This is a genomic window from Streptomyces sp. NPDC032198, from assembly GCF_040636975.1.
GTDB lineage: Bacteria > Actinomycetota > Actinomycetes > Streptomycetales > Streptomycetaceae > Streptomyces.
In genome coordinates, this window is sequence record NZ_JBEZVL010000014.1 from 57672 (window position 1) to 288357 (window position 230686).

General features: G+C 70.7%; 197 protein-coding genes and 7 pseudogenes (2 of these 204 only partly in view). 106 read left to right on the forward strand and 98 right to left on the reverse strand.

The features are described from left to right. On the forward strand, positions 1-699 hold the 3' portion of the coding sequence (locus AB0E78_RS32145; protein ID WP_361839993.1) for a penicillin acylase family protein. 1731 nt of this gene lie to the left of the window's left edge; 699 of the gene's 2430 nt are visible here — the last part of the coding sequence; its start codon lies off the left edge, out of view; the stop codon is at positions 697-699. Between the two features lie 109 nt (positions 700-808). On the opposite strand, the gene AB0E78_RS32150 is transcribed toward AB0E78_RS32145, so the two are convergent. Together AB0E78_RS32150 and AB0E78_RS32155 are read right to left on the reverse strand one after the other, a co-directional pair. After that, on the reverse strand, positions 809-2365 hold the full coding sequence (locus AB0E78_RS32150; protein ID WP_361840505.1) for an acyl-CoA synthetase: 1557 nt from the start codon (positions 2363-2365) through the stop codon (positions 809-811). A gap of 33 nt (positions 2366-2398) precedes the next feature. Then, positions 2399-3502: a nitronate monooxygenase family protein gene (locus AB0E78_RS32155; protein ID WP_361839996.1), complete on the reverse strand. Its 1104-nt coding sequence runs from the start codon at positions 3500-3502 to the stop codon at positions 2399-2401. Between the two features lie 175 nt (positions 3503-3677). On the opposite strand from AB0E78_RS32155, the gene AB0E78_RS32160 reads away from it, so the two are divergent. Next, a complete protein-coding gene (locus tag AB0E78_RS32160; protein ID WP_361839999.1) occupies positions 3678-5486 on the forward strand; it encodes a serine hydrolase in 1809 nt (602 codons plus the stop codon). 46 nt (positions 5487-5532) lie between these two features. On the opposite strand, the gene AB0E78_RS32165 is transcribed toward AB0E78_RS32160, so the two are convergent. From AB0E78_RS32165 to AB0E78_RS32215, 11 genes are all read right to left on the reverse strand, one after another. Then, a complete protein-coding gene (locus AB0E78_RS32165) occupies positions 5533-7083 on the reverse strand; it encodes an NAD(P)/FAD-dependent oxidoreductase (RefSeq protein WP_361840002.1) in 1551 nt (516 codons plus the stop codon). A 120-nt stretch (positions 7084-7203) separates the two neighbouring features. After that, a complete protein-coding gene (locus AB0E78_RS32170) occupies positions 7204-9441 on the reverse strand; it encodes a serine/threonine-protein kinase (RefSeq protein ID WP_361840005.1) in 2238 nt (745 codons plus the stop codon). Continuing rightward, positions 9423-10376 carry an oxygenase MpaB family protein gene (locus AB0E78_RS32175; RefSeq protein WP_361840008.1) on the reverse strand — a complete coding sequence of 318 codons (954 nt, stop codon included), beginning with the start codon at positions 10374-10376 and terminating at the stop codon, positions 9423-9425. Before AB0E78_RS32175 ends, AB0E78_RS32170 begins: the two co-directional genes overlap by 19 nt. Positions 10377-10464: 88 nt before the next feature. Further along, the gene (locus AB0E78_RS32180; RefSeq protein WP_361840011.1) at positions 10465-11142 is read right to left on the reverse strand and encodes a TetR/AcrR family transcriptional regulator; all 678 of its coding nucleotides are present in this window, start codon (positions 11140-11142) and stop codon (positions 10465-10467) included. 81 nt (positions 11143-11223) lie between these two features. Continuing rightward, positions 11224-13053, reverse strand: coding sequence for a TIM barrel protein (locus AB0E78_RS32185; protein WP_361840013.1), 1830 nt, complete (start codon positions 13051-13053; stop codon positions 11224-11226). Positions 13054-13158: 105 nt separating this feature from the next. Continuing rightward, complete coding sequence (locus AB0E78_RS32190) at positions 13159-14019, reverse strand: shikimate dehydrogenase (protein WP_361840016.1); 861 nt, start codon at positions 14017-14019, stop codon at positions 13159-13161. A 62-nt stretch (positions 14020-14081) separates the two neighbouring features. Beyond that, on the reverse strand, positions 14082-15458 hold the full coding sequence (locus AB0E78_RS32195; protein ID WP_361840019.1) for an MFS transporter: 1377 nt from the start codon (positions 15456-15458) through the stop codon (positions 14082-14084). Positions 15459-15663: 205 nt separating this feature from the next. Beyond that, positions 15664-16854, reverse strand: a complete 1191-nt coding sequence (locus AB0E78_RS32200; protein WP_361840022.1) for an acyl-CoA dehydrogenase family protein — start codon at positions 16852-16854, stop codon at positions 15664-15666. A gap of 177 nt (positions 16855-17031) precedes the next feature. Then, positions 17032-19251, reverse strand: coding sequence for an NADP-dependent isocitrate dehydrogenase (locus AB0E78_RS32205; protein ID WP_361840025.1), 2220 nt, complete (start codon positions 19249-19251; stop codon positions 17032-17034). A 145-nt stretch (positions 19252-19396) separates the two neighbouring features. Beyond that, the gene (locus AB0E78_RS32210; RefSeq protein ID WP_361840028.1) at positions 19397-21001 is read right to left on the reverse strand and encodes a phosphodiester glycosidase family protein; all 1605 of its coding nucleotides are present in this window, start codon (positions 20999-21001) and stop codon (positions 19397-19399) included. Between the two features lie 187 nt (positions 21002-21188). Further along, positions 21189-21719: a CGNR zinc finger domain-containing protein gene (locus AB0E78_RS32215; RefSeq protein WP_361840031.1), complete on the reverse strand. Its 531-nt coding sequence runs from the start codon at positions 21717-21719 to the stop codon at positions 21189-21191. A 26-nt stretch (positions 21720-21745) separates the two neighbouring features. Here AB0E78_RS32215 and AB0E78_RS32220 point away from each other — a divergent pair, with 26 nt between their 5' ends. The 3 genes from AB0E78_RS32220 to AB0E78_RS32230 all read left to right on the forward strand — a co-directional run bounded on the left by AB0E78_RS32220 (position 21746) and on the right by AB0E78_RS32230 (position 23907). After that, positions 21746-22264 (forward strand): GNAT family N-acetyltransferase, encoded by a 519-nt coding sequence (locus AB0E78_RS32220; RefSeq protein WP_361840034.1) that lies wholly within the window; start codon positions 21746-21748, stop codon positions 22262-22264. After that, a complete protein-coding gene (locus tag AB0E78_RS32225; RefSeq protein ID WP_361840036.1) occupies positions 22261-23544 on the forward strand; it encodes an MFS transporter in 1284 nt (427 codons plus the stop codon). The genes AB0E78_RS32220 and AB0E78_RS32225 overlap by 4 nt, the downstream gene beginning before the upstream one ends. 114 nt (positions 23545-23658) lie before the next feature. Beyond that, complete coding sequence (locus AB0E78_RS32230; protein WP_361840039.1) at positions 23659-23907, forward strand: hypothetical protein; 249 nt, start codon at positions 23659-23661, stop codon at positions 23905-23907. 16 nt (positions 23908-23923) lie between these two features. Here the strand turns inward: AB0E78_RS32230 and AB0E78_RS32235 are convergent, their stop codons facing one another. Continuing rightward, complete coding sequence (locus AB0E78_RS32235) at positions 23924-24322, reverse strand: VOC family protein (protein ID WP_361840041.1); 399 nt, start codon at positions 24320-24322, stop codon at positions 23924-23926. Positions 24323-24484: 162 nt separating this feature from the next. Between AB0E78_RS32235 and AB0E78_RS32240 the strand changes: the two genes are divergently transcribed. The 6 genes from AB0E78_RS32240 to AB0E78_RS32265 all read left to right on the forward strand — a co-directional run bounded on the left by AB0E78_RS32240 (position 24485) and on the right by AB0E78_RS32265 (position 30022). After that, a complete protein-coding gene (locus tag AB0E78_RS32240) occupies positions 24485-25225 on the forward strand; it encodes a hypothetical protein (protein ID WP_361840043.1) in 741 nt (246 codons plus the stop codon). Between the two features lie 257 nt (positions 25226-25482). Beyond that, positions 25483-27273 carry an ATP-binding protein gene (locus AB0E78_RS32245; RefSeq protein ID WP_361840046.1) on the forward strand — a complete coding sequence of 597 codons (1791 nt, stop codon included), beginning with the start codon at positions 25483-25485 and terminating at the stop codon, positions 27271-27273. A 113-nt stretch (positions 27274-27386) separates the two neighbouring features. After that, complete coding sequence (locus AB0E78_RS32250) at positions 27387-27806, forward strand: roadblock/LC7 domain-containing protein (protein ID WP_361840049.1); 420 nt, start codon at positions 27387-27389, stop codon at positions 27804-27806. Then, the gene (locus AB0E78_RS32255) at positions 27803-28165 is read left to right on the forward strand and encodes a DUF742 domain-containing protein (protein ID WP_361840052.1); all 363 of its coding nucleotides are present in this window, start codon (positions 27803-27805) and stop codon (positions 28163-28165) included. Before AB0E78_RS32250 ends, AB0E78_RS32255 begins: the two co-directional genes overlap by 4 nt. Further along, positions 28146-28760 carry an ATP/GTP-binding protein gene (locus tag AB0E78_RS32260; RefSeq protein ID WP_361840055.1) on the forward strand — a complete coding sequence of 205 codons (615 nt, stop codon included), beginning with the start codon at positions 28146-28148 and terminating at the stop codon, positions 28758-28760. The genes AB0E78_RS32255 and AB0E78_RS32260 overlap by 20 nt, the downstream gene beginning before the upstream one ends. Continuing rightward, a complete protein-coding gene (locus tag AB0E78_RS32265) occupies positions 28757-30022 on the forward strand; it encodes a cytochrome P450 (RefSeq protein WP_361840057.1) in 1266 nt (421 codons plus the stop codon). The genes AB0E78_RS32260 and AB0E78_RS32265 overlap by 4 nt, the downstream gene beginning before the upstream one ends. Positions 30023-30065: 43 nt before the next feature. Here the strand turns inward: AB0E78_RS32265 and AB0E78_RS32270 are convergent, their stop codons facing one another. Together AB0E78_RS32270 and AB0E78_RS32275 are read right to left on the reverse strand one after the other, a co-directional pair. Continuing rightward, a complete protein-coding gene (locus AB0E78_RS32270; RefSeq protein WP_361840060.1) occupies positions 30066-31292 on the reverse strand; it encodes a cytochrome P450 in 1227 nt (408 codons plus the stop codon). A 178-nt stretch (positions 31293-31470) separates the two neighbouring features. Further along, positions 31471-32208 carry a chitinase gene (locus AB0E78_RS32275; RefSeq protein ID WP_361840063.1) on the reverse strand — a complete coding sequence of 246 codons (738 nt, stop codon included), beginning with the start codon at positions 32206-32208 and terminating at the stop codon, positions 31471-31473. A gap of 581 nt (positions 32209-32789) precedes the next feature. Between AB0E78_RS32275 and AB0E78_RS32280 the strand changes: the two genes are divergently transcribed. After that, positions 32790-34262, forward strand: a complete 1473-nt coding sequence (locus AB0E78_RS32280; RefSeq protein ID WP_361840066.1) for a UDP-N-acetylmuramoyl-L-alanyl-D-glutamate--2,6-diaminopimelate ligase — start codon at positions 32790-32792, stop codon at positions 34260-34262. A gap of 160 nt (positions 34263-34422) precedes the next feature. Continuing rightward, complete coding sequence (locus AB0E78_RS32285) at positions 34423-35994, forward strand: cytosine permease (RefSeq protein ID WP_361840069.1); 1572 nt, start codon at positions 34423-34425, stop codon at positions 35992-35994. A 21-nt stretch (positions 35995-36015) separates the two neighbouring features. Here the strand turns inward: AB0E78_RS32285 and AB0E78_RS32290 are convergent, their stop codons facing one another. From AB0E78_RS32290 to AB0E78_RS32305, 4 genes are all read right to left on the reverse strand, one after another. Continuing rightward, on the reverse strand, positions 36016-36519 hold the full coding sequence (locus tag AB0E78_RS32290; RefSeq protein ID WP_361840071.1) for an SRPBCC family protein: 504 nt from the start codon (positions 36517-36519) through the stop codon (positions 36016-36018). Between the two features lie 100 nt (positions 36520-36619). After that, positions 36620-36967, reverse strand: a complete 348-nt coding sequence (locus tag AB0E78_RS32295) for an Asp23/Gls24 family envelope stress response protein (RefSeq protein WP_361840074.1) — start codon at positions 36965-36967, stop codon at positions 36620-36622. Beyond that, positions 36964-37644, reverse strand: a complete 681-nt coding sequence (locus AB0E78_RS32300; RefSeq protein ID WP_361840076.1) for an Asp23/Gls24 family envelope stress response protein — start codon at positions 37642-37644, stop codon at positions 36964-36966. The genes AB0E78_RS32295 and AB0E78_RS32300 overlap by 4 nt, the downstream gene beginning before the upstream one ends. After that, complete coding sequence (locus AB0E78_RS32305; RefSeq protein ID WP_361840079.1) at positions 37635-38222, reverse strand: sigma-70 family RNA polymerase sigma factor; 588 nt, start codon at positions 38220-38222, stop codon at positions 37635-37637. Before AB0E78_RS32305 ends, AB0E78_RS32300 begins: the two co-directional genes overlap by 10 nt. Before the next feature lie 190 nt (positions 38223-38412). Here AB0E78_RS32305 and AB0E78_RS32310 point away from each other — a divergent pair, with 190 nt between their 5' ends. The 4 genes from AB0E78_RS32310 (at position 38413) to AB0E78_RS32325 (ending at position 40748) form a co-directional block, all read left to right on the forward strand. Then, positions 38413-38934: an Asp23/Gls24 family envelope stress response protein gene (locus AB0E78_RS32310; protein WP_361840082.1), complete on the forward strand. Its 522-nt coding sequence runs from the start codon at positions 38413-38415 to the stop codon at positions 38932-38934. Positions 38935-39005: 71 nt separating this feature from the next. Then, positions 39006-39191 carry a hypothetical protein gene (locus tag AB0E78_RS32315; RefSeq protein WP_361840085.1) on the forward strand — a complete coding sequence of 62 codons (186 nt, stop codon included), beginning with the start codon at positions 39006-39008 and terminating at the stop codon, positions 39189-39191. Next, a complete protein-coding gene (locus AB0E78_RS32320) occupies positions 39188-40180 on the forward strand; it encodes a DUF6286 domain-containing protein (RefSeq protein WP_361840088.1) in 993 nt (330 codons plus the stop codon). Before AB0E78_RS32315 ends, AB0E78_RS32320 begins: the two co-directional genes overlap by 4 nt. Beyond that, on the forward strand, positions 40164-40748 hold the full coding sequence (locus tag AB0E78_RS32325) for an alkaline shock response membrane anchor protein AmaP (protein WP_361840090.1): 585 nt from the start codon (positions 40164-40166) through the stop codon (positions 40746-40748). Before AB0E78_RS32320 ends, AB0E78_RS32325 begins: the two co-directional genes overlap by 17 nt. 35 nt (positions 40749-40783) lie before the next feature. Here AB0E78_RS32325 and AB0E78_RS32330 read toward each other — a convergent pair whose 3' ends face one another. Continuing rightward, positions 40784-41344 carry a rhodanese-like domain-containing protein gene (locus AB0E78_RS32330; protein WP_361840093.1) on the reverse strand — a complete coding sequence of 187 codons (561 nt, stop codon included), beginning with the start codon at positions 41342-41344 and terminating at the stop codon, positions 40784-40786. 79 nt (positions 41345-41423) lie between these two features. Between AB0E78_RS32330 and AB0E78_RS32335 the strand changes: the two are divergent. Further along, positions 41424-41607 (forward strand): annotated as a pseudogene (locus AB0E78_RS32335) (metal-sensitive transcriptional regulator). Positions 41608-41689: 82 nt separating this feature from the next. Here AB0E78_RS32335 and AB0E78_RS32340 read toward each other — a convergent pair. The 6 genes from AB0E78_RS32340 to AB0E78_RS32365 form a co-directional block, all read right to left on the reverse strand. After that, positions 41690-42328, reverse strand: coding sequence for a fasciclin domain-containing protein (locus AB0E78_RS32340; RefSeq protein ID WP_361840508.1), 639 nt, complete (start codon positions 42326-42328; stop codon positions 41690-41692). 302 nt (positions 42329-42630) lie between these two features. Then, positions 42631-43989 carry a deoxyribodipyrimidine photo-lyase gene (locus AB0E78_RS32345; protein WP_361840096.1) on the reverse strand — a complete coding sequence of 453 codons (1359 nt, stop codon included), beginning with the start codon at positions 43987-43989 and terminating at the stop codon, positions 42631-42633. A gap of 13 nt (positions 43990-44002) precedes the next feature. Further along, positions 44003-44758, reverse strand: a complete 756-nt coding sequence (locus tag AB0E78_RS32350; RefSeq protein WP_361840099.1) for an anti-sigma factor — start codon at positions 44756-44758, stop codon at positions 44003-44005. Beyond that, complete coding sequence (locus AB0E78_RS32355) at positions 44755-45339, reverse strand: sigma-70 family RNA polymerase sigma factor (protein ID WP_361840101.1); 585 nt, start codon at positions 45337-45339, stop codon at positions 44755-44757. The genes AB0E78_RS32350 and AB0E78_RS32355 overlap by 4 nt, the downstream gene beginning before the upstream one ends. Positions 45340-45412: 73 nt before the next feature. Next, positions 45413-46963, reverse strand: coding sequence for an SDR family oxidoreductase (locus AB0E78_RS32360; RefSeq protein WP_361840104.1), 1551 nt, complete (start codon positions 46961-46963; stop codon positions 45413-45415). Between the two features lie 79 nt (positions 46964-47042). Beyond that, on the reverse strand, positions 47043-48038 hold the full coding sequence (locus AB0E78_RS32365; RefSeq protein ID WP_361840510.1) for a LacI family DNA-binding transcriptional regulator: 996 nt from the start codon (positions 48036-48038) through the stop codon (positions 47043-47045). A 336-nt stretch (positions 48039-48374) separates the two neighbouring features. Here AB0E78_RS32365 and AB0E78_RS32370 point away from each other — a divergent pair, with 336 nt between their 5' ends. The 10 genes from AB0E78_RS32370 (at position 48375) to AB0E78_RS32415 (ending at position 59521) form a co-directional block, all read left to right on the forward strand. Next, positions 48375-49301: a sugar ABC transporter permease gene (locus AB0E78_RS32370; protein ID WP_361840106.1), complete on the forward strand. Its 927-nt coding sequence runs from the start codon at positions 48375-48377 to the stop codon at positions 49299-49301. Positions 49302-49305: 4 nt separating this feature from the next. Next, positions 49306-50289 carry a carbohydrate ABC transporter permease gene (locus AB0E78_RS32375; RefSeq protein WP_361840108.1) on the forward strand — a complete coding sequence of 328 codons (984 nt, stop codon included), beginning with the start codon at positions 49306-49308 and terminating at the stop codon, positions 50287-50289. 53 nt (positions 50290-50342) lie between these two features. After that, positions 50343-51683, forward strand: coding sequence for a sugar ABC transporter substrate-binding protein (locus AB0E78_RS32380; protein WP_361840111.1), 1341 nt, complete (start codon positions 50343-50345; stop codon positions 51681-51683). A gap of 53 nt (positions 51684-51736) precedes the next feature. Next, complete coding sequence (locus tag AB0E78_RS32385) at positions 51737-53788, forward strand: beta-galactosidase (RefSeq protein ID WP_361840114.1); 2052 nt, start codon at positions 51737-51739, stop codon at positions 53786-53788. A gap of 104 nt (positions 53789-53892) precedes the next feature. Then, positions 53893-55947, forward strand: a complete 2055-nt coding sequence (locus tag AB0E78_RS32390; RefSeq protein WP_361840117.1) for a glycoside hydrolase — start codon at positions 53893-53895, stop codon at positions 55945-55947. A gap of 115 nt (positions 55948-56062) precedes the next feature. Beyond that, positions 56063-56242: a hypothetical protein gene (locus tag AB0E78_RS32395; protein WP_361840120.1), complete on the forward strand. Its 180-nt coding sequence runs from the start codon at positions 56063-56065 to the stop codon at positions 56240-56242. Positions 56243-56404: 162 nt separating this feature from the next. Further along, on the forward strand, positions 56405-57973 hold the full coding sequence (locus AB0E78_RS32400; protein WP_361840123.1) for an FAD-dependent oxidoreductase: 1569 nt from the start codon (positions 56405-56407) through the stop codon (positions 57971-57973). 23 nt (positions 57974-57996) lie between these two features. After that, positions 57997-58482 carry a flavin reductase family protein gene (locus AB0E78_RS32405; RefSeq protein ID WP_361840512.1) on the forward strand — a complete coding sequence of 162 codons (486 nt, stop codon included), beginning with the start codon at positions 57997-57999 and terminating at the stop codon, positions 58480-58482. A 36-nt stretch (positions 58483-58518) separates the two neighbouring features. Next, complete coding sequence (locus AB0E78_RS32410; RefSeq protein WP_361840126.1) at positions 58519-58860, forward strand: hypothetical protein; 342 nt, start codon at positions 58519-58521, stop codon at positions 58858-58860. A 16-nt stretch (positions 58861-58876) separates the two neighbouring features. After that, the gene (locus AB0E78_RS32415; RefSeq protein WP_361840129.1) at positions 58877-59521 is read left to right on the forward strand and encodes an endonuclease; all 645 of its coding nucleotides are present in this window, start codon (positions 58877-58879) and stop codon (positions 59519-59521) included. Here AB0E78_RS32415 and AB0E78_RS32420 read toward each other — a convergent pair. From AB0E78_RS32420 to AB0E78_RS32475, 12 genes are all read right to left on the reverse strand, one after another. Next, a complete protein-coding gene (locus AB0E78_RS32420; protein WP_361840515.1) occupies positions 59512-59880 on the reverse strand; it encodes a VOC family protein in 369 nt (122 codons plus the stop codon). The genes AB0E78_RS32415 and AB0E78_RS32420 overlap by 10 nt on opposite strands. Continuing rightward, on the reverse strand, positions 59877-60398 hold the full coding sequence (locus tag AB0E78_RS32425) for a hypothetical protein (protein ID WP_361840132.1): 522 nt from the start codon (positions 60396-60398) through the stop codon (positions 59877-59879). The genes AB0E78_RS32420 and AB0E78_RS32425 overlap by 4 nt, the downstream gene beginning before the upstream one ends. Then, positions 60395-61396 (reverse strand): thymidylate synthase, encoded by a 1002-nt coding sequence (locus AB0E78_RS32430; RefSeq protein WP_361840135.1) that lies wholly within the window; start codon positions 61394-61396, stop codon positions 60395-60397. Before AB0E78_RS32430 ends, AB0E78_RS32425 begins: the two co-directional genes overlap by 4 nt. 11 nt (positions 61397-61407) lie before the next feature. Then, positions 61408-62025, reverse strand: coding sequence for a class I SAM-dependent methyltransferase (locus AB0E78_RS32435; RefSeq protein WP_361840138.1), 618 nt, complete (start codon positions 62023-62025; stop codon positions 61408-61410). 88 nt (positions 62026-62113) lie between these two features. Next, on the reverse strand, positions 62114-63994 hold the full coding sequence (locus AB0E78_RS32440; protein ID WP_361840141.1) for a hypothetical protein: 1881 nt from the start codon (positions 63992-63994) through the stop codon (positions 62114-62116). A gap of 119 nt (positions 63995-64113) precedes the next feature. Then, positions 64114-65379: an MFS transporter gene (locus AB0E78_RS32445; RefSeq protein ID WP_361840144.1), complete on the reverse strand. Its 1266-nt coding sequence runs from the start codon at positions 65377-65379 to the stop codon at positions 64114-64116. Positions 65380-65467: 88 nt separating this feature from the next. Then, positions 65468-66712, reverse strand: coding sequence for an ATP-dependent carboxylate-amine ligase (locus tag AB0E78_RS32450; RefSeq protein ID WP_361840147.1), 1245 nt, complete (start codon positions 66710-66712; stop codon positions 65468-65470). Then, entirely contained in the window at positions 66709-67887 is a 1179-nt protein-coding gene (locus tag AB0E78_RS32455; RefSeq protein ID WP_361840150.1) for a DegT/DnrJ/EryC1/StrS family aminotransferase, read from the reverse strand. Before AB0E78_RS32455 ends, AB0E78_RS32450 begins: the two co-directional genes overlap by 4 nt. Then, the gene (gene blsG / locus AB0E78_RS32460) at positions 67884-69050 is read right to left on the reverse strand and encodes an arginine 2,3-aminomutase (RefSeq protein WP_361840153.1); all 1167 of its coding nucleotides are present in this window, start codon (positions 69048-69050) and stop codon (positions 67884-67886) included. Before blsG ends, AB0E78_RS32455 begins: the two co-directional genes overlap by 4 nt. Positions 69051-69087: 37 nt before the next feature. Beyond that, positions 69088-69990: a CGA synthase-related protein gene (blsF, locus tag AB0E78_RS32465; RefSeq protein ID WP_361840156.1), complete on the reverse strand. Its 903-nt coding sequence runs from the start codon at positions 69988-69990 to the stop codon at positions 69088-69090. Next, entirely contained in the window at positions 69978-70964 is a 987-nt protein-coding gene (gene blsE / locus AB0E78_RS32470) for a cytosylglucuronate decarboxylase (RefSeq protein WP_361840159.1), read from the reverse strand. Before blsE ends, blsF begins: the two co-directional genes overlap by 13 nt. Next, entirely contained in the window at positions 70957-72312 is a 1356-nt protein-coding gene (locus AB0E78_RS32475) for a hydroxymethylcytosylglucuronate/cytosylglucuronate synthase (RefSeq protein ID WP_361840162.1), read from the reverse strand. The genes blsE and AB0E78_RS32475 overlap by 8 nt, the downstream gene beginning before the upstream one ends. A 635-nt stretch (positions 72313-72947) precedes the next feature. Here AB0E78_RS32475 and dhaK point away from each other — a divergent pair. The 3 genes from dhaK (at position 72948) to AB0E78_RS32490 (ending at position 75028) form a co-directional block, all read left to right on the forward strand. Further along, complete coding sequence (gene dhaK / locus AB0E78_RS32480; protein WP_361840165.1) at positions 72948-73940, forward strand: dihydroxyacetone kinase subunit DhaK; 993 nt, start codon at positions 72948-72950, stop codon at positions 73938-73940. A gap of 76 nt (positions 73941-74016) precedes the next feature. Then, the gene (gene dhaL / locus AB0E78_RS32485) at positions 74017-74625 is read left to right on the forward strand and encodes a dihydroxyacetone kinase subunit DhaL (RefSeq protein WP_361840167.1); all 609 of its coding nucleotides are present in this window, start codon (positions 74017-74019) and stop codon (positions 74623-74625) included. After that, complete coding sequence (locus AB0E78_RS32490) at positions 74618-75028, forward strand: PTS fructose transporter subunit IIA (RefSeq protein ID WP_361840169.1); 411 nt, start codon at positions 74618-74620, stop codon at positions 75026-75028. Before dhaL ends, AB0E78_RS32490 begins: the two co-directional genes overlap by 8 nt. A 19-nt stretch (positions 75029-75047) precedes the next feature. On the opposite strand, the gene AB0E78_RS32495 is transcribed toward AB0E78_RS32490, so the two are convergent. Beyond that, positions 75048-75785, reverse strand: coding sequence for a glycoside hydrolase family 75 protein (locus AB0E78_RS32495; RefSeq protein ID WP_361840171.1), 738 nt, complete (start codon positions 75783-75785; stop codon positions 75048-75050). A 234-nt stretch (positions 75786-76019) separates the two neighbouring features. On the opposite strand from AB0E78_RS32495, the gene AB0E78_RS32500 reads away from it, so the two are divergent. Together AB0E78_RS32500 and AB0E78_RS32505 are read left to right on the forward strand one after the other, a co-directional pair. Next, positions 76020-76997: a fibronectin type III domain-containing protein gene (locus AB0E78_RS32500; RefSeq protein WP_361840174.1), complete on the forward strand. Its 978-nt coding sequence runs from the start codon at positions 76020-76022 to the stop codon at positions 76995-76997. A gap of 175 nt (positions 76998-77172) precedes the next feature. Continuing rightward, on the forward strand, positions 77173-77685 hold the full coding sequence (locus AB0E78_RS32505; protein ID WP_361840177.1) for a hypothetical protein: 513 nt from the start codon (positions 77173-77175) through the stop codon (positions 77683-77685). A gap of 82 nt (positions 77686-77767) precedes the next feature. Here AB0E78_RS32505 and AB0E78_RS32510 read toward each other — a convergent pair whose 3' ends face one another. Beyond that, positions 77768-78307 carry a PadR family transcriptional regulator gene (locus tag AB0E78_RS32510; RefSeq protein ID WP_361840180.1) on the reverse strand — a complete coding sequence of 180 codons (540 nt, stop codon included), beginning with the start codon at positions 78305-78307 and terminating at the stop codon, positions 77768-77770. A gap of 42 nt (positions 78308-78349) precedes the next feature. After that, on the reverse strand, positions 78350-80371 hold the full coding sequence (locus AB0E78_RS32515) for an NADPH-dependent 2,4-dienoyl-CoA reductase (protein ID WP_361840183.1): 2022 nt from the start codon (positions 80369-80371) through the stop codon (positions 78350-78352). A gap of 251 nt (positions 80372-80622) precedes the next feature. Here AB0E78_RS32515 and AB0E78_RS32520 point away from each other — a divergent pair, with 251 nt between their 5' ends. From AB0E78_RS32520 to AB0E78_RS32550, 7 genes are all read left to right on the forward strand, one after another. Next, entirely contained in the window at positions 80623-81915 is a 1293-nt protein-coding gene (locus AB0E78_RS32520; RefSeq protein WP_361840185.1) for an ABC transporter substrate-binding protein, read from the forward strand. A 43-nt stretch (positions 81916-81958) separates the two neighbouring features. Next, a complete protein-coding gene (locus AB0E78_RS32525; protein ID WP_361840188.1) occupies positions 81959-82903 on the forward strand; it encodes a sugar ABC transporter permease in 945 nt (314 codons plus the stop codon). A 55-nt stretch (positions 82904-82958) separates the two neighbouring features. After that, positions 82959-83786 carry a carbohydrate ABC transporter permease gene (locus AB0E78_RS32530; protein ID WP_361840191.1) on the forward strand — a complete coding sequence of 276 codons (828 nt, stop codon included), beginning with the start codon at positions 82959-82961 and terminating at the stop codon, positions 83784-83786. Then, positions 83783-84829, forward strand: a complete 1047-nt coding sequence (locus AB0E78_RS32535; RefSeq protein WP_361840194.1) for a LacI family DNA-binding transcriptional regulator — start codon at positions 83783-83785, stop codon at positions 84827-84829. Before AB0E78_RS32530 ends, AB0E78_RS32535 begins: the two co-directional genes overlap by 4 nt. 47 nt (positions 84830-84876) lie before the next feature. Then, on the forward strand, positions 84877-86811 hold the full coding sequence (locus tag AB0E78_RS32540; RefSeq protein ID WP_361840197.1) for a cellulase family glycosylhydrolase: 1935 nt from the start codon (positions 84877-84879) through the stop codon (positions 86809-86811). After that, the gene (locus tag AB0E78_RS32545; RefSeq protein ID WP_361840200.1) at positions 86808-89111 is read left to right on the forward strand and encodes a glycoside hydrolase family 3 N-terminal domain-containing protein; all 2304 of its coding nucleotides are present in this window, start codon (positions 86808-86810) and stop codon (positions 89109-89111) included. Before AB0E78_RS32540 ends, AB0E78_RS32545 begins: the two co-directional genes overlap by 4 nt. A 97-nt stretch (positions 89112-89208) precedes the next feature. Continuing rightward, positions 89209-89727, forward strand: a complete 519-nt coding sequence (locus AB0E78_RS32550) for a methylated-DNA--[protein]-cysteine S-methyltransferase (RefSeq protein WP_361840203.1) — start codon at positions 89209-89211, stop codon at positions 89725-89727. 6 nt (positions 89728-89733) lie between these two features. Here AB0E78_RS32550 and AB0E78_RS32555 read toward each other — a convergent pair whose 3' ends face one another. After that, the gene (locus AB0E78_RS32555; protein ID WP_361840205.1) at positions 89734-90501 is read right to left on the reverse strand and encodes an IclR family transcriptional regulator; all 768 of its coding nucleotides are present in this window, start codon (positions 90499-90501) and stop codon (positions 89734-89736) included. Positions 90502-90754: 253 nt separating this feature from the next. Here AB0E78_RS32555 and AB0E78_RS32560 point away from each other — a divergent pair, with 253 nt between their 5' ends. From AB0E78_RS32560 to AB0E78_RS32595, 8 genes and pseudogenes are all read left to right on the forward strand, one after another. Continuing rightward, the gene (locus tag AB0E78_RS32560) at positions 90755-91915 is read left to right on the forward strand and encodes a mandelate racemase/muconate lactonizing enzyme family protein (RefSeq protein ID WP_361840208.1); all 1161 of its coding nucleotides are present in this window, start codon (positions 90755-90757) and stop codon (positions 91913-91915) included. After that, positions 91912-92931 (forward strand): alcohol dehydrogenase catalytic domain-containing protein, encoded by a 1020-nt coding sequence (locus tag AB0E78_RS32565; protein WP_361840211.1) that lies wholly within the window; start codon positions 91912-91914, stop codon positions 92929-92931. Before AB0E78_RS32560 ends, AB0E78_RS32565 begins: the two co-directional genes overlap by 4 nt. Positions 92932-93029: 98 nt before the next feature. Next, the gene (locus AB0E78_RS32570; RefSeq protein WP_361840214.1) at positions 93030-93998 is read left to right on the forward strand and encodes a hypothetical protein; all 969 of its coding nucleotides are present in this window, start codon (positions 93030-93032) and stop codon (positions 93996-93998) included. Positions 93999-94001: 3 nt separating this feature from the next. After that, positions 94002-95123 carry a multiple monosaccharide ABC transporter substrate-binding protein gene (chvE, locus tag AB0E78_RS32575; RefSeq protein WP_361840216.1) on the forward strand — a complete coding sequence of 374 codons (1122 nt, stop codon included), beginning with the start codon at positions 94002-94004 and terminating at the stop codon, positions 95121-95123. Positions 95124-95140: 17 nt separating this feature from the next. Continuing rightward, on the forward strand, positions 95141-96679 hold the full coding sequence (gene mmsA / locus AB0E78_RS32580) for a multiple monosaccharide ABC transporter ATP-binding protein (protein WP_361840518.1): 1539 nt from the start codon (positions 95141-95143) through the stop codon (positions 96677-96679). Between the two features lie 10 nt (positions 96680-96689). Continuing rightward, on the forward strand, positions 96690-97919 hold the full coding sequence (gene mmsB / locus AB0E78_RS32585) for a multiple monosaccharide ABC transporter permease (protein ID WP_361840219.1): 1230 nt from the start codon (positions 96690-96692) through the stop codon (positions 97917-97919). Positions 97920-97952: 33 nt separating this feature from the next. Further along, positions 97953-99101, forward strand: a complete 1149-nt coding sequence (locus tag AB0E78_RS32590; RefSeq protein ID WP_361840221.1) for an aldose epimerase family protein — start codon at positions 97953-97955, stop codon at positions 99099-99101. Positions 99102-99139: 38 nt separating this feature from the next. Then, positions 99140-100177, forward strand: a pseudogene (locus AB0E78_RS32595) (glycoside hydrolase family 43 protein); the annotation flags it as partial. A 69-nt stretch (positions 100178-100246) separates the two neighbouring features. On the opposite strand, the gene AB0E78_RS32600 reads toward AB0E78_RS32595, so the two are convergent. From AB0E78_RS32600 to AB0E78_RS32610, 3 genes are read right to left on the reverse strand one after another with little or no spacing between them, the layout of a single operon-like run. Next, positions 100247-101077 (reverse strand): pectate lyase, encoded by an 831-nt coding sequence (locus AB0E78_RS32600; protein WP_361840224.1) that lies wholly within the window; start codon positions 101075-101077, stop codon positions 100247-100249. Between the two features lie 32 nt (positions 101078-101109). Beyond that, positions 101110-103380 carry an alpha-xylosidase gene (gene yicI, locus AB0E78_RS32605; protein WP_361840226.1) on the reverse strand — a complete coding sequence of 757 codons (2271 nt, stop codon included), beginning with the start codon at positions 103378-103380 and terminating at the stop codon, positions 101110-101112. Further along, positions 103377-106265 (reverse strand): glycoside hydrolase family 3 C-terminal domain-containing protein, encoded by a 2889-nt coding sequence (locus AB0E78_RS32610; protein WP_361840229.1) that lies wholly within the window; start codon positions 106263-106265, stop codon positions 103377-103379. Before AB0E78_RS32610 ends, yicI begins: the two co-directional genes overlap by 4 nt. A gap of 317 nt (positions 106266-106582) precedes the next feature. On the opposite strand from AB0E78_RS32610, the gene AB0E78_RS32615 reads away from it, so the two are divergent. Genes AB0E78_RS32615 through AB0E78_RS32635 form a run of 5 tightly spaced genes read left to right on the forward strand, consistent with a single transcriptional unit; the run spans position 106583 to position 113009 of the window. Continuing rightward, positions 106583-108268, forward strand: a complete 1686-nt coding sequence (locus AB0E78_RS32615) for an extracellular solute-binding protein (protein WP_361840232.1) — start codon at positions 106583-106585, stop codon at positions 108266-108268. A 1-nt stretch (position 108269) separates the two neighbouring features. Continuing rightward, entirely contained in the window at positions 108270-109295 is a 1026-nt protein-coding gene (locus AB0E78_RS32620; protein WP_361840234.1) for an ABC transporter permease subunit, read from the forward strand. After that, a complete protein-coding gene (locus tag AB0E78_RS32625) occupies positions 109292-110242 on the forward strand; it encodes a carbohydrate ABC transporter permease (RefSeq protein ID WP_361840236.1) in 951 nt (316 codons plus the stop codon). The genes AB0E78_RS32620 and AB0E78_RS32625 overlap by 4 nt, the downstream gene beginning before the upstream one ends. Positions 110243-110250: 8 nt before the next feature. Continuing rightward, the gene (locus AB0E78_RS32630) at positions 110251-112287 is read left to right on the forward strand and encodes a beta-galactosidase (RefSeq protein WP_361840238.1); all 2037 of its coding nucleotides are present in this window, start codon (positions 110251-110253) and stop codon (positions 112285-112287) included. Next, positions 112284-113009: a hypothetical protein gene (locus AB0E78_RS32635; protein ID WP_361840241.1), complete on the forward strand. Its 726-nt coding sequence runs from the start codon at positions 112284-112286 to the stop codon at positions 113007-113009. The genes AB0E78_RS32630 and AB0E78_RS32635 overlap by 4 nt, the downstream gene beginning before the upstream one ends. On the opposite strand, the gene AB0E78_RS32640 is transcribed toward AB0E78_RS32635, so the two are convergent. The 5 genes from AB0E78_RS32640 to AB0E78_RS32660 all read right to left on the reverse strand — a co-directional run bounded on the left by AB0E78_RS32640 (position 113006) and on the right by AB0E78_RS32660 (position 119563). Then, entirely contained in the window at positions 113006-115729 is a 2724-nt protein-coding gene (locus tag AB0E78_RS32640) for a Tat pathway signal sequence domain protein (protein WP_361840243.1), read from the reverse strand. The genes AB0E78_RS32635 and AB0E78_RS32640 overlap by 4 nt on opposite strands. Before the next feature lie 77 nt (positions 115730-115806). Then, positions 115807-116355 carry a hypothetical protein gene (locus AB0E78_RS32645; protein ID WP_361840521.1) on the reverse strand — a complete coding sequence of 183 codons (549 nt, stop codon included), beginning with the start codon at positions 116353-116355 and terminating at the stop codon, positions 115807-115809. Between the two features lie 24 nt (positions 116356-116379). Next, positions 116380-117264, reverse strand: coding sequence for a carbohydrate ABC transporter permease (locus AB0E78_RS32650; RefSeq protein WP_361840246.1), 885 nt, complete (start codon positions 117262-117264; stop codon positions 116380-116382). Then, entirely contained in the window at positions 117261-118262 is a 1002-nt protein-coding gene (locus AB0E78_RS32655; RefSeq protein WP_361840524.1) for a sugar ABC transporter permease, read from the reverse strand. Before AB0E78_RS32655 ends, AB0E78_RS32650 begins: the two co-directional genes overlap by 4 nt. After that, a complete protein-coding gene (locus AB0E78_RS32660) occupies positions 118262-119563 on the reverse strand; it encodes an extracellular solute-binding protein (protein ID WP_361840249.1) in 1302 nt (433 codons plus the stop codon). Before AB0E78_RS32660 ends, AB0E78_RS32655 begins: the two co-directional genes overlap by 1 nt. 277 nt (positions 119564-119840) lie before the next feature. On the opposite strand from AB0E78_RS32660, the gene AB0E78_RS32665 reads away from it, so the two are divergent. The 11 genes from AB0E78_RS32665 (at position 119841) to AB0E78_RS32715 (ending at position 132372) form a co-directional block, all read left to right on the forward strand. Further along, positions 119841-120485 (forward strand): GntR family transcriptional regulator, encoded by a 645-nt coding sequence (locus tag AB0E78_RS32665; protein ID WP_361840252.1) that lies wholly within the window; start codon positions 119841-119843, stop codon positions 120483-120485. Then, complete coding sequence (locus AB0E78_RS32670) at positions 120482-121408, forward strand: dihydrodipicolinate synthase family protein (protein WP_361840255.1); 927 nt, start codon at positions 120482-120484, stop codon at positions 121406-121408. Before AB0E78_RS32665 ends, AB0E78_RS32670 begins: the two co-directional genes overlap by 4 nt. After that, positions 121405-123120: an L-arabinonate dehydratase gene (gene araD / locus AB0E78_RS32675; RefSeq protein WP_361840258.1), complete on the forward strand. Its 1716-nt coding sequence runs from the start codon at positions 121405-121407 to the stop codon at positions 123118-123120. Before AB0E78_RS32670 ends, araD begins: the two co-directional genes overlap by 4 nt. Positions 123121-123268: 148 nt before the next feature. Further along, a complete protein-coding gene (locus AB0E78_RS32680; protein WP_361840260.1) occupies positions 123269-124225 on the forward strand; it encodes a sugar ABC transporter permease in 957 nt (318 codons plus the stop codon). A gap of 32 nt (positions 124226-124257) precedes the next feature. After that, positions 124258-125133, forward strand: a complete 876-nt coding sequence (locus AB0E78_RS32685; RefSeq protein WP_361840526.1) for a carbohydrate ABC transporter permease — start codon at positions 124258-124260, stop codon at positions 125131-125133. Then, entirely contained in the window at positions 125130-126398 is a 1269-nt protein-coding gene (locus AB0E78_RS32690) for a Gfo/Idh/MocA family oxidoreductase (RefSeq protein WP_361840263.1), read from the forward strand. The genes AB0E78_RS32685 and AB0E78_RS32690 overlap by 4 nt, the downstream gene beginning before the upstream one ends. A 7-nt stretch (positions 126399-126405) precedes the next feature. Continuing rightward, a complete protein-coding gene (locus AB0E78_RS32695; protein WP_361840266.1) occupies positions 126406-127260 on the forward strand; it encodes a PmoA family protein in 855 nt (284 codons plus the stop codon). Further along, on the forward strand, positions 127257-128801 hold the full coding sequence (locus tag AB0E78_RS32700; protein ID WP_361840269.1) for a family 43 glycosylhydrolase: 1545 nt from the start codon (positions 127257-127259) through the stop codon (positions 128799-128801). The genes AB0E78_RS32695 and AB0E78_RS32700 overlap by 4 nt, the downstream gene beginning before the upstream one ends. 63 nt (positions 128802-128864) lie before the next feature. After that, a complete protein-coding gene (locus tag AB0E78_RS32705; protein ID WP_361840272.1) occupies positions 128865-130235 on the forward strand; it encodes a sugar ABC transporter substrate-binding protein in 1371 nt (456 codons plus the stop codon). Further along, positions 130232-131053 (forward strand): rhamnogalacturonan acetylesterase, encoded by an 822-nt coding sequence (locus AB0E78_RS32710; protein WP_361840274.1) that lies wholly within the window; start codon positions 130232-130234, stop codon positions 131051-131053. The genes AB0E78_RS32705 and AB0E78_RS32710 overlap by 4 nt, the downstream gene beginning before the upstream one ends. Positions 131054-131088: 35 nt before the next feature. Continuing rightward, on the forward strand, positions 131089-132372 hold the full coding sequence (locus tag AB0E78_RS32715) for a polysaccharide lyase family 1 protein (protein WP_361840529.1): 1284 nt from the start codon (positions 131089-131091) through the stop codon (positions 132370-132372). Between the two features lie 45 nt (positions 132373-132417). Here the strand turns inward: AB0E78_RS32715 and AB0E78_RS32720 are convergent, their stop codons facing one another. The 5 genes from AB0E78_RS32720 to AB0E78_RS32740 all read right to left on the reverse strand — a co-directional run bounded on the left by AB0E78_RS32720 (position 132418) and on the right by AB0E78_RS32740 (position 136798). After that, positions 132418-133584 carry an MFS transporter gene (locus AB0E78_RS32720; protein ID WP_361840276.1) on the reverse strand — a complete coding sequence of 389 codons (1167 nt, stop codon included), beginning with the start codon at positions 133582-133584 and terminating at the stop codon, positions 132418-132420. A gap of 154 nt (positions 133585-133738) precedes the next feature. Beyond that, a complete protein-coding gene (locus AB0E78_RS32725) occupies positions 133739-134581 on the reverse strand; it encodes a pectate lyase (RefSeq protein ID WP_361840279.1) in 843 nt (280 codons plus the stop codon). A gap of 95 nt (positions 134582-134676) precedes the next feature. Then, positions 134677-135573, reverse strand: a complete 897-nt coding sequence (locus tag AB0E78_RS32730) for a hypothetical protein (protein WP_361840282.1) — start codon at positions 135571-135573, stop codon at positions 134677-134679. Then, complete coding sequence (locus AB0E78_RS32735) at positions 135573-136106, reverse strand: SigE family RNA polymerase sigma factor (protein ID WP_361840284.1); 534 nt, start codon at positions 136104-136106, stop codon at positions 135573-135575. The genes AB0E78_RS32730 and AB0E78_RS32735 overlap by 1 nt, the downstream gene beginning before the upstream one ends. 206 nt (positions 136107-136312) lie before the next feature. Next, positions 136313-136798, reverse strand: coding sequence for a hypothetical protein (locus AB0E78_RS32740; RefSeq protein ID WP_361840287.1), 486 nt, complete (start codon positions 136796-136798; stop codon positions 136313-136315). A 333-nt stretch (positions 136799-137131) separates the two neighbouring features. On the opposite strand from AB0E78_RS32740, the gene AB0E78_RS32745 reads away from it, so the two are divergent. Further along, on the forward strand, positions 137132-139033 hold the full coding sequence (locus tag AB0E78_RS32745; RefSeq protein WP_361840530.1) for a rhamnogalacturonan lyase: 1902 nt from the start codon (positions 137132-137134) through the stop codon (positions 139031-139033). On the opposite strand, the gene AB0E78_RS32750 is transcribed toward AB0E78_RS32745, so the two are convergent. The 3 genes and pseudogenes from AB0E78_RS32750 to AB0E78_RS32760 form a co-directional block, all read right to left on the reverse strand. Further along, positions 139022-140053: a LacI family DNA-binding transcriptional regulator gene (locus tag AB0E78_RS32750; protein ID WP_361840289.1), complete on the reverse strand. Its 1032-nt coding sequence runs from the start codon at positions 140051-140053 to the stop codon at positions 139022-139024. The genes AB0E78_RS32745 and AB0E78_RS32750 overlap by 12 nt on opposite strands. A 153-nt stretch (positions 140054-140206) precedes the next feature. Next, positions 140207-142522 carry a xyloglucanase gene (locus tag AB0E78_RS32755; protein ID WP_361840291.1) on the reverse strand — a complete coding sequence of 772 codons (2316 nt, stop codon included), beginning with the start codon at positions 142520-142522 and terminating at the stop codon, positions 140207-140209. Continuing rightward, positions 142519-144402: pseudogene (locus tag AB0E78_RS32760) on the reverse strand (glycoside hydrolase family 48 protein); the annotation flags it as partial. The pseudogene AB0E78_RS32760 and the gene AB0E78_RS32755, both read right to left, overlap by 4 nt. Before the next feature lie 466 nt (positions 144403-144868). Here AB0E78_RS32760 and AB0E78_RS32765 point away from each other — a divergent pair. After that, positions 144869-145843: an arabinan endo-1,5-alpha-L-arabinosidase gene (locus AB0E78_RS32765; RefSeq protein WP_361840294.1), complete on the forward strand. Its 975-nt coding sequence runs from the start codon at positions 144869-144871 to the stop codon at positions 145841-145843. Positions 145844-145856: 13 nt separating this feature from the next. Here AB0E78_RS32765 and AB0E78_RS32770 read toward each other — a convergent pair whose 3' ends face one another. The 4 genes from AB0E78_RS32770 to AB0E78_RS32785 are packed head-to-tail and all read right to left on the reverse strand — an operon-like array spanning position 145857 to position 150621. Continuing rightward, the gene (locus AB0E78_RS32770) at positions 145857-147374 is read right to left on the reverse strand and encodes an alpha-N-arabinofuranosidase (protein WP_361840297.1); all 1518 of its coding nucleotides are present in this window, start codon (positions 147372-147374) and stop codon (positions 145857-145859) included. 60 nt (positions 147375-147434) lie between these two features. Then, on the reverse strand, positions 147435-148328 hold the full coding sequence (locus tag AB0E78_RS32775) for a carbohydrate ABC transporter permease (RefSeq protein WP_361840299.1): 894 nt from the start codon (positions 148326-148328) through the stop codon (positions 147435-147437). Continuing rightward, a complete protein-coding gene (locus AB0E78_RS32780; RefSeq protein ID WP_361840302.1) occupies positions 148325-149272 on the reverse strand; it encodes a sugar ABC transporter permease in 948 nt (315 codons plus the stop codon). The genes AB0E78_RS32775 and AB0E78_RS32780 overlap by 4 nt, the downstream gene beginning before the upstream one ends. Next, complete coding sequence (locus tag AB0E78_RS32785) at positions 149269-150621, reverse strand: extracellular solute-binding protein (protein ID WP_361840305.1); 1353 nt, start codon at positions 150619-150621, stop codon at positions 149269-149271. Before AB0E78_RS32785 ends, AB0E78_RS32780 begins: the two co-directional genes overlap by 4 nt. Before the next feature lie 264 nt (positions 150622-150885). Here AB0E78_RS32785 and AB0E78_RS32790 point away from each other — a divergent pair, with 264 nt between their 5' ends. Together AB0E78_RS32790 and AB0E78_RS32795 are read left to right on the forward strand one after the other, a co-directional pair. Next, positions 150886-153369, forward strand: a complete 2484-nt coding sequence (locus AB0E78_RS32790; RefSeq protein ID WP_361840308.1) for an alpha-L-arabinofuranosidase C-terminal domain-containing protein — start codon at positions 150886-150888, stop codon at positions 153367-153369. A 127-nt stretch (positions 153370-153496) separates the two neighbouring features. Further along, the gene (locus tag AB0E78_RS32795) at positions 153497-153994 is read left to right on the forward strand and encodes a peptidylprolyl isomerase (RefSeq protein WP_361840310.1); all 498 of its coding nucleotides are present in this window, start codon (positions 153497-153499) and stop codon (positions 153992-153994) included. 45 nt (positions 153995-154039) lie between these two features. On the opposite strand, the gene AB0E78_RS32800 is transcribed toward AB0E78_RS32795, so the two are convergent. Then, a complete protein-coding gene (locus AB0E78_RS32800) occupies positions 154040-154729 on the reverse strand; it encodes a ThuA domain-containing protein (RefSeq protein WP_361840313.1) in 690 nt (229 codons plus the stop codon). A 172-nt stretch (positions 154730-154901) separates the two neighbouring features. Here AB0E78_RS32800 and AB0E78_RS32805 point away from each other — a divergent pair, with 172 nt between their 5' ends. From AB0E78_RS32805 to AB0E78_RS32815, 3 genes are all read left to right on the forward strand, one after another. Continuing rightward, entirely contained in the window at positions 154902-156920 is a 2019-nt protein-coding gene (locus AB0E78_RS32805) for a beta-L-arabinofuranosidase domain-containing protein (RefSeq protein WP_361840315.1), read from the forward strand. 181 nt (positions 156921-157101) lie between these two features. Beyond that, positions 157102-158298, forward strand: a complete 1197-nt coding sequence (locus AB0E78_RS32810; protein WP_361840318.1) for a histidinol-phosphate transaminase — start codon at positions 157102-157104, stop codon at positions 158296-158298. 115 nt (positions 158299-158413) lie between these two features. Next, on the forward strand, positions 158414-159706 hold the full coding sequence (locus tag AB0E78_RS32815; protein WP_361840320.1) for a D-arabinono-1,4-lactone oxidase: 1293 nt from the start codon (positions 158414-158416) through the stop codon (positions 159704-159706). Between the two features lie 9 nt (positions 159707-159715). On the opposite strand, the gene AB0E78_RS32820 is transcribed toward AB0E78_RS32815, so the two are convergent. Together AB0E78_RS32820 and AB0E78_RS32825 are read right to left on the reverse strand one after the other, a co-directional pair. After that, positions 159716-160780: a glycoside hydrolase family 43 protein gene (locus AB0E78_RS32820; RefSeq protein ID WP_361840323.1), complete on the reverse strand. Its 1065-nt coding sequence runs from the start codon at positions 160778-160780 to the stop codon at positions 159716-159718. 121 nt (positions 160781-160901) lie between these two features. Continuing rightward, positions 160902-161858, reverse strand: a complete 957-nt coding sequence (locus AB0E78_RS32825; protein WP_361840325.1) for a LysR family transcriptional regulator — start codon at positions 161856-161858, stop codon at positions 160902-160904. A gap of 102 nt (positions 161859-161960) precedes the next feature. On the opposite strand from AB0E78_RS32825, the gene AB0E78_RS32830 reads away from it, so the two are divergent. Then, entirely contained in the window at positions 161961-162791 is an 831-nt protein-coding gene (locus AB0E78_RS32830) for an oxidoreductase (protein ID WP_361840328.1), read from the forward strand. A 39-nt stretch (positions 162792-162830) separates the two neighbouring features. Here the strand turns inward: AB0E78_RS32830 and AB0E78_RS32835 are convergent, their stop codons facing one another. Continuing rightward, complete coding sequence (locus AB0E78_RS32835; protein WP_361840330.1) at positions 162831-164072, reverse strand: methyltransferase; 1242 nt, start codon at positions 164070-164072, stop codon at positions 162831-162833. Positions 164073-164245: 173 nt separating this feature from the next. Between AB0E78_RS32835 and AB0E78_RS32840 the strand changes: the two genes are divergently transcribed. The 3 genes from AB0E78_RS32840 to AB0E78_RS32850 are packed head-to-tail and all read left to right on the forward strand — an operon-like array spanning position 164246 to position 168886. Further along, positions 164246-165715, forward strand: a complete 1470-nt coding sequence (locus AB0E78_RS32840) for an aldehyde dehydrogenase family protein (protein WP_361840333.1) — start codon at positions 164246-164248, stop codon at positions 165713-165715. Beyond that, the gene (locus AB0E78_RS32845; protein ID WP_361840336.1) at positions 165712-167301 is read left to right on the forward strand and encodes an amino acid permease; all 1590 of its coding nucleotides are present in this window, start codon (positions 165712-165714) and stop codon (positions 167299-167301) included. The genes AB0E78_RS32840 and AB0E78_RS32845 overlap by 4 nt, the downstream gene beginning before the upstream one ends. A 22-nt stretch (positions 167302-167323) precedes the next feature. Further along, entirely contained in the window at positions 167324-168886 is a 1563-nt protein-coding gene (locus tag AB0E78_RS32850; protein WP_361840339.1) for a GMC oxidoreductase, read from the forward strand. Between the two features lie 17 nt (positions 168887-168903). On the opposite strand, the gene AB0E78_RS32855 is transcribed toward AB0E78_RS32850, so the two are convergent. Then, on the reverse strand, positions 168904-169377 hold the full coding sequence (locus AB0E78_RS32855) for an NUDIX domain-containing protein (RefSeq protein ID WP_361840342.1): 474 nt from the start codon (positions 169375-169377) through the stop codon (positions 168904-168906). A 10-nt stretch (positions 169378-169387) separates the two neighbouring features. After that, positions 169388-171031, reverse strand: coding sequence for an apolipoprotein N-acyltransferase (lnt, locus tag AB0E78_RS32860; RefSeq protein ID WP_361840345.1), 1644 nt, complete (start codon positions 171029-171031; stop codon positions 169388-169390). 257 nt (positions 171032-171288) lie between these two features. On the opposite strand from lnt, the gene AB0E78_RS32865 reads away from it, so the two are divergent. Then, on the forward strand, positions 171289-172356 hold the full coding sequence (locus AB0E78_RS32865) for an O-antigen ligase family protein (protein WP_361840347.1): 1068 nt from the start codon (positions 171289-171291) through the stop codon (positions 172354-172356). Here AB0E78_RS32865 and AB0E78_RS32870 read toward each other — a convergent pair. Further along, positions 172313-172867, reverse strand: a complete 555-nt coding sequence (locus AB0E78_RS32870) for a hypothetical protein (RefSeq protein WP_361840350.1) — start codon at positions 172865-172867, stop codon at positions 172313-172315. The genes AB0E78_RS32865 and AB0E78_RS32870 overlap by 44 nt on opposite strands. A 160-nt stretch (positions 172868-173027) precedes the next feature. Beyond that, a complete protein-coding gene (locus tag AB0E78_RS32875) occupies positions 173028-173813 on the reverse strand; it encodes an aspartate/glutamate racemase family protein (RefSeq protein ID WP_361840353.1) in 786 nt (261 codons plus the stop codon). Between the two features lie 58 nt (positions 173814-173871). Between AB0E78_RS32875 and AB0E78_RS32880 the strand changes: the two genes are divergently transcribed. Beyond that, positions 173872-175047 carry a glycosyltransferase gene (locus AB0E78_RS32880; RefSeq protein WP_361840355.1) on the forward strand — a complete coding sequence of 392 codons (1176 nt, stop codon included), beginning with the start codon at positions 173872-173874 and terminating at the stop codon, positions 175045-175047. Between the two features lie 7 nt (positions 175048-175054). On the opposite strand, the gene AB0E78_RS32885 is transcribed toward AB0E78_RS32880, so the two are convergent. After that, the gene (locus AB0E78_RS32885) at positions 175055-176362 is read right to left on the reverse strand and encodes a TerD family protein (RefSeq protein ID WP_361840358.1); all 1308 of its coding nucleotides are present in this window, start codon (positions 176360-176362) and stop codon (positions 175055-175057) included. A 290-nt stretch (positions 176363-176652) separates the two neighbouring features. Here AB0E78_RS32885 and AB0E78_RS32890 point away from each other — a divergent pair, with 290 nt between their 5' ends. From AB0E78_RS32890 to AB0E78_RS32905, 4 genes are all read left to right on the forward strand, one after another. Continuing rightward, positions 176653-177078 (forward strand): DUF6643 family protein, encoded by a 426-nt coding sequence (locus AB0E78_RS32890; RefSeq protein WP_361840361.1) that lies wholly within the window; start codon positions 176653-176655, stop codon positions 177076-177078. 46 nt (positions 177079-177124) lie between these two features. After that, the gene (locus tag AB0E78_RS32895; RefSeq protein ID WP_361840363.1) at positions 177125-177949 is read left to right on the forward strand and encodes an MOSC N-terminal beta barrel domain-containing protein; all 825 of its coding nucleotides are present in this window, start codon (positions 177125-177127) and stop codon (positions 177947-177949) included. A 155-nt stretch (positions 177950-178104) separates the two neighbouring features. Continuing rightward, a complete protein-coding gene (locus AB0E78_RS32900) occupies positions 178105-178710 on the forward strand; it encodes a hypothetical protein (RefSeq protein ID WP_361840366.1) in 606 nt (201 codons plus the stop codon). Positions 178711-178906: 196 nt separating this feature from the next. Beyond that, the gene (locus AB0E78_RS32905; protein WP_361840368.1) at positions 178907-181330 is read left to right on the forward strand and encodes a right-handed parallel beta-helix repeat-containing protein; all 2424 of its coding nucleotides are present in this window, start codon (positions 178907-178909) and stop codon (positions 181328-181330) included. Here the strand turns inward: AB0E78_RS32905 and AB0E78_RS32910 are convergent. Further along, positions 181290-183599 carry a hypothetical protein gene (locus AB0E78_RS32910; protein WP_361840533.1) on the reverse strand — a complete coding sequence of 770 codons (2310 nt, stop codon included), beginning with the start codon at positions 183597-183599 and terminating at the stop codon, positions 181290-181292. The two genes, AB0E78_RS32905 and AB0E78_RS32910, sit on opposite strands and share 41 nt — an antisense overlap. Positions 183600-183879: 280 nt before the next feature. Here AB0E78_RS32910 and AB0E78_RS32915 point away from each other — a divergent pair, with 280 nt between their 5' ends. Next, positions 183880-184764, forward strand: a complete 885-nt coding sequence (locus AB0E78_RS32915) for a DeoR/GlpR family DNA-binding transcription regulator (protein ID WP_361840371.1) — start codon at positions 183880-183882, stop codon at positions 184762-184764. Positions 184765-184827: 63 nt separating this feature from the next. Further along, entirely contained in the window at positions 184828-185316 is a 489-nt protein-coding gene (locus tag AB0E78_RS32920) for an SRPBCC family protein (RefSeq protein WP_361840373.1), read from the forward strand. Between the two features lie 22 nt (positions 185317-185338). Here AB0E78_RS32920 and AB0E78_RS32925 read toward each other — a convergent pair whose 3' ends face one another. Next, positions 185339-186469, reverse strand: coding sequence for a PLP-dependent cysteine synthase family protein (locus AB0E78_RS32925; RefSeq protein ID WP_361840376.1), 1131 nt, complete (start codon positions 186467-186469; stop codon positions 185339-185341). Positions 186470-186763: 294 nt separating this feature from the next. On the opposite strand from AB0E78_RS32925, the gene AB0E78_RS32930 reads away from it, so the two are divergent. Together AB0E78_RS32930 and AB0E78_RS32935 are read left to right on the forward strand one after the other, a co-directional pair. Continuing rightward, positions 186764-187093, forward strand: a complete 330-nt coding sequence (locus AB0E78_RS32930) for a hypothetical protein (protein ID WP_361840379.1) — start codon at positions 186764-186766, stop codon at positions 187091-187093. Positions 187094-187296: 203 nt separating this feature from the next. Further along, complete coding sequence (locus tag AB0E78_RS32935; protein WP_361840381.1) at positions 187297-187836, forward strand: ATP-binding protein; 540 nt, start codon at positions 187297-187299, stop codon at positions 187834-187836. 38 nt (positions 187837-187874) lie between these two features. Here the strand turns inward: AB0E78_RS32935 and AB0E78_RS32940 are convergent, their stop codons facing one another. From AB0E78_RS32940 to AB0E78_RS32950, 3 genes are read right to left on the reverse strand one after another with little or no spacing between them, the layout of a single operon-like run. Continuing rightward, on the reverse strand, positions 187875-190490 hold the full coding sequence (locus tag AB0E78_RS32940; protein ID WP_361840383.1) for an FtsX-like permease family protein: 2616 nt from the start codon (positions 190488-190490) through the stop codon (positions 187875-187877). Then, positions 190487-191452: an ABC transporter ATP-binding protein gene (locus tag AB0E78_RS32945; protein ID WP_361840386.1), complete on the reverse strand. Its 966-nt coding sequence runs from the start codon at positions 191450-191452 to the stop codon at positions 190487-190489. Before AB0E78_RS32945 ends, AB0E78_RS32940 begins: the two co-directional genes overlap by 4 nt. Further along, positions 191449-191748, reverse strand: coding sequence for an SHOCT domain-containing protein (locus AB0E78_RS32950; protein WP_361840389.1), 300 nt, complete (start codon positions 191746-191748; stop codon positions 191449-191451). The genes AB0E78_RS32945 and AB0E78_RS32950 overlap by 4 nt, the downstream gene beginning before the upstream one ends. Before the next feature lie 565 nt (positions 191749-192313). Between AB0E78_RS32950 and AB0E78_RS32955 the strand changes: the two genes are divergently transcribed. The 4 genes from AB0E78_RS32955 to AB0E78_RS32970 are packed head-to-tail and all read left to right on the forward strand — an operon-like array spanning position 192314 to position 195031. Beyond that, the gene (locus AB0E78_RS32955) at positions 192314-192901 is read left to right on the forward strand and encodes a TetR/AcrR family transcriptional regulator (RefSeq protein WP_361840391.1); all 588 of its coding nucleotides are present in this window, start codon (positions 192314-192316) and stop codon (positions 192899-192901) included. 50 nt (positions 192902-192951) lie between these two features. Next, positions 192952-193350, forward strand: coding sequence for a cupin domain-containing protein (locus AB0E78_RS32960; protein ID WP_361840394.1), 399 nt, complete (start codon positions 192952-192954; stop codon positions 193348-193350). Between the two features lie 59 nt (positions 193351-193409). Then, entirely contained in the window at positions 193410-194090 is a 681-nt protein-coding gene (locus tag AB0E78_RS32965) for a DUF4865 family protein (RefSeq protein ID WP_361840396.1), read from the forward strand. A 29-nt stretch (positions 194091-194119) separates the two neighbouring features. Continuing rightward, a complete protein-coding gene (locus AB0E78_RS32970; RefSeq protein WP_361840536.1) occupies positions 194120-195031 on the forward strand; it encodes a phosphotriesterase in 912 nt (303 codons plus the stop codon). Positions 195032-195208: 177 nt separating this feature from the next. On the opposite strand, the pseudogene AB0E78_RS32975 reads toward AB0E78_RS32970, so the two are convergent. Then, positions 195209-196103, reverse strand: a pseudogene (locus AB0E78_RS32975) (alpha/beta hydrolase). Between the two features lie 237 nt (positions 196104-196340). On the opposite strand from AB0E78_RS32975, the gene AB0E78_RS32980 reads away from it, so the two are divergent. Both AB0E78_RS32980 and AB0E78_RS32985 read left to right on the forward strand, forming a co-directional pair. Beyond that, entirely contained in the window at positions 196341-196976 is a 636-nt protein-coding gene (locus AB0E78_RS32980) for a TetR/AcrR family transcriptional regulator (protein WP_361840399.1), read from the forward strand. A gap of 226 nt (positions 196977-197202) precedes the next feature. After that, positions 197203-198522, forward strand: a complete 1320-nt coding sequence (locus AB0E78_RS32985) for an MFS transporter (RefSeq protein WP_361840401.1) — start codon at positions 197203-197205, stop codon at positions 198520-198522. On the opposite strand, the gene AB0E78_RS32990 is transcribed toward AB0E78_RS32985, so the two are convergent. After that, entirely contained in the window at positions 198519-199751 is a 1233-nt protein-coding gene (locus AB0E78_RS32990) for an ROK family protein (protein WP_361840404.1), read from the reverse strand. The genes AB0E78_RS32985 and AB0E78_RS32990 overlap by 4 nt on opposite strands. A 280-nt stretch (positions 199752-200031) precedes the next feature. Here AB0E78_RS32990 and AB0E78_RS32995 point away from each other — a divergent pair, with 280 nt between their 5' ends. Continuing rightward, positions 200032-201222 (forward strand): MFS transporter, encoded by a 1191-nt coding sequence (locus AB0E78_RS32995; RefSeq protein WP_361840407.1) that lies wholly within the window; start codon positions 200032-200034, stop codon positions 201220-201222. Between the two features lie 166 nt (positions 201223-201388). Continuing rightward, on the forward strand, positions 201389-202657 hold the full coding sequence (locus tag AB0E78_RS33000) for an APC family permease (protein WP_361840409.1): 1269 nt from the start codon (positions 201389-201391) through the stop codon (positions 202655-202657). A gap of 89 nt (positions 202658-202746) precedes the next feature. Here the strand turns inward: AB0E78_RS33000 and arsM are convergent, their stop codons facing one another. Further along, a complete protein-coding gene (gene arsM, locus AB0E78_RS33005; RefSeq protein ID WP_361840411.1) occupies positions 202747-203646 on the reverse strand; it encodes an arsenite methyltransferase in 900 nt (299 codons plus the stop codon). Positions 203647-203749: 103 nt separating this feature from the next. On the opposite strand from arsM, the gene AB0E78_RS33010 reads away from it, so the two are divergent. The 3 genes from AB0E78_RS33010 to AB0E78_RS33020 all read left to right on the forward strand — a co-directional run bounded on the left by AB0E78_RS33010 (position 203750) and on the right by AB0E78_RS33020 (position 205693). Next, entirely contained in the window at positions 203750-204151 is a 402-nt protein-coding gene (locus AB0E78_RS33010; protein WP_361840413.1) for a metalloregulator ArsR/SmtB family transcription factor, read from the forward strand. A 107-nt stretch (positions 204152-204258) separates the two neighbouring features. Beyond that, positions 204259-205287, forward strand: a complete 1029-nt coding sequence (arsB, locus tag AB0E78_RS33015) for an ACR3 family arsenite efflux transporter (protein ID WP_361840539.1) — start codon at positions 204259-204261, stop codon at positions 205285-205287. Beyond that, positions 205280-205693, forward strand: a complete 414-nt coding sequence (locus AB0E78_RS33020; protein WP_361840415.1) for an arsenate reductase ArsC — start codon at positions 205280-205282, stop codon at positions 205691-205693. The genes arsB and AB0E78_RS33020 overlap by 8 nt, the downstream gene beginning before the upstream one ends. Before the next feature lie 49 nt (positions 205694-205742). Here AB0E78_RS33020 and AB0E78_RS33025 read toward each other — a convergent pair. The 4 genes and pseudogenes from AB0E78_RS33025 to AB0E78_RS33040 form a co-directional block, all read right to left on the reverse strand. Beyond that, positions 205743-207245, reverse strand: a pseudogene (locus AB0E78_RS33025) (ATP-binding protein); the annotation flags it as partial. A 192-nt stretch (positions 207246-207437) separates the two neighbouring features. Next, a pseudogene (locus tag AB0E78_RS33030) lies at positions 207438-209213 on the reverse strand (serine protease); the annotation flags it as partial. A 4-nt stretch (positions 209214-209217) separates the two neighbouring features. Continuing rightward, positions 209218-209538: a CU044_2847 family protein gene (locus tag AB0E78_RS33035; protein ID WP_361840417.1), complete on the reverse strand. Its 321-nt coding sequence runs from the start codon at positions 209536-209538 to the stop codon at positions 209218-209220. Positions 209539-210198: 660 nt separating this feature from the next. Then, positions 210199-211410, reverse strand: a complete 1212-nt coding sequence (locus AB0E78_RS33040; RefSeq protein ID WP_361840419.1) for an NAD(P)/FAD-dependent oxidoreductase — start codon at positions 211408-211410, stop codon at positions 210199-210201. Between the two features lie 117 nt (positions 211411-211527). On the opposite strand from AB0E78_RS33040, the gene AB0E78_RS33045 reads away from it, so the two are divergent. Then, positions 211528-212142, forward strand: coding sequence for a PadR family transcriptional regulator (locus AB0E78_RS33045; RefSeq protein ID WP_361840421.1), 615 nt, complete (start codon positions 211528-211530; stop codon positions 212140-212142). A 73-nt stretch (positions 212143-212215) separates the two neighbouring features. Here the strand turns inward: AB0E78_RS33045 and AB0E78_RS33050 are convergent. From AB0E78_RS33050 to AB0E78_RS33060, 3 genes and pseudogenes are all read right to left on the reverse strand, one after another. Beyond that, positions 212216-212344 (reverse strand): annotated as a pseudogene (locus AB0E78_RS33050) (hypothetical protein); the annotation flags it as partial. 63 nt (positions 212345-212407) lie between these two features. Further along, entirely contained in the window at positions 212408-212989 is a 582-nt protein-coding gene (locus AB0E78_RS33055; protein ID WP_361840424.1) for a helix-turn-helix domain-containing protein, read from the reverse strand. Between the two features lie 220 nt (positions 212990-213209). Next, entirely contained in the window at positions 213210-213845 is a 636-nt protein-coding gene (locus AB0E78_RS33060) for a type III effector protein (RefSeq protein ID WP_361840427.1), read from the reverse strand. A 130-nt stretch (positions 213846-213975) separates the two neighbouring features. On the opposite strand from AB0E78_RS33060, the gene AB0E78_RS33065 reads away from it, so the two are divergent. Together AB0E78_RS33065 and AB0E78_RS33070 are read left to right on the forward strand one after the other, a co-directional pair. Beyond that, positions 213976-214407 (forward strand): Hsp20/alpha crystallin family protein, encoded by a 432-nt coding sequence (locus AB0E78_RS33065; RefSeq protein WP_361840429.1) that lies wholly within the window; start codon positions 213976-213978, stop codon positions 214405-214407. Positions 214408-214598: 191 nt separating this feature from the next. After that, the gene (locus AB0E78_RS33070; RefSeq protein WP_361840432.1) at positions 214599-215033 is read left to right on the forward strand and encodes a DUF2267 domain-containing protein; all 435 of its coding nucleotides are present in this window, start codon (positions 214599-214601) and stop codon (positions 215031-215033) included. Here AB0E78_RS33070 and AB0E78_RS33075 read toward each other — a convergent pair. Further along, positions 215017-216354 carry an APC family permease gene (locus tag AB0E78_RS33075; RefSeq protein WP_361840435.1) on the reverse strand — a complete coding sequence of 446 codons (1338 nt, stop codon included), beginning with the start codon at positions 216352-216354 and terminating at the stop codon, positions 215017-215019. The genes AB0E78_RS33070 and AB0E78_RS33075 overlap by 17 nt on opposite strands. A 455-nt stretch (positions 216355-216809) precedes the next feature. On the opposite strand from AB0E78_RS33075, the gene AB0E78_RS33080 reads away from it, so the two are divergent. Further along, a complete protein-coding gene (locus tag AB0E78_RS33080) occupies positions 216810-217037 on the forward strand; it encodes a DUF5133 domain-containing protein (RefSeq protein WP_361840438.1) in 228 nt (75 codons plus the stop codon). Between the two features lie 100 nt (positions 217038-217137). On the opposite strand, the gene AB0E78_RS33085 is transcribed toward AB0E78_RS33080, so the two are convergent. Next, positions 217138-217551 carry an SsgA family sporulation/cell division regulator gene (locus AB0E78_RS33085; RefSeq protein ID WP_361840441.1) on the reverse strand — a complete coding sequence of 138 codons (414 nt, stop codon included), beginning with the start codon at positions 217549-217551 and terminating at the stop codon, positions 217138-217140. 115 nt (positions 217552-217666) lie between these two features. Then, complete coding sequence (locus tag AB0E78_RS33090; protein ID WP_361840444.1) at positions 217667-217894, reverse strand: DUF5133 domain-containing protein; 228 nt, start codon at positions 217892-217894, stop codon at positions 217667-217669. 219 nt (positions 217895-218113) lie between these two features. Between AB0E78_RS33090 and AB0E78_RS33095 the strand changes: the two genes are divergently transcribed. Beyond that, positions 218114-218878 carry a maleylpyruvate isomerase family mycothiol-dependent enzyme gene (locus AB0E78_RS33095; protein ID WP_361840446.1) on the forward strand — a complete coding sequence of 255 codons (765 nt, stop codon included), beginning with the start codon at positions 218114-218116 and terminating at the stop codon, positions 218876-218878. A 13-nt stretch (positions 218879-218891) separates the two neighbouring features. Here AB0E78_RS33095 and AB0E78_RS33100 read toward each other — a convergent pair whose 3' ends face one another. Further along, entirely contained in the window at positions 218892-219293 is a 402-nt protein-coding gene (locus tag AB0E78_RS33100) for a MarR family transcriptional regulator (RefSeq protein ID WP_361840447.1), read from the reverse strand. A gap of 88 nt (positions 219294-219381) precedes the next feature. Between AB0E78_RS33100 and AB0E78_RS33105 the strand changes: the two genes are divergently transcribed. Then, complete coding sequence (locus AB0E78_RS33105) at positions 219382-220869, forward strand: MFS transporter (RefSeq protein ID WP_361840449.1); 1488 nt, start codon at positions 219382-219384, stop codon at positions 220867-220869. 145 nt (positions 220870-221014) lie between these two features. Here AB0E78_RS33105 and AB0E78_RS33110 read toward each other — a convergent pair whose 3' ends face one another. The 3 genes from AB0E78_RS33110 to AB0E78_RS33120 all read right to left on the reverse strand — a co-directional run bounded on the left by AB0E78_RS33110 (position 221015) and on the right by AB0E78_RS33120 (position 223810). Beyond that, positions 221015-221680 (reverse strand): response regulator transcription factor, encoded by a 666-nt coding sequence (locus AB0E78_RS33110; RefSeq protein ID WP_361840452.1) that lies wholly within the window; start codon positions 221678-221680, stop codon positions 221015-221017. Beyond that, positions 221677-222933: a sensor histidine kinase gene (locus AB0E78_RS33115; RefSeq protein ID WP_361840455.1), complete on the reverse strand. Its 1257-nt coding sequence runs from the start codon at positions 222931-222933 to the stop codon at positions 221677-221679. The genes AB0E78_RS33110 and AB0E78_RS33115 overlap by 4 nt, the downstream gene beginning before the upstream one ends. Before the next feature lie 178 nt (positions 222934-223111). Continuing rightward, on the reverse strand, positions 223112-223810 hold the full coding sequence (locus AB0E78_RS33120) for a TetR/AcrR family transcriptional regulator (RefSeq protein ID WP_361840458.1): 699 nt from the start codon (positions 223808-223810) through the stop codon (positions 223112-223114). A gap of 174 nt (positions 223811-223984) precedes the next feature. On the opposite strand from AB0E78_RS33120, the gene AB0E78_RS33125 reads away from it, so the two are divergent. After that, the gene (locus tag AB0E78_RS33125) at positions 223985-224467 is read left to right on the forward strand and encodes a nitroreductase family deazaflavin-dependent oxidoreductase (RefSeq protein WP_361840460.1); all 483 of its coding nucleotides are present in this window, start codon (positions 223985-223987) and stop codon (positions 224465-224467) included. A gap of 55 nt (positions 224468-224522) precedes the next feature. Here the strand turns inward: AB0E78_RS33125 and AB0E78_RS33130 are convergent, their stop codons facing one another. After that, on the reverse strand, positions 224523-225725 hold the full coding sequence (locus AB0E78_RS33130) for a geranylgeranyl reductase family protein (protein ID WP_361840463.1): 1203 nt from the start codon (positions 225723-225725) through the stop codon (positions 224523-224525). 135 nt (positions 225726-225860) lie between these two features. Between AB0E78_RS33130 and AB0E78_RS33135 the strand changes: the two genes are divergently transcribed. After that, positions 225861-227216: a dipeptidase gene (locus AB0E78_RS33135; RefSeq protein WP_361840466.1), complete on the forward strand. Its 1356-nt coding sequence runs from the start codon at positions 225861-225863 to the stop codon at positions 227214-227216. Positions 227217-227280: 64 nt separating this feature from the next. On the opposite strand, the gene AB0E78_RS33140 is transcribed toward AB0E78_RS33135, so the two are convergent. Further along, the gene (locus tag AB0E78_RS33140; protein ID WP_361840469.1) at positions 227281-228324 is read right to left on the reverse strand and encodes an NUDIX domain-containing protein; all 1044 of its coding nucleotides are present in this window, start codon (positions 228322-228324) and stop codon (positions 227281-227283) included. 305 nt (positions 228325-228629) lie between these two features. On the opposite strand from AB0E78_RS33140, the gene AB0E78_RS33145 reads away from it, so the two are divergent. Then, positions 228630-229007 (forward strand): STAS domain-containing protein, encoded by a 378-nt coding sequence (locus AB0E78_RS33145; RefSeq protein WP_361840471.1) that lies wholly within the window; start codon positions 228630-228632, stop codon positions 229005-229007. A gap of 184 nt (positions 229008-229191) precedes the next feature. Here AB0E78_RS33145 and AB0E78_RS33150 read toward each other — a convergent pair whose 3' ends face one another. After that, positions 229192-229371 carry a hypothetical protein gene (locus AB0E78_RS33150; protein WP_361840474.1) on the reverse strand — a complete coding sequence of 60 codons (180 nt, stop codon included), beginning with the start codon at positions 229369-229371 and terminating at the stop codon, positions 229192-229194. A gap of 334 nt (positions 229372-229705) precedes the next feature. Here AB0E78_RS33150 and AB0E78_RS33155 point away from each other — a divergent pair, with 334 nt between their 5' ends. Beyond that, complete coding sequence (locus AB0E78_RS33155) at positions 229706-230314, forward strand: MmpS family transport accessory protein (RefSeq protein WP_361840477.1); 609 nt, start codon at positions 229706-229708, stop codon at positions 230312-230314. 357 nt (positions 230315-230671) lie between these two features. Here AB0E78_RS33155 and AB0E78_RS33160 read toward each other — a convergent pair whose 3' ends face one another. After that, positions 230672-230686, reverse strand: partial view of a carbohydrate ABC transporter permease gene (locus AB0E78_RS33160; RefSeq protein WP_361840480.1) — the final stretch only. 912 nt of this gene lie beyond the right edge of the window; only the last 15 of its 927 coding nucleotides appear in the window; the start codon falls outside the window, past its right edge; its stop codon occupies positions 230672-230674.

Here is a 230686-nt window from a genome sequence, read left to right on the forward strand (position 1 = left end):
GTCGCCGACGACGCGGCACGCGCGTGTGCCGCGCTGCCCGGCGGCACCGCAACGGGCAGCGACGGCAAGCCGGTTGACGTGCGCAAGGCCTGTGCCGCGCTCAAGGGCTGGGACCGGACCATGAACACGGACAGCAGGGGCGCCCTGCTCTTCGACCGGTTCTGGCGCAAGCTGGTCGCCGCCGTGCCGAACGCCCAGCTGTGGAAGGTGCCGTTCTCCGCCGCCGACCCGGTGCGCACCCCGAACACCCTCAACACGGACGCGCCGGGTTTCGCGACCGCGCTCGCCGACGCGGTGACGGAGCTGAGCGGGGCAGGCATCGCACTCGACGCGCCACTGGGGAAGAACCAGTTCGTCGTACGCGGCTCGGAGCGGCTGCCCGTCCACGGCGGCACGGAGTCGATCGGTGTGTGGAACAAGGTCGAACCGGTCTGGGACGCGAAGGGCGGCGGCTACACCGAGGTCGCGCACGGTTCGAGCCACATCCAGGCGGTCGGCTGGGACAAGAGCAGCTGCCCGAAGGCACGCACGCTCCTGACCTACTCGCAGTCGTCGAACCCGAACTCGCCGCACTACAGCGATCAGACGCGGCTGTACTCCGGTGAGCGCTGGGTGACGTCGCGATTCTGCGAGAAGGACATCATGCGCGACCCGAAGCTGAAGGTGGAGAAGGTACGGGGAGCTGCCGTGCCGCGTTAGCTGGAACAGGGCCACCCCGCGTCTTGCTCGCCGTGGGGTGGCCCTGTCTCGTCTTTCACCTTCGGTGGGGGCGTATCGCGCAGTTCCCCGCGCCCCTGACGGGGCCGGGCTAGAGCGCGCGCTCCCTGCCCTCCCAGTACGGCTCGCGCAGACGTCGCTTGTAGAGCTTGCCGTTCGGGTCTCGTGGCATGACCTCGATGAAATCGACGCTCTTCGGCCTTTTGTAGCCCGCGAGTCGGCGTTCGCAGTGGTCGAGGATCTCGGCGGCGAGAGCGTCGTCGGCCGTATGGCCCTCCGCCACCTCCACGACCGCCTTGACCTGCTCGCCCCACTCGTCATGCGGGATACCGAACGCGGCGGCGTCCGCGATGGCGGGGTGGGTGAGCAGCGCGGACTCGATCTCGGCGGGGTAGATGTTGACCCCGCCCGAGATGATCATGTCGATCTTGCGGTCGCGGAGGTAGAGGTAGCCGTCCTCGTCAAGAACGCCGAGGTCGCCGACGGTGAAGAAGTCGCCGATGCGGTTCTTCTTCGTCTTGGACTCGTCCTTGTGGTACGAGAAACCGCCGGTGCTCATCTTCATGTAGACGGTGCCGAGTTCACCTGCCGGGACCGGGTTGCCGTCGTCGTCGAAGACGGCGAGTTCGCTGATGGGCCAGGCCTTGCCGACGGTGCCCGGCCGCTTCAGCCAGTCCTGCGCGGTGGCGAAGGCGCCGCCGCCCTCGCTGGCCGCGTAGTACTCCTCGACGCACTCGCCCCACCACTCGATCATCGCCCGTTTGACGTGGTCGGGGCAGGGCGCGGCGCCATGGATGGCGTGCCGCATGGATGAGACGTCGTACGCCGCCTTCGTCGCGTCCGGCAGTGCGAGGAGGCGGTGGAACTGGGTCGGGACCATGTGGGTGTGCGTGCACTTGCAGGTGTCGATGAGGCGCAGCATCTCCTCGGGCGTCCACTTGTCCATCAGGACCAGCGGGTGGCCGATGTGCAGGGCCGCACCCGCGAACTGGAGGACCGCCGTGTGGTAGAGCGGCGAGCAGACGAGGTGCACATTGCCGTCGAAGGGCTTGATGCCGAAGATGCCGAGGAAGCCGCCGAGGTACGACTCCTCGGGGAGCTTGCCGGACAGGGGACGGCGAATGCCGCGCGGACGTCCCGTCGTGCCCGAGGTGTAGTTCATGACCCAGCCGAGCGTGCGGTCGGCGGGGGGCGACTCCGGCTGCCCCGCGAGGAGTTCGGCGTACGGGCGGAAGCCGGGAACCTCACCCACGGAGTACCGGTGCGTGCCCGGGAGCTTCGCCTCGTCGGCGGCGTGGGTCGCGGCCTGCGCGAACCGCTCGTGCGCGACAAGGACCTTCGCACCGGAGTCGGAGACGATCCAGGCGATCTCCGGGCCGACCAGGTGATGGTTGACCGGGACCAGATAGAAACCGGCCTGTGAGGCCGCCAGGTACGCGGTGAGGAACTCGACACCGTTGGGCAGCACGACGGCGAAGGCGTCGCCGCGCTCCAGGCCCGCCGCGCGCAGCCCGTGGACGAGCTGATTGGTCGCCGCGTGCAGGCGCCGCGCGGTCCACTCCTCGCCGTCGGGCGCGGTCAGGACCACGCGGTCCGGGTCCGCTTCGGCCTGTGCCCAGAAGCCGTTGGGGGGCGTGCTGCCCGGCATGCTGCTCATAAGGACCTCTCCTCCGTCGTCTCGTCAGTCGCGTCCGGCGACGCGGTTCACCCGGTCGATGGCCCGCTCGAAACCACGGGTCAGATCGTCGAAGACCGCCTGGACGCTGCGTTCGCTGTTCATGCGGCCGACGATCTGCCCGACGGGCGTGCCGAGCAGCGCCTGGACCTCGTACTTCTGGATGCGTGAGACCGCCTCGGCGACCAGGAGCCCCTGCAGCGGCATGGGCAGCGTGCCGGGTCCGTCCGGGTCGTCCCAGGCGTCGGTCCATTCGGTGCGCAGCTGACGTGCGGGTTTGCCCGTCAGGGCGCGCGAGCGGACGGTGTCGCCCGATCCCGCCGCCAGGAGCTTCTCGGTGAGCGCCCGCGAGTGCATGTCGGCCTCGGTCGTGGTGAGCCAGAGGGAGCCGAGCCACACGCCCTGCGCGCCGAGCGCGAACGCGGCGGCGATCTGGTCCCCGCTGCCGATGCCGCCCGCCGCGAGCACCGGCAGTGGCGCGACGGCCTCGACGGCCTCCGGCGTCAGGACCATGGAGGCGATCTCACCGGTGTGGCCGCCCGCCTCGTAGCCCTGCGCGACGACGATGTCGATGCCCGCGTCGGCGTGCTTGCGCGCGTGCCGGGCGCTGCCCGCGAGGGCGGCGACGAGTACGTCGTGGTCGTGGGCGCGCTGGATGACGTCGGCGGGCGGCGAGCCCAGCGCGTTGGCGAGCAGCTTGATCGGGTAGTCGAAGGCCACGTCGAGCTGGTTGCGGGCCACCTGTTCCATCCACCCGGTGATGCGCCAGCCGGACGCCTCTCCTTCGGCGAGTTCGGGCACGCCGTACTTGCCGAGGGTGTCCGTGACGAACTGCCGGTGGCCCTCGGGGATCATCGCCTCGACGTCGGCCTCGCTCACCCCCTCGACCTTCTTCGCGGGCATCACGACATCGAGGCCGTACGGCTTGTCGCCGACGTGCTCCTGCATCCAGTCGAGATCCCGGGCCAGCTCGTCGGGCGCCGTGTAGCGGACCGCGCCGAGCACACCGAATCCGCCCGCCCTGCTGATGGCGGCCGCCACCGCGGGGAAGGGCGTGAAGCCGAAGATGGCGTGCTCGATCCCCAGTTTCCTGCTCAGCTCTGTCTGCATGGGCGCAGGATGCCGCAGCCGCCCGGACGACGGAAGAGATTTTCTGATGCAGTGTCAGATCTTTGCCGGGCGCCCGTGGTTGACAGGGCCAGGCACTGACATGAAAGTTTCAGCAGTCTCTTGTGATCCCGAAAGATAATTTCAGCCCAGGAGAGTTTCAGGAGGGGGCACAGTCATGGCCGAGGACAGCGGGGCGACGTCGGGCAGAGCGGATGACGGGCTGAGCCGACGCCACCTGGGCGCGCGGATCGTGGCGTTGGGCGGGGCGCTCGCGCTGGTGCCGTTCCCCGCGGGGCCCGCCGCGGCGGCGGAATCCACGCCCGGTGACCGGCATCCGACGCTGCGGCCCGGCAGCCCCGAGCGCGCCGGACTGCTCGCCGGGCACCTGCGGCAACTGGTCGCCGACGCCGAGCAGTTCCTCGGCCCATCCCCCAAGCACCCCTGGTACGCGGGCGCCGTCCTGCTGGCGGGCCGCGGCGGCACGGTCGCCCTGCACCACCCCATCGGCAAGGCGGTGCGCTACTCGGCGTACGACGAGAAGACCGACACCGGCGTCGAGCTGCCGGCCGACCGGCAGATCGCGATGGCCAAGGACACGGTCTTCGACCTCGCCTCCGTCTCCAAGCTCTTCACCTCGCTGCTCGCGGTGCAGCAGATCGAGCGGGGCAAGCTGGAGCTGGAGGCGAAGGTCGCCTCGTACCTCCCCGATTTCGGGGGCGCGGGCAAGCAGGACATCACCGTCCGCCAGCTCCTCACCCACACCTCGGGTTTCCGCGCCTGGATCCCCCTCTACAAGGAGCCCACGCGAGAGGGGCAGTTGCGCCTGATCTGGAACGAGGCACCGCTCAACCCGCCGGGCACAAAGTACCTCTACTCGGATCTGAACCTGATCTCGCTCCAGCTGGTCCTGGAGGAGATCACGGGCCGCCGCCTGGACGCGCTGCTCCGCGACGAGATCACCGCTCCCCTCGGAATGCACCGCACCCGCTACAACCCGCCCGCGTCCTGGCAGCCGAAGACAGCCGCCACCGAGGACGCCCGGCCGCCCTGGTCGGGCCTTGACCGCGGCATGGTGTGGGGCGAGGTGCACGACGAGAACGCCTTCGGCCTCGGCGGGGTCGCGGGACACGCGGGGGTGTTCTCCTGCGCCTGGGACCTCGCGATCCTCGGGCGTACGCTCCTCAACGGCGGGGTCTACGGCCGCTCCCGCATCCTGTCCGCCGAGTCCGTGAAGCTGATGTTCACCGACTTCAACACCGCCTTCCCCGGCGACGAGCACGGCCTCGGCTTCGAGCTCTACCAGCACTGGTACATGGGCGCGATGGCGACTCCGCGCACCGCCGGCCACACGGGATTCACCGGCACCTCGCTCGTGCTGGACCCGACGACCGACTCCTTCCTCGTCGTCCTCGGCAACTCGGTTCATCCGGTGCGCAGTTGGCGCTCCGGATCGGCGCCCAGGGTGGCGACGGCCAACCGCATGGCACGCGCCGTCCCCGTACGTCCGGCCCACGGACGCACCGCGTGGTTCTCCGGCATGGCGAACGGGGCATCGGCCACCCTGACCCTGCCGCCGCTCACCCTCACCACGGACCGGGGAGAGCTGCGGTGCTCCCTGTGGTGGGACACCGAGCCCGGCTCGGACCAACTGCGCCTGGAGGCGTCCCGCGACGACGGCACGACCTGGCAGCCGGTGCCCTTCACCACGGAGCACCGGGGGTCGGACCCCAGAGAGCACCCCGACGGCACCGCGTCCGGCTGGTCGGGCCGCGTCTGGCACCGGCTGACCGCGGACCTCGCGCGGTGGCGGGGCGAACAGGTGCGCCTGCGCTGGCGGTACGCGACGGACCAGCTCTATGTGGGACGTGGCGCGTACGCCGACGGACTGCGGGTCGAGGACGGGCGCCGCACGGTCTTCGACGAGGCACGGCCCGCCGACGCGGCGCGGATCGAGGCGGTGGGCTGGACCACCTCGGCGGACTGAGGACGCCGCGCCGGTCCGGGGCCGGGCGGCGTCCCCGTACCCGCGGCTACTCGCCCAGCGCCGCCATGGCCGCGTTGTGCCCGGGGATGCCGCTGACCCCGCCACCGCGCACGGCACCCGCCCCGCACAGCAGGACGTTCGCGTGCCGCGTCTCCACGCCCCAGCGGCCGGTGTCCTCCTGCGCGTAGGGGAAGGCGAGGTCGCGGTGGAAGATGTTGCCGCCGGGCAGGCGCAGGTCGTGTTCCAGGTCGAGCGGGGTCTTGGCCTCGATGCAGGGGCCTCCTTCGGCGTCGGTGGCCAGGCAGTCGGCGATCGGCTCGGCCAGGTGCGCGTCCAGCTGCGCCAGGGTCGACTTCAGCAGCTCGGCCCGTACGGCGTCGTTGTCGTGGGCGAAGAGGCGGGCGGGCGTGTGCAGCCCGAAGAGGGTGAGGGTCTGGCAGCCGCGCTCCACGAGTTCCGGGGCGAGGATGCTGGGATCGGTCAGGGAGTGGCAGTAGATCTCGGAGGGCGGCGCGGCGGGCAGCTCACCGGACGCGGCCTGGGCGTACGCGGTCGCCAGCTCGCCGTAGCCCTCCCCGATGTGGAACGTCCCGGCGAAGGCCTCGTGCGGGTCGACCGACGTGTCGCGCAGCCTCGGCAGCCGGTCGAGCAGCATGTTGACCTTGAGCTGGGCACCCTCGGCCGGAGTGGGCGGGGCGCCCCCGACGAGGGCGGCGAGCTCCTGCGGTGAGGCGTTGACCAGGACGTGCCGGGCGGCGACGGTGGCCTCGCGCTCGGGCGTCCGGTAGGTGACCTCGGCGGTCTGGCCGTCCGAGTCGACGCGGGTGACCTCGTGGCCGGTGGCGAGTTCGGCGCCCGCCGCGCGGGCCGAGGCAGCGAGGGCTCCGGTGAGCGCGCCCATGCCGCCGACGGGGACGTTCCAGTCGCCGGTGCCGCCGCCGATGACGTGGTAGAGGAAGCAGCGGTTCTGGCGCAGGGACGGGTCGTGGGCGTCGGCGAACGTGCCGATGAGGGCGTCGGTGAGCACCACCCCGCGCACCAGGTCGTCGGCGAACCGCTCCTCGATGGCGGCGCCGATGGGCTCCTCGAAGAGCGTGCGCCAGGCCGTCTCGTCACCGATCCGCTCGCGCAGGGCGTCACGCGTGGGCAGCGGCTCGGTGAGCGTGGGGAACACCTGCTCGGCGACGTGGCCCGTCATGGCGTAGAACTCCCGCCAGGCCTCGTACTCGCGCGGACCACCGGTGAGCCGCGCGAAGGCGTCCCTGGTGCGCGCTTCGCCCCCGCCGACGAGCAGTCCCGCCGGGCTCCCGTCGCGCTCGGTCGGCGTGTACGAGGAGACGGTGCGGGTGCGCACCCGGAAGTCCAGGTCGAGGTTGCTGACGATCTTCCGCGGCAGCAGGCTGACCAGGTACGAGTAGCGCGAGAGGCGGGCGTCGACACCCGCGAAGGGGCGGCTGGACACGGCGGCCCCGCCGGTGCCGGCCAGCCGCTCGAGGACCAGGACGGAGCGTCCGGCGCGGGCGAGGTAGGCGGCGGCCACGAGTCCGTTGTGACCACCGCCGACGATGACGGCGTCGTATCGATCGCGAGGAGGCATGACTCTTGGTAGCACGAGAGCGCCCCGAAGGGGCGCGGGGAACTGCGCGACCAGCCACAACAAGCCCGCGGACGACCCACCCGCCCCAGCGCGACGGCACCCCTCGACGCGCCCCGCGAATCAATGCCCGCCGGAGGCCCGCTGCTGCCGCAACGCGGCAACCCGGCGGTACAGCTCCACCGCTTCCGTCCCACGGCCCAGCTGCTCCAGGCAGTGCGCCTCGTCATTGCGGCTGGCGAGGGCGTCGGGATGGTCGGCGCCGAGTACCTGCTCACGCGCGGCAGCGACCCTGCGGTACTCGGTCAGGGCGTCGGCCCAGCGGCCGAGCCAGCCCAGGCCCACGGCCACCTCGCGGCGGCTGACGAGGGTGTCCGGGTGGTCGCCGCCGAGGACGCGTTCGCGGATCGCGCAGACGTCACGGGCCTCGGCCAGGGCTTCCTCCCAGCGGCCCTGGCGGCCGAGGTTCACGCCGAGGCCGTGCCGGGCGCGCAGGGTCTCCGGGTCGGCGGGGCCGTTCACGCGGGTGCGGTCGTCGATCAGGTCGCGGTACAGCTCAAGGGCCTCGCCGCTGCGGCCGAGCCTGCCGAGGCTGATGCCCACCTCGTAGCGGGCGGTGAGGGTGTCCGGGTGGTCGGCGCCGAGCGCCCGCACGCGCGCGTCGGCGACCTCGCGGTACGTCTGGAGCGCCTCGGGCCAGCGCCCCAACTGGCCCAGCGCGTAAGCGACTTCGTAGCGCGTCACGAGGGTGTCGGGGTGCGTGGCCCCAAGGACGCGCGCACGGGCCGTCGCCACGTCGCGGGCCAGCCGGTAGGAGTCCTCGAGGCGGCCCAGCCTGGAGAGGTTGTACGCGAGGTTGTGCCGGCAGCGCAGGGTGTCGGGGTGGTCGGCGCCCGCGGTCCGCTCCCGGACGGCAAGGACCGACGTGTACATCTGGTGGGCCTCGAAGTGCCGCCCCAACTGCCCCATGACGTACGCCATTTCCTGCCGTGCGGCCAGCGTGTCCGGGTGCTCGGGGCCGAGTGTGCGCTCCCTGCCCTGGGCGACGCGCCCGTACTCCCGCAGGGCGTCGGCCGCGCGGCCGGTACGGCTGAGCGTGAAGCCCACTTCGTAGCGGCTGGCGAGGGTGTCCGGGTGGTCGGGGCCGAGCGCGTGCTCCCGCTCGGCGGCCACCGCGCGGTGCACCTCGCCCGCCTCGGCCCACCGGCCCAGGCGCCCCAGGCTCAGACCCGCGTTGTGCCGGCTGACGAGGGTGGCGACCACCTCGGGGGACGGCGTGGGCCGTTCGGGACGGCGCGGGGCCGCGGCCCGGCGTGCGTCGGTGCGCGGGATCCACTCGCCGGTCAGGCCCGCCGCCGCGTCCGGCGGCGTCGTGCGCAGCTCGGAGGCGCCGTTCGCCTTGTGCCCGGTCGTCATGCCCCGGGTCCACGAGGGCAGCCGCGGCTCGCGCGAGGGCGGCTGCTCCGGACGGTGCACGGGCGGGGTGACGACGGTCGGGACGTACGAGGGGACCGTGCGGCCGGTGAGGATGCGGCGCCCCAGTTCGCGCGCGTCGCTCGGCCGGTCGTCCGGTTCCTTGGCGAGCAGGTCGAGGACGATCTTCTCGAAGTACTCGGGCAGCTCGTCGCGGTGCCTGCGCGGCGGCTCGGGCACCGTGTCGCGGTGGCCGACGAGCACGGCCCAGGCGTCCTCCAGGTCGAACGGCGGCGCCCCGGTGGCGATCTCGTACAGCACGCACCCGAAGGAGTAGAGGTCGCTGCGCTGGTCGACCTGGGCGCCGCTGATCTGCTCGGGCGACATGTAGTGGGGCGTGCCCATCGCGATGCCCGTGCCGGTCAGGCGCGAGGTGAAGCCGATGTCATGGCCGAGCCTCGCGATCCCGAAGTCGCAGATCTTCACCGTGCCGTCCGTGAGCCGCATGATGTTCGCGGGCTTCAGGTCCCGGTGCACGATGCCCTGTTCATGGGTGTACGCGAGCGCGGCGGAGACCTGGTCGGCGATCTCCACGACGTCCGGGACGGGCAGCGGATGCTGTTTGTTGTCCTCGAGGAGCTGGCTGAGGTTGCGTCCTTCGAGCAGCTCCATGACCAGGTAGAGGACGCCGTCGTGCTCACCGAAGTCATGGACGACGGTGACGCCGCGGTGCTGCAGCGCCGCCGCGACGCGCGCCTCGCGCCGGAACCGCTCGCGCAGCACGCGGGTGAAGGACTGGTCGTGTTGTGGCCCCATCGGCTTGAGGCACTTCACGGCGACCCTGCGCCCGAGGGACTCGTCGCGGGCACGCCACACCTCGCCCATGCCGCCGCGTCCGATCAGGTCCAGTAGCCGGTAGCGGCCCTGGATCAGCCTGGTGTCCGCCATCTCCCGCCGTCGCCCCCGTTGAATCGCTGCGCCCTCCCCGGCCCGTCCAGTATGGCTGGCCGCCTGTCGAGTTTGTACGGGGCAGGCCGTGCGCCGGGCCCGAGCCTGGCCATGGCCCGCAGAATGTGTTTCGGGGGAAGTTGCCAGCGTAGACGTGCGGGAACGGTGCGCAGGATGGTGCCGGTGGTGACGAGCCGCCGGGTCACGGTGGCCGGTGGCGGGGCCGTCCTGCCGTACAGCTCGTGGGCGTACGGCGGCAGTGCGGCGTACGCCAGATTCGCCACGCGCCGCCACAGCAGGGCGCGCGCCGGAACCAGGAGGACGTGCGTCGGCGGGCGCTGGAGGAAGTCGTCGACCTCGCGCGCCTCGGGCCCGGCGGCCAGTTCGGGACGCACCCGCTCGAAGTAGGCGGCGAGTTCGGCGGTCGACGCCGGTATGCGGTCGGGGTCGAGGCCGACGAGCCGGCCGCTCTCGCGGTGCTCGGCGACATAGCGGTCGGCGAGCTCGTCGGTGAGGCGGAACCCCGACCGGCGTGCGACGTGCAGATAGGAGTCGATCTCGGCGCAGTGCACCCACAGCAGCAGTTCGGGTTCGTCGACGCCGTACCGCTCCCCCGTGCCGGGGTCGGTGACCTTGATCATCGTGTGGATCTTCCGCACCCGTGCGCCCGCGTGCTCGGCGACCTCGGTGGTGCCGTACGTGGTGGTGCCCACGAAGTTCGCGGTCCGCATGAGACGGCCCCAGGCGTCCTTGCGGAAATCCGAGTTCTGCATGACGCCGCGCACCGCGCGGGGGTGCAGGGCCTGTAGATACAGGGCGCGGATCCCGGCGACCCACATCATCGGGTCGCCGTGCATCTGCCAGGTCACGGACGAGGGGCCGAAGAGCCCCGGATCCGCCGCCACCGGCTGCCCCGGTGAGGATGCCTCGCGCATACAACCACCTCCTGAGCGCAGGCTACGCCGCCGGTGCGCGCGGGCGGCACCGCGGTGATGGTGGTACCGGCCCGCGATCAGTGAGGCGTCAACTCCGGTCAGTGCCGGGGCGATCCGAGGTCAGGTAGGAGATGACCATGTCCCCCAGCATCGTCCGGTAGTGCTCACGGCGAGGCTCCTCGGTGAGGTCGCGGCCGAAGAGCGCACGGAAGGTGTGCCGGTTGGAGACCCGGAAGAAGCAGAACGAGCTGATCATCGCGTGCAGGTCGACGGCATCCACCTCGGCCGTGAACACGCCCTGCTCACGCCCGGTCTCGAGGATCGAGGCGATGACGTCGATCGCCGGAGAGCTGAGGGAGGCGAGACTCGGTGAGGCGCCGATGTGCTGCGCCTCGTGGATGTTCTCGATGCTGACGAGGCGGATGAAGTCCGGATGCGCCTCGTGGTGGTCGAAGGTGAGCTCCGCAAGACGGCGGATCGCGGACACCGGGTCCAGGTGCCCGACGTCGAGCTGCTGCTCCTCGTGCCGGATGACCTTGTACGCCCGCTCGAGGACCGCCGTGAACAACTGGTCCTTGCTGCCGAAGTAGTAGTAGATCATCCGCTTCGTGGTCCGCATGCGGGCGGCGATCTCGTCCACCCTGGCCCCCGCATAGCCCATGCGGGCGAACTCCTCGGTGGCCACATCGAGGATCTCCCCCTGCGTACGGGCCGCGTCCCGGGTGCGCTTGGCGGGCGGGGACGGCGTGGGGACCTCGGCGGCCATGCGGCTCCTCAGGGCGGACTCTTCGGCGCCGGTCAGTCTAACCTCGGGCCGCCCTGGGGCTTTTGTGGCCGAACGACGAGGTCACACCCCCTGCTGGTGACCGTGCTGGGCAGCGAGCCGTACGGCCGCGTTGCCCGCCCCGTATCCCCGGTAGCCGCCCGTGCGCTGCACCAGTTCGAAGAAGACGCGCCCGACCGTGGCGGTGTAGCAGTGCAGGAACTCCCCGTTCTCGTCCCGGTCGTAGAGGATGCCGAGGTCCGCCAGGGTGGCCAGATGCTCTGGCTCCAGCTCGTGGCGGGCGTCGAGGTCGTCGTAGTAGTTGGCGGGGATCGGGAGGAGGCCCGCGCCCCGCTCCCGGACGCGCCGGGCGGCGGCGATGATGTCGTCGGTGGCCAGCGCGATGTGCTGGAGGCGGCTGCCCCGGGCGTCCGGCGCGGGCGCGATGTTGAGGACGAGGCGCACACCGCCGTCGGGGGACGCGACGGCCCGGCTGCGCACGAGGCCGTAGGGGTCGGCCAGGTCCAGGCTGTCGTCCGCCTCCAGGCCCAGCACGCCCCGGTGGAACAGCGATGCCTCGTCGAACTGGTGCCAGGGCTGGGTGAGGGCGATGTGGTCGATGCGGCGGACGGCTGCCGCGGTCTGTTCGCCGGTCTGTTCGCCGGTCCGCTCCCCCGGCAGAGCGCGCGACGGCACCTCGGTGAAGTCACCGGTCCAGCTGGGGTGGTCGGACCGCTCCGTGCGGCAGAAGAAGAACTCCGTGCCGTCGGGTGCGGCGACCGCGTCGAGCGGCGCGTCCTGCGGTGCCCGTCGCCTCGGCACCACGGGGGCGAGCACCTCCTCGGCACGCCGGGCGGCCCGCTCCGGGTCGGGGGTCTCCACGCCGACCGCGGTCAGCGCGGGGCCCTGACGAGGGCCGCTGACACCGGTGTTGAGCAGGATGCGGGCCTCCCCCTGCGTCCACAGTTCGACCGGTTTCCAGTGGTGCCGTGCGGTGTGCGCGAAGCCGAGTGACTCGAGGACCCCGCGCAGCGGTTCGGTGTCGGCCGCGGTCAGCTCGGCGAAGGCGAAACCGGAGGGCACGGCCGCGGCGGGGAGCGTGGACAGTCCGGCCGACTCCTCGAGGAGGAGCAGGGAACGGAGCGCGTCGACGGCGGTGGAGGCCGCGCCCGCCTGCCGGAAGACGTCGTTGAACACTTCGAGCGACAGCGGCCCCTGGTATCCGGCCCGTACCGTGGCGGCCACCAGAGGGGCGAGGTCGAAGCCGCCCTGGCCGGGGAAACAGCGGTAGTGCCTGCTCCATTGCAGGACGTCCATCGCCATCAGCGGCGCGTCCGCCAGTTGGAGGAAGAAGATCTTCTCGCCGGGGATGTCCGCGATGCCCTTGGGGTCTGAGCCGCGGGAGAGGATGTGGAAGCTGTCGAGGCAGGTGCCGAGTGCCGGATGATCCGCCTGCTCCACGATCCGCCAGGCATGGTCGTACGTGCTGACGTGCCGGCCCCAGGCCAGGGCCTCGTAGGCGATGCGGATGCCATGGGCCGCCGCCCGGTCGGCGAGCAGCCGCAGTTGCTCGGCGGCGAGCGCGTCGTCGTCGACCGACTCGGGGGCGACGCTGGAGCAGACGAGGAGCAGGTCCGCGCCGAGGCGCTCCATCACGGCGAACTTGCGTTCCGCGCGCCGCAGATTGCGGGCGAGTACGTCGGCGGGGACGGCCTCGAAGTCGCGGAACGGCTGGTAGAGGTCGATGCCAAGACCCAGGTCCGCACAGCGCAGCCGCACCTCCTCGGGGCTGAGCGGGCCGCCGAGCAGGTCGTTCTCGAAAATCTCCACACCGTCGAATCCGGCGGTGGCGACGGCGGTGAGCTTCTCGGACAGCGGGCCGCTGAGCGAGACGGTGGCGATCGATTTGCGCATGGTGTTCTCCTGTCGGGCCGTGGTCAGGCCGCTGTTCGGGCCGGAATCAGGCCGCGGTTCGGCCCGCTGTTCGGGGCTGGTGGCAGCCCGGCGTCGGACCGCTGGTCAGGCCGGGAAGGCGGCCAGATCGCCGAGGTCGGCGAGCATCGGCCCGGTGTGCGGTTCGAGCCCGGTGAAGAGCCGGAAGGCGTCGGCCGCCTGGAAGACGGCCATGCCGCCGCCGTCGAGGGTGCGGCAGCCGATGGCGCGGGCCTCGCGCAACAGCTCGGTCTCCAGCGGCCGGTAGACGACTTCGGCCACCCAGAGTCCGGGCCTGAGCAGGGCGACCGGCAGCGGCAGACCCGGGTGCGCGACCATGCCGGTCGGTGTGGCGTGGACGAGCCCGTCCGCTGCGGCGAGGCGTTCGGCGACCGCCCCGGTGGGCGCGGACACCGCACGGCCGGGCCCGAAGCGCGAGACCAGTGCGGCGGCGAGACCGGCGGCGCGGGCCGGGTCGGTGTCGACCAGGGTGACCCGGTCGACACCGAGATTCAGCAGGGCGTGCGCCACCGCGGCGCCCGCCCCGCCCGCGCCGAGCTGCACGACGTCGCCGGTCGGCGCGTCGGCCAGGCCGCGGGCGAAGGACTGGGCGAAGCCGGTGGCATCGGTGTTGTGCCCGATGGCGCGTCCGTCCCTGAAGACGACGGTGTTCACGGCTCCGAGCTCGGCCGCGTCGGGGGCGAGTTCGTCCAGGTGCTCGATGACCAGCTGCTTGCAGGGGTGGGTGATGTTCAGCCCGTCGAAGCCGAGGCGGCGGGCGGCGTGCACCAGTTCGCCCACGGCCTCGGGCGCGACGCCCAGCTCGTCGATGTCGAGGGTGCGGTAGACGAGGCGCACACCGTGCCGGTCCGCCTCGCGTTCGTGCAGAGCGGGGCTCAGGGAGGGGCCGATACCGGCGCCGATCAGGCCGGTGAGGTACGAGGTCATCGAAGGTTCCTGTGGGTCGGCTGGGCGGGGTCGGTCACAAGGCCGCGGCGGGCGGGGCCGGTTCAGAGGGCGGCGGCCTCGGACGTCGTCACCGTCGGTGCCTTCGCCTCCCCGGCACGCAGGCCCAGCTCGGCGGTGGGCACGCGGTGGGTCTCGCGGCCGGTGGCCACGGCGATGGCGCAGATCGCGCAGAAGGCGGCGGTGAAGATCGCGACGCCGACCCAGCGATCGCCGTCGGGGCCGTCGATCTGGGCCGCGAAGGTCACCGCGAACCCGGCGACGGCGAAGCCGATCTGGGTGCCGATGGCCATGCCGGACAGCCGGACCCTGGCGGGGAACATCTCGCCGTAGAACGAGGGCCAGATGCCGTTGGCCGCGCTGTAGACGACGCCGAAGAGCAGCACTCCGGTCACGAAGACCAGCGGGTAGCTGCCGGTGGAGATCGCCCACAGATAGACGAAGATCATCACTCCGCTGCCCAGCGCTCCGACGAGGAAGACGGGCTTACGGCCGATCCGGTCCGAGAGCTTGGCCCAGAGCGGGATGGCGAGCAGAGCCACCGCGTTGGCGCTGCCCGCGACCCAGAGCATGCCCGTCTTGTCGAGACCGACGGTGTCACTCGTGGCGTACGAAAGGGCCCAGACGGAGAAGATCGTGCTGACCGTCGCGATGAGCGCCGCGGCGACCACCCGCAGCACGTCGGCCCAGTGGTTCCTGAGCAGTTCGGCCAGCGGCATCGTGGCCACCGCCCGCTCGGCCGTGGCCTGCCTGAAGACGGGGGTCTCCTCCAAGGTGCGGCGGATGACGTACCCCGCGACCGCGACGGCGGCGCTCAGCAGGAACGGAATGCGCCAGCCCCAGCTGTAGAGCTGCTCGTCCGGCAGCGCGGCGACCGGCAGGAACACCAGGGTCGCGAGGAGCTGACCGGCCTGCGTCCCGTTGAGGGTGAAGCTCGTGTAGTAGCCGCGCCGGTGTTCCGGGGCGTGCTCCAGCGTCATCGCGTTGGCGCTGGCCTGCTCACCGGCCGCGGACAGGCCCTGGAACACCCGCATCAGCACGAGCAGTACCGGAGCGAGGGTGCCGACCTGCGCGTACGTGGGCAGACAGCCGATGAGGAAGGTGGAGAGCCCCATCAGGACCAGCGTCCAGACCATGATCTTCCGGCGGCCGAGCCGGTCGCCGAAGTGGCCGAGGACGAGAGCCCCCAGGGGGCGGGCGGCGTACGCGACGCCGAAGGTCGCCAGGGAGATCAGGGTGGCGGTGGCCGGGTCGTCCGGGTCGAAGAAGACCTTGGGGAAGACGAGGGCGGCGGCACTGCCGTAGATGAAGAAGTCGTAGTACTCCAGCGCGCTGCCGATCCAGGCGGCGAAGGCGGCCTTGCGTGGCCTGCCCTGGGGCGGCCCGGCCGACGTCCTGTCGGCCTGCGGGTGAGCGGACACGTGAACTCCTCGGGGAGAACAGCAGCCTCTGGCTGGGCGGCTGCGAGGGTGACGGTGTTGTTAACGCACTAGATAGTTAATTAACTTGCGGGAGATGCTGGCCCGCGCCGGGGGCCGTGTCAATACATCCGGCGGGAGACAGCGAAAAGCGGCGGGCCGGGCGGCCCGCCGCTTGATTTCGGGAGGTGCGAACGAACGGGTACCGTCAGCGCCGCACGCGCGGCATCCCGAGGCCGATCCAGGAGATGATCTCGCGCTGGATCTCGTTGTTGCCGCCGCCGAAGGTGAAGATGACGGCGCTGCGGTAGCCGCGCTCCAGCTCTCCGTGGAGGACCGCGCCCGCGGAGCCCTCCTTGAGCGAGCCGGCCGAACCGACCACTTCCATGAGCCAGGCGTACGCGTCCCTGCGCGCCTCGGAGCCGTACACCTTCACGGCGGAGGCGTCCTGGGGGGTGAGGGTGCCCTCCTGGACGGCGTTCACCATCTGCCAGTTCAGGAGCTTCATCGCGTCCAGCTTGGTGTGTGTCCTGGCCAGGCGCTGGCGGACCCAGCCGAGGTCGATGACGCGGCGGCCGTCGGCGAGCTTGGTGTCGGCGGCCCAGCGCTGCACGTTGTGGAAGGCGCGGATGGCCATGGTGCCGTGGGCGGCGAGCGTGACGCGTTCGTGGTTGAGCTGGTTGGTGATGAGCCGCCAGCCCTTGTTCTCCTGGCCGACGCGGCGCGAGGCGGGGACACGGATGTTCTCGTAGTAGCTCGCCGTGGTGTCGTGCGAGGCCAGGGTGTTGATGATGGTGCAGGAGTAGCCGGGGTCGCTCGTCGGCACGAGGAGCATGGTGATGCCCTTGTGGGGCGGGGCGTCCGGGTCGGTGCGCGCGGCGAGCCAGACCCAGTCGGCGGTGTCGCCGTTGGTGGTCCAGATCTTCTGGCCGTTGACCGTGTAGTGGCCGGTCTCCTCGTCGCCCTCACGGACCGCCTTGGTCTTCAGGGCGGCGAGGTCGGTGCCCGCGTCCGGCTCGCTGTAGCCGATCGCGAAGTCGAGTTCGCCGGAGAGGATCTTCGGCAGGAAGTACGCCTTCTGCTCGTCGGTGCCGAACTGCATCAGGGTCGGACCGACGGTGTTCAGGGCCATCAGGGGCAGCGGGACGTTGGCCTGCGCGGCCTCGTCGAAGAAGATGAACTGCTCCATCGGGGACAGCCCCCGGCCGCCGTACTCCTTGGGCCAGCCGACGCCGAGCCAGCCGTCGGAGCCGAGGCGCCGGACGGTCTCCCGGTAGAACCGCTTCTGCGCGGCGGGGTCGGCGTAGCGTGCGTACGCGTTGTCGGGCACCAGCTCGGCGAAGTACGTGCGCAGCTCGGTGCGCAACTGCCGCTGCTCAGGCGTGTATTCGAGGTGCACGGCCCCTCCTGCTTCCGCTGGCTCCCGGGCTCGGGCTTGACGGCGCACACAGTAGAACGCGTTCCAGAAATAGGGAATGGCGCTGACGCATGCCGATGAACAGGTCCGCCCCGGCAGCCGAATGCGCTGCCGGGGCGGATCTGTACGGGCCGAGTCGCCTCGGCCGGGAAGGCTGGCTCAGCCGAGGAGGGCGAGGGCCTTGGTCAGAGTGGGCGACGGGCGCATGACGGCGCCGGCCTTGGCATCGTCGGGCCGGTAGTAGCCGCCGATGTCGGCGGGCGAGCCCTGGACCGCGTTCAGCTCGTCGACGATCGTCTGCTCCTGCTCGACCAGAGTCTTGGCGAGCGGGGCGAACGCCTCGGCGAGCTGGGCGTCGGCGGTCTGCTTGGCCAGCTCCTGGGCCCAGTACATGGCCAGGTAGAAGTGGCTGCCGCGGTTGTCGATGCCACCGACACGGCGGGTCGGCGACTTGTCCTTCTCCAGGAAGGTGGCCGTCGCGCGGTCCAGGGTGTCGGCGAGCACCTGGGCGCTCGCGTTGTCCGTGGTCTGCGCGAGGTGCTCGAAGCTGGAGGCCAGGGCGAGGAACTCACCCAGGCTGTCCCAGCGCAGGTAGTTCTCGCGGACCAGCTGCTGGACGTGCTTGGGGGCGGAGCCGCCCGCGCCCGTCTCGAAGAGGCCGCCGCCGTTCATGAGCGGAACGATGGAGAGCATCTTGGCGCTGGTGCCGAGCTCGAGGATCGGGAACAGGTCCGTGAGGTAGTCACGGAGCACGTTGCCGGTGACCGAGATGGTGTCCTCGCCGCGGCGGATGCGCTCCAGGGAGAACGCGGTCGCGTCGACCGGCGACATGATCTCGATCTGCAGGCCGTCGGTGTCGTGCTCGGGCAGGTACGCCTTGACCTTCTCGATGAGCTGCGCGTCGTGCGCGCGGGTCTCGTCGAGCCAGAAGACGGCCGGCGAGCCGGTCGCGCGGGCGCGGTTGACGGCCAGCTTGACCCAGTCGCGGATCGGGGCGTCCTTGGCCTGGCACATCCGGAAGATGTCGCCGGTGGAGACGGCCTGCTCCAAGACGACGTCGCCGCCCTTGTTGAGCACGCGCACCGTGCCGGGCGCGGCGATCTCGAAGGTCTTGTCGTGGCTGCCGTACTCCTCGGCCTTCTGGGCCATGAGGCCGACGTTGGGCACCGAGCCCATCGTCGCCGGGTCGAAGGCGCCGTTGGCACGGCAGTCGTCGATGACGACCTGGTACACGCCGGAGTAGCTGGAGTCCGGCAGGACCGCGAGGGTGTCGTGCTCGCCGCCGTCCGGGCCCCACATGTGGCCGGAGGTGCGGATCATCGCGGGCATGGAGGCGTCGACGATGACGTCCGACGGGACGTGCAGGTTGGTGATGCCCTTGTCGGAGTCGACCATCGCGAGCTCCGGGCCCTCGGCGAGCTCGGCCTTGAAGGACGCCTTGATCTCCTCGCCCTCGGGCAGCGCGCCGAGGCCGTTGAGGATGCCGCCGAGACCGTCGTTCGGGCTCAGGCCCGCACCGGCGAGCGCCGCACCGTACGCGGCGAACGTCTTCGGGAAGAAGGCGCGCACGACGTGGCCGAAGATGATCGGGTCGGAGACCTTCATCATCGTGGCCTTCAGGTGCACGGAGAACAGCACGCCGTCGGCCTTGGCCTTGGCGATCTGCGCGGTGAGGAACTCACGCAGCGGACCCACACGAAGGACGGAGGCGTCGACGACCTCGCCCTCGAGAACCGGTACGGACTCGCGCAGCACGGTGGTGCTGCCGTCCTCGCCGGTGAACTCGATGCGCAGCGTGTCGGCCTCGGTGATGACGGTGGACTTCTCCGTGGAGCGGAAGTCGTCGACGCCCATGGTGGCGACGTTCGTCTTCGAGTCGGCCGTCCAGGCGCCCATGCGGTGCGGGTGCGCCTTGGCGTAGTTCTTCACCGAGGCAGGGGCGCGGCGGTCGGAGTTGCCCTCGCGCAGGACCGGGTTGACGGCGCTGCCCTTGACCTTGTCGTAACGGGCGCGGATGTCCTTCTCCGCGTCGGTCTTCGGGTCGTCCGGGTAGTTCGGCAGCGCGTAGCCCTGCGACTGGAGCTCGGCGACGGCCGCCTTCAGCTGCGGGATCGAGGCCGAGATGTTCGGCAGCTTGATGATGTTCGCGCCGGGCGTCTTGGCCAGCTCGCCGAGCTCGGCGAGTGCGTCGTCGATGCGCTGGCTCTCCTCGAGGAATTCGGGGAAGAGAGCGATGATGCGCCCCGCCAGGGAGATGTCACGGCTCTCCACGGCGACCCCGGCCGTCGAGGCGTAGGCCCTGACCACCGGCAAGAACGAATACGTCGCGAGGGCCGGGGCCTCGTCTGTCTGGGTGTAGATGATGGTCGAGTCAGTCACCGGGTGCTCCGCTCCACGTCTGCAAGATTGCTCGACATCAAGATATCTCGTGATCGCCTCCTCCCACGAAGCGGCCCCGCTTCCCGGCCGTCACGGAACGTGGCGTCCGTCACGGAACGTGATATTCGTTCAGCGGGTCGAACACTCAGCGGGTGAGCAGCAGTGCGTCGCCCACCGCGCGCTCGGTACCGTCGGACGGCGAATTGATCACCTTGCCGTTCACCGCCATGGTGACGGAGCCGCCGCCGTCCAGGGCCATGGCCCGCACCGCGCCGAGCGACTTCATCAGCTCCGCGCCCTCACCCAGGCCGAACCCGTCGCTGACGCCGGGCTGCCGGCCGTCCGCGGCGACCAGGAGCATGCGGCCCTGCCGGTCGACGCCCAGGAGCAGGCGCGGGTTGCGCTTGATGCCCCAGGTGTACGCGAAGGAAGGGTCGTCGGCGCGCTCGATGCCATCGGCGGCGAAGTTCACCGCGACCTTGCCGCCGCGCACCAGCTCGGGGCCGCCGTTGACGATGTCGTCCCGCGGGCCGAGCCCGAGCTCCTTGCCCTGTTCGTCGAGGATCTTCCGGCTCACCTGCAGGGCGCTGCCCGGCGTCGCGTGCGTACGCAGCCAGGTGGCGCCCGCGCCGATGCCCGCGAGGACGCTGCCGCCGTCCGGGACCGCGCCGCCGCGCGCCCGCACCTCCCGTACGCGCCCGTTCGCGTCGAGCACCGCCTCCGTCCCCTCCCCCGCCGGCGTGTGTGCGCCGAGCTCGTCGGTGAACTGCACGATCTCGTCGGGGTCGGCGCAGGTCACGTCGTGCTGCGGGCGCTCGGTCGGGGAGTCGCCGCCGACGCCGCCGCAATTGCGGATCAGGCCCGGCACACGGTTGATGCCGTCCACGATCGCCGACGCCGCGCCCGCGCGGACCCGCAGGTCCGTCCTGAGCTTCTTGAACTCCGGCCGCAGGCCGTCGCCGCGCAGCACTGCCGCGATCCGGCCGTTGGTCGCCGCGCTCTGCAACTCCCCGTCGTACGCGGCGATTCCGGCCGCCGCGCCCGGCACGCCGTCCTTGCCCTCCATGACGAAGAAGCCCGCGTTGACACCGAGCAGGGCGTCGTCGGCCGAGGCCATGCCGCTCACCGTCTCGCGTCCCGCTACACCCGTGCCGTACGTGCCCTTCATGGCACCGCCGTAGCGCTTCGGGTCGACGATCGCCACCTTGACCCGGGCGACTCCCGTGCCGGGCACGCCGTCGGCGCCGGTCCACTCGCTCACCGCGTCGAACCCGGCGGCGGCCAGGGCCTTCTGCCGGGTGTCGGCCTCGGCCCGCGTGGCGTACTCCCCCACCCGTACGCGCACCCCGACCACGCCCTGCCGGTCGGCACCCCGCGGCCACGTGACCGCCTCGGCACGCGCCCCGAACCCGGCCCCGCGCACCCGCTCGGCCAGCGCCCGCGCGTCCCGCCCGGCGGAGAGGTGGGCGCCGTTCGCGCGCACCGTGACCGTCCAGTGGTCGGCGCCGGGGCGGCCCGCGATGGTCCCCTGGTACAGATCGACCCCGGCGGCGAGGCGCTCGTGCCGCCAGCCGTCGATCGGCCCGGGGACAGCGGCAGTTGACGCGGCTGCCGCGGTGTCCCCGTAGCGGTCGACGACGACACCAGGGGCGAGGAGACCCGCAGCGGCGACGGTGACCACCGTCGCCCTCGCGGCGGCTCCGAACGGTCGGCGGGCGGAACGGCGGACGGGGCGGCGGGCAAGGAACACGAGGACTCCTGGGTCGCGTAGGGGCACCTGCGGGCACCTGGGCGCACCCGCGCGCACGGGTAGGGAGCGCTCAGGACACGCGTCGACACGCAGCGAACGCGAGCGCGCGGACGCCGGTCGATCCCAGGAGTGAATATCAGAAGTCCGGCCGGAAAACAGGCCCCTGACCCCGTGTGCGGGGGCGGATTCAGCCGTCTCGGCCCGTGGAGCGCGCCCGGTGCCTGCGGACCGCGTCACGGTTGGCGCACCGCTGGGAGCAGTAGCGCTGCCGTCCGGTGCGCGAGGTGTCGGCGAAGATCGTGGCGCACTCCGTCACGGCGCACCGCCGGAGCCGGTGCATGCCACGCCCGGCCAGGTGCAGCGCCGTGCCGACGGAGATCAGCTGGAAGAGCAGGGCCCCGAGCGGCTGCCGGTCGTCGCGGTAGTGCAGATGCCAGCCCGAACCCGCGTGGTCGGTGAGCCGCGGATGGGCGGCGGATGCCGCGAGCATTCCGTTGAGCAGCTCGGCGCGCTCCTCCTCGTCCGTGGCGTCGACGACCTTCTCCCAGTCGTCCAACGCGCCCTGGGTGCGGTCGAGGTCCTCCGGCGTGACGGGGCGCTCCAGGGCGAGTCCGGCGGCACGGCAGCGGTCCGCGAGTTCAACGGCGGTCTCCGGGCGCCGGTTGGCGAGGGCGGCGGCCAGATTCACGACCTCCTCGCCGTAAGGGTTGAGGTGCATAAGACCATTACATCAGGCTGACCGGCATGTCACAACGCACCGGAGACCACACCACTGCCATCCGCCCGGCGAAAGGAGCCGTACGTCCCGCGACGCAGGACGACGTCACGGAGCTCGTACGCCTGCGGGCGCTCCTGTTCGAGAACCTCGGCGGCGACTACTTCAACCCGGCGTCGGGAGACACCGGCTGGCAGGACGCCCTGGCCCTGGTCCTGAAAGGCGAGTTGGCCACGGGAGCCATGCGGATCCTCGTCGTGGACGGCGACGACGGGAGCCTGGCCGCGTGCGCCATCGGCTCGGTCGAACAGCGGCTGCCGGGCCCGCACCTGCGCAACGGCCGGGTCGGTCTGGTGATCGGCGTGGTCACCGACCCGGCGCACCGGCGGCGCGGGCACAGCCGCGCGCTCATGCGGGGCCTGCTCGACTGGTTCCGGGAGTGCGGGGTGGCCCGGGTGGACCTGTACGCCTCCCACCAGGGCGAACCCCTCTACCGCGACCTCGGCTTCGTGAACCACCCGGACCCCGCCCTGTACTGGCGCCCGTGACGGCCGTCGCCGGGTCGGCGCACAGCGCGTGGCGGTACCGGTGGACCGTCCTCGGCATCGCCACCTTCACCCAGGCCGCGGCCGGGTTCTTCGTGCAGGGCATCGGGGCGCTGGGCCTCCACCTGCAACGCGACCTGCATCTGAGCACGGCCCAGTTGGGTCTGCTGATCTCGGCGGCCCAGCTGGTTCCGCTGGTCGGGCTGCTGGTGGCCGGGGAGCTGCTGGACCGGAGCGACGAGCGCTGGGTCGTCGGGGCGGGCGCCGCGGTGGTCGGCGCGGCGCTGCTCGCGGGAAGCGCGGCGCCGGGATATGGGTCCCTGCTCCTCGTGCTGCTGCTCGTCGGCGCGGGCTACAGCACCGTTCAACCCGGCGGCAGCAAATCCGTGGCGTCGTGGTTCGACGCGTCCCAGCGGGGTCTGGCCATGGGTATCCGTCAGGCGGGGCTGCCGCTGGGCGCCGCGCTGGCCTCGGCTGCGCTGCCGTTCGTCGCCGGGGCCTTCGGCTGGCGGGCCACCCTGCTGACGGGCGGAGTCGTCGCGCTGCTGGGGGCCGGAGTCTTCATGGGCTTCTACCGCAGGCCGCCCGTCACCGCCGCGCCCCGGGACGACGGGCCGCGGGACCACGGGCCGCGGGCCTCGCTCAGGGCGGGGCTCGGCGCACGGCTGCGGATGCTCCGCGAACCGGCCATGGTGCGGATCATGCTCTCCGGGTCGACCCTGATCTCGGTGCAGTGCGGCGTAGGCATCCTGACGGTCCTTCACCTGCACGAGAGGGCGTCCGTCGGAGCCGGTTCCGCGGCGCTCGTCCTGGTGGCGGTGCAGGGTGCGGGTGTCGTCGGCCGTATCGCCCTGGCGGCCTGGAGCGACCGCGGCAGTTCCGGGCGGTTCGGATCGCTCGTCCTCTGCATGGCCGCCGTGCTCGCGGGGATGGCGGTGCTGATGACCCCGCCGGGCCGGTCGCCCGCGGTCGCCTGCTGCACGCTCGTCTGGCTCGGCTTCTTCGGCTTCGGCTGGTACGGCCCCTGGGTCGCCCACGTGAGCGAATCGGCTCCGCCGGGCCGGACGGGATTCGCCCTGGGTCTGGCCATGTCCGTCAACCAGATCGCCATCGTGGTGATCCCCCCGGTGCTCGGCCTGCTCAAGGACCTCACCGGCAGCTTCGTACCGGTCTGGGGACTCCTGTCGGCGATGACCGCCGTCGCACTGGCCGTCTCGGCCCGGCTGCCGCCGGGCAACCGGCCCCGCCCATGTGGCCGACCCGGCCGCCGCGGTCCACCGTGAAGCCGTAGGCGGTGTACGAGGTGTTGCCGCGAGCACGACGGGTAGCCGCGCCTCCGCACCGGAAACCGCCGCGAGAGCGCGCGGTACGACGGAACGAGAACTGGAGGGAACACCGTGAGCGAGGAGCTGCCCGAGACCCGGGGCGAGGACGAGACGCCCGTACCGAGGGATCTGCCCGATCAGCAGGCGTCGGACGAGGAGGACCACTGGGAGCCGGACGACGATTCGGCTACCACGGGCAACGCCCCGGACGCCGACGACGACGTACCGGACACGGACGAGGCGGGCACCGGCCGACGCGGCGCACCGCACTCCGGTGGCGTGCGCCCGGACCAGCCGGTGCCGGACGAGCCCGCCGACTGAGCCGGGGTCCGGACGCTCAGCGGGGTGCCCTCGGCTCGGCGGACACGGCGATGACGAACGAGTGGCCTGCCGGGTCGCTGTAGGTCCGGGTGTCCCGGGGCCCGGAGTTGTCCTTGGTGTCCACGGGCCGGGCGCCCAGGCCGACGGCCTCGCGCTCCGCCTCGTCGATGTCGCCGCGGTCCACCAGGATCCTGAGGTGCGCCTGCTGTGAGTCCTCGGGGCGCGGCCAGCTCGGCGGCGCGTAGCCGTAGTCGCGGTGGATGGCCACGCAGACGCCCTCCCCGTCGAACACCTCGACGAAGTCGGGGTCGTTGCCCATGCTGGCCGTGCCTCCGAGCAGTCCCGCGTAGAACTCCGCGAGTTCCTCCGGTTTCGCACAGTCCAGGACGAGGACGGCGGTCTTCTTCACACTCATGGGGTCCCTCTTCTGTCGGCAGGGGTCGGCATGGATCGGCATAGAGACGGGCGGCCGCCTCAGCCTGCCGTCCCGCGACCGACCGAGTGCCCCGCCAGGACCGCCTCAATCGGCGTCCGCCCGAGGGCGCACGGGCGCCCCTTCGCAGGCGACACTGGGGTCATGCACCTCGTCCACCAGTACCCGCCCCCTTCCGTCTACGGCCGTCTACGCGTCGAGCGGAGCGACCTGACACCCGCCCGCTGGCTGGAAGAACGCCCGCCCCACGACGACGGATTCGGCACGGTCGCCGGTGTCTGCGCGCCCGGCTTCGACGCGTACGCGCGGATCCTCCACCCGGCCTGGCTCGGCGATGAACCGGTGCGGTGGGACCAAGTGGCCGCCGTCTACGGCCGGTCGGTGGCGGCGGAAACGCGCTGGCACGAGCTGATCGGCCTCGGCGACCGTCTTCTCTACCGCAACGACGACACCCCGGCCGTCCCCGACGTCTGGGACGAGCACCCCGACGAGGGCCCGACCCCCGCCGGTGTCGCCCGCGCCCTGATCTCCGTGCTGTCCCGGCACACCCGCACCCCCGACCGCTGCTGGTACGGACTCTGGGAGGGGTACGGCCAGTACAACTGGGACGGATATCCCGTGTTCCACACACCGGGCCGCGACGAGATCCTGCTCTCCGGACCGCTGGACGACGCCGACTCACCCGCGTCACCCGAGCGGGATCCCGATGAGGGGGTGCCCGAGCTCCCGGACCTGTGGTGGCCCGAGGACCGTGCCTGGTGCGTGGCCGGTGACGTCGATCTGGTGAGCACGTACGTCGGCGGTACGGCGGCCTGCATCGCGGATCTCCTCGCGACCCCGGGCCTGGAGGCGTACGAGATCGCCGAGACGTCGGCGGTCGACTGAGCCACGGCGTCGTCGTCCGCGCGGAGTCGAACTCCACTATCACGGCGCCATGTTCGAGGGGCCAGATCACGACGAAAGCCCCGCCGAGGAGGCCTGTTCAGACTCCGTGTCCTACAGGCCTCGCGGGATGACTAGCATGGCGCCATGTGTGGCCCGGAAGATCGCCGTCCCCTTTGGCGTGCCCACCGGGCCCGCGACCGATGCGTGCATCGGTCGGCTCGTTGCTTACCTGCACTCAAGGACCGAGGGACCGCTGAATGCCCGTGCCTGCTCCTCCCAGCCCGCACCGAATAGCGAAGGCGCGTCGGCCCGCTTCGGCCCTGCCCGTGGTCGTGCTGGTGGTGACCGCCGCGGCCGGTGCCGTCGCGGGCGTCATGGCACCGCACAACGCCCGGGTCTGGACGGTGGCTTCGGTCCTGGCCGGCTGGCTGTGTCTGGCGATCGCGCTCTTGAGCAGCTCCCTGCTCGTGAAGCGGGTCCGCGGGGCCGCCGCCGCGGACCATGCCGAGGCCGGCTCCCTCAAGGCGCAGCTCGCGCGCCAGGGCGCCGAGTCCGCGCACCTGGTGAACGTCACGCTGCCGACCGTGGTGAAACGATTGCGCGACGGGGCGAGCGCCAGTGAGACCTTGGCGCAGACGGCTCCGCCGTCGGACCCGCAACTGCGTCAGGTCGTCCACGTGTTCGCGACCGTGGTGGAGGAGACCGTGCGGCACGCGGCCGACATCGAGGCGCGCCGCGATCAGGCCCAGGGTCAACTCGCCCAGGCCGCCGAGGAGTTGGACCAGCTGACGGCGGTGACCCTGCCCACCGCGATCGAGCGGCTGCGCGAGGGCTCCTCCGCGGACACGGTCCTCGCCGGGCTCGAGTGGCCGCGCAATCCCCTGCTGCGGGTGCCCGCCGAGTCGTTCGTACGGGAGCTGGCCTACAGCGAGCGGCGTGCCGCGGCGGCGCAGGCGGCCTCCGCGAAGGCCCTGAGCCGTGTGCAGGCCAAGTCGGTGAGCATGCTCGCCGATCTGCGGGACATGCAGGAGCGGCACGGCGTCGAGGTCTTCGGCGATCTGCTGCGCCTCGACCACGGCACCTCCCAGCTGGGTCTCATGACCGACCGTCTGGCCCTGCTGATGGGCGGCCGTTCCAGCCGCGCGTGGAACAAGCCGATCGTCATGGAGAGCATCCTGCGGGGTGCGGTGGGCCGGATCTCCGCGTATCAGCGGGTGCGGCTGCACTGCTCTTCGACGGTGGCGATCGCCGGGTTCGCCGCGGAGGGCGTCATGCACGTCCTCGCCGAACTCATGGACAACGCGGCGAACTTCTCCCCGCCCATCGACGAGGTGCACGTCTATGTGGAGGAGCGCAGCGCCGGGATCGTCGTGACGATCGAGGACAGCGGCCTGAAGATGGCCGACGCGGCGATGCGCCGTGCGGAGGAGTCGGTCTCCGGGCACGTCACGGACCTGGCCTCGCTGCAGGGCACCCGCCTCGGTCTCGCGGTGGTCGGGCGCCTCGCCGCCAAGTACGGCATGAGCGTCAACTTCCGTCCGTCCTCACGCGGCGGCACGGGCGTCGTGGTGCTGCTGCCCCCGCAGCTCCTGGCCCAGCAGCGGGACCCTGCTCCGCAGCAGCTCGCCCCCCGCAGTGTCGAAGCGGCGCCCGCGCCCGCCCCGGCGGTGCCCGCACCGGCCCCGGCACCCACGGAACTCCCCGCCGCTCCGGAGCACCCCGTCGCCCCCGTGCTGCCCCCGGCCGGTGCGCAGGAGCAGCCCCGCCCCGAGCACGCCCGCCCCGCGGCGTCCACGACGAACGGTCTGCCCGTGCGCGCCCCCGGCCGCACCATGGCCGAGGCGGAGCGTGAGCGCGAGCAGCGCAGGGCGGCGTCCGACGCCGCGGCCGGGTCCGGTGCGCTCTCCGGTGACGCGGGGCTGCCGCCGCGTGACGCCGGTTCCCGTTTCGGAGCCTTCCACCGCGGTCGGCGGGGTGCGGGCGATGCGCCCGGCTCCCCCGCGGCACCCGAGTCCCCCGCCGATTCCGGGCCGCCGCCCGCCGAGTAGACGAAGCCACCCGCACGGCGCCCGGGCTCTGGCGCCCCCTTCCCCGCTCGAAATCGTGAGATTGGAGGGACGGGCAGGTGACCGGACGACCCGCGCATCTCGCCCCGCCTACCATGCAGACCACTGACAACAGCCTGACCTGGCTCCTGCAGAGCCTCCTGAAGCGCACCCCCGGTACGCGGCACGCCCTGGTGCTCTCCCGGGACGGCCTGAAGCTGTGCTGGAGCGAGCATCTGACGCTCGACCAGGCTGACCAGCTGGCGGCGATCTGCTCCGGCATCCAGGCGCTCGCCCAGGGCGCTTCCATGGAGTTCGGCGACGGGACCGGCGGCGTCCGGCACTCCATGACCGAGTTCCACGGAGGGCTGCTCTTCATCGTCGAGGCCGGCCTGGGAGCGCACCTGGCGGTCGTGGCTGAGGAGAACGCCGATCCCGGGGTGGTGGGCCATCAGATGACCGAACTGGTCGAGCAGATCGGGGAGCACCTGCGCGCCGAACCGCGCGCCCAGACCGAAGGCAGCGGCTCCTCGTGACGCCGCGCAGGCCCGTGGACATCGGTGATCCGGACCGGCTGTACACGGTCACCGGTGGCCGCAGCCGCGCCGACGACGATTCGTTCGACCTGGTGACCCTGGTGGTGAGCGAGTGCGAGCCCACTGCCGGGATGCAGTCGGAGCACGTACGGATCCTTGAGCTGTGCCGGCATCCGACGGCCGTGGTGGAGATCGCCGCGGAGATGAAGCTGCCGATCACGGTGGTGCGGATCCTGCTCGGTGACCTGCTCGCGATGGGCCGGATCACCGCCCGCCATCCCCGTGCGGCCGGCTCGGCCGCCTCGATCCCCGATTCCGCCCTTCTCAAGGAGGTGCTCCATGGGCTCCGCAACATCTGAGCTGCCCTCCCGTACGCCCCTGTCCGACACGGCCGAGACCGGCCTGAAGATCGTCGTGGTGGGCGGCTTCGGCGTCGGCAAGACCACGCTGGTCCGGTCGGTCAGCGAGATCCGGCCGCTGAACACCGAAGAGGTGATGACGCAGGCCGGCATAGGCGTCGACGAGACGTCCGACGTGGCCGCCAAGACCACGACGACGGTGGCGTTCGACTTCGGCCGGATCAGCCTCAACGAACGCGTGGTGCTGTATCTGTTCGGCGCTCCCGGGCAGGAGCGCTTCTGGTTCCTGTGGGACCGGCTCTTCTCCGGCACGCTCGGCGCGGTCGTCCTGGTCGACACGCGGCGGATGGACGATTCCTGGTACGCCATCGACCGTCTGGAGCACCACAAGACGCCGTTCGTGGTGGCCGTCAACCGGTTCGACGACGACACCTCCACGCATTCCCTGGAGGAGATCCGCCAGGCTCTCGCGCTGCCCGACCATGTGCCGCTGATCGACTGCGACGCACGGGTGAGGTCGTCGGGCAAGGACGTCCTGATCACCCTCGTGGACCACCTCTACGCACTGGCCATGGCCCAGGAGATGACACCGTGACCGAGCCCTCCCCTCATCTGCAGAGCCCGCCGCCCGGGTGCCCGGCCCACGCGGGTACGGGCGCGGTGCGCCTGGGCGGTCTGGAGTATCAGCAGTCGCCTTCGCAGCTCTACCGCAGCCTGCGCCGGGAGCACGGCGCGGTCGCTCCGGTGCTCCTCGACGGTGACGTGCCCGCGTGGCTGGTGCTCGGCTACTCCGAGGTCAGCTATGTGACCGGCCACGACGAGCTGTTCGCCCGTGACTCGCGCCGCTGGAACCAGTGGGAGAACATACCCGCCGACTGGCCGCTGATGCCGTTCGTCGGCTACCAGCCGTCGGTCCTGTTCACCGAGGGTGCCGAGCATCAGCGGCGGGCCGGGGTGATCACCGAAGCCCTTGAGGGGGTCGACCAGTTCGAGCTCGCCCGGGACAGCGGCCGGATCGCGGACCGGCTGATCGCCGAGTTCGCCGGCAGCGGCCAGGCCGAGCTGATGGACGCGTACGCCCATGCGCTGCCCATGCGCGCCGCGGTGCAGATGTGCGGCATGCCGGACGCGAGCACGGACACGCAGCAGCTCGTGAACGACCTGCGGATCTCGCTCGACGCGCACGAGGGCGACGACCCCGTGGCGGCGTACACGCGCGTCGGTGAGCGCATCCAGCTCCTGGTCAAGGAGAAGCGGGAGAAGCCCGGCGCGGACGTCACCTCGCGGATGCTGCAGCACCCGGCGGGTCTCACCGACGAGGAGATCGTCCAGGACCTGATCTCCATCATCGCGGCGGCACAGCAGCCGACGGCCAACTGGATCTGCAACACGCTGCGGTTGATGCTGACCGACGAGCGGTTCGCCCTGAACGTGTCCGGCGGGCGGCTGAGCGTGGGCGAGGCGCTCAACGAGGTGCTGTGGCTCGACACCCCGACCCAGAACTTCATCGGCCGCTGGGCGGTGCGCGACACCCAGCTCGGCGGGCGGCAGATCCGGGCGGGCGACTGTCTGGTGCTCGGCCTCGCGGCGGCCAACACCGACCCGCAGATCTGGCCCGAGTCGCACGTCGGCCCGGAGAACTCCGCGCATCTCTCCTTCAGCCACGGCGAGCACCGCTGTCCCTACCCGGCCCCGCTGCTCGCCGATGTCATCGCGAGGACGGCGGTCGAGACGCTCCTGGAGCGGCTGCCCGATCTCGTCCTCGCGGTGGAGCCGCACGAGCTGACCTGGCGCCCGTCCATCTGGATGCGCGGTCTGGCCTCGCTGCCGGTGCAGTTCACGCCCGTGGCGCACTGAACCGGAGCCGGGGCGCCACCGCTTGGCGGCGCCCCGGTTCCGGTCAGGCGGTGGCGGGGGTGAAGACCACCGGCAGCGACTGCGGTCCGCGGGTGAACACGCCCTGCTCGACGGGGTCGAAGCCCTCGGCGAGCCGTACGTCCGGCATCGCGTCGAGGAGTTGGCTGACGCCGATCTCCACCTCGGCCTTGGCAAGGAGCGCGCCCACGCAGAAGTGCCTGCCGAGGGCGAAGGAGAGGTGGTCGGCGGCGGCGGAGAACGCGGTCGTCGTGGTCAGGTCGTCCCGGAAGATGTCGAAGCGGTCCGGCTCGCGGTAGCGCTCCTCGTCGCGGTTGGCCGAGCCGATGAGGCAGGTGACGGTGGCCCCCGCGGGGATGGTGCCGCCGCTGACCTCCACGTCGGTCGCCGACTGCCGCATGATCATGTGGACGGGCGGCGTGTACCGCAGCGTCTCGGCGAAGGCGCGGGCGATCAGGGTGCGGTCCTGCCGGACGGCTTCGAGCTGCTCGGGGTGCATCAGGAGGTTGGCGAAGATGCTGGCGATGGCCTTGTCGGTGGTCTCGCCGCCCGCCGCGAGCAGCAGGCTGCAGAAGGCCTTGATGTCCTCGTCACTCATGCGGACGCCGTCCACCTCGGCGGCGCACAGCGTGGAGAGCAGGTCGTCCCCGAGGTTGTCGCGGCGCTCCCGGATGATCGGGATCATGTACTCGGCGAACTCCACCCGGGTGCGCTCACCGGCCGCCGCTACCTCGGCGTCGCCCGCGAGGTTGCCGAGGAAGGCGATGACGGTGGTGTACCAGCCGTGGAAGCGCGCGTGGTCGGACTTGTCCAGGCCGAGCATGTCGGCGATCACGTTGACCGGGAAGCGGGTGGCGTAGCCCCCGACCAGATCCACGCTGCCGGTGTGCCGGAAGGTGTCGATGAGTTCGCGGGAGTTGCGTTCTATGACGGGCAGGAACTTCTCCTGCAGGTCGCTGCCGCGGAACGCGGGGGCGACGAGCGCACGCCGCACGGAGTGCTCCCTGCCGCTGAGCTGGAGGATCGTCTTGCCGTGTACGGGCTCGATCTGCCAGTCGTAGTTGTCGGTGGTGAACTGCGAGCCCTTGTCCTTGAACACGCGCTCGACATCCGCGTACCGGGAGATGATCCAGCTCTGCGTCGCCTCGTGCCAGAACAGCGGCGCGCTCTCCCGCATCACCCGATAGGCCGGGTACGGGTTCTCGGCGAACTCGGGCGAGAGGATGTCGGGGACCTGCTGCGCGGTGGACATGTGGCTCCTAAGTCGGAAACAGGCAACCGCACCAGGCTATTGATCACTTAAGAAGCCAACCAGCCCCTCCCGGCCGACGGTTGAGCGTTGCACTAATGTTGGCCGAAAATCACCCCTTGCCCCGCCGGGTCGAATCCGGCGGGGCGAGGGACACGGATGCCCGGCTGCCGGGGGACGGTCAGCAGCTGAGCTTGTCGCCCGTGGCGACGTTGAGGATCCCGGTGAACCGGGTGTAGTTGTTGATCCGGCTCTGCACCTGCTCAGGGTTCTTCCCGTCGCACTCCAAGCTCCCGTTGATGCTGCGGATCGTCTCGCCGAATCCCGCGCTGTTGACCATGGCGTTGTGCGGCGTCATGGTCCCCGGGCCGTTCTGCGTGTTCCAGTACCAGAGGCCGGTCTTCCAGGCCACGGCCGGATCGTTCTGCACGAGGTCCGGGTTGTTCAGGAGGTCGATGTTCAGGGCGTCGCCCGCCGCCTTGTAGTTGAAGTTCCAGCTGAGCTGGATCGGGCCGCGGCCGTAGTACTTGTCGTTGCCCGCCGGACATCCGTAGGGCTGGGACGTGTCGCAGTAGTGCGGGTAGTTCGCGGTGTTCTGCTCGACGACGTGGACCAGGCCGCCCGTCTCGTGGCTGACGTTCGCCAGGAAGGCCGCGGCCTCCTGCTTGCGCACGGTGTCGCTGCCGGTTCCGGTGAACTCGGGGTAGGCGCTGAGCGCCTCCGTGAGACCGCTGCAGGTGTAGAAGGAGTTCCGGTTCGGGAACATCTCGTTGAACTGGGCCTCGCTGACGATGAATTCGGCCGCGGCCCGCTCCCCCGTGCCCGCCTTCTCGGCGGAGGCGTCGGGGGCGAGGGTCAGGAGGGTGAGCGTGGCGGCGGACGCGGTCGCGGTCAGCGCGGCAAGGACACGAAGACGCATGGGGGATCACTCCTCGGCGGGTCGGCGCATGCGCGAGCACGGCCACCCGTCACGTGGGGGGGGGAAGAAGTGGGGACCGCCTCTTGAGCACACAGGGGGGGTGGGAGGCGAGAAGAGGCGCGACAGGATCCACCAGTGATCACACCGGCGCACCGGGAGCTGCAGCCACCCGGAATGGCTCCTACCGTTGGACTAGACCATACCGAGTGACACGTCCACGTCAATACCTCGTCGACCGGCCGCAGTGGGGCGAGAGTTGGGAGCGGAGACCGCCGGGCGCGTTCCGGCACGTCAGCGGCGAGCCGGCGCCGACGTACACTGAAGCGGTGTCGGGCAGGTCCCTGCTCCGCCCGGCCATCTGTGCTCAGCCCTCCACGATCCCGATCCGGTTCTCGGCGACCGGTCGTGCGGCGCACAGGTAGCGTTCCTCGGCCGCCTTGGCCCTTCGGCCCGTACGCAGATATCCCCCTGTGGGGCCCGCTCGCCTTACGCGTATCACCGCGGATTCCGGCTCACCGTCACCCTGCCCCCTCGGGCCGGGCGTGCGTGGTGTGCCGCGGACCGCCTTCGAGGGGACTGTTGTGAAGCTCAGCGCACTGCTCGACGGGCACGACCACCAGATTCTGCACGGCGACCCGGGAGTCCCCATCACCGCGGGAATAGCCTTCGACGCCCGAAATGTGATGTCCGGATCGCTGTACGTCGCCGTTCCCGGCCATGAGGAGGGCGGCCCCGGGGGCATCGGCCTGGCCTTGGAACGAGGGGCGGTGGCCGTCCTCGCCGAGGACGGCGCGCCGCCCGGCACGGAGCCCGCCGGGCAGGTGTGCGTGGTGCGGGTGACCGATGCCAGGGCTGCCGCCTCACTCATCGCCTCCCGGTACTACGGCGAGGCCGGCCGCGCGATGGACGTCGTGGCGATCACGGGGACGAACGGCAAGACCTCCGTCTCGTACATGGTCGAGTCGGCACTCAGACTGGCCGCGGGCGCGAAGGTCGGGGTGATCGGCACCTCGGGCAGCCGGATCGGCACGGAACGGATCCCGATGCCGCGGTCGGTCCTGAGCACCCCCGAGTCACCCGACCTGCACTACCTCCTCGGCCACATGCGCGACCGGGAGACGAGCAGCGTGGTCCTGGAGGCCACGTCCATGGGCCTGCTGCAGCGCCGCCTCGACCATGTGCCCGTGAGCATCGGTGTCTTCACCAATCTCACCCAGGACCACCTGGACGACCACGGGACGATGGAGCACTACAAGAACGCCAAGCTGCGGCTCTTCGCGGGGCTGTGCGACCGCGCCGTGGTCAACGCCGACGACCCCGTCAGCGCCGACATCATGGCCCTGATGCCGGGCGCGGTCACGACGTACGGCCTGGACGCACCGGCCGACTACCGGGCGAGCGACCTGGTGGTGGACGCGGCCGGGACCCGCTTCACGCTTCACCACGACGGCCGCAAGTACCCCGCCGCGATCCCCATACCGGGCCGCTTCTCCGTGTCCAACGCGCTGGCCACCCTCGCCACCTGCCATCTGCTGGGGCACGAACTGCCCGCCCTCGTCGAGGCCTTGGACCGGATGCCGCCCACGCCCGGCCGGCTCGAACAGTTCACCACCGCGCAGGGCGTCTGCGTGATCGTCGACTACGCGCACTCGCCGGACTCGCTGGAGAAGGTCCTCGCCACGATCCGCGGCTTCGCGACCGGATCGGTGATCACCGTCTTCGGCTGCGGCGGCGACCGCGACATCACCAAGCGGGCCCTGATGGGCGAGATCGCGGGCCGCCACTCCGATCGGTGCGTCCTCACATCGGACAATCCCCGCGACGAGGACCCCGAGGCCATCCTGGACCAGATCGTTCCCGGTCTGACCTCCACCGGGACCCCCTTCGAGCGGGTGGCCGACCGCCGCGAGGCGATCTCGCGTGCGCTGTCCGCCGCGCGGCGGGGCGACATCGTGCTCGTCGCGGGCAAGGGCAGCGAGCCGCACCAGATCGTCGGCGAACAGCTCATCCCCTTCGACGACATGACGATGGTCCGCGAACTCGACGCGCTCTGAGGACGAGGACGAGCCGCGGGTGACTGTGCGATTCATCCACCGCCCCGGCGTGCGCAGTGCGAATCGGGCACTGGTGCGGTGGGGCGCATGGCGTTTACGGTCCCTGCATTTCCGCCACAGCACCGCGTGCGCCGTGATGCTGTCACCCAGGGAGCCGCCTGTGCCCAAGGAGCCATCTCCGTCCGTCATCGAGGTCGAGACGCACGGAGTCGAACGCATCCCGGACGCGGACCGCACGGCGGGTCCGCTCGATCTGTTCCGGCTGTCGTTCGGCGGCGCCAACACCTTCGCCACCTGTGTGCTCGGAGCGTTCCCGATCCTGTTCGGACTCTCCTTCCTGCAGGGGCTCGCGGCGATGCTCCTCGGGCTGCTCGTCGGTTCGCTGCTGCTCGCCCCGATGGCCGTGTTCGGGCCGCGCAACGGCACGAACAACGCCGTCTCGTCGTCGGCGCATCTGGGCGTGCACGGCCGGATCGTCGGTTCCTTCCTCTCGCTGCTCACCGCCGTCGCGTTCTTCTCCCTGTCGGTGTGGAGCTCTGGCGACGCGCTCATCGGCGGGGCGCACCGGCTGCTCGGCGTGCCGGAGAGCGACGTGGCCTACGGCTGCGCGTACGCCGTGTTCGCCGCTCTGGTGCTCGCCGTGTGCGTCTACGGCTTCCGCTTCATGCTGCTCGTCAACAAGATCGCGGTGGTGGCGGCCACCCTGCTGTTCGTCCTCGGCCTCGCCGCCTTCGCGGGGGACTTCGATCCCTCGTACGCCGGTGTCTTCACGGCGGACGCCGACCGGGCGACGCAGGACCTCTTCTGGCCGTCCTTCATCGGCGCCGCGCTGATCGTGCTGTCCAACCCGGTCTCCTTCGGCGCCTTCCTGGGTGACTGGGCGCGCTACATCCCGGCCGCCACACCGCGCCGCAAGGTGATGGGAGCGGCCTTCCTCTCGCAGATCGCCACGGTGCTGCCGTTCGGCTTCGGCCTGGCGACGGCGTCGATCATCGCCGAGCGCGCGCCCCGGTACATGGACCCGGACGCCCCCAACTTCGTCGGCGGTCTGCTGGCGATCGCGCCCGGCTGGTACTTCCTGCCGGTCTGCCTGATCGCGCTGATCGGCGGCATGTCGACCGGGACCACCGCACTGTACGGCACCGGCCTGGACTTCTCCTCGGTGTTCCCCCGGCTCAGCCGCGTCCGGGCCACCGTCCTGATCGGCGTCCTGTCCATCACGTTCATCTTCGTGGGCCGCTTCGGCTTCAACCTGGTCCAGGCGATCTCCACCTTCGCCACGATGATCATCACCTGCACCGTGCCGTGGATGATCGTCATGATGCTCGGCTACGTCACCCGGCGCGGCTGGTACGACCCCGAGGCACTACAGGTCTTCACGCGCCGGCAGCACGGCGGCCGCTACTGGTTCGCCCGCGGCTGGAACTGGCGTGGCATGGCGGCCTGGTGGGCCGGTGCGGTGACCGGCGTGCTGTTCACCAACATTCCCGGACAGTTCGTGGGGCCGCTCGGCGATCTCGCGAACGGCGCCGACATCAGCCTCCCGCTGGGAGCGGCCGTCGCCGCCGTCGTTTACCTCGGTCTGCTCGCGGCGTTCCCGGAGCCGCGCGGGGTGTACGGGCCCGAGGGGCCGCGCTGGGTGCGCGCGGCGGACACCCCGATCGCCCCGATCACCGGGCCGCCGGGCGGCACCCGGGAGGACGCCTCCGCGAAGGCTCAAGCGCAGGCATAGGCGGAGGCGCAGGCGTCCCGGTCAGCGTGCCGTTTCGAACTCCCGCTTGAGGTTCTTCAGCGTCCTGTCGATGTTGCCCACCTGGAAGACCGCGAAGGTGCGCCCGCCCGTGGCGAGCCGGTCGAAGACGTTGGCCACGAAGGTGGGCCAGGAGCGCCGGTCGTCCGTCCAGGTCTCGGTCACCTTGGTCGCACCGTCGCTGTCCTCGAACCGGTACTCCCAGCTGGCGATGGGGGCGCGCAGCCGGGGGCGCTTCACCCCGATCGCGTGCACACGGAAGGCGAAGCGCCGCCCCGGCTCGGCCTTGGTCACCGTGCAGCGGGTGGTCCAGCGGAACGGGCCGCGCTTGTTGTGGCCCTCGAAGACCAGGCCGACACTTGCGGGAACGTCACCTCCCGGCACGGTCGCCCCGAGGTTCTCGGGGCTCCAGCGCCCCATCAGAGCGGGCTGGCTGACCTGCTCGTACACCGACTGCGGGGGCGCCTGGACCAGGATGCTTCGTGACACTGTGAACGTGCGGGTCATGACAACTCCGTTCCTCGACCCGCGACCTTACTCATCAGTAGCTCGAAAGTCAGCCCCCGCACCGCGCCCTTCGGCGCAGTGCGGGGGCTGATGCGAGGACTCAGACGAGTCCGGTGACCGTGACCGCGATCCCGAGGGCGGCCGACTCCCCGGTCACCAGCTCGACGGCCTTCGCCGCGGCCGAGCGCACCTCTCGCGTCACGTCCAGGGTCCGCCGTCCCCGATGGACGACGACATACACGTCCACGCTCCAGTCCCTGCTGCCCTTCTCGCGCCGCACCCGTACACCGGCGGAGCCCGTGGGGGTACTGGGGAGCCCCCGTCGCAGCACGGCCGACGACCGCAGGAGGTCCACCAGGCCCGGCCGCAGGAAGGCGACCCCGGGCGTGGCCAGAACCGCCTCTATGACGGCATCCGCCAGCACGCGCGAAACGTCTCGATCGCTCACCGCTGCCGCCCTTCCGTGCTGTCGGCGCTGTGCTCGCCGTCGCCATCGTCAACGAGGTCGCTGATCGTCACGTCGACGACCGCGACCGGCATGCCCAGCTCCTCGTCCACCGCCTCGATGACCCGGTGGCGTACCCGGTCCGCGACCTCCGGCAGGTTCCACGTGAACGGGACCTGCACCTCGACGCGGATCCTGACCGGCCCGCGCGGGAGCCGCCCCGAGGGTGCGGGAGACTCGGGCTCCTCCAGCGGGCCGATGCGGCAGCTGCCCGCACGCACGCCCGGCAGCGACTCGGCCGCGGCCCGGACCGTTCTGGCCGCGGCGGCCTCCACGATCCACGCGTCCTCGTCCTCGTCGCCCAGGGGCAGCGTCCGGCCCGGCCGCAGCTCCAGACGCACCACGTCCATGACACGGCCGGCGAGCGCGGAGGTGTCCTGCTCCCGCTCCGGCGGCGCCGTGTCGCGCGCCTCCGTGACCACGCCCTCCAGCAGCCGCAGGGCGTCCAGGGCCTGCGCGCAGTGCGGGCAGCCGTCGGCGTGGGGATCGGGCACGCCCGCCTCCCGCTGTTCCCACACGTACGACAACTCGCGCCCGCAGGGCAGCAGTTCGTCCTCAGGCAGCACTCCGAAGCCCGCCTCCCGCTCGTCGTCCGGTACGGACTCTCCGTTCATCGCCATGCGGCCATCGCCTCCGTCAGATAGCGCCGCGCCCTGAAGACACGGCCGCGGACCGCCTCCGGACTGATGCCGACCGTCTCGGCGATGGACTCGTAGGGCGCGCCGTCCAGCTCGCGCAGCACCCAGCACACCCGCTGCTCCGGCGAGAGCCCCTCCATCGCCCGCGCCAGGTCCGCCACGGCGGCATGCCCCTCGGCCACCCGCGCGGGCGACACCTCGTGCTCCGGCGCGGCCGGCTCGGGCAGCCCGTCCAGGGCCACGACCGGCCGCCGCGCACGCAGCAGGTTCAGGCAGCGATTGGTGACGATGCGATAGATCCACGTGCCGAACTGTGCGTCCCGGCGGAACTCCGGCAGTTTGCGCCAGGCGCTGACGAAGGAATCCTGCACGGCGTCCTCCGCCTCCGGGCGGCTCCCGAGCAGACGCGTGGCAAGACGCAGCGCCATGGGCGCGTGGCGGTGCACGAGGGTTTCGAAGGCCTCCTCGTCACCCTCCGCCGCCCGCACCGCGAGCAGTCCGTCGTCACGTCTCGACGACGCTTCCGCTTCCTCGGCTGTTCCGCCCCGGTCGCCCGGCACACGCGGCTCCTCTCACTTCGGTGATGCTCCTACGACACACGAAGGGACCGCCGCGTTACGCGGCCAGGGAACGTTACATGCCGGGCGGGAAAATTCCCGCGAGGCGCGTAACGGACCCGGGGTACCCGGGTCGGAGCAGGAGAAGGGACAGCCACCGAGAAACCCCCGACGACGACGAGGAGATGCCACCATGACGACACCTGACCTCACTTCGAACGCTGCCGCGACCGGCAGCACAGAGAAGCACCTCACCGGCGAGGCCCGCAGGAGCACCCCGGGAGCCATCACCGTCAGCGGAGCCACCGGCGCGGCCCAGCCGGCGGCGACGCGGGGCAAGACGTCCATCGCGGATGTCGTGGTGGTGAAGATCTCCGGCATGGCGGCCCGCGAGATCCCCGGCGTGTTCGACATGGGCGGCGGCCTGTCCCGCACCATCGGCGCCGTGCGCGACCGCGTTCCCGGCGGGCGCCCGAACGTCGGCCGCGGGGTGAAGGTGGAGGTCGGCGAGCGGCAGACGGCCATCGACCTCGACATCGTCGTCGAGTACGGCGTGCCCATCACGGACGTCGCCCACGACGTGCGCGAGAACGTCATCTCGGCGGTGGAGCGCATCACCGGCCTCGAGGTGGTCGAGGTGAACGTCGCCGTCAACGACGTCCACCTGCCCGAGGACGACACCGCGGACTCCGGCGGCGAGACGCGCGTCGAGTAACGCTCCCGCCCCGCGCGGGCTCAGCCGTGACGTCTCCTTCTGACGTCCCCTTCTGTGGTGTGAGGTGAGTGGTGAGCACAGCTCTGGTCGGCCTGATGACGGGCATGGCCCTGGGATTCGCCGGGTGGTTCGGCGGATTCGGCGCGTTCCTGCTGGTCGCCGCGCTCGGCGCGGTCGGCTTCGTCCTGGGACGCCTCGTCGACGAGGGCACGGACCTCCGCGCCTTCCTCGGCGGGCGTGACCGGGAGCGGCGATGACCGCGCCCGCGGCCGAGCGCGGCAGGACGACCGTCGCGGACCGCGCGGTGCGCCGCATCGCGGAGCGCGCCGCGACGGAGGCGCTGGCGCCCGGCGCGGTCGAGGTCGGCGGCGGATCGGCGGCCGTACGCGGCCGCCGGGCCCGGGTCAATGTCACCGTGACCCTGCCCTACCCCGCCAAGCTCGACGAGGCGGGCGAGAGCGTGCGCTCGCACGTCGCCGAGCGCACCGCCCGGCTCACCGGCCTCACGGTGCCCTCGGCGCGGATCCGCGTCCGGGGCCTGTCACGCCACGCGCTGTCCGGCGGGCAGCAGCTCGCACCGCCGGTGGCCGCCACCGAGGCGGCCGGGCCGCGCGCTCATCGGCCGTGGGCCCAACGCCGCCTGCCCGTCGCGGTGTTGGCGCTGCTCGGCGCCGCGGTCTGCGGGCTGCTGCTGTACGACGTGGTGTCCGTGCACGCCGCCGGGCACGCTCCCGCACGGTGGCGGGCCGAGGTGATGGAGTGGCTGTCCACGCACGGCCCGGACAGCGGGACGGCCGTGGGCGTCCTCGCGGCGGCCGGAGTGTTCCTGCTCGGTGTGTGGCTGTTTGTCCTGGCCGTCACGCCGGGGCGTCGTGGTGTGCTCCCGATGAGGCCGCCGCTCGCCGGTGTGCGCGCGGTCCTGGACCGCCGGGCGGTGGCGGCCCTCCTGCGGGATGCCGTGACCGATGTGCCGGGCATCGGCGAGGTCCGGGTCAGGGTCGGCCGCCGTACGGCGCGGGTGCGTGCCGGGCTCGAGTTCGGCGGTCTGGAGGGTGCGCGGCGGGCGGCGGAAGCGGCTGCCGAAGCGGCGACCGCCGAGCTCGGTCTCGCCGGGGCGCTGCGGCTGCGCGTACGGCTGAAGACGGAACCCGGCTGGCGCGCCCCGACCGGCTCCGACCCCCGGCTCGATTCCGGGAGCAAGCCTGCCGCCATGGAGAGGAGCACCACCGATGAGCCGACTCCGTAGCGGCACGAACCGCTCAACTCTGTTCTGCGCGGCGGCAGTTCTGCTGTTCGCGGGGGCCGTACTGGCTTCCGCGGCCAGGCCCGTCCGCGAACGGCTGCCGTCGACCGTGCCCCGTGTCGACGCCGACCGGGTGTGGCTGGACGAGGAACTGCTCGGCCGGTGGCGTGATCACGGCTGGTGGCCGCCCGTCGTGATCACCGCGCTGGCCGTCGGCGCCGTCCTGTTCCTGTGCTGGGCCGCCGCCCAGTTCCGCAGCGGCCGGCTGCGGGAACTCCCGCTCGGTCAGCCCGGCGTCACCCTCTCCGCCAGGGCGCTGGCCTCCGCGATGGCCGAGCGCGCCCGGGGTGTCGACGGCGTGGCCCGCGCCCACGTACGGCTGCTCGGACGCCCCCGGCGGCTGCGCGCCCGCATCACACTGGTCCTGGACCCCGACGGCTCCCCGGAAGCGGTGCTGCGCGAGCTCGCCCGGGGCACCATCGCCGAGGCACGGGCGGCGGCAGCCCCCCGCGCCCTGGAGGCGGACGTGCACCTGACGACCCGGCGGCACCGGGCGCGCCGCATCCACTGAGCGGCGCCCCCCGCACCCCGGCGGCCGGCCTGCGGCTACAGGGCTTCCAGCGTGGTGCGCAGGTCGGCGGCGCGAGGGCGGTTGTGGGGCAGCCTGCCGAGGACGGCGGCCATGCCGCAGGTGTCGGTGACGGCGGAGTAGACGAGGCCCGCGCCGACCCCCGCGGCCAGCCAGCGCGCGGCCCGGAAGCGGGTTCCGGCCGCGAGGCCGATGACCACCAGGGACCCGGCGGCGAGCCGCACCTGGCGCTCCATCGGCCAGGCCGCCGGGGCGCCCTCCGAGGGGTGCAGGGGGTGACCCTGTTCGGCCCAGGCGGTGGTGCCACCGGCCAGGGTGGCGGCGGGGATGTCGGCGGCGGCCAGCTCGTCGCACGCGGAGGCCGAGCGGTTTCCGGAGGCGCAGACCATCAGGAGCTCACCGCGGGCGGCGGCGGCCTTGAGCTCCGGCAGCGCCATGTGCAGGTGGTCGACGGGGATGTTGTGGGCCCCGGGAAGGTGACCGGAGGCGTACTCGCCGGGGGTGCGGACGTCGACGACGGTGTAGCGGTCGAGGCGGGCGGCCGCCTCGGCGGGCGCCAGATCGGTGGGGGGAGTCATGTGGAGGTGTCCTTTCGTTGATCCAAGGCTCTCACTCCAGCAGGGTACAATACCCCCCAGGGTATTTACGGTGGGCGGCGTGCGGCTGGAGACGGCGGCGGACGAGCTGAAGTCCGTGCTGAACCGGCCGCGCCGGGCACAGGGCCAGATCGCCGGGATCATCAAGATGATCGAGGACGGCGGGACTGCGAGGACGTGATCACGCAGCTGGCCGCGATCGGATGCGGGCCCGCCTGAAGAAGCCGTTCCTCTCCCTGGCCTGACCGCTCCTGGCCTGACCTCCTGTAGAGCCGCATGCCTGTGCCGCACCCGGACGGGTGCGGCACAGGCCTTCGGCGGTGTCCGTCAGCTCTTCGGCATCAGGACCGTGTCGACGATGTAGACCGTGGCGTTGGCCGTCGGGACGTTGCCGCAGACGACGTTCGACGTGTCGTTGACCTTGTACTCGGTGCCGGAGCCCGCGGTGGTGAGCTTGCTCTTCTCCAGCGTCTCGAAGGAGCCGTTCTCCAGCTGCTGCGGCTTCAGCTTCTGACCCACCACGTGGTACGTGAGGATCTTGGTCAGCTGCGCCTTGTCGTTGAGCACCTTGTCCAGGTCGGCCTTGGGAATCTTGGCGAAGGCGTCGTTGGTCGGCGCGAACACCGTGAGGTCCTTGGCGTTGTTCAGGGTGTCGACAAGACCGGCCTTCTTGACCGCGGTGACCAGGGTGGACAGGTCCGGGTTGTTCGACGCGGCGGTGGCGACCGGGTCCTTCGCCATCCCGTCGAAGGAGCCCGCGCCGCTCTTCGGGACCGACGAACAGGCCGGTCCGAACGGCTCGTTCGCCTTCATGGCGTCGTCCGGCGTGCTCGCCTTCGCACTGGGCGTGGAGTCCGCGGCCTTGGTGTCCTTGTCGCCGCTGTCCGAGCACGCCGTCAGCGCGATCGGCAGCACGGCCGCGGCGGCGACGGCGACCGCGGCACGGCGGATTCGGGTGGAGTACATGGACATGGGGGTTCTCCTTGCGTCGTTGCATGGCATGCGTGGGGGGTGGCTGGGAGCGGACGGCATCAGGGCACGGGAGCCACCACCCGGTACCGCCCGGTGGCGCCATCGGAAGCGGCCCCGGCGCCATCGGCACCGGGCTCCGGGCTCCGGGCTCGACGGCCGTGCGCTCCGTCCCCTCGTCTTCCGTTCTTCGCTCACACAGGGAATTCGTCACCCGGCGGGCCGTGGATTGGTCACAGGTGCGCCTTCACCCGATCGGGCACTCAAGCCCCTCTGGTTGCCGGGCGCCCCTTGGCCCCTCAGGCTCCGCGGGCCTGCTCGAAGCGGGCGCGGGCCTCGGCCAGTTCGACGACCGGTTCGGGATAGTCGACGTCCGCCCGGTCGTCGTCCGGGAGTTTCCACGGCTCGTGGACGTACCGGTCCGGGACATCGGCGAGTTCCGGCAGCCAGCGGCGTACGTAACGGCCGCCCCGGTCGAAGCGCTTGCCCTGGACGACGGGGTTGAGGACCCGGTTGGGCCGGGTGTCGGTGCCCGTGCCCGCAGCCCACTGCCAGTTCATCTGGTTGTTGGCGACGTCACCGTCCACCAAGAGGCTCAGGAAGTGCCGGGCACCCACCCGCCAGTCGACGTACAGCGTCTTGGTGAGGAAGCTCGCCACCACCAGGCGTCCCCGGTTGTGCATCCAGCCCTCATGGCGCAGTTGGCGCATCGCCGCGTCCACGAAGGGGTAGCCGGTGCGCCCCTCGGTCCAGGCGGTGATCTCCTTCTCGTTCGTGCGCCACCGGTCACCGTGCGAGCGGTAGTCGTGGGCCGCCGCCTCCGGGCGGGCCGCGAGGACCTGGTGGTGGAAGTCCCGCCAGGCCAGCTGCCGGACGAACGCCTGCGCCCCCGGGGAGCCCTCGCGGTTCGCCCCGTGGATGACTTCGGCCGCCGACAGGGTGCCGAAGTGGAGGTGGGGCGAGAGGCGTGACGTCGCATCGCCCGCGACGTCGTCCTGGCCGTCCTCGTAGCCCCCCACACCGCCGTTCAGCCAGGCCCGCAGCCGCCGTCGTCCGACGCTCTCGCCGCCCGCGTCGAGTCCCGGTGAGACGCCGGTGACCTCCGCGCGCTTGAACACCGGCTCCGACTTCACGTCCGCGACCCGCACCGTGCGCGGAGCGGCCAGGAGATCCCGTACGCCTTCCGCCGCCCAGCGCCGGAAGTACGGGGTGAACACCGCGTAGTGGTCCTTGCCCGCGGGGAGCACCTCCCCCGGGGCGACCGCCGTGACCACCGCGTCGTGCACGGCCAGCTCGCAGCCGGTGTCGTCCAGCGCGGCCCGCAGCCGCTCCTCGCGCCGTGCCGCGAACCGGCTCACCCCGGCCGCGAGGTGCAGCCGCTCCGCCCCGGTCTCCTTGACCACCCGGAGGACCTCGTCGACGACGTCACCGCCGCGGACCACGAGGCGACCGCCGCGCTTGCGCAGCCCCGCGTCGAGATCCTCCAGGCAGTCGGCGAGGAAGGCACGCCGGTTCGGCACGGCGAAGCCCGTGGCCCGCAGCCCGTCGTCGTACACGAAGAGCGGGACGATCCGGTCGGCTTCATTCAGCGCTGCCCGTAGCGCCGGGTTGTCGTGCAGGCGCAGATCGGACGTGAACAGGACGATCGATACGGTCACTTGCTGCGGCTCCTCATGCCGTGGGGAAGTTCATCAGGGCCACCGGGTCGGACGTCGGCTCCTTCGAGCCGCCCGTCGGCTCCACGGTGATGCCGATGCCGGACGCCTGGTCCACCGGGCCGTCCAGGAGCACGGCCTCGGTACTGCGGGCCCGATCCATCAGACCGGCCGAACGCATCGATCCGTCGTCGTTGAACCAGAGCTGATAGACCTTGCCCGACGGCGGCTCGGGCATCTTGGCCGCCACGAAGGCCGCTTGGTTGCGGCTCTTGGCGACCACGACCGTGCCGGTGGCGCCGTCGGTGAGCCGCGCGGTCGCGGCCTTGGCGTCCGGCGCCGCGAGCACCCGGGCCAGCTGTTCGCTCTGCCGCTGTGCCTCCTGTGCGCGTTCGCCCGCCTCGTCGGCCCGCTGGTGCTGCCATACGGCGATGCCACCGAACCCCGCGGCGGCCGCCAGGCACGCGGCGAGGGCGAAGCGGGAGAGCCGCCGTCCACGGCCCGTGCCACCGGTGGCCTTGCCCTGCGTGGGCGTGTGCGGCGGCAGTTGGCGGACCGTGGCGATGCTCCGCAGCACCTCGGTCTTCATGGTCGCCGGCGGGGTGACCGAGACGGCGCGGGCGAGACGCCCTGCCGTGGCGGCCAGTTCACGCACCTCCTGGGCGCAGGCCTCGCACTCCTGGAGGTGCCGCTCGAACTCCGTGCGCTCCTCGTCCGAGAGGGCGTGCAGGACGTACGCACCCGTCAGGGTGTGCAGATCGGCGGAGCTCATGCGCTCACCCCCAGGCAGTCGCGCAGCCGGATGAGACCGTCGCGCAGCCGGGTCTTGACCGTCCCGAGCGGCACGGAGAGGAGTTCGCCGACCTCACGGTAGGTCAGCCCCCGGTAGTAGGCCAGGGTCACCGACTGCCGCTGCCGTTCGGTCAGGGTGCGCAGACAGCGGCGCACCTGCTCGCGCTCGAGGCGCGTCTCGACCTGCTCGCTCACCTCGTCGAAGGCCGGCGTGCGTTCGAGCAGCGCCGCCTTGTGGTCACGCTCGGCCGCCGCCTGCACGGACCGCACCCGGTCCACCGCCCTGCGGTGCGCCATCGTGAGCACCCAGTTCATGACACTCCCCCGCTCCGGCCGGTAGCGGGCGGCGCTGCGCCACACCTCCACCAGCACTTCCTGGGCGACCTCCTCGGACTGGGCCGGGTCGCGCAGCACCGTGCGCACGAGTCCCAGGACGGGAGAGCAGACGACGTCGTACAGCGAGGTGAAGGCCTCCTGATCGCCGCGGGCCACCCGGCTGAGCAGCTCGGCCGGATCGGGTCCCGCGGAGGGAGCCCCGCTGATGTGCACCACTTCATTCACCCGGTGATCCTCCTGGACGCTGGTCGCCTTCAGAGGTGATTCGGAGCCGGTGCGTCGCCGGATTGGCCGTGGGTCACGATTTCCGGGCGGTTTTTGCGGTGCGCTGTTCGGCCGTCCGTGTGATGTTGCGCGCCATGCCGCCGAAGACGAGCGCGTGGAACGGCGAGACGCTCCACCAGTACGCGTGCCCAAGGAGGCCGCGCGGATGGAAGAGCGCCCGCTGCCGGTAGCGGGTGCGGCCCTTGTCGTCCTCTTCCGCGTACATCTCCAGCCAGGCGAGGCCGGGCAGCCGCATCTCGGCCCGCAGCCGCAGCAGCCGTCCCGGTTCGATCTCCTCGACCCGCCAGAAGTCCAGCGAGTCCCCCACCCGCAGCCGCTGGGCGTCGCGGCGTCCGCGTCTCAGGCCGACCCCGCCGACGAGCCGGTCGAGCCAGCCGCGCACCGCCCAGGCGAGCGGGAACGAGTACCAGCCGTTGTCTCCGCCCACGCCTTCCACGACGCGCCACAGGGCCTGCGGCGAGGCGTCCACGGTCTGTTCCCGCCGGTCGCTGTAGAGGCTGCCGCCCGCCCAGTCGGGATCGGTGGGCAGCGGGTCGCTGGGGGCGCCGGGCAGCGCGGCGGACGACCACCGGGTGCTGACCTGGGCGTCCTTCACGCGTTCGAGGGCCAGGGACAGCGCACGGTCGAAGGTGATCGGGACGCCGGGCGCGTCGGGGACGTACCGGGCGATGTCGTGTTCGTGGCAGATGACTTCGTAGCGCAGCGATTCCGCGAGCGGCCTGGCGATCGAGGCCGGTACGGGGGTGATCAGGCCGACCCAGTGGCTGGAGAGACGCGGGGTCAGCATGGGCACCGGCAGGATGAGGCGGTGGGGCAGCTTCGCCACGACCGCGTACCGGCTCATCATCTCGCGGTAGGTGACGACGTCGGGGCCGCCGATGTCGAAGGCGCGGTTGACCTCGTCGGGCATGGTGGCGCTGCCGACCAGGTAGCGCAGGACGTCGCGCACGGCGACCGGCTGGATCCTGGTGCTCACCCAGCTCGGCGTGACCATGACCGGCAGGCGCTCGGTGAGGTAGCGCAGCATCTCGAAGGAAGCGGAGCCGGAGCCGATGATGACGGCGGCGCGGAGCATGGTGGTCGGCACGCCGGACTCCATCAGGATCCGGCCCACTTCGGCCCGTGACCGCAGGTGCGGCGAGAGCTCCTCCTCCGGGACGTCATCGGGGGTGAGTCCGCCCAGGTACACGATGCGCCGCACACCCGCGGCGCGGGCCTGCTCGGCGAAGATCCGGGCCGCCTTGCGGTCCGTCTCCTCGAAGCCCGACCCGGTGCCGAGCGCGTGGATGAGGTAGTACGCGACGTCGATGTCCCGCATGGCCGCGCCGACGGACTCGGCGTCGGAGGCGTCGCCGCGCACCACGTCGGCCCGCCCGGCCCAGGGGTAGTCGCGCAGCTTCTCGGGTGAGCGGGCGAGGCAGCGCACCTGGTGCCCCGCGTCGAGCAGCTCGGGGACGAGCCGCCCCCCGATGTATCCGGTCGCCCCGGTCACCAGGCAGCGCAGCCGCCGCGCGTCTCCGCCGTCGCCGCTGCTGCCGCCGTCGCCGTTGTCGCCGCCGTTCATGGGAACCTCCGGCCTCGCACGATGTCCTTGCCCTGCCCACCTTCCCCCGGTTGTGGCCTGTAGCGCGCGATCAGCGAACTCAGCGGGAACCGGCGGGCGGCCGTGCGGTGCTCTGCCGCAGGACGAGCCGCGTGGGCACGAGCGTGGTGCCGCGCTCGGGGGTGCTCTGCCGCATCTGGCGCAGGACGCCCTCGACGCAGCGGCGTCCCACCTCGGCGAAGTCCTGGTGGACGGTGGTCAGGGGAGGCAGGAAGGAGCCGGACTCGGGGATGTCGTCGAAGCCGATGACGCTGACGTCCCGCGGCACCTCGCGGCCACGCTCGTGCAGGGCGCGCAGCAGGCCGAGCGCCATCTGGTCGTTGGCCGCGAACACCGCCGTGCAGTCCTCCCGGCCGGCGATGCCGAGCCCGGCCCGGTATCCCGACTCCGCCGACCAGTCGCCGCGCACGAGGGGCGGCGGGGCGCATCCGGCCGCTTCGAGCGTCGCCCGCCAGGCGTCGGCGCGGCGTTGCGCGGCGTAGGAGTCCTCGGGCCCCGCGAGGTGCCAGACGGTCCGGTGGCCGAGGTCGAGGAGATGCCGGACGGCGTCGCGCGTGCCGCCCGCCTGATCGGTATCGACCACGGTGTAGCGGTCCCCCGCGTCCGAGTCGGCCACGACCACCTGGACGTGGGGCGGCAGGGAGAGGGCCGCCGCGTCGAGGAGGTGCTTCTCCATGATGACGATGACCGCGTCGACGGCGAGTTCCCCGAGCCGGGAGAACGCGCCCCGCACCTCGTCCTGGGTGGGGACGGCGACGGGGAGCAGGGTGACGGCGTACCCCTCCTGTGCCGCGGAGGTGGCGATCGCGTCGATGGTGCGTACGTTGCCGGTGGTGGAGAGGGTGAAGGTGATCAGGCCGATCGTGCGGAACTCGCCGCGCTTGAGGGCGCGGGCCGCGCTGTTGGGCCGGTAGCCGAGTTCCTTCATGGCGGCGAGGACCTGCTGCCGGGTCTCTTCGTTGACGCCCGGGAACCCGTTGGAGACACGGGAGACGGTCTGCGAGGAGACGCCGGCGAGGCGCGCCACGTCGGCCATGGACGCGCTCTGCCCGCGGCGCGCGGCCCCTTCCCGTTCGCCCTGGCCCCGTTCCCGTTCGCCGCGGGTGCCGCTCGCCGACGTGTTCTCCGGTGCTCCCGCTCGTGCTTCCACTGTCTCCCTCGCCCGTGCTTCCACTGTCTCGCCGCGTCCGCATCAGTCTTCTCGGACGGCTCTTGACCGTCGCCATCGGGGCAGTGTAGACATTCCGCCACTGAATGTTTACGTAAACATAACACCCCGCGGCACTCGGCCCAGGCCCTTGTCACAGCGCGATGTTTACGCAAACATCGCGCCCCGTGACGCCGGCTCCGAGATGGACGAGCGAGGAACGACATGACGACGCTTCACCTGCAGGGGGCCGCGAAGCGGCGTCCCGCCCGGCCCCCGGCGCCGCGGTACCGCCGGTCCTGGACGGGCTGGGGGTTCATCGGCCCCTTCGTGGCGGTCTTCGCCCTGGTCTTCCTGGCCCCCCTCGCCTACTCGGTCTACCTCAGCCTCTTCCGCGACCAACTCATCGGCGGCACCACGTTCGTGGGCCTAGACAACTACCAACAGGCCCTGAGCGACGGCCAGTTCTGGGCGTCACTGGGCCGGGTCTCGCTGTTCCTCGCGGTCCAGGTCCCGATCATGCTGGGTATCGCCCTGCTCATCGCACTCGCCCTGGACAGCGGCCGCCTGTACGGCAAGGACTTCTTCCGGATCTCGGTCTTCCTGCCCTATGCCGTGCCCGCCGTGGTGGCCTCGCTGATGTGGGGCTTCATGTACGGCACCCGCTTCGGGCTGGTGGGCGACATCAACGACGCCCTGGGCGTCTCGCTGCCCGACCCGCTCTCGCCCTCTCTGGTCCTGGCGTCGATCGGCAACATCGTCACCTGGGAGTTCGTGGGCTACAACATGCTGATCTTCTACTCCGCGCTCCGCGTCATCCCGCACTCCCTGTACGAGGCCGCGGAGATCGACGGCGCCGGTCAGATCCGCGTCATCACGGCCATCAAACTCCCCGCGATCCGCGGCGCCATGGTGATCGCGACGATCTTCTCGATCATCGGCAGCTTCCAGCTGTTCAACGAGCCGAGCATTCTGCAGAACCTGGCGCGCAACTCCATCACCACCGACTTCACCCCGAACCTCTACACGTACTCGCTCTCCTTCTCGGGCCAGCAGCAGAACTACTCCGCGACGGTCGCCATCGTCATGGGCCTGATCACGATGGTCATCGCCTACGTCGTCCAGCTGCGCGGCATGCGCAAGGGAGCGTGACCCGATGACCGGACCGAGCAGCCCCGTCACCACCGCTTCCCCGAGCGTCCCCGCACCGACCCGCGCCCCGGGCTCCGCACCCCGACTGAGGACACCCCGTGTCAGCGCGTCCCGCGTCCGCGCGTCCCGCCTGCACAGCGCGGGCCGCCCCCGGCGCAGCGTGCCGCTCACCGTGCTCACCGGCCTCGTCCTGCTCTACAGCCTGATACCCCTGGTGTGGCTGGTCATCAGCGCCACCAAGACCCAGCAGGGGCTCGCCGGTTCGTTCGGCCTGTGGTTCAGCGGGGACTTCGCCCTGTGGGACAACATCAGCACGACCTTCACGTACAACGACGGCGTCTTCACCCGCTGGCTGCTCAACACCCTGCTGTACGTGGTGGTCGGGGCCGGCGGCGCCACCCTCCTGGCAGTCCTGGGCGGCTACGCCCTCGCGAAGTTCGACTTCCCGGGCAAGCGCGCCGTCTTCGCCGTCGTCATCGGTGCCGTCGCCGTGCCCGGTACGGCTCTGGCGGTGCCCACGTTCCTGATGTTCAGCAAGATGGGCCTGACGGACACCCCCTGGGCGGTCATCATCCCCTCGCTCATCTCGCCCTTCGGCCTCTACCTGATGTGGGTGTTCGCCACCGAGGCCATCCCCACGGAGCTGATGGAGGCCGCCCGCATCGACGGGGCGAGCGAGCTGCGCACCTTCTTCCAGGTCGCTCTTCCCCTGCTCGCGCCCGGCACCGTGACCGTCCTGCTGTTCACGATGGTCGCGACCTGGAACAACTACTTCCTGCCGCTGATCATGCTCAAGGACCCGGACTGGTATCCGCTGACCCTGGGCCTGAACAGCTGGAACGCCCAGGCCTCGACAGCGGGCGGCGATCCCGTCTTCCACCTGGTGATCACCGGTTCGCTGATCACCGTCCTGCCGCTGATCGCCGCGTTCCTGCTGCTCCAGAAGTACTGGCAGTCCGGACTCGCCGCCGGAAGCGTCAAAGAGTAATACCCGCCTGCCAAATGCCCCCTTGTCGACCACGAAGAAGTGGAAGCATCGCCATGCCCCAGAACACCCGCCGCCTGCTGCGCGGCATAGGTCTCGTCTGCGCCCTCGCCCTCGGGGCGACCGCCTGCGGCGGCTCCGACGACGACGGCGCGAGCCAGAAGCAGGTCTCGGCCGCGGACATCGAGGCGGCCCTGAAGAAGGGCGGCAAGGTCAAGGTGTGGGCATGGGAACCCACCCTCAAGAAGGTCGTCGCCGACTTTGAGAAGGAACACCCCGCCGTCGACGTCGAGTTGGTGAACGCGGGTACCAACAAGGACCAGTACACCGCCCTGCAGAACGCCATGTCGGCGAAGAAGGGCGTCCCCGACGTCGCGCAGGTCGAGTACTACGCGCTGAGCCAGTACGCCCTGACCAAGTCCATCACCGATCTGACCCCCTTCGGCGCGGGCAAGCTCAAGGGCTCCTATTCGCCGGGCCCTTGGAACGCGGTGAAGTCCGGTGACGGCGTCTACGCCCTGCCGATGGACTCAGGACCCATGGCCCTCTTCTACAACAAGAAGGTCTTCGACAAGCACAAGATCAAGGTGCCGACGACCTGGGACGAGTACCTCCAGGCCGCCCGCAAGCTGCACAAGGCCGACCCGAAGGCGTACATCACCAGCGACACCGGAGAGGCGGGGCTCACCACCAGCCTGTTGTGGCAGGCCGGTTCGCGCCCCTACAAGGTCGACGGCACCAAGGTCGGCATCGACTTCTCCGACAAGGGCGCCCAGGCCTACACCAAGACCTGGCAGAAGCTCATCGACGAGAAGCTGGTCGCCCCGATCAACCCCTGGACCGACGAGTGGTACAAGGCCTTCGGTGACGGCACCATCGCGACCCTGCCCTCCGGCGCCTGGATGCCCGCCAACTTCGCCTCCGGCGTGAAGGAGGCCTCCGGCGACTGGCGCGCGGCGCCCCTGCCGCAGTGGACCGCGGGCGCCAAGGCGAGCGCCGAGAACGGCGGCAGCTCGCTCGCCCTGCCCGAGCTCGGCAAGAGCAAGGAACTCGCCTACGCCTTCGTCGAGTACGCCAACTCCGGCAAGGGAGTGCAGACCCGCATCTCGGAGGGGGCCTTCCCGGCGACCACCAAGGATCTGCGGTCCAAGGCGTTCCAGAACACGGAGTTCCCGTACTTCGGCGGCCAGAAGGCCAACAAGGTCTTCGCCGAGTCCGCGGCGAACGTCGCCGACGACTGGAAGTACCTGCCCTACCAGGTGTACGCCAACTCGATCTTCAACGACACCGCGGGCAAAGCCTACGTCTCCGGCACTCCCCTGACCAAGGGCCTGAAGTCCTGGCAGGACGCCTCCGTCAAGTACGGCAACGAGCAGGGCTTCAGCGTCCAGAAGTGACGCGGCGCGACCCTCCCTCCCTACATCCCGAGCACCACTCCGGAAGGACCACCATGCCCCCCACCCTCCCGTCCCGGCTGCTGCGCGGACCGGACGGTGCCGTCACCCCCGGGCTCGCGTACGGCGCCGACTACAACCCCGAGCAGTGGCCGCGCACGGTCTGGGAGGAGGACGTCCGGCTGATGCGCGAGGCGGGCGTCACCATCGTCTCCCTGGGGATCTTCTCCTGGGCGCGCATCCAACCGGCCCAGGACACATGGGACTTCGGCTGGCTCGACGAGATCATGGACCTGTTGCACGCGGGCGGCATCGCGGTCGACCTGGCCACCGCCACCGCGTCCCCGCCGCCCTGGCTCACCGCGGCGCATCCGGAGATCCTTCCGGTGACCGCCGCCGGTGAGACGGTGTGGCCGGGGGCGCGGCAGCATTGGCGGCCGACCTCGCCCGTCTTCCGGGAGCACGCGCTGCGCCTGGTGCGGGAAATGGCCCTGCGCTACGCCGGCCATCCGGCCCTCGTGGCCTGGCACGTCTCCAACGAGCTGGGCTGCCACAACATCTACGACTACTCCGACGACGCCGCGCGCGCCTTCCGCGACTGGCTGCGCGCCCGCCACACCACCCTCGACGGCCTCAACCACGCCTGGGGCACGGCATTCTGGTCGCAGCGCTACAGCGACTGGGAGCAGATCCTGCCGCCGCGGCTCGCGGCATCGCACCCGAACCCCACCCAGCAACTGGACTTCAAGCGGTTCTCGTCGGACGCGCTCAAGGAGTATCTGCGCGCGGAGCGCGACGTCCTGCGCGAGCTCACCCCGGAGGTGCCCGTCACCACGAACTTCATGGTGATGGGCGGCACCAAGGGCATGGACTACGCGGACTGGGCGGGCGAGGTCGACTTCGTCTCGAACGACCACTACGTCGTGCCCGGCCCGCAGGCCAGGGACGAGCTGTCCTTCTCCGCCAGCCTCACCAGCTCCGTCGCTGGCCACCGACCGTGGTTCCTGATGGAGCACTCCACCAGCGCCGTCAACTGGCAGCCGGTCAACCTGGCCAAGCGCGAGGGCGACCTCGCCCGCGACTCCCTGCTGCACGTCGCGCACGGCGCCGACGCCGTGTGCTTCTTCCAGTGGCGCCAGTCGGCGGCCGGTGCCGAGAAGTACCACTCGGCGATGGTGCCGCACGCCGGGGCCGACAGCGAGGTGTTCCGTGCGGTGACCGGCCTGGGGCGGACCCTGAAGGCGCTCGCGCCCGTCGCGGGCACCGGCCGCGAACCGGCCCGCGTGGCCGTCCTCTTCGACTGGGACTCGTGGTGGGCGAGCGAGCAGGACTCCCACCCCACCTCCCTTCTCGACTACCACCAGGAGGCCCTCGACTGGTACTCCGCGCTCCTCGCCCTCGGCATCCGCGCCGACGTCGTGACCAAGCGGACCGAACTCGCCCCGTACGACGTCCTGATCGCGCCCGTGCTGCACGTGGTCCCCGAGGCGCTCGCCAAGGACCTCACGCGGTACGCCGAGGGCGGCGGCCACCTGATCACGACCTACTTCTCCGGCATCGTCGACGAGAACGACCACGTGTGGCTCGGCGGCCATCCAGGGGCGCTGCGTGAGCTGCTCGGCATCCGCGTCGAGGAGTTCGGGCCGCTGCTCGCCGACGACACCGTGGCGCTGGACAACGCCACCACGGGCACGGTCTGGACCGACCGGATCACCATCACGGGGCCGGAGGTGGAGGTGCTCGCCCGGTACCGCACCGGTGCGTACGCCGAGCGCCCCGCCGTCACCCGGCGTGCCGCGGGCCGCGGTTCGGCGGCGTACGTCTCCACCCGGCTCGGCACGGACGGCCTCGCCGCCCTGCTGCCGGAGCTCCTCGCCCCGGCCGGAGTCGGCAGCGAACTGCCCGTCCCCGCGCGGGGACGCGTCGAGCTCGCCGTGCGCCGCGACGCGGACAGCCGCTATCTGTTCCTGGTCAACCGGACGGACGACACCGTGCCGCTGCCCGGACTGACCGGAGACGTCCTCGTCGGCGGCGCCCCGGATGCCGCCGGCGGCGGTCTCGTCCTGCACCCCAGGGAAGTCGCCGTCCTGCGACAGCCCACCCCCTGACACCCCACCCCCTCCTGTACAGCGCCACCCCGTCCGCGGGGCGTGCCGTCCTGCCCCGGTGCGGACGGCACGCCCCCGAAGCGCACCTACGTTGGGAGCACACGTTGGCACCTCGAAACCGCACGAGAAGCGGCAGGCGAACGCGCACGCGACGGCTCATCGGCATCGTCGGCAGCACCGCCCTGGCCACCGGGACCGCCCTGCTCACCGCCCCGCCGCAGCAGGCCGCCGCCGCGTCCGCCGCCGTGACCGTCCGGCCCGATCCCTCCTACGGGCACGAGAAGTTCGAGGGCTGGGGCACGAGCCTGGTCTGGTTCGCCAATGCCACCGGTGACTACCCCAAGGAGATACGCGAGAAGCTGGCCGAGCTGCTCTTCGGCGACGACGGGCTCGGCCTGAACATCGCCCGCTACAACATCGGCGGCGGCAACGCCCCCGACGTCAAGGACTATCTGCGCCCCGGAGGCGCGGTCGACGGCTGGTGGAAGGCCCCCGCGGGCACCACGCGCAAGGACACCGACTGGTGGAGCGCCACGGACCCGGCCGACTGGAACCCGAAGGCCGACGCCACCCAGCGGTGGTGGGTCGACCGGATCAAGGGGGACGTCGACCACTGGGAGACGTTCAGCAATTCACCGCCCTGGTTCATGACGAAGAGCGGGTACGTATCGGGCGGCTTCAACGCGAGCGAGGACCAACTCAAGACCGGGTCCGTGGACGATTTCGCCGCCTACCTGGCGGGCGCGACCGAACGTCTGGAGAAGGCCCACGGCATCAAGGTCGACACGCTCGATCCGTTCAACGAGCCCAACACCGACTACTGGGGCACCCGCCTGGGAGCGGACGGCGAGCCGGTCGGCGGCCGTCAGGAAGGGGCCCACATCGGCCCCGAGCTCCAGCAGAAGGTGATCGCCGCACTCGATCCGGCGCTCAGGAAGTCCCGGAGCGGCGCGAGGATCTCCGCGATGGACGAGACCAACCCCACCACCTTCACGCGGAACTGGAACTCCTACCCGCAGGAGATCAGGGACGCCGTCCGCCAGATGAACGTCCACACCTACGGCACCGACGGCCGCACCAGCGTGCGTGACCTCGCCAAGGCGGCGGACAAGCCGCTGTGGATGAGCGAGGTAGAGGGCGACTGGGGCGACGGGCAGGACTTCGACGACATGCGGCCCGGCCTCGGCCTGGCCCAGCGGATGGTCGACGACCTGCGTGAACTGGAGCCGAAGGCCTGGGTGTTCTGGCAGCCGGTCGAGGACTACGACAACATGAAGCCGGGCGGCGAGTCCGCCAAGGGCGGCAACTGGGGCAGCATCCAGCTGCCGTTCAGCTGCACCTCCAAGGACACACTGGAGACCTGCCCCATCCGTACGAACACCAAGTTCGACACGGCCCGCAACTTCACCCACTTCATCAGGCCCGGCGACCGGCTCGTCAAGGTCGACGACACCTCAAGCGCCGCCGCCGTGTCCCGCGCGGGCGACAGGGCGACGGTCGTTCACGTCAACAGCACGGCCGCCGCGCGCACGGTCACGGTCGACCTCTCCAAGTTCGGCCACGTGAGCGGGAAGGCCATGGTCACGCCCATGGTGACCAGTGCCGACGGCAAGCTCGCACGGCACGAGGCCATCGACGTACGCGGCGGGAGGGCCACCTTCGAGGTGCCCGCCCAGTCGGTGACGTCCTTCCTCGTCAAGGGGGTGTCCGGTGTCGCGAAGGACGCCGCCCTGCTGCGGAAGAACCACACGTACGGACTGACCGGCGTCCAGAGCGGCAAGGAACTCACCGTCGCCGACGACGGCACCGGCCTCGTCGTCAAGTCGGCCTCGGACACCGCGGGTCAGCGGTGGCGGCTGCGGCAGATCAGCGGTGACACCGGCAACAAGCGGCGGTACGTGTTCACCAGTCCCGCGGAGGGAAAGCGGCTGGCCGTCCGTGACGGTGTCCCGGTGGTCGAGGCCGACACCGGGCCTCGCGGCAAGGCCGCCCAGTGGATCATGTCCACGACCGGCGACGGCACATGGACCCTCGTCAACGCCGCCACCGGCCGGCTCCTGGAGGTCGGCGGCCAGGCCACGCACGACGGAGCGGCCGTCACGACGTGGACACCGAACTCCGGCGCCAACCAGCGCTGGCGAGTGACCGACGTGACCTGACCCCGGAACCACCTCCCACCAGGCCATATGACGCACCGCAACGGTTCGATATGCGCAGGGTGACTGCTCGTGCCACGCTGAGAAAACCAATTCGGCCCTCACGAGGAGTGAACTCATGGGCAAGCAAAAGCGGTCCGTCGATCCGTCCCGCCAGGCCCCCGCCCGGCAGGAGCCCCCGCAGCGGGGCCGTCGCGAGCAGGACCCCGCGCAGCCGGGCCAGCGCCGCGAGCAGGAGCGCGAGCAGGGCGACGCGCGCACCCAGCAGCGGCAGGGCATGGACGACGACCTGGTCTGACACACGGACCGCGCATGCCCCGAGGGGCGCACCCAAGCGCTTGGGTGCGCCCCTCGGCAGTACGTGGGACGCGGACATCCGAACGCCGAGATGAGACGTCTCGTCCGGGGTACCCGTCCGCGTCAGCGCCGCAATGACCACGGACCGGTCCCAGGAGAAGACATGACCACGCAACGCCGGACAGTTGACGAGTCGTACTGGATCGCGACCACGCCCGACACCGGGTACCCGGCCCCCGCCACGGATCTGACGGCGGACGTCGCGGTCATCGGGGGCGGCATCGCCGGGCTGTGCACCGCCTGGGACCTGGTCCGCGCCGGTCTCGACGTCGTCGTCCTGGAGGCGGACCGGATCGCCGCGGGCGTGAGCGGATACACGACTGCCAAACTGACCGCCGCGCACGGCATCCGCTACGCCGGTCTCGAGGCGAAGCACGGCGCCGACGACGCGCGGCTGTACGCGCTCTCGCAGCAGGAGGCGGTCGAGCGGACCGCGGCCCTCTGCGCCGAGCTGGACATCGACGCCGAACTGGAGCGCGCCGCCGCCTTCACCTACGTACAGGACCCCGCACGCGTCGACGAGCTGCGGCAGGAGGCAGCCGCCGCACGGCGGGCCGGACTCGACGCGTCCTTCACGACCGACACGGAACTGCCCTTCGACGTCGCAGGTGCGGTACGCGTCGGGGGCCAACTGCAGTTCCATCCACGGAAGTTCCTGCTTGCCCTGGCCGAGCACATCACCCGGGCGGGCGGACGCATCTTCGAGCGGGCCCGCGTCACCGGACTGCACGACGGCGCCCGCTGCCGGCTGACCACGGAGTCCGGCAGCACGGTCGAGGCACGCGACGCGGTCATCGCCACGCACTATCCGGTCTTCGACCGCACCCTGCTCTTCACCCGGATCAAGCCCCGGCGGGAGCTGGTGATCGCGGCGCCCGTGCCCTCGGACGCGGCGCCCGCGGGCATGTACATCACCCCGGAGGGCGGCACCCGTTCGCTGCGCAGCGCCCCCTACGACGACGGGCGGCGGCTGCTCATCGTCACCGGGGAATCGTTCGAGCCGGGCGCGGGCGGCGTGCGCGGACGGTACGACAGGCTCGAAGCCTGGGCACGCGAACACCTGCCGCACTTCGCCGAGAAGGGCGAGACCTACCGGTGGGCGGCGCAGGACAACGACTCCGCCGACCAGCTGCCCTACGTCGGCCATGCCCACCCCGGCACCCAGCACCTCTTCGTCGCCACCGGCTTCGGCGGCTGGGGCATGAGCAACGGCGTGATGGCGGGGCGCCTGCTCACCGCCCACATCGCGGGCGGACCGCGACCGGCCTGGACCGATCTGTACGACCCGCGGCGGCTGCCCCCGATCCGCGACGCGGGCCAGGTCGCCTCCTACCAGGCATCCGCGGCGAAACACTTCGTCGGCGACCGGCTGCACACCAGCCACGTCGACGCGCTGACCGACATCCCACCCGGCAGCGGAGCCGTCATACGCCTGGACGGGAAGCGATGCGCGGTCTACCGCGACGAGAGCGGGCACGCCACCGCGCTCTCCGCGCGCTGCACCCACCTGGGATGCCTGGTGCAGTTCAACGACGCGGAGCGGGCCTGGGAGTGCCCCTGCCACGGCTCCCGCTTCGGCACGGACGGCGCGGTCCTGCACGGCCCCGCCACGCGTCCCCTGGAACCGCGCGAGATTCCCGGTTCCCCGGACGATCCGAATACCCCGGCCTAGGAGAGGGCGTCGCTTTGGTGGACCTGGTGGACATGGACGTCTTCACCGACCGGCTCGACTACCCGATGTACGTGGTGACAGCGGCCGCCGACGGCGTGCCCGCGGGCTGCCTGGTCGGATTCGGCTCGCAGTGTGCGCTGGATCCGCCTCGCTTCGTGGTGTGGCTCTCCAAGGCGAACCACACCTATCTGGTCGCCCGGGACGCCGCGTATCTCGGGGTGCATCTCCTCCGACGTGATCAGCAGGATCTCGCGCGGCTGTTCGGCGGCGAGTGCGGTGACCGTGTCGACAAGTTCGCCGATGTCCGGTGGGAGCCGCGCACGGGCGGGGCCCCCGTGCTCACCGACTCCTGCGCCTGGTGGGTCGGCAGGATCGAGCGGCACGCCGACTGGGGGGATCACGTGGGCTTCCATCTCACTCCGGTGGAGGCGGGCGCGGACCCGCCGCCGTACGAGGAGCTGATCCGTCTGAGCGACGTCACCGACCTCACCCCCGGCCACCCGGCATGATCCCGGCGGGGCGGTGCGGCAGGACTATCCTGGAGCGTGACACGGACCAACGGCAGCCTGTGCCCTCCGCTGCTGGAGGTGGCCATGGAAGGCGAACGTCCCGGACCGCGCGCCGAGCGTCAGCCGGGCGAGCCCCCGCCGCCCACGCACCGCGCCCATCGCCTGCGCCACCTGCTCACGTACGTCTACACACCGCTCTTCCTGGCCTTGGCCGTGCTCTTCGGGGTGTGGGCGACCCAGTCGGTCAGCGGCGACCCACCCAGCCCCTGGGCGCTGGCGGGCCTGGCGATCCTCTTCTCGGTCCTGGCCCTCCTGGCCCTGGCCGTTCACTCGGCCCTGCACCACCGTCACCGGGACCACACGGGACGGCGGCACTGACACGGGAAGGACAGACATGACCGGCCGGCAGGCTGTGATGCGGGAACTGCTCGAATCGTCCGGACAGACGTACGCGGCCGAGGCGGGCATCCGGCTGGCCGACACTCCCCAGCCGCTCTACCGCACGCTCGTCCTGTCCTGCCTGCTCAGCGCCCGGATTCGGGCATCCGTCGCGGTGGCGAGCACCCGCGCGCTGTACGAGGCAGGGATGCGGGGTCCACGGCAGATGGCCGACGCGTCCTGGCAGCAGCGGGTCGACGCCCTGGGGCGCGGCGGCTACCGGCGCTACGACGAACGGACGGCGACGCAGCTCGGCGACGGCGCCCGGCTGGTCCTCGACGAATGGGGCGGAGACCTGCGCAGGGTGCGCGAGCAGGCCGACGGCGACGCGGCGGCCCTCAAGCGGCTGCTGCGCCGGATGCCGGGCCTCGGCCCGACCGGCGCGGACATCTTCCTGCGCGAGGTCCAGGACGTATGGACCGAGTACGCGCCCTGCTTCGACGCCAAGGTGCTCCAGGGCGCCGAGCGCCTGGGGCTGCCCCGGGACACGTCCGCGCTGCTGCGGCTCGCGGGCGACGAGAAGCCGGGCGTGACGGCCGCGGCACTCGTCCGCGCCGCCCTCGGATCACGGCGCTCCGCGTCCCGCGCCGCTCACCCCTGACAGAGGCAGAAGGGGTATCCCGCCGGGGCGGGGTAGACACGCCAGCCGCGCTCGCCGCCACGGTCGTCGAGGTCAAGGGTCCTCGCCCCCACCGCGAGCACCTCCTCGTGCGCCCGCTCCATGTCGGTGACGGTGAAGTCGAGGTGCAGCTGCTGCGAATCCGACTCGGCCTGCGGCCACTTGGGCGGCCGGTGATCCGGCACGCGCTGAAAGGAGATCCGGGCGCCGCCCGTGGCGTACAGGTCGTACCACTCTTCGTCGTAGCGCCGGATCTCGCCGCCGAGCTGCCTCTTCCGGTGGGTGTACGCGGGCGCGCAGCGAGCCCCCGTCGGTTCGCTGACGGGGGCTCCCTGTCTCAGTGGCTCCGGTTCGCCGCCTCCCGCTGTCGCGAGACCGCGCGCCGTACCGCCTCGTCGATGTCGGGAAGCGCCGTCTCCAGGTCGCTGAAGACCACGTACTCGACCGTCGCCACCGCGTGCAGCCCGCGGACGAGGAACGCGTACTCCTGGCCCTCCTCCAGCAACAGCACGATCGGTTTGTCGAAGGCGCTGGCCCAGCCCATCTCGATGTGCGTGCCGGGAGAGGCGGGAAGCCCGGGGAAGCCCACGAACACGTCGGCCTTCCGGATCTCCTCCTGGTCGAGCGGGGTGCATACGGCGGGCGCCATCAGTTCGGCACCCCACGCCTCACGGCGGTGTGCGTTGTGGACGCTGAACCCGTGCCCCTCGAAATGCTCGATCAAGGAGGCGAAGGGTGCCCGCGTTCCCGACGGCATCTCGCCGGTGGCGGGATCGAGCAGCTGGAGGAAGGGCCCCGCGAGGAACAGGGTGTTGACGCCGAGCTCACCTGCGAGCTCACGGGCGGGAGTCATGGTCATGCGGAGACCTCCTGGTCGGCAGTGGTACGGGGCCATCGGCACAGCATCATCCGGCGGTACAGGGGAGGGAGTTCGTCGAGCAGCTCACGGTCCGTGCCGGCCTCGAAGGTCAGTTGACGGTGCAGCTCGAAGAGCCCGATAACGTCCTGCCAGTAGCGGGGCAGGTCCAGGGCGCGCAGCGCGGCGGGTCCGAGCCGGAGCCGGTTCGCGCGCAGTCGCGCCTCGATCCGCAGCACGTCACACACGTGCGGCCAGTTGTCCCCCGCGGGCATCGTGGGGAACGGTTTTGGGCCGGTGTCGTCCGCGCCCTCCCGCAGGACGCGTTCCACGAGCGGGGCGTCGCTGTCGTACACATGGAGGGAGCCCACCTGGTGGACGTAGCTCCCGACCTCGGCACCCAGCTGCCTGGCGAGCATCTCCAGGAGGAAGGTGAAGGAGAAGACGTCGCTCACCATGCCGCGGTAGGCGTCGTTGGCGCGCATGTAGCCGACGGCGTGCAACCGCCCCTCGCGGAGCATGAACTGCAGGGCGAGGGTGCACGCGACGTCGATGTTGCCCGGTTCGCGCAGCTCGCCCGGGTGGAAGATCTGCACGACCGCGCGTTTGCTGTCGGGGTCGTCCGCCAGGACGTCGATGACGCTGCGCCACTGGTCGAGGCCCGTCCCCCGGTAGTCGAATATGCGGGGTCCGTAGGCGGTGCCGGTCAGGGTGACGCCGTCGGACGAATACCTGCGGATGCTCGGCGCGTAGTGCGCGACAAGGTCGAGGCCTGCCGAACCGGACAGGTACCAGAGGGCTTCGGCGAAGTTGAAGACCAGGTTGGATCTGCGCCCCGGCAGCGCGACGTGCCGCTGGACGGGGTGCCGGACCTGGAATCCGGCGCCCAGTCGCTCACGGGACGGGAAGCCGCGCGGGGAGTTGCGGAACTCGGCGGAGAGATAGGTGCTCCGCAGCTCCGTCAGATAGGCGTCCTCGACGGTTTCATAGGTGCTGTGCACATGACCCCCCGTCAGTCCTTGTAGAAGCACTGGATGTACGCGTCACCCGTGGTGCCGTAGGTGTACTCGGTGGTGTCGTACGCGGTGTACGGGTGGCGCTCCACGTGGATGGTGCGGAAGTGCTGGACGTACTGCCAGCGCAGCTCGGGCTTGGTGCTGAAGAAGGGGATGAACACCCCGCCGGGGCGCAGCGCGCGGACGACCTCGGGCATGGCCCTGCGCCACAGCTCCTCGTCCTTCCACACCTCCATGTCGAGGGCGGGGTCGAAGAACATTCCGTCGATGCTCTCCGACTCCAGCTCGAAGACGCGCTCGAAGAAGTTCCCCCGCTCGATGGAGAGCGTGCCGGGCAGCTTCGGGTGGCTCCGGCGGAACAGGTCCTCGACCTCGCCGAAGAGTTCGAGGACCCGGTGGCTGCGGGTGGCGGGGTTCTCGGCGATGCGCAGGGCGGAGAGGCCGAGACCGAGCCCCACCTCGTAGAAGTCCTTGCCGTGGCGGCAGAGCATGTCGGCGCTGGCCCACATCAGGTCGCGCTCCCAGGCCTGCATGGCCTGTTCGCCGCCGATGCTCAGTGTCACCTCGCCGTCGCGGTCGATGAGCTCGATCTCCGGTGCGGGGGTCTTCTCCATGACAACCGTCCTTCGTCCGGCCGGTGTTCCGTCCGGTAATGGGGGTCGGGTGGGCGGGTGTGGGTGCCGGGGTGTTGGCGGCGCTGTCTCAGTCATGGCCGGGGACGACTCCGAAGTGCCGTCGCGCGGTCGAGACAGCGAGGTCCTGCACGGCGAAAACCGTGAAGTAGTAGGCCTGCGGGGCGGTGTCGGGCGCGAACCGCACCGTGAACACGACGTCCCTGGCACGGTCGTCCGAGGCGCGGACCTTGACCCGTGCCGGTTCCACCGTGGTGTCGTCGCGCAGATAGCTCGGCAGGAACAGACCGAGCCGTACGGGTCCGGGGCGCGCCGCGGTGAGGGAGGCGCGCACTTCGAGCACACCGCCCTGTGCCACCTCGTCGGCGGCGTGGGCGAGCAGCTGGGGCGCTTCGGGGACGCGGAAGGTCACGTCGCCGCAGCGCATGCACACCACGCAGAGCGTGTCGAGGATGTGCGGGAGCAGTCCTCGGCGGACGAACTCCTGGGCGGGGCGGCCGCAGTGACAGACCACTTCGCGGACGTCGGGGTCCAGTGAACTGCGGTCGCCGAAGTGGGCGGGGTAGTTCATGATCTCGTTCTCGGGGTTCTCCGAGACCTGTCCGGCGATCACATGGTCGAGGGACTGGAGGTCCGCCGAGAGGGACGAGCGGATCTCCTCGGGCGACTGGTCGGCGAGGTGGGTGGGCCGGGCCACCAGGAGGTCCACCTTGCGGGCGAGTTTGCCGAGGCGGGGCCGCAGGGGGTGGTTGTGCGGCAGCAGATCCGAGGTGAGCAGCGCGGAGAGCCGGCGGCCGACCGTGAGGACGAGCGGGTCGGGCGCGTGGTCGGAGGGGGGCGGGGGCGCCGGGGTGTCCTCGGGCTGTCCTGGCAGCCCGAAGCGCATGAACGCGGGGTACGGATGGGAGCCCGCCAGGCTGGCGTTGAGGGTGTCCACGGAGTCCGCGCCGGTGGCGGCGGCGAGCATCCAGGCGACGTTCTCGGGCCGGTCGGAGTCGTGCACGGAGACGGCCGAGACGATGGTGCGGGCGGGGCTGTCGAGGGCGTTGAGCAGGAGTTGGTACTTGGGGTCGTAGAGCGCCAGGTCGGCGAGCGGGCCGCTGTTGCAGGCGCTGAGGACCAGCTCCGTCGCCTCAACCTTGTTGAGGGGGACGAGTTTGTCCTCGGGTTTGTAGCAGGGCAGTCCATAGGCGCACCGGGGGGCGAGGACGCCCGGCAGGGCGGTAGCGGACTCGTTGAGGCCGCAGATGGTGAACTCGCCGAGGTTGATGCTGTCGTCCTTGCCGTGGCCCTGGAAGACGACGCGGCGCCACTGGGTGCCGAGGATCTCGGCCTGGATGTCGTGGCGTTCGAAGTCGCGGTCGTCGAAGACCTTGACGCCGGGGAGCCGGGGCGGCCGGTCGGTGTCCGTGAACAGGCCGAGCGCGTCGAGGTCCTCGGGCAGCCGCGCGTACTGCTTGGCGATGTTCCAGGCCACCGATGCCCCGTCGCGGCCGCTCAGCAGGGAGAGGCCGCGCCGGGCGTCGCGGTAGGTGGCCAGGAGCAGCGGGCGCACCGGGTCGAGGTTGAGCCGGGCGTAGGTGCCCACCAGCAGGAGCGTCCCCGGGGGCCGGTCGTGGAAGGTGGCGAGGTCGTCCTCGGTGAGCCACTCGCGGGCGAGCGGCCGGGCCAGGTCCACGACGCCGTCGGCCAGTTCCGGCCGGCCGAGCACGACGCCGTAGTCCAGGGGGGCCGGCCGGCGCACGCCGGAGTAGAGGCGCGATGCCAGTGCCACGCTGTGGACGAGATCGTCCCGGCCGTCGACCGGGACGGGGATCGGCGTCCGGTCGGGTGCGTCAAGGAACTCCCTTACGGCCGGGGCGAGATCGCCGTACTTGACCGGACTGAACAGCGCGGTGTCCGGTCGGGGGTACGGCGGCTCGTGGCTCTGTCGGGAGACGGCAGACTTCATGAAGCGTTACCTCGTGTTCTTACGCTGGCCCTGCGAGGAGTGACGTGTCGGGCGGATGGCGGTTCGGGGTCGGCTGGCCGGGCGAGGGCGGGGCGGCGGGCGGGCCGTCCCCTGCCCCCTCACCGGCCACTCGCGTCGGCGGGTTCGGGGGTGGTGGCCGCGCGGCCCATCAGGCCCCGGCAGGCGAAGGCCACGCAGGCGGCGAGCAGTGACATGCCGAAGGCCGCGGCGAACACGCCCCGCGGGCCTGCCGGTTCCATGAGGAGCCCGCCCGCCTGCTGGCCCAGGGCGTCCCCCACCACCGTGGCCAGGGAGGCCCAGGTGAAGGCCTCCGTGAGTGAACTGCCGTCCGCCAGCAGGCTGACGAGAGACATCTCGCTTGCGGAGACGAGCGCGATGGGCACGCTGCCGACGGCGAGCGCGAGGGCGAGGGTCAGCTGGTCCGTGGCGAGCAGCGGGAGTCCGGTGCCGACGGCGAAGGCGAGCACCAGGCGCGGGAAGCGCAGATGCACCGCGACCTCCGACTGGGAGCGTCCCAGCCATAGGGCTCCCAGGGCGCTGCCGATGCCCCAGCAGGCGTACACCAGGCCGGTGCTGCCCTGTGATCCGTGGTCGTCGACGAAGGCGGGGATGGCCAGCGTCATCAGACCGACGGGCACGCTGCTGAGCGCCATGACGGCGGTCAGCGCGAGCATCGGCGACGACCGCAGGGGGCCGAGGAAGCTGCCGCGACCGGTCTCTTTCCCCGACTCCTTGCCCGCCGCCCGCGCCGCGCCTTCGGTGCCTTCGGGTACTCGCGTGAAGGCGAGACCGATCGCTCCGACGCCGCCGATCACCGAGACCGCCGTCAGGGCGGTCCCGGCGGATCCCGTCAGCATCAGCGCGGCGAGCATCAACGGCGCCCCGATGACCAGGACTTCGGTGAGCAGCGCCTCCCACAGATAGGCGGTCTCGCGTTCGTCGTCGCGCAGCGGGAGGCGCGCCCACAGCGACCGCATGCAGGCGTTCGCCGGAGGCAGTGTGATGCCGGCGAGGACCGCCAGGGCCGGCTGCGCCCAGTCGCCCGGCTCCGTCGTCCACACCAGCGCGGCGAGCGCCGCCGGGTAGCTGACGCCGGTCAGCACCAGGACGGTCCCGCGGCCCCGCCGGTCGATCCGGCGGGCGATGAGCGGGCTGCCGAGTGCCATGCCGACGGTGTAGAGCGCGGAGACCAGACCGGCCTGGGCGTAGCTGCCGCCCTGTTCGCGCACGACGAGCACCATGGCGAGGGACATGAGGTAGACCGGCAGCCTGGAGACCACGCTCCACCAGGCGGGTCCCGCGACCTGGCGGCGGGTGAGCAGGGCGGCGAGACGGCGGGCAAGACCGTTCGGCTTCACTTCCATGGTTCCTGTTCCGTGGTGGCCCGTTGCGGGCGTGGGGGTGCCGGCGCGCGTGGTGCGCCGGTGCGGGGCGGGCCGGTGAGGGTGCGGCTCAGTGCTGGAGCGTTCCGGCCGCCTGCGCCTGGGTGATCACTTCAATCGTGAAGGCGTCGAGCACGCCGCGCATACGCTTTTCCACCTCGGCGATCGAGGCTCCGGTGACGTGGACGTACCCGGACGCGTTGTGCGAGGCGCGGCGTGCTTCCACGAGGTCCCCTTCGCGGTATCTGAGGACGCTCTTGACCACCCCGGGCAGGCGCAGGAGTTCCTCCTCGGGCGTGATCCGGTGCACGGTCCCCGAGCCCGGCAGCGGCAGCAGCAGGTCGCCCGTGCAGCGGCGCCCGGAGTACTCGAGGGCGGGGCGGCGGCCGAGGTAGACGTCCAGCGTGGCGCCGAACACGTCGAAGCCGTAGGCGTACCCGTGGTTGGCGGTTATCTCGCAGCCCGCGAGGCGGACCCCGATCTCGCCCGCGTACACCTCGTCGCCGACGAGGAAGAACTCCATGTGCACGTATCCGTGGTCGATGCCCATGCCGGTGGCGATCCGCTGGAGCATGCCGCGCAGGTCGAACGGCGGCCCTTCGTCGGTGGCGACGCTGATGTTGGCGTTCATCGCGCCGTCGACGATGTCCAGCGGGCGGCACGGCATCGCGCTCGGCCACGCGTCGAGGACCTCGCCCCTGTGGATGAGCGCGCACACCTCCCACTCCGTGCCGCCCAGATGCTCCTCGACCAGCCAGGACCGGCTCTCCAGAGCCACGTCGGCCAGCTGCTCGGGGCCGGTGAGCCGGAAGGTGTCGACGCAGGCGAAGGAGTCCACCGGCTTCAGTACGACGGGCCAGCCGCACCCCGCGGCGAACTGCTCGATCTCGTCCGCCGTGGAGACCCGCGCGTACCGGGCGGTGCGCAGGCCCAGCTCGCGGAACCTGTCCTTCATGGCCGCCTTGTCGCGCACCCACCGCACCTGGGTCTGCCTCAGGTGCGGCAGACCCACCAGGGAGGCGAAGCGCTGGGCGATGTCCTGGCGCGGCTCGGAGGGGTTGCAGAACCGCGTGGGCGGCGCGGGCAGTTCCGCGGCCCAGGCGCGGTAGCGGGCCGCCTCGTCCTCCAGGGGCAGCCGTTCGTTCACCCAGAACGCGGGCAGGTGCGCGGTCTGCCGCAGGTACGCGTCGCTGAGGTCCTGCCGTGCGGAGGCGAACCGCAGCAGGACGAGGCGGCCGGGCAGGGCGTCCACCGCGTACCGGGTGAAGGTGGAGGCGCGGTCGTCCGCCATCAGAAGCACCGGCGGCGTGTTCACACGGTCTCCCATGCCTGCCGGACCGACTTGACCGCGAGGACCTGTTCGGCTTCGGAGAGCTCCGGTGAGAGGGGCACGCACAGGGTGCGGTCGAGGAGGTCCCGGGTGCGGGCGAATCCGTCACGGCTGAGGGCGAGCGGCTGGTCGGGGGCGAGGTTCCAGGGGAAGCCGTCGGCGTAGAGCGAGCGCCGCCCGGCGACCACGGGGTGGTCGGGCAACAGGTATTTGTTGAGCGTCCAGTTGGCGATGCCCCGCTCGGTGAGGGCGGTCACGGCGGCGTCGCGCAGCTCCCGGCTCTCGCAGCGGAACCGGAGACTGATCTTCACGTCGCCGGCCGCCCGGGGCAGGATGTCGAGGCCGGCCCGGTCGGGCAGTCCCTCCATGGCGATGGCGTGGTGGCGTTCCAGACCGGAGAGCACCTCGTCGAGATGGCGGAACTGCTGGTACTGGATCGCCGCGACCTCTTCGCTGGTGACCAGGTTCTCGCCGTAGTAGGCGTCCTCGTTCCAGGTGGGGTAGCGGCCGGGCACCCGCGCGGAGCCGTGGTCGTGATAGCAGCGCATGGTCTCGTACGCGGCCGGGTCGTTGGTGACGAGGAGGCCGCCCTCGCCCGAGGTCAGCACCTTGTTGTGGTGGAAGCTGAAGGTGCCCGCGTAGCCACGGGTGCCGGTGTGCCGCCCGTCGGGGAAGGTGGCGCCGAGTGCCTGCGCGCTGTCCTCGATGACGTACGGGACGCCCTCCGGCAGGGGCGCGACGGTGCCCTCCATGTGGGCGACGATGGCCCGTTGGGCGCCGTCCGGGATCAGCGAGGTGTCCATGGAGAGTGATTCGTCGACGTCCACCAGGACCGGGATGAGTCCGCTGGACAGGACGGCGCCCGCCACGGCGATGAACGTGACCGCGGGTATGTGGACGACGTCACCGACGCTCGGGCGGGTGGACACCAGGGCGAGCCGCAGCGCCTCGGTGCAGTTGTGCACCGCGAGCACATGGCCCGCGCCGAGCCGCTCCCCGACCCGCTGTTCGAGACGCGAGGCGACGCTCTCGGTCTCCGTCTGGTAGCGGAAAAGGACCCCCTGCTCGATCGCGGCACGCAGCTCGTGCATGTCCGGCCAGTCGAGGTAGTTGGCGCCGTACGGGAGGAACCTTAATCCGAGCCGTTTGTCGAGGGTCATGTCGCGTCAGCCTCCGTGATCGGGTGCACCGAGGAGTCGACCACCATCTCCTGGCCTCGGTAGTTGCGGAGCAGCAGGCCTTCGGGGATGGGGGTGAAGTAGGGCTGGGCGATGGGAATCTTGCCGATTTTCGTCGTCAGTACGTACTGCGGTACGCCGAAGCCGGTGATGTGTCCCTGCAGGCCCTCCATGATTTCCCAGCCCTTCTCGATGGAGGTCATGAAGTGGGACACGCCGGTGACGTTGTCGCAGTGGTAGAGGTAGTAGGGCCTGACCCTGATGCGCAACAGCTCGGTCATCAGCGTGCGCATCGTCGTGACGTCGTCGTTGACCCCGCGGAGCAGCACGGTCTGGTTCCCCACCGGGATGCCGTGGCGCAGCAGCCGGTCGACCGCGGCGGCGGACTCGGGGGTGATCTCTTTCGGATGGTTGAAGTGCGTGTTCAGCCAGACCGGGTGGTAGCGCGAGAGCATCTCGCAGAACTCGTCCGTGACGCGCTGGGGCAGCAGGACCGGGAAGCGGCTGCCGATACGGATGATCTCCACGCTGGGGATCGCCCGCAGACCGGAGATGATCTCTTCCAGTTTGCCGTCGCGGTACGAGAGCGGGTCGCCGCCGGTGAGCAGCACGTCCCGGATCTCGGGGTGTTCGGCGATGTAGCGCAGGTCCTCGTCGAAGGACTCGCCCTCGTCGTCCCGGAAGTAGCTGCCGTCGACGTCGGTGGTGTGGAACTTTCGGGTGCAGTGCCTGCAGTAGACCGGGCAGGCCTCGGTGATCAGCATGATCACGCGGTCCGGGTACTTGTGCACCACGCGGTTGGTCTTGCGGTAGAACATGTCGCCGACGGGGTCGACCTCGGCGCCGCTGAACTCGGCGAGTTCACCGAGTGCGGGGACGGCCTGCTGCCGGATCGGGCAGGTGGGGTCGTCCGGGTCCATCAGGGACGCGTAGTAGGGGGTGACGCTCCAGCGGTACTTGCCCGCCGACTTTTCGATGGCCTGTTCCTCGTCGGGGGTGAGGTTGATCCACTGCCGTGCCTTGTCGACGTTGGTGACACGCTTGCGCATGTGCCAGCGCCAGTCGTTCCACTCCGCTTCGGTGATCTCCGGCCGGTCCGGAACGGGGTGGCGGTCCGCGTCTGTGGCTCCAGGAGTGCGGGACATGGTGTCTCCAGGTTCAGCGGGGGGGGTGGGTGACCTGTCACAAGGGTGCGAGGGAGAGCTGGCGCAGGGTTCGAGCGACGCGCTGTGCGCCCCGCAGGTCGTCCGCGGCGGGGTCGAGCGCGGACCACGGGTCGGGTGCGCCCGCCTGCCCCGCGGCCCAGAGGGCCGGATCGCGCGGATCGGTGGCCACCGGGACCGGCACCACCTGGGTGACCCGGTCGGCCAGGTCACGCTGCCCGTCGCCGAGCGGTGGCAGGAAGGCGAGCGGCGCGCCCCGGGCCTGGGTGAGCGCCACCGCGCCCAGGGTGGGGGTGGCAAGGAGCAGTTCGGTGCCCGCGTGCAGGGCGTCGATGTCGGTGTCGGCGGCGCGTCGGACCCGTACGCCCTCCAGGGCTTGAAGCGTGTCGCGCACGCTCTCGACGCGGGTGTCGCAGACCACCTCGCAGCGCTGTGTGCGGCGCACCGCCTCGGCGGCGAGCTGCCGGAGCGGCCCGGAAACGAAGGCGTCCGCCTCCCCCGCCGGGACGTCCCAGAAGGAGATCAGGAGCAGGCTGCCGCTGCGTCGGCGCCCGCGAGCCGTCCGTGCGGGCGCGAGCAGCCCGGTGGTGCGGGCGCCGCCGGGTGTCGCGGGCCACGGCCCCGGGAGCCAGCCGGGGCGGTGCACGCGGTGCAGTGCTCCCTCGGCCACGGGGTCGATGGCGGCCCGGTGCCCCGAGGACAGCCGCACGAGCGGCACCCCCAGGCCGAGGAGGCGGCGGGTGGCGGCCTCGTCGTCGCAGACCAGCGCCACGTCCGGCGGCGGCCCGCCGTCACCGGGCCCGCCCTCGCCCTCGTACTGCGCGAGTTCGGCCAGGTGCGCGGCGATGCGCCGTCCGGCGAGCAGCGAGTCGAGTTCCTCGTCCCGCGACACCAGGAGCACCCTGCGGCTCAGTACTGCCATGGTGCCGCCGTCCCGAGCCGGGCGACGTCGTCGCTGTAGCCGGCGGCCGTGGTGGAGCAGCCGCCGCACATGTCGGGCCCCCGTTCGCGGAAGAAGTCCGCGTGGGTCCGGAAGACGGGCGTGTCCAGGTGGATGGCGCCGCCTTCGCGCAGCGGCGCGCCGCCCAGGTCCTCCCCTTCCCGGTGCGGGAGGCAGCTGCAGGCGTACATGCGCCCGTACTTGCCGTCGATGTAGATGACGTCGTCCACGACATGGCACAGGGGTGCCGAGGCCCTCGGGGTCAGTGACTCCGAGAAGTAGCGCTCCCGCTCCTCGCGGGTGTCCCCGTAGAAGCGCTTGCCGAGCGGCACGAGGAGGGTGCCGGGATCGGCGTCGTAGATCGGGTCGCAGACCGCGCGCACATGGTCGGGGTCGGGGTAGGTGATGGAGCGCTCCAGCTTCAGGGCGGAGAGCTCCCACTGTTTGACGCCCGCCTCGGTGAGGACCTTCTGCAGGTCCGGCATCTCGGTGTAGTTGTGCGGCCCGACCACGGTGTTGACGCGGGGCAGGACACCGAGGGCCGCGGCGTCGCGCAGCCCCCGCAGGCCGTTGTCGAACATGCCGGGGGAACGCCGGTAGACGTCGTGCGTGGCGGCGGATCCGCCGTCGAGGCTGACGATCACCTGGGCGAGACCCGCCTCGGCGAGGCGCGCGGCCTTCTTCGGCAGCATCATGCCGTTGGTGATCATGGACATCTTCATGCCGGCGTCCGTGCCCGCACGCACCAGTTCGACGACGTCCTGGTGCATGAGCGGTTCGCCGCCGGTGAACCGTACGTAGGCCACTCCGGCGTCACGGGCCTTGGGCAGCAGCTCGTTGAAGTCGTCGAGCGAGAAGCGGAACGTGTCGCGGGAGAGCGCGAACTCGCACATGAAGCAGTCCGCGTTGCAGGCTTCCAGGATCCTGATGAAGAGATAGCGCTGACGCTCAGTCATGTACGTCGATGCCTTCCTGGAAGGTACGCGGAGCCCGGGGCCCGGCGGAGCCGGCCAGCGGCTCCCCGTCGAGCACGTCGAGCAGGATCCCGGCCACCTGTGCGGCGCCGCCGGTGCCGACCCGGGCGGCGAGGCCGCCCCACTCGGCGCCGGCCGACGCGCGCCGCAGCGCCTGGAACACGCCGTCGCGTACGGCGGCCACCGAGCGCGACAGGTTGTGTTCCTTGGCAGCGGCGGTGATCCCCCCGTAGATGACCTGAAGTGCCGCTTCCTCGCCCTGCGACCGGCGGGCCAGGGCCTCGTCCTCGGCGAAGACCGCCGGCGGCCAGACGACTCTGACGTCGGCCAGCACGGCCCGGCTGTGGAAGCGGCCGTTGAAGATCTGGCTGAGGTTCTGCGGCGGCAGGCAGACCGTGGGCACCGAGAGGCTGCCCGCTTCGAGCAGGGTGGTCAGACCCGGCGAGGTGAGCAGCAGATCGCAGGTGTCGAGCCGGTGGAGGAACTCACCGTGCGACAGCGGTCCCGCCGTGATGTCGAGGTCCGCGTCGCTGGCCGCGCAGAGCCGCGCGGCCAGAGCCGCGGGCAGGTTGCCCGCCACGTGCACCTCGCGGACCCCGTACGTAGCGAGGGCCTCGAACACCGCGGGCACCACGATCTCCGGGTAGCGCGTCCAGTCGGCCAGGTCGGGGGCGCGCAGGCCACCGAGGTTCAGCAGCGCGCGCCGGAAGGGCTCCGGACGGCTCCGCCGGGGCTCCGCGGGGCCGGCCGGTGACACGGGCGGGGCGCCGATCACGGCTTCGACCCAGCGCAGTTCGCGTACGGAGCCGAGTACGCCGAGGCACTCCTGCGGTAATTCGACGCACTGCTGCGCGCAGTAGACGGAGACCTCCAGCGGGAGTTCGGGCAGGTCTCCCTCGGTCCACAGGAACGGCAGGCTGTCCACGAACACGGTCGGCACACCCGCCGTCTCCAGGGCCACGGCCGCCGGGCCGTCGAGCACGACGACGGCCGCGTCGATCCGCTCCGCCTCCACGACCTTCGCCACGGCGTCGGCGCACTCCTTCGCGGGAGCCCCGGCCGGCAGGTCGTACCAGCGGTCGATCGCGTGGTGGTCCAGCAGCGGCCGTCCGAGGCCGGACGCGAGGCCGACGAACCTCAGCGGGCGCGGGGAGCGTTCGCGCAGCGCGGCAAGGACGGCGCTCAGCTTGCCCGAGCTTCCCCAGCCGAACTCGGAGCCCGCGACGGCGACGGTGGCCGGTCCGGGGCCGGCGGTCGCGGCGGGTGTGCCCGGGGCGGGGACGGGTTTCTCCCGGTCGTCTCGCGGTGACGGGGGACGTACACCATGCATCGTTCTGTCCAACTCCCTTGCTGGGGCCGGGGTGTGGCCCCGATCGGGTGACTGCGGGGAGGGAAGTCACGTCGGGATGAAGGTGCATTCGAGCCGCGCCGCGGCGATCGACCGCGGCAGGATCGGGCGGGTCCTCGCAAGGACCACGGACAGGCTGCGGGCAGGCTCTGGTGGAGCGAACCCTGCAGGAGAGGGAGCCCCTCCGCTTCCCACACGATCACCCCTGCCCCCCGGCGGCGCAAAGGCCGCCCGGTCACCTTCTGGCCATCGGAAAGTAATTGCTAACCGATCGCAATAAGACGCCCGCGCGCCTCGCCCCGGCTCACCCGAATGACACACTCCGAGCCCCGGCACCCCTAGGGCACACCGACCGGACACGTGGCCACGGAGGGAGCCGGGACCCTCTCCAACAAGCCGTTTCGGGGTCCGGAGACCCACAGAAGTACGCCCCGCAACAACGGCCGAAAGAGGCCACTGGCACATGCCCCGGTCCGGCCGCTCCAGCACCGTGATCCACTGGCCGACGGGCACCTTCGTACGAGGTTCGCGCATCCTGACGGCACTGCCTTGATACTGGCCTCGGGACCGCGGATCCCAGCGGCGCCCAGCCTTGCCGATGTCACCAGGAGGTACCCGTGAAGATGCTGATCAACGTCGCGGAGACGGTCGTAGCGGACGCGCTGCGGGGCATGGCGGCCGCGCATCCCGAGCTGACGGTCGACGTCGAGAACCGCGTGATCGTACGCAGGGACGCCCCGGTCGACGGGAAGGTCGCCCTCGTCTCCGGCGGGGGATCCGGCCATGAGCCGCTGCACGGCGGATTCGTGGGTCCCGGCATGTTGTCGGCGGCCTGCCCCGGTGAGGTGTTCACCTCGCCCGTGCCGGACCAGATGGTGCGTGCGGCGGCCGCCGTGGACAGCGGTGCGGGGGTGCTGTTCATCGTGAAGAACTACACGGGGGACGTCCTCAACTTCGACATGGCCGCCGAGCTCGCCGAGGACGAGGGAATCCAGGTCGCCAAGGTGCTCGTCAACGACGATGTGGCCGTCACCGACAGCCTGTACACGGCGGGACGGCGCGGCACCGGCGCGACGCTCTATGTGGAGAAGATCGCCGGGGCCGCGGCCGAGGAGGGCATGCCGCTGGAGCGGGTCGAGGCGATCGCGCGGCAGGTGAACGAGAACGCGCGGAGCTTCGGGGTCGCCCTGAGCGCCTGCTCCACGCCCGCCAAGGGCAGCCCCACCTTCGATCTGCCGTCCGGCGAGCTGGAGTTGGGCGTCGGCATCCACGGGGAGCCCGGACGTGAGCGGCGCCCGATGATGACGTCGAGCGAGATCGCGGCGTACGCCGTGGACGTGGTGCTCGAAGACCTCGCCCCCCGGAACCCCGTGCTCGTGCTCGTCAACGGCATGGGGGCCACTCCCCTCCTGGAGCTGTACGGCTTCAATGCCGAGGTCCAGCGGGTTCTCACCGAGCGCGGCGTCGTCGTGGCGCACACGCTGGTCGGCAACTACGTGACCTCGCTGGACATGGCGGGGGCCTCCGTCACCCTGTGTCAGGTCGACGAGGAGCTGCTGCGGCTCTGGAACGCCCCGGTGCGTACCGCGGGGCTCCGCTGGGGTATCTGATCTTTGTCAGGCCCCCACCCTCACCACGTACCACTCGCGTCACTTTTCCAACTGTTCTACCGCGCAAGGAGTTTCCGTGCTCGATGCCGCATTCTTCCGTCAGTGGCTGACCTCGGCCGCCGCACTCGTGAACCGGGAGGCGCAGCGGCTCACCGAGCTGGACTCGCCGATCGGGGACGCCGACCACGGCAGCAATCTGCAGCGCGGGTTCGCCGCCGTGGTGACCACGCTGGAGAAAGACGCTCCCGCCACGCCGGGGGCCGTGCTCACCCTCGCGGGGCGGCAGCTCATCTCCACCGTGGGGGGTGCCTCGGGGCCGCTCTACGGGACGCTGCTCCGGCGTACCGGCAAGGCGCTCGGTGACGCCGCCGAGGTCAGCGAGCAGGAGTTCGCCGACGCGCTGCGCACCGGCGTCGACGCCGTCAGCGCGCTCGGCGGTGCGGCGCCCGGCGACAAGACCATGCTGGACGCCCTCGTCCCCGCGGTCGACGCGCTCGCGGAGTCGTTCGACGCGGCGCGCGCCGCCGCCGGCGAAGGCGCCCTGGCCACGACGCCTCTGCAGGCACGCAAGGGGCGGGCCAGTTATCTGGGCGAGCGCAGCATCGGTCACCAGGACCCCGGGGCGACCTCGTCGGCGCTCCTCTTCGACGCGCTCGCGCAGACCGCGGAGGCCCGCCGTGACTGAAGAGAAGCTGGTCGGCATCGTTCTCGTCTCGCACAGCGGCCCCGTCGCCGAATCCGTCGCCGCCCTCGCCGTGGGGCTCGCGGGCGGCGGGACGACCGCGCCCGTGGCCGCCGCGGGCGGCACCGAGGACGGTGGCCTGGGCACGAGCTCGGAGCTCGTCGCCGCGGCCGCCGCGAAGGTGGACGGCGGTGCGGGCATCGCGATCCTCACCGACCTGGGCAGCGCGGTCCTGACCGTGAAGGCCCTGATCGCCGAGGGCGACGAACTCCCGGAGGGCGCCCGCCTGGTGGACGCGCCCTTCGTGGAGGGCGCGGTCGCGGCGGTGGTGGCCGCGTCCGCGGGCGCCGACATCGCGGCGGTGGAGGCCGCGGCGGCGGAAGCGTACTCCTACCGGAAGGTGTGAGAGCGGCCGGTTCCGGCGGTCAGTTCTGCCGGAGGAACTGCCGGGCCAGCGCGTCACCTCGGGTGACCGCGGCCCGGTGGTTCTCGATGGGGGACGCCTTGGGGCCGTTGAAGACGATGTAGGTGACACCCGCGGCGGTGCCGCCGGACCTGGGGTCGGGGCTGATGCCGAGCGACTTCGCCGCCGCGTACGACGCCTCGCCGATGAGTTCGGTGGGCCCGGTGTCGCCGACGACGGCATACAGGACCTTGCCCTGGTAGATCACGGCGGCCACCGAGCCGCCCGTGATGCCGTGCTTCGCGTGGCTCCAGCGGCGGCTCGGGCCCGGCACGACGACGTACGGGAGGCGTTCCGCGCTCAGCTGGCGGCCGTTGGACTCCTGGAACGCGGTGGCGTCGAGGAACAGCGGGTCCGTGCGCCGGTTGCAGGCCCTGCCCGGCCGGCCGTCGCAGTCGATGTCCATGTCGGCCTTCCAGAACACCGCGCCCCGCTTGCCGCAGACGGGGATGTTCGCGCGGGCTCCGTCGTCCGTACGGCACTTGCCGCGCGAGACCTGTGCACAGGCTCCGGTCTTGGCGAGGAGTGCGGCAGCGGACACGGACCCCTCCTGGACGGCCGCCGAAACTGAACTCCCGTTGAGCCGGGCCGGCTTCCCGCCTGGTTCACTCTCCTGCGGGTATGCCGTGGCGGGCAGGCACACGGGGGCGAGCAGGGCGGCTCCGGCGGCGACGGCGAGCGCCGCGGTTCTGGTGCGCACGAGAAAAAGACCTTCCCTCAGGGGTAACTGACGGCCGGTCGGCCGGGTGGCGGCCGACGGCCTGAAGCACGTGACCAGACATCCCAAGCTGCCCCGGGTCCTACACCTCGGCTCCGTTCGAGGTCCGGACGGCGCACGTCGCACCCTGCGGTCCGCACGCGCACCTCTTGATGTGCACCCGACACCTGTGTCAAATAGGTCCGGACCAATGCCGCCCGAACGGAAGGCACGCCCGTGCGACGGACCCCCCACCTGTCTGCCCTCCTGGCCGTCACCGCCTGCGCCCTCACCGCCTGCGCGTGGGGCGGGGACCAGGACACGAAGGACGTGCGGCCCCCGGCCGCCCCCAGAGGCCTCACGGTCCAGGCGGGCAGCGCCACAACCGCCCACGTCATGTGGAACCGGGCGACGGACGACACCGGAGTCACCGGCTACGACGTGTACCGGGGCGCCACCCGGGTCAAGCGCGTGCCTGGCGACAAGCACATGGTCGACGTCGTCGGCCTGAGGCCGTCCACCACCTACACCTTCACGGTCCGCGCCCGCGACGCCGAGGGGAACGTCGGTCCGGCCGGCAAGAAGCTGACGGTCACCACGCCCGCCGCGGCCACCGCCGACCGCAGGCCGCCCTCCCGGCCCGGCTCACCGCGGGGCACGGTCGAGGGGAGCCGGGCGGTGACGCTGTCCTGGGGAGCCTCGAAGGACGACCAGGGCGTCGCGTCGTACGAGATCTACCAGGGCACGTCGAAGATCCACAGCGTGGCCGGGGGCGAGCACCGGACCCTCGTCACGGGGCTGCGGCCGGGCACGGACTACCGCTTCACCGTCAAGGCGCTCGACGCGGCCGACAACGCCTCCCCCGCGAGCCGCCCCGTCCGCCTCACCACCGCGGCGGGCCGGGACGACGGGCGGGGCACGGCGCCGACGGACTTCCGCGCGAAGACCCGCCGGGCCGACGGGGCGTACTACATCGACCTGGCATGGACGCCGCCGGACACCGGCGGCGCGGTGGCGGAGTATCAGATCCACCTCGACGGGAAGAACGCCACCTCGCTGGTGTTCGGCGGCACGGCGCCCCGCAAGAAGGCCACGCACAGCTTCTACGTGGGCAGGGAACCGGGCGACACCCACCGCGTGAAGCTCCGGGCCAAGCTCCCCGACGGGACGTGGGGCGGCTACTCCCCCGAGCGGACGGTCACCACCGGCCGATGACCTTGACACCGGGTCAGCTGTCGGCCGTACGAAGGATTCCGTCACCTGCCCGGTGGCTGTCCGCATGCGGCATAGGCGAACGGCACGTTGGCTCGTCGTCAGGTAGCACGGGCGCTTCCCTACCCTCGGCGGCGCACGGGACGTACCGCCTCCCGTGCCACCGGAGGGCAGACTCATGCGCACCACCCAGATATTCGTCCGCACCGGCCTGACCATCGCCGCCGCGGCTGCGCTTCCGCTGGCACTGACCGCTCCGTCGGCGTTCGCCGCCGCAGGAGGGATCACGGTGACCGCCACGGGATCGACGGTCACGGTGACCACGGCCGCCTGCCCCGACGGAGGCAACGCCGCGCTGTTGAGCAACGGCGAGGCGAGCTTCGCCCAGGGCAAGCAGATGGAACTGACAGGCGGCAGCGCCTCCTGGCAGAACGTCAGCACCGGCGTCCATACGGTGGCCGTGATCTGCGAGGACGGCACGACGGCCGGCTCGCAGTCGGTCACCGTCGGGGCATCACCGACCACCTCGTCCACGAGGGCGCCCGCGCGCGGCGTCAGAGGTGGTCTCGGCGGCGGCAGCGAGGACTACGGCACGACCGCCCTCGTCGCGGGCGGAGCCCTCGTGGCCCTGGCCGCGGGCGGTGGCGGCGCCTGGTACCTGCGTCGCCGGGGCGTGCGGCACCGGCTCTGAATCCAGGGCCACGAAGGCGGCTGCCGCCGGCCTTGACTCACGTCGGGGCCGGCGGCAGCCGTCGTGCGCGCCCGGGGCCGTGTCAGGCCTCCGGCGCCCCGAGGTCCTCCAGCGTCCGCTCGAGCCACCGCGTCCAGAACGTCTCCAGGTCGATCCCGGCCCGCAGCACCACATGCCTCAGCCGGTCCTCCACCGCGTCCTTGCCCGGCGGGAAGTCCCGGCTCTCGATCTCCTCGTACTCGGCCAACTGCTGCCGGTGCAGGGTGAGATGGCGGCGCAGGTCCGCCTCGATGCCGTCCGTGCCGACGACCGCCGCGGCCCGCAGGCGCAGCAGGAGCGTGTCCCGCAGCGGCTTGGGGTCCTGGCTCGCGGCCGTCCAGCGGGCCAGCTCGGCGCGGCCCGCGGGCAGGACCTCGTACTCCTTCTTCTGCCCGCGGGTCGCCTGCTGCTGCTCCAGGGCGCGGATGGCGCCGTCCCGCTCCAGTTTCCCCAGCTCACGGTAGATCTGCTGGTGCGTGGCCGACCAGAAGTAGCCGATCGACTTGTCGAACCTGCGGGTCAGCTCGAGCCCCGACGAGGGCTTCTCTAGCAGAGCGGTGAGGATCGCGTGCGGGAGTGACATGGCGGCCATCCTAGGTACGGCGTCCGGAGCGGGCGCCCTGGGTCACAGGGCCGCGGCCAGCTCCGTGCCCTGCTTGATGGCCCGCTTGGCGTCCAGCTCGGCCGCCACGTCCGCGCCCCCGATGAGGTGCGCGCTGTGCCCGCCGGCCAGCAGCTCCTCGTACAGGTCGCGGCGCGGGTCCTGGCCCGAGCAGAGGACGACCGTGTCGACGGGGATGACCGTGGACTGTCCGTCGACCGTGATGTGCAGGCCCGCGTCGTCGATGAGGTCGTAGCTCGCGCCGGGGACCATGGTGACGCCGCGGTGGCGCAGCTCGGTGCGGTGGATCCAGCCCGTGGTCTTGCCGAGGCCCTGGCCGACCTTGGACGTCTTGCGCTGCAGGAGGTGCACGGAGCGCGGCGGGGTGGGACGGTCGGGCGCGGTCAGGCCGCCGCGGTCCTTGTAGTCCATGTCGACGCCCCACTGACGGAAGTACGTCGCCGGGTCGAGGCTCGCCTTGTCGCCGCTGTCGGTGAGGTACTCGGCGACGTCGAAGCCGATGCCGCCCGCGCCGATGATCGCGACCCGCTCCCCTACCGGCGCGCTGTCGCGCAGCACGTCGAGGTAGCCGACCACGCTGGGGTGGTCGATGCCGGGAATCTCGGGGGTACGGGGGCTGACGCCGGTGGCGACGACCACTTCGTCGTACGCGGCCTTCGCGAGCTCTTGCGCCGTGGCCCGGGTGTTCAACTGGACGTCCACGCCGTGCAGTTCGAGCTGGGTGCGGAAGTAGCGCAGGGTCTCGTCGAACTCTTCCTTGCCGGGCACCTTGCGGGCGACGTTGAGCTGGCCGCCGATCTCGGACGCCGCGTCGATGAGCGTGACGTCGTGGCCGCGCTCGGCCGCCGACACCGCGAAGGCGAGCCCGGCCGGACCCGCGCCGACGACGGCGACACGCTTCTTGGTGCGGGTCGGCGCGAGGACGAGCTCGGTCTCGTGGCAGGCGCGCGGGTTCACCAGGCAGGAGGTGATCTGCAGGTTGAAGGTGTGGTCCAGGCAGGCCTGGTTGCAGCCGATGCAGGTGTTGATGGCGTCGGACTGCTCGGCCTGCGCCTTGGCGACGAAGTCCGGGTCGGCGAGGAGCGGGCGGGCCAGGGACACCATGTCGGCGGCGCCGTCGGCGAGCAACTGCTCGGCGATCTCGGGGGTGTTGATGCGGTTGGTGGTGACGAGCGGCACGGAGACCTTGCCCATCACCTTCTTGGTGACGAAGGTGTACGCGCCGCGCGGCACCGATGTCGCGATGGTGGGGATGCGTGCCTCGTGCCAGCCGATGCCGGTGTTGATGATCGTGGCGCCCGCGGCCTCGATCTCCTTGGCGAGGTGGACGACCTCTTCGAGGGTCGAGCCGCCGGGGACGAGGTCCAGCATGGAGAGGCGGTAGATGAGGATGAAGTCGGCGCCGACCCGCTCGCGTATGCGGCGGACGATCTCGACGGGGAAGCGGATGCGGTTCTCGTAGGCGCCGCCCCAGCGGTCCTCGCGCTGGTTGGTGGGGGCCGCGATGAACTCGTTGATCAAATAGCCCTCGGAGCCCATGACTTCGACGCCGTCGTAGCCCGCGAGCTTGGCCAGCTCGGCGGCGCGCACGAAGTCCTCGATGGTCTGCTCGACCTCGTCGTCCGTGAGGGCGCGGGGCACGAAGGGGCTGATCGGCGCCTTGATGGCGCTCGGCGCGACGAGGCCCTCATGGTAGGCGTACCGCCCGAAGTGCAGGATCTGCATGGCGATCTTGCCGCCCGCGGCGTGCACGGCCGCGGTGACCCCGGCGTGCTTCTCCGCCTCCGCCTCGGTGGTCAGCTTGGCGCCGCCGCCCCAGGGGCGGCCGAGCTCGTTCGGGGCGATGCCGCCGGTGACGATGAGGCCGACACCGCCGCGCGCACGGGTCGCGTAGAACTCCGCCATCCGCTCGAAACCGTTCGGCGCCTCTTCCAGGCCCACGTGCATGGATCCCATGAGGACCCGGTTGGGCAGGGTGGTGAAGCCCAGGTCGAGCGGGTTCAGCAGGTTCGGGTAGCGGCTCATGCGGGCCCTCCGTACGCGATGGTCGTCAGGACTGTTGTAGACGACGCCCCACACCTTGTGCAACTAGTTGCATAAAGAGTGAGAGGCAGGCCACGTGACCCCTCCGTGCCCGCTATGCCGCTTTCGCCGGAAGATTCACGGTGCGCAACAGGGGATTGACCATTCAACGAGGCACTCCTACGCTCCCCTCACCCCCGCAGGTATATCGATTAACCTCTGGTCGTCATCGCCCTGGTTGGAGACATCCCGCTGTGCGCTCAACGATGAGTCGGCGCGGCTTCCTCGCCGCAGGTTCCGGCCTGGCCGCCGCCACCGCCCTGCCCGCCCTCGCCGGCTGTTCCACGCTGGCGTCGGCGGATTCCGATCCCGACACGCTCGTGGTGCACAGCCAGCTCGGCACCACCGCGCCGGGCTCACCCACGTACCTGTCCGCCCTGAACACCTTCCGGGACGAGAACCCGGGCCTCAAGGTGAAGAACCTCGTCAACGGCGACGACCTCGCGCAGGTCTACGAGACCTCACGGCTTGCCCGCAAGGAGCCGGACGTCGTCATGGTGAACCTTTACGACAAGACGCTGGCCTGGACCGACGTCGGGGCCACCGTCGACGTCAAGGGGTACATGGACGACTGGGGGCTGCGAAAGCGCGTCCTGCCCGTCGCCCTCGACGCCTGGACCGACGGCAAGGGCCGCCTGCGGGCCTTCCCGTACTTCGCCACCAACTGGCCGGTCGCCTACAACACCGCACTGCTCGACGAGGCCGGTGTCGACAAGATCCCCACCACCGGCGACCAGCTGATCTCCGCCGCCCGCAAGCTCCGGGCCAAGGGCATCGCGCCGGTGACCGTCGGCGGCAACGACTGGACGGGCCAGAAGCTCCTCGCCCAGATCATCCAGACCTTCCTCTCCCCCGGCGAGGCACGGAAGGTCTTCACCACCGGGGACTTCAGCGGCAGCCGGGGCGCCCGCGAGGGCATCGAGTACTTCGCCGCCCTGCGGGACGCGGGTGTCTTCGCCGACAAGGCGCAGGGCCTGACCTCGGACACGATGACGACGCAGTTCAACACGCGGGCCGCCGCGATCGAGTCCGCGATGTCCTCGGCGCTCGCCAAGGTCCCGGAGAAGGTCGCCCGGCATACCGAGGTCGGTGGCTGGCCGCTCGCGCCGGACGCCGCGCACGACAAGCCGACCATCCTGCGGACGTACACCCTCATCGGTTTCTGGATCAGCCCGAACGGCACGAAGAAGCTGGACGCCGTCGAGAGGTTCCTGCGCTTCATGTACCACCCGGACACCGTCGCGCGCTTCATCAAGGAGAGCGGCCGCGACATGGCCCTGCGCTCCGACACCCTCAGCACGGACTTCCCGCTGGTCGCCGCGGCGCAGCAGCTCGGCACCGATGTCAGCCAGGCCCTGCTGCCCGATCTGTACGTGCCGCCGGCCGCGACGCAGCCGCTGATCACCGCGACCAGCACGGCCTTCACCCGTGGCACGAGCCCCGCCAAGGTGCGCTCCGTGCTCGAAGCCGCGTACCGCACCGCATGAGCCGCCCGCCCGAGCCGCCCGAGCCTTCTGGGAGTCACCCGAGATGACGACGCCGACGATGTCGACGAACGTGCCGCCGGGCGGGACCGAGGTCCGCCCCGCACCGTCGAAGCCCCCCGTCCGCCAGCGCCGCCAGGAAGGCGGCACGATCCTCGCCGTCCCTGCCCTGGTCTGGTACCTGGTCTTCATGGTCGGCCCGATGATCGCGATCTTCGTGATCGCGGCCCTGCACTGGCCGGGCATGCTCCAGCCGGTGTCGTTCGCCGGGTTCGACAACGTCCGTACGGTCTTCGGCGACCCGGTGTTCTGGGACGCCGTGCGCAATACGGCGGTCCAGCTCGCCGTCGCACTGCCGATCATGATCGTGTGCGCGTACATGCTGGGCTACTACGTGGCGCAGAAGCCGCCGGGCCACCGCGTCCTGCGCTACCTCCTCTTCATCCCCGGCCTGATCTCCACCCCGGCCAAGGCGATGGTGTTCTACGCGGCGCTCTCCCCCGACGGCCTGGTCAACGGCGCGCTGAAGTCGGTGGGCCTCGGTTCGGTGACCGACGCCTGGCTGGCCTCACCGTCGACGGCGCTCGCTTGTCTGATCGTGCTCGACATCTGGGGCGGCATCGGCTTCACCGCCGTCCTGTTCGCGGCCCGGCTCGGCAGTGTGCCCGAGGAGATCGGCGAGGCGGCGCAGCTGGACGGCGCGGGGCACTGGCGGACGATGTGGGGCGTGCACTTCCCGGTCATCCGCGAGTACGTGGGCGTGGTGACGATGCTCCAGTTCCTGTGGACGTTCTTCGGGTCGGCGCAACATGTCCTGCTGCTCACGCAGGGCGGGCCCGGCAGTTCGTCGACCACTCTTTCCTTCCTCGTCTACCAGAAGGCGTTCATCGCGGCCGACCTCGGCTACAGCCAGACGGTCGGCGTGATCCTCTTCCTGGTCGGCCTCGTCGGTCTGCTCGGCATCCGCCGCGCGTTCCGCCAGAACTACTGACGCCGCGCACGCCCCTGATTGACGCCCGATTGACCCCCGATTGGAGCCGGTCACCTTGAAGCACGGAAAGTCCTGGCTGCCCGCGCACATCCTGGCGTGGGCGTACGCGGCACTGCTCGTCGTCCCCCTTTACTATCTGCTCGCCTCGGCCTTCAAGACGAACGACCAGATCTTCGCCAGCCCCTTCTCACTCCCCACCTCGCTGTCCTTCGGCAACTTCAGTACGGCTTTCGAGAGCGCCGATCTGGGGCTCGCCGTCTTCAACTCGGCCCTGGTGACGGCCTTTTCGCTCGCCCTGACGCTGGCCCTCGCGATCCCGGCCGCGTTCGCGATCGCCCGCGCGACGGGCCCGCTCGGCGCGTTCGTGGAGAAGGTCTTCTCGCTGGGCTTCCTCATCCCGACGTTCGCCGCGCTCTTCCCGACGTTCCTGCTCGCGGCGGCGACCGGGCTCTTCCACACCCGCCTGTTCATGGTGCTCTTCCTGCCCGCCACCGCGATGCCGCTGTCCGTCGTCATCCTGGTGCAGTTCATGCGGACCATCCCCAGGGAGATGGAGGAGGCGGCACGGATGGACGGCGCGTCGACGTTCGCGGTGCTGCGGCACGTGTACACGCCGATGTGTCTGCCCGGCATCGCGACGGTGCTGCTCCTGAACTTCCTGACGTTCTGGAACGAGTACCTGTACTCGCTCGTCATCGTCGGCCCCGACCCGTCCCAGCGCACCGTGCAGGTCGCCCTGCCCACCCTCAAGTCCCTGACGGGGACGGATTACGGGGTGCTGACCGCCGGTACGGTACTGACTCTCGTACCGGTATGGGCCGTCTACACGGTGCTGCAGAAGCGGATGCAGCAGGCCCTCGTCAGTGGGGCGGTGAAGATGTGAACGGGTCGAACACATCGGGCAGGGACAGCGGCGGGCGTCCCACGATCAAGGCGGTCGCCGCGGCGGCCGGGGTCTCCACGGCAGCCGTCTCGCAGGCCTTCAACGCCAAGGGCCGCATCTCCGAGCCCACCCGGCGGCGCATCCTGGACGCCGCGGCCGGCCTCGGCTGGTCGCCCAGCGCGACGGCCACGGCGCTGCGCAGCGCGCGCACCCGCACGCTCGCCCTCGTCGTGCGCCGCCCCACCGATGTGCTCGGCGCGGACCCGCACTTCAGCGAGCTGATCACCGGTCTGGAGGGCGAGCTGGCGCCGCGCGGCTACGGATTGCTGCTCCACCTGGTCACCGACGTGGCCGAGGAGAGCGCACTGTACGAACGTCTCGCCGCCGAGGGCCGCGTCGACGGCGCCGTCCTGACCGACGCCCGCGAGGACGATCCGCGCCCGCCGCTGCTGCGCGGCCTGGGTCTGCCCGCCGTGCTCCTCGGCGCGCCCCACCCCGACGCGCCCGTGCCCACGGTGGGTCTGGGCAATCAGGGCGCCGGCATACACGAAGCCGTCGATCACCTCATGGAGCTCGGTCACCGGCGCATCGCCTATGTGGCGGGGCCCGGCGAGCTGCGGCACACGGGGCTGCGCCGGGCGGTCTTCGAGGAGACCCTGGCCCTCAGGGGACTTGAGCCCGCCGCGCTGCTGAGCACCGACTTCTCCGAGGCCGCGGCCGTCGCCGCCACCGAGGAGCTGCTCGGCATGGCGGAGCGTCCCACCGCCGTCATGTACGCCAACGACTCCATGGCGGTGTGCGGCATCGGCGCGGCCCAGCGCGCCGGGCTGCGCGTCCCGGACGACCTGTCCGTCATCGGCTACGACAACCTCCCGATCGGCCGCTGGCTGCATCCGCGCCTGACGACCGTCGACCAGCAGGTGCAGCGGGTCGGCGCGGCAGCCGCGCGTGCGCTGCTCGCGCAGTGCGGCGAGGACGTGCCGCCCGTCGCCCTGGACGATCGCCCGCGTCTTGTCATCCGGGATTCGACGGGGCCCGCCTGACCGCCGATCACCTTTTCACCCTCGTACGGAAAGACCTGAGTACCACCATGCGACGCCACAGCGCCCAGCTCACCCATGACTCCGCCGTCCTGCCCTGGATCGGCGCCAACTTCTGGTCCCGCACCGGCGGTCCGCTGATGTGGCGGAACTACGACCCGAAGACGGTCCGCGAGGAACTCGCCGTGCTGCGTGAGCACGGCATGACGATGACCCGCTCGTTCTTCTACTGGCCGGACTTCCACCCCGAACCGCACCGCGTCGACGAGGAGTTGTGCGAGCGGTTCCGCGACTTCCTCGACGCGCACACCGAGCTGGGCATGGGCACGGTGCCCACCTTCATCGTCGGGCACATGTCCGGCGAGAACTGGGACCCGGTGTGGCGCGGGGACCGGGACCTCTACGAGGACGTGTGGCTGGTCGGCCGCCAGGCGTGGTTCGTGTCGCAGATGACGCGCCGCTTCAAGGACCACGCGGCGGTCACGGGCTGGCTCATCACCAATGAGATGCCGGGCTACGGCCGCATCTACCAGGTGGATCCGCCGTCGAGCGATGTCGTCACCGCGTGGGCGCAGTTCATGTGCGACGCGGTGCGCGCGGCGGGCGGCACCCAGCCGGTGTCGCTCGGTGACGGCGCGTGGGGCATCGAGGTGACGGGCCGCGACAACGGCTTCTCGCTGCGGGACACGGCCGAGTACGTCGACTTCGTGGGCCCGCACGTCTACCGCTCCGACACGGACCGCGTACGGCAGCACTATCGCGCCGCCTTCGAGTGCGAGCTGGCCGCGGTCACCGAACAGCCCGTGGTGCTTGAGGAGTTCGGGCTCTCGACGGACACCGTGTCGGCGGAGAACGCGGGCATCTACTACCGCCAGACGCTCCACAACTCCCTCCTCGGCGGCGCGACCGGCTGGATAGCGTGGAACAACACCGACTACGACGACCTGTGGGACCAGTCGCCGTACGACCACCACCCCTTCGAGATGCACTTCGGCATCACGGACAGCACCAGCACCCCGAAGACTCCGCTCATCGAACTCGCCGCGTTCTCCCAGGTGTTGGGGCAGGTCGACTTCGCGCGTTGCCGCCGTTCGGACGCGGACGCGGCGCTCGTGGTGCCCGCGTTCCTGGAGCGCGGCTACCCCTACAGCCGCCCCGCCGACCGTCCGCTGATCTTCACCTCCCTCCACCAGGGGTACGTCGCCGCGCGCGGGGCCGATCTCCCGGTGGGCCTCACGCGGGAGGCGGACGGGCTGCCCGGTGACGCGTCCCTCTATCTCCTGCCGTCCACCCGGCAGTTGACGACCCGCACCCGGCGCGAGCTGGAGCGGCGGGCCCGCGAGGGCGCCACCGTGTACCTGTCGTTCTGCTCCGGCGAGCACCCCGGGACGCGCGGCCCGTGGTTCGACGACCTGGACGGGCTCTTCGGGGTGGAGCTCCAGCTCTCCTACGGGGTGGCCGAGCCCATCGAGGACGACGTCCTGGAGCTGACGTTCACGGAGGAGTTCGGCGGGATCGCGGCGGGCGAGACGCTGCGCTTCCCGGTCACGGGCAACGAGGACAGCCGCGCCTATCTGCCGGTCGTCCCGACAGGCGCGCGGGTCGTGGCGAAGGACGCGCACGGCCGCCCCGCGCTCCTGATCAACGAGACGGGTCAGGGCCGTACGGTCCTGGCGACGTACCCCTTGGAGCACATGGCCGCGCGCACGGCCCGCGTCAACCCGGAGCAGACGCACCGACTGTACGCAGCGCTCGCCCAACTCGCGGGCGTGGAGCGTCCGGTGACCGTCGACAGCCCCTACGTGTCGGCGGACGTCCTGGTGCACGAGGACGGGCGGCGGTTCGTGTGGCTGGTCAGCCAGTCGGACGAGGAGCTGGCGGTGCGCCCGGCGGCGGACGGTGCGCTGCACGACCTGGAGACGGGTGCGGCGGTGGCGGAGGTGCGGCTCGCCCCGTTCGGCGTGCGCGTCCTCGAACAGCGATGAGCGCGCCGCTGTACCGGGAGGCGGCTGCCCCGGTCGCCGACCGGGTGCGCGACCTGCTCTCGCGGATGACGCTCACCGAGAAGGTGGGGCAGGTCAACCAGCGGATGTACGGCTGGCAGGCCTACGAGCGGACGTCGGATGCCCGGGGAGGCCACCGCCTGACGGACGCCTTCCGTGCCGAGGTCGCCGCGTTCGACGGGATGGGCGCGCTGTACGGACTCCAGCGCGCCGACCCGTGGTCGGGGGTGACGTTCGCGGACGGCATCACCGCGGCGGACGCGGCGCGGGTCGCCGACTCGGTGCAGCGGCACGTCATGCAGAACACCCGGCTCGGCATCCCGGTCCTTCTCGTAGAGGAGGTCCCGCACGGCCACCAGGCCCTGGACGGCACGGTACTGCCGGTGAATCTCGCGGTGGGCGCGACCTGGGACCCGGATCTTTACGAGGCCGCCGCGGCGGGCGCCGCCGCCGAGCTGCGCGCCCGGGGCGGTCATGTCGCCCTCGTCTCGGCGCTCGACCTGGTCCGGGATCCGCGCTGGGGCCGGGCGGAGGAGTGCTTCGGGGAGGACCCGTATCTGGCGGCGCGCTTCACCGAGGCGCTGGTGCGGGGCATGCAGGGCTCCGGCCCCACGTATGCCCCGGACCGGGCGGCGGTCGTGCTCAAGCACTTCGCCGGGCAGGGCGCCACGATCGGTGGCCGCAACAGTGCGGCCACGGAGCTCGGCCCGCGCGAACTGCACGAGATCCATCTGGTCGCGGCGCGGGCCGGTGTCCGCGCCGGGGCGGCGGGCGTGATGGCCGCATACAACGAGTACGACGGCCTGCCGTGCGCGGCCAACCGTGAACTGCTCACCGGCCTGTTGCGCGAGCGCTGGGGGTTCACCGGTCTGGTCATGGCCGACGGTTGCGCGCTCGACCGTCTCCTGCGCCTTGCCGGTGACCCGGTGGCGGCGGGCGCGCTGGCCCTGGGCGCGGGCACGGATCTGAGCCTGTGGGACGGCTGCTTCCCGCGGCTCGCGGAGGCGGTGGAGCGGGGCCTGGTCTCCGAGCAGGCCCTGGACGCCGCGGTGGCCCGCGTCCTGACGCTGAAGTTCCGCCTGGGTCTCTTCGAGCGGCCCTACGTCGGCGAGGGGCGTGCGCACTCCCCCGCCCTCGCGGAGGTGAGTGAACGGCTGGCCCGTGAGTCCGTCGTCCTGCTGAGCCATGACGGAGCCACTCTCCCCTTGACCCCCTCGGCGGCCCTGTCCCGCGTCGCCGTCATCGGCCCCAACGCGGACTCGCTCCCCCAGCAGCTCGGCGACTACACCGCGCCGCAGCGCCCCGGCACGGGGCTCACCGTCCTCGACGGGATCAGGGCGGTCGCTCCGCCGGGCGTCGAGGTGACGTACGCACGCGGCTGCGAGCTGGTCGGCGACGACCGCGGCGGGATCGCGGACGCGGTGGCGGTGGCCGCCGCTGCCGATACGGCCGTACTCGTGCTCGGCGGGTCCAGCGCACGGGAGGCCGACACACGCTTCGACAGCAACGGGGCCGCGGTCGTCGCCTTCGGCGCCCCGGTGGGCATGACGTGCGGCGAGGGCGTCGACCTGGCTGAACTACGGCTGCCCGAAGGGCAGTTGGCGCTGCTTGATGCCGTGGCCGCCACCGGCACGCCCGTCGTCGTGGTCCTCGTCCAGGGCCGGCCGCACGCCGTGCCGGAGCTGTCCGGGCGGGCCGGCGCCGTGCTCTCGGCGTGGTATCCGGGGCCGTGGGGAGGGCGGGCCGTGGCCGACGTGCTCTTCGGGCGCGCGGAGCCCGTGGGGCGGCTCCCCGTCTCCGTGCCGCGCTCGGCCGCCCAGCTCCCGGTGTTCTACAACGTCAAGGATCACGGCTACCGGGGCTACGTGGACCAGCCCGCCGACGCGCTGTACGCCTTCGGCCACGGCCTCTCGTACACGACCGTCGAGTACGGGGAGCCCCGGCTCTCCCGCACCCGGGTTCCGGTCACCGATCCGGCGCTCACCTGCACGGTCGGCGTGACGAACACGGGTGCGCGGGCCGTGCGGGAGACCGTGCAGCTCTACGTGCGCCGGGTCACGGGTGCCACGTCCTGGCCGCGCGTCCGTGAGCTCCGTGGTTTCGCCCGCGTCGACCTGGCCCCCGGTGAACACGCCGAGGTCGCCTTCGTCATCGAGGCGGATACCCTGGCTTCGCTCGACCGCGCTCTGGAGTACGCCGTGGAGCCGGGTGAGCTCCTGCTGGAGACCGGCCCCTCCTCCGCCCGCACGAACGGCGCCCTGCTGACCCTGATGCCCTGGTGACCCTGACACCCTCGTGAGCGTCACGTCCGAATCCCGCCAGCCGCGCGCCCGCGCACCCCGCAGACTTGTGGTGTCACCGGGAAAGAGGGAGCAACTGATGACCAAGGTCATGGCCAAGGCCGTCTACACGACCGTCGACAGCCCGCTGGGCGAGCTGCTGCTGGTCGGCACGGAGTCGGCCACCGCGAACGGCGGCACCGCGCTGGCCGCGCTGTCCCTGCCGGGGCAGAAGGGCGGCGCCGTCGTCCAGGACGGGTGGGTGCGCGACGACGACGCCTTCGCCGTGATCGCCGGGCAGCTCCGCTCGTACTTCGACGGGACGCTCACGCACTTCGACATCGAGTACGTGAGCGGCGTCGGGACCGACTTCCAGGAGCGGGTCTGGCACGCCCTCGACACCCTCCCGTACGGCACGACCACCACATACGGGAAGCTCGCCCAGCAGCTCGGCGTCTCGCGTGCCGCGGTCCGCGCCCTGGGCACGGCGATCGGGCGCAACCCGCTGCTCGTCGTACGCCCCTGCCACCGGGTGATCGGGGCCGACGGCTCGCTGACCGGGTACGCGGGCGGCCTGGAGGCCAAGCAGCGGCTCCTGGACCTGGAGTCGACGCACTAGCGTCCGCTAGCGGCCCCGGTGGCCCAGCCGCTCCGAGAGGTCACCCGCGCCCTTGGCGGCCAGCTCGGCCAGTTCCTGTTCGCGCTGCTCGCTCCAGCGGATCATCGGCACGGAGATGGAGAGCGCCGCGACGACGTTCCCGGCGCTGTCGCGGACCGGGGCGGCCACGCAGCTCACGTCGGGGTTGGACTCGCGGTGTTCGGCGGCGATCCCGCGCTCCCGGATGCCGGCGAGCGCGGAGAGCAGTGCGTCCGGCTCCGTGATGCTGTTCTGCGTCATCGCCACCAACTCCCTCCCGGACAGCCGCGTTTCGAGCTCGGCGGGGGGCAGTGAGGCGAGCAGCATCTTGCCGACCGACGTGCAGTGGGCGGGCAGTTTGCGGCCGGCGGCGGAGACCATCCGGACCGCGTGCGTGGAGTCCACCTTGGCGATGTAGATGACGTCCGTGTCCTCAAGGACCGCCACATGCACGGTCTCGTCGCAGGTCTCGGCGACCTCGCGCGCCACCTGCTGGCCCTCGGCGGCCAGGTCGAGCTGCTCGGCATACCGGCTGCCGAGCTGGTAGGCGCGTACGCCGAGGCGGTAGCGGCCTGTCTGGTCCGGGATCTGGACAAGGTAGGACCGGGCGGCGAGGGTGGTGAGCAGTTCGTGCACGGTGGTGCGCGGCAGCTGGAGTCTGCGGGTGACCTCGGGGGCGGACAGCGTGCCGTCGCCCTCCAGGAACAGCTCCAGTATGTCCAGCGCCCTGGTCACCGCTGGCACCAGTCGTCCCATGGTCGGCCTCCCATCCCATGCGTCCGAAATTGCGCCCACGGCAGGCCCGCGGATGCGTCCGAAACTTCGGTCAACGATCGATATGACGAACACAGGCTAGACACAGCCGCGTTCCCCGCGCAACGGCCCGAGGGCACCTGTGAGCCCAAGACCGTTTCGCGCAACCCATTGACACCCTGCCGCCTGCGTGAATACGGTCACGCCAACATTTCGAACGTGTGACGAAATACCGAACAACCAAGGGGCAACTGCCTTGCGTATTACGGGAATCAGCACGCACGTGGTGGGGACGCCGTGGCGCAATCTCACCTACGTCCAGGTCCACACCGATGAAGGCCTCACCGGAGTCGGCGAGACGCGCATGCTCGGGCGCACCGACGCGCTCATCGGCTACCTCCGCGAGGCGGCGGCCAACCACATCGTGGGGTCCGACCCGTTCGCGGTCGAGGATCTCGTGCGGAAGATGAAGTACGGCGACTACGGCCGGGCCGGCGAGATCGTCATGTCGGGCATCGCCTGTGTGGAGATGGCCTGCTGGGACATCAAGGGCAAGGCCCTGGGCGTGCCGGTCTGGCAGCTGCTCGGCGGGAAGGTGACCGACAAGGTCAAGGCGTACGCGAACGGCTGGTACACCACCGAGCGCACCCCGGAGGCCTATCACAAGGCCGCCCGGGCCGTGGTCGAGCGCGGCTACCGCGCCCTGAAGATCGACCCGTTCGGGACCGGGCACTTCGAGCTCGACCAGGCGGGGACCTCGTACGCGGTCTCGCTGATCGAGGCGGTGCGGGACGCGATCGGCCCCGACGCCGAGCTGATGCTGGAGATGCACGGCCGGTTCAGCCCCTCCACGGCGGTGCGCCTGGCGCGCGAGATGGCGCCGTTCAAGCCCGCCTGGCTGGAGGAGCCGGTGCCGCCGGAGAACCTCAAGGCCCTGGAGAAGGTCGCCGCCAAGGTGGACATGCCGATCGCCACCGGTGAGCGCATCCACGACCGGATCGAGTTCCGCGAGCTCTTCGAGTCGCAGGCCGCCGACATCATCCAGCCAGACCTCGGCCACATCGGCGGCATCCTGGAGACCCGCAAGCTGGCCGCGACGGCGGAGACGCACTACACGCTGATCGCGCCGCACAACGTCGGTGGCTCGGTGCTCACCGCGGCCTCGCTGCAACTGGCCGCCTGCACGCCCAACTTCAAGATCCTTGAGCACTTCAACGACTTCGCGGACGCGGAGATCAAGAAGGTGGTCAAGGGCGCGCCCCAGGTGGTCGACGGCTACTTCGAGGTGTCGCACGAGCCGGGCCTCGGCGTCGAGCTCGACACGGACGCGGCGGCCGAGTTCCCGCAGCAGCAGGCCCGGTTCGACCTGTGGGCCGAGGGCTGGGAGAAGCGCGCCCCCAAGGCGGCCGGGAAGTGAGCGGCGACTCCCGCGCGATCGTCGTCGACCGGCCGGGCTCGCACCGGCTCACGGTCGGCGCACGCCCCGAACCGGGGCCCGGGGACGTCCTGGTGCGGGTGGCCGCCGCCGGGATCTGCATGAGCGACCGCGAGGTGTACGACGGTCACCGGGACGCCGCCTATGTGCGCTATCCGGTGATCCCCGGCCACGAGTGGTCGGGGACGGTCGAGGCCACCGGCGAGGGTGTCGATCCGGCGCTCGTCGGACGGAAGGTCGTCGCCGAGGGGTTCCGCGCCTGCGGCACCTGCGAGCGCTGCCGCGAGGGCGAGACGAGCCTGTGCGGCGGCGGGTACGCGGAGACCGGGTTCACCGAGCCCGGCGCCTTCGCCGACCATGTGGCCGTCCCCGCGCGCCTGTTGCATCTCCTGCACCCGGACGCGGACCTGGCCGCCGCCGCCCTGCTTGAACCCGCCGCGGTGATCGCGGGCGCGGTGCGGACGGGACGGCCCAGGCCCGGCGAGCGGATCGCGGTGGTCGGCGCGGGCACCCTCGGGATGCTCGCGGTGCAGCTGCTCGCCGCATCGTCGCCCGGTGAGCTCGTCGTGATCGACCCGCGGGCCGAACGCGGCCGCCAGGCGCTGGACTTCGGGGCAACCGAGAGCCTGACGCCCGCCGAGGCGGAGGCGTACCACGGCCGTTTCGATCTGGTGGTGGAGACCGCGGGCGCGCCCAGCACGGCGGCGTCCTCCTGTCTCCTCGCGCGCAGGGGCGGCCGGGTGGTGCTGACCGGCATGTTCACTCCGGGCGCCGTCGGCATCGATCCGGTGCATCTCTCGCTGAGCCAGCTGGAGGTGCGCAGCGTCTTCGGCGCGCCGTCCTTTGCCTGGTCGGACGCGGTCCGCGCGTTCGGGCTCGGCCTGCTCGACCCGGCACCGCTCATCACGCACGAGTTTCCCCTCGAGCGGTTCGGCGAGGCGGTGGCGCTGGTCGGCGGCGGTGACCCGAAGACCGGGAAGGTGCTGCTTCGCCCCTGACCCCCGGGTGGGCGCCGGCCCGTACCGCCGTCCGCCCACCGAACCGGCCAACGTACGAAATATCGAACACAGCAGCATTCACAGCGTATGGGAGTCCCGTGACCAGCCCGTCAGCACCCCGCCGCCCCGGCGTCGACGCCCTCGCCCGCATCGGGCACCCCGTACCCGCCATCGACCCGGCCGACGCGTCCCCGCACGCGTTTCCCGACGGTGGCACCTGGCGCACCGAGATCCCCTCCGTGGAAGGACCCGAGGCGCTGGCCGTCGTCCTCAAGGAGAGCTCGCGGCTCGACGTGCCGATCCACCGGATCAGCCAGGGCAGCGGCATCTGGATGCTCTCCGACGACGAGATCACCGAGATGGTGGAGGCCTGCGCCGAACGGGACATCGAGCTCTGCCTGTTCACCGGGCCGCGCGGCACCTGGGACATCGGCGCGGCGACCCGCACCGACTCCGGTGGCGGCGGCCTTCGTTCGCGCGGCCATGACGCGCTCGCCGGATGCGTCGAGGACGCCGTGCGCGCCACGGAGCTGGGGGTGCGCTGCCTGCTCGTCGCCGACGAGGGCGTGCTGTGGACGCTGCACCGGCTGCGGGTGGCCGGTGTGCTGCCCGCCGACACCACGTTCAAGGTGTCGGCCCTGATCGGACCGGTCAACCCGGCCTCGTACGCGGTCTACGAGCGGCTCGGCGCCGATTCGCTCAACATCCCCTCCGACCTCACCCTCGACCACCTCACGGAGATCCGCCGGGCAAGCCGCGCCCCGATGGACCTGTACATCGAGGCGCCCGACGACCTCGGCGGCTACGTCCGGATGTACGAGGCGGCCGAGCTGATCCGGCGCGGTGCCCCGCTCTACCTCAAGTTCGGCCTGAGCAAGTCCCCCGGCATCTATCCCTACGGTGCCCACCTGCGCGACCACACCCTGGACACCGCCCGCGAGCGGGTACGCCGGGGCCGCCTCGCCCTCGACCTGCTCGCCCGGCACGGAGCGGACGGCGGAATGTCGCCGCTCGGATCGCGCCTGCCCGGCGACCTCCAGCGCTTCCCCGTCCCGGAAGGGGACTGACCCATGAGCACCCGCATATCCAGAAAAGTACGTCTCACGGCGGCCGTGGCCACCGCCGTCCTGCTCGGCTCGCTGACCGCCTGCGGCCAGGAGGCCAAGGGCGGCAGCCGCTACCAGCCGGACGAGGGCAAGGGCAGCACCATCGGCCTCGCGATGCCCACCAAGGCCTCCGAGCGGTGGATAGCCGACGGCAACAACATGGCCAAGCAGTTCAAGAAGGCCGGATACAAGACCGATCTGCAGTACGGCGACAACAAGGTCGAGAACCAGATCGCCCAGCTGGAGAACATGATCACCAAGGGGCGCAGCCTCCTCGTGGTAGCCGCCATCGACGGCTCCGCGCTCAGCGAGGTCCTCCAGCGCGCGCACGACGCGGGCATCCCCGTGATCTCGTACGACCGCCTCATCCTCGGCACGGAGAACGTCGACTACTACGCGTCGTTCGACAACGAGCGTGTCGGCCGTCTGCAAGCCCAGTACATCGTCGACAAGCTGAAGCTGGGCAAGCCGGAGAAGGGCGGCGACACGCACAACATAGAGCTGTTCGCGGGTTCGCCGAACGACAACAACACGAAGTACTTCTGGAACGGCGCCATGAAGGTGCTCGAGCCGTACTTCAAGAGCGGCCAGCTCACCGTCCGCAGCAAGCAGACGAAGATGAACCAGGCCACCACGCTGGACTGGGACGGCGGCACCGCGCAGAAGCGCATGGATGACCTGATCAGCAAGAACTACGGCTCGGCGAAGGTCGACGCGGTCCTCTCGCCGTACGACGGGATCTCGATCGGGATCATCTCCGCGCTGAAGAGCGCGGGGTACGGCTCCAAGAGCGAGCCGCTGCCGGTGATCACGGGGCAGGACGCGGAGCTGGCGTCGGTGAAGTCCATCATCCGGGGCGAGCAGACGCAGACGGTGTTCAAGGACACCCGCAAGCTGGCAGCGCGGGCGGTGTCCATGGGCGACGCGGTCCTGAACGACAAGAAGCCGAAGGTCAACAACACCAAGGACTACAACAACGGCAAGAAGACCGTGCCGTCCTTCCTCCTCGATCCGGTCAGCGTGGACAAGTCCAACACACAACTCCTGGTCGACGAGGGCTACTTCAAGGCTGGGCAGCTCAAGTGAGCGCGCCCGTGCTGGAGATGCGCAACATCACCAAGACGTTCCCCGGCGTCAAGGCGCTCTCCGACGTGAATCTGACCGTGGGCCCCGGGGAGATCCACGCGATCTGCGGCGAGAACGGCGCGGGCAAGTCGACACTGATGAAGGTCCTCAGCGGCGTCCACGAGCACGGCAGTTACGACGGCGAGATCCACTTCGAGGGCCGGCGGATGGCCTTCAAGGACATCCGCGCCAGCGAGAAGCACGGCATCGTGATCATCCATCAGGAGCTGGCGCTCGTCCCGTATCTGTCCATCGCCGAGAACATCTTCCTGGGCAATGAACAGAGCAGCCACGGCTTCATCGACTGGAACGACACGCTGCGCAGGGCCAGCGCCCTGCTCAAGCGGGTCGGCCTGAGCGAGAAGCCGCAGACCCCGGTGGCCGACATCGGCGTGGGCAAGCAGCAGCTCGTGGAGATCGCCAAGGCCCTGTCCAAGGAGGTGAAGCTGCTCATCCTGGACGAGCCGACGGCCGCGCTGAACGACGAGGACAGCGCCAAGCTGCTCGACCTCATCCTGGAGCTGCGCGACCAGGGCATCGCCTGCATCATCATCTCGCACAAGCTGAACGAGATCCGGGCCATCACCGACTCGGTGACGATCCTGCGCGACGGACGGACCATCGAGACCCTGACGGTCCGTGAGACCCCGTCGTCCGAACCGCAGGTGGCCGAGGACCGCATCATCCGCGGGATGGTCGGCCGCGACCTCGACCACCGCTTCCCCGACCGCACGTCCTACGAGGGCGAGGACGCGGGAGCCCTTGCCCTGTCCGTGCGGGGCTGGACGGTGCGGCATCCGGTCGACCACCAGCGCAAGGTCGTCGACGACGTGTCGCTGACCGTGCGGCGCGGCGAGATCGTCGGCATCGCGGGCCTGATGGGCGCGGGCCGCACGGAGCTCGCGATGTCCGTCTTCGGGCGTTCCTACGGTCAGTACGTCGCCGGCACGGTGGCCGTCGGCGGGCGCGAGGTCGTGACGAAGAACGTGCCCGCGGCGGTCGACGCCGGGATCGCGTACGTCACCGAGGACCGCAAGACGTACGGCCTGAACCTCATCGACAACATCAACCGGAACATCTCCCTCGCCTCGCTCTCGGGCATGCGGCGCCGGGACGGGTTCGTCGACGAGCACCAGGAACGCTCCGTCTCCGAGCGCTACCGCAAGTCGATGAACATCAAGGCCCCCACCGTGTTCGAGCAGGTGGGGCGGCTCTCCGGCGGCAATCAGCAGAAGGTCGTCCTGAGCAAGTGGATCCACGCCGACCCCGAGGTGCTGATCCTCGACGAGCCGACGCGCGGCATCGACGTCGGCGCCAAGTACGAGATCTACACCGTCATCGACAAGCTGGCGGCCTCGGGCAAGGCGGTGCTGTTCATCTCCTCCGAACTGCCCGAGCTGCTCGGGATGTGCGACCGGATCTACACGATGGCCGAGGGCCGGCTGACCGGTGAGGTCGACCGCGCGGACGCCACCCAGGAACTCCTGATGCGCCACATGACCAAGAACAGAAGCTGAGGCATCCGCCATGACCACCACGACCACGCCACCACGCGACACCTCGTCCACGCCGCCCGCCAAGGAATCCGCCCGTGATCTGCTGCTGCAGAGCGTGCGCTCCAACATGCGCCAGTACGGCATGCTCGTCGCCCTGGCCTTCATCGTCGTCCTGTTCCAGATCTGGACCGACGGCACGCTGCTCCTGCCGAACAACGTCTCCAACCTGATCCAGCAGAACGGCTACATCCTCATCCTGGCCATCGGCATGATGATCGTCATCATCGCCGGGCACATCGACCTGTCCGTCGGCTCACTGGTCGCCTTCGTCGGCGCCATGTCGGCGGTGATGATGGTCAAACACGACATGCCCTGGGTGCTCGCACTCGTCCTGTCGCTCCTCATCGGCGCGGTCGCCGGAGCGTGGCAGGGCTTCTTCATCGCCTACGTCGGCATCCCGTCGTTCATCGTGACCCTGGCCGGCATGCTGCTCTTCCGCGGTCTCACGCAGATCGTCCTGGAGGGCCAGTCGCTCTCGCCGTTCCCCGAGGGCTTCCAGAACATCGCCAAGGGGTTCATCCCCGAGATGGGCCCGTACACGCAGTACCACAACCCGACCCTCGTGCTGGGCCTCGTGACGGTCGCGTTCCTGCTCTTCCGTGAGTGGCGCAGCCGCAAGCAGCAGCTCGCCTACGACCTCGACGTGACACCGACGGGCCTGTGGGTGGCCAAGCTGGTGGCGATCTCCGCCGCCGTCATCGCCTTCACGCTGACCCTCGCGAGCTTCCACGGCGTGCCCGTCGTGCTGCTCATCATGTGCGGCCTCCTCATCGCCCTCGGCTACGTGATGCGCAACGCGGTCGTCGGACGCCACGTCTACGCCCTCGGCGGCAACAAGGCGGCGGCGAAGCTGTCCGGCGTCAAGGACAAGCGCGTCACCTTCCTGATCTTCGTGAACATGGGTGTGCTCGCCGCGCTCGCGGGCTGTGTGTACGCGGCACGTCTGAACGCGGGCACCCCGCAGGCGGGCCTGAACTTCGAACTGGAGGCGATCGCCGCCTCGTTCATCGGCGGCGCGTCGATGAGCGGCGGTGTGGGCACGGTGATGGGCGCCGTGATCGGCGGCCTGGTGCTCGGCGTCCTCAACAACGGCATGTCCCTGGTCAACATCGGCACTGACTACCAGCAGGTCATCAAGGGCCTGGTGCTGCTCGCCGCCGTCGGTTTCGACGTCTGGAACAAGCGCAAGGTCGGTCGCTAGTCCTCTCCCCACCTTCCCTGTCTGGAGATGCACATGGAAACGAGCAGACGCACCGTCCTGGCCTCGGCCGCCGCCGTCGGACTCACCGCCGGCGTCGCGGGCACCTCGTACGCCTCGGCGGGCCGCACGCCCACCAAGGAGCTCTTCGGCAAGCTGGCCGACGGCACCAAGGTGTACCGCTGGTCCCTGGCCAACGGCGGCACCCGTATGAAGGTCCTTTCGTACGGCGGCATCGTGCAGTCCCTGGAACTCCCGGACCAGCACGGCCGGTACACCAACGTCTCCCTCGGCTACGACACCATCGAGGCCTACGTCGCCGGGACGACGTTCTTCGGCGCCCTCATCGGCCGCTACGGCAACCGCATCGCCAAGGGCCGCTTCACCCTGGACGGCACGACCCACCAGCTCTCCGTGAACGACGGCGAGAACAGCCTGCACGGCGGGGCCAAGGGCTTCAACACGCGGGTGTGGGACGTCGATCCGTTCACGGACTCGACCGGCGTCGGCCTGCGTCTGCATTACACGAGCGTCGACGGCGAGATGGGCTACCCCGGAACGCTGCGGGTGACCGTGACGTACACGCTCACCGCGCGCGGCGACTGGCGCATCGACTACAAGGCGACCACGGACAAGGCCACCGTGGTGAACCTGACGAACCACACGTACTACAACCTCGCCGGCGAGGGCAGCGGCGACATCCTCGGCCATGAACTGGCCCTGGCCGCGGCCCGGTTCACCCCCACCGACGCCGGTCTCATCCCGACGGGTGAGCTGGCGAAGGTGGCGGGCACGCCCTTCGACTTCCGGCGTGCGAAGACGGTCGGCGAGGACATCCGGGTCTCGCACGAGCAGCTGGTGACCGCCAAGGGCTTCGACCACAACTGGGTCCTGGACAAGGGCATCACGAAGCGCCCCGAGCACTTCGCGACGCTGCGGGACCCGGAGTCGGGGCGCACCCTGAAGATCGCCACGACCGAGCCGGGCGTGCAGTTCTACTCGGGGAACTTCCTGGACGGAACCCTCACCGGGCCCTCGGGGCGCACCTACCGGCAGAGCGACGGTCTCTGCCTGGAGACCCAGCACTTCCCGGACTCCCCCAACCAGCCGAAGTTCCCCTCGACGGTGCTGCGGCCCGGCCAGACATACCGGTCCAGCACGGTGCACAGCTTCTCGGCGCGCTGAGCCGCGCCCTGGCCCCGAGAGGACACACCTTGCACACCGTGCGCCCAAGAATTCTGATCCCGCTGCTTGCCCTGCTGGCCGGGCTGCTCGCCGCTCCGGCGGCGGCGCACCCGGGCCCGGCTCCTGTGAAGGCGAAGGCGAAGTACGCGGGCTACCTGTTCAGTTACTTCACCGGCGAGGGCACCGCGGACGGCGAGCAGATCCGCATGGCCCTCAGCCGCGGCAACGACCCCACGCGGTACCAGGAGTTGAACGGCGGCAAGCCCGTCCTGACCTCGCAGCTCGGCACGAAGGGCCTGCGCGACCCGTTCATCATCCGCTCCCCGAAGGGCGACAAGTTCTATCAGATCGCCACCGATCTGCGGATGTACGGGGGAAGCGGCGGCAGCTGGGACCAGGTGCAGCGCACCGGCAGCAAGTCCATCATGGTGTGGGAGTCCACCGACCTGGTCCACTGGACCGACCAGCGCCTGGTGAAGGTCGCCCCGGACACGGCCGGCAACACCTGGGCTCCGGAGGCCTATTACGACGAGGAACTGAAGGCGTACGTCGTCTTCTGGGCCTCCAAGGTCTACGGCGCCGACGACCCGGACCACACAGGATCGACGTACAACAAGATGCTGTACGCGACGACGAAGGACTTCCGCACCTTCGGCAAGCCCAAGGTGTGGAACGACCCGGGCTATTCGGTGATCGACTCCACGGTGGTCAAGGACGGCCGTGACTACTACCGCTTCACCAAGGACGAGCGGGATCCCGCCTCCGGCACCCCCTGCTCGAAGTTCATCACCGCGGAGAGGTCCAGGAGCCTGACGGACACGTCGTACGACTTCGTGGCCGACTGCATCGGCAAGGGCGTGATCGACCGGGGTGAGGGGCCCGCGGTCTTCAGATCCAACACCGGGGACAAGTGGTACATGCTCATCGACGAGTTCGGCGGGCGCGGCTACGTCCTCTTCGAGACGACGGATCTCGCGTCGGGCAAGTGGACCGAGACGAAGAACGCCGGCCTGCCCGCGGGCGCCCGGCACGGCACGGTCCTGCCGGTGACCCAGGCCGAGTACGACCGGTTGCTGGGCACGTGAGCACCTGACACAGCAGTGCGGCACGGCCCGGGGGGGGTCGTGCCGCACTACTGTGTGCCGTTACTTGTAGCTGATGTCCGCAGCCGTGAACTTGCAGTACTTGCCGTCGGGGCCCGTGCCCGTCTTGGGGGGCTCGGCACCGGTGTTGTTGCCGGTGAAGCGGTCGCAGGTGGCGATCTTCTTGTTGCTGTCGCCGTGGATGCGGATGTTGCGCAGCGCGGCCGTGTCGCCGTAGTTGGTGTTGATGCCGACGATCGACTTGCCGGGGGCGGTGATGTCGACGTCGTTCACGATGATGTTCCGCTGGTACTGCTTGGAGCAGTTGCCGCAGGCGCGCACCAGCTTGCCGAAGTCGGAGACCTGGAACTTCGTGACGACGAGCTTGCCCGCGCCGTTGAACTGGAAGACCTTGTCGTCGGCCTTCTTCGCGCCGCCGCCGTAGACGGTGTAGGTCGAGCCCGCCGACGTTCCCTTGAAGGTGGCCGCGTCCTCGCCGACGTCCTCCCACCACACGTTCCGCAGCGTGCAGCTGCCCTGGCAGTGGACTCCGTCCGCGGCCGGCGAGCCGAGGATGACGTTCTTGAGGACCGCGCCGTCCTTCAGCGTGAAGATCGGGTCCTGGCCCTCGTCCTGGCCGTCGCCGCCCAGGTCTCCGGTGCCGTAGTGGCGCTTGAGGCCACCGTCGTAGGTGCCGGACACCTCGATGGTCTTCGACGTCGGCTTCTCGCCCTTCGCCTGGGGCCAGGCAGTGGCCGCGCCTGCGGTCGACATCATCGTGCTGGTGAGGAGGGCGGCGGCGGTCATGCCGAGCGCGGCGACGCCGCCTATGACGGCACGGCGCTTGGTGAGGCCTCGGCGATGACGGACGCGCTTGTTCGCTCGTGGGGTCATGTTCCCGGATCATTCCTTCGGTGGTGAACGGCTTACATGTCCTTGTCGCCGCCGCTCGCCGAAGGGTTGCCGCTCGGATCCGGCCAATCCGCCACCGTGCGGAACGTGAAGGCGCGATCGCTCCCCTCCGAGATGACCCGGACGCCGGCGCCCTCCCGTACGGCGCGGAAGACCACCGCGGGACGGCCCTGCAGATCGGGCACGGTGATCTCCGTGCCGTCCTCCGTGTCCGGCGTGACCAGGAGCGTGAGGTCCTGGAGCCAGTCGCCGTCGGGGCGCCGGTCGTCGGCGCCGAGCGGGAGCAGCGCGCCGGGGCGTACGTACAGGGGGAGGCTGTCGAAGCCGTGGGTCTCGCGCCGCCATCCCGGGCCCCGGACGGTCTCGCCGGTCAGGAGGTGGGTCCAGGTGCCTGCGGGCAGGTAGAACTCGACGTCCCCCTCGGCGGTGAAGACGGGGGCGACCAGGAGGTCGGGGCCGAGCATGTACTGGCGGTCCAGGGTGCGGCAGGCAGGGTCGTCGGGGAAGTCCAGGAGCATCGGGCGCATGACGGGGACGCCCGTGCGGTGGGCCTCGACGGCGGCCGCGTACAGATACGGCATGAGGCGGTGCTTGAGCCGGGTGAACTTGCGGGTCACGTCGACCGCTTCGTCGCCGAACGCCCACGGCACCCGGTACGAGACGTTGCCGTGCAGGCGGCTGTGTGTGGAGAGCAGGCCGAAGGCGAGCCAGCGCTTGAACACGGCGGGGTCCGGGGTGCCCTCGAAGCCTCCGATGTCGTGGCTCCAGAAGCCGAAGCCGGAGAGCGAGAGGGAGAGGCCGCCGCGCAGCGACTCGGCCATGGCACCGAGCGAGGCGTAGCAGTCGCCGCCCCAGTGCACCGGGAACTGCTGGCCGCCTGCCGTCGCGGAGCGGGCGAAGAGGACCGCGTCCCCCGGGCCGCGCTCCTTCTCCAGGAGTTCGAAGACCGTGCTGTTGTAGAGCTGCGCGTAGTAGTTGTGCATGCGCTCGGGGTCCGAGCCGTCGTGCCAGACGACGTCGGTGGGGACACGTTCGCCGAAGTCGGTCTTGAAGCAATCGACGCCCTGGTCGAGGAGAGTGCGCAGGTGGTCCGCGTACCACTGGCGTGCGGCCGGATTCGTGAAGTCCACGAGGGCCATGCCGGGCTGCCAGAGGTCCCACTGCCAGATGTCTCCGTTCGGCCGTCTCACGAGGTACCCCTCGGCCGCGGCCTCGGCGAAGAGCGCGGACTTCTGCGCGATGTACGGGTTGATCCACACGCTGACCTGCAGGCCGCGTTCGCGGAGCCTGCGCAGCATGCCCTCGGGGTCGGGGAAGACCTCCGGGTCCCAGCGGAAGTCGGTCCACTGGTATTCGCGCATCCAGAAGCAGTCGAAGTGGAAGACGCCGAGCGGGATGTCGCGCTCGGCCATGCCGTCGACGAAGGCCATGACGGTCTCCTCGTCGTAGGGCGTGCAGAAGGAGGTCGTCAGCCACAGGCCGAACGACCAGGCGGGCGGCAGCGCGGGACGCCCGGTGAGGGCGGTGTAGCGGCGCAGGACGTCCTTGGGCGTGGGTCCCGCGATGACGTAGTACTCGATCGACTGGTCCTCGACGCTGAACTGGACCTGGCCGACTGACTCGGAGCCGATCTCGTAGGAGACCTTGCCGGGGTGGTTGACGAAGACGCCGTAGCCGCGCGAGGAGAGGTGGAAGGGGATGTTCTTGTAGGCCTGCTCGCTGCTGGTGCCGCCGTCGGCCTGCCAGATCTCGACGTTCTGGCCGTTCTTGACATACGGGGTGAAGCGTTCGCCGAGGCCGTAGATGTACTCCCCCACGCTCAGAGCGAGTTGGCCGATCATGTGGTGGCTTCCGTCGGGCGCGGTGGCGAAGCCGGTGCCTCTGCGTTCGACGGCCGTCAGCCGCTGTCCGTCGGCGCCGAGGAATTCGAGGCCCCAGGGTTGGTCACTGTCCAGACGTACGGTGAGCGGGCCGCTGGTGAGTTCGGTGACGGTGCCCTCGCGGTGGAGCCTTCCCGCACCCTCGGTGGTGTTCAGGCCGAACTCCGGTCCGTGGGCGGCCTTTCCCGCGTGATGGGTCGCCCGGACACCGATCACGCCTTCGGCGGGCGAGAAGCATTCGACGGTGATGAGCGGGGTGTTGAGGGTGTCGCCGCGCTCGCGGACCCGGTGGACGGCCGCGTATGCGGTGAACCGCCCTGCGCCTTCCCTCACCTCGCGCACGTCGGTCGCGTACGAGGCGCGTACCCCGTCGCGCATCAGCCAGAAGCCGTCGGTGAACTTCATGCGGTCTCCTTCGGCCGGTCGGTGGCGCTGAAGGTGAGCCGTGCCAGCCGCAGGGGGCCGCGCAGCCGTACGCGCAGATCGCGCACCCCGGAGACGGTGAAGCCGGAGGCGTGCGGGGCGTAGTCGTAGACACCGCCGGTCGCGGGGACGGTGATGGTGGTGGCGGTGCTGCCCGAGATGAGGTCGACGGCGCCTCCGCCCGCCACCTCGACCGCGACGCTGCGGACACCGTGTTCGCCGTCGCCGAAGTCGCAGGCGCGGAAGAGCAGTTCACCGATGCCGCCGTCCTGTGGCCGTACGGCTTCTCCGGCCGTCCGGGAGTAGTCGACGATCTCGGTTCCGGTCTGTTCGTCGTAGCCGGTCGCCGCCAGACCCGCCCTCCGCACCGGCCTCGCGGCGATCGGGGCGCCCTCGACGTCGAGGGTCGCGGACAGCCGGATGTCGGCGCTGGAGGCCCCGGCAAGAATCTCGTACGCGCCCGGCGCCACGGCCCAGCGGTCGTGGCGCACGTCCCAGAACCCGAGGTCGGCCACGGGTAGTGGGAACTCCAGGCGGCGGGAGTCTCCGGCCGCGAGGTGGACGCGGCGGTGCGCGGCGAGCCGGCGGTGCGGCAGGGCGAAGGCCGCCGCGGCGTCCCGAGGTGCCCGGGTGTAGAGCTGGGCCACCTCGTCCGCGGCGACGGCCCCGGTGTTGGTGACGGTGAACGCGACGCGCAGCCCCTCCCCTTCGCGTGCGGCCACCAGGTCCTCGTACGCGAAGGAGGAGTAGCCGAGGCCGTGCCCGAAGGGGTAGAGCGGGGCGCCGTCGAAGTAGAGGTAGGTCTGCCGGGAGCCGATGATGTCGTAGTCGAACAGGTCCGGGAGGTCGCTGTCGGCGGCGTACCAGGTCTGTGGGAGGCGTCCTGCCGGGGAGACGTCACCCGCGAGGACCCGGGCGAGCGCGGTGCCCGCGGCCTGTCCGCCGTGCGCGGTCCACAGCAGCGCGGGGAGCTGGTGGTGGGCGTCGGTGACCGCGTAGGGGTAGGCGGAGACCAGGGCCAGCGCGGTGCGGGGGTTGGCGGCCCGGGCCGCGCGCCACAGCCGGTCCTGGTGGAGCGGCAGGGCGAGCGTGCCGCGGTCCTCGGTCTCGCGGCCGTTGATGTGGGGGTCGTTCCCGGCGACGACGATCACCGCGTCGGCCTCCGCCGCGGCCCGGGCCACGGCGTCCTCGCCGCGTTCCAGGACGTCGACGGTGAAGACCTCCGGCTCGTCGGCAACCTTCACGCCGTCGGCGGCGACAGAGACGTATCCACCCGTCCCCCTGTGCTCGATGAGGTACCCGTCCCCGTGGCCGACCAGCGCGAACGTCTCCTGTACGACCCAGCCGCCGGGCTGGTCCGCCGACGCGCGCACGAAGCCGTCGTCGGCCACCGAGAGATAGCGGCCGTCGGGGGCGCGCAGCGTCCACGTGTCGTCCCCCCAATCGACGAGGGCGAACTCGGCGGGCTCGGGGCCGCAGGTCAGCGGCGCCAGGTCGGTGCGGCCCGCGAGCAGCGCGGGGTCCAGTGCGATCTCGGCGTCCCGGGCCCGGCCGTCGTCCTCGGAGTGCGGCACCTGGAGCCATCCGGCCGCGCACTTCAGGCGTACCCGGTCCGCGCCTTCGGCGAAGGTGACGTGGTCGGTACCGAATCGCTCGCGCAGTCCGTCGAGAGGGGTGCTGCGGTGGATGAGGGTGCCGCTGTACCAGTCGGTCTTGCACGCGTCGGCGAGGAGTCCGACGACCGCGATCCGGGTGCCTTCGGGCAGCGGGAGCAGTCCGTCGTTCTTGAGCAGGACGATGGCCTGCTCGGCGGCCTCCTGGGCGAGCGCGCGGTGTGCGGGGGTGTCGAAGGCGTGCGATGCCGGGTCGGCGTACGGCCCCTGGCCGGGGTCGAACTCGCCGAGCCGGAAGCGGACGGACAGGTGACGGCGGGCCGCCGTGTCGATGTCCGCTTCGGTCACCAACCCCTGATCCAGGGCTCGTTGTATGCGCCCGGTGGTGATGCTCGCGTCCGTGCCGTGGTCGGTGAAGCTGTCCACGCCCGCGATGAGCGCCGCCGCGGTGGCCTCCTCGTGGGTGTCGAAGTACTTCTCGGAGTCCACGAGGTTGCTCGGCGCGCCCGCGTCGGAGCAGACGAGCAGTTCCTGGCCGGTCCAGGTGCGCAGGTGCTCGCGCAGATAGGGCGAGAGGTGGTTGGGGCGGCCGTTGACCAGGTTGTACGCGGGCATCACCCCGGCCACGGCGCCCTCCTCGACGGCGGCGCGGAAGGCCCGCAGGTCGTACTCGTGCAGGACGCGCGGGCGCACGGAGGCCGACGACGTGTCCCGGTGCGTCTCGTTGTTGTGCGCAAGCCAGTGCTTGAGCACGGGCGCGGTGCGCCAGTGGTCCGGATGGTCGCCGCGCAGGCCCCGGGTGTACGCGACGGCGATCGCGGAGGTCAGCCGGGGGTCCTCCGAGTAGCCCTCCTCGTTCCTGCCCCACAGCGGGTGGCGCAGGAGGTTGACCGTGGGCGCCCAGACGTTGAGGCCGACGCGGTCGTCCCGTGCGCGCATGGCGCGCGCCTCGGTGGCGACGGCCTCGCCGACGCGGCGGACGAGATCGTCGTTCCAGGTGGCGCCGAGGCCGACGGCCTGCGGGAAGACGGTGGCGGGGCCCATCCAGGCGACGCCGTGCAGGGCTTCCTGTCCGGTGCGGAACGGGGCGATGCCGAGCCGTTCGACGCCCGGCGTGAACTGGTGCAGGAGCGCGACGCGTTCGGTGGGCGTCAGGCGGCACAGCAGGTCGTCCACGCGCTGGTCCAGGGGCAGTTCGGGGTCGTGGAAGGGCAGTGGTTCCGGGTCGCGGAGCGGTGGCGGGCTTGCGGTCACGTGCGGATCCCCTTGACGAGCGGCGGGCGACGGGCGACGAACAGCGTGCGGCGGGCGCTGAGGAGCGATGCATTCTTCGAAGCGCTTCGATGCTCTGTGCCGCTCAGGGTTCATGTCAAGGAGAGGAACGCGAGGTCCCCGCGATCCAGGCCCAGTTGGCGTTTTCGCGCAACCTCCGGGCCGCCGCGAGTAATTCAGAACCGAGTCTTGTGAGGACCCATGCCTTCACTTAACCTCGCAGCAACATCGAAGCGCTTCGAATGCCGACCGGCGGTGACCGCCGTGTGTCCGGGCACGCGCCACGAAGGGTTGACGCCATGACGCCGAACTCCCCCTCCGACAGCTCCCGTTCGAGCCGGAGATCTTTCCTCGCCTCCTCGGGTCTGGCGGCGCTCGCCGTGGCCGGCGGGGCGCCACTGCTCGCGGCCTGCGGGGGCAGCGGGTCGAAGAACGAGGGCACCACGACGGGCAAGCAGCTCAAGGACCTGCTCCCGGCGTATGCCGCGTCGGACCTGGCGAGCCCGGACATCCCCGCCAAGAACGGTTCCGCGGCAGGCTTCACCAAGGCCCTGCCCGCGTCCGAGCTGAAGGTGTCGGTGCCTCGGAAGCTGGGCAAGGGCGGGGAGTTCACCGTCATGGCGCCGATCTGGGGGAACGTCCCCAAGCAGGGCAATCCCTACTGGACGGCGATGGACAAGGCCGCCGGTGTCCGCGTCAAGTGGCAGAACCAGCAGGGCGACACGTACGGCCAGAAGCTGGGCGCCGTCCTCGCGTCCAGCGGTGTGCCGGACGCCGTGGTCGTGCCCGGCTGGGAGTTGAACGGCAAGATACCGAGCGCCATCGCCAACAAGTTCGCCGACCTCGGCCCGTACCTGAGCGGCGACAAGGTCAAGGATTACCCGAACCTCGCGGCGATCCCGAGCGGCGCCTGGCAGCGCTCCATCTTCGGCGGCAAGCTGCGCGGCCTGCCGATGCCCTCCGCCACCACGCCGAACATCGCGCCGTTCTACCGCACCGACCTCTTCGAGAAGGAGGGGCTCGAAGCGCCCACGAGCGCGCAGGAGTTCTACGACCTGTGCAAGGAGCTCAACGCCCCCAAGAGCAGGGTGTGGGCGTGCGGCGACATGACCTGGGCGGCCTGGAACATCTTCGGCGTACTGCCGGAGAAGCCGTACTACTGGAAGCTCGTCGACGGCAAGCTCGTCAACCGCTACGAGAGCGACGAGCACCTGGAAGCACTCGAGTGGTCGCGCAAGCTCTACTCGGCGGGCTTCGTCCACCCCGACGCGAAGGCCGAGACGGGCAACATCGGCGACCTGTGCGCGGCGGGCAAGGTCTGGATGTACTGCCAGGACCTGTCCGACTGGTACGGCAAGACGGCCGTGCAGCGCGTGGACAACAAGAGGTTTCGCATGGAGGCGTTCGACTACTTCGCCCCCGACGGCGGCGCGCCCACGATGTACGGGCGTCCGCCCGCCGACATCTGGACGTTCATCAGCGAGAAGGCCGACGAGACGACCGTCCGCGACATCCTCGCCCTCGCCAACTACACGGCCGCTCCCTACGGTTCGAAGGAGCAGCGGCTTCGCATGTACGGCGTCGAGGGCGTGCACCACACGTTCAAGGACGGCGTCCTCACCAAGAACGGCAAGGGAAACAACGAGGTCTTCTCGACGTACGAGTACCTGGCGTCACCCGCGCCCTTCGTCGCCTACCCCGATCTGCCGGACGTCACCGAGGGCATGGTCGGCTGGCAGCAGCGCCAGGGAGCGCACACGAAGAAGCCGCTCTTCCACGGCATGACGATCATCGAGCCGACGCGGTACACCGAACTGGACGCCGAGTTCGAGGACCTGGAGAAGGACATCGTGCGCGGCCGCAAGAAGGTCAGCGACATGCAGCGGGCGGCATCGGACTGGAAGTCGGGCGGCGGCGACAAACTGCGCGACTGGTACAAGAAGCTGCTCGACGAGACCGGGGCCTCCGGCGACTCGGCGTCCTGACATGGCCCAGAGCACGAGTCACGCGCGCGACACCGCCTCGCGGACAGCGCCGCCCGCGGCGCCCGCCGAACACCCGCCCCGTACGAAGAAGGCCGCGGCCCGCGTCCCGCTGCGGCACCGTCTTCGCCGCGACCGCGTACTGCTCCTGATGGTGCTGCCCGCGCTGCTGCTCCTCTTCGTCTTCAACTACGTGCCGCTGATCGGCAACGTCGTCGCCTTCCAGGACTACGACCCCTACATCGCCGACAACGCGTTCCAGGCGATGACGCAGAGCCCCTGGATCGGTGTCGAGCACTTCCGGCACATGGCCGAGGACCGGCTGTTCTGGCAGGCGGTCAGGAACACCTTCGCGATCTTCGCGATCCAGCTGACCCTGTTCTTCCCGCTGCCGATCGCGCTCGCGCTGTTCGTCAACAGCTTCGTGCGTCCCCGGGTGCGGGCGGTCGCGCAGGCGATCCTCTATCTGCCGCACTTCTTCTCCTGGGTCCTCGTCATCACGGTCTTCCAGCAGATGTTCGGCGGGGCGGGGCTCGTCGCGCAGGTCCTGCGGGACCACGGGCACGAGGGCTTCGACCTGATGACCGACCCGGGCCTGTTCAAGTTCCTGGTCACCTTCGAGATGGTCTGGAAGGACGCGGGCTGGGGCGTCATCGTCTTCCTCGCCGCGCTCGCCGCCGTCAGCCCGGACCTGTACGAGGCCTCGGCGATGGACGGCGCGAACCGCTGGCGGCGCATGTGGCACATCCAGCTGCCCGCGCTGCGACCGGTGGTGGCGCTGCTCCTCGTGCTCCAGGTCGGCAACGCGCTCACGGTCGGCTTCGAACAGATCCTGCTCCAGCGGACCGCCGTGGGCCCCACTGCCTCCGAGGTCCTTGACACCTATGTGTGGAACACCGGCCTGGACAACGGCAACTTCGGCTACGGCGCCGCGATCGGCATCGTCAAGGGCGTCTTCGGCCTCCTGATGGTGCTCGGCGCCAACAAGGCCGCCCACCTCATGGGCGAGCAGGGGGTGTACAAGCGATGAAGCCAAGTGACGCACGAGCGCCGGGCCTGCTCAGCTTCGGCATCAGGCCGGGCAGCCGCACCGGTCTGCGCCCGGTGTGGGAGGAGCCCCCGACCCGGGCGGGACTCGCGACCAAGGGCGTGACCCTGACCCTGGTCTGTCTGGCGGTCGTCTTCCCGGTGTGGGTGGTGGTCGTCACCAGCCTCTCCTCGGTCGCCACCATCACCGAGACGGGCGGCCTGGTGGTGATCCCGCGGGGCGTCACCTTCGTCCACTACCAGGAGCTGCTCGGCGGCGGCCAGGTGTCACGGGCCACGCTGGTCAGCGTGGGCGTCACGGTCGTCGGCACGCTCTTCAGCATGGTGGTGTCCGTCCTGTGCGCGTACGGTCTCTCGCGGCCGGGATCGGTCCTGCACCGCCCGATCCTGCTGGTGATCGTCGCCACGATGTTCTTCGGCGCCGGGCTCATCCCCACCTATCTGGTGGTGCAGGGCATCGGCCTCACGGACACCTATCTGTCGCTGATCCTGCCGAGCGCCCTGAACGTCTTCAACATCCTCGTCCTGCGGGCGTTCTTCATGGGCACGGCACAGGAGCTGATCGAGAGCGCCCGCATCGATGGCGCCGGCGACCTGCGCATCCTGTGGCGGATCGTGATGCCCCTCTCCCGCGCGGTGATCGCGGTCATCACCCTCTTCTACGCGGTGGGCTACTGGAGCGCGTGGTTCAACGCCTCCATCTACCTCAGCGACCCGGACATGATGCCGCTGCAGAACGTCATGCAGCAGCTGGTGATCAAACAGCAGAAGCCGACGGGCCTGGCCCAGGCGATCAACACCGGGCACCTGTCGCCGCTCGCCATCCAGATGGCCGTGATGGTCCTCGCGCTCCTGCCGGTCGCCGTCCTCTCGCCGTTCGTGCAGCGGCATTTCAAGCAGGGCATGCTCACCGGCGCAGTGAAGGGCTGACCCCACCGATGCCTTCCCTCGACGACACCACCCGCGGCCGGATCCTGTTCGGCGGCGACTACAACCCCGAGCAGTGGCCCGAGGAGGTCTGGCTAGACGACGTACGCCTGATGCGCGAGGCCTCGGTCAACTCCGTCACCGTCGGGGTCTTCTCCTGGGCGCGGCTCGAACCACGGCCCGGCAAGCGGGAGTTCGGCTGGCTGGACCGACTCCTTGATCTGCTGCACGAGGCCGGCATCGGTGTCGTCCTGGCCACGCCGACCTCCGCTCCCCCGCCCTGGCTGGGGCGGCTGCACCCGGAGACGCTGCCACGGGACGAGAACGGGCAGGTGGAGTGGTGGGGCTCGCGCCAGCATTTCGCACACTCCAGTGCCGTCTACCGCAGGTTCGCCGCCGCCATCACAGAGGATCTGGCGGCCCGGTACGCGCACCACCCCGCGCTCACGATGTGGCACATCAACAACGAGTACTGCACCTACGACTGGGGCGACGAGGCCGCGGTCGCGTTCCGCCGCTGGCTGCGGGCGAAGTACCCCTCGATCGGCGCGCTCAACTCGGCCTGGGGCAGCGCCTTCTGGGGGCAGGGCTACGACAACTGGGCGGAGATCCTGCCGCCGCGGCGCGCCCACTACCTGAAGAACCCCGCCCAGGTCCTCGACTTCAAACGCTTCACGTCCGACGCCCTGCTGGAGTGCTTCCGCGCCGAGCGGGACATCGTCAGCGCGCACAGCCCGCACCTGCCGGTCACCACCAACTTCATGCCGCTGTGGTCGGGGCAGGACGCCTGGACATGGGCCGCGCAGGAGGACGTCGTATCCGTCGACCTCTACCCCGACCCGAGGGATCCGCTGGGAGCCCAACAGGGCGCCTTGGTGCAGGACATGACGCGTTCCCAGGCGCGCGGCGGTCCGTGGATGCTGATGGAGCAGGCGGCGGGCCCGGTCAACTGGCGCGGCGTGAACCACCCCAAGCCGCGTGGCCTGAACCGACTCTGGTCCTGGCAGGCGGTGGCGCGCGGCGCGGACGCCGTCTGCTACTTCCAGTGGCGCCAGTCCCGGCAGGGCGCGGAGAAGTTCCACTCCGGGATGCTGAGCCACGCGGGGGAACAGGGCCGCACCTTCCAGGAGATCAAGGAGCTGGGCGCCGAACTGGCCCTGGTGGGACCCGAGATCAGCGGCACCCGCGTCACGGCCGATGTGGCCGTCCTGCACGACTGGGACTCCTGGTGGGCGAGCGGACAGGAGGGCCGGCCCTCCGCCCTGGTCGACCACGCGGAGGTTCTCGGCGCCTGGCACCGCGCCCTGTGGGAGGCGAACACCCCCGTCGACTTCGCCCACCCGGAGCACGACCTGTCCTCGTACCGCATGGTCGCCGTCCCGCACCTCTACCTCCTCACCGACGCCGCGATCGACAACCTCCTGTCGTACGTGCGCGACGGGGGCACCCTCGTCTGCGGTTTCCTCACCGGAGTGGCCGACGCGGACGACCGGGTGCGGCCCGGCGGCATGGACGCCCGGCTGCGCGCGCTGTTCGGCATCCGCACCGTGCACGAGTGGTGGCCGCTGGAGGCCGGGGAGCGCGTGGACTGCGGGGAGTTCACCGGCACGCTCTGGTCGGAGGAGCTGCAGGCCGACGACAGTGCCGAGACGGTGGCCGCCTACCGGGGCGGCGAGCTCGACGGGCTGCCCGCGCTGCTGCGCCACGAGCGCGCCTGGTATCTGTCCACGCTCCCCGAGCCCGCGGCCCTGCGCGACCTGCTCGCGCGCGTGGCCGCCGAAGCAGGCGTACGGCCTCCGCTCGCAGGCCTCCCCCGCGGAGTGGAGGCCGTACGCCGCGGCGCTCTCCTGTTCCTCCTGCACCACGGCCGCGAGCAGGTGACCGTGCCCGTCCCCGGCAGGCACCTCGATCTGCTGACCGGCACATCGGTCGAGGGTGCGATCACCCTCGGCCGCCACGGTGTGGCCGTGCTGCGCCACGCCACCGACGACCGCGAGCCCACCCCGGGCCCGCGGGATCCCTCCCCCCACCCTGGAGACGACACATGACACGACACGTGACACGCCACCCCCGCCGCACCCTGACCCGCCTGCTGCTCGCCCCCGCCCTGGTGGCGGGCGCGACCCTCGGCCTCGCCTCCGCCCCCGCGCAGGCCGCCGTCTGGAGCTCCTGCGACCAGTGGGGCAACACCTCCCTGAACGGCTACACCCTCTACAACAACATCTGGGGCTCCGGAGCGGGCAGCCAGTGCATCTCGGCGGACTCCGGCACCAAGTGGAGCGTGCACGCCAACCACCCCAACACCAGCGGGATCAAGTCCTACCCCAACTCCACGAAGGTCATCGGCAAGCCGGTCGACTCACTGTCCTCGCTGAAGAGCGCCTACAACGTCAAGGTGCCTTCGGCGGGCGACTACAACTCCTCGTACGACATCTGGGACACCGACCACGACTACGAGATCATGCTCTGGGTCAACTACAACGGGAACGTCGGACCCCTCGGCACCGCCCAGGGCACCGTCAGCCTCGGCGGTCACACCTGGGCGGTCTACAAGGGCACCAACGGCGCCAACGAGGTGTTCTCGTTCCTGCGCACCTCCGACTCCTCGTCCGGGACGGTCGACATCCTCCCGATCCTCAAGTGGATCAAGAACACCAAGGGCTGGATGGGCAACGAGACCATCGGCGACGTGCAGTTCGGCTACGAGATCAGCGGCGCGGCCGGAGGCCTGGACTTCACCACCAACTCCCTGACCGTGTCGGGCGGTTAGCCGGGCAGCTCGTCGCCGACCAGGGCGAGGTTCTGGATGGCGGCGAGCCCGAAGAGCGCGGTCTCGTTGGTGTTGATCCGCAGGTTCTCGTAGCCGGGCTCCAGGGCGGCCGGACCCTCCAGGTCGGTCTTCGCCCAGCTCATCGTCCTGGTGTAACCGTCGCTGTCCTGGAACTTCCGCCAGGCGCGCGCCGCGAGCTTCTCGTCCTTCGACCGGGCGGCGGCGTACGCGTCCTGGCGGGAGTGCCCCTGGAAGAGCAGCAGGCTGCCGAAGTCCTTGCCGTAGCGCTCCTTCTGCTCGGCCTTGGTGGCGTTGAAGTAGCGGCAGTAGTCCAGCCACGCCTCCTCGAACTTCGGCTGGTCGACGAGGCCGATGAGCTCGGCGCACATCTCGACCAGGCCGAACATCGCGGAGAGGTGGGAGACGTTCACGGCGGGCTCGGCGGCCACCGCGAACTTTCCGGTGTCCAGGTCGTACAGGCCGCTGCCCTGGACGAAGCCGTTGGGCTGGGCGGCGATGGTCTCCATGGTGGAGCGCAGGCGGGCCTCGGCCTTGGCCGCCTTGGGGCCGCCGCGTTCCCATTCGGTGAGCCAGGCCGCGGCGAGGCCGCTCCAGTCGGTGCCGAAGCCGATGGACAGGGCGTTGCGGTCGGGCTCGTACGGCTCGGTGCGGATCTTGCGCAGGGGGTCGAGGACGAGGAACGTCTCGTCGGAGTCGACCAGGGCGTGCATCAGGTCGCCGACGCGCTCGTCGGCGGTGAGGAAGTAGTAGGGGCGGCGGTAGACGGCCGTGGAGATGCGCTGCTGCTTGGCGCTGTCCGCGAAGTGCTGCACGCCGTGCCGGGTGCCGAGGCCCGCCCATTTTCCGAGGTGGTAGGAGTCGACCTCGCCGGTGTGGCGGGTCATGGCCTCGGCGAAACGGAAGATGTCGGCGCGGCCCGAGCGCAGGTAGGCGTACCAGAGCCACAGGTCGGGTGAGAGCTCGGAGTTGTCCCAGGCGTAGCCGCCGACGTCGTACCGCCACTGGTGCCGGTCCTCGTCATAGGTGTGCATGATGTCGCCGTAGTCCCAGAAGCCGTACCAGCGGCGCTGCTGGGCCTGGTCCTTGTAGTAGGCGAAGAGGAAGTCGAGGTGGTCCTCGATCGTCGCCTTGGCGGGCGTGGAGCGGTCGACGGGCGAGAAGAGACCGCCGAAGACGCCCGCCCGCACCATATGGGCCGGTTCGGCGGCCAGTTGGGGCGGGGTGCGGACGGCGGCGGCCTGGTCGACGAGGGTGGCGGCGGTCGGGGTGGCGGCGTTCGCCCAGAACATCAGCTCGCTGGTGCGGGCGATGCCGTACGGCGTCCCGAAGCCGGGTTCGTAGTCCTCGTAGGTGATGTTGAGGCCCTCGATCTGCTCGGGGTAGGTGTCCTGTCCCATGCCGTCGTGGTACGTGCGCAGGTCCATCGGCTGGGCCTCCGGCGACCAGAGCCAGAGCGTGACCTCGGCCGTGTCACCGGCGGCGCCCCGTATGTCGAGCTGGGCGGGGTGCTTCTCCCAGAAGTCCCGAAGCCCGAACGAGAACCCGCCGCCGGCCCCGCCGACGTACCCGAATCCGGTCGCCCGGCCGCCGCCTCCGGCCGTGATCCAGGTGTGCCCCGGCTTGGTCCGCTTGCGCAGGGTGAAGCCGTCGGCGGAGAGCTGGGCGAGGGTGTAGTCCCCCCAGGTGGGGATGTACTGCAGCCGGGTGGTGACCCGCTGGTCCCAGGTCGCCGGGTCCGGCAGCTTCTCGCCCTTGACCTGGGCGGCGCGGATCGCGGCGCCGGGGTCGCGGCGCAGTCCTGTGATGCCCTTGACCGCCTCGGTCAGGAATCCCTTGCCCTCGCCGGCGATACGGATGTGCCGGTCGTACGCCGCGTCGCGCATCGGCACGCTGAAGCGGACCCCCAGGCCGCGGATGAAGTCCTTCTTCGCGTCGCCGTCGTACGTGATGGTGTGCACCATGCGGAAGGAGTCGGCGCCCGCGTAGAAGTAGAGGCGCACGCTGAAGGGCAGCCAGCTGCGGCTTCCCTTGCGGTGCTTGCCGTCGATGCGGACCACGGCGCGCACCGGCCCGTCCTGCTCGACCTTCGCGCCGCTGATCTCGCCGTCGAACCGTTCCCACTTGGCGTTGCCGTGGTCGCCGTCGTCGAGGTCTCCCTGGCGGAGCAGCACGAGCTTCCCGTCGGCGGCGATCTGCACGCCGTCGCGGGTGACGGACTCGACGAGCCGCTCGCCGTCCTTGGAGATGACGGCCTTGATGACGCCGGTGTCGACGGTGATCGCCCGGCGGGTGTCGGTGACGGTGACCTCCTTGCCCTGGGCAGGTGTGCCGGGCCCGAGGCGGAACGTGTCGGTGTCCGCGGCCTCCGGTCCCACCGCGTGTGCGGTCCACTTCACCGAGCCGTCGGGCCAGTGGGCGGTGGTCCAGGTCTGTACGGGGACGTCCTTGCCGTCAGCGGTGGCGAGGGCGAACTCCTGCCCGGCGGGGTGGGCGCCCTTGGGCCACGGGACGCCGAAGGTGGACCCCGGCGCGGCGCCGAGCCCGCCCTTCTCCAGCCAGCCGATGCCGACGGGGCCGTCGTCCGCCGCCGCACGGGGAGCCGCTTCGGCATCACGGTGGCCGAGCACCCAGCTGAACTGTGCGGCGGCACCGGCCACGGCGGCGGCCTTGAGCAGGGACCTGCGGGGGATCGGAGGCATCTTGATCCTTTCCATTGCATGGGCATGACAGAGGGAGACATGCGGTGCAGAGGGCACCGGCATCAGGGGTGCCGACGTCAGGCCGCCGTGCCGCGCCGTTCGACGGCCAGTGCCGCCGCCGCGACCATCCCCAGGGCGGGTGCCGCGAGCGGCAGGGCGAACCACGCGGACGCCACGACCACGGCGAACCCGCACACGATCACCAGCGAACCGGCGGGATCCCACAGCGTGCGGCGCACCGCCCCGGTCAGCAGCGCGCGCCACGACGCGTCGGGCCGCCAGACCGCGGCCGCCCGCAGCCCGGCCACGACCAGGACGAACAGGGCGAGCACCCCGACCGCGCCGACGAACGTGCCGCCGGGAAGCCCCGCCCGCACGAACGCGATGTCGGCGAGGAGCAGGGCCAGCGCCGCCCAGCCTCCGAGGCCCACCAGCCAGCCGCGCCGTACCGCCGCCCGCAGATCGGCGGTGAACTCCCGCCAGCCGGAGGTCTCCTGGGACAGATGCCGGTCGAGGTGGCGGGACCCTGCCGCGAAGGCCGCGGGCAGGGTGACCAGGGGCAGGGCGGCGAGTGCGATCCACACCCCGGTCAGCAGGCATTCGGCGAAGGCGCCGAAACGGTCCATGAAGACGGACTTCTTCACGCGGCCTCAGCCTTTCAGACCGGAGGTCGCCATACCGTCGATCAGGTACCGCTGGAAGGCCAGGAAGAACGCGAGCACGGGCAGCAGCGCGACGAGGGACATGGCGATCATGCCGCCGTAGTTGGCCAGGCCCTCCTGGTCGACGAACATCTTCAAGCCGAGCGAGACGGTGTACTTCGAGGGGTCGTTGAGATAGATCAGCGGTCCCATGAAGTCGTTCCAGGAGTTGATGAAGGTGAAGATCGCGCTGGTGATCAGCGCCGGCCTGCACAGCGGAAGGACGATCGACCAGTAGATCCGCAGGTGTCCGCAGCCGTCGAGCCGCGCCGCCTCGTCGAGTTCCTTGGGCAGGTTCCGCATGAACTGCACCATGAGGAAGACGAAGAAGGCGTCGACCGCCAGATACTTGCCGAGCAGCAGCGGCGTATAGGTGTTGATCAGGCCCATCTTCTGGAACAGGACGTACTGCGGGATCAGGAGCACGTGGTACGGAAGCAGCAGGGTGCCGATCATCAGCGCGAACAGGAGGTTGCGACCCGCGAACCTGATCCGCGCGAAGGCGTACCCCGCGAGGGAACAGGAGATCAGCACGCCCAGCACCGAACCGAGCGCCAGGAAGAGGGAGTTGGAGAAGAAGGTGGAGATGGAGATGTCGGCGATGCCGTCGGCGAGTCCGGCGTAGTTCGAGACGATCGGATCGGTCGGGAACAGGTCGAGGCTTCCGACGATCTCGTCGTTCGGCTTGAACGAGCCGCCGATCGCCCAGATCACGGGGTAGAGGACCACGCCGAGGACCGCCAGGGACCCGATGTGCCAGGCCAGTGAACCGGCCCCGCGACGTCTGCTACGGGTGGTCGGGCTGGTGTGAGGGCCGCGTGCTGCGCTGCTCATCGGGATGCCTCCTCGTAGTGCACCCAGCGCTTCTGGGACCAGAAGAGGACCGCCGTCACCAGCGCCACCGCGAGCAGCAGCATCCAGGCCATGGCGGAGGCCAGGCCCATCCGGCTGTTCTCGAAGCCCTGGACGTAGAGATAGCAGGTGTAGACGAGCGATCCGTCGGCCGGACCGCAGGCGTTGCCGCCCGCGCCGCCGCCGACGATGTACGCCGAGGCGAAGATCTGGAAGGAGTGGATGGTCTCCAGGAGGACGTTGAAGAAGAGGACCGGGGAGATCATCGGCAGTGTGATGTTCCAGAACCGCCGCCAGGTGCCCGCGCCGTCGACCTCCGCCGCCTCGTACAGCTCGCGCGGCACCTGTTTCAGACCGGCCAGGAAGATGACCATGGGTGCGCCGAACTGCCAGACGGTGAGCGCGATCAGACTGTAGATGATCCACTGCGGGTCGCCGGTCCAGCCGCCGACGTCCATGCCGAAGACCGCCCGTTGCGTCCGGTCGACGATGGCATCGTCGGAGAAGATCGCCTTCCAGACGACGGCGATCGAGACGCTGGCGCCGATCAGGGACGGCGCGTAGAACGCGGCCCGGTAGAAGGCCTGTCCGCGCCGCTTCTGGTTGAGCAGCAGGGCCACGCCGAGGGCCGCGGCCAGCTTGAGCGGGGTGCCTACGACGACGTACCAGAGCGTCACCTCCACCGACTTGCGCCAGCGCGGGTCGCCGAACATCTCGGTGAAGTTGTCGAGGCCGATCCACTGGGGGGCGTCGAACAGGTTGTAGTCGGTGAACGCGAAGTAGAGCGAGGCGACCATCGGTCCGGCCGTGAGCAGCAGGAAGCCCGCGAGCCACGGCGACATGAAGAGGAACCCGGCGATGTTCTCGCCCCGCCGTCGGCGCCGGGCCGCCTCGGGGAGGCGCCTGCCGCGTGGCGGGCTCGCTTTCCCGGGCGTGGCCGGGGCCATGGATGTCTGTGGGGGCGCCGTCGTGCCGCCCATCAGGAACCGAGCGCGGTCTTGCACTCGGTGAAGAACTGCTTCACCGCTTCGTCCACCGACCGCTCCCCCATGGCCAGTTCCTCGGCGATCCGCAGGAACGCCGCCTCGCAGACGTCCGCGCCCGCAGGATGCGGCGTGATGGTCTCCAGGACACCGGCGTCGACGAGCTGCTCCTCGTACGCGGCGATCTCCTTGTTGACCTCGGCGATCACCTTGTCCTTCTCGTCGGCCGGCTTGTAGGCCTCGTACTGCGCGGTCGTGGTGGGCACCCCGCGGTCGTAGCCCATGACCTTGGCGACCTCTGGGTCGTGCACCATGAAGTCGATGAACTGCGCGACTTCCTTGGGATGTTGAGTGCGCTTGGAGCCGCTGAGCATGAGGGAGCCGAGGTACTGGCCGGTCTTCTTGCCGTCGGTGGTCGGGAGCGGCGCGAGACCGTACTGGCTCTTGCCCTCGGCGGTGTAGCGGACGGTGAAGTTGTCCCAGGTGAACTCGGAGGCCGCGATCTCGGCGGCCACGGCCGACTTGGGCTTGATCTGGGCGACCTTCTTCGGGTCGGCGTAGATCCCCGACTTCACCCCGGCATACCCCTTGGTCCACCACTCCTTGAGGTCCGCCTCATCGAAGCCGAGGCCGTCCTCGGTGAAGAAGGCCTTGCCCCGCTGGCGGAGGTAGGGGTCGTAGAGGTACATGACACCGTAGAGGCCGCTGTCACCCGCCCTGCCCCCCTTGTGGATCTTCTCCATCGCCGTGTGGAAGTCGTCCCACGTCCAGCCCATCTTGGGGGTGACCCCGGCCTTCTCGAAGACCGGCTTGTCGATCACCAGGGCCATGGAGTTGGAGCCGACCGGGACGCCGAGCAGCTTTCCGTCGACCTCGCCGAACGTGTCGAGTCCCGCGCGGAATCCGTCGAGGCGCAGATGGCCCGCCTTGGCCTGCGCGTGCAGGTCGAGCAGGACGTTGCGCTGGTCGTACTTGCGCAGGAAGCCGATCGCGTTCTGGAAGACGTCGGGCGGATTGCCGCCGGACGCCTGGGTGTTGAACTTCTTCCAGAAGTCGAGGTAGGGCTGGAAGTCCGTCTTCACCTTGATCTTCGGGTACTTCTTCTCGAAGAGCTCGATGGTCCGGTTGATCCGCTTGGCGCGGTCGTCGGAGCCCCACCACGCGTACCGGATGGTGACGGTTCCGTTCCCCGATCCGCTTCCGCCGCCGCAGCCCGCCGCGGTCAGTCCGAGGGCCGCCAACGAGCCGCCGGCCAGCTTCAACAGGCCGCGCCTGTCAACTTCCCCATTCGTCGGCACAGTTCGTCCTCCGTCACGCGATTGAATCGTTTTAGGAAAGCGCTTGCCGGGACAAGGTAGGGAGCCGGGCCGAGTACGTCAACGGTTCGGGCAGGAACGGTCGAAGCGCTTCGAGTCCGCGCGCCCCAACTCCGGTATCTCGAACGAATTTTCCTGCGCGAAACGTTGACGCGGGCCGGTCGGCGTCCTAGCTTCATCGCGTCGTACTTCGTACGTCATATATGAGACGCGATACGCGATGGCTGCACGGCGACCGCCATGACGACTGAGAGCATCGATGAACTTTGCGCCCCACCCCATCCCCTCGCGCACGCAGTACGTGCTCGAAGCGGTCAAGCACCGCATCCTCACCGGGCAGTTGGCGCCCGGCCAGCCCCTCGTCGAGACCGAGCTCGCCGCCCAGTTCGCCGTCTCCAAGACGCCCGTACGGGAAGCGCTGAAGACGCTCGCCGGGACCGGGCTCGTCGTCATGAGCCAGTACAAGGGCGCCACCGTGCGCACGGTGGACGCGGCCATGGCACAGGAGGTCTACGACGTGCGCCTGCTGCTCGAACCGGAGGCTCTGCGCCGCACGGTCCGCAGCCGCGCCCTCCTGGAGGAGGCGCGCGACGCCCTGGAGCGGGCGGACACGGCGGCGGACGCGGCCGAACGCTCCCTGGCCAACCGGGAGTTCCACCGAGCGCTGTACGTACCGTGCGGCAATCCGCTGCTGTCCCGGATGCTCGACGACGTGCGCGACCAGGCGGCCCTGGTGTCCGCCGTGGCCTGGGCGACGCTGCCCTCCTGGGAGCGGGAGGCCGCCGAGCACCGGGAGATCCTGCGGCTCGCGCTGGCGGGGGAAGCCGACGCGGCGGCGCGCGGACTCCATGACCACATCGCCTCGTTCGTGCGGCGCGCGTTCCCGGAGGGGGAGCTTTCATGACCGGACCGACCCTCGACTCCCGCTTCGGCGCGCTGCGTTCCGCGCTCGCCGATGTGGTCGCGATCCCCGTGACGCCGTTCGCCGAGGACGGCTCCGTGGCGCGGGACACCTACCGCACCCTGGTCAGACGTCTCACGGACGGCGGCGTGCGCACGCTCACCCCGAACGGCAACACCGGCGAGTTCTACGCGCTGGACCCCGAGGAGCGGCGCCTGGTCACCGAGTTGACCATGAAGGAGGCGGGCCGCAGCGGCGCCTACGTGCTCGTCGGCGTCGGCCACGACCTGCCGACGGCGGTCGCCACCGCCCGGCACGCGCGGGACGCCGGAGCACACATGGTGATGGTCCATCAGCCGGTGCATCCGTACGTGTCGCAGGACGGCTGGGTCGACTACCACCGCGCCGTCGCCGATGCCGTGCCCGAGCTCGGTGTCGTCCCGTACATCCGCAATCCCCGCCTCACGGGACAACGCCTCGCGGACCTCGGCGAGTTGTGCCCCAATGTGATCGGCGCGAAGTACGCGACGCCGGACGCCGCCGCCTTCGCCGCGTTCGCGCGGGACGCGGGTCTCGAGCGCTTCGTCTGGGTGGCGGGGCTCGCCGAGCTGTACGCACCCGCGTACTGGGCCGTCGGCGCCACCGGCTTCACCTCGGGCCTGGTCAACGTCGCGCCCGAGGTGTCCCTGAGCATGCTCGAAGCCCTGCGGGCGGGCGATTACCCGGCGGCCATGGACGTCTGGGAACGGATCCGGCGCTTCGAGGAGCTGCGGGCCGCCGACCAGTCAGCGGACAACGTCACCGTCGTCAAGGAGGCCCTCGCCGCGCTCGGCCTGTGCCGCCGCGAGGTGCGACCGCCCAGCCGTGTCCTGCCCGTCGAGCGGCGCGACGAGATAGCGGCGCTTGTGAAGGCGTGGGCGCTATGAGGCCGGACGAACTGCGCAGCCACCAGTGGTACGGCACGGACGGCCTGCGGTCCTTCAGCCACCGGGCGCGCACCCGGCAGCTCGGGTATCTGCCCGAGGAACATCTGGGCAAGCCCGTCATCGCGGTCCTGAACACCTGGTCCGACATCAACCCCTGCCACGTCCACCTGCGCGACCGCGCCCAGGCCGTGAAGCGCGGGGTGTGGCAGGCGGGCGGCTTCCCCCTCGAATTCCCCGTCTCCACGCTGTCGGAGACGTTCCAGAAGCCGACCCCGATGCTCTACCGGAACCTCCTCGCCATGGAGACCGAGGAGCTGCTGCGGTCGTATCCCGTGGACGGCGCCGTACTCCTCGGCGGCTGCGACAAGACGACGCCCGCCCTGCTCATGGGCGCCGCGAGCGCCGACCTGCCGGCCGTCTTCGTGCCCGCGGGGCCCATGCTCCCGGGGCACTGGCGCAACGAGGTGCTCGGTTCCGGCACCGACATGTGGAAGTACTGGGACGACAAGCGCGCCGGCCTCATCGGCGACTGCGAACTGGCGGAGCTGGAGAGCGGCCTCGCCCGCTCCCCCGGCCACTGCATGACCATGGGTACGGCATCCACGCTGACCGCGGCGGCCGAGGCACTCGGCGTGACGATGCCCGGCGCCTCCTCCATCCCCGCGGTGGACTCCGGGCACGAGCGGATGGCGGCCGCTTCCGGGATGCGGATCGTCGAACTGGTCCACCAGGGCCTGACGTTGTCGCGGCTGCTCACCCCGGAGGCGTACGAGGACGCGGTCGCCACCGTGCTCGCGCTCGGCGGCTCCACCAACGCGGTGATCCATCTGATCGCCATGGCGGGCCGCAGCGGCGTACGGCTCACGCTCGACGACTTCGACCGGATCGCGCGGACCGTGCCGGTGCTCGCCAACTTGCGTCCCGGCGGGCAGTACCTCATGGAGGACTTCCACTTCGCGGGCGGACTCCCGGCGTTCCTGGCCCAGTTGACCGAGGTGCTCCATCTGGACCGGCCCACCGTCGCCCACGACACCCTGCGCGAGCAGCTCGCGGGCGCCACCGTGCACAACCCCGAGGTCATCCGGCCCCGCACCAAGCCCCTGGCCGACGAGGGCGGCGTGGCGGTGCTCCGCGGCAACCTCTGCCCGGACGGCGCCGTCATCAAGCACATCGCCGCCGAGCCCCATCTGCTGCGCCACACCGGCCCCGCGGTCGTCTTCGACGACTACAAGCAGATGCAGCGCACCATCAACGATCCGGCACTCGGCATCACCGCCGACCACGTCCTCGTGCTGCGCGGCTCGGGGCCCAGGGGCGGTCCCGGCATGCCCGAGTACGGCATGCTCCCGATCCCCGACCACCTGCTCAAGCAGGGCATGCGCGACATGGTGCGCCTGTCCGACGCACGCATGAGCGGCACGTCGTACGGCACGTGTGTGCTGCACATCGCGCCCGAGTCGCATGTGGGCGGGCCGCTCGCCCTCGTCCGTACGGGAGACCTGATCACCCTGGACGTCGAGGCGCGCTCGCTCCATCTAGACGTTTCCGACGAGGAGTTGGCGGAGCGACGAGCCGCGTGGACGCCGCCGCCCGCGCGCTTCGGGCGCGGCTACGGCGCGCTGTACGACGAGCAGATCACCCAGGCCGACACCGGCTGCGACTTCGCGTTCCTGGCCCGCGACGGCGAGGTCCCCGAGCCCTACGCGGGCTGAGCTCCACCGCCCCCTCCGTACGAGCGTACGAGCGTACGAGCCGTATGCGCCGTACGAGCCCGGTTCATTTGTACGAGATCTCGAACAACGTCTGCGAAGCGCTTCATCTCGCCGACTGTGTGCCGCCCATGAGAACGGAGAAGCAGACATGGCCTCAGCCGTGGCGAAAGCGCCACCGCAGCCACCGCCCCGGCGCAGCACGCCAGGTGCGCACCGGCGCCGAGCGGGAGCGACCCCGCGCCGCCTCCCGTATCTGCTGATCGCGCCGGCCGGACTCCTGATGCTGGGCTTCATCGCCTATCCGGTCATCAGCGTCTTCTACTACAGCCTGCGCCACTACAACCCCACCAAGCCCTGGCGCGACGGCTTCGCGGGCCTCGACAACTTCGTCACCGCGTTCACCGAGGACCCGCAGTTCTGGCAGACGCTCGGCTTCAGCCTCCAGTGGGTGGCCGTCGAGGTCGTCCTGCAGCTGCTCCTCGGCCTCGGTCTCGCGCTGATCGTCAACCAGACCTTCATCGGCCGTGCGATGGCCCGCGCCCTGGTCTTCTCGCCGTGGGCCGTGTCCGGCGTGCTCACCTCGACGATCTGGCTGCTGATCTTCAACTCCCAGACGGGCATCACCCGTTACCTCGCGGACATGGGCATCGGCTCGTACGGAACGTCCTGGCTGTCGGACACCAGCACCGTCTTCCCCGCCGTCGTCGTCGCCGAACTCTGGCGCGGCGTCCCCTTCTTCGCGATCCTCATCCTCGCCGACCTGCAGTCCGTGTCGAAGGACCTGTACGAGGCGGCCGAGGTGGACGGCGCGAGCCGCTTCCGGCAGTTCTTCCACATCACGCTGCCGCACCTGAAGGACGCGATCATCCTCTCCACGCTCCTTCGCGCGGTCTGGGAGTTCAACAACGTCGACCTGCTCTACACCCTCACCGGCGGCGGCCCCGCGGGCGAGACGACGACCCTGCCGCTGCGCATCGCGTCCATCGCCGTCGACTCGCACGACTTCGGCTACGCGTCCGCGCTGACCTCCATCGCGTTCGTGATCCTCCTCTTCTGCTCGATGGTCTATCTGCGGCTGAGCAAGTTCGGGGGTCAGGACAAGTGAGCGCCACACAGCACCTGGACAGGGAAGCCGCCATGGCGGACACCACCGCACCCGCCGAGCCCCGCGCGGGCGGCCCGCGCACACCCAAGCGGCGACCCTGGGACGAGGCCCCCCGCTGGCAGATCTACCTCCCGCTCGGCCTCTACCTCCTCTTCACCCTCATCCCGTTCTACTGGATGCTGCTCTTCGCGGTCCGCCCGGCGGGCTCCACGTCGCTGCTCCCCTGGCCCCTCACCTTCGAACACTTCGACAAGGTGTGGACCGAGCGGAGCTTCGCGCTCTTCTTCCAGAACAGCCTCATCGTCGGCCTCCTTTCGATGCTGATGACGACGCTCGTCGCCCTCGCCGGCGGCTACGCCCTCGCCCGCTTCGACTTCAAGATCAAGCGCGGTTTCATGCTGGCGCTGCTGTGCTCGCAGTTCATCCCGGGCGCGCTGATGCTGGTGCCGCTCTTCCAGATCTTCGCCAACCTCCAGATGATCAACTCGCTCGGCAGCGTCATCATCGCCGAGGCCGTCTTCCAGCTGCCGCTCTCGATGATCCTGATCAGCGGGTTCATCAAGAACGTGCCGTACTCCCTGGAGGAGGCCGCCTGGGTGGACGGCTGCGGACGCTTCCGCGCCTTCTGCGCCGTCGTCCTGCCCTTGCTGCGGCCCGGACTGATCGCGGTCGGCTCCTTCGCCTTCGTGCACAGCTGGAACCACTTCCTGTTCGCCCTGATGTTCCTCTCCAACCAGGACAAGCAGACGATCCCGGTCGGCCTCGCCACCCTGATGGGCGCCGACAGCGTCGACCTGGGCGCGCTCGCCGCGGGTGGCGTCATCGCCGCCCTGCCCGTCGTGATCGTCTTCGCCTTCATCCAGAAGTGGCTGGTCACGGGGTTCAGCGCCGGGGCGGTGAAGGGATGAGTCCCGGACCGGCGCAGCCCGCGGCGCCCCGCACCCCGCTGCCGCTGGTCCTGGCCGGCGCGCGCGGGCACGGCAGTTGGCATCTGCGGAACATCCGGCGCCTCCAACAGGCCGGTCTCGTACGCCTCGTGGGGATCTGCGAGCTGACACCGCTGACCGGCGCCGAACTCGACGGGCTCGGCGAACCCGCGCAGTCCGCGGACTTCGCCGGTCTGCTCGATGCCACCGGAGCCGCCGTCGCCGTCGTCTGCACACCCATCCCCAGCCACGCGGACCTGGCCGTGGCCGCCGCCGCGCGGGGCGTGCACCTGCTCCTGGAGAAGCCTCCCGCCCCTTCGTACGCCGAGTTCCTGCGGATCACCGACGCGGTGACCGCCGGGGGCGTGGCCTGCCAGGTCGGGTTCCAGTCGCTCGGGTCGCACGCCCTGCCCGCCATCCGTGCCCTGGTCGCCGAGGGGGCCATCGGGGAGCCGATGGGCGTCGGCGCCGCGGGTGCCTGGGCGCGTGACGAGGCGTACTACCGGCGCGCGCCGTGGGCAGGCAGGCGCCGCCTGGACGGCGTGGACGTCGTGGACGGGGTCCTGACCAACCCCCTCGCCCACGCGGTCGCCACCGCCCTGGCGGTGGACGGCTCCCTGCGGGCCGATGACGTCACGCGGGTGGACACGGAACTGTTCCGCGCCAACGACATCGAGTCCGACGACACCTCCTTCGTGGGGATCACCACCGCGCGCGGTGGCCGCGTCGGTGTCGCGGCGACCCTCTGCGCCGAACGACCCGACGAGCCGTACGTCGTCGTCCACGGCACCCAGGGCCGCATCACCTTCTGGTACAAGCAGGACCGGGTGCTCGTGCAGCGCTCCGGGCACGGGCCCGAGGAGGTCCTTCACGGGCGGACGGACCTCCTCGAAAACCTCATCGGCCATCTCACGGGCCACGCCGAGCTCCTTGTTCCGCCGGCGTCGACGGGCGCCTTCATGAAGGTCGTCGAGGCGGTCCGCCGGGCACCCGATCCGCTCCCGCTGCCGGTCGAGGCCTGGCGTGCCGTGCCCGGGGAGCACGAAGGCGTACGGCGCCGGATCGTGCACGGCATCGACGGACTCGTCGCGACGAGCGCCGACACGCTGTGCGGCTACGCGGAGCTCGGCACGTTCTGGGCGCTGCCCGACCCGCCGCCCGACGCACGGTCCACCATCCCGCGGGCCCCTGGCGCCCCCGCGCCCTCCACCTCTCACTCCCCCGCCCCCGAGACCCCACCGAGGTGAGAACGCCATGAACAGAACCGCGACCGACACCGCGCTCATGCTGCGCTGCTCGGGCCGCCCCGTAGGCCGCTACGTCATCCACCCCTCGGCAGGGCAGCGGCTCGCGCCCCGCCCATACCTCCACCCCGTCCGCACCTTCGGCGGCCTGGCCGTCACCGAGTACGGTCCGGCCGACCACCCGCACCACCTCGGCGTGGGCGTCGCCGTGCCCGACGCGGCGGGCCGCAACTTCTGGGGCGGGCGCACCTACGTGCGCGACCAGGGGCCGACCGAGCTCGACAACCACGGTGAACAGCGCCACCTGGAGTTCAAGCTCCGCGACCCCGACGGCTTCGTCGAGGAGATCGGCTGGCTCGACGGGGAGTGCGAGCTGCTGCGCGAGCGGCGCACCGTCGCCGTCACGCCCCTCACCACGTCCGCCTGGGCGCTCGACTTCACGTTCTCCCTCACCAACCCGGCCTCCTCGGAGATCTCGATCGGCAGCCCCGCCACCAACGGCCGTCCCGGCGCCGCCTACGGGGGCTTCTTCTGGCGCGCCCCCAAGGAGACGCGGGCCCCCGAGGTGTTCACCGCGGACGCCGAGGGCGAGGCGGCGGTCCATGGCCTCACCGCCGACTGGCTGGCCCTGGTGGGCCAGGGCTGGACGCTCGTCTTCGCCGGGGCGACGGCCGAGACGCGGCGCGACCCGTGGTTCGTGCGGACCGCCGAGTATCCGGGCGTCGGCTCCTCGCTCGCGCACGCGCGGCGCCTGCCGATCGGCCCCGGCGAGACCGTCGTACGCCGTGTCATCACCGTCGTCTCCGACGGCCGCCCGAGCCGGTCCGAGGCCGCGGCGCTCGTCCGCAAGGCGGTGACCGCGTGAACGCGCCCCCAGCCGCCCGCACGGGTGACCTCGGTGACGGGACCTACCGCAATCCCGTCCTCGCCGCCGACTGGTCCGATCCCGACGTCGTCCGGGTCGGCGACGACTTCTACCTCACCGCTTCCAGCTTCGGGCGCGCCCCCGGCCTGCCGCTGCTGCACTCCCGCGACCTGGTGAACTGGACCCTCGTCGGGCATGCCCTGGACCGCCTGGAACCCGCGGAGTCGTTCGCGGCGCCGCGGCACGACTGCGGGGTGTGGGCGCCGTCGATCCGGCACCACGACGAACGGTTCTGGATCTTCTGGGGTGACCCCGACCACGGCGTCTTTCAGGTCAACTCCCCCGACATCCGCGGCCCTTGGAGCGCCCCGCACCTCGTCAAGGCGGGCAAGGGGCTCATCGACGCCTGCCCGTTGTGGGACGAGGAGCGCGGCGAGGCGTATCTCGTGCACGCCTGGGCCAAGTCGCGCTCCGGCGTCAAGAACCGGCTCACCGGTCACCGCATGAGCCCGGACGGGCGCGAACTGCTCGACGAGGGAAGGGTGCTGGTCGACGCCGACCAACTCCCGGGCTGGTTCACGCTGGAGGGGCCCAAGCTGTACCGCCACGACGGCTGGTTCTGGATCCTCGCTCCCGCGGGCGGGGTGGAGACCGGCTGGCAGGGCGCCTTCCGTTCACGGACCTTCCACGGCCCCTACGAGGAGCGGGTCGTCCTGGAGCAGGGCGGAACCGGCATCAACGGGCCGCACCAGGGCGGCTGGGTGCGCACCCCGCCCGGCGAGGACTGGTTCCTGCACTTCCAGCAGCGCGGCGCCTACGGCCGGGTCGTCCACCTCCAGCCGCTGCGCTGGGGCACGGACGGCTGGCCGGTGATCGGGGACGACGGCGCCCCCGTCGACGTACACAAGAAGCCCGGCCTGCCCCCGCAGCCCGCGTCCGCGCCCGCCACCGACGACGACTTCCCCGGCGGGCGCCACGGCCGCCAGTGGCAGTGGTCCGCCAACCCCCTTGACGGCTGGGCCACTTCACACGCGGCCGACGGTCTGCGGCTGTCCTGCGTCCGGTCCGCGGACGCCCACGATCTGCGCCGCCTGCCGCACGTCCTGACCCAGCGGCTGCCGCTCGCACCGTGCAGCGTCGAGGTCGGCCTGCGGCTGGACAGCACCGCGGCCGACGCCAGGGCCGGGCTCGCCGTGCTCGGTGACGCCTTCGGCTGGATCGGCCTCGAACGCGGCGACGACGGGACGGCCCGCCTCGTCCACCGGTTCGCGGAGCCGGTCGCCGAGCGCGAGCGCGATGCCGCGCGGTCGCGGCCCGCCCCCGACGGCACCGCACGGCTGCGGATCGACGTCACGGACGGCGCCCGCTGCCGCTTCTCGGCCGACACCGGCGACGGCTTCCGCCCCTCGGGCCAGGTCTTCGCCGCGACGCCGTGGCGCTGGGTGGGCGCGCTCCTCGGCCTGTTCGCCACGGCACCGGCGGGGCGGGACGGGGCCGGGACGGCCTTGTTCACGCACTTCCGGATCACCACCACCGGCTGAGGCAGCCCCGCCTGCCCCCCATAGACCTCGTACGACCCCTACATCCGACGAAGAGAGCCGACGATGAACATCACCATCCGTGGAAACAGCAGCGGAGACAGAAGCAGAAACAGAAGCCGTCGCGCGGTGGCCGCCGTCGCCTTCACCGCCGCGTTCGCGCTGACCGCCACCGCCTGTGGCGACGACGGCAGCGGGGCCGGCGGGGACAAGGGCAAGGAGGGTTCCGGAAAGGGCGAGATCACCTTCTGGGACAACAACGGCGGTGTCCGCACCGACGTCTGGAAGGAGATCATCAAGGACTTCGAGGCGAAGAACCCGGACATCCACGTCAAGTACGTCCCGATCCCCGCCGAGAGCGTCCAGTCGAAGTACGACACGGCCATCCAGGGCGGCGGCCTGCCGGACGTCGGCGGTGTCGGCGCCGCGATGCTCGCCGGGATCTCCGCGCAGAACGCCCTGGAGCCGCTGGACGACCGGCTGAGCGGCAGCTCCCTGGAGGGCAAGCTGAACCCGGGCATGATCGACAGCGTCCGGGCGGCGGGTGGCGGCAACCGGCTCTTCACGGTGCCGACGTCCGCGAGCAACGGCGTGCTGTACTACCGCACCGACCTGTTCAAGGCCGCGGGCCTGGACGCCCCCACCAACTGGAGCAAGTTCTACAAGGCGGCCGACAAGCTCACCGCCAAGGGCGACAACAAGTTCGGGTACACCATTCGCGGCGGCGAGGGTTCCATCGCGCAGGCACTCGACGCGGCCTACGGCCAGTCCGGCATCGGGTCGTTCTGGGACGGCGATGAGACCACCGTCAACGACCCGAAGAACGTGGCGGCATTGAAGAAGTACGTCGCGCTGTACAAGAAGAACACCCCCGAGGCCGACGTCAACAACGACTTCAAGAAGATGAACGCCCAGTGGGACACGGGCCAGATCGGCATGCTCAGCCACAACCTCGGTTCCTACACGGACCATGTGAAGGCGCTCGGCGAGGACAAGTTCCGCGGCCTGCCCAACCCGACGACCGACGCGGGCATCCGCGTCCAGGTCTCCAACCCGGTCGACGGGCTCGGCCTGTTCAAGTCGAGCAAGAAGAAGGCGGCGGCCTGGAAGTTCATCGAGTTCGCCGCCTCGCACGATGCCAACAGCAAGTGGAACAAGTCCGCGGGCGCCATCCCGGCCAACACCGCGGCCTCCAAGGACGCCTGGGTGAACGAGGCCGAGCCCACGAAGCTGGCCGCCGCCGCGCTCAACGACGGCTCCCTGAAGATCGTGCAGCTGCCGTACTACCTGCCCGACTGGAACACCATCAGCAAGGCCGACAACGAGCCGAACTACCAGAAGGTCCTGCTCGGCAAGATGTCCGCGAAGGACTTCCTCGACACCCTCGCCGAGCAGCTCAACAAGGCTCAGGCCGAGTGGAACGAACAGAACAAGTGACGGCGCGCCCCGCGCACGGCGTCGGCCGACGCCGTGCGGTCGCGGCCCTCGCGAGCCTTCCGCTCGCGGCGGCCGCGGCCCCGGCCGCTTTCGCCCGCCCGGCGGGATCCGCTCCCGCCGGCACCCTCTACATCGCCGGTGACTCCACCGCCGCGCGGAAGTACGCCGACGCGGCGCCCGAGACCGGCTGGGGCATGGCTCTTCCCTTCTTCCTCCACGACCGCCATCTGAAGGTCGCCAACCACGCCATGAACGGCCGGAGTTCGAAGAGCTTCGCCGACGAGGGCCGTCTCGCCGTGATCCTGGAGGCGATCGGCCCTGGCGACCTCCTCCTCGTCCAGTTCGCGCACAACGACGAGAAGAGCGCCGACCCGACGCGCTACACCGAGCCCTGGTCGACGTACCAGGACTACCTGATGCGATACGTCGACGGGGCTCGCTCCCGTGGCGCGCGACCGGTGCTCGCGACCGCCGTGGAGCGCCGGAAGTTCGACGCGGGCGGCACGGCGCTGCCCACCCACGGCGAGTATCCGGCGGCGATGCGCGCGCTCGCCGCCGCCGAGGGTGTGCCGCTGCTCGACGTGCAGGCCCAGTCGCTCGCCCTGTGGCAGAAGCTCGGCGTCGAGGAGACGAAGGCGTACTTCAACTGGACCGCCACCGAGCAGGACAACACGCACTTCAATCCGCCGGGGGCCATCGCCGTGGCCCGTCTGGTGGCGGCGGAGCTGCTGCGCCGCCGGGTGCTCGCGCCGCGTGACGTGCGGCGGCTCGGCGACGCGATACCCGAATCCTGGATCACCTGGCCGGAAGGACCGTGACGATGAGGACCACGACGACCACGAGGACCACGCGCATGGCCGTACGAAGATCTCTCGCCGCACTCGCGGGGTGCACCGCCCTGGTGGTGGCCGTCACGGGCACGTCGTCCGCGTCCGCCTCCGGGGGCGGCTCACCTGACGTGCTGCCGCCCCGCGACGGGTGGGCCTCGCTGGACGGCGGGACCACCGGCGGCGCCGGAGCGGATGCCGCGCACACCTACACGGTCACCACCTGGGAGGAGCTGCGGGTCGCGCTCGCGGACGACGCCGGCGCTCCCCGGATCATCAAGGTCAAGGGCACGCTGAACGCGACGGCCGAGGGCTGCGGCGCCTTCGAGGCCGACGGCTACGACTTCGACCGGTACCTCGCCGACTACGACCCCGCCGTGTGGGGACGCGACACACCTGTCTCCGGCGCGCAGGAGGATCTTCGGGCGGCGTCTGCGGCCCGGCAGGGCGCGGCGATCAAGGTGAAGGTCCCGGGCGACACGACCATCGTGGGCGTCGGCAAGAACGCGGGGATCGTGGGCGGCAGCCTGCAGATCCAGGGCGTGGACAACGTGGTGGTCCGTGACCTCACCCTGGAGAGCCCGCTGGACTGCTTCCCGCAGTGGGACCCGACGGACGGTGCCACCGGGGCCTGGAACTCCGAGTACGACAGCATGGTCGTGTACGGCTCGACGCATGTGTGGGTCGACCACAACACGTTCACCGACGGCGAGCACCCCGACAGTTCGCTGCCGTCGTACTACGGCGAGGTGTACCAGCAGCACGACGGCGAGCTGGACGTCGTGCGCGGCGCGGATCTGGTCACCGCCTCCTGGAACGTCTTCGCCGACCACGACAAGACCCTGATGATCGGCAACAGTGACAGCGCGGGCGGCACCGACCGCGGCCGGCTGCGGGTCACCCTGCACCACAACGTCTTCCGGGACATCGTCGAGCGGGCACCGCGCGTCCGCTTCGGGCAGGTCGACGCGTACAACAACCACTACGTGGTCCCCGCGGGCGGCTATCAGTACTCGTTCGGCATCGGCCAGGAGTCCCAACTCGTCGCGCAGAGGAACGCGTTCACGCTCCCGGCCGGGGTCAGTGCCGCGAAGATCCTGAAGAAGTGGAAGGAGGCGCCGGTCACCGCCGACGCCAACTACGTCAACGGCAAGCGCCTCAATCTCATCGCCGTCCACAACGCGGAGATGCCGCAGGAGACCCTCACGTCGGGTGCGGGCTGGACACCGAGTCTCCGGACGCGGGTGGACGACCCGCGCACGCTGCCGGGACTGCTCGCGCGCCACGCGGGGGCGGGCAAGCGGCGCTGAGCGCCTGGACCAGGGCGGCCGTGGCTGCCCTGGTCCCGTCCTGGTTCAACGGCCGGGCACCCTCCTGAGCCACAGCCACATGACCGCCGCGGCGAACTGGAACGCGGCGATGCCCAGCAGCAGCCCGTCCGCGCCGAGCCGGCCCGCGAACACCCCGGTCAGGGCCGCGCCGCCCGCCGACGCGCCGATCTTCAGGCTGCCGCCGGTGGTGTTGACCTGACCGAGCCGGTCCGGCGGCGACTCCCGCTGACGGAGCATCAGCGTCGCGGCGAACAGCGGCCCCTCGGCCACGCCCGCCGCCCCGCAGACGGCCCACGCCCAGGGCAGCGACGGCACCAGCGACAGAGCGGCGAGGGCCGCCCCGAACCCCAACAGACCTGCCACCACAACCCGTTCGGCCCGGGCCGGCGTCAGCCACCGCGACGAGGCGAGGGCCCCGATGAGGGAGCCCAGGGCGAAGCAGGCCAGCAGTTGTCCGCCTGCCCCCGCGCCCGCCCCGATGTCCTGGCCGAGCAGCACCGCCGCCACCGCGAACCCGCCGAACCCGAACCAGGCGAACATCGTCGACGCGGTCAGGGCCCGAAGCACCCGGTTGGTCCCCAGGACCGAGAGCCCACCCGCCACGACCTGCCCCACACCCGCCCGCGCCCGCCCCGGCCGCTCCTCCGGGGGAGGAATCCGCAACAGAGGAAGAAAGAAAAGGCCGAGCACAGCTGCGGCCACGGTCACGATCCCGGTGTGCCCGCCGCCCGCGAAGGCGGCGACCATCGCGGCGAGGCCGGGCCCGGCGACGGCCGCGACGGTGTAGCTCGACGCCTCGAGGCCGTACGCCCGCGAGAGGCGTTCGGGAGGCACGAACCTCGGCAGCAGACTGGTGAGCGCCACCACGACCGGCTCGACGCAACCGATCACGGCGGCCACCATCAGGACGAGCACCAGCGGCGCGCGCCCCGCCGACACCATGAGCAGCGCGGTCGCGACGGCGTATCCGCAGGCCAGTGCGGTCACGAGACGGCGCGGCCGGCCGGTCCGGTCCAGCGCATGCCCGATGACCGGCCCGCTCAGCACGTACGGGAGCAACATCGCGGCCTGTACGAATCCGGCGCTCGCCGCGTTCCCGGTACGCGCCTGGACGGTGAGCACCAGGGCGGTCGCGGCCCCTTCCGCGGACACCCTGAGCAGCGTGGCGGCCGTCAGATGAAGCCGAAGCAAGCGGACCCTCCTGAGCACACGTTCAGTGAGCCCCGACTCAATCACCCGCCGCCGGCGCCAGGGAGAGGTTCCAGAGATCGGCATAGCGGACGGCGTGGCGGCAGCGGGCCACCGATGACCGAAAATGGGCGGTCACCGGTGGCCCACGGTGGCTCTACTGGTAACTGATGTCCGACGCGCTGTACTTGCAGTACGTTCCGTCAGGGCCGCTGCCCGTCTCGTCGGGCTCGTCGCCCGAGCTGTTGCCGGTGTAGCGGATGCAGGGCTTGATCTTCTTGCTGGAGTCGCCGTGGATGCGGATCTTGCTGAGGGTCGCCGTGTCGCCGTAGTTGGTGTTGATGCCGACCAGGGACTTGCCGGGCGCGGTCACGTCCACGTCGTTGATGGTGATCGTGCGCTTGTACTGCTTGGAGCAGTTGCCGCAGGAGCGCACCAGCTTGCCGAAGTCCGAGACCTGGAACCCGCTGATGTTCAGCTTGCCCGCGCCGTTGAACTGCAGGACCTTGTCGTCGGCCTTCTTCGCGCCGCCACCGGTGACGGTGTACGTCGAGCTGCTCGAAGTGCCCTTGAAGGTGGCCGCGTCCTCGCCGACGTCCTCCCACCACACGTTCTGGATGGTGCAGCTGCCGGAACAGTGCACGCCGTCGGCGGCCGGCTTGCCGAGCACCACGTTCTTCAGGACGGCGCCGTCCTTCAGCTTGAAGATCGGGTCCTGGCCCTCTTCCTGGCCGTCGCCGCCGAGGTCTCCGCTGCCGTAGAAACGCTGGAGCCCGCCGTCGTAGGTGCCGGACACCTCGATGGTCTTCGTGACGGGCTTGTCGCCCGTGGGGGTCGGCCAGGCGGCGGCCGTGGTCGCCGCTCCCGCCGGGGAGAGCAGCACGTTGGCGCCGAGGGTGGCACCGGTCAGCAGGAGGGCGCCGCCCGCCGCGCCCACGGCGCGGCGGCGGGTGAGGCGGCGCTTGCGGCTCTTGCGCGGTTCGGCTCGTTGCGTGGTCATGGGGACCGCTCTTTCGCTGGGGGGATGACCTTGCGTCTGCTGGTCTCCGCCCGCCTGCGGAAGGTTGCCGCCCCGCGAAGAATTCCTCCCGCGCTCTATGAGGTGCGGGCGAAGTCGCCCCGTACGGCGGCCTTTTGAGCCTGCCGGCTCGACTCGGTGGCCTCCGCCGCGTAGGTGTCCTCGCCCGCGTCCCTGCCGCCCTCGGCGTGGTTGTACTGGCCCGCGAAGACGTGCTCACCCGCGGGAACGGTCCGGCCCGCCTTCAGCGTCCAGCGGTAGACCAGGTCACCGTCCGACTTCCGTACGGAGACGGTGAAGTCGTCGGCGGGCAACGAGCGCCAGTTGCCCGTGTCGGTGACCCCGCCGGTCTGCGCGACACGCAGTTCGACGGTGAGGGCGGTGAGCGGTTCGCCCGTCTTGAAGGTGAGAGTGCTCTGCGCCCAGAAGTCGTTGCTCCGCGGGTCGATGGAGCCGTCGCTCCAGAGGTAGCGGTCCTCGACGCTCTTGGCGTCCGGCGCCACGGGCCGCGTGTCGGGCGGGGGGCCGGACTCCTTCGGCGGCCGGCTGGTGTCCTGACCCTCGCCCTCGCCCTTTCCCTTGTCCGGCGTGCCCTTCGTGGCCTTGCCCGACGGGTGGGCGGGCTCGGCGGGCGAGCTGGGCCCGGCCTTCCCGTCGTCCGGTGCGGAGGCGGAGGGGCTCGGCCCGGACGGGGAATCGGGGGCGGCCGGAGTGCCCACGGTGCGGGGCGGCGGCTCCTCGCCCTGGACGGCGGAGGCGACGGCATAGCCGCCGAGCGCGAAGACTCCCGCAACGGCGGCCGTCGCACCCGCTATCCGCAGCCAGGGGGCGGGTCGCGGCAGCCTGTCGCGGGCCGAGGCACCGGGGTCGACGGCGTCGCGCTCCATGCCGCGCTCGACCCGGGCCAGCATCCGTTCCCTGTCGGGGCGGTGCTCGGCCGCGGCATCGCGCAGCTGCTTGCGTACGTCGTCCATCACTGCCTCCCTCCCACGAGTTGCGACGCGGCCCGGTCACCGAGGAGCCGCTGCAGCTCCGCCATTCCCTTGGACGTCTGGCTCTTCACCGTACCGACCGATATGCCGAGGGTGAGCGCGGTGTCCTTCTCCGACAGGTCGAAGGCGTGCCGCAGGACCACACAGGCCCGCTTACGGAACGGCAGCGTACGCAACGCCTCCTGGACGTCGACGACCGCCGGTATGTCGGGGTCGTCGACCCCTTCCGGGCGCTGCCCCCAGAACAGCGCCACGCGGCGGCGTTCGCGGACGGCACTGCGGATGCGGCTGCGCGCCATGTTGGCGACGACTCCACGGGCGTACGCGGCCGGGTGGTCGGCGGCCCTGACCCGGTCCCAGCGGTTCCAGAGCGCGACCAGGGCGTCCGCCGCCAGATCGTCCGCCGCGTCCTTCTCGCCGGTCAGCATGTGGGCGAGGCGGGCGAGTTCGTTGTAGTGCCGCTCGAAGAAGTCATGGAACTCCGCGGCGGCTGCGTCGTCGACCGCTGTCCCCACGGGTGACCTCTTTCTGTGCTCGCGCGCGGCTCTTCCCGCGCGCCGGGTGGCCCCCGTGCCGCCGCAACGCGATGCGCGAGCATAGCAACGTCTGTACGAGAGATCGAACAACGTCCGGAATCCCAGGCGCATCTGAGCCAAACGGTATGTGATCGGATCCCACGACGCCCCCACCCGGCCGGGTGGGGGCGTCGCCTGAGCCGGTGTCAGCAGGTGCCTCGCTCCCAGTTGTGCCACTTGCCGTCGTGGAACACGTTGGCGTACACGGTGTTGCCGGCCCACACGCCGACGCAGCGGTAGCCGGGGCCCTTTCCGACGCCCCAGATCTGGTCCGCCCGTCCTCCGCCGGGCATTTCCTTCCAGCCGCCCGCGTTGGCCCAGATGTGGTAGATCCCGCGATTCGTGCCGATCACGAAGGTTTCGTCCCTGGAGCCGTTGCCGTCCCAGTCGACGTCGAGGCCGGTGTTCGAGCCCTTCATGCAGCCCCAGTGGCCCCAGCGCTGGATGGGATGGGCACATGCCTGGGCCGACGCGTCAGCGGTCGCGGACCTGACCACGGTGGCCGTCGGGTCGGCTGAGGCTGCCGGTGCCGGCGCCGGTGCCGGTGCGGCACTGGCGGATGGCACAAAGGCGCCGGAGAGTGCGGCCAGCGCCGCGGTTGCTCCGAGCGCCGCCTTCTGCATGGTTCGCATGCTGTTTTCCCCCTGTGCTTCGGGTCTTCCCCTGTATTTCGGGCTGTGCGGTCACCACAGAAGCTAGGGGTCCGAGGGCTCGGCGCGCGTCGTGCGGTGGTTTGGTGTGGCCGTCCACCGAGCGCGCCAGCCGGGTAAACCTGGGCGGTAGGCGGCGTTTGTCGTCCACCCGGCGCGGCAGCCCCGCCGACCCGGACCCGTCCACCGGTGGGCCGGCAACTGCACCTGACCGGGCGGCAACCTTCCGCGCTCCCCGCGGCGACTCAGGCGAGGCACTGTCCCTCTCCCCCTCCCACTTCCCCGCAGGAGCACCCCATGGCCCAGGAATACCCCATGGCCGAGAACCCGTACGGCGACCGCCTCCGCCCCAGGCGCCGAAGAACACGGCGGGCCCGTGGCCGAGTCCTGATCACCGCCGTCATCGCGGGCGCTCTCGCCGCCGGAGGTCTCATCGCCCTGTCGTCCACCTCGTCGGCGGCCACCGCGCGCCAGGCCGAGGCGCTGGACCGGGGCGTGGTCAGCGTGCACACCGACGCCGGGAACCTGGTCAGCTGGCGCTGGCTCGGCACCGATGACGACGACGTGGCCTTCAACGTCTACCGAGGGGGTACGAAGGTCAACTCCTCCCCGGTCACCGGCTCGACGAACTACTTCCACGCGGGCGCCCCCAACAGCGCCGACTACACGGTGCGCGCGGTGGTCGACGGCACCGAACAGGGCGACTCCGTGCACGCGGTGCAGTTCCGCGCCGGGTACAAGGACGTGCCGATCGCGCCGCCCGCCGGGGGCACGACCCCGGACGGCGTGGCGTACACGTACGAGGCGAACGACGCGTCCGTGGGCGACCTCGACGGGGACGGCGCCCTGGACTTCGTACTGAAGTGGCAGCCCACCAACGCCAAGGACAACTCCCAGTCCGGCTACACCGGCAACACGGTCATCGACGGCGTCAAGCTGGACGGCACCCGGCTGTGGCGGATCGACCTGGGCCGGAACATCCGCTCGGGCGCGCACTACACGCAGTTCCAGGTGTACGACTACGACGGGGACGGCAGGGCCGAGGTCGCCACGAAGACGGCGGACGGCACGAAGGACGGCGCGGGCAAGGTGATCGGCAGTTCCTCCGCCGACCACCGCAACTCCAGCGGCTACGTCCTCGCCGGACCCGAGTACCTGACGATGTTCGACGGCCGCTCCGGCGCCGCGCTCGACACGGTGGACTACGTCCCCGCGCGCGGCAGCGTGGCGAGTTGGGGCGACAGTTACGGCAACCGTGTGGACCGCTTCCTCGCCGGGACCGCGTACCTCGACGGCAGCAGGCCGTCCCTGATCATGGCGCGCGGCTACTACACGCGGTCCGTCATCGCCGCCTGGGACTGGCGGAACGGGGCATTCACCCGGCGCTGGACCTTCGACACCAACTCCTCCACGAACACCGGCAAGGGCTACGACGGCCAGGGCAACCACAGTCTGTCGGTCGCGGACGTCGACGCCGACGGCAAGGACGAGATCGTGTACGGCGCGATGACCGTCGACGACAACGGCGGCGGCCTGTGGACGACCAAGCTCGGGCACGGCGATGCCGGGCACGTCGGTGACCTCGATCCCTCCCGCGCGGGCCTGGAGTACTTCAAGGTCTCCGAGGACAGCTCCAAGCCGGGCTCCTGGCTGGCCGATGCCCGCACCGGGCAGCGCCTGTGGACCACGGCTTCCGGCTCCGACAACGGCCGGGGCGTGTCCGCCGACGTCTACGCCGGTTCGGCGGGCGCCGAGTCCTGGTCGGCGGCCGACAGCACCCTGCGCTCGCCGTCCGGGGCGTCGGTCGGCCGCGAGCCCTCCAGCGTCAACTTCGTGAACTGGTGGGACGGCGACACCACCCGCGAACTCCTCGACGGCACCCGCATCGACAAGTACGGGACGGGCGGCGAGACCCGGCTCCTGACCGGGGCGTCGGTCGCGTCCAACAACGGCACGAAGGCGACCCCGGCGCTCTCGGGCGACATCCTCGGCGACTGGCGCGAGGAAGTCGTGTGGCGCACCGCGGACAACAAGGCGCTACGGATCTACTCCACGCCGCACGAGACGAGCACGAAGATCACCACACTGCTCCACGACATCCAGTACCGCACGGCGCTGGCCTGGCAGAACACGGCCTACAACCAGCCACCGCACCCGAGCTTCTTCATCGGCTCCGGCATGGCAAAAGCACCACGCCCGGTGGTGTCAACTCCCTGAGGGGGCACCTGAGAGCCCGGGGGCAGGGCCCGAACTGGCCCGCACCGTCAACTCCGGTGCGATCAGGACGACTTCGTCCTCGCTCTGCCCTCGCAGCTTGGCGACGACACGCTCCACCGCCTGGCGGCCCATCTCCTGGGCGGGGATGGCGACGGAGGTGAGTCGCACCGAGGCCTGGGTGGCGACCTGGTCGGGGCAGACGGCGATGACGGAGACGTCTTCCGGCAGGGCGCGGCCCTGCTGACGGAGGAGGCTCAGGAGCGGTTCCACTGCCGACTCGTTCTGGACGACGAACCCGGTGGTGCCGGGACGTTCGTCGGAGATCCGGGCCAGGGTCGCGGCCAGCGCGTCGTACGTTCCCTCACAGGGGCGGTGCAGCACCCGGACGCCGAGCTCCTGGGCCCGCGTGCGCAGCCCGTCCAGGGTGCGTTCCGCGAAGCCGGTGTGCCGCTCGTACACCGCGGGCGCCTCGCCGATCACGGCGATCTCCCGGTGGCCGAGCCCGGAGAGGTGCTCCACGCACTGCGCGCCGGTCGCCACGAAGTCGAGGTCCACACAGGTCAGGCCCGTGGGGTCGGCGGGGAGGCCGATGAGGACCGCGGGCCGGTCGGTCTCGCGGATCAGCGGGAGACGCTCGTCGTCCAGCTCCACGTCCATCAGGATCATCGCGTCGGCGAGCGCGCTGCCCTCGATGCGGCGGACCGCCTCGGGCCCCTCCTCGCCGGTCAGGAGCAGCACGTCGTACCCGTGGGTGCGCGCGGTGGTGGCGACGGCGATGGCTATCTCCATCATCACCGGCACGTACATGTCGGTGCGCAGCGGCACCATCAGGGCGATGATGTTGGACCGGCTGCTGGCCAGCGCGCGGGCGCCGGCGTTCGGGTGGTAGCCGAGCTCCCTGATGGACCGTTCGACGCGGTCCTTGGTGGAGGAGGAGATGGACCGCTTGCCGCTGAGCACATAACTCACCGTGCTGGCCGAGACTCCGGCGTGGTGGGCTACCTCGGCGAGGGTGACCATTCAGTTCTCCTAGACGGGCTCGGACAGGTCGTGAGGCGGTGGTGAAGCGCTTCGACGTGGGGCCGTCCCGACCTTAGAACGACACCCGTACGCTGTCCATAGATGCGTCGAAGCGCTTCGACTGGCCGTGCTGTCCCGTGGAGTTGAGGTGCGCTACCCCCGCCCGGCGGTCCTGGCGGTGTCCCCGTAAACGATGCCACGGCCGTTCGTGGACACGTACACCCGCCCGTAGATCCGGGGGTCGCCGGTGATGGCCGCGCCGGTCCAGCCCCACTGGTGGGCGTCGTCGTTGACGCGCACCCAGCTCTCGCCGGCGTCGGTGGAGCGGAAGATCCCGCGCACCCCGCCGACCTTCGCGCTGGTGAAGAGCGTCTGGTGGCCTGAGCCCGGCGCGGCCTTGCCGAAGCCGATCGAGTCGGCCTCCTCCACGCCGTGGACGCGGCTGAAGCTCGCGCCGGAGTCGGTCGAGTGCCACAGGCCGTACGTCCCGCCCGCCTTGCCGCCCGCGAGCCAGATGTCCCCCGCCTCCCCCGGGACGGCCTTGAAGCGCACCGCGCCCTCCGCCGGGAGACCCCTGGAGGCCTTCGCGGTGAAGGTCGCCCCGCCGTCCGTGCTGACGTAGAACGTCCCGGACTTGAAGCCGTAGAACGTCTTGGGGTCGGCACGGTCGGATTCGACGACCGCTCCCTGCGGGATGCCGGTGGACGCCGTCCACGACGCGCCCCGGTCACCGCTGGTGTGCACGCCCGCGCCGTCCGGGCTCCACACGAAGCGGCTGCCGTCGGCGGACGCGGCGACGGTTCCGCCTCCCGAGACCCCCGAAGGCTCCTTGCCCGCCGACCAGTTGGCGCCGTTGTCGCCGGAGAACGCGATGCGCGGCCCGCTGTCGAGCTGACCGACCCGCACCACCGTGTTCGGATCCGACTCGGCGTGGTCGATGCTGGTCGTGGTGGTGAAGTTGGGGCCGGTGTACATCAGGGGCGGCACCTTGGTGAGGTCCGTGTGCCGGAAGCCGCCGATGTCGCCGAGCGCGCTGAGCAGCGGCGCCCCGGAGGCCGGTGCGGCGAGATCGTTGACGGCGGTCTCCTCCAGGCCCTTCACCATCGGGGTGACGGTGAACTTGCCGCCGCCGTCCCACTGCCGCAGGTTCCTGGTGCCGTAGACGGTGGCCCCGGTGCCGTACATCATCCGGTCGGAGTCGAAGGGGTCGATCTCCAGGGCCTCCGTCATCCACCCCAGCTTCGGGCTCTGTTCGGGCGGCGCCGGGTTCGCGCCCCACGACAGCCAGGGCGCGGACGAGACGTCCATGGTGTAGCGGTTGGTGCGCTCGGGATAGGCGCTGTAGCTCCAGGCGCCGGTCCAGCTGCCGCCGCTGTCGGTGGAGCGGAAGATCTGAGTGTCGGGGAACCAGGAGCTGTAGCCGGTGACCATGACGGTGCCCGGATGCTGCCGGTCGACGCTCAGTCCGCTGAAGCCGTAGTACGTGTCGGCGTCTGTCGCGGGGCTGATGTTCTTCCACTCCCCGGTGCGGGTGGCGTAGCGCCACACCTGCCCCTTGCCGCCGTCGTAGGGGCCGCCCTTGTCGCTGTAGGCGAGGTAGAGGTAGCCGTTCTCCGCGTCGAGCACGCCCTTGTGGGCGAGGAGCCCGGTGGGCTGGCCCGCGAGCCGGGACCAGGTGGTGCCCGCGTCCGTCGAGCGGTAGACGGCGTTGTCCTTGTCGGCGACGCCCACGTACACGGTCTTGGTGCGTGCGCCGGTAGCCCCCGTGGACTCGTCGAAGGTGACCCACGCGATGCCCTGGTTGTCGGAGGCGTAGCCGGTCGAATCCCCCGGATCCTGCCGGTAGTTGCCGGGGTTGGGGAACGCGGTCACCTTCGACCAGGTGACGCCGGAGTCGGTGGAGCGCCACAGGCCGTTGCCGCTGGGCGCCCCCAGGTACAGCACACGGTTGTCGTGCGGGTCGACGGCTAGGCGTTCGCCCATGCCGCGGCCGGGCATGTTGCCGCCGAGCTTGAAGGGCAGGTCGGCCTTCTTCCAGGTCCTGCCCCGGTCGGCCGAGCGCATGACGGCGCCCTTGCCGGGGTCCCAGTCGTTGGTGTACGTCCCGACGGCGGCGTACACCTTGTCCGGCGCGACGGTGTCGGACGCGATGCTGACGACCCCGGTGTGGCCCCAGTCGTCCCAGCCCACCGAGTCGAGCAGCGGCGTCCAGGACTGGGACGACTCCTGCCAGCGGTAGGCGCCACCGATGTCGGTGCGCGCGTAGGCGAGGTTCTTCTCGGTCCGGTTGAAGACGATGCCGGGCACGAAACCGCCGCCGTCGATGCGGACGTTCTTCCACCTGTACGCGGCTGTCGCCTTCTCCTTGGCGTCATCCGCGCCGGAGGAGGGGGCGGCCACGAGCAGCAGCCCCGGGATCAGGCTGAGGGCGCCGAGCAGTTTCCCGCCGCGACTCCTGCGGGCGGTCACCGCGACCCCAGCCCCGGTTCGAGGAGCTCCGCGTACGCGCCCATGGCGAGCGCGATGTCGGCCTGCGCCCAGAAGCGGTGGTACGTGAACCGGGGTGCCGCTCCCCCGGCGAGGTAGGCCTGCACCTTCGGCCAGTCGGGGTCGTCGCGGTAGAAGGAGCGGATGGAGGTGAAGTCGGAGCCGGAGTCGATGGGGTCGCCGTTCGGCATGGTGCCGGTCCAGCCGTCCGGGACGTACACCGCGTCGTCGAACCGGTCGTAGTCGGCACGAGTCTCGGGCACGGCGATGCCGAGGGGGTCCTGGTGGTGCTGCCACATGCCGTCGAGGAGCGCCTTGGCCGTCCTGGCGGCTTCGGTGTGGCCGGTGGCCGCGGCGTAGTAGGTGAGGGTCTTGGCGTAGGCGGCGGCCACGCCCACGTCGTTGGTGCGGTCGACGACGGAGACGTGAAGTTCCGTGTTGGTGCCCGGACTTGAGGGGTTCCAGGTGTCGGGCCGGCCGGACCACTCGAGGGTCGAGGGGATGGCGTACGTGCCGTCGTCGGCGATCTTCGTCTCGGAGAGGGCCCACGTGACCCACTTGTCCATGACGGTCTTCGCTGCGGGGTCGTCGGTCTCGTGGAGGTACTCGGCGACGCGCTCCATCGACCAGGCCTGGAAGCCGAACCACTGGTTGGACGGCGGGTCGTGGTAGACGGGCTTCTCGTCGTAGGCCATGCCGTAGAAGGTGGGGGTGCCGGCCGGGGGCTCGGCGTAGCGGCCCTGCCAGCTGTTGGTGGCGCCGCCCGCGATGGCGCCCTCGGCGGACTGCAGCCAGCGGTAGAACTCGATCTGCCGGGTCAGGCTCTTGGCCCAGTCGGCCTTGCCCGACGCCGACTTGGGAGCGAGCGGTGCGTACGCGCTGAGGGCGAAGGCGGCCAGGGGGTTCTGGTAGCCGCCGTGGCTGTGGCTCGATCCGATGCGCCAGGCCCAGCCGGCTGAGGCGTCGGTGGCGCCGCCCCAGGCGTAGTACCAGGAGAGCAGGTAGTGCGCGCTGTTCTTGCCACTGCCGGGCGCGCAACCGGACGGGTCGGTGCAGTCGCCGATGGTCTTGAAGTACTTGTCGAACAGGGCGTAGCGCAGGTAGTCGCCCATCTTGGCCGCCTTGGCGACCGTCGCCGCGACCTCGGACTGCTTGCCCTGGGCCGAGGCCCAGACGTGCGCCCAGTAGGCGGCCTGCACCGCGCGGGCGTCGGCGTCGGGGGCGTTGGTGTACTTCCACTGCTTGGCGTAGGAGGCGTCGCCGGTGAACAGGTCGAGGTAGCCGTTCTTGCCGCCGTGGGTGAACTCGTCGCGGGTGGGGTGCGGGACGGTCTCCCAGACCGACTCCTGGGGGCCGCGCTGGAAGGTGTTGATGTGGACGGGGCCCGCGGCGCCACTGCCGTATCCGTAGACGTCGTCGACGTCCTGGAGCCAGTGCATGCCGTAGATGTCGTCGCTGCCGTACGCGCTCCTCAGCTCGGCGGCGATCGGGTCGGCGCCGGCCTGGACCGCGGGGTCGAGCCGGGCGGGGTACTGGGACGGCTGATCGTGTTCGGGGGCGTACGTGGCTGGTTTCGCCGCATTGTAGAAACTGTTCGTCGGCTGGTCGGCATGGGTCGGGATCATGAATTTCTCCATGGTTTCCCAGGCCGCGTTGAAACGTGTCCAGTCGCCGCTGACCTTGCCGTACATGGCCTGTAGCCAGAGCAGATAGCTGTATGCCTCGGATGTCGTCTCGTGCCCGTGGTCGGGGGCTTCGACAATGAGGGTTTCGACCGAGTGGTACGGAATACCGTCCGGCGAGAAATAGCCGTTCGCGGAATCGGTGATCTTCGCGTAGAGGTCGAGGAAGCGCTGCTCGTACTCGGTGGCGGCAGTCGCGGCATGGGCGCTGTGAACTGCAGGGTTGAGCGCCACGATGATGGGGGCGAGCGCTGCTCCGGCACCGAGGGTCAGCAGGTTGCGGCGGCTGATTTCCGGTCTGGAGGGGCCGGAGCGGGGAGATGGGGGGAATGCGGACATGCGGGGATGTCTCCTGACGGCTCGATGGGGGCGAGCTCCGCTCGGGGAGCTGGGTATCCAGTGGGAGGACCAGTGGGAGCACCAGTTGGAGTACAAGTGGGAGCACAAGTGGGAGCGCTCCCAAAATTCAGCCCGGACGGGCCCGATGTCAAGAGCCCGCACACGAAAGGGAGTTGTCGAATGAATTCGACGGCGGAAATCCAGAGTTCGAGAGAAACCCGCCAACCTTTCTGTTCCCGGCGGCGACTTCCTGCTAGCTTCCACGGCACCAGTGGGAGCGATTCCGGTTCGATCCGAGGAGTCGCCCATGCCCCGTCCCTTCCGGCGCAGAGCCCTCGTCGCGCTGCCCGCCGCCGCCCTGCTGGCCCTCGTCCCGAGCAGCGCCACCGCCTACCCCAACCCCGGGCGGGTTACCGGCGACATCGTCGTGCACGACCCGACCCTGGCCCGCACCTCAGCGGGCAAGTACCTCCTCTACTCGACCGGCGACGGCCTGCAGCTGCGCACCTCCACCGACCGGATCGCCTTCGGCCGCAGCGGCTCCGCCTTCCCCACCCGGCCGAGCTGGTGGAACAGCTACAACTCCACCGGGGACGTCTGGGCGCCCGACATCTCGTACCACGGCGGCAAGTACCTGATGTACTACTCCGTCTCGTCGTTCGGCTCGAACAAGTCGGCCATCGGCCTCGCGGCCTCCGCCACGGGCGAGCCCGGCTCCTGGACCGACCACGGCGCCGTGTACACCTCGACCACCTCCAGCGACTACAACGCCATCGACCCGAACCTCTTCGTGGACGACGACGGCAAGTGGTGGCTGTCCTTCGGCTCCTGGTGGACCGGGATCAAGATGATCCGGATCGACCCGTCGACCGGCAAGCAGTACGCGGGCGACACGGCCCGGCGCTCGCTCGCCTCGCGCCCCACCGGCACCAAGGCCGTCGAGGCGCCCTACATCGTCAAACGGGGCGGCAACTACTACCTCTTCGCCTCCTACGACACCTGCTGTGCGGGCACCAGCTCCACCTACAAGATCAAGGTGGGCCGCTCCTCCAAGGTCACCGGGCCGTACGTCGACAAGAACGGCGTCGGCATGACGAACAACGGCGGAACGCCGGTCCAGGAGAGCCACGGCCGCTACATCGGCCCCGGCGGCCAGTCCATCATGAAGGACGCCGACGGCGACCTGCTCGTCTACCACTACTACGACGGCCAGGACAACGGCACCCCGAAGCTCGGCGTCAACCTCCTCGACTGGAGCTCCGGGTGGCCCGTCGCCCGCTGAACGTGCCGGTGTGTCAGCCCAGCCGGATCACGTTCCATGACAGCGGCTCCAGGACGGCGTGCAATGCGCCGTCCTGGAGTGCCGTACCCGTGACGTCGTGCGGGGTGACGCGCTCCGGCTCGGCAAGGGTGTTGCGGGCGTCCGGGTCCGCGTCGGCGAGGGCACTGTGCCCAATGACGTGCGTCAACTCAAGTCCGTGCAGGGCGACTTCGAGGGGCAGCGGTTCGCTCTGGCTGCGGTTGACCGCGAAGACGGAGACGGTGCCGTCCTCGGCGCGCACGGCGGTCGCGTGCAGCAGCGGCACCTCGCCGAACTTCACCGTCCCGTGCGCGGGTGAGTCGACGCGTACGTCGAGGACCTGGCCGCGGCCGTGCCGCGAGGCCTGCGCGAAGGGGAAGAAGGTGGTCTGTCGCCAGGCAGGGCCGCCCGGCTCGGTCAGGATCGGCGCGATGACGTTGACCAGCTGGGCCAGGCAGGCGACGGCCACCCGGTCGGCGTGCCGCAGGAGGGCGATGAGGAGGGAGCCGACGACGACCGCGTCGGTGACCGTGTAGTTGTCCTCCAGGAGGCGCGGCGCCTCGGGCCAGTCGCGCAGGCTCTCCTCGGCCTCGGGGTGCGGCCGGGACTGGTACCAGACGTTCCACTCGTCGAAGGACAGGTTGATCTTCTTCTTGGACTTCAGGCGGGCGCCCACGTGGTCGCAGGTGGCGACGACGTTCTCGATGAAGGACTCCATGTCGACGGCGGAGGCGAGGAACGAGTCCCGGTCGCCGTCGGTCTCCTCGTAGTAGGCGTGCAGGGAGATGTGGTCGACGAGGTCGTAGGTCTCGGTCAGGACCGTGGCCTCCCACGCGGCGAAGGTCTCCATGGACTGGCCGGAGCTGCCGCAGGCGACCAGCTCGACGTCCGGGTCGGCCTGGCGCATCGCGCGTGCGGTCTCGGCGGCCAGGCGTCCGTACTCCTCGGCGGTCTTGTGGCCGGTCTGCCACGGCCCGTCCATCTCGTTGCCCAGGCACCACAGGCGGATGCCGAAGGGGTTCTTGTCGCCGTGCGCGGCACGCAGGTCGGACAGGGCGGTGCCGGCTGGATGGTTGGCGTACTCCTGGAGTTCCAGGGCCTCTTCGACGCCTCGCGTGCCGAGGTTCACCGCCATCATCGGTTCGGCCTGTGGGCCGATCTTCCGCAGGAAGGCGATGTACTCGGAGAGCCCGAAGCGGTTGGTCTCCGTGGAGTGCCAGGCCAGGTCGAGGCGGCGCGGTCGCTGGTCGGCGGGGCCGACGGAGTCCTCCCACTTGTACCCCGAGACGAAGTTCCCGCCGGGGTAGCGCACGGCGGTCACGCCGAGCTCGCGGATCAGGTCGAGCACGTCGGTGCGCAGTCCGTCCTCGTCGGCCGAGGGGTGGCCCGGTTCGTGGATGCCGGTGTAGACGCAGCGGCCGAGGTGCTCGACGAAGGAGCCGAAGAGCCGGGGGTCGACGTCACCTATGGCGAAGGCGGGGTCGAGGGTGAAGCGGGCGGTGCGGGGGGCCATGCGGAACCTTTCGACTGGGCTGCTGGGCAAGGGAGTCAAGGGGCGTTCGGCGGCCTGCCGCTACTGGCCGGCCAGGCCCGTGTGGGCCACGCCGCTGACGATCTGGCGCTGGAAGAAGACAAAGACGACGATCAGTGGCAGGCCCGCCATGAGGCCACCCGCCATGAGCTGCGCCCACTGGATGCCGTAGGAGTTCATGACGGTCGCGATTCCGTTCGGCATCGTCATCAGGTCGGGGTTGTTGGTCACCATGTACGGCCACAGGAAGTTGTTCCAGGACGCGATGAAGGTGAAGATCCCGACAGCCGAGAGCGAGGGCCTGGACAGCGGCAGCACGATGGTGAAGAAGACCCGCCAGCGTCCGGCGCCGTCGATGTACGCGGCCTCCTCCAGCTCGTGCGGGATCGACTGGAAGAACTTGTAGAGGATGTAGACCATCGCGGCGGGCGCGCACTGCGGCAGGATCATGCCCCAGTACGTGTCGACCATCCCCATGGACTGGACGGTCGTGAAGAGCGGCACGCCGAGCACGGCGGGCGACACCATCAGGCCCGCCATCACCAGGCCGAGCAGCAGGTTCTTGCCCCGGAACTCGGTGCGCGCGAAGCCGTACCCGGCGAGCGCGCTGACGAACACCACGACGAAGGTGACGCAGACCGAGACGACGAGTGAGTTCACGAACCAGTTGGTGATGTTGCCGCTCTCGAAGAGCGCCTTCCACGCCTGGCCCGTCCACTCCTCGGGCACCCAGTGGGTGGGCACCTCGACGGCCTCGGTCTCCGACTTCAGGGAGGTGAAGAGGGCCCACAGAAGCGGCGTCATCCACAGCGCGGAGACGAGGACGCCGAGCGCGGTGAGGACGATCTGGCTGGGGGTCCACTTCTTCTCGCGTACGTTCTTCTCGCGTACGTTCTTCTTGCCTACGGCAGCTTTGTTCAGGGCGGTGGCGCTCATCGCACGCCCTCCTCACGCTTGCGCAGGAGCCACATCCGGCCGAGGGCGACGGCCGCGATGAGGACGAAGAAGATGATGGAGATCGCCGAGGCGTAGCCCACGCGGTAGGCGGTGAAGCCCTCTTCGAGGGTGTACTGGACGAAGGTCCGGGTGCTTTCCTCGGGCCCTGGGCCGAAGTCCTGCATCACCACGGCCTGGTCGAAGACCTGGAGCGAGGCGAGAATCTGCAGGGTGATCACCAGGCCGGTGATGTTGCGCAGCATCGGCAGGGTGATGTGCACCATCCGCTGCCAGGCGCCCGCGCCGTCGAGTTCGGCGGCCTCGTACAGATGGCGCGGGATGTTCTGCAGGGCCGCGAGGAAGAGCAGGAAGCTGAAGCCGACCGTCCACCACAGGGTGGTGATGACGACGGCGAGCATGGCGGTGGACTTCTGGGTCAGCCAGGGCGTGTCGAGGCCGAAGACGTGGTCGATCATTCCGGTGCCCGGGTTGAACAGCCACTGCCACAGGTTTCCGGCGACCGTCGACGGCAGCAGGAAGGGGGCGAAGAAGCACAGCCGCCACAGCCACTTGGCGCGCTCGATGTGGTGGGCGAGCATCGCGAGGAGGAACGCGAGGACGACGATGCAGGGCACCACGAGCAGGGTGAAGTACGCGCTGTGGCCCAGGGAGTCCCACAGGAGGGGGCTGTCGAGGGCTTCCCGGTAGTTGTCCAGGCCCACGAAGCGTGCGTCCGTGCCGGAGATGTTGGCGTCGGTGAAGCTCAGCCACAGGCCGCGGCCGATGGGGAGCAGCACGAACAGCGCGAAGAGGACGAGGAACGGGGCGACGAACCAGCCGCCGTGCTGCACGCGCCGGGTCAGCCGGGCCCGGAGCGAATCGGCGTCCGCCGCCGGGGCGGTCCGTACGGCGGCCGGGGCGACCGCGGTGTCGACTGCGCTCATGCGGCGGACCCTCCCTCGGTGGCGGATCTGCCTTCCATCGGGTTCTTCATGGCGACCAGCTTTTCGAGTACGCCCTTCATGCGGCGGGCCGTGGCGTCGGGCTTGGCGGAGCCGACGTTGGAGGAGGTGATGACGGGGCCGATGCGCTGGGCGAGGAGTCCGGTGGACCCGGCGAACCAGGCGGCCGGCTCGACGGCCATGTGATCCATGGCCGAGACGTACTCGGACTGCGGCTTCAGTGCCAGGTACTTCTTGTCGTCGAGCGTCGGCAGATAGGCGGGGATGTGGCCGCCGCGCGCCCACGCGGTGGCGTTCCTGACGACGTACGCGGCCAGTTGGTGCGCGCCTTCGTTGCTGGCGCCGCCGCGCTGCGACTGGTGCGGCAGGACGAAGCAGTGCGACTCGGTGTGGGTGGCCGGTTTACCGAAGACGGGTGGCAGCGGGGTCGCGCCGTACGTGAGCTTCGCGCCGCTGAAGACGGGCACCGACCAGTTGCCCTCCCAGGTGAAGGCGGAGCCGTTGACGAACGCCTCGCCGTCGGCGACGCCGATCGCGGTGGAGTAGCCGTCGGTCATGTGCCGGCGCAGGAACTCCAGGACCTGGGTGGCCTTGCCGGTGTCGAAGGTGACGTCCCGGCCGTCGGCGCTGAGGCAGGTGCCGCCGAGCTGGGTGTAGAAGGACAGGAAGAACCACCAGGAGAAGTTCGGTTCGTCGGCCTTGATGCCGATGGTGTGGACGTCGCCCTTGACGGCCTTCTTCGCGGCCTTGAGCACCTTGAACCAGTCCTCGGGCGAGGTGACCTCCGCAAGATCACCGTCCGCGTCGAGCAGCCCCGCCTTCTCGCACACGTCCCGGCGGTAGAAGCAGAGCTGGGCGTGGATGTCGAGGGGCAGGCCGTACAGCTTGCCGTCGACCACGGCGCGCTTCCACAGCACCGGGTCGAAGTCCGCCTCGCTCAGGCCGTGCTCGGCGAGGAGCCGCACGTCCCACGGGTCGAGGAGCCGTCCGGGGGCGAAGCCGGGTATCCGGCCCAGGTGCATCACCGCGAGGTCGGGGGCGCGGTTGCCGGACGCCGCCATGGCGAGCTTCGTGTAGTACGGGTTGCCCCACTGGAGGGTCGAGTCCTTGACGTCGACGCGGGGGTTCGCGGCGCGGAAGGCGTCCAGCATCGCGATCATGTTGGCGCCGTCGCCGCCGGAGAACAGATTCCAGTAGCGGACCCGTACGTCCGCGTCCGACGCGATCGCCGACGCGCTGCGATTCGCGGCGGCGAGTCCGAAGCTGCCCGCGACGGCGAGCGCTCCGATGGAGCCGAGCACACCTCGTCGGCTCGGGAGGGGTGGTGACATTGCGGCTCACTTCTGTTCGATATTTCGAATGCTGCTCGCAACTTCGAACGGGACCGTAAGGTCGAACGCGGGGCGCGTCAACGGTTCGGACGGACTCGGCGGCGAAGTCCCGTGAATCACCTGGAAGTTGTTCGACATCACGAACCCCGGGACGCACCTCGGCCACTTCCTGCGCAATGCGTTGACGCGCCGCTCCCCGCTGCCTAGGTTTCCGTTCGACCCGCTGATCGTCGTTCGATATATCGCACAGGAACTGGGGTACGCATGGCACGCAGACGATGGAGACTCGGACTCGCCCTGGGGGCCCTGCTCACCGGAACGCTCGCCGCGGTACCCACCGCCGCGGCCGAACCCACCGACTACACCATCGACGTCGACCCGGCCCGCACCGGCGCGAAGATCGACGACTCGATGTACGGCGTCTTCTACGAGGACATCAACCGCGCGGCGGACGGCGGCCTCTACGCCGAGCTCGTCCAGAACCGCTCCTTCGAGTACTCCACCGCCGACAACGCCACCTACACGCCCCTGACTTCGTGGGACACGTCCGGTTCCGCCAAGGTGGTGAACGACGACGGCCGCCTGAACGCCCGCAACCGCAACTACCTGTCCCTGGAAGGCGGTTCATCCGTCACCAACTCCGGTTACAACACCGGCATCGCGGTCGCCAAGGGCAAGCGCTATGACTTCTCCGTCTGGGCGCGCACCGGCGGCATGAGCAAGGCACCCCTGACCCTCACCCTGCGCGACGCCTCCGGCGAACTGGCCCCGGCCCGCCGCGTCACCGCGCGCGGCGGCTGGGCGAAGTACAAGGCCTCCTTCACCGCGGGCCGGACCTCCGCCGACGGTCGGCTCGCGGTCGCCTCGGATGCTCCGGTCGCCCTCGACGAGATCTCCCTCTTCCCCCGCGACACCTACAAGGGCCGCGCGAACGGCCTGCGCCAGGACCTCGCCCAGAAGGTCGCCGACCTGAACCCCGGCTTCCTGCGCTTCCCCGGCGGCTGCCTGGTCAACACCGGCTCCCACGAGGCGTACGACGAGAGGTCCGGCTGGCAGCGCAAGCGCTCCTACCAGTGGAAGGACACCATCGGACCCGTCGAGCAGCGCGCCACGAACGCCAACTTCTGGGGCTACAACCAGAGTTACGGCCTTGGCTACTACGAGTACTTCCAGTTCGCCGAGGACACCGGCGCGATGCCGCTGCCCGTCGTGCCCGCCCTGGTGACCGGCTGCGGCCAGAACAAGGCCACCGACGACCCGGCCCTCCTCAAGCGGCACATCCAGGACACGCTGGACCTCATCGAGTTCGCCAACGGCCCGGCGACGAGCGAGTGGGGCAAGAAGCGGGCGGCCATGGGCCACCCCAGGCCCTTTGGCCTCACCCACCTGGAGGTCGGCAACGAGGAGAACCTCCCGGAGGAGTTCTTCGCCCGCTTCAAGGAGTTCCGCGCGGCCATCGAGAAGAAGTACCCGGACATCACCGTCATCTCCAACTCCGGCCCCGACGACAGCGGTTCGACGTTCGACAAGGCCTGGCAGCTCAACCGTGACGCGGACGTCGCGATGGTCGACGAGCACTACTACAACAGCCCGCAGTGGTTCCTGGAGAACAACGACCGCTACGACTCCTACGACCGCAAGGGCCCGAAGGTCTTCCTCGGCGAGTACGCCTCGCAGGGCAACAAGTTTTCCAACGCCCTGTCCGAAGCGGCCTTCATGACCGGCCTGGAGCGCAACGCCGACGTCGTCAAGCTCGCCTCGTACGCGCCGCTGCTCGCCAACGAGGACTACGTGCAGTGGAAACCGAACATGATCTGGTACGACAACGACCAGTCGTGGGGCTCGGCCAACTACGAGACGCAGAAGCTCTTCATGCGCAACGTCGGCGACGAGGTCGTGCCGTCCACCGCATCCGGCACCCCCGCCACGTCCGGCCCCGTCACCGGCGCCGTCGGCCTGTCCACATGGGCGACCAGCGCCTCGTTCGACGACGTGAAGGTCACCGGCGAGGACGGCGGGACGCTCCTGGCCGACGACTTCTCCGGCGGTGACGGCCGGTGGAGCAAGGCGGCGGGCAAGGGCACCTGGGCCGTCCAGGACGGCGCGTACGTCCAGTCCGACGAGGCCGCGGAGAACACCCTGGTCACGGCGGGCGACAAGGCCTGGCAGAACTACGACCTGAACGTGAAGGCCACCAAGAAGTCCGGCAAGGAGGGCTTCATGGTCGCCTTCGGGGTCAAGGACACCGGCAACTACTACTGGTGGAACCTGGGCGGCTGGAACAACAGCCAGTCAGCCGTCGAGAAGACCACGGACGGCGCGAAGCAGACCATGGTCCAGGACACGACGACCATCGAGACGGGCCGCAGCTACGACCTGCGCGTCGAGGTGCGCGGACGTCAGGTGACGCTCTTCCTCGACGGCAAGAAGTGGGGTTCCTTCACGGACGACAAGCCCGCCGAGCCGTTCCGCCAGGTCGTCACCCGCGACAAGGCCACCGGTGACCTCATCGTCAAGGTCGTCAACGCTCAGGGCTCGGATGCCCGCACCAAGGTCGGCATCGGCCCGGGCACGAAGGTGCGGCCGACCGCGCAGGTGACCACGCTCGCCGCCGACCCGGCCGCGGAGAACACGAAGGACGCGTCACCGGTCAAACCGGTGACGTCGACCTTCAAGGGCGTGTCCGACACCTTCTCGTACACCTTCCCGGCGAACTCGATCACCTTCATGAGGATCAGGACCGGCTGAGGGAGATCGTTTCGCACCGCGCACATGTCCGGTACAAACACCATCATGCCTGGTCAAACGAGGTGCGACGGGTTCTTTGGGGGGTTCGGTTGGCGAGCGGGGACAGGGCAATGACAGGATGAGGACCATGACAATCAAGGCTTATTTCGACATCACCATCGACGGCAAGCCCGAAGGCCGCATCACGTTCAACCTCTTCGACGACGTCGTGCCGAAGACCGTGGAGAACTTCCGCGCGCTCGCCACCGGCGAGAAGGGCTTCGGCTACGCCGGCTCGAAGTTCCACCGCGTCATCCCGGACTTCATGCTCCAGGGCGGCGACTTCACCGCCGGCAACGGCACCGGCGGCAAGAGCATCTACGGCGCGAAGTTCCCCGACGAGAACTTCCAGCTCAAGCACACCAAGCCGGGCCTGCTCTCGATGGCCAACGCGGGCCCCAACTCGAACGGCTCGCAGTTCTTCATCACCACGGTCGTCACGAGCTGGCTCGACGGCAAGCACGTGGTCTTCGGTGAGGTCGCGGACGAGGACAGCCTGGCCCTCGTCAAGAAGATCGAGAGCTTCGGCTCGCAGTCCGGCGCCACCAAGGCCGAGGTCGCCATCGCCGCCTCCGGAACGCTCTAACACCGGGCGCACCTGGCACGAGCCCCCGCCGCATCCGGCGGGGGCTCACCCATGCCCGGACCGCCTCGCGCCGCCGCCTCGGGCAAGGCCGGTCACGTACCTCAGGCCGCCCAGGAGGTGCGCGCGGAAGACCGGGTCCGCGTAGGCCTCGTCGGCGTGGCCGAGGGCGGTGTAGAACATCGGGCCGCCGCCGTTCTCGTGGCACCACACCAGGGGGTGGTCGGCGCCCATCCCGCCGCCTTCGTACGAGGACTCGTCGGCCGATGCCAGGACCCGCACCGCGCCGCGCGGCGACGCCCGGAAGTCGTACCACTCATCGGTGAACTCCCAAGTGGCGGGGAGGTGTTCGGTGGCGGGATGCCCGTGGTCCTCGACAGTCAGGCGGCCGGGCTGGAGGGCGGGGTGCCGGGCGAAGCGCGCGCCGAGCAGTTCGCCGTAGTACGGCCAGTCGTACTCGGTGCAGGCCGCGGCGTGGACACCCATGAAGCCGCCGCCCGCCGACCGGTGCGCGCGCAGCGCCGACCGCCCGGCCGGGGTGAGGACGTCGCCGCTGGTGGAGAGGAAGACGATCGCCGTGTAGCCGGAGAGGTCCTGCTCGAAGGCGGCCGGATCCTCGGTCGCGTCGGCCGGGCTGCCGATCCCGGCGGCGAGCTCGCTCAGGGCGGCGACTCCGGCGGGGATCGACGCGTGCCGGTAGGCGGTCGTTCGGCTGTAGATCAGCAGGCGGGGGCTCATGGGTCCCGATCGTATGAGCCGCGGCCGGCCAGGGGCGTACGTGATGGGAGTGTGCCGGATACGGCCGACCTCTCCCCTGCGCCGGGCGCCCCACGGTAGCGTCGGCGCCGCTAGCAGATTTCCGAACGATGTTCTAGATATCGAACGCACATGGCACCGAGGAATGGCACGCATGCCCGATCTCACGCCCTCGTCCCCACCCACAGCCACGCCCCTGGGACCGATCCGCCTTCGCTCCCCCGTCCACACCGCCCTGCACCCGGCGGCCACCGCGCGGATCACCGGCGGATTCTGGGCCGCCCGGCGGCACATCAACGCCACGGTGAGCATCCCGCAGGGGCCCGAGCGCCTCGAACAGGCGGGGAACCTGGCCAACCTCCGCGCGGCGGCGGGTAGTTCCGAGGAGTCGGAGGAGTGGGACGGGTCGGAAAACCCGGAGAGTTCGGGAGCCTTCAGCGGGGATTTCCCGTTCCAGGACTCCGACGTCCACAAGTGGCTGGAGGCCGCCTCCTGGCAGCTGGCCGACGAGCCCGGCCACAGCGGACTCGCCGCAGAGGTGCGGCGGCTGGTCTCACTCGTCGCCGCCGCCCAAGGACCGGACGGCTACCTCCAGACCTACTACCAGGTCGCCCACCCCGAACGGCGCTGGAGCGAGCTCGGCTGGGGCCATGAGCTGTACTGCGCGGGACATCTGATCCAGGCGGCCGTCGCCCACCACCGGGCCACCGGCCGCCGCGAACTCCTCGACGTGGCGCTCCGGTTCGCCACTCACATCGACTCCGTCTTCGGGGCGGACGGGCCGGACGGCGCTGACGGGACGGACGGGACAGGCAGGAAGAGCGGCGCGATCTGTGGGCACCCGGAGATAGAGACCGCGCTGGTGGAGCTGTACCGCGAGACCGGTGAGCGGCGCTTCCTCGATCTCGCGGGCCACTTCACCGACCGTCGCGGCCACGGGCTGCTCGCGGAGGGCGTCGACCCGGCCCGCGATCCGGGCCCGGCGTACTGGCAGGACCACCTCCCCGTCCGGGAGGCGCCGACCGTCACGGGGCACGCCGTGCGGCAGCTGCATCTGCTGGCCGGGGCCACCGACCTGGCCATGGAGACCGGCGACGGGGCATTGCGCGAGTCCCTGGAGCGGCTGTGGCACGCCATGGCCGCCACCAAGACCTACCTCACGGGCGGAGTCGGCGCACGGCACGAGGGCGAGGCGTTCGGTGAGCCCTTCGAGCTGCCGCCGGACCGGGCGTACGCGGAGACCTGCGCGGCCATCGCCTCCGTGCAGTGGTCCTGGCGGATGGCTCTGCTGACGGGCGAGACCCGCTACTCCGACCTCGTCGAGCGCACCCTCTACAACGGCTTCCTGTCCGGCGTCGCCCTCGACGGCGACCGCTGGCTGTACGTCAACCCGCTCCAGGTGCGCGACGACCACGAGGACCGCCCCGGCGACCGTACGGCCCGCCGCACACCGTGGTTCCGCTGCGCATGCTGCCCGCCCAACGTCATGCGCCTGCTGGCCTCGCTCCCCCACTATGTGGCGAGCGGCGACGCGGACGGCCTGCAACTGCACCAGTACGCGACGGGTTCGTACACGACAGGTTCGTACGCGACGGACTCAACGGACACAGCCGGGGGCGGAGCCGTCACGGTGGAGACGGACTACCCGTGGAAGGGCCGCGTCACGGTCACGGTCGACGCGGCACCGGCGGACCGCGACTGGACGCTTTCGCTGCGCATCCCTTCCTGGTGCGCCGAGTTCACGGTGGCCGCACCGGACCGGCAGGACCGCACGGAAGCGGACGGGGGCTGGCTACGGATACGCCGCCGCTGGCTCCCGGGCGAGCGCGTGGTCCTCGACCTCGCCCTCGACGTGCGTCTCACGGAGCCCGATCCACGGGTGGACGCCGTGCGCGGCTGCCTCGCCATCGAGCGCGGGCCCCTCGTGTACTGCCTGGAGAGCGCCGACCAGCAGGCGGGCCTGCGCCTCGACGAGGTGACGCTGGTCCCCGCCGCGCGCACGGTCGCCGAGCACCGGCCGGACCTCCTGGGCGGCGTCACGGTCGTCACCACCACCGGCCGGCGCCGCTCGGACGGGGCGCCCACTCCGCTGACAGCCGTGCCGTACCACGCGTGGGCGAACCGCGACGACGGGGCCATGCGGGTCTGGATTCCACGGGAGGTCCCCGGCTGACGGATGCCGACCGGTTCTCACGCGGGAGACGACGGCTGTCGCGCGGCTGACGACGGCTGTGGCGCGGGTGACGAAGGCTGTCGCGCACCTCACCCGCCCCTCTTGCCCCGCCGGTTGAGCGCACCCTCACCCACGCACGTATGTACGGGAGACACCACCCTCCCCCTCCCGGAGGCCTCCCATGGCAGACGCGGGCAACGTCACCGCCCTCTTCCGCGCGTCCACCGCGCACACCCCCTCGTACTCCGCGCTGAACAGGGCGGCGGCGGACAGCGGGCGGCCGCTCGTCGACTTCTGCGTCCCGTGCAATCCGTACTTCCCCACACCCGAGATGTACGAGGAGCTCGGCGGACGGCTGCGGGACATCCTCACCTACTACCCGAGCGGTGCCGACACCATCACCGCCGAGCTCAGTGCCGTGCTCGGGCTCAATCCGCAGACCGTCGTGATGGGCAACGGATCGACCGAACTCATCACCTGGATCGATCACTTGCTGGTGCGCGACGCGCTCGCCGTGCCCGTGCCGACGTTCGGACGGTGGACCGATCAGTCGATGGAGACCGGCAAGCGCGTCGACATGTTCCTGCTCCCGGAGGCCGACGGCTTCGTGCTCGATCCGACGGCCTACGTCAACTTCGTACGCACCCGGGGTTCCCGCACGGCGGTCATCTGCAACCCCAACAACCCGGACGGCGGCCTCCTTCCGCGCCGTTCCGTGCTCGCGCTGCTCGACGCGCTGCAGGACCTCGACCTGGTGGTCGTGGACGAGTCGTTCCTCGAGTTCGCCGACTCGGGGCCCGAGTCGAGCGTCGCCGCCGAGGCGGTGCTGCGGCCCAATGTCATCGTGCTGCGCAGCCTCGGCAAGAACTTCGGGCTGCACGGCGTGCGCTTCGGCTATCTCGTCGCCAATCCGGGCCTGGCCGGCAGGGTGCGCGCCGCGCTGCCGAAGTGGAACCTCAACTCCTTCGCGGAGAGCGTGGTGTTCATGCTCAAGCAACACCGCCACGCCTACGACCTGAGCCTGCGTCAGGTCCGTCGCGACCGTCAGGAGATGATCTGGCACCTCGGCCGGCTTCCCGGACTCACCAGCTACCCCTCACAGGGAAACTTCGTGTACGTACGGCTGCCCGACGGCGTCGACGGAGTGGTCCTGCGGGACCGGCTGCTCGCCGAGCACGGCATTCTCGTGCGCGAGTGCGGCAACAAGATCGGCAGCTCGAGCCGCTTCCTGCGCCTGGTGGTCCGCCCGCCGGTCGACGTGCAGCCCCTGATCGGCGCCCTGGAACAGGCGCTGTACGCGACCGGGGACGCCGGACTCCTGCCCGTCCCCTACGGCTCGGGGAATCCCGCGGTGGACCGGCTGGTGATGCGGGCCTGAGACCGGCGCTTCCGGAGCCCCGTCGTGCTGTCCGAAGTCGTATGGTCGTGACCATGAACGCAACGGGGGCAAGGCCCGGGCTTTCTGTCCGCGGCCGTGAGGGAGGGACCCGAACATGACTGACGCCTTGGCCACCGGCCAGGACGGCGCCGTGACCAACTGGGCCGGGAACATCACCTTCTCGGCCCGTGAGCTGCACCGGCCCGCCTCGCAGGATGCCCTGCGGTCGCTCGTCGCGGGCAGCAGACAGGTGCGGGTGCTCGGCAGCGGCCACTCGTTCAACCGGATCGCCGACGTGGACAGTGATGCTGCGGGCATGGCCCTGGTCTCCCTCTCCGCGCTCGATCCGTCCGTCGACGTCGACACCGCGGCGCGCACCGTACGCGTGTCCGGTGGGGTGCGGTACGCCGAACTGGCCCGGCACGTCGCCTCGTTCGGGCTCGCCCTGCCCAACATGGCCTCACTGCCGCACATCTCGGTGGCCGGCTCGGTCGCCACCGGAACGCACGGCTCGGGCAACGGCAACCAGTCGCTGGCGGAGATCGTCCGCGCGGTGGATCTTGTGACCGCCGACGGTGAGACCCGCGTGCTGAGCCGCGGCGACGACGGGTTCGACGGCGCCGTGGTCTCGCTCGGCGCACTCGGCGTCGTCAGCGCCCTCACCCTCGACCTGGAGCCCGACTACACGGTCAGCCAGCACGTCTTCGGCGAACTCCATCTGAAACGGCTCGACTTCGAGGCCGTGACGTCGGCGGCGTACAGCGTGAGTCTGTTCACGGACTGGCGTGGGCCGCGCTTCAACCAGGTGTGGCTCAAGCAGCGTGGCGATGCCCCCGTCGACTTCCCGTGGGCGGCACCCGTGAGCGAGCCCCGGCATCCCGTACCGGGCATGCCCGCCGCCCACTGCACCGAGCAGCTGGGCGTGCCGGGCTCCTGGCATGAGCGGCTGCCGCACTTCCGGGCCGAGTTCACGCCGAGCAGCGGTGCCGAGCTCCAGTCCGAGTATCTGCTGCCGCGCGAGCACGCCCTGGCCGCTCTGCACGCCCTGGCCGCCCTCAGGGAAGAGGTGGCCCCCGTCCTCCAGGTGTGCGAGGTGCGCACGGTCGCCGCCGACTCCCAGTGGCTCAGCCCCGCCCACGGCCGGGACACCGTGGCGTTCCACTTCACCTGGGTGCCGGAGGCGGCGGCCGTACTGCCGGTGATCGCGCTCGTCGAGGGGCGCCTGGCGCGGTTCGCGGCCCGGCCGCACTGGGGCAAGGTGTTCGCCGCCGACCCGGCGGATCTTGGCGAGCGTTACCCGCACGCGGCGGATTTCACGGAGCTGGCCCAACGCCTCGACCCACAGGGCAAGTTCCGCAACACCTTCGTGCGCTCCCTCCTGGCCCCCTTCCTGTCGCCCGCCCTCTGACCGGGGCGCTCACGCCCCGGCGGCATCGGCGACGGGGACACCGAAGTCCGGGGTGCCGTCCGCCTTCCAGCCGAGCTTCTGGACCCGGGTGTGGCGGTTGGGGTCGTGCAGGGGGTCGCCGACGATGTCCTTGTACTGGCGGGCGTGGTAGACGAGGACGTCGGTGCGGCCGTCCTCGGCGACGGTGAAGCAGTTGTGGCCGGGGCCGTACTGCTTGGTCGTGTCGTTGCTCGTGAAGACGGGGGTCGGCGACTTGGACCAGGACGCGGGGTCCATGAGATCACTGCGGGCGTCGGCGGTGAGCAGTCCCATGCAGTAGTTGAAGTCGGTCGCGGACGCCGAGTACGAGAGGAAGACGCGGCCGTTGCGCTGGATGACGGACGGCCCTTCGTTCACCTTGAAGCCGACGCACTCCCAGTCGTACTCGGGCGTGGTCAGCCGTACCTGAGGCCCCGTCAGGGTCCAGGGATTCGCCATGCGGGACAGGAAGACGCCGGTGTTGTTGTCCATGCCGGGCTCGTACTGCGCCCAGGCGAGGTAGCGGCTGCCCCGGTGGGTGAAGGTGGTGGCGTCGAGCGAGAAGGTGTCCCATGCGGTGGTGAGCTGCCCCTTCTCCACCCACCTGCCCTTGAAGGGGTTGGGGTTGGCGTTCTCCAGGACCCAGATGCGGATCTTCCACACGTCGTCGGAGGGGGCCGCGGCGAAGTAGATGTACCACTTGCCGTTGATGTGGTGGAGTTCCGGCGCCCAGATGTGCGAGGCCATGTCGCCACTCGTGTGCCGCCTCCAGATGACGGACTCGTCGGCCCGTGTCAGGCCCTTCAGGGTGCGGGAGCGGCGCAGGATGATGCGGTCGTATTCGGGCGACGTCGCCGTGAAGTAGTAGTGGCCGTCGGTGTGGCGGTGGATGTGCGGGTCCGCGCGCTGCTCGACGAGCGGGTTGCGGTAGGCGGGGGCCTGCCGGGAGGCCGCGTGGGCGGGTGCCTGCGCGAGGGACGGTGCGGCGGCGAGGGCTCCGGCGGCCAGGGTGGTGCGCAACACGGCTCTGCGGCTGGGTACTTCACTGTGACTCATGCGGCTCCGTAAGACATCGGGGCGGGGTCGAGGGACGAGCGCCCCCCACGTAGATGTTCGTCATTTCGAACACCATTTGATACTCCGAACGCCGAAACGCTAAAGGTGTGTTGGGGCGAGGTCAACGGTTGGGACGGGATACACCCGAGGGGTCACGCCGGGCCTGCCCGAGCGCCTCGCCGCACGCCTTGATGTACGCGCTCACCAGCGGGCGGCGGTCGTCGCCCACGCGCCAGGCCAGGGCGAACCGGCTCGGCGTGATGCCGCGGACCGGGCGCGTGACGACGCCGCCCAGCGTGATCAGGGGTGCGTTGCCCGCGGCGACCAGGCAGATCCCGCGGCCGTCCACGAGCGCCTCGTACGTCTCGTCGGTGCTTGCGATCTCCGCACCGATGCGGGGCGGACCACCCGCGCGGGCGTCCAGGGCAAGCCAGTAGTCCCGCAGCGCGCCCGCACCCTCGGGCAGCGCGAGGAAGGATTCGTCGACGAGGTCGGCGAAGTCGACCTCGTCCCGGCCCGCCAGGCGGTGGGTCGCGGGAAGAGCGACATGACGCGGCTCCTCGGCGACCACCACCCACGCATAGCGCTCCAGGTCATCAAGCGGCAGCCAGACGAAGGCCACGTCCGCCGTGCCGTCCGCGAGCCCCGCGCTGGCGTCCTCCCAACCCACCTGACGCAGCCGGATCGTGGCCTCGGGATGCGCCTCACCGAAGCGGGACCTCACCGCCGGGAGGAGTCCGCCGCGGGCCGGCCGTGTGCTCATCCCCACGCAGAGCGTCGCCCGCTCCTCGGTCTTCGCGCCCTCCACCGCGTCGACCGCCGACCGCCAGTGTTCGAGGGCCTGTTGCGCGTGCGGCAGGAGCGCGGCACCCACGGAGGTGAGCCGCACACCTCGGTGATCCCGCACGAACAGCTCCGCGCCCAGCTGCCGTTCCAGGGCCCGTATCTGCTTGCTCAGCGCGGGCTGCGACACGAAGAGCCGCTCGGCGGCCCGCGTGAAGTGCAACTCCCGCGCCACCGCGACGAAGTAGCGGAGATCCCTGCTGTGCACATCCCTGCCGTGTAGGTCCATAACCATCAGCTATCACGTCAGGTCTTGGACGGGCCACCCGATTTCGCCGCAGGATGATCCACAGAGCCGGGGACGAGTGAACCGGCCTCCTCTTCAAGGGAGTTCGTGATGACGAAGGTATGGCTCGTGACGGGTGCGACCAGCGGCTTCGGCCGGGCGATCACCGAAGCGGCCGTCGCCGCGGGCGGCGTGGTCGTGGCCACCGCCCGCAACGCGTCGGCCCTGGACGACCTGGTCGCGGCCCACCCCGACCAGGTCGAGGCCCTCACCCTCGACGTGACCGACACGGCCGGCATCGAGGCCGCCGTCCGGGACATCGCCGACCGGCACGGGCGCATCGACGTCCTGGTGAACAACGCGGGCCGCAGCCACGTCGGCGCCCTGGAGGAGGACTCGGACGCCGCACTGCGTGCCCTCTTCGACGTGCACGTCTTCGGCCCGGCCGCGCTGACCCGCGCCGTCCTTCCGCACATGCGGGCGCGGCGCTCGGGAGCGATCGTGCAGATGAGCAGCATGGGCGGGCAGATGTCCTTCGCGGGCTTCTCGGCGTACAGCGGCACGAAGTTCGCCCTTGAGGGCATGTCGGAGGCGCTGGCGGCCGAGGTGGGCCCGCTCGGCATCAAGGTCCTGGTCGTGGAGCCGGGCGCGTTCCGCACCAGCCTGTTCGGCAACACCAGCGCGAGCCCGGTCGAGATCCCGGACTACGCGGAGACGGCGGGCGCCACCCGCGCGATGGTCGCGGGCGGCGACGGCACCCAGCCCGGCGACCCCGCGAAGGCAGCCGCGGCGATCATCGCCGCGCTCGACGCCGACGAGACCCCGCTGCGGCTGCCGCTGGGCGAGGACGCCGTGGACGCGGTCGTCGGCCACCTCGACTCGGTCCGTGCGGAGATCGCCGCCTGGGAGAAGGTGACCCGGGCGACCGCCTTCGATGCCTGAGGCGGTCGACGCGGGACGGCCGGAGGGTGGCGGGCGGTGTCAGCGGTTGCGCTTGACCGCCCGCAGCACCACGAACTTCGGGTCGGATGCGACGACTTGGGAGTTGCCGAAGAGCTTCCGCAGCTTCACGTGGTACTGCAGGTGGCGGTTGCCGACGACCCACAGCTCACCGCCGGGCCGCAGCGCCGCCCGTGCCCCGCTGAACATCCGCCAGGCGGTCGCGCCGGAGGTCGCCTGGTGGCTGTGGAAGGGCGGGTTGTTCAGGACGAGGTCCACCGAACCCGCCGGGACGGCCGCCAGCGCGTCGCCCGCCACGAACTCCGCCTCGGTGGAGTCGGCGGCGTTCGCGCGGAACGTGGCCTCCGCCGACGCGACGGCGGGATACGACTCGTCGATGAAGGTGACCGTGGCCCCGGGATCGGCGACGGCGGCGGCCGTGCCGAGCACGCCGTTGCCGCAGCCCAGGTCCACGATGTGCGCTCCGCTCCTGCCGGTGGGCAGATGGCGCAGGAGGAAGCGGGTGCCGATGTCGAGACGTTCGGCGCAGAAGACGCCCGCGTGGTTGACGACGGTCAGCCCTGATCCCGCGCCGGAGTCGGCGTCGAGCACATAGCTGCGCGGCCACGGGCTGGGGCCGGGGGCGCGCTCGGGGTCCGGCGTGCTGAAGATGAGCCGCGCCTTCTGCCGGGCGAGCGACGTCCGGGTAGGGCCGATGATCCGCTCGAAGAGGTCGAGCGTCGAGGTGTGGATCTCGGTGACCATGCCGGTGCCGACGACGACCGTGCCCGCGTGCAGGGCGGGCGCGACCCGGTGCAGTTGGTCCTCCAGGAGCGCGAGGCTCTTCGGCACGCGGACCAGGAGTACGTCGATCCGGCTCGGCGGAGCGTCATCGGTCGTCGCGAGGCGCACCGCGTCCGGCGCGAACCCGGCACGGGCCACGTTGGCCCGGGCCGCCTCCCGCGCGAGGAACGAGTCGGTGATCATCGTCGGCCCGTGCTCGGCGAGCGCGGTGGTCAGCGCGCCCCAGCGGTCGCCGACGACGGCCACGGTGCCGGACAGGTCGACGGGCTTCGCCTCGGCACCGGCCTCGCCCGCATCGCCCGTGTCACTCGTCCCGCCCGCCCCGGCTGCCTCACCCGTCTCACCCGTCTCACCCGTCTCACCGGCGAGATGCCGCAGCAGGTAGGCGTCGGCGGCGGACCAGGCGCGCAGCGGGTCGCGAGGGTCCTCGGGAAATCGTGTGAGGTCGTACGCGCCCCATGACGTGGTCAGCCGGTTCATCGTGCCTTCAGGCTATCGGAGTGGCGGCGCACCCGATCTTCCGGGACCGCCCGGTCCCACGCGGGCGGGCGGGGCGCATGCGCCGAATAGCGGCTCTTGTGGTGCGGGCGCGGCCGGCACTCCATAGCGTCCATTCGTGGAGCACCCGCGCATCCCATCCCCGAGGAGCCGTCATGCCGGAGCTTTTCATCGGCGGAACATGGACCACCGCCGCGGACGGGCAGACACGGGAGATCCGCTGCCCCGCGGACAACACCCTGGTCGCGACCGTCGACGAAGCCGGGCCGAAAGACGCCGCGGCGGCGATCGCCGCCGCGCGTGAGGCCTTCGACGGCGGCCCGTGGCCCGGCACCCCGGCGGCCGAACGCGGCCGTCTGCTCCTGCGCGTGGCCGACCTCCTCGAACGCGACAAGGACGCACTCGCCCGCGCCGAATCCCTGGACACCGGGAAGCGGCTCGTGGAGAGCGAGTACGACATGGACGACATCGCGAACTGCTTCCGCTACTTCGGCAACCTGACGGCGGCGGGCGGCACCGACCGGGTCGTCGACGCGGGCAGCCCGGAGGTGGACAGCCGGGTGGTGCACGAGCCGGTCGGGGTGTGCGCGCTGATCACGCCGTGGAACTATCCGCTGCTGCAGACCGCCTGGAAGGTCGCGCCGGCGCTCGGCGCGGGCAACACCTTCGTCCTCAAGCCGAGCGAGCTGACCCCGCACACCTCCATCATCCTGATGCGCCTGCTCACCGAGGCCGGGCTGCCCCCCGGCGCCGCCAACCTGATCCTCGGCGCGGGCCCCACCGCGGGCGCGCCGCTCAGCGAGGACCCGCGCGTCGACATGGTGTCGTTCACCGGCGGCCTCGTCACCGGGCGCCGCATCATGGCCGCCGCGGCCCCCACGGTGAAGAAGGTCGCCCTGGAGCTGGGCGGCAAGAACCCGAACATCGTCTTCGCGGACGCCGACTTCGAGGCGGCCGTCGACTACGCCCTGATGGCGATCTTCCTGCACTCGGGCCAGGTCTGTTCGGCCGGTGCGCGGCTGCTCGTCGAGGACGGGCTGCACGACAGGTTCGTCGACGAGGTGGTCGAGCGCGCGCAGCGGATCCGCCTCGGCGGGCCCTTCGACGACGACGCCCGCACCGGTCCGCTGATCTCTGCCGCGCACCGCGACAAGGTCGAGGCGTACGTGGCGGCGGGCATCGCCGAGGGCGCGGTCCTCCGCTGCGGCGGCGCCCGTCCCGACGACCCGGCGCTCGCGGACGGCTACTACTACCCGCCGACCGTCCTGGACGAGTGCACCCCCGGCATGTCCGTGGTCACCGACGAGTCGTTCGGACCGGTGCTCACCGTCGAGCGGTTCCGGGACGAGGACGAGGCGATCGCGCTCGCCAACGACACCGTGTACGGACTCGCGGGCGCCGTCTGGTCGCAGGACAGCGGCAAGGCGCACCGGGTGGCGTCCCGGATGCGCGCGGGAACCGTATGGATCAATGACTTCCACCCCTATGTTCCGCAGGCCGAATGGGGTGGAATGAAGCAGTCCGGATTCGGCCGCGAGCTGGGCCCGGCCGGCCTCGCCGAGTACCAAGAGGCCAAGCACATCTGGCGCAACCTCGCACCGACTCCTCAGAGGTGGTTCGAATGAGTACGGATCCCGGCAAGGGCGCCGAGGCCGCCGACGCCGCCCGGCAGCAGCACCAGGACGACGACGACGCGCTCGGCGAGCTCGGATACCGTCCCGAACTCAAGCGCACGCTGGGCAACTTCCACACCTTCGCCGCCGGGATCAGCTACATCTCGATCCTGACCGGCACCTTCCAGCTCTTCTACTTCGGTGTCAGCTTCGGCGGTCCCGCCTACTGGTGGTCCTGGCCGATGGTCTTCGTCGGCCAGCTGATGGTGGCCCTCTGCTTCTGCGAGCTGGCCGCCCGCTTCCCCGTCGCGGGGTCCGTCTACAACTGGGCCAAGCAGCTCGGCGGCCCGCATGTCGGCTGGCTCGGCGGCTGGATGATGCTGACGGCCACCATGGTGTCCCTGGCGGCGGTCGCCCTCGCGTACCAGATCACACTGCCGCAGATCTCCGACACGTTCCAGTTCATCGGGGACGGCAGCGGGACGACGGACGCGGCGAAGAACGCGGTGCTGCTCGGCTCGGTCCTCATCCTGTTCACCACACTGGTCAACGCGTTCGGCGTCAAGCTGATGGCCCGGATCAACTCCGCGGGCGTCCTGATCGAGCTGATCGCGGCCGTCGTCCTGATCATTCTGCTCGCCGCCCACATCACCCGCGGCCCCAGCGCCATCACGGAGACCGGCGGCATCGGCCAGGGCCAGAACCTGGGCTACTTCGGGGCGTTCCTGACGGCCTCGCTGGCATCGGCGTACGTGATGTACGGCTTCGACACCGCGTCCTCGCTGGGCGAGGAGTCCCTCGACCCGAGCCGCAACGCCCCGCGGGCCATCCTGCGGGCGCTCGTCTTCTCGTTCCTCATCGGCGGGCTCATCCTGCTGTTCGCACTCCTGGCCGTGCCGGATCTGCACGCGAAGGAACTGTCCGTGGACGGCCTGCAGTACGTGGTCCTGAGCACGCTCGGCTCCACAGTCGGCGAGATCGTGCTGTGGTGCGTGGTCGTCGCCATCACCGTCTGCGAACTCGCCGTGCAGGCCGCGGGCATCCGCCTCGCGTTCGCCATGGCCCGCGACAACTGCCTGCCCGCGTCCTCGCTGCTCGCCAAGGTCAGCCCGCGCTTCAAGACCCCCGTGCTGCCCGCGATCATCATCGGGCTCGTCGGCGTCGGCATCCTGGTGATCAACATCAATCAGCCGCAGATCTTCTCGGTGATCACGAGCATCGCGATCATCATGATCTACCTGGCCTATCTCCTGGTCACCCTGCCGATGCTGGTCAGGCGGCTGCGCGGCCAGTGGGAGCCCGCCGAGGGCAAGTTCTCGCTCGGCAAGTTCGGCCTGCCCATCAACATCCTCGCCGTGCTCTGGGGCGCGGCCATGTCCCTCAACCTGGCCTGGCCCCGCGCCGAGGTCTACAACGCGACGGGAGCCCAGCACTGGTACCTGCGCTGGGGCGCGTTCCTCTTCATCGGCATCGTGGCCTGCGGCGGCTTCGCCTACTACTGGTTCGTGCAGCGGCACAAGGCGGGCGTACTCGCCGAGCACCGCTTCGAAGAGGCCGTCGACCCCACCACTCCCCCGTCGCCCCCGGCCGCCCCCTGAACCCCGCTGATCTGGAGTCGTCATGCCCGCAGAGAGTCCCCAGGCCGAGTTCGACTACGTGGTCGTCGGCGGCGGTACGGCAGGCGCCGTCGTCGCCGCGCGGCTGACCGAGGACCCGGACGTCACCGTCTGTGTCCTGGAGGCGGGTCCTTCGGACGTCGGCGACGACAACATCCTCCAACTGGACCGGTGGATGGCCCTGTTGGAGTCCGGTTACGACTGGGACTACCCGGTGGAGCCGCAGGAGAACGGCAACAGCTTCATGCGGCACGCCCGCGCCAAGGTGCTCGGCGGCTGCTCCTCGCACAACTCCTGCATCGCCTTCTGGGCACCCGCCGAGGACCTCGACGAATGGGGCTCCCTGGGCTGCACGGGCTGGAGCGCCAAGGACTGCTTCCCGCTCTACCAGCGCCTGGAGACCAACGACGCGCCCGGCGACCACCACGGCCGCTCGGGCCCGGTGAACATCATGAGCGTCCCGCCGAACGACCCCTGCGGATCGGCCCTGTTGGAGGCGTGCGCCGCGGCGGACATCCCCACCACGCCGTTCAACACCGGCAGGACGGTGGTGCGCGGCGCCCACTGGTTCCAGATCAACTCCCGTACGGACGGCACCCGTTCGTCCGCATCGGTGTCGTATCTGCACCCGATCATCGGCAAACGGCCCAACCTTGAGGTGCGTACGGGGCTACAGGCCAAGCAGTTGCTGTTCGACGAGAACCGGCGCTGTACGGGCGTCGAGTACCTGGAGCCCGACACCATCCACAGCGGTACGGTCTCGGCGCGCCGCGAGGTGATCGTGTCCTGCGGGGCGATCGACTCACCGAAGCTCCTGATGCTGTCGGGGATCGGTCCCGCCGGGCAGCTCCGGGAGTGCGGCGTCGAGGTGCGGGTGGACTCCCCCGGAGTCGGCGCCCACCTCCAGGACCACCCCGAGGGCGTGATCATGTGGGAGGCGAAGCAGCCGATGGTCACCTCCTCCACCCAGTGGTGGGAGATCGGCATCTTCGCGGACACCGAACCGGGCCTCGACCGCCCGGACCTGATGTTCCACTACGGCTCGGTGCCCTTCGACATGAACACCTACCGGCGCGGCTACCCGACCACCGACAACGCCTTCTGCCTCACCCCGAACGTCACCCGGGCCCGCTCCATGGGCACGGTGGAGCTGCGCTCCCGCGACTTCCGGGACAAGCCGAAGGTCGACCCGCGCTACTTCACGCACGAGCACGACATCCGCGTGATGACGTACGGGCTCCGGCTCGCCCGCGAGATCGCGGCGCAGGCCCCGCTGGCGGACTGGGCGGGCGCCGAACTCGCTCCCGGCCCGGACGCCACGACCGACGACGAGCTCTTCGCGTACATCCGCCAGACCCACAACACCGTCTACCACCCAGCGGGCACCGTGCGGATGGGCGCGACGGACGACGCGGACTCGCCGCTCGACCCCGAACTGCGAGTCAAGGGCGTCACGGGTCTGCGCGTCGCCGACGCGTCGGTCATGCCGTTCCTGCCCGCGGTCAACCCGTGCATCACCACGATGATGATCGGCGAGAAGTGCGCCGACATGATCAAGGCGACCTGAGCCGGACCCCGTTCCGCTCAGCTCCGGTCGAACCAGGTGGGCTGGTCCTCCGCCATGGCCTGCTTGATCCGGAAGACCCCGTGCTCGTGCAGGTCGGGCAGCGCGTCCAGGGTGAACCAGCCCACTTCGAGCGACTCGTCGTCGTTGACCCGGGCCTCGCCGCCGACGGCGCGGCAGCGCACGGTGATGTCCATGAACTGGCAGGTGTCGCCGTTGGGGTACGTCACCGGTTCCAGGGCCTCGACGAGCACCACGCGCTCGGCTACGACGTGTACCGCGGTCTCCTCGAACACCTCGCGCACGGCGCAGGCCGCGGGCTGCTCACCCGGATCCGGGATGCCGCCGATGACGGACCACTTGCCGTTGTCCGAGCGCCGCCCGAGGAGCACTCTGCCGTCGTCGTCGAAGACGATGGCGGTGACCCCGGGGAGCCACAACAGCTGGTGGCCCGCGTCGGCGCGGATCGTGTGGATGAAGTCAGGAGTTGCCATACCGTCGACCCTAACTGCCCTGCCCGGCGCTCTTGGCCCGGACGCCCGCGGTCACCGCCCAGCCGAGACCGGCGGCCGCGAGCAGCACGAGGATGCCCTCGGGGAGGACGCCGGACCGGGTGGCCGGGGTCTGCGACGAGCGCAGCGGCACTTCCTCGACGAGTGAGTCGGCGGTGAACCACTTCGTCTTCTGCGAGACATGGCCGTCCGGCATGATGATCGCGCTGACGCCGCTGGTCACCGGGACGGTGACGGTGCGACTGTGCTCGACGGCGCGGATCCGCGACATGGCCAGCTGCTGGTAGGTCATCTCGCTGCGGTCGAACGTCGCGTTGTTGCTCGGCACCGAGATCAACTGCGCGCCGTGGGTGACGGTGTCGCGCACGGCCCAGTCGAAGGCGGCCTCGTAGCAGGTGGCGAGGCCGACCTTGGTGCCCGCCATGGTGAAGACGCCGGGCTTGGTGCCGCGGCTGAAGTCCTGGCGCACCATGCCGACATCGCTGCTGAAGAAGCCGACGAGACCGCGCAGCGGGATGTACTCGCCGAAGGGCTGGATCTGCCGTTTGTCGTAGGTGTCCGTGGGGCCCTTCTTCGGGTCCCACAGGATCTGCTCGTTGAAGAGCTTGCCGTCCTTGGTCTCGACGACTCCGCCGACGGAGATGGGGGCACCGATCGCCTTGACGGCGCGCTCGATCGCCTCGCGGGCGTCGGGGTTCGTGAACGGGTCGATGTCCGAGGAGTTCTCCGGCCACAGGACGAAGTCGGGCTGCTTCGCCTTGCCCGCCTTCACCCGGTCCGCGAGCCGCTGGGTCTCGCGCACGTGGTGGTCGAGCACGGCACGGCGCTGGGCGTTGAACTCCAGGCCCGCCTGCGGGACGTTGCCCTGGATGGCGGCGACGGTCGCGGTGCCGTCCTCGGCGTCGTCGCTGACGAGCGGACGCGCGGCGAAGGCACCGGCGACCGGGACGAGGACGCTGAGCAGGGCCGCTGCCGCCGCACCACGTCGCACGCCACGGGTGCTGTGTCCGTCGCCGCCGTCGCGCACGGCGCGGGCCTCGCGCACCTGCCGGACGATCTCGTACAGGCCGAAGCCGCACAGGACCACCGCGAATCCGAGCACCGGGGTGCCGCCGAGCGCGGCAAGCGGCAGGAAGACGCCGTCCGCCTGCCCGAAGGCGATCTTCCCCCAGGGGAAGCCGCTGAACGGCACACGCGCGCGTGCCGCCTCACCGGCGACCCAGAGGGCAGCCGCCCAGAGCGGATATCCGGGGAGCCGGGAGACGGCGGTGATGCCCGCTCCGACGAGGGCGACGAACATCGCCTCGATGGCGGCGAGTGCCAGCCACGGTCCCGGCCCGACCTCCACTCCGGTCCACACCAGGAGCGGCAGCAGGAAGCCGAGGCCGAAGAGATAGCCGAGCCCGAGGCCCGCCTTCCAGCCGCGGCCGTGCAGACACCAGGCGAACACCGCGAAGGCGGGCAGGGCCAGCCACCACAGGGTGCGTGGCGGAAAGCTGACGTAGAGCAGCACTCCGGAGAGTGCCGCCGCGGTGGCCGGGACGAGCGATCGCAGGAAGCGGGCCTTGCGCGATGCGGGCTCCGGACGCGGCCCGAGCTGCTCCGACTCGTCTACGGAGGTGGTGGTGGCGGTCACTCGGGGAGTGTACGGCGCGTCACGTGGACACGGACAGGACGGTCGTGCCTGGCCGACGCGCCGTCGCCCGGCACCCGTGGGGCACGGCCGCCGAAGGGTCTGTCGGCCCGATCAGGCGGATCGTTCCTTCGCAAGATGTCCACATCTCACCGTTCCAGCGGCTACGGTGTGCCCGAGTCCCTGACCTGCGGCCGGATCGAGCCACAGCGTTCGGGGCCCGTCATACGGCGGGGGGCGACGGGGTGGGGACAACGGGGATGGCCGCGACGGCCGGGCCACCAGGGGCGTACGAAAGACGCAGCGCGTCCGACGCGACGGGCTGCGCGCTGCTCGGCGTGTGCGCTGCCTGGACCTTGATCACTGCCGGTGTGCAGGGCGGGCAGCCCGAGGGCGTGCTCCTGGCGGTGCTCGCCGTGGCCGCCGGGTACGCGGGCGGGCGGATCTGCGGTGCGCTGCTGCCGGTCGCCGCGCCCTGTGCCGGTGCGCTGGTCGGAGTGGGCCTCGCGGCGGCGGCCCCGCAGCTCTCGCCGGATCCCGTCAGCGCGGCGCCGCTCGGCCACACCGGAGCCACGGCCGCGCTCCTGATCCTGGCGTCGGGGGCGGCCTGCTCGGCGGCGTGGGCGGCCCGCAGTCCCGCGACGCGGCTCGCGATGCGGCTCCTCGCCGTGGGGGTCGGGGTGACCGCCCTGGTGCTCGGCTCGATGGCCGGTGCCGTCGCGTGCACCGGGATCCTGCTCTGCTCGCTGGCGACGGCCCTGATGCGGCGCAGGGTGCCCGGCCTCGCGGGACTCGCCCTGGCCACCCTTGTGGTGACCGGCCTGACGTGGGCGATCGCCGATGACACGCTGCCGGAGGGGCTGAGCGCGTCGCTGGTAGGCCAGCTCGACGGGTACCGGGTCGAGCTGTGGCAGGACGCGCTCGCGCTCACGGGCCAGGAACCGGCGCTCGGGGTGGGACCCGGCCGGTTCGCCGACTCCAGCCCCACGGTCGCCGAACATCTGCTCACGGACGGCAAGCCCCATTCGGCGCTGTTGCAGCAGGCGGCCGAACAGGGCCTGGTAGGTGTGGTCCTGCTCGCCGCGGTCTTCTGCTGGCTGCTGTACGCCCTCTACCGCTCGCCGCGCTCCACCCAGGTCGTCCTGTCGGCGGGCGCGGCCCTGACGGCGCTCGCCGCCGTGGCCTCGGTCGGCAACGCGCTGAGCCTCACGGCGGTGACGACGGGTGCGGGGTATCTCGCGGGCATCGCCACGGCGCGACCGCTGAGCGACGAAACGGCGCAGGTCAGGCCGACGGGCGCGCCGCCATGGACAGCCGGGCGCGAATGATCCGGACGGCCGCTTCGGCGTCGTCGACGGTGATGGTGAACTTGCGGCCGTCGCCCAGGCTGAGGACCAGGCCCTCACCGCGCCTGACCACGACGGCGGTTCCGATGTCGGGCCGCGAGCGGTAGCCCCAGCCGCCCCACTGCCGGGGGCTGACGGCCTGCGCGAAATCGGCGCCCACCACGTGGGAGAGGGGAATGCGGCGGCGCGGCAGACCCATGTGGCCGCAGCGCACCTCCAGGCAGTCCTTGTCGACCTTCACGGCGACATGGACGAAGGCGAGAGTGCCGAACAGGATCAGCAGCCCGGCAGCGATGCACCCCACGACGGACATGGCGAGAGCGGCGATCCCGGACGTCCACATGCTGTCGACGGCCAGCTCGATCCCCAGCGCCAGGCAGAGAGCGCCGGCCAGCGCCAGCAGCCACTGCACGCGGTTGGTCGCACTGCCGGTCCAGACGTCCGGCGGGGCCTCGGCCGTAGTGCCCCGCTCACTGTGGGTGTCGTCCCTCATGCGACCGAGCGTACCGACGTTCCGGTGGGAAGGCACCGCACCGCGGAGCGTTCCCGCCAAGGGCGGACGGGCGGGGCCCTTCTATACGCGGGCTCGAAAGGGGTCCACCCGCGGAGCCGGCTTGCGTCCGTACGGGACTCAGCCATGCGTCCGTGCGGACTCAGCGCGCGGGAGTGGCCGCCGCCAGCAGTCGGCCTTCGGCATACGTGTGGGCGGCGACGGGCAGCTCGGCCGCGCGGCCGCTCAGGATGACCGTCAGGCCGCCTTCCGTGCCGGTGCCGGGTCCCGCGGATTCTCCGGTCCTGCGCAGCGCCTGGGCGGCGACCGCTCCGGCGGAGCCGTGCAGGACCAGGGGCGGCATGTCCGGCTGCTGCACGGCCGCGCGAATGCGCTCGCCGACCAGCTCGTAATGGGTGCAGCCCAGGACGACGGCCCTTACATCACGCGGGGTGAGGGCCGCCGCCGCGGCGACCGCCCGGTCGATGGCCGCCTCGTCGGCGGACTGCACGGCGTCCGCGAGACCGGGGCAGGGCACCTCGGTGACACCGACGCCGCCTGCGAACTCCTCGATGAGGGCGCGCTGGTAGGGGCTTCCGGTGGTGGCGGGAGTGGCCCAGATGGCGATGGGGCCGCCGCCCGCCGCGGCCGGCTTGATCGCCGGCACGGTCCCGATGACGGGCAGGCCGGGTTCGAACCGGGCGCGCAGGGCGGGCAGGGCGGACACGGACGAGGTGTTGCAGGCCACGATCAGCGCGTCGGGGTGGTGCGCGGCGGCCGCCTCCGCGATGGCGAGCGAGCGCTCCGTGACGTCCTCGGCGGTGCGCGGCCCCCAGGGCAGCCCGTCGGGGTCCGACGACAGGATGAGATCGGCGTCCGGCCGCAGACGGCGTACCGCCACCGCGGCGGGGAGCAGGCCGATACCGGAGTCAATGAGCGCGATCTTCACCCGGTCACCATAGTCGATCGCCCTCCGGCGCCCGGCGCCGTGGGGCAGACTGCGGCGGATGAGCGCCGTTGTGTGGACCGCCGCCGCATCGCTTGCCGCCTGGCTGTGGCTGCTGTTGGGGCAAGGCTTCTTCTGGCGTACGGACCTGCGGCTGCCGCCTCGCCGCGATCCGGACGCCTGGCCCTCGGTCTGCGTCGTCGTCCCCGCCCGTGACGAGGCCGCCGTACTGCCCGAGAGCCTGCCCTCGCTGCTGGCCCAGGACTATCCGGGGCAGGCCGAGATCTTCCTTGTCGACGACGGGAGTTCGGACGGCACGGGCGAGCTGGCCCGCGCCCTGGCCGATCGCCACGGAGGCCTCCCCCTGACCGTCGGCTCACCGGGAGAGCCGCCGCCGGGCTGGACCGGCAAGCTGTGGGCCGTACGGCACGGCATCGGCCTGGCACGCGCGCGTGCACCCCGGTATCTGCTGCTCACCGATGCGGACATCGCCCATGAGCCGGACAGTCTGCGGGAGTTGGTCGCGGCGGCGGAGACGGCCGGGTTCGACCTTGTCTCGCAGATGGCACGGCTGCGCGTCGCGAGCATGTGGGAGCGGCTCGTGGTCCCGGCGTTCGTGTACTTCTTCGCGCAGCTCTACCCGTTCCGCTGGATCGCCGAGAAGGGCTCGCGCACGGCCGCGGCGGCCGGCGGCTGCGTCCTGGTGAGCACGGCGGCAGCCGAGCGCGCGGGGATCCCCGACTCCATCCGCCACGCGGTGATCGACGACGTGACGCTGGCCAGGGCGGTGAAGCGCTCCGGCGGCCGGATCTGGCTGGGGCTCGCGGACCGCGTCGACAGCGTGCGCCCCTATCCCGGGCTCGGCGACCTCTGGCGGATGGTCTCGCGCAGCGCCTACGCCCAACTGCGCCACCACCCCCTGATCCTGCTCGGTACGGTCCTGGGGCTCGCCCTGATCTACCTGGTCCCCCCTGTCGCGCTGCTCGGCGGGCTGGTCACCGGCAGCGCGGTGCCCGCCGTGCTCGGCGGGATCGCGTGGCTGGTGATGACGGCGACGTACATCCCGATGCTGCGCTACTACCGGCAGACGCTCTGGCTCGCTCCCCTGCTGCCGTTCACCGCTTTCCTCTACCTCCTCATGACGGTGGATTCGGCGGTGCAGCACTACAGGGGGCGCGGCGCGGCGTGGAAGGGGCGGACGTACGCCCGCCCCGACCCCGCTCCCGAACAGCGCTGAAGACGGGTTACTTCCTGCCGGGCGTCCAGTTCATGCCCCAGCCGTACGCGTAGTCGATGGTGCGCTGCGGGCTCACGCCGCGCTCGGGCACCAGGTAGCGGGCCTCGCGCTGGACGAAGAGGTCGCCGTTGTTGTTCGTGATCAGCGCGAGCGCGCAGACCGTGGAGGGCACCGTGCACTCGTCCAGCGAGAAGTCGATGGAGGCGCCGTGCTGCGGCTGCAGGGTCACGGTGGCGCTCAGGTCGGCGAAGCTGCGCGCGCCTTCGTAGATCGTCACGAAGATGACGATGCGCTTGAAGTCATTGATGTGGTTGAGGTTGACCGTGAGGTTCTCGCCGCTGGCCACGGCTCCGGTGCGGTCGTCGCCGTCGAGCAGCAGGTAGGGGGGCTGGTCCAGCGCTCCGAAGGCGTTGCCGAGCGCCTGGACGACGCCCTTGCGGCCGTCGGCCAGTTCGTACAGCGCGCACAGGTCCAGGTCGAGGTCCGCGTGCATCGCCACGGCCCGGCCCAGCTTGCTCGCCCAGCCCTTGAACTGCTTGCGCACCTCCCAGTTGAGGTTCACGCGCATCGCGCCGGACGTGCCGCCCTGCTTGGTGAGCGAGACGGACGGGGCTTCCTTGGTGAGCGTGACCTTGGAGAGCCGCACGGGCGGGCCCGCGGGAGCGGGGGCCTGGGCGGGCGGCGGCGGGGCCTGGACGGGGGCGGGAGCCACCGGAGCCGACGCGGGGGCCGGCGGGGGCTGCACCGCGGCCGGGGCGGGCGCCGCTGCCTGCTGCGGTTCGTCCACCGAGATCCCGTAATCGGTGGCCAGGCCCTGGAGTCCGCTGCCGTACCCCTGCCCGACGGCGCGGAACTTCCACGCGCCCTGGCGGCGGTAGAGCTCGCCGAGGACGAACGCCGTCTCCACCGTCGCGTCCTCGCTGTCGTAGCGCGCGATCTCGGCGCCGTTCGCCGCGTCGACGACCCGGACGAAGAGGCCGGGGACCTGCCCGAAGGTGCCGCCGTCCGTCGAGGCGGCCAGCACCACGGTCTCGACGGCGGGCTCCACGCGCGCGAGGTCCACCACGAGCGCGTCGGTCACCCGGCCGCCGTCGCTCTTCTTGCCCTCGTGGCGCACCGCGCCGGAGGAGTGGACCGCCTGGTTGTAGAAGACGAAGTCGTCGTCCGAGCGGACCTTTCCGGACGTGGCGAGCAGCAGGGCCGACGCGTCGGCGTCCGGCACCCCGGCCCCTGAAGCCCAGCCCAGTTCGACGCGCACGGCAGGTGCCGGCACGGGAACATTTGATCCTTTAGGCATTGTCATGTCCGCCCCCATCGCAAGTTCACGTCCGGCCCGCCGCCGTCCCGTTCATGACCAACCTATTACCCGGACGCCCGGGAGGCCCATGGCCACCGCGGACACCCCGCCGCACGGCCCGGACGTCAACCGTGCGTCAACCAGCGGTAACCCGTACGGAGCTTGGCTTTTACAGGATCCCTACGCCGCCGCGCGACCGATTTTTCCTAAGTTCGCTCGCATTGGGGATGTCAGGTCACTACCGACACGTAAAACAACCCTCTTATCGGTCTCCCCAACCAGCACATCAAGGGCTTAACTTATGTGTCATGACCTCCCCCCGCTCCACCTATGGCGGCGGTTACTACTCCGCGCCGTCCTTCCCGGACACTCCGATCTACGACTCCCTTGTCGCCGAGCGGGGTACTCCTCAGATCGCCCCGATCCGGGTCCCCGCCATGTACGACACGGGCAATCACCACCTGCCCGCGCTCCCGGCCGCCCTGCCCGCGCTGCCGGCTGCCCCGTCCCACCACAACCCCGCGTACGGCTACGCGCAGCAGCCCGCACCGCTGCAGCAGGCGCCCGCGCCGTACATCCCGCAGCAGCCATCGGCGCCGCGCGGATACCCGGGCCCGCAGCAACAACAGCGTCCCCCGGCCGGTACGGGCTACGAGGCCATGCGCCCCGCGGCACCCCGCCCCGCCCCGGCGACGTACGAGGATCCGTACAACCGCCCCTACCGCGGCTACTGATTCGCCCGCATGCGTCCCTGTCAGCGGCTGCTGGCAGGATGACGGCATGCCGAATCCAGCGCTGCACTCGATCCACTTCTACCCGCTCAAGGCGGTCGGGGGACACGCACCGCGTGAGGCCGTCGTCGAGCCCTGGGGGCTCGCGGGTGACCGACGGTGGATGCTGGTGGACAGCGCGGGACGACTCGTCACGCAAAGGCCTCATCCGAGGCTGGCGTTGGCCGCCGCCGAGCTCCTGCCCGGCGGCGGCATACGCATGTCCGCGCCCGGTCAGGAGCCGATGACGGTCGCCGTGCCGCCCTCCGGCGAGACCGTCATGGTGGAGATCTGGAAGGACAAGGTGCCGGCGGAGCCCGCCGACGCGGCGGCGCACGCCTGGTTCAGCGCCTATCTCGACGCGGACATCCGGCTGGTCCACCTCGACGACCCCGCCACCCGGCGCCCCATCGATCCCGCGTACGCCAAGGACGGCGAGACCGTCTCCTTCGCCGACGGGTATCCGCTGCTCCTGACCACGCTCGCCTCCCTCGACGCCCTGAACTCGCTCATCGCGCAGGGCGATCACTCCGACGAGGGTCCTCTCCCCATGAACCGTTTCCGGCCGAATGTGGTCGTGGACGGGACGGTGCCCTGGGCCGAGGACGACTGGTCGCGCGTCGCGATCGGCGAGGTCACCTTCCGGGTGGCCAAGCCGTGCGGTCGCTGTGTCGTGACCACCACCGACCAGCGGAGCGCCGAGCGCGGCAAGGAGCCGCTGCGGACGCTCGCCAGGCACCGGCGGTTCGGGGACCAGCTGGTCTTCGGTCAGAACCTGGTCCCGGAAACGACCGGATCGGTCCGGATCGGTGACCCGTTCACCGTCCTCGGCTGAGAGATCGGTTGAAGGGCTCCGACGAGGGGAACTCGAAGGCCGGGCATGGTCGTTGAGCGTGAAGGAGGAGGGTGATCTGCCTCTCTCTTTCTTCCCGCCGGCGCGTGGGCCGTGCCGTTCGTGGTTAAAACGGACGCGGAAGGGGGTGCGGGACTGTGCGAGCACTCGTCGGACTCTGGCGGTGGCGGCACAATCCGCTGCGCCGCAAGACCGACCTCGTCGAAGCCTGGGTGGCCTGTGTGGCCGTGCTGCTCATCGCCGTCGCCGCGCCACTGGCCGGCCTGGCGATCGGCGGCGCCTCGCGGGACGCCCTGCTGCAGTCGGTCCGGGACCAGCACAAGGCGCGTCACGAGGTCGCGGGCACGGTGATCAGGAAGGTGTCGAGACCCCCGGTCGACCCCGATCCCGAGACGTCCTCCGCACGTGACCGGCACAGCCGTGTGCTCGCCGAATGGACGGCTCCGGACGGCACGGCGCACTCCGGCACCGTGGTCGCCGCCCTCCGGTCCCCCGACCCCGGCGACCGCTTCCGGCTCTGGACGAACGAACACGGCCAGGTGGTCGGCCGCCCGCTGGACGACGCGACCGCGAGCACCCACGCGGCACTGGCCGGCATAGGCGCCGCCGTGGCGGTCGCCGGACTCGTCGAGGGCGTCAGGCGCATCGCCGTCTGGCGGATCGTCCTGCGGCGCTACGACCGCTGGGACCAGGCCTGGGACAGGGCAGGACCGGACTGGGGACGGACCGGCACCGGCTCCTGAGCCACCGGACGCCGGTCTTCCGACCCCTTCCGCGACCTGCTGAGCCCGTAAGGGACCGGCGATGACCAGGTGAGAGCCTGGCGATCGGGTCAACTCGCCCTCGCCCCGCGCGCTACGGTGGACCGGCCGAACTCTTCGGCGCCTTGCGCGAGGTCGTGAGGTCCCGCGTACGACAAGGTGGGGGCAGAGCAACTCCATGGCACAGGGCACGGTCCAGGTGACGCACACCGGCACCTCGCGATGGCGGCGCCGTACGGGCGACTACGCATCGCTCGCTGCCGCCTTGGAGGCCGCGAGCGACGGGGACGTGCTCACCATCGCCCCCGGCACGTACCGCGAGAACCTCGTCGTCCAGCGGGCGGTGACGCTGCGCGGCCCGGAGGGCTCCCCCGGCTCCGTCCGCATCGCACCCACCGACGGGGTGCCGCTCACCGTCCGCTCGTCCGCCGTGGTGCAGGACCTGCACGTCGAGGGGCAGGACTCGGCGGCGCCCGCGCTGCTCGTCGAGGACGGGGCGCCCGAACTCATCGACGTACGCGTGGTGACGCGTTCCGCGGCCGGCATCGAGGTGCGCGGCGGAGCACGCCCGACCGTCCGGCGCTGCACGGTCGACAACCCCGGCGGCATCGGCATCGCCGTCCTCGACGGCGGGGGCGGTGTCTTCGAGGAGTGCGAGGTCGTCTCGGCCGGGCAGTCGGGCATCGCCGTGCGCGGCGGCGCGCACCCCCGTCTCGAGCGCTGCCGGGTGCATCACGCATCCGGCGCGGGGCTCTCGGTGACCGGTGAGCACTCGGGGCTCGAGGCGATCGGCTGCGAGGTGTACGAGGTCAAGGGCTCGGGCGTGCAGATCACCGCGCGGGCGGCGGCCCATCTGACGGACTGCGACGTGCACCGCACGACCTCGGACGGCGTCACGCTCGACACGGACGCCGTGCTCACGCTCGCCGACTGCCGCATCCACGACATCCCGGAGAACGCGATCGACCTGCGTTCCCGCTCGGTGCTCACCCTGACCCGTTCCACCGTGCGGCAGTTCGGGCGCAACGGCCTCTCGGTGTGGGACCCGGGCACGCGCGTGGACGCCAACCAGTGCGAGATCCACGACAGCACGGGCGACTACCCCGCGGTGTGGGTCAGCGACGGGGCGACGGTCGTCCTGGAGTCCTGCCGGGTGCACGACGTGCCGGACGCGCTGTTCGTCCTGGACCGCGGCTCGCGCGCCGACGTCGTCGACAGCGACCTCTCCCAGGTGCGCAACACGGCGGTGTCCGTGAGCGACGGCGCGACGGCGCAGCTCGACGACTGCCGGATCCGCGAGGCCGCCACCGGCGCCTGGTTCCGCGACCACGGCAGCGGCGGCACCCTGGCCAACTGCACGGTCGACGGCGTCCAGACGGGCGTCATCGTCACCAAGGGCGCCGACCCCACCATCGAGCGCTGCACGGTCACCTCACCCGCTGAGGCCGGCTTCTACGTCTCCGCGGGCGGACGCGGCAGCCTGCACGGCTGCCGGGTGAACGACAGCGGCGGGTACGGCTTCCACGTCATCGACGGCTGCCGTACGACGCTGAAGAAGTGCCGTACGGAACGGTGTGCGCGCGGCGGCTTCGAGTTCGCCGAGGACGGTCCGCTCGTCGAGGACTGCACCAGCGACGAGAGCGGCGGGGTCCGGACCGGGGCGGCCACGGCGGCGACACCCCAGGGGGCCGCCCCCCAGACGGCCACGCAGTCCGTGGGGCTGCTCGGCACGATCCCCGGTCAGCGCACGGACCCGGAGCCCGCGAAGGCCACGGCCCCCGAGTCACCGTCCCGCTCGTCGAAGGACGTGCTCGGTGAACTCGACAAGCTGGTCGGCCTGGACAGCGTCAAGCGCGAGGTGCGCGCCCTCACGGACATGATCGAGGTCGGGCGGCGCAGGCAGCTGGCCGGGCTCAAGGCGGCCTCGGCGCGCCGCCATCTGGTGTTCACCGGCTCCCCCGGCACCGGCAAGACGACGGTGGCGCGGCTCTACGGCGAGATCCTGGCGTCGCTCGGCGTCCTGGAGAGCGGGCATCTCGTCGAGGTGTCGCGGGTCGACCTGGTGGGCGAGCACATCGGCTCGACGGCGATCCGCACCCAGGAGGCGTTCGACCGGGCGCGCGGCGGTGTGCTGTTCATCGACGAGGCGTACGCGCTCTCGCCCGAGGACTCCGGGCGTGACTTCGGCCGGGAGGCCATCGACACGCTGGTGAAGCTGATGGAGGACCACCGCGAGGCGGTGGTGGTGATCGTCGCGGGCTACACCGCGGAGATGAAGCGCTTCCTTTCCGTCAACCCCGGTGTGGCGTCCCGCTTCTCACGGACCATCACCTTCGGCGACTACGCCCCCGAGGAGCTGCTCCGGATCGTGGAGCAGCAGGCCGAGGAGCACGAGTACCGCCTCGACACGGGGACGGGCGAGGCCCTCCTGAAGTACTTCACGGCGCTTCCGAAGGGCCCCGCGTTCGGCAACGGCCGCACCGCGCGCCAGACGTTCGAGGCGATGGTGGAGCGGCACGCGGGGCGGGTCGCCCAGTTCGAGGAGCCGAGCACGGACGATCTCACCCTGCTGTATCCGGAGGATCTGCCGGAGCTGCCCTGACCGGTTCGGCGGGCCCGGCGGTTTCGTCGGCCTCGTCGGCCTGGGGGCGCGGGCCGGGCACGGCGGGCTTGAGCCGGGCGAGCAGCCGGGCGCGCTCCTCGGCGAAGGCCGGGTCGGCCTGGTAGTCGGAGTGGCCCAGGATCGGTGCGGGCAGCGGGTGTTCCTCCGTGCGGCCGTAGACCAGCGGGTCCTTGAGTGCGGCGCGGTCGACCTGCGGTCCTTTGTCGCCGGTGACGACCCGGACGGGGCCGCCGATCGGGTCGGTGGCGCGGTGCAGGTTGCGCCAGCAGTCGACCTCGCGGTGCAGCGAGCCGAGGGCGGCCGGGCCGAAGTGCGCCGGGAACCACCGGCCGTAGAGGCGCTCCAGAGGTGAGCCGTAGGTGAGGAGGGCGACCCTCTTGCGGACGGAGGGCCACAGCTGCCAGGCGGCCGCGGCGGCCAGGACGCTGCCCTGCGAGTGGCCGGAGATGACGAGCCTGCCGCCCGTGGCGCGCGTCGCGCGGGTCCAGGTGTGCATGCGCCAGGTGAGGTCGGGCACGGCGCGCTCGGCGTAGCAGGGCGGTGCGAAGGGGTGGGCGGCGCGCGGCCAGAAGGTGCCGACGTCCCAGAGGATGCCGATGGTGCGGCGCGCGGATTTGTCGCGGTAGGCGCGGCGGCCCCAGGTGACGAACAGTATGAAGCCGAAGCCGATCAGCCAGGAGCCGAGCGCCTGCGAGGTCTCGACCGCTCCTTCGAAGAAGAGGGGAAGTCCCTGCGCGGCCTCGCTCGGGACCTTCTCGCTCACCCAGGCGCCCACCAGCGCTCCCGCACCGAGCAGCAGCGTCACCGCCGAGGTGATGCCCACCAGGAGGGGGGCCCGGTCGGTGAGGGCGGCACGCGCGCGCGTGCCCGCGATGCGGCGGCTGCGGGCCGTGTCCTTCGGCTCGCCGGGGTACTCCAGCGGGATGGTCGGCCGGTCGCGGCGTGCCCGCCGCCAGGTGCGGACGCCGAGCCAGCCGCAGAGCGCCGCGACGACCACCAGGAGGGGCGGGATGACCGACGCCTGCCAGGTCAGGAGTACGGGCGGGCCGTCGATGGAGCCGCCGGAGCCGGGCTCCCCCGCGCCGTCGAGCCAGTCGGCGACGCGCTGGGCGCCGCCTCCGGACATCACCCCGCCGAGCGCGCAGGCCAGCATGGCGACGGCGGGGCCCGCGAAGCCCCGCAGGGCGGTGCGCGGGTCGGGGGCCGTGCGGTAGAGGACGCGTGCGACCACCGCGAGGGCGATGACCAGGAGCCCCTGGACGAGGGCGATGCCGCCGAAGGTCGCGTTGCCCGGCAGCCTGCCCTCGGAGGTCCAGTCGGGGCGTGACCACCCGGCGTACAGGAGCGTCAGGACGAGCAGGGCGAGCGCGCCCAGGGGCAGCCTGCGGATCAGTTTCTGGTCGAGGTGTCGGTCGAGCTTGTTCTCGCTGCGGCCCCTGCGCCAGACCACCAGGACGACGATGCCGCCGCCCAGGACCATCGCCACGGCGAGGATCCACCCGATGGCGTCGAGCAGCGCGGACCCGCCGGTGCGCCGGTCGTGGCGCGCGGCCGACGCGCCGACCGCGGCGGCCACCGTGAGGAATCCGGCGGCCGTGTGCGCGGCGCGCAGGCGGGCCACCAGGCGCCGCCCGTACCAGAAGCCGGGCTTGCCGAGCGCGGTGCGCCCGGGCTCCTCCTCGGGGTCGGACTGGTGGGGCAGCGGCGTCTGGGACTCGTACGCGCTCCAGGTGCGCTGGGACAGGTACCAGAGCAGGCCGGTGAGTGCGGCGGGCAGCACGGCGGCGAAGGCGAGGCGGCGGCCCGGCTGGCTCCACCAGCCGCCGTGCCCGGAGGCGTCGGTCGCGAGGAAGCCGAGCCAGGAGCGGTCGGCGGCGCACGCGGGGGTGCCCGCGCACTGCCAGGCGGTCAGGTCGATGGCGACCTCGCAGGCGGCGGCGACGAGCAGGACGGTGAGGGTCAGTCCGGTCAGGCGCACCAGGAGGCCGTACATCCGGACGGTCCTGCGCATGCGCCTGGACGTCGGGCGCATCCAGTGCGCGAGGTTGATCACCATGAACGGCAGCAGCAGGAGCCAGAGGGCCCGCGAGCCGTTCCCGGAGGTGAGGTTGCACCAGACGTACGCCTCAGGGACCGGCTTGCCCCGGTAGTCGTCCGGGCGCTTCTCGGCGTCGGCGTCCTCGGTGCGGCGGAACACGGCCGCCGTCTCGTCGCCGGAGACCCGGACGGTCCTGGGATCGCCCAGCATCTCCTCGGGTGTGGTGCCCCCCACTCCATGGACGAGGAGTTCGAGAGCCGTCTCTTCTCTCTGGTCAGCTGCCACTGTTCGCTTCCCCCGATGTGCGCGTGGTCAGGCCTCAAGGATCTCCGCTCCCGGACCCGTCCACACCTGCCCTCACGTAATCTCCCCGTTCCGGGTGAGCGCACGGAATCGGGCGGTGGGCCGTCTGTCGGCGGCGCATGCGAGGATGAGGCAGCGCGATGGACGGGCGCGACGGGTGTGACGAGGCAGAAGGGCCGGGACGGACGTGAGTGAGAATCAGAACCTCCTCGCGGAGCAGCGCCGCGCCTTGATCCTCGATGAGGTACGCCGCCGGGGCGGGGTCCGTGTCAATGAACTGACCCGCAAGCTGGGTGTGTCGGACATGACGGTCCGCCGCGACCTCGACGCCCTCGCCCGCCAGGGAGTCCTGGAGAAGGTGCACGGCGGCGCCGTCCCGGTCGTCGAGGCGAGCACGCACGAGCCGGGTTTCGAGGCCAAGTCGGGCCTGGAGCTGAACGCCAAGGAGGACATCGCGCGCACCGCGGCTTCCCTGGTGGCGCCTGGTACGGCGATCGCGCTCTCCGGCGGCACGACGACGTATGCGCTGGCCCACCATCTCCTGGACGTGCCGGACCTGACGGTGGTGACGAACTCGGTGCGGGTCGCGGATGTCTTCCACTCCGCGCAGCGCACCTCGGGCCAGCGTCAGGGCGCGGCCACCGTCGTCCTCACGGGCGGGGTGCGCACTCCGTCGGACTCGCTGGTCGGTCCGGTCGCCGACCAGGCGATCGGCGCGCTGCACTTCGATGTGCTCTTCCTGGGTGTGCACGGCATATCGGCGGAGGCCGGTCTGTCCACGCCGAATCTCGCCGAGGCGGAGACCAACCGGCGTCTGGTGCAGTCGGCGCGGCGGGTCATCGTGGTCGCCGACCACACCAAGTGGGGCACGGTGGGCCTCAGTTCGTTCGCCTCCCTGGAGCAGGTCGACACGCTCGTGACCGATGCGGGTCTGCCCGCGGAGGCGCGGACGGAGATCTCCGAGCATCTGCGGCGCCTGGTGGTCACGGGCGAGCCGGAGGAGCCGGGGGCCGACGAGCAGGGCGAGAGCGTCGGGCGCGCGGGGAACGCCGGGAGCACCGCAGACATCTGACGGCTCGCCAGCTATGGTGACGGTCCCGGTCAACGACCTGATGCCGCTTGGGGGCTGAGTGCGATGGCACGCCGACTGAGGCCCGTGGGGCTGGAGTTCACCGAGTCCGCTCCGTTGCGTCTGGTCTTCGCCCGCGAGGTGAGCGCGTCGCCGGAGGCGGTGTACCGCGCCCTCGCCGACGACACCACCGACTGGCCCGAGTGGTTCTCCGCGGTCACGCTCTGCCGGCCCACCGACGGCGCGGAGGGCGGCAGGGGCCGCGAGGTCCGCCTCAAGGGCGGCACGCGCTTCTGGGAGACGGTCGTCGCCGCCGAAGCACCGAAGCGGTACGCCTACCGCGTCGATGAGTCGAACACCCCGGGCCTGCGCGCCCTGCTCGAAGAGTGGCGGCTCACCCCGGCCGGCGCCGGCACCCGTGTGCAGTGGACGTTCGCCGCGGACGGACCCGCCGCGCTCCGCCTCGCCCTGAAGCTCGGCAGGCCGGGCCTCGGCCGCGCCTTCCGTGACGCCGTCACCACCCTCGAACGGCGCCTCGCCGCGGCCAACACCTGAGCGCTGAAAGGGTGTTGGGGGCCTAGGTCCAGGTGCCGTTCGCGAGGAGCGACTTGATGGCGGCCGCGTACGGCGTGATGTCCAGCCCCTGTTCGGCCAGCCACGCGTCCGAGTAGTACTTGTCCAGATAGCGGTCGCCCGGGTCGCAGATGAGCGTGACGACACTACCGGTGCGGCCCTCGGCCACCATCTCGGCGACGATCTTCAAGGAGCTCCACAGGCCGGTGCCGGTCGAGCCGCCCGCCTTGAGGCCGATCGCCTGCTCCAGGGCTCGTACGGCTGCGACGCTCGCCGCGTCCGGCACCTTCATCATGCGGTCGATGGCGCCGGGCACGAAGCTCGGCTCCATCCGCGGCCTGCCGATGCCCTCGATGCGGGATCCGCAGTCGCTGGTGGCGTCCGGGTCGTGGTTGGTCCAGCCGTCGAAGAAGCACGAGTTCTCGGGGTCGGCGACGCAGATCCGGGTGTCGTGCTGCATGTAGTGGACGTAGCGGGCGATGGTCGCCGACGTGCCGCCGGTGCCCGCCGTGGCGACGATCCACGCGGGCTCCGGATAGCGCTCCAGCCTCATCTGCTGGTAGATCGACTCGGCGATGTTGTTGTTGCCCCGCCAGTCGGTCGCCCGCTCCGCGTAGGTGAACTGGTCCATGTAGTGACCGCCGGTCTCGACGGCGAGGGCAGCCGACTCGGCGTACATCGTGCGTGAGTCGTCCACGAAGTGACACTGGCCGCCGTGGAATTCGATCAGTCGGCACTTCTCGGCGCTCGTCGTGCGGGGCATCACCGCGATGAAGGGCACGCCGATCAGCTTCGCGAAGTACGCCTCGGAGACGGCCGTCGAGCCGCTGGAGGCCTCGATGACCGGGCGCCCCGGCCGGATCCAGCCGTTGCAGAGGCCGTAGAGGAAGAGTGAGCGGGCGAGACGGTGCTTGAGGCTGCCGGTCGGATGGGTCGACTCGTCCTTGAGATACAGGTCGATGCCCCACTGTTCCGGCAGCGGGAAGCGCAGCAGGTGCGTGTCGGCGGAACGGTTGGCGTCGGCCTGCACCTTGCGTACGGCTTCTTTGAGCCAGGCCCGGTACTCCGCGTCGCTGCGGTCCACGTCGAGCGTGGTCGTCGGCTCGTCGGCCTGATCCTGCTGTGTGGTGCTCACCGCGCGGCTCCTTGGTGTCAACCGGGCCGCGCTCGGAGCGGGCCGGACACCTCGATCATAAGCACCTTCCACACGCTTCTCACCTGCATAAACACACCTTTGAGCACCTCAAAGGCACACCTGGCGCAGCCGACTGACACAGCGACACGGCACACTGGGAAGGGGACCGCGTCCACGTATGACCACGTCTTCATACGCACTGGTGCTCGCCGTCAGGTGCGTGCAGACTGCACCGCACGGGAAGGCGGTCCCGTACGGAACGAATCATCGAAGCGCTCAAGGGGGCGGAACGTCATGGCGGAGCCGGAGTTCACGGCCACAGGCGTGCGGATCGGACGACGGCTGCGCTCTCTCACCCGGGCGGGTCAAATCCGTATCACCGACGGCAGGTTCGAGCTACTGACCAGTTATGGCAGGGAGATCGACAGCGCGCCCGTGCAGACGGTCCGGGCCGGCAAGCCGTGGTTCGCCGCCGACGACCGGGCCCTTGCCGAACTGAACGGGACGCGCTACCGGCTCACCCTCGCCGACCATGAACCGGCGCCCGGCAAAGCAGGTCCGCCCACGGTGCGCAAGTTCATCGACGCGGTGCGCCGGGCCAAAGGCCGCATGGCACGCGCCTGAGGAGCTCTCGCGGTCCCGGCCGGAGCGGTGCGAGTTGCACGCCCGCACCCCCTGAGTCACTCTGGTCTCACATCACTCTGGGTTCACCGGCGATGACGCTGCGAACCAGCCCGTCGGCCACGAACAGCGGCCGGCAGACCCCGCGGCCGCTGCTGGATCCGATCGTCGTCCTCTTCCGGACCGCAATTCGGGGAGCCGCAGCCGTGATCAGCCAGCCAAGCAGATATTGCACGGTAGAGCTTCAGGCTCTGCCGTCCCGGATCGGCCAGGTGCGCAGAATCGTATCTGCACAGTTGCGCTACTGGCATCTCGATCCGTTGATAGATCAGGCCGCGCTCGGTGTGACCGAGCTCCTGACCAACGTGCACCGGCACGCACAGCCGGACAAGGTGTGCACCGTGGAGATCGAGCTGCTGCTCGACCGCCTCACGGTCTCCGTGCACGACCACGACCCCCGCCTGCCCGAGGTGCACGACGCGGAGCCGTTCGAGACCGGCGGTCGCGGGCTCGCCATGATCGCCGCGGTCAGCGAGAGCTGGGGCGTACGCCCCCACGGCGACACGGGCAAGGTCGTCTGGTTCACCCTCCCGGCCCCCGCGTCCGCCGTCGCACTGCCGTCCACCTACCCGGTGTACAGCGCGGCCACGGCGGGTCCCTTCGCGGACCTGGGTATCGGGCCGAAGTCCCTCGCCGACGGGCATGCGCCCGGACACACTCCCGCCCGGTCGGCCGTTGTCGGCTGACCGGGCGGTGACAGGCTCCGTGGAGCGGGCGGCCTTCGTCACTCGGTGGCGATGGCACGCAGCACGTCCAGGCGTGCGGCCCGCCGTGCCGGACGCAGACCCGCGAGGGCTCCCGCCGTCAGGCCCACCAGGACGACCACCGCAAGCTGTACGGGCGGCACCGCGAACGCGAAGGCACTGCTCGTCGCGCCGTCCGACGCCTTGACGAGCACCCAGCCGAGGAACCCGCCGAGCACCAGGCCACCGGCCGTGCCGAAGGCGGCGACCAGCACCGACTCCCAGCGGACCATGGCCCGCAGCTGCGCCCTGGTCTGTCCGACGGCACGCAACAGGCCCAGCTCGCGGGTCCGTTCGTGGATGGCGAGGGTCAGCGTGTTGGCGATGCCGAGCAGGGCGATCAGGACGGCGAGCGCGAGCAGGGCGTAGACCAGCGTGAGCATCATGTCGATGCCGCCCGCCGCGGACTGCGCGTACTCACCCCGCGTCTGCACATCCGGATTGCCGTACTCCTGGGCGACCTTGGAGACGGCGGCCTTGCCGTCGGCCGCGCTCACGCCGTCCTTGAAACTGACGGACACGAGACTGTCGGCGTCCTGCATGCGGTGCGGCGCCCAGGCTTCCCGGGTGATGACGTAGTCCCCGGCGAGCTCCGACCGGCCGTACAGCGCGCGGACGGTGAACGTGGCCTTCTTGCCGTCGGCGAAGGCGAGCTCGGTGGTCGAACCGACCTTCAGGTCCTGCTTCTCGGCCTCCTCGCGGGTGATCGCGATGCCGTTGGTGCCGAGGCCGTCCAGCGATCCGTCGACCGTGCCGAGGTCGAAGGACTTGGCGAAGGGACCCGGGTCGGTGACCGTCAGGGCACGCCCTTCCCCGTCGACCTCCGCCGTGCCCTTGCCGAGGCCGACCGCCGTCGAGACCTCCGGCCGCTCGGCGAGCGCGGGGGCCAGCTTGGGGCTGAGTCCACTGCCGCCCGCGCCGAAACCGGGGGTGCTGATGGCGAGGTCACCGGCGAAGGACCGGTTCACCGTCTGGTCCATGGTCGCCTTCAGAGAGGCGCCGAAGACCGTGAACAGCGAGACGACGGCGACGCCGATCATCAGAGCGCTCGCGGTGGCGGCGGTCCGCTTGGGGCTGCGCAGGGCGTTGCGGCGGGCGAGTCCACCCGTGACACCGCGCAGCCGGTCGAGGGGCCCGCCGAGAATGCGTACCGCCCGCGAGGACGCGACCGGCCCCAGCACCACGAACGCGACGAGCGCGAGGACCGCCCCGGCTCCGGCCAGCCACACGGACGGGCTGACGAGGACGCCGGTCAGCGAGAGGCCGACGGCGGCGAGTGCGAGGACCGCGCCTGCGACGGCCCGGTTGCGTGAAGCCCCGGAGCGGTCGACCGCGGTTTCGCGCAGCGCGGCCAGGGGTGCGGTGCGCCCGGCGCGTACGGCGGGCAGCAGCGCGGACCCGAGACAGACGACGATGCCGACGGCCAGCGGCAGCAGCATCGACAGGCCGCTGATCACCAGGTCGCCCTCGGGGAAGGGGAATCCGATGGCCGGGAAGAGTGCCTGGAGCCCGGCCGCGATCCCGATGCCGCCCGCTAGGCCCGCCAACGACGCGGCCACGGCGACCACGCTCGCCTCGATCAGGGTGGCCGCGGTGACCTGCCGGCGCGAGGCGCCGAGCGCGCGCAGGAGGGCGTTCTCGCGGGTGCGCTGGGCGACGACGATCGCGAACGTGTTGTGGATGCTGAAGGTGGCGACGAGCAGCGCGATCCCGGAGAAGACCAGCAGGAAACTGGTGAAGAGCGTCAGGAACTGGCCGGAGATGTTGTCCGTGTTCTCCGCCGCCGACGCCTCGCCGGTGAGCGCCTCAACTCCCTTGGGGAGTACGGGACTCAGCGCGTCGACGAGTCCCTGTTCGCTCACGCCGGGCCCGGCCCGCACCTGAATGGACGCCGCCTCGCCGGGCTTCGGCGTCAGATACTTCTCGGCGTCGGCCTGCGTCATGCCGGTGAAGGTGGTCTGCGCCATGCCGTCCTCGCCGCCGAAGGTCGCGAGGCCCACGATCGTCACCTTCACGGGGTCGGGGGTGCGCAGCGTGGTCGTGTCGCCGATCTTCAGGTCACCGGAGTCGGCGGCGCCTCGGTTGACGACGACCTCCCCTGACTTGGCGGGGGCGCGACCCTCGGCCAGCTGGTAGGCGTTCAGCTCGGTGTCGCCGATCCAGTTGCCGGCGAGGGTGGGCGGGCCTTGGCCGCCGATGGGCTCCTTGTCCTTCCCCAGGAGCTGGCCCGCGCCCTGAATGCTGGGCGCGGCGGCGGCGACGCCGTGGGTCCGCTCGATCTTCTCGACGAGTGAGGTCTTGACGGGCTGCCGGGTGCCCTGGCTGTCGTCGGGGGTGGTGATGGCGGCGGCGCTGCGGACGACGGCGTCGGTGCCGCTCGTCGCGTTGCCGAACATCGTGTCGAAGCTGCCGCGCAGGGTGTCCCCCATGACGAGCGTGCCCGCCAGGAAGGCGACACCGAGCATGACCGCGAGAAACGTACCGACGAAACGACGCTTGTGTCCGCGGAGGGAGGAGAGGCTGATGCGGGCGGTCGCGGAGGCTGAGGCGGAGGGGGTGTCGCTGCGCCTGCCGGTGGGCGTGTTGCGGGAACTCATGATGGCGCTCCCTTGGTGTGGGACGTGGCACGGGGAGTGGACCCGGCGGCCGCGTTCGTGGCGGATCGGGGTGCAGCCCCGGCGGCCGCGCTCGTGGGGGTTCGGGGTTCAGCCCCGGCGGCCGCGCTCGTGGGGGTTTGGGCCTTGGTCCCGGCGGCTGTCTTCGCGTCGAAGGCCTTGAGCCGGTCGAGGACCTTGTCGGCGGTCGGGTCCGTCATGCGGTCCACGAGACGGCCATCGGCGAGGAAGACGACCTCGTCGGCGTGGGCGGCGGCCACCGGGTCATGGGTGACCATGACGACGGTGCGGTCCATCTGCCGCACGGCGCGGCCCAGAAGGCCCAGGACCTCCTCGCCGGAGCGCGAGTCGAGGTTGCCGGTCGGCTCGTCGGCGAAGACCACGTCGGGGCGGCCCGCGAACGCCCGTGCCACGGCAACGCGTTGCTGCTGTCCGCCCGAGAGCTCGGCGGGCCGGTGGTGAAGCCGGTCGCGCAGCCCCACCACATCGATGAGGGCATCGATCCACTCCGCTGACGCCCCGTCGGTACGGGCGGTGCGGGCGGTGCGGGCGGTGCGCCTTCCGGCGAGGTCCATCGGGAGCGTGATGTTCTCGGCCACGGTCAGCGTCGGCACCAGGTTGAACGCCTGGAAGACGAAGCCGATGCGCTCGCGGCGCAGCAGTGTGAGGCGGCGGTCGTCGAGCGCGCCCAGCTCGGTGTCGCCGATGTAGGCGGCTCCCGAGGTGAGGTTGTCGAGGCCCGCGGCGCAGTGCATCAGGGTGGACTTGCCCGAGCCCGACGGGCCCATGATGGCGGTGAAGCGCCCGGCGGGAAACCCGACGCTCACCCCGTCCAGGGCCCGCACGGCGGTGTCGCCACTGCCATGAACCTTGACGGCCTCGGTGACGCGGGCGGCATCGACGGTGGTGGCGTCGATGCCGCGGGTTCCCGTCGCGGTGATCATGCCGCACCGCCCTTGGAGGTACGGCCGAACTCCTCGTTCAGAACGGACAGCCGCCGCCAGTACTCGTCCTCGTCGATCTCACCGGAGGCGAAGCGACGGCCGAGCACGGCGATGGGCGACTGCTCGTCGACGCGTACGTTCCGCTCGCCGCCGTCCCGCTGCCACGGCGCCCGGCGGCCCCGCCACACGGTGCGGCGCAGGAGGGTGATGCCGCCGATCACGACAGCCGCCCAGATGAGCGGGAAGAACAGGATCCACGGGCCGGGCCCGCCGTCGAAGTGAGCCAGGGTGTTCATGGTGTCCATCTCCTCGGGAGCGATGTCTGCGGGGTCTTGGCGTGTGGTTTGCGCGGGGGCTGGGTCTCGGGTTCGGTCTTGCCGAGCCGACGCGGTGACTTGTGCGATGTATCGAGACTCGCGCTCCGAGGGGCCCAAGTCGTCGTACGGCCAGCGGCACTGCGCGTACCACCCGGGGAGTACGTGGGGGCTGCGGGGCTGCTCCCGGGGCGGGGTGAGCGGCGGGGGCGGGGTGAGCGGCCGGGCGCGGCGGGGCGGGGCGGGGCGGGGCGGGGTGAGCGGCCGGGCGCGGCGGGGCGGGGGCGAGGGCTGTACCTACTGGTATGTACGGCAAGTGCCGACCGGTGGGGGTGGCGGGGCGGCGGGTTGTACCTACTGGTACGTACGGCAATTGCCAGCCACCGGGCGGCAGGCGGCAGGCGGCAGGCGGCAGGCGGCAGGCGGCAGGCGGCAGGCCACGGATTGTACCTACTGGTCTGTACGGCTCACTCCGAGCGACCACCGCAGCTACCCCTCGAAGCCCACCCCCTCGGAGCCCGCCACCTAGACTTCTGTACCTACTAGTATGTACAGTGCGATCATGAGCACCCCGGAGCGTCTGATCGAATCCACCCGCGAACTGCTGTGGGAGCGCGGCTACGTCGGCACGAGCCCCAAGGCGATCCAGCAGCACGCGGGCGCCGGCCAAGGCAGCATGTATCACCACTTCACCGGCAAACCTGACCTGGCGCTCGCCGCGATCAGGCGTACGGCGGACGAGTTGCGCGCCACGGCCGAGGGCGTGTTGGGCGGTACGGGGTCGGCGTACGAACGCATCGAGGCGTATCTGCTGCGCGAGCGCGACGTCCTGCGCGGCTGCCCGGTCGGGCGGCTGACGATGGACCCCGACGTCATCGCGAGCGACGAACTGCGCGCGCCCGTCACCGAGACGCTCGACTGGCTGCGGGACCGGATCGCCGGAATCGTCGAAGAGGGCAAGCAGAGCGGCGAGTTCGCGGCCACGCTCGACGCGCAGGCGATCGCGGCGACAGTCGTCGCGACGGTCCAGGGCGGCTACGTGCTCGCCCGTGCCTCGGGGTCACCCGCGGCCTTCGATACCGGCGTGCGGGGATTGCTCGCCCTGCTGTTCGCCGCCACCAACCCTTCCGCGTAACCCAACTCTCCCGCGTATCCAACTCTCCCGCACAAAGGACTTGAAGAGACGTGCACATCACGCGCAACCGCCCGGACAGTCAAGCGGGCCCCGCAGAGAACTTCACCGGCACGGTGTGGCTGGACGAGATCGCCGCACCGCCGTCCCCATCCCGGCTACGCATGTTCAACGTCCACTTCGCCCCCGGGGCCCACACCGCCTGGCATCGGCACCCGCACGGCCAGGTCCTGCACGTCCTGGAGGGTGAGGGCCTTGTGCAGCGCAAGGGGAGTGCGGCGGAGACGATCCGCGCGGGCGACACGGTCTGGATCGAGCCGGACGAATGGCACTGGCACGGCGCCGCGCCCCGCACCTTCATGACACACCTGGCAGTCGTCGAGGCAACGGACGACGGCACGACCACGCACTGGGACGCACACGTGGGCGCGGATGAGTACCCGACGGCTTGAGCGCGAGGACGCCAGGACGCCAGGACGCGAAAACGCGAAGACTCGAGGAGCGGACCAGCATGCACGCGATGCAGTACGAGATCACTCTGCCGGCCGACTACGACATGGGAATTATTCGCAACAGGGTCGCCGACAAAGGCCATTTGCTGGACAAGTACCCGGGCCTCGGGGCCAAGGCCTACCTGATCCGCGAACGCGGTGCAGACGATTCCCCCGTGAACCAGTACGCACCCTTCTACCTCTGGAACACCCCCGAAGGTATGAACTCCTTCCTCTGGGGCCCCGGGTTCCAGGGGATCGTCGATGACTTCGGGCGGCCGGAGGTACAGCACTGGGGTGGGGTGGCGTTCGCGGAGGGGGCCGGATCGTCGGGAGCCACGTCAGCCCCGCCGGCTACGTCAGCCACGCCGACCACGCCGGTTACGTCGGCCGCGCCGGTTACCTCAGCCTCGTCAGCCCCCACCTCGAAGGCTGCAAAATCCGCGATACGGCGTCGGATGCGCATCCCTGCCCGCACTCCCCTGGGCGCCTTCGCCACCGAACTCGCCGCCGAGGGGGCGCGGTTGGCGCGCCAGGACGGGGCGATCTTCGCGGCCGTGGCCATCGACCCGCGAACGTGGGAGGCGGTGCACTTCTCCGTCTGGGACCACGAATCACCCAAGGAGGAGGGGGAGGTCTTCCAAGTCCTCCATCTGTCCACTCCGGAGCGCGAGCTCCTCCCCCAGGGACGGCAGTGGTGAGCGCGGTCGGTACCACGCCCGATGACATCGTGCTCGCGGTCCGCACCGTACTCGGCGACGTCGCGCCCACCGATCTCGGTATCTGCGACGCTCACGATCACCTCTTCCTGACCACCCCTCAACTCCCGGGCCAAGAGCTCGACTCGGCCGATCTTGCGGCACAGGAGCTGGCCGCTTTCCATGGGGCGGGCGGCAGGAGCCTCATCCAGTGGACACCTCACGGAATGGGACGCCGTGCGAGGGAGCTGCCCGGGCTTTCCCGGGCGACGGGCGTACGTATCGTCGCCGCGACGGGCCTGCATCAAGCACCCAACTACGCACCGGAGTTGCTGACCCGACTGCGCACCAAAGGGCTGGCGGACGTCTTCGTTCGAGAGCTGACGGAAGGCATCGGCGGCACCGGCGTGCGGGCAGGGATGATCAAGGTGGCGGGCGGCTTCCACGGCCTGGACGCGCACGCCCGTTGGACGATGGAGTCGGCGGCCGAGGCCCACCATGCGACGGGCGCACCCATCGCCGTCCATTTGGAGCTCGGCACGGGCGCGTTGGACGTGCTCGACTTGCTGTGCGGGGAGTTGGGAGTGCCGCCGGGCAAGGTGATCCTCGGGCACCTGAACCGCTCGCCCGACCTGACCGTCCACCGCGAGGCCGCCCAAGCCGGGGCCTACCTCGCCTTCGACGGCCCTTCACGCTCCCACCACGCCACGGACTGGCGCATGCCGGAAGCGGTACAAGCCCTGGCCGAGGCGGGCTTCGCGGGCCGGCTGCTCCTCGGCGGCGACACGACGACTGCCGGTGCGCGCGCGGTGAACGGCGGCCCCGGGTTGCCGTATCTGCTGCGCAGGGTCCGACCGCGGCTCGAACTGGCCGTGGGGGAAGCCGTGGTGGAGCACATGCTGACGGTCAATCCGGGGCGGGCGTTCGCTGTGGAGTGGGAGTAGGGCTCGGTTCGAGGGCGGGTGGAGTGGCGTAGGGCTTGGTTCGAGGGACGGTGGAGTGGGAGTAGGACTCGGTTCAAGGGCGAGGTGACGATCAGCGATCGTCGCAGACCGTCAGCCGACTGGCTGCCGGAGGTCCGTCGTCAAGTGCGACAGCAGGCGGGGGATCGTCGCAGACCGTCAGCCGACTGGCTGCCGAAGGTCCGTCGTCAAGTGCGACAGCAGGCGGGCCGGCGCGTCGTCCTGGATGGTGTGGCCCGCGCCGTCCACCCGGATCAGGTCGGCGTGGGGGATCCGGCCCCGCAGGAAATCGGCGAACTCCGTTGGGAGCAGGCGGTCTTCGCGTCCCCAGATGATGCGGGTCGGCACGGTCACCTCGCCGAGGAGAGGTTCGAGCTCGTCCGTCTGGGACTGCGCGAACTGACAGTACTGGCGGTACTGGCGGTACTGGCGGTACTGGCGGTACTGGCGGTACTGGCGGTACTGGCGGTAGATCGCCGCCTGGCCTTCCGAGCCACGCCATGGGTCGAGGTACGCATCCAGGCCGCCCGGCCCGTAGCCGGTGTGCGTGGCGTGACGGAGGTGGCTGGCCACCAGCGCCTCGTGGGCGTAGCCGGGGAGTTGTTCGAAGACGTGCGCGTTCTCGCGGATGAGCTTGAAGTAGCCCGTCCCCCACGCACCGCCGCCGACCGCGTCCACCAGCGTGAGATCCCCGTACTCCGCGCCCTCCAGGAGCAGCGCCCGCAGTACCACCGCCCCGCCCACATCGTGCGCGACGACACCGGGTCGGGACAGACCCCAGTGCGCGAGCAGGCCGGCGAAGATCCTCCCCTGCACCGCCAGGCCGACGTCCTGCCGCCCCTCCCGCTGCTCGGACCGCCCGAAGCCGAGCAGGTCCCAGACATAGACCTTGCGGGTTCGGGCCAGGGCGGGGGCGTGTTCGGGCCAGGGCGGGGGCGATCTCGCGCCAGATGTACGACGAGAACGGCGACCCGTGCAGGAGGACCACCGGGGGCCCCTCCCCGAACGATGCCCACCTCACGTAACCGTCCGACGTCTCGAACTTCTCCGCCAAATGCCAGGTGCTCGGGTACGTCACTCACTGCCTCCCGCTGACTGGAATCCGCAGGCCGGAAACTGCCGGTCGGAATCCGTCTATTGGGATCCGTTCGTTGGGATCCGGCTCCGGCGTCGCGTCTTGCCTTGCTGATCGACGTCACCAGTAGCGCCAGTTAACGGGTAACTCGCGAGAAGAGGGACTTGATCCACCCACGTATTGCACTGAGCGTTCCAAAATCGGTACGGTACCGACATGGCCCGACCGAGAACCTTCGACGAGGAACGGGCCCTGGACGCGGCGATGCACGCCTTCTGGGTGAACGGCTACGAGGCCACCTCGACCCAGGACCTGTGCGACGCCACCGGCCTGGGCCGCAGCAGCATCTACAACACCTTCAGCAGCAAACACGAGCTGTTCCAGCGAGCGCTGGCCCGCTACATGGACTCCATGACGTCCATCCAGGTCGAGATCCTGGATGACACGGAGCGCACCCCGATGGAGCGCCTTCGCGCGCTGTTCACCCGCATCGTCGACTCCGAGTTCGAGTGCCGCGAGGGCGGCCAGGACAACGAGGACGGCGGGGACGGCCAGGACGGCGGGCACAGCATCGGCTGTCTGACCGTCAATACGACGGTCGAGCTCGCCGGGCGCGACCCCGAGGCCGCCGAGATGCTCGCCCGCGACCTCGCGGTGCGGCTGGCCGCCATCAGCGCCGTCATCCGTACAGGACAGGGCAGCGGCGACATCGCCTCCGAGCGGGACCCGGGCGACCTGGCCCGTTTCCTGAACGCCGTCATCGGCGGCATGCGGGTCGCCGCGCAGGGCGGCGCCGATCGCGAAGCCCTGACGGCCATCGCCGACACCGCCCTGGACGCGCTTACTCGCTGAGCCGCAGACCCGCAGACCTGTTGAGCCGCTGGCCTACCAGCCCACTGGCCCACCGACCCATTGACCCACCCGCCCCGCCAACCCGCCGACTCACCGACGCGTCACCCCCGCACGCCCTCATTGTGTACCGATCAGTGCATAACCGTTTCGTACCGACCAGTGCATAACTCGCACGCCGCTCACTCACCCCCTCCCCACTCAACCCACCCCCTGAACAGGAGCCCCCATGCCCCGCGCCGTCTACCTCCTGGCCCTCGGCATCTTCGCCATGGTGACCAGTGAATTCGTGGTCGCCGGTCTGATGCCGCAAATGGCCGACGGGCTCGATGCCACGATTCCGGAGATCGGGTACCTGATCACCGCCTTCGCCGCAGCGATGGCGTTCGGCGGTCCCTTCCTCACCATCGCTCTGCTGAAGACGCGTCAGAAGTCAGCGCTGTTGGTTCTGTTCGGCATCTTCCTGGCGGGCAACGTTCTCGCCGCCCTGGCCCCGGACTATCGCACCATGCTGGTGGCCCGCGTCATCACCGGCATCGCATCACAGGCCTTCTTCGGTGTCTCCATCTCCATGTGCGCGGAGCTCACCCGCCCCGATGTGCGGGGCAGGGCCATCGCGGTGGCCCTCAACGGGCTCATGCTCGGCACCCTCCTCGGGCTGCCGCTCTCCACCGTCATCGGTGAACACCTGGGCTGGCGCGCGGCGTTCTGGGCCATCACCGGCCTGACCGTCCTTGCCGCGCTTGCCACCCTCGCCGGGGTGCCGCGCACCGAGCGCGCCGACGACGGCAGCGGCGAGGGCAGCAGCGACGGCGCCCGCGGACTGCGCCAGGAGCTGGGCGCCTTCCGCAGCCCCCGGCTCTGGTTGACGCTCACCACCAGCACCTTCGTCATCGGTGCCACGTTCTCCGCCTTCAGCTACCTCAACCCGATCCTCACCGAGGTCACGGGCTTCTCCACGGGCGCCGTCCCGCTGCTGCTCATCGCGTACGGAGCGGCCACCGTGATCGGCAACACCGCCGTCGGACGTTTCGCCGACAAGCACACCGTGCCGGTCCTGCTCACCGGCCTGCTGCTCAACCTGGCGTTCCTTGCCGGCTTCGCCCTGTTCGCCCAACTGAGCCTGGCCGCCGTGATGTTGATGATGGGCATCGGCCTGGTCGGAGTAACCATGAACCCGGCCCTGGTGACCCGCGTCCAGCGCACCGGCAACGCCCGGCCGCTGGTCAACACCGTCCACTCCTCGTTCATCACCCTCGGCATCATCATCGCGACGTCCGTGGGCGGGCCCGCCATCGATACGTTCGGCCTGCGGGCGCCGCTCTGGATCGGCGCCGCCCTCGCCGCGCTCGGTCTCGTCACGCTGCTGCCCGACCTGAAGCGGCTGCGCGAGGCACGAACCACCCCCGAAATAGCCGGTGTTGACCCACAGATCGCGACGGCGGCCCACTCCCAGGCGCCGGAACCGACATCGACACCGGAACCGACATCAACACCGACACCGACACCGGCCACCGCCAAGGAGACCACTCCGCGCATCGAGGCCTAACCCAGCGCCCCCAGAGGGTCGTCGAGTACCGACTGCCAGGCCAGCTCGGCGGCCCCCACCAGGCTGTTGTGGTCCAGCGTGCAGGCCAGGATCGGTACGCCGCCGCTGCGCCCCCACAGGCTTCGGTCGGCGACGACGGCGCGGAGCCGCTCGGGGTCGGCTTCGAGGAGCGCGCGGTGCAGGCCGCCCAGGATGATGCGGTCCGGGTTGAGGATGTTCACCAGGCCCGCGAGCCCCAGGCCGAGGCGGTCGATGAGCTCCTCGGCCGCCGCACGGACCGCGGGTTCGCCGCCCGCGTCACGGAGCAGTTCGCGGGCCTGCAGCAACAGCCCCTCGGGCCCGGGTTCGCGACCCGCCGCGGTGAGGAAGGCCAGCGGGTCCGTCTCGACGTCCAGGCAGCCCCGGCTTCCGCAGTGGCATGGGCGGCCCTCGGGATTGACGGTGAGGTGGCCGACCTCCAGCGCGAGGCCCGAACTGCCCGTGTGCAGGCGCCCATCGAGGACGAGCGCACCGCCGACCCCCCGGTGCCCGGTCGCGACGCACAGCAGATCGCGGGCGCCACGCCCTGCGCCGTGCCGGTGCTCGGCGAGCGCGGCGAGGTTGACGTCGTTGGCGGCGAACGCAGGGCCGGTGATGCCCGCGTCCCGTACGCAGTCGGCGAAGATCTGGCGGACCTGCGAGCCCGCGGGCCACGCCAGGTGCAGTGGGTTGAGCGCGGTGCCCTCCGGTTCGGCGACGGCCGAAGGCACCGCGAGGCCCGCGCCGACGCAGCGCCTGCCGGTCTCCCGCAGCAGTTGGGCACCCGCGTCGATGACCGAGCCGAGCACCTGTGCCGGGTCGGCGTCGATCGTCTCGCAGCCGGGCGCGGTGGCGACGATCCGGCCGCCGAGCCCGACGAGCGCGGCCCGGAAACCGTCGGAGTGCACCTGTGCGGCTAGCGCGACCGGCCCGTCCTCCGCGATGGAAAGACCGTGCGACGGGCGGCCCTGGGAACCCGCGGGCGCGCTCGGCCTCGCGTCGATCCTGATCAGGCCGAGCGCCTCGAGCTCGGCGGCGACGGCGCCCGCCGTGGCGCGGGTGACGCCGAGTTCGGCGGTGAGCACGGCACGGGTCGGGGCGCGCCCGGTGTGGACGAGTTCGAGGGCGGGACCGAGCGCGCCGCGCCCGCGCTCCAGGCGCGTACGCGTGGACAGATCCCCCTCGGCGCGGGGGGCAGCCTTGCCGTTCATGAGGGCGAGTCTCCCATGATCCGTACGCCGCCTCGCCGTTCAGCCGTCATCCGCCCGTACACCAATCTTCCGCCGCCCTTCCCCTGCCGCTTCACAAGAACCTCCCACCAGCCCGCGCCGACCTACGCCGACCCGCGCCACCCCCTGCTGCCCGTGTCAGCCCACGCCGACCCATGACAGCCCATGCCAGTCGCGTCACCCGAACCATCTGCCCATCGGTGATCCCCGCCTCACAGGAACTGTCTTGTACGCCACGGGGGCACACCTCTAGTCTGACTTTGTGCCGCTACTAAACAAAACCACGTCCGCAGCGTCGCGGGCCACTCCCCCGGGCCTCGCCCGGCTCCGTGTCGCACTCACCGTCTTCTTCGCGCTCGACGGCTTCATCTTCGCCGGATGGGTCGTCCGCATCCCCGCCATCAAGGAACAGACCGGCGCCTCGGCGAGCGACCTCGGGCTCGCGCTGCTCGGGGTCTCCGCCGGTGCCGTGATCACGATGACGCTCACGGGACGGCTCTGCCGCCGCTTCGGCAGCCACCCGGTGACCGTGGCCTGCGGGGTCCTGATGCCGCTGAGCATCGCCCTGCCGCCGCTGACGCACTCCGCGCTCTCACTCGGCCTCGTACTCCTGGTGTTCGGGGCTGCTTACGGCGGCATCAACGTGGCCATGAACAGCGCCGCCGTCGACCTGGTGGCCGCTCTGCGGCGACCGATCATGCCCAGCTTCCACGCCGCGTTCAGCCTGGGCGGCATGGTCGGCGCCGGGCTCGGCGGCCTGATAGCGGGCTCCCTCTCCCCCACGCGCCACCTCCTCGGCCTCACCGTGATCGGCCTGCTCGTCACCGCCGTCGCCGGGCGCACCCTCCTGCGCCTCGAACCCCCCGCGCCTCCGGCCGAGCAGCCCGACACCGAGGCCGCCCCACGCCGCCCGGGCTCCCACACCCGCGGCCTGGTGATCGTCTTCGGCCTCATCGCCCTCTGCACCGCGTACGGCGAAGGAGCACTCGCCGACTGGGGCGCCCTCCACCTCGAACAGGACCTCGCGGCCCACCCCGGCATCGCAGCCGCCGGTTACTCCTGCTTCGCCCTCGCCATGACCATCGGCCGCCTCAGCGGAACCACCCTCCTCGAACGACTCGGCCAGACCCCGATCCTCGTGGGCGGCGGCGCCACAGCCGCCGCAGGCATGCTCCTCGGCGCACTCGCACCCTCCGTATGGCTCACCCTCCTCGGCTTCGCCGTCACCGGCCTCGGACTCGCCAACATCTTCCCCGTCGCCGTCGAACGCGCCGGCGCCCTCGCCGGACCCAACGGCGTCGCCACCGCCTCCACCCTCGGCTACGGCGGCATGCTCCTCGGACCACCCGCCATCGGCTTCATGGCCGACTGGTTCACCCTCCCCACCGCCCTCACCAGCGTCGCGGTACTGGCCGCCCTCGCCGCCGTCATCGGCTACACGACCCGCCGCTGAGGCAATGCGGGCAGCGAAAGCCACCCTTCACACGAACCGGATCTCACTGGCGAAGCTGGACCTCACTGAGCCGTAGAGCGCGCGGGCGGAGGCGTAATCTGCCGGCTACCGACATCGGCTACCGTCCTCACTCGAGGCGAGGCGTCCCGCTGACGAGGAGCCGTGAATGAGCACTCCGCCCGCGACCGCGAGCACCCCCCACCTGAAACGGCGGCTGGGGGTTCACGACGCGGTGGTGATCGGCCTGGGGTCGATGATCGGGGCGGGGATCTTCGCCGCGTTCACCCCCGCCGCCCGCGCCGCCGGCCCGGGTCTGCTCCTCGGTCTCGCGGTGGCCGCCGTGGTCGCCTACTGCAATGCCACCTCATCAGCCCGGCTCGCCGCCCGCTACCCCGCCTCCGGCGGGACCTATGTCTACGGTCGCGAACGTCTCGGCGCCTTCTGGGGGTTCCTCGCGGGCTGGGCATTCGTCATCGGCAAGACCGCGTCCTGCGCGGCCATGGCCCTCACTGTCGGCGCGTACGCATGGCCCGGACACGAACGCCCGGTCGCGATCGCCGCCGTGGTCGCCCTGACCGCCGTGAACTATGCCGGCATCCAGAAGGCCGCCTGGCTGACCCGCACCATCGTCGCCCTCGTCCTCGCGGTGCTCGTCGCCGTCGTGATCGCATCCCTCACCAGCAGTCAAGCCGACCTCGTGCGCCTGGAGTTGAGCGACGACGTGAGCGTGAGCGGCGTGCTGGAGGCCGCCGGGCTGCTGTTCTTCGCGTTTGCCGGGTACGCACGCATCGCCACCCTCGGCGAGGAGGTCCGCGACCCCCGGCGCACCGTCCCTCGCGCCATCCCCCTCGCCCTGGGCATCACGCTGCTGGTATACGCGGCGGTCGCCACCGCCGTCCTTGCCGTGCTCGGCCCCGGCGGTCTGGCCGACGCGACCATGCCCCTCGCGGACGCGGTGCGCGCGGCCGGGGTGCCCGCCCTGGCGCCGGTGGTGCGCCTCGGCGCCGCCGTCGCCGCGCTCGGCTCACTGCTCGCCCTGATCCTCGGCATCTCTCGCACCACTCTGGCCATGGCGCGCGACCGTCATCTCCCGTACGCGCTGGCCACCGTCCACCCGCGTTTCCATGTCCCCCACCGGGCCGAACTCGCCGTCTGTGCCGCCGTAGTGGCCCTGGTCGCCTTCGCCGACCTGCGCGGCGCGATCGGATTCTCGTCCTTCGGGGTGCTCGTCTACTACGCCATCGCCAATGCCTCCGCCTGGACACTGACAGCGGACGAGGGCCGACCCTGGCGAGTCGTCCCCGTCGTGGGCCTGGCCGGCTGCCTGACCCTGGCCTTCGGCCTCCCGCTCTCCGCTGTCCTCTCCGGCGCCCTCGTTCTGGCGGTCGGCGTGGGCTCATACGTCGTACGCAGGACAGCCAGGTCCCGTGGTTGATCCGACCTGAACTGCGCGTCGCCGTCGTCGTGCGGGCCGGTTTCAGGCCGACCCCCGCCAACCGGCGAACCCGCAGTCGATGGCCGGGGTCAGTTCGTGCAGGCGCAGCCGGATGCGGTCTTGGCCTCACCGACCGTGATCCCTGGAGTGGTGGTCTGTTCGGCGGGGGTGCAGCAGGCGGTGACTCCGCAGCAGGCCTCGGCGGACGCCTCGGTCTGTTCGGCGGCTTGCTGGGTGGCGGTGGTGGGCTTGATGGCACGGACGATGGCGGAGTGCATGCCGTCGGCGACCGCGTGGGTGGGGGTGATGTCGACGTCGGTGAACCCGGCGGCTTCCAGGCCTGCGCGGTATTCGGCGAAGGAGAGGGCGCCTGCGATGCAGCCGACGTAGTCGCCGCGCTCGGCGCGCTGTGCGGGGGTCAGTTCGTCGTCGGCGACGACGTCAAAGACCCCGAGGCGGCCGCCGGGCCTGAGGATACGGAACGTCTCGGCGAAGACGGCGGGCTTGTCGGTGGACAGGTTGATGACGCAGTTGGAGATGACGACGTCGATGGTGTCGGCGGGCAGCGGGATCGCCTCGATGGTGCCCTTGAGGAACTCGACGTTGGTGGCGCCCGCCTTGCGCTGGTTGGCAAGGGCGAGGGCGAGCATCTCCTCGGTCATGTCCAGTCCGTAGGCCTTGCCGGTGGGGCCGACGCGGCGGGCGGACAGCAGGACGTCGATGCCGCCGCCGGAGCCGAGGTCCAGGACCCGGTCGCCTTCGTGCAGTTCGGCGACCGCGATGGGGTTGCCGCAGCCGAGTGAGGCGGCGACGGCTTCGGCGGGCAGAGCCTCGCGTTCGTCGGCGGCGTAGAGGGTGGAGCCGAAGTTCTCGTCGACCTCGATGGCCTGTGGCCCGCAGCAGGCGGTGCCGCCCTCGGTGACCTGGACGGCAGCTGCGGCATAACGCCGGCGGACGGTCTCGCGCAGGTCGGTGTTCTGCTCGCTCATGACGTTGGCTCCTCGTTGATGGGGTCGGCTGCCCGGACCCTGCTGTATTGACGTTTCTCGATGCAAGCTTGCGCCTTGGATCGAAGACTGTCAATATAGAAGAATGTCAAAACAAGAGCTTGTGGTGCTCGGCCAGGACGCCGAGGGGTGCTGCCCGACGCTGCTCAGTGCCCCGCTGGACGAGGACCAGGCCGCCGAGCTTGCGCCGGTCTTCAAGGCCCTGGGTGACCCGGTGCGGCTGCGGCTGCTGTCGATGATCGCCTCGCGGGAGGGCGGTGAGATCTGCGTGTGCGACCTGACCCCGGCCTTCGACCTGTCGCAGCCGACGATCTCTCATCACCTCAAGCTGCTGAAGCAGGCCGGTCTGATCACCTCCGAGCGTCGGGGGACCTGGGTGTATTACCGGTTGCTGCCGGAGAAGACGGACCGGCTGGCCGCGATCCTGGCGCGCCCGGACTCCGCGTCGCCCCTGCCCCGTGACAAGCAGGTCGGGGCCGCATCGTGAGCGAGGGACTTGCTTCCCCGTCGAAGACGGAGTTGAGGGCGACGGGGTCGGTGACCGGACGGCTGTCGCTGGTGGACCGGTTCCTGGCGGTGTGGATCCTGATCGCGATGGCCGCCGGCCTCGGGCTCGGCCGCCTGGTCCCGGGCCTGGGGGACGCGCTGGCGAAGGTGACCGTCACCGGTGTCTCCCTGCCGATCGCGCTGGGCCTGCTGGTGATGATGTATCCGGTCCTGGCCAAGGTCCGCTATGACCGTCTCGAATCCGTCACGCGCGATCGCCGCCTGCTGATTCCCTCGCTGGTCCTGAACTGGGTGCTGGGTCCGGCCCTGATGTTCGCCCTGGCGTGGCTCTTCCTGCCGGACCTGCCGGAGTACCGGACCGGCCTGATCATCGTCGGGCTCGCCCGGTGCATCGCGATGGTCATCATCTGGAACGACCTGGCCTGCGGTGACCGCGAGGCCGCTGCCGTCCTCGTCGCCCTCAACTCCGTCTTCCAGGTCCTGGCGTTCAGCCTGCTCGGCTGGTTCTACCTGTCCGTCCTGCCCGGCTGGCTCGGCCTTGCGACCACCGGCCTGGACGTGAGCGTGTGGGAGATCGCCCGATCGGTGTTGATCTTCCTCGGGATCCCGCTGGCCGCCGGCTTCGCGACCCGCAAGCTCGGCGAGAGGGCCAAGGGACGCGCTTGGTACGAGGCGAAGCTGATCCCGCGGATCGGACCGTTCGCGCTGTACGGACTACTGTTCACGATCGTGGTGCTGTTCGCCCTGCAGGGCGAGGCGATCACCTCGCGGCCCCTGGACGTGGTGCGGATCGCGCTGCCGCTGCTTGTCTATTTCGCCGTGATGTGGGCCGGTTCCATGGCCCTGGGCAGAGCGGTCGGGCTCACCTATCCGCGGGCGACCACACTGGCGTTCACCGCGGCGGGCAACAACTTCGAACTCGCCATCGCGGTGGCCATCGCGACGTTCGGCGCGACCTCGGGGCAGGCGCTGGCCGGGGTCGTCGGGCCGCTCATCGAGGTGCCGGTACTGATCGCCCTGGTCTATGTCGCACTCTGGGCCCGCCGCTTCTTTGCCCACTCCCCCATCCGACAGACCGAGTTGGCCACCGTTCAGGAGGATGCCGCTCATGTCTGACGCTCCAAAGCCGTCCGTGCTGTTCGTGTGCGTGCACAACGCCGGACGCTCGCAGATGGCCGCCGCCTTCCTCACCCATCACGGTCAGGGGCGTATCGAGGTCCGCTCGGCGGGCTCGGCCCCGGCCGACAGCCTGAACCCGGCTGTTGTCGCGGCGATGGCGGAGGTCGGCATCGACCTGTCCGCCCAGGTGCCCAAGGTCCTGACCATGGAGGCGGTGCGGGCCTCCGACGTGGTGATCACCATGGGGTGTGGGGACGCCTGCCCGGTCTTCCCCGGCAAGCGGTATCTGGACTGGCAGCTGGCGGACCCCGCTGGTCAGGGTGTCGAAGGCGTTCGCCCCATCCGTGACGAGATCGAGGGCCGGATCCGGGGGCTGCTGGCGGAGCTGCTGACCCGGGGGTGACAGCGAGCCAACCCGGGCTCCGGCGATGCACCGCCGGTCACGCAGCCTTTCAGTCGTCGTTCCCTTCACTGATCCGTCGGCTCACGAGGGCGAGCAAGTGATCCGAGTCGATCGGCTTTGTCACGTAGTCGGATGCACCGGACTCGACAGCCCTCTCGTTGTCGCCCTTCGTGGCCTCCGTGGTGAGCGCGATGATCGGGAGTCCGGCGAACTGGGGGCTCCTGCGGATCGTCCTGGCCGTCACGTGCCCGTCCGTCCCCGGCATTTCCATCAGCACGACCCTCACGTCGCCGTGCTGCTCGAGGACCTCGATGCCTTCGTGCCCGTCCCCCGCGTACAGCACGGACAACCCTTGCCGCTCGAAGACGCTGGTGAGCGCGAACACGCTCCGGATGTCCTCGTCGACGAGCAGTACTTTCTCGCCCTGGAAGGTGGGTGCGGAGAGATCCGGGCTCATCCCGGCGAATGAGTCCGCCCCTTGTCGCGGAAACGCCTCACTCCGTATGTCCTCGCGCCGGGCCACCGCGGTGGCGGGGCCACTCCATTCCGGATGCCGGACCGGCGGTGGCTCCGCGGAGTCCTTCGGCAAGTACAGAGTGAAGGTGGAGCCGCGGCCCGGTTCGCTCACGGCATGGATCTCGCCACCGAGGAGCCGCGCGACCTCCCGGCTGATGGACAGCCCGAGGCCCGTGCCGCCGTACTTCCTGCTGATCAGGCTGCTGCCCTGTTTGAACGCCTCGAAGATGATCCGCATCTCGCCGGGCTCGATGCCGATGCCGGTGTCGCTCACCGAGAAGGCGACCAGATCCGCGTCCGCGTCCCGTAACGATCCGGTGTCCAGGAGCTGGTCGCGGATGGCGCGGGGCACATCGGCGTTGGCGTACCGCATCACCAGATCGACCGTTCCTGAGTGGGTGAACTTCACCGCGTTGGACAGGAGGTTGCGCAGCACCTGGAGGAGCCGCATCTCGTCCGTGCGCAGCGTTTCGGGCAGCTCCGGAGACACATGCACGGAGAAGTCGAGTCCCTTCTCCGCGGTCAGCGGCCGGAACATGGCCTCTACGTAGTCCACCAGTTGCACCACGGCGATGCGTGTCGGGGAGACGTCCATCTTGCCCGCCTCGACCTTGGAGAGGTCGAGGATGTCGTTGATCAGCTGCAGCAGGTCCGAGCCCGCGCCGTGGATCGTCTCGGCGAACTGCACCTGCTTGGGCGTGAGATTCTCGTCGGCATTGGTCGCGAGCAACTTGGCCAGGATCAGGAGCGAGTTGAGCGGCGTGCGCAGCTCGTGCGACATGTTCGCGAGGAACTCGGACTTGTACCGCATCGAAATCGCGAGTTGCTCGGCCCGCTCCTCCAGGACCTGCCTGGCCTCTTCGATCTCGGTGTTCTTGACCTCGATGTGGCGGTTCTGCTGGGCGAGCAGCTCGGCCTTCTCCTCCAGCTCCGCGTTCGAGTCCTGCAAGGCCGCGCGATGCTCCTCCAACTCGCGTGAGCGCTGCTGCAGTTGCTCGGTCAGCTCCTGTGATGCGCTGAGCATCTGTTCGGTCTGCTGCTGCATCATGATCTCTTGGCGGCTGCCTTCGATGAGGCGTGTGACCGGCTCAGGGATGTCGTGGGCACGTTCACCAAGCCATCGGTCGGCTTCCGCGAGACGGGTGGCGGACAGAAGGTCGCCTTCCCCCGCCCGCTCTTCGATGACGGCGAGCCACTGTTGGAAATCGGCGTCGTCCTCCACCCAGGTCGCCAGCCTGGCCCATTCCCGGATCAGTGCTTCATGCGCGATTTCCGCGGTGTCGGGCCCCTCTGGACCAAGGACGACCAGCCGCTGTTCGGGGTCCGCGAGAAGCTGCGCTATATACCAGTCCTTGCCGAGGTGGGAGCGGTGGGCGGTGACGCGGACCGCGCTGGCGGCGCCGCCGCGAGCCCGGACCATGGACAGCAGCACACGGCGGATCCGGGACTCATCCAGTTGTTCGGACAGGGTGCGGTACACCTTCTCCGCATGCTGGTTCAGTGCGCCGGACACACCGCCGAGGCCGTGGTAACTGTCAAAACTGACCCGCCTGTCGTGCTGCAGGGGCCACAGCTCCGTGAGGGTGAACTCCAGCAGCGGAAGGCTGCCCGCCGCTCTACTCGCCTCCGCCGCGATGGTCTCCGCCAGACCGGGCGTGAAAGCGACGCCCGTCACGGCGGCCGGCTCAACGATCACGCGGGTCAGGGCCAGTTCGTCCAAGGGGGACACGTTCAGTTGCCGGTCCTGGAGGCGGGGGCCGATGTCGGGCATCTCCAGCAGGTCGGGGAGGAAGTCCGCGCGCAGGGTGCACACCAGGCGTACGTTCGGGTCCTGCGCCTCGTCCGGGGGCGGAAGGAACTGCCGCAGGAAACCCAGGGGATCCTGCCGGTCCGCGCCGCTGCTCAGCACCTCCTCGAACTGGTCCCCCACCAACGCCAGTCGGCGGCCCGTCAGCACCGCCAGCCTTGAGGCGACCGTCCAGAACCCTTCCTCCCGCACGGCGCGAGCACGGTGTTCCAGCTCCTCCAGGCTGTGATTCCGCTGTGGGTGCTCGAGCTCAAGCAAGGCGCGGGCGACGGACTCGTAGGGAGCCATGCCCGGGCGGAACGAGGCCACGGACCAGCCGTCCGCGGCCAGCTCGGGTTCGAGTCCGGCCGCGACCAGTGACGACTTCCCCACCCCGGACGGCCCCGTGACCATGACCAACGGCTGGGCCTTCACCATGGCCCGGAGCCTTTCGACCTCCCTCTCCCGCCCCACGAACACACCGGCCGATGCGTCATCGGCGCTGAAGGCCTGCAGCCCTCGGTAGGGGCAGGGCGGGAGGATGCTCCGGCCCAGGAATTCGGGCCATGCGGCCGACACCTCCGCCAACGGCACGGCGTACGCGTCATCGGCGGAGCCGTCGCGGCTCGCGAGCGAGAGCATGCCGACGATCGCGTCTCCCCAGCGGTCCGCGGCTACGACCGGCGACCCGCTGTATCCCGGTTGCGCCCGTAGAGCCGACTCACTGTCGGCGTCCAGCTGGATGAGTCCTCCGCCGACTGCACCGCGCAGCACACACGTGCTCCAGGCGCCGTTGGCCGTACGGGGCGGGTTTCCGGGATAGCCGAATACCTTCACCTCGGCGTCACCGACAAGGCCCATACGGGCATCGAGCAACCGGGCCGCCCCCGCCCCCACGGGAAGAGTGTCCCCGCCGACCAGCACAAGGCCCGCCACATCCCGGCCCAGGCGGCCGGCCCCGGGCGGTGGATCCCAGGAACTGACCCGGCAGTGCCGCAGCGGCGATCCTTCCGCATCCCCCAACAGCACGAACTCGACCTGGATGCGGGCCTCTCCGGCAGGGCGGTCCGCGCAGTCCTTCGTCCGCCCCAGGGCGACATTGACCACGTGGGCACAGGTCACGATCTGCTTGTCACCGACGACGAAGCCGACGCCGATGGGCACACCCGATGTGCCGGCGCGGATCTTGACGATGAATCCCTCACGCTGCGTGCCCATTGCTTCAGGGGCGATTCCACGTCAGGCGTACGGCGAAATTCACTTCCGCCGTTCCTTTGGCGATGATGACACCCGTCTCACCGCCCATCTTCAGGCCGAACTCCACCTCTGCCTCGTCCGGCCCCAGTTCCCGAAGTGTCTCGGCGACCATGGCCAGGGTGGGCTTCACCTGCTCCAAGGCTTCGTGAAGCGACATACGCGTGCGCGCCAACAGGCCATCCCCGGCTGCCAACTCCAGATCCGCGCCGTCCAGATCGGCGTCGGTCTCGAACACGGCAACTGCCTCACTGCTGTCACCGAGCATCATCGTCAACTGCTGTGACACAGCACGTCCCCCTGGCCCCTGGTCTACGCCCACGCCGCTGTCGCGACCCCTCCATCCTCGGGGACAGCACCATCACCGCGCAGCAAGAAGCAGAGGTTCGGAAGGTTCGGGTGACGGCGCTCAAGGGGCACAGGGGTCCGGGGGTCTCGTGTCCGACGGAGAGGGTGACGGTGAGGGCTCGGGCGACCCCGTCGGGGAGGGAGCAGCCCGGAGTGGGGGGCGCGGGTGGAAGGCGCGGGGCTCGTTCCGGGAGGAGGGGTGGAGGGGCGTGGGCCGGGGTGGGTCGGGCCGCCCGGAGACGCGGAGTCGCCCGGTCGCGGGATCGTCGGATTCGACGGATTGGACGGGTTCGACGGCTGCTGGCCGACGACCACACCCCCTCCGCCGGCCGGCCGGGTCCGCAGGTAGGCGGCCGAGTGGTTGTAGCTGAGGATCGCCCGGTCCAGGTCCGCCTTGATCGCGAGGTCGCGGTCGCCCGCGCATGTGCGGTGTGGCGGGCCCTACGGGGGATGCCGTGGCCGGTGCCGGTCGCTGACGTGCCGCGTCGGATCTGCTCGGAGAAGCACCGGGGAGGTTGTATGTGACCAGGGACGCGAGTGTTGAGGGGTTGCTGAGCAGCCTGGATTCGATGGTCGACGAGGACTTCCCGCTGCGAGATCCTCACGAGGTGAGCGTGGCCGCCTTCGCGTCCCAGTCGATGTGGTGGTCGAACTGCCAGGCCGTCTTCTCCGGGTTGACCAGCTTCATGGCCACCGGCATCAAGAGGTCGCGCAGTGCGCGGCCGACCGGGCCCGCGGTCTTGTTGCCGTTCGTGCGGGCGCCGAGTCTGATGATGCGTTCGACGCGGGGGCGACGCAGTTCTTCGTACGTCGAGAAGGCCTGGTCGTAGGGCAGATCCCGTAGGCAGCGCGCCAGTTCGACGGCGCTCTCGGTGGCGATGGATGCGCCCTGCCCCGAGCTGGACGAGGCGGCGTGGGCCGCGTCGCCGATGAGGGTCATGCGGCCGCGGGTCCAGGTCGGCACCCGTGGCATGTTCTCCATCGGGCCGGTGATGAGGAGTTGGCCGGGGTCGGTTCGGCCGATCATCTCGAGGGCGGGCGTGCGGTCGTCGGCGAAGGCGCTCTTCAGGGTGAGCATCCACTCCTTCGCGCCGATCGCCTGGGCCTCGGCGACCGTCATCGGCAGGACGCGGGGCAGGTTCACGAACCACACCGCCGAGGAGTCGTCGAAGACCTGGTAGCCGAAGAAGGCGCGCTTGCCGAAGCACATGTACATGACGCCGTCGGTGGAGGGGAGTCCCGATTGACTCATCCGGGCCCCGAAGCAGACCAGCCCCGCGTAGTTCGGCTGCGGCGCGGCCGGGTCGATGAGGGGGCGGACCGTGGAGCGGATGCCGTCGGCGCCGATCAGGATGTCGGCACCGGCCTGCGTTCCGTCCGCGAAATGCGCGGTGACGCCGGAGCCGGTTTCCGTCGCGCCGGTCAGCCGCTTGCCGTGCAGGATGGGGACCGAGCGGCGCTCCGCCTCGTCGTAGATCGCACGGTAGAGATCGGCGCGCCAGACGAACTGCTGTGCCGGGAGGCGGGAGGGCGGGGCGAACCGCGCGAGGGGCTTGCCCGTCCAGCTCCGCAGGCCCATGGCGGTGACCGGGGTGCCGATGGAGCGGACGAGGTCGCCCGCGCCGATCGCGTCGAGGGCGTTCTGGCCGTTGGGGGCGATGGTCATGCCTCCTCCGGTCCCGTCGGCCGTGGAGTCGTACGCCTCGTAGACGGTCGCCTCGATACCCGCGCGGTGGAGGGCCATCGCGGCGACCGGGCCCGCGATTCCGCCGCCGATGACGATCGCTGTGCGGGCTTTGCCCGTGGGGGTCATCTCGGTGGTTCCTTTCTGATTTCTGATTTCTGGAAGACGCTCTCGCGCCGACCCTCTGATAGTTGCACTGCAACTAGTCTCAGGTCAACTAGTTATTCCGTGGCTAAAGTGGAGTCCATGACCTCCTCCGCTCCCCGCAGCTCGCCCCTCGCCCTCACCGTCCTGGCCCTGCTGAGCTACCAACCGCTGCACCCGTACGGCATCCAGCGCCTGGTCAAGGAATGGGGCAAGGAGCAGGTCGTCAACGTCCGGCAGCGTGCGAGCCTCTACCGCACGATCGAGCGGCTCCACGGCGACGGGCTGATCGCGGTGCGCGAGACGGAGCGCGATCAGCAGTACCCCGAGCGGACCGTGTACGAAGTCACCGACGCGGGGCGCGAGACCGCCCGCGCCTGGCTGCTGGAGATGCTCTCGGCGCCCAGACAGGAGTTCCCGGAGTTCCCGGCCGCCCTGTCGAACCTGCTGCTGCTCACGCCGGAAGAGATGACGGACGCACTGGAGCGGCGAGCCGACGCGCTCAAGGAGAAGCTCGACGGACTGGAAGCGGCGACGGCCACGGAGGCTGATCGGGGCCTTCCGCGCATCACCCGCCTGGAGTCCGAGTACCTGCGAGCCGTGACGGCCGCGGAGCTGGAATGGGTGCGCGCGGTGGTCGATGACATGCGAGCCGGCGGGCTCGCATGGACGAAGGATGAGCTCGACGCCTTCGCGGCGGGACCGGCACATGAGTGAGCCCGCCCCCTCTCCTGCAGTTTCCGCGGGAGGGGACGGGCCTCGGGGTGCCTCCGCCGACCCTGCCGGGACTCAGGCGGGCCAGCGTCGCCATGGCTGCCGCGTCGGCCCCGGCGTCACCGGAGCGTGGGCTGATGACGGCGCCGTTGCACACGTGGCAGTTGGCGTAGGAGCGCAGTAGGTGGCGTAGGAGGCGAGGAATCCGTCACGACGGAGGGGCGGCGGGGCGGCGGGGCGGCGGGGCGGCGGGGCGTCCGTTCCGGCGCTACTTGTCCTGTAGCAGCGTCAGCTCGGCGTCGATGGCGCCACGCATCAGGTCACGCGCATGGTCGACCGGCAGCCCGCCGCTGAGCCAGCGCATGCTCAGGCCTTCCAGGAGCGCGGTGAGCCGCTCTCCTGCCGCGGCCAGCGCGGGCGCCGGTGCCATCGGCTGCACCTGGCCGAGGAGCGCCGCCACTTCCTGCACCCACACCAGGGTCGCCCTGGCGAGATCTTCCCGCAGCACCTCGTCGAAGACGGCGCTCGCACGCAACTCGCCCCAGGCCGAGCTGTTCTCCTTGACCACCACGGTGTCCTGCAGCTCCAGGAGGAGAACCTCGTCGAGCTCCTCGCGGGGCGCGAGCGGCAGCGCGCCGGGATCGCGGTCCGTGGTGTAGCGCTCCGCGCGGTCGTTGATGAACTCCAGCGTGTGGCGCAGGATCCCGGTGCGGTCCTTGAAGTGGTAGTAGATCAGCCCGGTCGATACGCCCGCCTCGGCGGCCAGCTCCTCGACACGCAGGCCGCGGACGCCGCGACGGGCGATCAGCCGGGCGGCGGCTTCAAGGATCTGAGTAGTGCGGGGCGCCATGGCCCCGAACCCTACCGGGCCGGTCCGGGCCCCGAGATCGCGGGCGGTGCCGCGGCCGACCGGTTGGACTCGGCATCCGATCGGTCGGTCATCGACGGATCGGCCGCCGTACAAGGCACGGACGGCGGGCAGTTGCCGCGAACCGATTCGGCCCTCAGCGCCATGCACACGGAGGGATCGAAGGTCCGTCGCAATCACGCGGCCCCGGCCGCCCGCTCACCTAGAGGTCACCAGTAAGGGCATCGAGCTGGGCGGCGAGATGTGGGTGGGTGCGCTCCACGTATGGGCGGGCCGCGATCAGTGGGGCGATCAGGGCCGCCGGGTCGTTGTCGGCCAGAGCCGCGTCGACACGGCCGATCGCGGGCCGCGCTCGCGGCGGAAGACCGGTGAGGGCCGTGACCTGGCCCGCGAGGCGACGCAGGGCGCCGGCGTTGTCCCGTGCCCAGGCGGTGCGATTGCGGTCGGCGGCGCGGCGTTGGCGGGTGGCCTGCACGCGCTGCTCGCCGGTGCTTCCGGTCGGCCCGGGGCGCTGGCGCAGATAGCGGCGTTCGGCGGCCTGGCGGCTCGCGACCCCCAGAGGCTGGGCGAGATCGGCCCAGCTCGCACCCGCGTGGCGGGCCGTCTCGATCAGGCCCGCTTCCCACGCGGCGAGTTGTTCACGCACCTCGCGCAGCAGCAAGAGCGAGGCCAAGGCCTGCTCCGGGTCGGCACTGCCGGTGGCTGAGGCGTCCGCGTCGTCCTGCCGGGCGACCCGCATGGCGTCGCGGATGGCTTCCAGAGCAGAGGCGGCGGCCGGGAAAGACGCGGGATTCCGGTCATCGGCGCGGGGTGGTTCCGGCGGGCCGGTTGCCGTCATGAGGACCTCCTTCGTGCATGTCATCGCATGGACGACATGCAACTTGTCATCCATTGGACGACATGCTACAACCGAAGGCAGGTGAAGCGCATTGGCGGGTACTGCCCGAACCTTCAGGAGGTGTTTCGCGATGTTGATGCGCACTGATCCCTTCCGCGAGCTCGACCGCCTCGCCCAGCAGCTGGTCGGCCCCGGCACCGGGTCACGGCCGTCCGCGATGGCCATGGACGCCTACCGCGAGGGTGACGAGTACGTGGTGTCCTTCGATCTGCCCGGCGTCACCGCCGAGGCGATCGACATCGACGTGGAACGGAACATGCTGACCGTCAAGGCCGAGCGCCGTCCGGTCGCCAGGCCCGATTCCGTCCAGATGGAGCTGTCCGAGCGGCCTCTGGGCGTGTTCTCCCGCCAGCTCGTGCTGGCCGACACACTGGACACCGAGCGCATCGAGGCCTCGTACGACGCGGGTGTGCTGACCCTGCGCATCCCGATCGCCGAGCGTGCCAAGCCCCGCAAGATCTCCATCGGGAACGAAGCGTCCCAGAGGGAGATCAGCGGCTGAGCCGGAGCCGCACGACGAGTGGTGCGGAGGACGGGCTGCTCTCCCCCGTGGCCCCCTGGCCCCTGCCCCCCCCCCCTGGCTCCGTCCTCCGCACCTGACGTACGCCCCCTACAAACACCGGTGTCGACACCCACGACACCCACACCCACCCACACCACCCCCTCCGCGACGAGAAAGGCGCGCACGCAGCGATGTTCGAACGACCTGAACCCGCCCGGCCCCTCCCCGTGATGACGTTCCGTCAGATGCTGGAGAAGGTGCGCTACGAAGGCGCGTACCCCACCCCGGAGCGGGCCGAGGAAGCCGTTCGGCTGGTACTCGGCGGCCTCGGCAGGCAGCTGACCGGGGATCAACGCGTCGAGCTCGCGGCGCGCCTGCCCCTGGAGGCCGCCCGCATCCTCACCGCCGAGATCCCCGCCACCGAGCCCCTCACCGGTTGGGGCTTCGTCAAGGATCTCGCCACCCGGGCCGGGGCAAGCCCCGCCACCACACGCTGGGACACCGGCGCCGTTCTGACCGCCGTCGCAGCCCTGGCGGGCCCCGAACTCCTGACCGGCATCCTGGCCCAGCTCCCCTCCGGCTACGCCCTCCTGTTCGGCCGCGCCGAACTCATCCAGGCCGCGTAGGCGCCCGGCGGCGGCGCAGCGCGGTGACGGCGCCCAACGCCGCGCCCACCGCCAGGACGACCCCGCCCCGCAGCCACACCTCGCGTTCGACCTGCGTCGCGAGAACGACGCACGACATCGCTCCGAGGACGGGAACGACCGTCGGTGCGCGGAAGTGGTCTCGTGTGGTGCCGTCGCGACGCAGCACCAGCGCCGCCGTGTTGACCAGGAAGAAGACCACCAGGAGAAGGAGGACCAGGGTCGAGGCGAGCGTCGACACGTCGCCGGTCAGCGCGAGCAGGAGCGAGAGGGCGGTGGTCACCGCGATCGCGGCCCACGGCGTACGCCTGCCGGGCAGCACCTTCGTGAGGAAGCCCGGCAGCAGCCGGTCCCACGCCATTCCGTAGGCGAGGCGCGACGACATGATGCCGGTGAGCAGGGCGCCATTGGCGACGGCCACCAGGGCGATGGCACTGAACAGCTCCGTGGGGACGCCGCCGGCCACGCGGACGACTTCGAGGAGGGGCCCGCTCGAATCGGCGAGCGTCTTGGTCGGCACGGCGGCCGCGGCGGCGGCACCGACCAGTGCGTATACCGCGCCCGCGGTGATCAGCGCGCCGAAGAGCGCCCGCGGATAGGAGCGCCGCGGGTCACGGGTCTCCTCCGCCACGTTGACGGAGGTCTCGAACCCGACGAACGAGTAGTACGCCAGAACCGCCCCGCTCAGCACGGCTGCCGCGGGTCCGTGTTCCGGTGTCCCGAGGTCCGTCAGCCGCCCGACGTCTCCGTCGCCGCGCAGCACGATCCAGACGCCGAGCCCGATCACGAGCAGGAGCCCGCTCACCTCGATGACGGTGGCCACTACGTTGGCCCGCGTCGACTCGCTGATCCCCCGCGCGTTCAGCAGGGCCAGCGCGGACAGGAACACGACCGCGACGAGGACCACCGGCAACGAGACGAACTCCGCCAGGTAGTCGCCCCCAAAACCCCGGGCCAGGGCGCCCACCGACACGACGCCGGCCGCCAGCATGCAGAACCCGGCGAGGAACCCGGCGAACGGCCCGTAGGCGAGGGTCGCGTAGTGGGAGGCTCCACCGGCACGGGGGTATTTCGTGGCGAGTTCGGCGTACGAGGCAGCGGTCAGCAGGGCCAGACACAGCGCCATGACGAGCGGCACCCACACGGCGCCACCGGTGTCGGCGGCGACCTGGCCCACCAGGACGTATACGCCCGCGCCGAGCACATCGCCCAGGATGAAGAAGTAGAGCAGCGGGGTGGTCAGTGCCTTCTTGAGCGGAGTCGCCGTGTCGGTCGCCTCTGGAACGGTGCGGGGAGATTTCACGCGCACACTCGTACCCGGTTCGGCGTCCGGCAGACGGTGGGCGCCCCGAACGCCTGAGGGCAGGCGGCGTCACAGGACGGCATTCCGGGTGGCGGCGCCGCCAAACCCCGCGGGCGTGCGGCTCACGTCACAGCGCCGGGTGGCGTCCGGCACTCCCTCGTGGGCACACTGATTTCGAGGTCAGGAAGCGGCCGCGCCCCCAAAGCCCCCGCTTCCACGGAGCGAGTGTCGCTCTTCCTCAACCGCCGTCCCGCATCCCGCCTCGCGCACGGTGGTGGTGGACGGGCACGCGTCGGCAGTCACCTCGCCCCCTCTCCATCTGCCGTCGGCATGCACGCGTACACGCGCACACCTGCGCGCACGCCAAGACGGCCAAGCACCCCTGTACCACTGCACCCCCGCACCACGGCCCGTCGAGGGCTGCGTCACCCCGTTGAAAGCAAAGGAGACCTGCCGTGCTGATGGCCGACCCGACGGTACTGCGCGAACTGGTGGAGCAGTACGAGACTTTGAGCGCACCGCATACGCCGAGCGTGGCCCCCGAGATCCGGCAACGGATCGAGGACATCGCCTACACCCTCTGCGTCTCCACCGGCACCCGCGAGGTGCAGGCGGCACTTTCCGCCGCCCGTCGACAGCTGGCCATGGCCGATGGCGCGTCGGAGACCCCACAGCCCGTGTGACAGGAGTGGGGCCGGCGGCGCCTGGCGCGGCCGCCGGCCTGCCGACAGCACGAAGCACGCACACGATCTGGGCGGACCTCGCTCAGATCGCGGACCTGGCTCACGGCGCTGCGATGAGAGCCGCGATCAGCCCGTCCATGTCCAGCGCCGCACTCTCCTCGGAGGCGGGCAGCAGAGCGTACGTCTCGCGGATGAATGCCTCGATCGGCGCCCGCTCGAGTTCCCCCCGGACGCGTCCTCCCGGGGACGTGAGCGTCACCAGCACCGTGTGACACCCCCGCGGCCGGATCACGACATCGCCTTCGCCCGCCTGCGCCCGGAGTCCCGACGCGAGAAGGTCCCTGGAGAGCACCCAGACCGTCGGGGCCTGCTCGGCCTCGGCCCGCGGAAAGGTGAGGGTCACGGCCAGCGGGTCCTTGGTGCTGTACGTCAGGGTCAGCTCGGCTTCGAGTACGAGGTCGAGGGCGTCGACGCGCAGGTGGGACGCGATGGGGCAGGTGAGGCTGGAGTCCATACAAAACGGGGTTCCCGGTAGTCGCCCACGCATGCGGAGAATGCGCAGACCGGGTGACATGCGTGCGGCAGGCTGACGTCGCATGCGTCGCCGCAGGCGATGAGGGAATCGCGATTCAGGCGGACAGGCGGGCGTCGTCCTGCGAGCGCACGCCGGCGAGTTGGGCGCGGGCCCAGGCCACGGCCGCCTCGGGAGTCCGCGTACCGGTGGAGACGCACAGGGTGTACGACACATCGTCCAGCCGCCGCCTGACCTCGGCCGAGTCCTCCCGGGCCCGCAGGTCCAGCAGCGAGGCGTAGGTTTCGAGCAGGGTGTGCAGGAACGTGGGGTGGGGCCTGAGCACGGGGTGCTCCTTTCCTGGGGCGCGGTGAGCCGTCGTTGACTGCCTCCTGGTGCCCGCGGTGGCGATCGCTATTCACACACCTTCACAAACCTTCGGTACGTCCAGGGCCACGGCCGACACCGGCAGCATGGACAAGGCCCGCCTGCGAGTCGAAAAGTTGTACGAGGTGGGGGCGAAAATGCAGCTCACCGGGGAGCCGCATCCGGCACAATCCCTCGCATGGAGATTGCCGAGCACCTTCACGTCCTCGACGCAGAAGGCCAGTTGCTGGCCCGCGCCGCGGAAACCGCAGGGACCGACGCCAAGGTCGCCACCTGTCCCGACTGGACCGTGCGCGATCTGCTGCGGCACACAGGGGCGGTGCACCGCTGGGCCGCCGCGCACGTCGCCGAGGCGCGCACCTCGCCGCACCCCATAGGCGATCCGCCGGACCTCGACGGCACGGCCTTGATCGGCTGGTACCGGCAGATGCACGGCGACCTGGTCAGCACGCTGCGTGCGGCGGCGCCCGACCTGCGGTGCTGGACGTTCCTGCCCGCGACGTCCCCGCTCGCGTTCTGGGCGCGGCGGCAGGCGAACGAGACGACGATCCACCGCGTGGACGCCGAGTCCGCGCGCGAAGGCGCACCTTCCCCCATCGGCACGGAGTTCGCCGCGGACGGGATCGACGAGTTGCTCCGCGGATTCCACGCGCGCTCGCGCAGCAGGGTGCGCACGCAGGAGCCCCGGGTCCTGCGCGTACGGGCGACGGACGCGAATGCTGATGCGGACGCGAATGGTGATGTGCAGGCGGGTGCCGTGTGGACCGTGCGCCTCTCGCAGGAGCCGCCCGTCACGGTGCGGGGCGACGAAGGCCCCGCCGACTGCGAACTGTCCGGTCCCGCCGAGCACCTCTACCTCGCGCTGTGGAACCGCGCGCCTTTCCCGCACGTCACCGGCGACACCGCGCTCAGCACGTTCTGGAGCGAGACGTCCGGCGTATGAGGCGCACGGGCTACTAGGAGTCCGCCCGCTGCAGCGTCCGCTCGAGCACCGCGCGCTGCAGCGGCCGCACCTCCGCGTGCAGTCGGCGGCCCTTGTCGGTGAGCACGACCCGCACCCCGCGCCGGTCCTCGCTGCACATGGCGCGTTCCACCAGGCCGTCCTTCTCCAGGCGGCCGATGAGGCGGGAGAGAGCGCTCTGGCTCAGGTGCACCCGGCCCGCGATGTCCTGCACGCGGTAGGCGCAGTCGCCGTCCGCCGCGGCACCCTCGGACAGCACGTCGAGGACTTCGAAGTCACTCGCTCCGAGGCCGTGTTCCCGCAGGGCGTTGTCGAGTTCGCACAGAGTGCGCGCGTGCACCGCGAGGATGTCGCGCCATTGGTCCACGAGCCCTTGCTCGGCCTTCTTCGCCGCCATGACATCGCACGTTAGCAGAAAACACCCCTTTGTTGCATCGGAATTAAATGCACTTGCACTCAATGCATGTGCATGTACTGTGCTCCGCATGACTTCTCCGCTCACAGCTGTCTCCGCGTCCCCGGAGCGCTGGTCCCCGCGTCTGTGGGGCACCCTTCTCGTGCTCTGCGCCGCGATGTTCCTCGACGCCCTCGACGTGTCGATGGTCGGCGTCGCCCTGCCCTCCATCGGCTCCGAACTGAACCTCTCCACCTCGACCCTCCAGTGGGTCGTCAGCGGCTACATCCTCGGCTACGGCGGCCTCCTGCTCCTGGGCGGCCGGGCCGCCGACCTGCTGGGGCGGCGCCGCGTCTTCCTGATCGCGCTCGCCGTCTTCGCCGTCGCCTCGCTGCTCGGCGGGTTCGTCGACTCGGGCCCGCTGCTCATCGCGAGCCGCTTCATCAAGGGCCTGAGCGCCGCGTTCACCGCGCCCGCGGGCCTGTCCATCATCACCACGACGTTCGCGGAGGGCCCGGTCCGCAACCGCGCGCTCACCATCTACACCACCTGCGCCGCCACCGGCTTCTCCATGGGCCTCGTCCTCTCCGGGCTGCTCACCGAAGCGAGCTGGCGCCTGACGATGCTGCTGCCCGCGCCCATCGCCGTCGTCGCGCTGATCGCCGGACTCAAACTGATCCCGCGCAGCGCCCGCGAGAAGAACATCGGCGGCTACGACGTGCCGGGCGCCATCACCGGCACCGCCGCGATGCTCCTGCTCGTCTTCACCGTCGTCGAGGCACCGGAGGCCGGCTGGGCGTCGGCCCGCACCCTCCTGTCGTTCCTCGCCGCAGCCGTGCTGCTCGCCGTCTTCGTACGCATCGAGCTGCGCACCGCGAGCCCGCTGATCCGCCTCGGGGTCCTGCGCTCCGGACCCCAACTCCGGGCTCAGATAGGTGCGATGACGTTCTTCGGCGGCTACGTCTCCTTCCAGTTCCTGGCCACGCAGTACTTCCAGACGCTGCTCGGCTGGTCCGCCCTGGAGACCGCGCTCGCCTTCCTGCCGGCGGGCGCCCTGGTCGCCCTGTCGTCCACGAAGGTCGGCTCGGTGATCGACCGGTTCGGCACACCACGGGTCATCGTGGCGGGCTTCGTCCTGCTCGTCGCCTCGTACGCGCTGTTCCTGCGCGTCAGCCTCACGCCGTCGTACGCGTCCATGGTGCTGCCGTCGATGATCCTGCTCGGCTTCGCGTGCGCCCTGGTCTTCCCCTCGCTCAACATCCAGGCCACCAACGGCGTGGACGACGACGAGCAGGGCATGGTGTCCGGCCTTCTGAACACCTCGATCCAGGTGGGCGGCGCGATCTTCCTAGCCGTCGTCACGGCCGTGATCACCGCGTCCTCCCACGGCGCCGACGCCTCGCCACAGGCCGTGCTCGACAGTTACCGCCCCGGCCTGGTCGTGGTCACGGCGATCGCGGTCGCCGGACTCCTGATCACCCTCACCGGGCTGCGCACGCGTCGCACTCAGGAGACGGTCCTGGTCGTGAAGTCCGTGCAGCGGGAGGCGGACGAGGAGCGGGTCGCCGTTCACGACTGACCTGACCGTACGAGACCCATCGGCCGGACCGTAGGAGATTCATTCGGCCGCACCTCAACACCCGGCCTCCGGCGGCCAGTTCCCTGCCCGCCGGAGACCCGCCGGAGGCCCGCCAGAGGCCCGAGGGAACGGACGCGCGGGCGCGTCAGCCCAGCCAGCCGGGGCGCACCAAGCCCGACTCGTAGGCCAGCACCACCAGTTGGGCGCGGTCACGGGCGCCCAGCTTCACCATCGTCCGGCTGACGTGCGTCTTCGCGGTGAGCGGGCTGACGACCAGACGCCGGGCGATCTCCTCGTTCGACAGACCGATGCCGACCAGCGCCATCACCTCCCGCTCCCGCTCGGTGAGTTCACCCAGCGGCGCCACGCTCGCGGGCTCCTTCGAGCGGGCCGCGAACTCGGCGATGAGGCGGCGCGTCACGCCGGGCGAGAGCAGCGCGTCGCCTTCGACCACCGCGCGGACGGCGCGCAGCAACTCCTCGGGCTCGGTGTCCTTGACGAGGAAGCCCGAAGCCCCGGAACGGATCGCCTCGAAGACGTACTCGTCCAGCTCGAAGGTGGTCAGCATGACCACCTTGACGTCGTTCAGATCCGGTTCTCCGGTGATCCTCCGGGTGGCGGCGAGCCCGTCGAGCACGGGCATGCGGATGTCCATCAGGACGACGTCGGGGCGCAGTTCGCGCACCTTGCGCACCGCCTCCTCGCCGTCCGCCGCCTCGCCCGCGACCTCGATGTCCCGCTGGGCGTCGAGCAGCGCCTTGAAGCCGGCCCTGACCAGCGACTGGTCGTCGGCGAGCAGTACGCGGATCACTGGTCCTCCTGGAGTGCCGTGCGGGTGGGCAGTACGGCGGTGACCCGGAAGCCCCCGTCCGGGCGCGAGCCCGCCTCGATCGTGCCATTCAGGGCGGCGGCGCGCTCCCGCATTCCGGCGAGACCGTTGCCGCTGCCGCCCGCGTCCGCGCCGGTGGCGGGGCCGTCGTCGTCCACCCGCAGGGTGAGCGCCGCGGCCTCGTACCGCACCAGCACGCGCGCGTGCCGCGATCCGGAGTGGCGTACGACGTTCGTGAGTGCCTCCTGGACGATGCGGAAGGCGGCGAGGTCGACGCCGGGCGCCAGCTTCCTGCGGGACCCCCGCGTGTCGACCTCGACGGTGAGTCCCGTACTGGCGGCCTGCTCCACGAGCTCGGGCAGCCGGTCGAGCCCGGGGGCCGGGGCGCGGGGCGCGTCACCGGGCGTACGCAGCGTGTCGAGGACCTGCCGGACCTCCCCCAGGGCCTCCTTGCTCGCGGCCTTGATGGTGGTCAGGGCGGTGCGGGCCTGCTCGGGATCGGAGTCGAGCAGCGCGAGGCCGACACCCGCCTGGACGTTGATCACGGAGATGCTGTGCGCGAGGACGTCGTGCAGCTCGCGGGCGATGCGCAGCCGCTCCTCGTCGGCCCGCCGCTCGGCCGCCCGCGCGCGCTCCGCACGCTCCTTCATCCACTGCTCACGTCGTACGCGGGCCAGCTCGGACACGGCGATGATGGCGACGACCCAGACGGCGACGACGGTTTCCTGGCCCCAGGTCCGGGCGCCGTCGCCATCCGGCGGTAGCCACCGGTAGAGCCAGTGCGCGACCAGCAGATGCCCCACCCACAGCATCCCGACGGCGCCCCACGCGGCGCGGCGGTGACCGGCGACGACCGCGGCGAAGCAGCCGACGGCGACAGTGATCAGGACCGGGCCGTACGCGTACTCGGCCCCGAGGTAGACCAGCGCGGTCCCCGCGGTGAAGTACGCGACCGGGATCGGATACCGGTGACGCAGCAGCAGCGAGGCCGTCCCGGCGAGCAGCAGAAGCCGGGCGCAGACATCGAGGGGCTCCCGGTCGAGCTGGCCCTCGGCGGCGTACTTCGAGCCGATCTGCACGAACACGGTGATCGCGAGCGTCGTCAGCCACGGCAGCCTGGTGACGTCCCCCGTCTCGTGGCGCTGGTTCCACCAGGGCGGCCCCTGCCGCCACGCCGGCGGTCCACCCCAGGGCAGGGGCGGACCGCCGCGGCTGCGTTCGCGCTGCTCATCCATGACGGCAACGCTAGACCGCGCGGCCGGTGGCGGGCGTCCGCCGTGCGTGGCGATCACGCGTACTCCCGCTGGAGTACCCCGACGGTGTGGGTGTCCTCGACGGCCAGGCCACAGGGCCGCGCGCCCTACGCTCCGAGCGGGCGCGGGCCACCCGGGCGCGCGCGAGCCGTGCGAGGTCTTACCGCTGCTCCAACAGCCCTACCCCGTGGGCGAGTTGTGTGACCGCGTACGAGAAGAATCCCGCACGGTCCTCGACGACGCGGTTGAACTGCCCGAAGACCTCGAAGCCCACGAGTCCGAACAGCTGGGCCCACGCCGCGACCATCGCGGTGATCACCGCCGGCGGCAGATCGGGCGCGAGATCGGTGGCGATCCGCTCTGCCTCGGTACGCAGTCCGTCCGGCAGCGGCCGCACGGCGACACCCCGCCCCTGATGAGCGTCGCGCACGATCCCGATGAGCAACTGCCCGACGCGCGCGGCGGCTTCGACCGTGGAGACGGGCGCGCTGTAGCCGGGGACGGGCGAGCCGTAGATGAGGGCGTACTCATGCGGATGCGCGAGCGCCCAGGTCCGCACGGCCTCGCACACGGCCGTCCAGCGCCGCACGGTTCCGGCGGACGCGACCTGGGCGTGTGCCTTCTCGGCGGCGGCGCCGAGGGAGTCGTAGGCGTCGATGATGAGCGCGGTGAGGAGGTCGTCGCGGCTGGGGAAGTAGCGGTAGAGGGCGGAGGACACCATGCCGAGCTCGCGGGCCACGGCGCGCAGCGAGAGCTTGGCGGCGCCGTCGGCGGCCAGCTGTCTGCGTGCCTCGTCCTTGATGGCGGCGGTCACTTCGACTCGGGCGCGGGCCCTGGCCCCGCTGGTGGCGCTACTCATGCAAGCAGTGTGCCATGAGTCCGGAGCAGTGCACCAAAACGAGATCGGTGCACTTAGACGTGAGCGGCGCACAAATTAGAGAGCACTGCTCTTGTAATGGAGCACCTGTCTCGTGCACACTGCTCTTAAGCGAGAGCAGTGCTCTCGGAAGCTCTCCCGACTCAGGCGGTCACCATGTCTTCGTCCTCCTCCGACGCATCCTCCTCGTCCCCCACCCCCTACTACCTCAAGGGCAGCCCGCTCGCCGTGCGGCTCAACAGTGTGGTCGGCTGGCTGGCACGGCGCGGCATCAGCCTGATGGGGTCGGCCGAGCTCTCCGTCCGGGGACGCAAGAGCGGGCAGATGCAGCGCATCCCGGTGAACCCGTTCACGTACGAAGGAGCCCAGTACCTGGTCTCGGCGCGCGGGCACTCGCAGTGGGTGCGCAATATGCGCGCGGCGGGCGGCGGCGAGCTGCGCGTGGGGCGCAAGACGCGCGCGTTCACGGTCGAGGAGGTCCCGGACGCCGAGAAGCTGCCGCTGCTGCGCGGCTACCTGGAGAAGTGGGGCTGGGAGGTCAACCAGTACTTCAAGGGCGTCACCGCCAAGTCCACGGACGCGGAGATCGAGGCGGCCGCAGGCGACCACCCCGTCTTCCGCGTCACCCTCACGAAGTGACACCACCGGCCACCCCGGAGCGGGCGGCCCTACTGCTCTCCCGGTTCCACCGCTTCTACCGGTCGAGCGCGCTCAGCGCCCGTCCCGCCAGCGGATGGTTCCGGACCAGCTCGCCGAGCGTCGTCGAGCCACGGGTGATCCTCGCGAACGCGTTCCACGCGGGCCTGAAGCCGGTGATCGCCGCGTGCAGCGTGCCCGGACGGCGCTCGAAGAGGGTCAGCATGCGCCGCCCGACGCTCATCTCGACACCGAGGCCGGCCTTGATCGCGAAGGCGTAGTTCAGCGCCTGGCGGCGGGCGTCGACCGCGTCGTGCGCCTCGCCGATCCGCACCGCCCACTCCCCCGCGAGCCGCCCCGAGCGCAGTGCGAAGGAGATGCCTTCGCGGGTCCACGGCTCGAGCAGCCCCGCCGCGTCACCGCACACCAGGACCCGGCCGCGCGACAGCGGCGAGTCGTCGCTGCGGCAGCGCGTCAGATGCCCGGAGGAAATGCTCGGCTCGAAGCCCGCGAGCCCCAGGCGGGCGATGAAGTCCTCCAAGTACCGCTTGGTGGCAGAGCCTTCGCCGCGGGCGGAGATGACACCTACGGTGAGGGTGTCACCCTTGGGGAACACCCATCCGTAACTGCCCGGCATGGGGCCCCAGTCGATGAGCACCCGGCCCGCCCAGTCCTCGGCGACGCTCTGCGGCACCGGGATCTCGGCCTCCAGACCGAGGTCCACCTGATCGAGCTTCACCCCGACATGTGCCCCTATGCGGCTCGCGCTGCCGTCGGCCCCGACGACCGCGCGGGCGAGCACCGTCTCGCCGCCCTGCAGGACCACCGCGACCGTCCGCCGGTCGGGCACCGAGGAGCCGTGCTGCTCCACGCGGGCGACGGTCACCCCCGTACGCAGCTCGGCGCCCGCCTTCTGCGCGTGCTCGACCAGTTGCTGGTCGAACTCGGGGCGGTTGATCAGCCCGAAGAGCATCTGCTTCGAGCGGCGGGTGCGGGAGAACTTGCCGTCCAGGGAGAACGTCACCGCGTGCACCCGGTCCCTGAAGGGCAGTTCGAACCCGGGCGGGAGCGAGTCGCGCGAGGGGCCGATGATGCCGCCGCCACACGTCTTGTACCGGGGCAGTTCGGCTTTCTCCAGGATGAGGACGCTGCGTCCCGCGACTGCCGCCGCATAGGCCGCCGACGCCCCCGCGGGCCCTGCTCCCACCACGACGACGTCCCACACGTACTGCGCGTCGTCCGCTGAGTTCTCGCTGCTCACGTTGGTCTACCGCTCCCGATCCAGCTGTTGGCCGCGCTTTCCAAGGCATCCTACGGCGGGCACCTCGGGCACCCTCCTGTGGGAGGATCACCGCACCCGCATATGTACAACGTCGCACCTACGAGGAGCGTGCCCATGTCGCCGAATCCGATCGCCGAGACCGTCGCCTCACTCATGCCGAGGGCGAAGGCGGAGCTCACCGAACTGGTGGCTTTCGAGTCGGTGGCGGACTTCGACCAGTTCCCCAGGAGCGAGAGCGAGGCTGCCGCGAACTGGGTGGCGGACGCGCTGCGCGCCGAGGGGTTCCAGAACGTGGCCCTGCTCGACACCCCGGACGGCACCCAGTCCGTGTACGGCGTGCTGCCGGGCCCCGAGGGCGCTCCCACCGTGCTGCTCTACGCGCACTACGACGTGCAGCCTCCGCTCGACGAGGCCGCGTGGACCACCCCGCCGTTCGAGCTGACCGAGCGCGACGGCCGCTGGTACGGGCGCGGCAGCGCCGACTGCAAGGGCGGCGTCCTGATGCACCTGCTCGCGCTGCGCGCCCTGAAGGCGAACGGCGGCGTCCCGGTGACCGTCAAGGTGATCGCGGAGGGCTCCGAGGAGCAGGGCACCGGCGGTCTCGAGCGGTACGCCGAGCAGCACCCCGACCTCCTCACGGCCGACACGATCGTCATCGGCGACGCGGGCAACTTCCGGGTCGGCCTGCCGACGGTCACCGCCACGCTCCGCGGCATGACCCTCGTACGCGTCCGCATCGACACCCTTGAGGGCAATCTGCACTCGGGACAGTTCGGCGGCGCCGCACCCGACGCGCTCGCGGCGCTGGTGCGGGTGCTCGACTCACTGCGCGCGGAGGACGGCTCGACGACGGTCGACGGGCTCACCGGCGACGAGGTGTGGGACGGGCTTCAGTACGAAGAGGGCGACTTCCGCAAGGACGCGAAGGTCCTCGACGGCGTACAGCTGATCGGCGAGGGCACGGTCGCCGACCGCATCTGGGCACGCCCCGCGGTCACGGTACTCGGCATCGACTGCCCGCCGGTGGTCGGCGCGACGCCGTCCGTGCAGGCGGGCGCGCGGGCGCTGATCAGCCTGCGGGTGCCGCCGGGCGTGGACGCGGCCGAGGCGACCAAGCTCCTGCAGGCGCACCTGGAGACGCACACCCCCTGGGGCGCGCAGGTGACCACGGAGCAGATCGGTCAGGGCCAGGCGTTCCGCGCGGACACCACGAGCCCGGCGTACGCGGCGATGGCGGAGGCGATGGGCGAGGCGTACCCGGGCGAGGAGATGCAGTACGCGGGGCAGGGCGGCTCCATCCCGCTGTGCAACACCCTCGCCGCGCTCTACCCCCGCGCGGAGATCCTGCTGATCGGGCTGAGCGAGCCGGAGGCACAGATCCACGCGGTCGACGAGAGCGTGTCGCCGCAGGAGCTGGAGCGGCTCTCGGTCGCGGAGGCGCTGTTCCTGCAGAAGTACGCGGCGAGCTGAGCCACCGCGTGGGCCGAGCTGTATCTCCTGCGCTTCCCTGTCGGGCAGGCCTGATCGCAGTCAGTCACTGGCGGCCGACGGGGACCCCGGCCTCCAGGTAGAGGGGGACCCCGCGTTCCCGCGCGCGCAGGGCCCAGCGCAGTCGTTCGTAGCGCACGGAGGGCAGCAGCAGGGCGGCCTCCTCCTCGGTGACGAAGCGGCAGTCGCGGAGTTCGGGGCCGGGCAGCAGCATCTGCCGCGCCTCTCCGCCGTCGAGGCTGCCGCCGTCGAAGAGGAACCGCATCCCTCCGTAGCCGGGCGGTCGGGGCGGCTCCCAGTCGATGACGAGGAGTCGGGGGGCGTCGGCGAGTTGGATGCCGGTCTCCTCGGCCACCTCGCGCATGCCCGCGCGCGCGGGCGCCTCGCCCCGTTCGACGACACCGCCGGGGAACTCCCAGCCGGCCTTGTACGTCGGGTCGACGAGCAGCACCCGGCCCTGCTCGTCGAAGAGCAGTACCCCGGCCGCGAGTGTCTCGGCGGTGGGCTCGGGGGTCTGCACGATGTCGCAGACGGACGCGGCCCCGGTGCGTATGGCGGCGGCGATACGCTCGGCGGACTCGCAGGGGGTGAGCGCGCCGGTGTCGATGCGGTGGGCGTCGGCGCCGAGCCAGCCCGCGAGTGCCGTGCGGTACGGCTCGATGTGGTCGAACGACCACTGCCGCACGCGTGTCTCGCCGTTCGGGAGGTCCGGGGCCGGGCGTCCCGATATTCGTTCGCGCAGGATCGTTTCATCCGGGGTCAGGACGACGTGTCGTACGGCGATCCTGCGCGAGGCGAGGCCGCCGAAGATCTCATCGCGGTAGTCCTGCCGCAGCAGGGTCATGGGCACCACGAGGACGCCACCGACCTCGGCGAGCAGGGCTGCCGCCGTGTCCACGACGAGCCGCCGCCAGAGCGGCAGATCCTGGAAGTCGCTCACCTCGGCGAGGCGCTTGGGCGGCAGCAGGTCGCGCAGTCCGCCGCCGATGACCTCGGGGTCGAAGAGTGTGCTGTTCGGGATCAGCTCGATCAGTTCCCGTGCGGCGCTGGTCTTGCCCGCACCGAACGCGCCGTTGATCCAGACGATCACGGTTCCCCCCTCTTCTGTTGGCCCCCTGTGGCTTGCCCGCAACACCCTGCCACGGAAACCAGGTCCTGATGGGGCGGCCATTCCCCGGAGCGAAAGGTGCTGCGATATGTCAAGCGTTTCGCATCTACTTCACCCCATCAGGTGGCAGTCACCCTGCATGAATCGTTCCCTCACTGCGGGGCGGGCCCTCCCCCGCTAGCGTGATCCGCCAGGCGCCCCAGCCCCTGGTGACCTCCTGAATCCGGCTCTTCCGACGCACCGCGCTCGCGCGAGGGCCCGGCCGATGTTCAACGCTGGGGGAACACGTGCAAACCGATGCACTGAACGAATTCGCCTTCGAGGACTCCGACCAACAGCCGCGCGTGTACGGACACAACGGCGCGGTCATCGTCGAACTGCACGGCGAGGTAGACCTCTTGGCCTGTCAGCGGATCGCACCGCTCCTCGATCCCATCACCGGTGGGACAGCGGCAACCGTGGTCATCGATCTGACCCACACCACGTTCTTCGACTGCTCCGGCCTCGGCCTGCTGGTCCGCGCGCGTCGCCGCACGAAGGCACGCGACGCCCGCTTCTCCGTGGTCTGCACCCACCCCCTGACGCTCCGCATCCTGCGCCTCACGGGCCTCACGCCCTTGCTGTTACCGGTCTCCACCCTGAAGGAGGCCCTGCAACAGAAGTGAGCCCGCGCCGCCGACGGGCCCAGGGGCCGCGGCGGCGGCGCTGGGGGCTGCGGGGGTGCTGGGAGTGCGGGGGTGCTGCGGGGTCCGGGCAGCACCAACAGCCTGCCCCGTGAATGCCGTTACCGGGAGTAGGCGCGCACGATGCATATATGCATTCCGTTCACACCCCGTGTGAATCGCGCACTCACCGTGGTTTCGACGCGGACCGCCGGGCGGTGCGGACACGGTTGGGCCACCTGGTGCGGGTGTACGCGTGGAAGTGGTCGCCGACGTGGTCCTGCCCGAGGGTGCAGTGCAGGACGTCACCGGGCCTCTCGTCCCAGCACAGGCCGGGAATGTCACGCGCGTACTTCGGGGCTTTCATGCGGAGCGCTCCGTCTGCCGGGGGTCGTCGGTGGCCACGCCCCGACGATCTCAATCCGGCTGGCCAGCCCGGAACATGACAGCCCATGACACGACCCGGATCATGCGGACGGCCCCTTGCCTCACCTGGCGGAAATCGCGCGCAGCGCGTTGCCTCCGTCGGCGTGACGCCCGCTGCCACTGGATGCCGGGAAGACTGAGGGAGCGGATGCCGTACTCGCGACATTGGTCGCGGTGGCCGGTCGTCACGGTTCTGTCACTCAAATCGCATAAGTCCTGCCAATTGGTTCGTTCCCCCGATACGGTCGTCCTCCTCGAAACGCCTGGGGGGGCTCATGTCGCACAGTCAGCCACCGCCGTACCAGCCGCCGGCCGCCGACCCGGCTCCGGCGCCGCAGATGCGGCCGAAGTGGGCGCGGAAACGCATCGCCATCCCGGCCGCCGCCGTCATCATGCTCGTAGGCGTGGGCATCGGGGCCGCCGGAGGCGAAGATCAGAAGAAGACGAGCACCGACGCGAAACCGCAGCCCACTGTCACCGTGACGAAGACGGCCGCAGCGAGAGAAGCCAAGGCCAAGAGGAAGCCCCAGCCGACCAAGACCGTCACCAAGACCCCGAAGCCCAAGGCAACCAAGAAGCCGGCCGAGGACAAAGCCCCCGAGGGCAAGGTCGTGTTCAAGGTGTGGGGTTCCGCGTCCTCCGGCGTCGACGTCAACTACGGCAGCGACAGTGACAGCCGCCAGGGGTCGGGACTGCCGATGACGAAGACGCTGACACTGGACTCAGAGGCGCTCTACTACAACGTGTCGGCGCAGCTGAGGGGCGGCGGCGACATCAACTGCTCGGTGACCGTGAACGGCCAGACGAAGAAGGGCCACGCATCGGGCGGCTACAACATCTGCTCCGCGCAGCTCAACGGAGGAATCACCGGCGGCTGGGAGTAGAACCGGGACAGTGACGCGCAGGGGGCCGCGGTTCCCGGTTCCACGGCATCCTGCTTCCTGGCCCAACGCCATGCGCTGATGAGACCGACGGCGTATGCACGGGGTGTGGTGCCCGGCTGCCGAGGACTGCCGGAGCCCTGTCACGTCCCGCTAGCCGAGAGAGCTCGCAAGGTCACCGTTCTCCGCTTCCTTCGCGGACAGCTGGAGTGTGCCGCGATGGGACACCTCGACCTTGTAGAACTTCTCCCCCTTGGGCACGCCGTCGACAGCAATGGAATGCGGCCAGCAGGCTGCGAGGTTTCACCGGCGGCCCAACAGGAGGTTGATAGTCCGCGGGGTCAGCCTCCCCGCGCCCCCTCACCCCTTGCTGGA

Bases quoted from the DNA above. Each gene is read 5' to 3' on its own strand.
- AB0E78_RS32150 (WP_361840505.1), bottom strand. From the start codon at position 2,365: ATGCCGGGCAGCACGCCCCCCAACGGCTTCTGGGCACAGGCCGAAGCG.
- AB0E78_RS32155 (WP_361839996.1), bottom strand. From the start codon at position 3,502: ATGCAGACAGAGCTGAGCAGGAAACTGGGGATCGAGCACGCCATCTTC.
- AB0E78_RS32160 (WP_361839999.1), top strand. From the start codon at position 3,678: ATGGCCGAGGACAGCGGGGCGACGTCGGGCAGAGCGGATGACGGGCTG.
- AB0E78_RS32165 (WP_361840002.1), bottom strand. From the start codon at position 7,083: ATGCCTCCTCGCGATCGATACGACGCCGTCATCGTCGGCGGTGGTCAC.
- AB0E78_RS32170 (WP_361840005.1), bottom strand. From the start codon at position 9,441: ATGGCGGACACCAGGCTGATCCAGGGCCGCTACCGGCTACTGGACCTG.
- AB0E78_RS32175 (WP_361840008.1), bottom strand. From the start codon at position 10,376: ATGCGCGAGGCATCCTCACCGGGGCAGCCGGTGGCGGCGGATCCGGGG.
- AB0E78_RS32180 (WP_361840011.1), bottom strand. From the start codon at position 11,142: ATGGCCGCCGAGGTCCCCACGCCGTCCCCGCCCGCCAAGCGCACCCGG.
- AB0E78_RS32185 (WP_361840013.1), bottom strand. From the start codon at position 13,053: ATGCGCAAATCGATCGCCACCGTCTCGCTCAGCGGCCCGCTGTCCGAG.
- AB0E78_RS32190 (WP_361840016.1), bottom strand. From the start codon at position 14,019: ATGACCTCGTACCTCACCGGCCTGATCGGCGCCGGTATCGGCCCCTCC.
- AB0E78_RS32215 (WP_361840031.1), bottom strand. From the start codon at position 21,719: ATGCACCTCAACCCTTACGGCGAGGAGGTCGTGAATCTGGCCGCCGCC.
- AB0E78_RS32220 (WP_361840034.1), top strand. From the start codon at position 21,746: ATGTCACAACGCACCGGAGACCACACCACTGCCATCCGCCCGGCGAAA.
- AB0E78_RS32235 (WP_361840041.1), bottom strand. From the start codon at position 24,322: ATGAGTGTGAAGAAGACCGCCGTCCTCGTCCTGGACTGTGCGAAACCG.
- AB0E78_RS32240 (WP_361840043.1), top strand. From the start codon at position 24,485: ATGCACCTCGTCCACCAGTACCCGCCCCCTTCCGTCTACGGCCGTCTA.
- AB0E78_RS32245 (WP_361840046.1), top strand. From the start codon at position 25,483: ATGCCCGTGCCTGCTCCTCCCAGCCCGCACCGAATAGCGAAGGCGCGT.
- AB0E78_RS32250 (WP_361840049.1), top strand. From the start codon at position 27,387: ATGCAGACCACTGACAACAGCCTGACCTGGCTCCTGCAGAGCCTCCTG.
- AB0E78_RS32260 (WP_361840055.1), top strand. From the start codon at position 28,146: ATGGGCTCCGCAACATCTGAGCTGCCCTCCCGTACGCCCCTGTCCGAC.
- AB0E78_RS32270 (WP_361840060.1), bottom strand. From the start codon at position 31,292: ATGTCCACCGCGCAGCAGGTCCCCGACATCCTCTCGCCCGAGTTCGCC.
- AB0E78_RS32275 (WP_361840063.1), bottom strand. From the start codon at position 32,208: ATGCGTCTTCGTGTCCTTGCCGCGCTGACCGCGACCGCGTCCGCCGCC.
- AB0E78_RS32290 (WP_361840071.1), bottom strand. From the start codon at position 36,519: ATGACCCGCACGTTCACAGTGTCACGAAGCATCCTGGTCCAGGCGCCC.
- AB0E78_RS32300 (WP_361840076.1), bottom strand. From the start codon at position 37,644: ATGGCGATGAACGGAGAGTCCGTACCGGACGACGAGCGGGAGGCGGGC.
- AB0E78_RS32310 (WP_361840082.1), top strand. From the start codon at position 38,413: ATGACGACACCTGACCTCACTTCGAACGCTGCCGCGACCGGCAGCACA.
- AB0E78_RS32320 (WP_361840088.1), top strand. From the start codon at position 39,188: ATGACCGCGCCCGCGGCCGAGCGCGGCAGGACGACCGTCGCGGACCGC.
- AB0E78_RS32325 (WP_361840090.1), top strand. From the start codon at position 40,164: ATGAGCCGACTCCGTAGCGGCACGAACCGCTCAACTCTGTTCTGCGCG.
- AB0E78_RS32330 (WP_361840093.1), bottom strand. From the start codon at position 41,344: ATGACTCCCCCCACCGATCTGGCGCCCGCCGAGGCGGCCGCCCGCCTC.
- AB0E78_RS32340 (WP_361840508.1), bottom strand. From the start codon at position 42,328: ATGTACTCCACCCGAATCCGCCGTGCCGCGGTCGCCGTCGCCGCCGCG.
- AB0E78_RS32350 (WP_361840099.1), bottom strand. From the start codon at position 44,758: ATGAGCTCCGCCGATCTGCACACCCTGACGGGTGCGTACGTCCTGCAC.
- AB0E78_RS32360 (WP_361840104.1), bottom strand. From the start codon at position 46,963: ATGAACGGCGGCGACAACGGCGACGGCGGCAGCAGCGGCGACGGCGGA.
- AB0E78_RS32365 (WP_361840510.1), bottom strand. From the start codon at position 48,038: ATGGCCGACGTGGCGCGCCTCGCCGGCGTCTCCTCGCAGACCGTCTCC.
- AB0E78_RS32370 (WP_361840106.1), top strand. From the start codon at position 48,375: ATGACGACGCTTCACCTGCAGGGGGCCGCGAAGCGGCGTCCCGCCCGG.
- AB0E78_RS32375 (WP_361840108.1), top strand. From the start codon at position 49,306: ATGACCGGACCGAGCAGCCCCGTCACCACCGCTTCCCCGAGCGTCCCC.
- AB0E78_RS32380 (WP_361840111.1), top strand. From the start codon at position 50,343: ATGCCCCAGAACACCCGCCGCCTGCTGCGCGGCATAGGTCTCGTCTGC.
- AB0E78_RS32385 (WP_361840114.1), top strand. From the start codon at position 51,737: ATGCCCCCCACCCTCCCGTCCCGGCTGCTGCGCGGACCGGACGGTGCC.
- AB0E78_RS32395 (WP_361840120.1), top strand. From the start codon at position 56,063: ATGGGCAAGCAAAAGCGGTCCGTCGATCCGTCCCGCCAGGCCCCCGCC.
- AB0E78_RS32400 (WP_361840123.1), top strand. From the start codon at position 56,405: ATGACCACGCAACGCCGGACAGTTGACGAGTCGTACTGGATCGCGACC.
- AB0E78_RS32415 (WP_361840129.1), top strand. From the start codon at position 58,877: ATGACCGGCCGGCAGGCTGTGATGCGGGAACTGCTCGAATCGTCCGGA.
- AB0E78_RS32425 (WP_361840132.1), bottom strand. From the start codon at position 60,398: ATGACCATGACTCCCGCCCGTGAGCTCGCAGGTGAGCTCGGCGTCAAC.
- AB0E78_RS32435 (WP_361840138.1), bottom strand. From the start codon at position 62,025: ATGGAGAAGACCCCCGCACCGGAGATCGAGCTCATCGACCGCGACGGC.
- AB0E78_RS32440 (WP_361840141.1), bottom strand. From the start codon at position 63,994: ATGAAGTCTGCCGTCTCCCGACAGAGCCACGAGCCGCCGTACCCCCGA.
- AB0E78_RS32445 (WP_361840144.1), bottom strand. From the start codon at position 65,379: ATGGAAGTGAAGCCGAACGGTCTTGCCCGCCGTCTCGCCGCCCTGCTC.
- AB0E78_RS32455 (WP_361840150.1), bottom strand. From the start codon at position 67,887: ATGACCCTCGACAAACGGCTCGGATTAAGGTTCCTCCCGTACGGCGCC.
- blsG (WP_361840153.1), bottom strand. From the start codon at position 69,050: ATGTCCCGCACTCCTGGAGCCACAGACGCGGACCGCCACCCCGTTCCG.
- blsF (WP_361840156.1), bottom strand. From the start codon at position 69,990: ATGGCAGTACTGAGCCGCAGGGTGCTCCTGGTGTCGCGGGACGAGGAA.
- blsE (WP_361840159.1), bottom strand. From the start codon at position 70,964: ATGACTGAGCGTCAGCGCTATCTCTTCATCAGGATCCTGGAAGCCTGC.
- AB0E78_RS32475 (WP_361840162.1), bottom strand. From the start codon at position 72,312: ATGCATGGTGTACGTCCCCCGTCACCGCGAGACGACCGGGAGAAACCC.
- AB0E78_RS32505 (WP_361840177.1), top strand. From the start codon at position 77,173: ATGCGCACCACCCAGATATTCGTCCGCACCGGCCTGACCATCGCCGCC.
- AB0E78_RS32510 (WP_361840180.1), bottom strand. From the start codon at position 78,307: ATGTCACTCCCGCACGCGATCCTCACCGCTCTGCTAGAGAAGCCCTCG.
- AB0E78_RS32515 (WP_361840183.1), bottom strand. From the start codon at position 80,371: ATGAGCCGCTACCCGAACCTGCTGAACCCGCTCGACCTGGGCTTCACC.
- AB0E78_RS32525 (WP_361840188.1), top strand. From the start codon at position 81,959: ATGACGACGCCGACGATGTCGACGAACGTGCCGCCGGGCGGGACCGAG.
- AB0E78_RS32540 (WP_361840197.1), top strand. From the start codon at position 84,877: ATGCGACGCCACAGCGCCCAGCTCACCCATGACTCCGCCGTCCTGCCC.
- AB0E78_RS32545 (WP_361840200.1), top strand. From the start codon at position 86,808: ATGAGCGCGCCGCTGTACCGGGAGGCGGCTGCCCCGGTCGCCGACCGG.
- AB0E78_RS32550 (WP_361840203.1), top strand. From the start codon at position 89,209: ATGACCAAGGTCATGGCCAAGGCCGTCTACACGACCGTCGACAGCCCG.
- AB0E78_RS32555 (WP_361840205.1), bottom strand. From the start codon at position 90,501: ATGGGACGACTGGTGCCAGCGGTGACCAGGGCGCTGGACATACTGGAG.
- chvE (WP_361840216.1), top strand. From the start codon at position 94,002: ATGAGCACCCGCATATCCAGAAAAGTACGTCTCACGGCGGCCGTGGCC.
- mmsA (WP_361840518.1), top strand. From the start codon at position 95,141: ATGCGCAACATCACCAAGACGTTCCCCGGCGTCAAGGCGCTCTCCGAC.
- mmsB (WP_361840219.1), top strand. From the start codon at position 96,690: ATGACCACCACGACCACGCCACCACGCGACACCTCGTCCACGCCGCCC.
- AB0E78_RS32590 (WP_361840221.1), top strand. From the start codon at position 97,953: ATGGAAACGAGCAGACGCACCGTCCTGGCCTCGGCCGCCGCCGTCGGA.
- AB0E78_RS32600 (WP_361840224.1), bottom strand. From the start codon at position 101,077: ATGACCCCACGAGCGAACAAGCGCGTCCGTCATCGCCGAGGCCTCACC.
- yicI (WP_361840226.1), bottom strand. From the start codon at position 103,380: ATGAAGTTCACCGACGGCTTCTGGCTGATGCGCGACGGGGTACGCGCC.
- AB0E78_RS32615 (WP_361840232.1), top strand. From the start codon at position 106,583: ATGACGCCGAACTCCCCCTCCGACAGCTCCCGTTCGAGCCGGAGATCT.
- AB0E78_RS32620 (WP_361840234.1), top strand. From the start codon at position 108,270: ATGGCCCAGAGCACGAGTCACGCGCGCGACACCGCCTCGCGGACAGCG.
- AB0E78_RS32625 (WP_361840236.1), top strand. From the start codon at position 109,292: ATGAAGCCAAGTGACGCACGAGCGCCGGGCCTGCTCAGCTTCGGCATC.
- AB0E78_RS32630 (WP_361840238.1), top strand. From the start codon at position 110,251: ATGCCTTCCCTCGACGACACCACCCGCGGCCGGATCCTGTTCGGCGGC.
- AB0E78_RS32635 (WP_361840241.1), top strand. From the start codon at position 112,284: ATGACACGACACGTGACACGCCACCCCCGCCGCACCCTGACCCGCCTG.
- AB0E78_RS32640 (WP_361840243.1), bottom strand. From the start codon at position 115,729: ATGCCTCCGATCCCCCGCAGGTCCCTGCTCAAGGCCGCCGCCGTGGCC.
- AB0E78_RS32645 (WP_361840521.1), bottom strand. From the start codon at position 116,355: ATGGACCGTTTCGGCGCCTTCGCCGAATGCCTGCTGACCGGGGTGTGG.
- AB0E78_RS32650 (WP_361840246.1), bottom strand. From the start codon at position 117,264: ATGAGCAGCGCAGCACGCGGCCCTCACACCAGCCCGACCACCCGTAGC.
- AB0E78_RS32655 (WP_361840524.1), bottom strand. From the start codon at position 118,262: ATGGGCGGCACGACGGCGCCCCCACAGACATCCATGGCCCCGGCCACG.
- AB0E78_RS32665 (WP_361840252.1), top strand. From the start codon at position 119,841: ATGAACTTTGCGCCCCACCCCATCCCCTCGCGCACGCAGTACGTGCTC.
- AB0E78_RS32670 (WP_361840255.1), top strand. From the start codon at position 120,482: ATGACCGGACCGACCCTCGACTCCCGCTTCGGCGCGCTGCGTTCCGCG.
- araD (WP_361840258.1), top strand. From the start codon at position 121,405: ATGAGGCCGGACGAACTGCGCAGCCACCAGTGGTACGGCACGGACGGC.
- AB0E78_RS32680 (WP_361840260.1), top strand. From the start codon at position 123,269: ATGGCCTCAGCCGTGGCGAAAGCGCCACCGCAGCCACCGCCCCGGCGC.
- AB0E78_RS32685 (WP_361840526.1), top strand. From the start codon at position 124,258: ATGGCGGACACCACCGCACCCGCCGAGCCCCGCGCGGGCGGCCCGCGC.
- AB0E78_RS32690 (WP_361840263.1), top strand. From the start codon at position 125,130: ATGAGTCCCGGACCGGCGCAGCCCGCGGCGCCCCGCACCCCGCTGCCG.
- AB0E78_RS32695 (WP_361840266.1), top strand. From the start codon at position 126,406: ATGAACAGAACCGCGACCGACACCGCGCTCATGCTGCGCTGCTCGGGC.
- AB0E78_RS32705 (WP_361840272.1), top strand. From the start codon at position 128,865: ATGAACATCACCATCCGTGGAAACAGCAGCGGAGACAGAAGCAGAAAC.
- AB0E78_RS32715 (WP_361840529.1), top strand. From the start codon at position 131,089: ATGGCCGTACGAAGATCTCTCGCCGCACTCGCGGGGTGCACCGCCCTG.
- AB0E78_RS32725 (WP_361840279.1), bottom strand. From the start codon at position 134,581: ATGACCACGCAACGAGCCGAACCGCGCAAGAGCCGCAAGCGCCGCCTC.
- AB0E78_RS32730 (WP_361840282.1), bottom strand. From the start codon at position 135,573: ATGGACGACGTACGCAAGCAGCTGCGCGATGCCGCGGCCGAGCACCGC.
- AB0E78_RS32740 (WP_361840287.1), bottom strand. From the start codon at position 136,798: ATGCGAACCATGCAGAAGGCGGCGCTCGGAGCAACCGCGGCGCTGGCC.
- AB0E78_RS32745 (WP_361840530.1), top strand. From the start codon at position 137,132: ATGGCCGAGAACCCGTACGGCGACCGCCTCCGCCCCAGGCGCCGAAGA.
- AB0E78_RS32750 (WP_361840289.1), bottom strand. From the start codon at position 140,053: ATGGTCACCCTCGCCGAGGTAGCCCACCACGCCGGAGTCTCGGCCAGC.
- AB0E78_RS32765 (WP_361840294.1), top strand. From the start codon at position 144,869: ATGCCCCGTCCCTTCCGGCGCAGAGCCCTCGTCGCGCTGCCCGCCGCC.
- AB0E78_RS32770 (WP_361840297.1), bottom strand. From the start codon at position 147,374: ATGGCCCCCCGCACCGCCCGCTTCACCCTCGACCCCGCCTTCGCCATA.
- AB0E78_RS32775 (WP_361840299.1), bottom strand. From the start codon at position 148,328: ATGAGCGCCACCGCCCTGAACAAAGCTGCCGTAGGCAAGAAGAACGTA.
- AB0E78_RS32780 (WP_361840302.1), bottom strand. From the start codon at position 149,272: ATGAGCGCAGTCGACACCGCGGTCGCCCCGGCCGCCGTACGGACCGCC.
- AB0E78_RS32785 (WP_361840305.1), bottom strand. From the start codon at position 150,621: ATGTCACCACCCCTCCCGAGCCGACGAGGTGTGCTCGGCTCCATCGGA.
- AB0E78_RS32790 (WP_361840308.1), top strand. From the start codon at position 150,886: ATGGCACGCAGACGATGGAGACTCGGACTCGCCCTGGGGGCCCTGCTC.
- AB0E78_RS32795 (WP_361840310.1), top strand. From the start codon at position 153,497: ATGACAATCAAGGCTTATTTCGACATCACCATCGACGGCAAGCCCGAA.
- AB0E78_RS32800 (WP_361840313.1), bottom strand. From the start codon at position 154,729: ATGAGCCCCCGCCTGCTGATCTACAGCCGAACGACCGCCTACCGGCAC.
- AB0E78_RS32805 (WP_361840315.1), top strand. From the start codon at position 154,902: ATGCCCGATCTCACGCCCTCGTCCCCACCCACAGCCACGCCCCTGGGA.
- AB0E78_RS32810 (WP_361840318.1), top strand. From the start codon at position 157,102: ATGGCAGACGCGGGCAACGTCACCGCCCTCTTCCGCGCGTCCACCGCG.
- AB0E78_RS32815 (WP_361840320.1), top strand. From the start codon at position 158,414: ATGACTGACGCCTTGGCCACCGGCCAGGACGGCGCCGTGACCAACTGG.
- AB0E78_RS32820 (WP_361840323.1), bottom strand. From the start codon at position 160,780: ATGAGTCACAGTGAAGTACCCAGCCGCAGAGCCGTGTTGCGCACCACC.
- AB0E78_RS32825 (WP_361840325.1), bottom strand. From the start codon at position 161,858: ATGGTTATGGACCTACACGGCAGGGATGTGCACAGCAGGGATCTCCGC.
- AB0E78_RS32830 (WP_361840328.1), top strand. From the start codon at position 161,961: ATGACGAAGGTATGGCTCGTGACGGGTGCGACCAGCGGCTTCGGCCGG.
- AB0E78_RS32835 (WP_361840330.1), bottom strand. From the start codon at position 164,072: ATGAACCGGCTGACCACGTCATGGGGCGCGTACGACCTCACACGATTT.
- AB0E78_RS32840 (WP_361840333.1), top strand. From the start codon at position 164,246: ATGCCGGAGCTTTTCATCGGCGGAACATGGACCACCGCCGCGGACGGG.
- AB0E78_RS32845 (WP_361840336.1), top strand. From the start codon at position 165,712: ATGAGTACGGATCCCGGCAAGGGCGCCGAGGCCGCCGACGCCGCCCGG.
- AB0E78_RS32850 (WP_361840339.1), top strand. From the start codon at position 167,324: ATGCCCGCAGAGAGTCCCCAGGCCGAGTTCGACTACGTGGTCGTCGGC.
- AB0E78_RS32855 (WP_361840342.1), bottom strand. From the start codon at position 169,377: ATGGCAACTCCTGACTTCATCCACACGATCCGCGCCGACGCGGGCCAC.
- AB0E78_RS32865 (WP_361840347.1), top strand. From the start codon at position 171,289: ATGGCCGCGACGGCCGGGCCACCAGGGGCGTACGAAAGACGCAGCGCG.
- AB0E78_RS32870 (WP_361840350.1), bottom strand. From the start codon at position 172,867: ATGAGGGACGACACCCACAGTGAGCGGGGCACTACGGCCGAGGCCCCG.
- AB0E78_RS32880 (WP_361840355.1), top strand. From the start codon at position 173,872: ATGAGCGCCGTTGTGTGGACCGCCGCCGCATCGCTTGCCGCCTGGCTG.
- AB0E78_RS32885 (WP_361840358.1), bottom strand. From the start codon at position 176,362: ATGGGGGCGGACATGACAATGCCTAAAGGATCAAATGTTCCCGTGCCG.
- AB0E78_RS32890 (WP_361840361.1), top strand. From the start codon at position 176,653: ATGACCTCCCCCCGCTCCACCTATGGCGGCGGTTACTACTCCGCGCCG.
- AB0E78_RS32895 (WP_361840363.1), top strand. From the start codon at position 177,125: ATGCCGAATCCAGCGCTGCACTCGATCCACTTCTACCCGCTCAAGGCG.
- AB0E78_RS32905 (WP_361840368.1), top strand. From the start codon at position 178,907: ATGGCACAGGGCACGGTCCAGGTGACGCACACCGGCACCTCGCGATGG.
- AB0E78_RS32910 (WP_361840533.1), bottom strand. From the start codon at position 183,599: ATGCTGGGCGATCCCAGGACCGTCCGGGTCTCCGGCGACGAGACGGCG.
- AB0E78_RS32920 (WP_361840373.1), top strand. From the start codon at position 184,828: ATGGCACGCCGACTGAGGCCCGTGGGGCTGGAGTTCACCGAGTCCGCT.
- AB0E78_RS32930 (WP_361840379.1), top strand. From the start codon at position 186,764: ATGGCGGAGCCGGAGTTCACGGCCACAGGCGTGCGGATCGGACGACGG.
- AB0E78_RS32940 (WP_361840383.1), bottom strand. From the start codon at position 190,490: ATGAGTTCCCGCAACACGCCCACCGGCAGGCGCAGCGACACCCCCTCC.
- AB0E78_RS32945 (WP_361840386.1), bottom strand. From the start codon at position 191,452: ATGATCACCGCGACGGGAACCCGCGGCATCGACGCCACCACCGTCGAT.
- AB0E78_RS32950 (WP_361840389.1), bottom strand. From the start codon at position 191,748: ATGAACACCCTGGCTCACTTCGACGGCGGGCCCGGCCCGTGGATCCTG.
- AB0E78_RS32955 (WP_361840391.1), top strand. From the start codon at position 192,314: ATGTACAGTGCGATCATGAGCACCCCGGAGCGTCTGATCGAATCCACC.
- AB0E78_RS32965 (WP_361840396.1), top strand. From the start codon at position 193,410: ATGCACGCGATGCAGTACGAGATCACTCTGCCGGCCGACTACGACATG.
- AB0E78_RS32980 (WP_361840399.1), top strand. From the start codon at position 196,341: ATGGCCCGACCGAGAACCTTCGACGAGGAACGGGCCCTGGACGCGGCG.
- AB0E78_RS32985 (WP_361840401.1), top strand. From the start codon at position 197,203: ATGCCCCGCGCCGTCTACCTCCTGGCCCTCGGCATCTTCGCCATGGTG.
- AB0E78_RS32990 (WP_361840404.1), bottom strand. From the start codon at position 199,751: ATGAACGGCAAGGCTGCCCCCCGCGCCGAGGGGGATCTGTCCACGCGT.
- AB0E78_RS33000 (WP_361840409.1), top strand. From the start codon at position 201,389: ATGAGCACTCCGCCCGCGACCGCGAGCACCCCCCACCTGAAACGGCGG.
- arsM (WP_361840411.1), bottom strand. From the start codon at position 203,646: ATGAGCGAGCAGAACACCGACCTGCGCGAGACCGTCCGCCGGCGTTAT.
- AB0E78_RS33010 (WP_361840413.1), top strand. From the start codon at position 203,750: ATGTCAAAACAAGAGCTTGTGGTGCTCGGCCAGGACGCCGAGGGGTGC.
- arsB (WP_361840539.1), top strand. From the start codon at position 204,259: ATGGCCGCCGGCCTCGGGCTCGGCCGCCTGGTCCCGGGCCTGGGGGAC.
- AB0E78_RS33020 (WP_361840415.1), top strand. From the start codon at position 205,280: ATGTCTGACGCTCCAAAGCCGTCCGTGCTGTTCGTGTGCGTGCACAAC.
- AB0E78_RS33040 (WP_361840419.1), bottom strand. From the start codon at position 211,410: ATGACCCCCACGGGCAAAGCCCGCACAGCGATCGTCATCGGCGGCGGA.
- AB0E78_RS33045 (WP_361840421.1), top strand. From the start codon at position 211,528: ATGACCTCCTCCGCTCCCCGCAGCTCGCCCCTCGCCCTCACCGTCCTG.
- AB0E78_RS33055 (WP_361840424.1), bottom strand. From the start codon at position 212,989: ATGGCGCCCCGCACTACTCAGATCCTTGAAGCCGCCGCCCGGCTGATC.
- AB0E78_RS33060 (WP_361840427.1), bottom strand. From the start codon at position 213,845: ATGACGGCAACCGGCCCGCCGGAACCACCCCGCGCCGATGACCGGAAT.
- AB0E78_RS33065 (WP_361840429.1), top strand. From the start codon at position 213,976: ATGTTGATGCGCACTGATCCCTTCCGCGAGCTCGACCGCCTCGCCCAG.
- AB0E78_RS33070 (WP_361840432.1), top strand. From the start codon at position 214,599: ATGTTCGAACGACCTGAACCCGCCCGGCCCCTCCCCGTGATGACGTTC.
- AB0E78_RS33085 (WP_361840441.1), bottom strand. From the start codon at position 217,551: ATGGACTCCAGCCTCACCTGCCCCATCGCGTCCCACCTGCGCGTCGAC.
- AB0E78_RS33095 (WP_361840446.1), top strand. From the start codon at position 218,114: ATGGAGATTGCCGAGCACCTTCACGTCCTCGACGCAGAAGGCCAGTTG.
- AB0E78_RS33100 (WP_361840447.1), bottom strand. From the start codon at position 219,293: ATGGCGGCGAAGAAGGCCGAGCAAGGGCTCGTGGACCAATGGCGCGAC.
- AB0E78_RS33105 (WP_361840449.1), top strand. From the start codon at position 219,382: ATGACTTCTCCGCTCACAGCTGTCTCCGCGTCCCCGGAGCGCTGGTCC.
- AB0E78_RS33115 (WP_361840455.1), bottom strand. From the start codon at position 222,933: ATGGATGAGCAGCGCGAACGCAGCCGCGGCGGTCCGCCCCTGCCCTGG.
- AB0E78_RS33120 (WP_361840458.1), bottom strand. From the start codon at position 223,810: ATGAGTAGCGCCACCAGCGGGGCCAGGGCCCGCGCCCGAGTCGAAGTG.
- AB0E78_RS33125 (WP_361840460.1), top strand. From the start codon at position 223,985: ATGTCTTCGTCCTCCTCCGACGCATCCTCCTCGTCCCCCACCCCCTAC.
- AB0E78_RS33135 (WP_361840466.1), top strand. From the start codon at position 225,861: ATGTCGCCGAATCCGATCGCCGAGACCGTCGCCTCACTCATGCCGAGG.
- AB0E78_RS33150 (WP_361840474.1), bottom strand. From the start codon at position 229,371: ATGAAAGCCCCGAAGTACGCGCGTGACATTCCCGGCCTGTGCTGGGAC.
- AB0E78_RS33155 (WP_361840477.1), top strand. From the start codon at position 229,706: ATGTCGCACAGTCAGCCACCGCCGTACCAGCCGCCGGCCGCCGACCCG.